The organism is Rahnella contaminans, from assembly GCF_011065485.1.
Taxonomy (GTDB): domain Bacteria; phylum Pseudomonadota; class Gammaproteobacteria; order Enterobacterales; family Enterobacteriaceae; genus Rahnella; species Rahnella contaminans.
Genome location: NZ_JAADJS010000001.1, coordinates 1,268,252 through 1,498,937, shown reverse-complemented (window position 1 = coordinate 1,498,937; position 230,686 = coordinate 1,268,252). Strand labels below are relative to the sequence as shown.

General features: G+C 53.2%; 195 protein-coding genes and 2 tRNA genes. 105 read left to right on the top strand and 92 right to left on the bottom strand.

Annotation, left to right across the window (positions count from 1 at the left end; all coding sequences use genetic code 11):
• Positions 1-301: 301 nt before the first annotated feature.
• Genes GW579_RS06660 through GW579_RS06650 form a run of 3 tightly spaced genes read right to left on the bottom strand, consistent with a single transcriptional unit; the run spans position 302 to position 2,350 of the window.
• Positions 302-1,066, bottom strand: a complete 765-nt coding sequence (locus tag GW579_RS06660; protein ID WP_165058163.1) for a molybdopterin-dependent oxidoreductase — start codon at positions 1,064-1,066, stop codon at positions 302-304.
• Entirely contained in the window at positions 1,059-1,700 is a 642-nt protein-coding gene (locus GW579_RS06655; protein ID WP_165058161.1) for a cytochrome b/b6 domain-containing protein, read from the bottom strand. The genes GW579_RS06660 and GW579_RS06655 overlap by 8 nt, the downstream gene beginning before the upstream one ends.
• Before the next feature lie 26 nt (positions 1,701-1,726).
• Positions 1,727-2,350: a hypothetical protein gene (locus tag GW579_RS06650; protein WP_152324262.1), complete on the bottom strand. Its 624-nt coding sequence runs from the start codon at positions 2,348-2,350 to the stop codon at positions 1,727-1,729.
• Positions 2,351-2,562: 212 nt separating this feature from the next.
• Here GW579_RS06650 and GW579_RS06645 point away from each other — a divergent pair, with 212 nt between their 5' ends.
• From GW579_RS06645 to GW579_RS06625, 5 genes are all read left to right on the top strand, one after another.
• Positions 2,563-3,237 carry a heavy metal response regulator transcription factor gene (locus GW579_RS06645; protein WP_152324261.1) on the top strand — a complete coding sequence of 225 codons (675 nt, stop codon included), beginning with the start codon at positions 2,563-2,565 and terminating at the stop codon, positions 3,235-3,237.
• Positions 3,230-4,687, top strand: coding sequence for a heavy metal sensor histidine kinase (locus GW579_RS06640; protein ID WP_235937317.1), 1,458 nt, complete (start codon positions 3,230-3,232; stop codon positions 4,685-4,687). Before GW579_RS06645 ends, GW579_RS06640 begins: the two co-directional genes overlap by 8 nt.
• A 235-nt stretch (positions 4,688-4,922) precedes the next feature.
• On the top strand, positions 4,923-6,599 hold the full coding sequence (gene eptB / locus GW579_RS06635; protein WP_165058159.1) for a kdo(2)-lipid A phosphoethanolamine 7''-transferase: 1,677 nt from the start codon (positions 4,923-4,925) through the stop codon (positions 6,597-6,599).
• A gap of 256 nt (positions 6,600-6,855) precedes the next feature.
• Positions 6,856-7,977: an endonuclease/exonuclease/phosphatase family protein gene (locus tag GW579_RS06630; RefSeq protein ID WP_152324259.1), complete on the top strand. Its 1,122-nt coding sequence runs from the start codon at positions 6,856-6,858 to the stop codon at positions 7,975-7,977.
• A 22-nt stretch (positions 7,978-7,999) separates the two neighbouring features.
• A complete protein-coding gene (locus GW579_RS06625) occupies positions 8,000-8,914 on the top strand; it encodes a LysR substrate-binding domain-containing protein (RefSeq protein WP_165058158.1) in 915 nt (304 codons plus the stop codon).
• Between the two features lie 5 nt (positions 8,915-8,919).
• Here GW579_RS06625 and leuD read toward each other — a convergent pair whose 3' ends face one another.
• Positions 8,920-9,528, bottom strand: coding sequence for a 3-isopropylmalate dehydratase small subunit (gene leuD, locus GW579_RS06620; protein WP_152324257.1), 609 nt, complete (start codon positions 9,526-9,528; stop codon positions 8,920-8,922).
• 11 nt (positions 9,529-9,539) lie between these two features.
• Complete coding sequence (gene leuC, locus GW579_RS06615) at positions 9,540-10,946, bottom strand: 3-isopropylmalate dehydratase large subunit (RefSeq protein ID WP_165058156.1); 1,407 nt, start codon at positions 10,944-10,946, stop codon at positions 9,540-9,542.
• A 171-nt stretch (positions 10,947-11,117) separates the two neighbouring features.
• Here leuC and GW579_RS06610 point away from each other — a divergent pair, with 171 nt between their 5' ends.
• The gene (locus tag GW579_RS06610) at positions 11,118-11,993 is read left to right on the top strand and encodes an alpha/beta fold hydrolase (RefSeq protein ID WP_165058155.1); all 876 of its coding nucleotides are present in this window, start codon (positions 11,118-11,120) and stop codon (positions 11,991-11,993) included.
• Positions 11,994-12,049: 56 nt separating this feature from the next.
• Here the strand turns inward: GW579_RS06610 and GW579_RS06605 are convergent, their stop codons facing one another.
• Positions 12,050-14,104 carry a choline transporter gene (locus GW579_RS06605; RefSeq protein ID WP_152324254.1) on the bottom strand — a complete coding sequence of 685 codons (2,055 nt, stop codon included), beginning with the start codon at positions 14,102-14,104 and terminating at the stop codon, positions 12,050-12,052.
• Between the two features lie 236 nt (positions 14,105-14,340).
• On the opposite strand from GW579_RS06605, the gene betI reads away from it, so the two are divergent.
• From betI to GW579_RS06585, 4 genes are all read left to right on the top strand, one after another.
• Positions 14,341-14,922, top strand: coding sequence for a transcriptional regulator BetI (betI, locus tag GW579_RS06600; protein ID WP_152324253.1), 582 nt, complete (start codon positions 14,341-14,343; stop codon positions 14,920-14,922).
• 44 nt (positions 14,923-14,966) lie between these two features.
• A complete protein-coding gene (gene betB / locus GW579_RS06595; protein ID WP_165058153.1) occupies positions 14,967-16,436 on the top strand; it encodes a betaine-aldehyde dehydrogenase in 1,470 nt (489 codons plus the stop codon).
• 24 nt (positions 16,437-16,460) lie between these two features.
• Positions 16,461-18,146 (top strand): choline dehydrogenase, encoded by a 1,686-nt coding sequence (gene betA / locus GW579_RS06590; protein WP_165058151.1) that lies wholly within the window; start codon positions 16,461-16,463, stop codon positions 18,144-18,146.
• An 89-nt stretch (positions 18,147-18,235) separates the two neighbouring features.
• Positions 18,236-18,691, top strand: coding sequence for a GNAT family N-acetyltransferase (locus tag GW579_RS06585; protein ID WP_165058149.1), 456 nt, complete (start codon positions 18,236-18,238; stop codon positions 18,689-18,691).
• Between the two features lie 110 nt (positions 18,692-18,801).
• On the opposite strand, the gene GW579_RS06580 is transcribed toward GW579_RS06585, so the two are convergent.
• The gene (locus GW579_RS06580; RefSeq protein ID WP_165058147.1) at positions 18,802-19,731 is read right to left on the bottom strand and encodes a LysR family transcriptional regulator; all 930 of its coding nucleotides are present in this window, start codon (positions 19,729-19,731) and stop codon (positions 18,802-18,804) included.
• Between the two features lie 116 nt (positions 19,732-19,847).
• Between GW579_RS06580 and GW579_RS06575 the strand changes: the two genes are divergently transcribed.
• Together GW579_RS06575 and GW579_RS06570 are read left to right on the top strand one after the other, a co-directional pair.
• Positions 19,848-20,282: a DMT family transporter gene (locus GW579_RS06575; RefSeq protein ID WP_165058746.1), complete on the top strand. Its 435-nt coding sequence runs from the start codon at positions 19,848-19,850 to the stop codon at positions 20,280-20,282.
• A 3-nt stretch (positions 20,283-20,285) separates the two neighbouring features.
• Positions 20,286-20,738 carry a DMT family transporter gene (locus GW579_RS06570; protein WP_101075994.1) on the top strand — a complete coding sequence of 151 codons (453 nt, stop codon included), beginning with the start codon at positions 20,286-20,288 and terminating at the stop codon, positions 20,736-20,738.
• Between the two features lie 37 nt (positions 20,739-20,775).
• Here GW579_RS06570 and GW579_RS06565 read toward each other — a convergent pair whose 3' ends face one another.
• A complete protein-coding gene (locus GW579_RS06565; protein ID WP_152324248.1) occupies positions 20,776-21,234 on the bottom strand; it encodes an RES family NAD+ phosphorylase in 459 nt (152 codons plus the stop codon).
• On the bottom strand, positions 21,231-21,692 hold the full coding sequence (parS, locus tag GW579_RS06560; protein ID WP_152324247.1) for a type II RES/Xre toxin-antitoxin system antitoxin: 462 nt from the start codon (positions 21,690-21,692) through the stop codon (positions 21,231-21,233). The genes GW579_RS06565 and parS overlap by 4 nt, the downstream gene beginning before the upstream one ends.
• A 351-nt stretch (positions 21,693-22,043) precedes the next feature.
• On the opposite strand from parS, the gene GW579_RS06555 reads away from it, so the two are divergent.
• Positions 22,044-22,931 (top strand): nucleoside-specific channel-forming protein Tsx, encoded by an 888-nt coding sequence (locus GW579_RS06555; RefSeq protein WP_152324246.1) that lies wholly within the window; start codon positions 22,044-22,046, stop codon positions 22,929-22,931.
• A gap of 188 nt (positions 22,932-23,119) precedes the next feature.
• Positions 23,120-24,715: an ABC-F family ATPase gene (locus tag GW579_RS06550; protein WP_152324245.1), complete on the top strand. Its 1,596-nt coding sequence runs from the start codon at positions 23,120-23,122 to the stop codon at positions 24,713-24,715.
• Between the two features lie 75 nt (positions 24,716-24,790).
• Here GW579_RS06550 and moeB read toward each other — a convergent pair whose 3' ends face one another.
• Positions 24,791-25,552: a molybdopterin-synthase adenylyltransferase MoeB gene (gene moeB, locus GW579_RS06545; protein ID WP_152324244.1), complete on the bottom strand. Its 762-nt coding sequence runs from the start codon at positions 25,550-25,552 to the stop codon at positions 24,791-24,793.
• Between the two features lie 2 nt (positions 25,553-25,554).
• On the bottom strand, positions 25,555-26,796 hold the full coding sequence (moeA, locus tag GW579_RS06540) for a molybdopterin molybdotransferase MoeA (protein ID WP_165058145.1): 1,242 nt from the start codon (positions 26,794-26,796) through the stop codon (positions 25,555-25,557).
• A 245-nt stretch (positions 26,797-27,041) separates the two neighbouring features.
• Between moeA and GW579_RS06535 the strand changes: the two genes are divergently transcribed.
• Positions 27,042-27,275 (top strand): DeoR family transcriptional regulator, encoded by a 234-nt coding sequence (locus GW579_RS06535; RefSeq protein WP_101075987.1) that lies wholly within the window; start codon positions 27,042-27,044, stop codon positions 27,273-27,275.
• Between the two features lie 72 nt (positions 27,276-27,347).
• Here GW579_RS06535 and tsgA (GW579_RS06530) read toward each other — a convergent pair whose 3' ends face one another.
• A complete protein-coding gene (gene tsgA, locus GW579_RS06530; protein WP_165058143.1) occupies positions 27,348-28,544 on the bottom strand; it encodes an MFS transporter TsgA in 1,197 nt (398 codons plus the stop codon).
• Positions 28,545-28,553: 9 nt separating this feature from the next.
• On the bottom strand, positions 28,554-29,387 hold the full coding sequence (xapA, locus tag GW579_RS06525) for a xanthosine phosphorylase (RefSeq protein WP_152324241.1): 834 nt from the start codon (positions 29,385-29,387) through the stop codon (positions 28,554-28,556).
• A gap of 159 nt (positions 29,388-29,546) precedes the next feature.
• Between xapA and GW579_RS06520 the strand changes: the two genes are divergently transcribed.
• Positions 29,547-30,455, top strand: coding sequence for a LysR family transcriptional regulator (locus GW579_RS06520; protein ID WP_152324240.1), 909 nt, complete (start codon positions 29,547-29,549; stop codon positions 30,453-30,455).
• Between the two features lie 90 nt (positions 30,456-30,545).
• On the opposite strand, the gene tsgA (GW579_RS06515) is transcribed toward GW579_RS06520, so the two are convergent.
• Positions 30,546-31,745 (bottom strand): MFS transporter TsgA, encoded by a 1,200-nt coding sequence (gene tsgA / locus GW579_RS06515; protein ID WP_152324239.1) that lies wholly within the window; start codon positions 31,743-31,745, stop codon positions 30,546-30,548.
• 282 nt (positions 31,746-32,027) lie between these two features.
• Here tsgA (GW579_RS06515) and GW579_RS06510 point away from each other — a divergent pair, with 282 nt between their 5' ends.
• The 5 genes from GW579_RS06510 to gsiD all read left to right on the top strand — a co-directional run bounded on the left by GW579_RS06510 (position 32,028) and on the right by gsiD (position 38,476).
• Positions 32,028-33,041, top strand: a complete 1,014-nt coding sequence (locus GW579_RS06510; protein ID WP_152324238.1) for an isoaspartyl peptidase/L-asparaginase family protein — start codon at positions 32,028-32,030, stop codon at positions 33,039-33,041.
• A complete protein-coding gene (gene gsiA / locus GW579_RS06505) occupies positions 33,038-34,894 on the top strand; it encodes a glutathione ABC transporter ATP-binding protein GsiA (RefSeq protein ID WP_165058141.1) in 1,857 nt (618 codons plus the stop codon). The genes GW579_RS06510 and gsiA overlap by 4 nt, the downstream gene beginning before the upstream one ends.
• A gap of 73 nt (positions 34,895-34,967) precedes the next feature.
• Positions 34,968-36,524 (top strand): glutathione ABC transporter substrate-binding protein GsiB, encoded by a 1,557-nt coding sequence (gene gsiB / locus GW579_RS06500; RefSeq protein WP_152324236.1) that lies wholly within the window; start codon positions 34,968-34,970, stop codon positions 36,522-36,524.
• A gap of 108 nt (positions 36,525-36,632) precedes the next feature.
• Positions 36,633-37,553, top strand: a complete 921-nt coding sequence (gene gsiC, locus GW579_RS06495; protein WP_152324235.1) for a glutathione ABC transporter permease GsiC — start codon at positions 36,633-36,635, stop codon at positions 37,551-37,553.
• 8 nt (positions 37,554-37,561) lie between these two features.
• Entirely contained in the window at positions 37,562-38,476 is a 915-nt protein-coding gene (gene gsiD / locus GW579_RS06490; RefSeq protein WP_152324234.1) for a glutathione ABC transporter permease GsiD, read from the top strand.
• Positions 38,477-38,687: 211 nt separating this feature from the next.
• Here the strand turns inward: gsiD and fghA are convergent, their stop codons facing one another.
• From fghA to ptrR, 3 genes are read right to left on the bottom strand one after another with little or no spacing between them, the layout of a single operon-like run.
• Positions 38,688-39,545, bottom strand: a complete 858-nt coding sequence (gene fghA, locus GW579_RS06485) for an S-formylglutathione hydrolase (RefSeq protein ID WP_165058139.1) — start codon at positions 39,543-39,545, stop codon at positions 38,688-38,690.
• Between the two features lie 12 nt (positions 39,546-39,557).
• Positions 39,558-40,682 carry an S-(hydroxymethyl)glutathione dehydrogenase/class III alcohol dehydrogenase gene (locus GW579_RS06480; protein WP_165058137.1) on the bottom strand — a complete coding sequence of 375 codons (1,125 nt, stop codon included), beginning with the start codon at positions 40,680-40,682 and terminating at the stop codon, positions 39,558-39,560.
• A 44-nt stretch (positions 40,683-40,726) separates the two neighbouring features.
• A complete protein-coding gene (gene ptrR, locus GW579_RS06475) occupies positions 40,727-41,656 on the bottom strand; it encodes a putrescine utilization regulator PtrR (RefSeq protein ID WP_152324231.1) in 930 nt (309 codons plus the stop codon).
• A gap of 199 nt (positions 41,657-41,855) precedes the next feature.
• Here ptrR and GW579_RS06470 point away from each other — a divergent pair, with 199 nt between their 5' ends.
• The 7 genes from GW579_RS06470 to mglC all read left to right on the top strand — a co-directional run bounded on the left by GW579_RS06470 (position 41,856) and on the right by mglC (position 50,595).
• The gene (locus tag GW579_RS06470; protein ID WP_165058135.1) at positions 41,856-42,983 is read left to right on the top strand and encodes a YbfB/YjiJ family MFS transporter; all 1,128 of its coding nucleotides are present in this window, start codon (positions 41,856-41,858) and stop codon (positions 42,981-42,983) included.
• Between the two features lie 125 nt (positions 42,984-43,108).
• Complete coding sequence (gene folE, locus GW579_RS06465) at positions 43,109-43,774, top strand: GTP cyclohydrolase I FolE (RefSeq protein WP_152324229.1); 666 nt, start codon at positions 43,109-43,111, stop codon at positions 43,772-43,774.
• A gap of 304 nt (positions 43,775-44,078) precedes the next feature.
• Complete coding sequence (gene yeiB, locus GW579_RS06460) at positions 44,079-45,233, top strand: DUF418 domain-containing protein YeiB (protein ID WP_165058133.1); 1,155 nt, start codon at positions 44,079-44,081, stop codon at positions 45,231-45,233.
• 270 nt (positions 45,234-45,503) lie between these two features.
• Positions 45,504-46,535: an HTH-type transcriptional regulator GalS gene (gene galS / locus GW579_RS06455; protein WP_152324227.1), complete on the top strand. Its 1,032-nt coding sequence runs from the start codon at positions 45,504-45,506 to the stop codon at positions 46,533-46,535.
• A 251-nt stretch (positions 46,536-46,786) separates the two neighbouring features.
• Positions 46,787-47,785 carry a galactose/glucose ABC transporter substrate-binding protein MglB gene (gene mglB, locus GW579_RS06450; RefSeq protein ID WP_120506976.1) on the top strand — a complete coding sequence of 333 codons (999 nt, stop codon included), beginning with the start codon at positions 46,787-46,789 and terminating at the stop codon, positions 47,783-47,785.
• Between the two features lie 245 nt (positions 47,786-48,030).
• Positions 48,031-49,566, top strand: a complete 1,536-nt coding sequence (gene mglA, locus GW579_RS06445) for a galactose/methyl galactoside ABC transporter ATP-binding protein MglA (protein ID WP_152324226.1) — start codon at positions 48,031-48,033, stop codon at positions 49,564-49,566.
• A gap of 18 nt (positions 49,567-49,584) precedes the next feature.
• The gene (mglC, locus tag GW579_RS06440; RefSeq protein ID WP_120163900.1) at positions 49,585-50,595 is read left to right on the top strand and encodes a galactose/methyl galactoside ABC transporter permease MglC; all 1,011 of its coding nucleotides are present in this window, start codon (positions 49,585-49,587) and stop codon (positions 50,593-50,595) included.
• A 62-nt stretch (positions 50,596-50,657) separates the two neighbouring features.
• Here the strand turns inward: mglC and sanA are convergent, their stop codons facing one another.
• The 9 genes from sanA to GW579_RS06395 form a co-directional block, all read right to left on the bottom strand.
• Positions 50,658-51,581: an outer membrane permeability protein SanA gene (sanA, locus tag GW579_RS06435; protein ID WP_165058131.1), complete on the bottom strand. Its 924-nt coding sequence runs from the start codon at positions 51,579-51,581 to the stop codon at positions 50,658-50,660.
• A gap of 228 nt (positions 51,582-51,809) precedes the next feature.
• On the bottom strand, positions 51,810-53,507 hold the full coding sequence (locus GW579_RS06430) for an NAD-dependent malic enzyme (RefSeq protein ID WP_152324224.1): 1,698 nt from the start codon (positions 53,505-53,507) through the stop codon (positions 51,810-51,812).
• A 158-nt stretch (positions 53,508-53,665) separates the two neighbouring features.
• Positions 53,666-54,550, bottom strand: coding sequence for a cytidine deaminase (gene cdd, locus GW579_RS06425; RefSeq protein WP_152324223.1), 885 nt, complete (start codon positions 54,548-54,550; stop codon positions 53,666-53,668).
• Positions 54,551-54,900: 350 nt separating this feature from the next.
• Positions 54,901-55,635, bottom strand: a complete 735-nt coding sequence (locus tag GW579_RS06420) for an arginine ABC transporter substrate-binding protein (protein WP_165058129.1) — start codon at positions 55,633-55,635, stop codon at positions 54,901-54,903.
• Between the two features lie 225 nt (positions 55,636-55,860).
• The gene (artM, locus tag GW579_RS06415; RefSeq protein WP_013574752.1) at positions 55,861-56,529 is read right to left on the bottom strand and encodes an arginine ABC transporter permease ArtM; all 669 of its coding nucleotides are present in this window, start codon (positions 56,527-56,529) and stop codon (positions 55,861-55,863) included.
• The gene (gene artQ / locus GW579_RS06410; protein WP_152324221.1) at positions 56,529-57,245 is read right to left on the bottom strand and encodes an arginine ABC transporter permease ArtQ; all 717 of its coding nucleotides are present in this window, start codon (positions 57,243-57,245) and stop codon (positions 56,529-56,531) included. Before artQ ends, artM begins: the two co-directional genes overlap by 1 nt.
• 12 nt (positions 57,246-57,257) lie before the next feature.
• Positions 57,258-57,989 carry an arginine ABC transporter substrate-binding protein gene (gene artJ / locus GW579_RS06405; RefSeq protein WP_101075960.1) on the bottom strand — a complete coding sequence of 244 codons (732 nt, stop codon included), beginning with the start codon at positions 57,987-57,989 and terminating at the stop codon, positions 57,258-57,260.
• Positions 57,990-58,037: 48 nt separating this feature from the next.
• Positions 58,038-58,766 (bottom strand): arginine ABC transporter ATP-binding protein ArtP, encoded by a 729-nt coding sequence (gene artP, locus GW579_RS06400; protein ID WP_152324717.1) that lies wholly within the window; start codon positions 58,764-58,766, stop codon positions 58,038-58,040.
• Positions 58,767-58,977: 211 nt separating this feature from the next.
• Positions 58,978-59,559 (bottom strand): lipoprotein, encoded by a 582-nt coding sequence (locus GW579_RS06395; protein WP_152324220.1) that lies wholly within the window; start codon positions 59,557-59,559, stop codon positions 58,978-58,980.
• A gap of 176 nt (positions 59,560-59,735) precedes the next feature.
• On the opposite strand from GW579_RS06395, the gene GW579_RS06390 reads away from it, so the two are divergent.
• Together GW579_RS06390 and GW579_RS06385 are read left to right on the top strand one after the other, a co-directional pair.
• Entirely contained in the window at positions 59,736-60,062 is a 327-nt protein-coding gene (locus GW579_RS06390) for a heavy metal-binding domain-containing protein (RefSeq protein WP_013574757.1), read from the top strand.
• Positions 60,059-60,904 (top strand): N-acetylmuramoyl-L-alanine amidase, encoded by an 846-nt coding sequence (locus GW579_RS06385; RefSeq protein ID WP_152324219.1) that lies wholly within the window; start codon positions 60,059-60,061, stop codon positions 60,902-60,904. Before GW579_RS06390 ends, GW579_RS06385 begins: the two co-directional genes overlap by 4 nt.
• A 20-nt stretch (positions 60,905-60,924) precedes the next feature.
• On the opposite strand, the gene GW579_RS06380 is transcribed toward GW579_RS06385, so the two are convergent.
• The 7 genes from GW579_RS06380 to GW579_RS06350 all read right to left on the bottom strand — a co-directional run bounded on the left by GW579_RS06380 (position 60,925) and on the right by GW579_RS06350 (position 70,526).
• Entirely contained in the window at positions 60,925-61,959 is a 1,035-nt protein-coding gene (locus GW579_RS06380; RefSeq protein WP_152324218.1) for an NAD-dependent epimerase/dehydratase family protein, read from the bottom strand.
• 267 nt (positions 61,960-62,226) lie between these two features.
• Complete coding sequence (locus GW579_RS06375) at positions 62,227-63,663, bottom strand: DUF2867 domain-containing protein (RefSeq protein ID WP_165058127.1); 1,437 nt, start codon at positions 63,661-63,663, stop codon at positions 62,227-62,229.
• 81 nt (positions 63,664-63,744) lie between these two features.
• Positions 63,745-64,758 (bottom strand): low-specificity L-threonine aldolase, encoded by a 1,014-nt coding sequence (gene ltaE, locus GW579_RS06370; protein ID WP_165058125.1) that lies wholly within the window; start codon positions 64,756-64,758, stop codon positions 63,745-63,747.
• A 90-nt stretch (positions 64,759-64,848) separates the two neighbouring features.
• The gene (gene poxB, locus GW579_RS06365) at positions 64,849-66,570 is read right to left on the bottom strand and encodes a ubiquinone-dependent pyruvate dehydrogenase (protein ID WP_165058123.1); all 1,722 of its coding nucleotides are present in this window, start codon (positions 66,568-66,570) and stop codon (positions 64,849-64,851) included.
• 213 nt (positions 66,571-66,783) lie between these two features.
• Positions 66,784-67,797, bottom strand: coding sequence for an NADH oxidoreductase (gene hcr, locus GW579_RS06360; protein ID WP_165058121.1), 1,014 nt, complete (start codon positions 67,795-67,797; stop codon positions 66,784-66,786).
• Between the two features lie 7 nt (positions 67,798-67,804).
• Positions 67,805-69,457 carry a hydroxylamine reductase gene (gene hcp / locus GW579_RS06355; protein WP_165058745.1) on the bottom strand — a complete coding sequence of 551 codons (1,653 nt, stop codon included), beginning with the start codon at positions 69,455-69,457 and terminating at the stop codon, positions 67,805-67,807.
• A 169-nt stretch (positions 69,458-69,626) separates the two neighbouring features.
• On the bottom strand, positions 69,627-70,526 hold the full coding sequence (locus GW579_RS06350) for a LysO family transporter (protein WP_152324213.1): 900 nt from the start codon (positions 70,524-70,526) through the stop codon (positions 69,627-69,629).
• 189 nt (positions 70,527-70,715) lie between these two features.
• Here GW579_RS06350 and GW579_RS06345 point away from each other — a divergent pair, with 189 nt between their 5' ends.
• Entirely contained in the window at positions 70,716-72,449 is a 1,734-nt protein-coding gene (locus GW579_RS06345; RefSeq protein WP_165058119.1) for an ATP-dependent nuclease, read from the top strand.
• Here GW579_RS06345 and GW579_RS06340 read toward each other — a convergent pair.
• Positions 72,446-73,435, bottom strand: coding sequence for a VirK/YbjX family protein (locus GW579_RS06340; protein ID WP_152324211.1), 990 nt, complete (start codon positions 73,433-73,435; stop codon positions 72,446-72,448). The two genes, GW579_RS06345 and GW579_RS06340, sit on opposite strands and share 4 nt — an antisense overlap.
• Before the next feature lie 307 nt (positions 73,436-73,742).
• Positions 73,743-73,964, bottom strand: a complete 222-nt coding sequence (gene cspD / locus GW579_RS06335; RefSeq protein ID WP_152324210.1) for a cold shock-like protein CspD — start codon at positions 73,962-73,964, stop codon at positions 73,743-73,745.
• 394 nt (positions 73,965-74,358) lie between these two features.
• On the opposite strand from cspD, the gene clpS reads away from it, so the two are divergent.
• Both clpS and clpA read left to right on the top strand, forming a co-directional pair.
• Positions 74,359-74,679, top strand: a complete 321-nt coding sequence (clpS, locus tag GW579_RS06330) for an ATP-dependent Clp protease adapter ClpS (protein WP_104924673.1) — start codon at positions 74,359-74,361, stop codon at positions 74,677-74,679.
• A 27-nt stretch (positions 74,680-74,706) separates the two neighbouring features.
• On the top strand, positions 74,707-76,989 hold the full coding sequence (gene clpA, locus GW579_RS06325) for an ATP-dependent Clp protease ATP-binding subunit ClpA (RefSeq protein ID WP_152324209.1): 2,283 nt from the start codon (positions 74,707-74,709) through the stop codon (positions 76,987-76,989).
• A gap of 220 nt (positions 76,990-77,209) precedes the next feature.
• Here clpA and infA read toward each other — a convergent pair whose 3' ends face one another.
• The 5 genes from infA to trxB form a co-directional block, all read right to left on the bottom strand.
• Entirely contained in the window at positions 77,210-77,428 is a 219-nt protein-coding gene (gene infA, locus GW579_RS06320) for a translation initiation factor IF-1 (protein WP_002211347.1), read from the bottom strand.
• A gap of 93 nt (positions 77,429-77,521) precedes the next feature.
• Positions 77,522-78,256 carry a leucyl/phenylalanyl-tRNA--protein transferase gene (gene aat / locus GW579_RS06315; RefSeq protein WP_165058117.1) on the bottom strand — a complete coding sequence of 245 codons (735 nt, stop codon included), beginning with the start codon at positions 78,254-78,256 and terminating at the stop codon, positions 77,522-77,524.
• 52 nt (positions 78,257-78,308) lie between these two features.
• Positions 78,309-80,030 (bottom strand): heme ABC transporter ATP-binding protein/permease CydC, encoded by a 1,722-nt coding sequence (gene cydC / locus GW579_RS06310; RefSeq protein ID WP_165058115.1) that lies wholly within the window; start codon positions 80,028-80,030, stop codon positions 78,309-78,311.
• A 2-nt stretch (positions 80,031-80,032) separates the two neighbouring features.
• Entirely contained in the window at positions 80,033-81,799 is a 1,767-nt protein-coding gene (gene cydD / locus GW579_RS06305; protein ID WP_152324206.1) for a heme ABC transporter permease/ATP-binding protein CydD, read from the bottom strand.
• 149 nt (positions 81,800-81,948) lie between these two features.
• The gene (gene trxB, locus GW579_RS06300; RefSeq protein WP_120161190.1) at positions 81,949-82,917 is read right to left on the bottom strand and encodes a thioredoxin-disulfide reductase; all 969 of its coding nucleotides are present in this window, start codon (positions 82,915-82,917) and stop codon (positions 81,949-81,951) included.
• Positions 82,918-83,187: 270 nt separating this feature from the next.
• On the opposite strand from trxB, the gene GW579_RS06295 reads away from it, so the two are divergent.
• The 13 genes from GW579_RS06295 to GW579_RS06235 all read left to right on the top strand — a co-directional run bounded on the left by GW579_RS06295 (position 83,188) and on the right by GW579_RS06235 (position 100,503).
• On the top strand, positions 83,188-83,352 hold the full coding sequence (locus GW579_RS06295) for a hypothetical protein (RefSeq protein WP_165058113.1): 165 nt from the start codon (positions 83,188-83,190) through the stop codon (positions 83,350-83,352).
• Positions 83,353-83,637: 285 nt separating this feature from the next.
• A complete protein-coding gene (gene lrp / locus GW579_RS06290; protein ID WP_013574775.1) occupies positions 83,638-84,132 on the top strand; it encodes a leucine-responsive transcriptional regulator Lrp in 495 nt (164 codons plus the stop codon).
• Between the two features lie 122 nt (positions 84,133-84,254).
• A complete protein-coding gene (locus tag GW579_RS06285) occupies positions 84,255-87,749 on the top strand; it encodes a DNA translocase FtsK 4TM domain-containing protein (RefSeq protein WP_165058111.1) in 3,495 nt (1,164 codons plus the stop codon).
• Positions 87,750-87,943: 194 nt separating this feature from the next.
• Positions 87,944-88,555 (top strand): outer membrane lipoprotein periplasmic chaperone LolA, encoded by a 612-nt coding sequence (gene lolA, locus GW579_RS06280; RefSeq protein ID WP_152324204.1) that lies wholly within the window; start codon positions 87,944-87,946, stop codon positions 88,553-88,555.
• 7 nt (positions 88,556-88,562) lie between these two features.
• A complete protein-coding gene (locus tag GW579_RS06275; RefSeq protein WP_129638968.1) occupies positions 88,563-89,906 on the top strand; it encodes a replication-associated recombination protein A in 1,344 nt (447 codons plus the stop codon).
• A 107-nt stretch (positions 89,907-90,013) separates the two neighbouring features.
• Entirely contained in the window at positions 90,014-91,306 is a 1,293-nt protein-coding gene (gene serS, locus GW579_RS06270) for a serine--tRNA ligase (RefSeq protein WP_152324203.1), read from the top strand.
• Between the two features lie 201 nt (positions 91,307-91,507).
• Positions 91,508-93,964, top strand: a complete 2,457-nt coding sequence (ynfE, locus tag GW579_RS06265) for a selenate/tellurate reductase subunit YnfE (RefSeq protein ID WP_165058109.1) — start codon at positions 91,508-91,510, stop codon at positions 93,962-93,964.
• A gap of 83 nt (positions 93,965-94,047) precedes the next feature.
• Complete coding sequence (gene dmsA / locus GW579_RS06260) at positions 94,048-96,495, top strand: dimethylsulfoxide reductase subunit A (protein WP_165058107.1); 2,448 nt, start codon at positions 94,048-94,050, stop codon at positions 96,493-96,495.
• A gap of 11 nt (positions 96,496-96,506) precedes the next feature.
• A complete protein-coding gene (locus GW579_RS06255) occupies positions 96,507-97,124 on the top strand; it encodes a DMSO/selenate family reductase complex B subunit (RefSeq protein WP_104921445.1) in 618 nt (205 codons plus the stop codon).
• A gap of 1 nt (position 97,125) precedes the next feature.
• Positions 97,126-97,983, top strand: a complete 858-nt coding sequence (locus GW579_RS06250; protein ID WP_165058105.1) for a dimethyl sulfoxide reductase anchor subunit family protein — start codon at positions 97,126-97,128, stop codon at positions 97,981-97,983.
• A gap of 61 nt (positions 97,984-98,044) precedes the next feature.
• Positions 98,045-98,656, top strand: a complete 612-nt coding sequence (dmsD, locus tag GW579_RS06245) for a Tat proofreading chaperone DmsD (RefSeq protein ID WP_165058103.1) — start codon at positions 98,045-98,047, stop codon at positions 98,654-98,656.
• The gene (gene napF / locus GW579_RS06240; protein WP_165058101.1) at positions 98,656-99,225 is read left to right on the top strand and encodes a ferredoxin-type protein NapF; all 570 of its coding nucleotides are present in this window, start codon (positions 98,656-98,658) and stop codon (positions 99,223-99,225) included. Before dmsD ends, napF begins: the two co-directional genes overlap by 1 nt.
• Positions 99,226-99,357: 132 nt before the next feature.
• Positions 99,358-100,503 (top strand): MFS transporter, encoded by a 1,146-nt coding sequence (locus tag GW579_RS06235; RefSeq protein ID WP_152324715.1) that lies wholly within the window; start codon positions 99,358-99,360, stop codon positions 100,501-100,503.
• 93 nt (positions 100,504-100,596) lie between these two features.
• On the opposite strand, the gene pflA is transcribed toward GW579_RS06235, so the two are convergent.
• From pflA to ycaO, 4 genes are all read right to left on the bottom strand, one after another.
• Positions 100,597-101,337, bottom strand: a complete 741-nt coding sequence (gene pflA, locus GW579_RS06230; protein ID WP_015689580.1) for a pyruvate formate lyase 1-activating protein — start codon at positions 101,335-101,337, stop codon at positions 100,597-100,599.
• Positions 101,338-101,606: 269 nt separating this feature from the next.
• Positions 101,607-103,889: a formate C-acetyltransferase gene (gene pflB / locus GW579_RS06225; protein ID WP_152324167.1), complete on the bottom strand. Its 2,283-nt coding sequence runs from the start codon at positions 103,887-103,889 to the stop codon at positions 101,607-101,609.
• 74 nt (positions 103,890-103,963) lie between these two features.
• Complete coding sequence (focA, locus tag GW579_RS06220) at positions 103,964-104,821, bottom strand: formate transporter FocA (RefSeq protein WP_095922616.1); 858 nt, start codon at positions 104,819-104,821, stop codon at positions 103,964-103,966.
• A gap of 477 nt (positions 104,822-105,298) precedes the next feature.
• The gene (gene ycaO, locus GW579_RS06215; protein ID WP_165058099.1) at positions 105,299-107,062 is read right to left on the bottom strand and encodes a 30S ribosomal protein S12 methylthiotransferase accessory factor YcaO; all 1,764 of its coding nucleotides are present in this window, start codon (positions 107,060-107,062) and stop codon (positions 105,299-105,301) included.
• Positions 107,063-107,387: 325 nt separating this feature from the next.
• Between ycaO and serC the strand changes: the two genes are divergently transcribed.
• From serC to GW579_RS06145, 14 genes are all read left to right on the top strand, one after another.
• The gene (serC, locus tag GW579_RS06210) at positions 107,388-108,473 is read left to right on the top strand and encodes a 3-phosphoserine/phosphohydroxythreonine transaminase (RefSeq protein WP_152324164.1); all 1,086 of its coding nucleotides are present in this window, start codon (positions 107,388-107,390) and stop codon (positions 108,471-108,473) included.
• Between the two features lie 104 nt (positions 108,474-108,577).
• Positions 108,578-109,861, top strand: a complete 1,284-nt coding sequence (gene aroA / locus GW579_RS06205) for a 3-phosphoshikimate 1-carboxyvinyltransferase (RefSeq protein ID WP_152324710.1) — start codon at positions 108,578-108,580, stop codon at positions 109,859-109,861.
• A 195-nt stretch (positions 109,862-110,056) separates the two neighbouring features.
• Positions 110,057-110,755 carry a (d)CMP kinase gene (cmk, locus tag GW579_RS06200; RefSeq protein WP_152324163.1) on the top strand — a complete coding sequence of 233 codons (699 nt, stop codon included), beginning with the start codon at positions 110,057-110,059 and terminating at the stop codon, positions 110,753-110,755.
• A 156-nt stretch (positions 110,756-110,911) separates the two neighbouring features.
• A complete protein-coding gene (gene rpsA, locus GW579_RS06195; RefSeq protein WP_101076455.1) occupies positions 110,912-112,588 on the top strand; it encodes a 30S ribosomal protein S1 in 1,677 nt (558 codons plus the stop codon).
• 60 nt (positions 112,589-112,648) lie between these two features.
• A complete protein-coding gene (ihfB, locus tag GW579_RS06190; RefSeq protein WP_013574835.1) occupies positions 112,649-112,933 on the top strand; it encodes an integration host factor subunit beta in 285 nt (94 codons plus the stop codon).
• A 250-nt stretch (positions 112,934-113,183) separates the two neighbouring features.
• Positions 113,184-115,457, top strand: coding sequence for a DNA internalization-related competence protein ComEC/Rec2 (locus tag GW579_RS06185; RefSeq protein ID WP_165058096.1), 2,274 nt, complete (start codon positions 113,184-113,186; stop codon positions 115,455-115,457).
• A 38-nt stretch (positions 115,458-115,495) separates the two neighbouring features.
• Positions 115,496-117,244 carry a lipid A ABC transporter ATP-binding protein/permease MsbA gene (gene msbA, locus GW579_RS06180; RefSeq protein ID WP_152324162.1) on the top strand — a complete coding sequence of 583 codons (1,749 nt, stop codon included), beginning with the start codon at positions 115,496-115,498 and terminating at the stop codon, positions 117,242-117,244.
• Positions 117,241-118,230 carry a tetraacyldisaccharide 4'-kinase gene (lpxK, locus tag GW579_RS06175; RefSeq protein WP_165058094.1) on the top strand — a complete coding sequence of 330 codons (990 nt, stop codon included), beginning with the start codon at positions 117,241-117,243 and terminating at the stop codon, positions 118,228-118,230. The genes msbA and lpxK overlap by 4 nt, the downstream gene beginning before the upstream one ends.
• 354 nt (positions 118,231-118,584) lie before the next feature.
• Positions 118,585-118,794, top strand: coding sequence for a transcription antiterminator/RNA stability regulator CspE (cspE, locus tag GW579_RS06170; RefSeq protein WP_104921457.1), 210 nt, complete (start codon positions 118,585-118,587; stop codon positions 118,792-118,794).
• A gap of 249 nt (positions 118,795-119,043) precedes the next feature.
• Entirely contained in the window at positions 119,044-119,256 is a 213-nt protein-coding gene (locus tag GW579_RS06165) for a cold-shock protein (protein WP_104921458.1), read from the top strand.
• A gap of 95 nt (positions 119,257-119,351) precedes the next feature.
• Entirely contained in the window at positions 119,352-120,575 is a 1,224-nt protein-coding gene (locus GW579_RS06160) for a winged helix-turn-helix domain-containing protein (RefSeq protein ID WP_165058092.1), read from the top strand.
• A gap of 378 nt (positions 120,576-120,953) precedes the next feature.
• Entirely contained in the window at positions 120,954-121,136 is a 183-nt protein-coding gene (locus GW579_RS06155) for a Trm112 family protein (RefSeq protein WP_104921460.1), read from the top strand.
• Entirely contained in the window at positions 121,133-121,891 is a 759-nt protein-coding gene (gene kdsB / locus GW579_RS06150) for a 3-deoxy-manno-octulosonate cytidylyltransferase (protein WP_152324159.1), read from the top strand. The genes GW579_RS06155 and kdsB overlap by 4 nt, the downstream gene beginning before the upstream one ends.
• A gap of 182 nt (positions 121,892-122,073) precedes the next feature.
• Positions 122,074-122,967 (top strand): YcbJ family phosphotransferase, encoded by an 894-nt coding sequence (locus GW579_RS06145; protein ID WP_165058090.1) that lies wholly within the window; start codon positions 122,074-122,076, stop codon positions 122,965-122,967.
• Here the strand turns inward: GW579_RS06145 and elyC are convergent.
• Complete coding sequence (gene elyC, locus GW579_RS06140; protein ID WP_152324157.1) at positions 122,960-123,748, bottom strand: envelope biogenesis factor ElyC; 789 nt, start codon at positions 123,746-123,748, stop codon at positions 122,960-122,962. The genes GW579_RS06145 and elyC overlap by 8 nt on opposite strands.
• Positions 123,749-123,904: 156 nt before the next feature.
• Between elyC and cmoM the strand changes: the two genes are divergently transcribed.
• The 7 genes from cmoM to GW579_RS06105 all read left to right on the top strand — a co-directional run bounded on the left by cmoM (position 123,905) and on the right by GW579_RS06105 (position 134,852).
• Positions 123,905-124,690, top strand: coding sequence for a tRNA uridine 5-oxyacetic acid(34) methyltransferase CmoM (gene cmoM, locus GW579_RS06135; RefSeq protein ID WP_152324156.1), 786 nt, complete (start codon positions 123,905-123,907; stop codon positions 124,688-124,690).
• Positions 124,687-126,009, top strand: coding sequence for a chromosome partition protein MukF (gene mukF, locus GW579_RS06130; RefSeq protein WP_152324155.1), 1,323 nt, complete (start codon positions 124,687-124,689; stop codon positions 126,007-126,009). Before cmoM ends, mukF begins: the two co-directional genes overlap by 4 nt.
• Positions 125,990-126,721: a chromosome partition protein MukE gene (mukE, locus tag GW579_RS06125; RefSeq protein WP_152324154.1), complete on the top strand. Its 732-nt coding sequence runs from the start codon at positions 125,990-125,992 to the stop codon at positions 126,719-126,721. The genes mukF and mukE overlap by 20 nt, the downstream gene beginning before the upstream one ends.
• Positions 126,718-131,166, top strand: coding sequence for a chromosome partition protein MukB (gene mukB, locus GW579_RS06120; protein WP_165058088.1), 4,449 nt, complete (start codon positions 126,718-126,720; stop codon positions 131,164-131,166). The genes mukE and mukB overlap by 4 nt, the downstream gene beginning before the upstream one ends.
• A gap of 406 nt (positions 131,167-131,572) precedes the next feature.
• Complete coding sequence (gene ldtD, locus GW579_RS06115; RefSeq protein WP_165058086.1) at positions 131,573-133,423, top strand: L,D-transpeptidase; 1,851 nt, start codon at positions 131,573-131,575, stop codon at positions 133,421-133,423.
• A 178-nt stretch (positions 133,424-133,601) separates the two neighbouring features.
• On the top strand, positions 133,602-134,153 hold the full coding sequence (gene mepK, locus GW579_RS06110; protein ID WP_152324151.1) for a peptidoglycan L,D-endopeptidase MepK: 552 nt from the start codon (positions 133,602-133,604) through the stop codon (positions 134,151-134,153).
• Positions 134,154-134,204: 51 nt separating this feature from the next.
• Positions 134,205-134,852 carry an MBL fold metallo-hydrolase gene (locus GW579_RS06105; RefSeq protein ID WP_165058084.1) on the top strand — a complete coding sequence of 216 codons (648 nt, stop codon included), beginning with the start codon at positions 134,205-134,207 and terminating at the stop codon, positions 134,850-134,852.
• Between the two features lie 83 nt (positions 134,853-134,935).
• On the opposite strand, the gene GW579_RS06100 is transcribed toward GW579_RS06105, so the two are convergent.
• The 5 genes from GW579_RS06100 to GW579_RS06080 form a co-directional block, all read right to left on the bottom strand.
• Positions 134,936-136,126 carry an amino acid aminotransferase gene (locus tag GW579_RS06100; protein WP_152324149.1) on the bottom strand — a complete coding sequence of 397 codons (1,191 nt, stop codon included), beginning with the start codon at positions 136,124-136,126 and terminating at the stop codon, positions 134,936-134,938.
• A gap of 243 nt (positions 136,127-136,369) precedes the next feature.
• Positions 136,370-137,482, bottom strand: a complete 1,113-nt coding sequence (gene ompC, locus GW579_RS06095) for a porin OmpC (protein WP_275858770.1) — start codon at positions 137,480-137,482, stop codon at positions 136,370-136,372.
• A 300-nt stretch (positions 137,483-137,782) separates the two neighbouring features.
• Entirely contained in the window at positions 137,783-139,183 is a 1,401-nt protein-coding gene (gene asnS, locus GW579_RS06090; protein WP_165058082.1) for an asparagine--tRNA ligase, read from the bottom strand.
• Positions 139,184-139,467: 284 nt separating this feature from the next.
• Positions 139,468-140,673 (bottom strand): nicotinate phosphoribosyltransferase, encoded by a 1,206-nt coding sequence (gene pncB / locus GW579_RS06085; protein ID WP_165058080.1) that lies wholly within the window; start codon positions 140,671-140,673, stop codon positions 139,468-139,470.
• Between the two features lie 336 nt (positions 140,674-141,009).
• Positions 141,010-142,422, bottom strand: a complete 1,413-nt coding sequence (locus tag GW579_RS06080) for an MFS transporter (RefSeq protein WP_152324146.1) — start codon at positions 142,420-142,422, stop codon at positions 141,010-141,012.
• Between the two features lie 411 nt (positions 142,423-142,833).
• On the opposite strand from GW579_RS06080, the gene pepN reads away from it, so the two are divergent.
• Entirely contained in the window at positions 142,834-145,449 is a 2,616-nt protein-coding gene (gene pepN / locus GW579_RS06075) for an aminopeptidase N (protein WP_152324145.1), read from the top strand.
• Positions 145,450-145,528: 79 nt separating this feature from the next.
• Here the strand turns inward: pepN and ssuB are convergent, their stop codons facing one another.
• The 5 genes from ssuB to ssuE are packed head-to-tail and all read right to left on the bottom strand — an operon-like array spanning position 145,529 to position 149,897.
• Positions 145,529-146,311: an aliphatic sulfonates ABC transporter ATP-binding protein gene (ssuB, locus tag GW579_RS06070; protein ID WP_152324144.1), complete on the bottom strand. Its 783-nt coding sequence runs from the start codon at positions 146,309-146,311 to the stop codon at positions 145,529-145,531.
• Entirely contained in the window at positions 146,308-147,099 is a 792-nt protein-coding gene (ssuC, locus tag GW579_RS06065; protein WP_152324143.1) for an aliphatic sulfonate ABC transporter permease SsuC, read from the bottom strand. The genes ssuB and ssuC overlap by 4 nt, the downstream gene beginning before the upstream one ends.
• Before the next feature lie 11 nt (positions 147,100-147,110).
• Positions 147,111-148,265 carry an FMNH2-dependent alkanesulfonate monooxygenase gene (ssuD, locus tag GW579_RS06060; RefSeq protein ID WP_165058078.1) on the bottom strand — a complete coding sequence of 385 codons (1,155 nt, stop codon included), beginning with the start codon at positions 148,263-148,265 and terminating at the stop codon, positions 147,111-147,113.
• Positions 148,266-148,322: 57 nt separating this feature from the next.
• Complete coding sequence (locus GW579_RS06055) at positions 148,323-149,297, bottom strand: sulfonate ABC transporter substrate-binding protein (protein ID WP_165058076.1); 975 nt, start codon at positions 149,295-149,297, stop codon at positions 148,323-148,325.
• A gap of 18 nt (positions 149,298-149,315) precedes the next feature.
• A complete protein-coding gene (gene ssuE, locus GW579_RS06050) occupies positions 149,316-149,897 on the bottom strand; it encodes an NADPH-dependent FMN reductase (protein ID WP_152324140.1) in 582 nt (193 codons plus the stop codon).
• Positions 149,898-150,195: 298 nt separating this feature from the next.
• Between ssuE and pyrD the strand changes: the two genes are divergently transcribed.
• On the top strand, positions 150,196-151,206 hold the full coding sequence (gene pyrD / locus GW579_RS06045) for a quinone-dependent dihydroorotate dehydrogenase (protein ID WP_152324139.1): 1,011 nt from the start codon (positions 150,196-150,198) through the stop codon (positions 151,204-151,206).
• Between the two features lie 196 nt (positions 151,207-151,402).
• Positions 151,403-151,948, top strand: coding sequence for a cell division protein ZapC (locus tag GW579_RS06040; protein WP_152324138.1), 546 nt, complete (start codon positions 151,403-151,405; stop codon positions 151,946-151,948).
• Between the two features lie 49 nt (positions 151,949-151,997).
• Here GW579_RS06040 and GW579_RS06035 read toward each other — a convergent pair whose 3' ends face one another.
• Complete coding sequence (locus tag GW579_RS06035; RefSeq protein WP_165058074.1) at positions 151,998-153,101, bottom strand: MOSC N-terminal beta barrel domain-containing protein; 1,104 nt, start codon at positions 153,099-153,101, stop codon at positions 151,998-152,000.
• 110 nt (positions 153,102-153,211) lie between these two features.
• Between GW579_RS06035 and rlmKL the strand changes: the two genes are divergently transcribed.
• The 6 genes from rlmKL to rmf all read left to right on the top strand — a co-directional run bounded on the left by rlmKL (position 153,212) and on the right by rmf (position 161,246).
• On the top strand, positions 153,212-155,332 hold the full coding sequence (rlmKL, locus tag GW579_RS06030) for a bifunctional 23S rRNA (guanine(2069)-N(7))-methyltransferase RlmK/23S rRNA (guanine(2445)-N(2))-methyltransferase RlmL (protein ID WP_152324136.1): 2,121 nt from the start codon (positions 153,212-153,214) through the stop codon (positions 155,330-155,332).
• A gap of 5 nt (positions 155,333-155,337) precedes the next feature.
• The gene (locus tag GW579_RS06025; protein WP_152324135.1) at positions 155,338-157,242 is read left to right on the top strand and encodes an ABC transporter ATP-binding protein; all 1,905 of its coding nucleotides are present in this window, start codon (positions 155,338-155,340) and stop codon (positions 157,240-157,242) included.
• 78 nt (positions 157,243-157,320) lie between these two features.
• Complete coding sequence (gene pqiA / locus GW579_RS06020) at positions 157,321-158,595, top strand: membrane integrity-associated transporter subunit PqiA (RefSeq protein WP_370530235.1); 1,275 nt, start codon at positions 157,321-157,323, stop codon at positions 158,593-158,595.
• On the top strand, positions 158,582-160,234 hold the full coding sequence (gene pqiB / locus GW579_RS06015; RefSeq protein ID WP_371819761.1) for an intermembrane transport protein PqiB: 1,653 nt from the start codon (positions 158,582-158,584) through the stop codon (positions 160,232-160,234). The genes pqiA and pqiB overlap by 14 nt, the downstream gene beginning before the upstream one ends.
• Complete coding sequence (gene pqiC, locus GW579_RS06010; RefSeq protein ID WP_152324132.1) at positions 160,234-160,803, top strand: membrane integrity-associated transporter subunit PqiC; 570 nt, start codon at positions 160,234-160,236, stop codon at positions 160,801-160,803. The genes pqiB and pqiC overlap by 1 nt, the downstream gene beginning before the upstream one ends.
• Positions 160,804-161,078: 275 nt before the next feature.
• Entirely contained in the window at positions 161,079-161,246 is a 168-nt protein-coding gene (rmf, locus tag GW579_RS06005; protein WP_013574871.1) for a ribosome modulation factor, read from the top strand.
• 143 nt (positions 161,247-161,389) lie between these two features.
• Here the strand turns inward: rmf and fabA are convergent, their stop codons facing one another.
• On the bottom strand, positions 161,390-161,908 hold the full coding sequence (gene fabA, locus GW579_RS06000) for a bifunctional 3-hydroxydecanoyl-ACP dehydratase/trans-2-decenoyl-ACP isomerase (protein ID WP_165058072.1): 519 nt from the start codon (positions 161,906-161,908) through the stop codon (positions 161,390-161,392).
• Between the two features lie 68 nt (positions 161,909-161,976).
• Positions 161,977-163,743 carry an AAA family ATPase gene (locus GW579_RS05995; RefSeq protein WP_165058070.1) on the bottom strand — a complete coding sequence of 589 codons (1,767 nt, stop codon included), beginning with the start codon at positions 163,741-163,743 and terminating at the stop codon, positions 161,977-161,979.
• A 210-nt stretch (positions 163,744-163,953) separates the two neighbouring features.
• On the opposite strand from GW579_RS05995, the gene matP reads away from it, so the two are divergent.
• Entirely contained in the window at positions 163,954-164,412 is a 459-nt protein-coding gene (gene matP / locus GW579_RS05990) for a macrodomain Ter protein MatP (protein WP_165058068.1), read from the top strand.
• Between the two features lie 122 nt (positions 164,413-164,534).
• Here matP and ompA read toward each other — a convergent pair whose 3' ends face one another.
• Positions 164,535-165,608: a porin OmpA gene (ompA, locus tag GW579_RS05985; RefSeq protein ID WP_152324706.1), complete on the bottom strand. Its 1,074-nt coding sequence runs from the start codon at positions 165,606-165,608 to the stop codon at positions 164,535-164,537.
• 355 nt (positions 165,609-165,963) lie between these two features.
• Positions 165,964-166,470: an SOS-induced cell division inhibitor SulA gene (gene sulA / locus GW579_RS05980; RefSeq protein WP_165058066.1), complete on the bottom strand. Its 507-nt coding sequence runs from the start codon at positions 166,468-166,470 to the stop codon at positions 165,964-165,966.
• 216 nt (positions 166,471-166,686) lie between these two features.
• Between sulA and GW579_RS05975 the strand changes: the two genes are divergently transcribed.
• Positions 166,687-167,319, top strand: coding sequence for a TfoX/Sxy family protein (locus tag GW579_RS05975; RefSeq protein WP_165058064.1), 633 nt, complete (start codon positions 166,687-166,689; stop codon positions 167,317-167,319).
• Between the two features lie 24 nt (positions 167,320-167,343).
• On the opposite strand, the gene yccS is transcribed toward GW579_RS05975, so the two are convergent.
• Entirely contained in the window at positions 167,344-169,485 is a 2,142-nt protein-coding gene (yccS, locus tag GW579_RS05970; protein ID WP_165058062.1) for a YccS family putative transporter, read from the bottom strand.
• A 35-nt stretch (positions 169,486-169,520) separates the two neighbouring features.
• Positions 169,521-169,982, bottom strand: coding sequence for a YccF domain-containing protein (locus GW579_RS05965; protein ID WP_165058060.1), 462 nt, complete (start codon positions 169,980-169,982; stop codon positions 169,521-169,523).
• 194 nt (positions 169,983-170,176) lie between these two features.
• Here GW579_RS05965 and helD point away from each other — a divergent pair, with 194 nt between their 5' ends.
• Positions 170,177-172,231, top strand: a complete 2,055-nt coding sequence (helD, locus tag GW579_RS05960; protein WP_165058058.1) for a DNA helicase IV — start codon at positions 170,177-170,179, stop codon at positions 172,229-172,231.
• A 68-nt stretch (positions 172,232-172,299) separates the two neighbouring features.
• On the opposite strand, the gene GW579_RS05955 is transcribed toward helD, so the two are convergent.
• A complete protein-coding gene (locus GW579_RS05955; protein WP_152324124.1) occupies positions 172,300-172,761 on the bottom strand; it encodes a methylglyoxal synthase in 462 nt (153 codons plus the stop codon).
• A 118-nt stretch (positions 172,762-172,879) separates the two neighbouring features.
• Positions 172,880-173,539 (bottom strand): YccT family protein, encoded by a 660-nt coding sequence (locus tag GW579_RS05950; RefSeq protein ID WP_152324123.1) that lies wholly within the window; start codon positions 173,537-173,539, stop codon positions 172,880-172,882.
• 190 nt (positions 173,540-173,729) lie between these two features.
• On the opposite strand from GW579_RS05950, the gene GW579_RS05945 reads away from it, so the two are divergent.
• A complete protein-coding gene (locus GW579_RS05945; RefSeq protein WP_152324122.1) occupies positions 173,730-174,143 on the top strand; it encodes a CoA-binding protein in 414 nt (137 codons plus the stop codon).
• A 75-nt stretch (positions 174,144-174,218) separates the two neighbouring features.
• Here GW579_RS05945 and hspQ read toward each other — a convergent pair whose 3' ends face one another.
• A complete protein-coding gene (gene hspQ, locus GW579_RS05940; RefSeq protein ID WP_104921500.1) occupies positions 174,219-174,536 on the bottom strand; it encodes a heat shock protein HspQ in 318 nt (105 codons plus the stop codon).
• Positions 174,537-174,661: 125 nt separating this feature from the next.
• The gene (rlmI, locus tag GW579_RS05935; protein ID WP_165058056.1) at positions 174,662-175,855 is read right to left on the bottom strand and encodes a 23S rRNA (cytosine(1962)-C(5))-methyltransferase RlmI; all 1,194 of its coding nucleotides are present in this window, start codon (positions 175,853-175,855) and stop codon (positions 174,662-174,664) included.
• Between the two features lie 99 nt (positions 175,856-175,954).
• Here rlmI and yccX point away from each other — a divergent pair, with 99 nt between their 5' ends.
• Positions 175,955-176,233, top strand: a complete 279-nt coding sequence (gene yccX / locus GW579_RS05930; protein WP_165058054.1) for an acylphosphatase — start codon at positions 175,955-175,957, stop codon at positions 176,231-176,233.
• Between the two features lie 4 nt (positions 176,234-176,237).
• Here yccX and tusE read toward each other — a convergent pair whose 3' ends face one another.
• Both tusE and yccA read right to left on the bottom strand, forming a co-directional pair.
• On the bottom strand, positions 176,238-176,567 hold the full coding sequence (gene tusE, locus GW579_RS05925) for a sulfurtransferase TusE (protein WP_152324119.1): 330 nt from the start codon (positions 176,565-176,567) through the stop codon (positions 176,238-176,240).
• Positions 176,568-176,674: 107 nt separating this feature from the next.
• Entirely contained in the window at positions 176,675-177,337 is a 663-nt protein-coding gene (gene yccA / locus GW579_RS05920) for an FtsH protease modulator YccA (RefSeq protein WP_152324118.1), read from the bottom strand.
• 260 nt (positions 177,338-177,597) lie between these two features.
• On the opposite strand from yccA, the gene GW579_RS05915 reads away from it, so the two are divergent.
• Both GW579_RS05915 and GW579_RS05910 read left to right on the top strand, forming a co-directional pair.
• Positions 177,598-177,685, top strand: a tRNA-Ser gene (locus GW579_RS05915).
• A gap of 183 nt (positions 177,686-177,868) precedes the next feature.
• Positions 177,869-177,956 (top strand) — tRNA-Ser (locus GW579_RS05910).
• 59 nt (positions 177,957-178,015) lie between these two features.
• Here GW579_RS05910 and GW579_RS05905 read toward each other — a convergent pair.
• Positions 178,016-178,957 carry an AraC family transcriptional regulator gene (locus tag GW579_RS05905; RefSeq protein WP_165058052.1) on the bottom strand — a complete coding sequence of 314 codons (942 nt, stop codon included), beginning with the start codon at positions 178,955-178,957 and terminating at the stop codon, positions 178,016-178,018.
• Between the two features lie 120 nt (positions 178,958-179,077).
• Here GW579_RS05905 and GW579_RS05900 point away from each other — a divergent pair, with 120 nt between their 5' ends.
• From GW579_RS05900 to GW579_RS05875, 6 genes are all read left to right on the top strand, one after another.
• The gene (locus GW579_RS05900; protein ID WP_165058050.1) at positions 179,078-179,968 is read left to right on the top strand and encodes an SDR family oxidoreductase; all 891 of its coding nucleotides are present in this window, start codon (positions 179,078-179,080) and stop codon (positions 179,966-179,968) included.
• A gap of 189 nt (positions 179,969-180,157) precedes the next feature.
• Positions 180,158-181,246 carry an ABC transporter substrate-binding protein gene (locus GW579_RS05895; protein ID WP_152324115.1) on the top strand — a complete coding sequence of 363 codons (1,089 nt, stop codon included), beginning with the start codon at positions 180,158-180,160 and terminating at the stop codon, positions 181,244-181,246.
• 77 nt (positions 181,247-181,323) lie between these two features.
• The gene (locus GW579_RS05890) at positions 181,324-183,093 is read left to right on the top strand and encodes an ABC transporter permease (protein WP_101075872.1); all 1,770 of its coding nucleotides are present in this window, start codon (positions 181,324-181,326) and stop codon (positions 183,091-183,093) included.
• Positions 183,086-184,177 carry an ABC transporter ATP-binding protein gene (locus tag GW579_RS05885; protein ID WP_152324114.1) on the top strand — a complete coding sequence of 364 codons (1,092 nt, stop codon included), beginning with the start codon at positions 183,086-183,088 and terminating at the stop codon, positions 184,175-184,177. Before GW579_RS05890 ends, GW579_RS05885 begins: the two co-directional genes overlap by 8 nt.
• 57 nt (positions 184,178-184,234) lie before the next feature.
• Positions 184,235-184,735, top strand: coding sequence for a GNAT family N-acetyltransferase (locus tag GW579_RS05880; RefSeq protein WP_152324113.1), 501 nt, complete (start codon positions 184,235-184,237; stop codon positions 184,733-184,735).
• A 112-nt stretch (positions 184,736-184,847) separates the two neighbouring features.
• A complete protein-coding gene (locus GW579_RS05875) occupies positions 184,848-186,473 on the top strand; it encodes a methyl-accepting chemotaxis protein (protein ID WP_165058048.1) in 1,626 nt (541 codons plus the stop codon).
• 7 nt (positions 186,474-186,480) lie between these two features.
• Here GW579_RS05875 and GW579_RS05870 read toward each other — a convergent pair whose 3' ends face one another.
• Positions 186,481-187,080, bottom strand: a complete 600-nt coding sequence (locus tag GW579_RS05870) for a cupin (protein ID WP_152324111.1) — start codon at positions 187,078-187,080, stop codon at positions 186,481-186,483.
• Positions 187,081-187,324: 244 nt separating this feature from the next.
• Between GW579_RS05870 and osmE the strand changes: the two genes are divergently transcribed.
• Positions 187,325-187,657, top strand: a complete 333-nt coding sequence (osmE, locus tag GW579_RS05865) for an osmotically-inducible lipoprotein OsmE (RefSeq protein ID WP_152324110.1) — start codon at positions 187,325-187,327, stop codon at positions 187,655-187,657.
• 44 nt (positions 187,658-187,701) lie between these two features.
• Here osmE and GW579_RS05860 read toward each other — a convergent pair whose 3' ends face one another.
• On the bottom strand, positions 187,702-189,429 hold the full coding sequence (locus GW579_RS05860; RefSeq protein ID WP_165058046.1) for a potassium/proton antiporter: 1,728 nt from the start codon (positions 189,427-189,429) through the stop codon (positions 187,702-187,704).
• 195 nt (positions 189,430-189,624) lie between these two features.
• On the opposite strand from GW579_RS05860, the gene GW579_RS05855 reads away from it, so the two are divergent.
• Positions 189,625-189,819: a hypothetical protein gene (locus GW579_RS05855; RefSeq protein WP_101075866.1), complete on the top strand. Its 195-nt coding sequence runs from the start codon at positions 189,625-189,627 to the stop codon at positions 189,817-189,819.
• A gap of 39 nt (positions 189,820-189,858) precedes the next feature.
• On the opposite strand, the gene GW579_RS05850 is transcribed toward GW579_RS05855, so the two are convergent.
• Genes GW579_RS05850 through puuD form a run of 3 tightly spaced genes read right to left on the bottom strand, consistent with a single transcriptional unit; the run spans position 189,859 to position 192,587 of the window.
• Positions 189,859-191,172 carry an NAD(P)/FAD-dependent oxidoreductase gene (locus GW579_RS05850; RefSeq protein ID WP_165058044.1) on the bottom strand — a complete coding sequence of 438 codons (1,314 nt, stop codon included), beginning with the start codon at positions 191,170-191,172 and terminating at the stop codon, positions 189,859-189,861.
• A gap of 49 nt (positions 191,173-191,221) precedes the next feature.
• Complete coding sequence (puuR, locus tag GW579_RS05845; RefSeq protein WP_152324107.1) at positions 191,222-191,779, bottom strand: HTH-type transcriptional regulator PuuR; 558 nt, start codon at positions 191,777-191,779, stop codon at positions 191,222-191,224.
• A gap of 4 nt (positions 191,780-191,783) precedes the next feature.
• Positions 191,784-192,587, bottom strand: a complete 804-nt coding sequence (gene puuD, locus GW579_RS05840; protein ID WP_165058042.1) for a gamma-glutamyl-gamma-aminobutyrate hydrolase — start codon at positions 192,585-192,587, stop codon at positions 191,784-191,786.
• A 348-nt stretch (positions 192,588-192,935) separates the two neighbouring features.
• Between puuD and GW579_RS05835 the strand changes: the two genes are divergently transcribed.
• On the top strand, positions 192,936-194,360 hold the full coding sequence (locus GW579_RS05835; RefSeq protein ID WP_165058741.1) for a glutamine synthetase family protein: 1,425 nt from the start codon (positions 192,936-192,938) through the stop codon (positions 194,358-194,360).
• Positions 194,361-194,840: 480 nt separating this feature from the next.
• A complete protein-coding gene (locus tag GW579_RS05830) occupies positions 194,841-196,217 on the top strand; it encodes an APC family permease (RefSeq protein ID WP_152324105.1) in 1,377 nt (458 codons plus the stop codon).
• Between the two features lie 684 nt (positions 196,218-196,901).
• On the opposite strand, the gene sbcB is transcribed toward GW579_RS05830, so the two are convergent.
• Positions 196,902-198,329 (bottom strand): exodeoxyribonuclease I, encoded by a 1,428-nt coding sequence (sbcB, locus tag GW579_RS05825; protein ID WP_165058040.1) that lies wholly within the window; start codon positions 198,327-198,329, stop codon positions 196,902-196,904.
• A 227-nt stretch (positions 198,330-198,556) separates the two neighbouring features.
• On the opposite strand from sbcB, the gene GW579_RS05820 reads away from it, so the two are divergent.
• Both GW579_RS05820 and tmaR read left to right on the top strand, forming a co-directional pair.
• Positions 198,557-199,654, top strand: coding sequence for an FUSC family protein (locus tag GW579_RS05820; RefSeq protein ID WP_152326829.1), 1,098 nt, complete (start codon positions 198,557-198,559; stop codon positions 199,652-199,654).
• A gap of 160 nt (positions 199,655-199,814) precedes the next feature.
• Positions 199,815-200,147, top strand: coding sequence for a PTS system regulator TmaR (tmaR, locus tag GW579_RS05815; RefSeq protein WP_152326830.1), 333 nt, complete (start codon positions 199,815-199,817; stop codon positions 200,145-200,147).
• Positions 200,148-200,210: 63 nt separating this feature from the next.
• Here tmaR and GW579_RS05810 read toward each other — a convergent pair whose 3' ends face one another.
• Together GW579_RS05810 and GW579_RS05805 are read right to left on the bottom strand one after the other, a co-directional pair.
• Positions 200,211-201,170 carry a D-2-hydroxyacid dehydrogenase family protein gene (locus GW579_RS05810; RefSeq protein ID WP_165058038.1) on the bottom strand — a complete coding sequence of 320 codons (960 nt, stop codon included), beginning with the start codon at positions 201,168-201,170 and terminating at the stop codon, positions 200,211-200,213.
• Positions 201,171-201,309: 139 nt separating this feature from the next.
• The gene (locus GW579_RS05805) at positions 201,310-202,413 is read right to left on the bottom strand and encodes an ABC transporter ATP-binding protein (protein WP_165058036.1); all 1,104 of its coding nucleotides are present in this window, start codon (positions 202,411-202,413) and stop codon (positions 201,310-201,312) included.
• Positions 202,414-202,689: 276 nt separating this feature from the next.
• Between GW579_RS05805 and GW579_RS05800 the strand changes: the two genes are divergently transcribed.
• The 6 genes from GW579_RS05800 (at position 202,690) to GW579_RS05775 (ending at position 209,920) form a co-directional block, all read left to right on the top strand.
• Complete coding sequence (locus GW579_RS05800; protein ID WP_152326833.1) at positions 202,690-203,916, top strand: extracellular solute-binding protein; 1,227 nt, start codon at positions 202,690-202,692, stop codon at positions 203,914-203,916.
• Positions 203,917-204,017: 101 nt separating this feature from the next.
• Entirely contained in the window at positions 204,018-205,319 is a 1,302-nt protein-coding gene (locus GW579_RS05795; RefSeq protein ID WP_165058739.1) for a carbohydrate ABC transporter permease, read from the top strand.
• 14 nt (positions 205,320-205,333) lie between these two features.
• Complete coding sequence (locus GW579_RS05790) at positions 205,334-206,185, top strand: sugar ABC transporter permease (protein ID WP_152326835.1); 852 nt, start codon at positions 205,334-205,336, stop codon at positions 206,183-206,185.
• Between the two features lie 64 nt (positions 206,186-206,249).
• A complete protein-coding gene (locus tag GW579_RS05785; RefSeq protein WP_420821538.1) occupies positions 206,250-207,401 on the top strand; it encodes a glycoside hydrolase family 53 protein in 1,152 nt (383 codons plus the stop codon).
• A gap of 63 nt (positions 207,402-207,464) precedes the next feature.
• Complete coding sequence (locus tag GW579_RS05780) at positions 207,465-209,528, top strand: beta-galactosidase (RefSeq protein WP_165058032.1); 2,064 nt, start codon at positions 207,465-207,467, stop codon at positions 209,526-209,528.
• A gap of 74 nt (positions 209,529-209,602) precedes the next feature.
• The gene (locus GW579_RS05775) at positions 209,603-209,920 is read left to right on the top strand and encodes a PTS sugar transporter subunit IIB (protein ID WP_101075845.1); all 318 of its coding nucleotides are present in this window, start codon (positions 209,603-209,605) and stop codon (positions 209,918-209,920) included.
• Positions 209,921-210,264: 344 nt separating this feature from the next.
• On the opposite strand, the gene GW579_RS05770 is transcribed toward GW579_RS05775, so the two are convergent.
• On the bottom strand, positions 210,265-211,521 hold the full coding sequence (locus tag GW579_RS05770) for a maltoporin (protein WP_152326838.1): 1,257 nt from the start codon (positions 211,519-211,521) through the stop codon (positions 210,265-210,267).
• 277 nt (positions 211,522-211,798) lie between these two features.
• Here GW579_RS05770 and GW579_RS05765 point away from each other — a divergent pair, with 277 nt between their 5' ends.
• Both GW579_RS05765 and GW579_RS05760 read left to right on the top strand, forming a co-directional pair.
• On the top strand, positions 211,799-212,866 hold the full coding sequence (locus GW579_RS05765) for a LacI family DNA-binding transcriptional regulator (RefSeq protein WP_165058031.1): 1,068 nt from the start codon (positions 211,799-211,801) through the stop codon (positions 212,864-212,866).
• Positions 212,867-212,958: 92 nt separating this feature from the next.
• Complete coding sequence (locus GW579_RS05760; protein WP_165058029.1) at positions 212,959-213,435, top strand: DUF805 domain-containing protein; 477 nt, start codon at positions 212,959-212,961, stop codon at positions 213,433-213,435.
• Positions 213,436-213,443: 8 nt separating this feature from the next.
• Here GW579_RS05760 and GW579_RS05755 read toward each other — a convergent pair whose 3' ends face one another.
• From GW579_RS05755 to GW579_RS05715, 9 genes are all read right to left on the bottom strand, one after another.
• A complete protein-coding gene (locus GW579_RS05755) occupies positions 213,444-213,989 on the bottom strand; it encodes an RBBP9/YdeN family alpha/beta hydrolase (protein WP_165058027.1) in 546 nt (181 codons plus the stop codon).
• Positions 213,986-214,825: a triphosphoribosyl-dephospho-CoA synthase CitG gene (gene citG, locus GW579_RS05750; protein ID WP_165058025.1), complete on the bottom strand. Its 840-nt coding sequence runs from the start codon at positions 214,823-214,825 to the stop codon at positions 213,986-213,988. The genes GW579_RS05755 and citG overlap by 4 nt, the downstream gene beginning before the upstream one ends.
• Positions 214,803-215,342, bottom strand: a complete 540-nt coding sequence (gene citX / locus GW579_RS05745; RefSeq protein ID WP_165058023.1) for a citrate lyase holo-[acyl-carrier protein] synthase — start codon at positions 215,340-215,342, stop codon at positions 214,803-214,805. Before citX ends, citG begins: the two co-directional genes overlap by 23 nt.
• Entirely contained in the window at positions 215,342-216,868 is a 1,527-nt protein-coding gene (gene citF / locus GW579_RS05740; RefSeq protein ID WP_165058022.1) for a citrate lyase subunit alpha, read from the bottom strand. The genes citX and citF overlap by 1 nt, the downstream gene beginning before the upstream one ends.
• Before the next feature lie 30 nt (positions 216,869-216,898).
• Complete coding sequence (gene citE, locus GW579_RS05735) at positions 216,899-217,774, bottom strand: citrate (pro-3S)-lyase subunit beta (RefSeq protein WP_101075837.1); 876 nt, start codon at positions 217,772-217,774, stop codon at positions 216,899-216,901.
• Positions 217,771-218,061, bottom strand: a complete 291-nt coding sequence (gene citD, locus GW579_RS05730) for a citrate lyase acyl carrier protein (RefSeq protein ID WP_104921538.1) — start codon at positions 218,059-218,061, stop codon at positions 217,771-217,773. The genes citE and citD overlap by 4 nt, the downstream gene beginning before the upstream one ends.
• Positions 218,062-218,076: 15 nt before the next feature.
• Positions 218,077-219,171, bottom strand: coding sequence for a [citrate (pro-3S)-lyase] ligase (gene citC, locus GW579_RS05725; RefSeq protein WP_165058020.1), 1,095 nt, complete (start codon positions 219,169-219,171; stop codon positions 218,077-218,079).
• A gap of 73 nt (positions 219,172-219,244) precedes the next feature.
• On the bottom strand, positions 219,245-220,114 hold the full coding sequence (locus GW579_RS05720; RefSeq protein WP_152326847.1) for a fumarylacetoacetate hydrolase family protein: 870 nt from the start codon (positions 220,112-220,114) through the stop codon (positions 219,245-219,247).
• 58 nt (positions 220,115-220,172) lie between these two features.
• Positions 220,173-221,537 carry a 2-hydroxycarboxylate transporter family protein gene (locus GW579_RS05715; RefSeq protein ID WP_165058018.1) on the bottom strand — a complete coding sequence of 455 codons (1,365 nt, stop codon included), beginning with the start codon at positions 221,535-221,537 and terminating at the stop codon, positions 220,173-220,175.
• 375 nt (positions 221,538-221,912) lie between these two features.
• On the opposite strand from GW579_RS05715, the gene GW579_RS05710 reads away from it, so the two are divergent.
• Both GW579_RS05710 and GW579_RS05705 read left to right on the top strand, forming a co-directional pair.
• A complete protein-coding gene (locus GW579_RS05710; RefSeq protein WP_152326849.1) occupies positions 221,913-223,541 on the top strand; it encodes an ATP-binding protein in 1,629 nt (542 codons plus the stop codon).
• Positions 223,542-223,544: 3 nt separating this feature from the next.
• Positions 223,545-224,231 (top strand): response regulator, encoded by a 687-nt coding sequence (locus tag GW579_RS05705; protein WP_259230396.1) that lies wholly within the window; start codon positions 223,545-223,547, stop codon positions 224,229-224,231.
• Between the two features lie 9 nt (positions 224,232-224,240).
• Here GW579_RS05705 and GW579_RS05700 read toward each other — a convergent pair whose 3' ends face one another.
• From GW579_RS05700 to dhaK, 5 genes are all read right to left on the bottom strand, one after another.
• Positions 224,241-225,671 carry an EmmdR/YeeO family multidrug/toxin efflux MATE transporter gene (locus GW579_RS05700; RefSeq protein ID WP_165058014.1) on the bottom strand — a complete coding sequence of 477 codons (1,431 nt, stop codon included), beginning with the start codon at positions 225,669-225,671 and terminating at the stop codon, positions 224,241-224,243.
• Between the two features lie 114 nt (positions 225,672-225,785).
• The gene (locus tag GW579_RS05695) at positions 225,786-227,360 is read right to left on the bottom strand and encodes an AMP nucleosidase (RefSeq protein ID WP_268959541.1); all 1,575 of its coding nucleotides are present in this window, start codon (positions 227,358-227,360) and stop codon (positions 225,786-225,788) included.
• A 77-nt stretch (positions 227,361-227,437) separates the two neighbouring features.
• A complete protein-coding gene (dhaM, locus tag GW579_RS05690) occupies positions 227,438-228,877 on the bottom strand; it encodes a dihydroxyacetone kinase phosphoryl donor subunit DhaM (protein ID WP_165058012.1) in 1,440 nt (479 codons plus the stop codon).
• Positions 228,878-228,887: 10 nt separating this feature from the next.
• Positions 228,888-229,520, bottom strand: coding sequence for a dihydroxyacetone kinase subunit DhaL (gene dhaL / locus GW579_RS05685; RefSeq protein ID WP_152326854.1), 633 nt, complete (start codon positions 229,518-229,520; stop codon positions 228,888-228,890).
• Between the two features lie 10 nt (positions 229,521-229,530).
• A complete protein-coding gene (gene dhaK / locus GW579_RS05680; protein WP_165058010.1) occupies positions 229,531-230,601 on the bottom strand; it encodes a dihydroxyacetone kinase subunit DhaK in 1,071 nt (356 codons plus the stop codon).
• Positions 230,602-230,686 lie beyond the last annotated feature (85 nt).

Sequence of the window (230,686 nt, the reverse complement as noted above, 5' to 3'; positions counted from 1 at the left end):
AAATTCAGCAATATAGAGGAAGTGGACTCTGTCGTTAAAAAGCCTGTTTGTTGATCTGGGTTGTATATTATTTATTATTTTGCAGGGTTTTAAAAATATAATGGATGAGCCGTTAACTATTTCACTAATCAGTCTGGCTTAAATGAAGGGAGGGCTTTTTAAGACGAGTAATTTAAATAATGAAGTTGAAATTATGCCTTTCCGGCAGGGATGACTGGAAATGCCCTTTATTATTGATCCGGATAATGAATTCTACTTATTGAATTTCAGCCGGGATATAGAATAAAGGGCTAAGGTATTATCAAATCCCGCTAAACCAGTTATAACCCTGGTCTTCCCAGTAACCGCCCGGATTAGTATTGGTGACGAAAATCGCGCCGATATGTTTGGCGTTTTTGAAACCTAGCTTCGTAGGCATTCTCAGCCGCAGCGGGTACCCGAAATCCGGAGGCAGTGGTTTGCCGCCAAAATCCAGTGCCAGAATAGTTTGCGGATGCAGCGCGGTGGCCATATCAATGCTTGAGTAATAGCGATCATCGCATTTAAACCCGACATATTTAGCCGTCAGATCGGCTCCGACGTATTGAAGAAATGTTTTGAGCGGCACGCCTTTCCACTGCCCGATAGCGCTCCAGCCTTCAATGCAAATCAGCCGGGTGATCTGGCTTTCCTGCGGCAATCGTTGTAACTGTTCCAGCGTCCACGAGACTTTCTTTTGCACAAGTCCGGACACTTCCAGCCGGTAGTTCGGGATGTCGATTTCCGGCACATTGTATTCGGGGTAATACGCGTTGAAGCGAAACGGTGTCGTAATCTGGTCGGCGCGGTAAGTTTGCGCCAGCTTCTGCCCGCCAAATAACCAGCCCTGAACGCGGTCATTCCAGCGCGACATCGCCCACAGCACTTTGTCGACTTCGTCGCCGTCCTGCAAATTACAGCCGGTCAGCATGGAAACGGCACCGAGCGTTAATCCTGATCGCAGCAGTAAACGGCGCTGGATATTCACCAGTTGCTTGCGCTGATCGGGCTCCAGAATGATTTTTGGCCGTTGCGATTTTTCACTCATCGGCACTTTCCTCTTTATTCATTACTTTGCCGCCGGTAATCATCGCCACAAATGTTTTCGGCACCAGCAGCACCATCAGGACATGAATGACCACAAACAGCATCACGCCACTCATCGCAAAAAAGTGTACATATCGGGCAATATCAAACCCGCCGAACAGCCATACCAGCCCGCTGAACTGCACCGGTTTCCAGATGGATAAGCCGGAAAGCACCAGCAATACGCCGAGCAGCAAAACGCCGCTGTACATCAGTTTTTGCACGGCGTTGTACTGGCCGAGTTTATGGGGCAGATGGAAGGTCAGGGCACGAACGGTATCGCGCCAGACGCTGCGGGCTGAAAACGGGAAAAAGTCCCGTTTAAAATGGCCGCTGAAAACGCCCCACAGCAGATAAAAAAGAGCGTTAGCCGCCAGCAGCCACATCACGGCGAGATGCCAGGCGATGTTGCCGCCCAGCCAGCCGCCGAGTGTGGTGTTTTGCGGAAACGTAAAGGTAAACAGGGGATCCGCGTTATAAATCCCCCAGCCGCTCATCACCATACCAATCATTGCCAGAAGATTAATCCAGTGGCTGATACGCACCGGCCAGGAATGGATCCTGCGTTTTCGAACTGAAGAGGGCTGAGGTTTCACGGTAAATCTCCTGTTAAACAGCCTGATTACATCGGTGGCGCGATGCCGTCTTTACCGGCGGCGATGCCACGGGCAACCAGCGCACCTTTGTCATCTTTCATGGCGAACAGCACGATTTTAGTGCCCGGTTTCAGCAGGCTGCGGTCGCCCGGTGCCAGCAGAACCACAGGAACGTCGTCAGGAACAACAACTGTTTTCTCAGCATCGTGATACTTCACGGTCAGCGTGCGGCCATTGCTGTTGACCAGTTTGCCAACGGTACCGTTGGTCATGGTATTGATTTTCCCGTCAGCAGATTCAAACGGGTTGAAGCCTTCACCGCTGCCGCGCAGGCTTGGCGCAAAGACGTGGACTTCCAGCGCTTTCAGCGTGCCGTTAGCCTGCGGAACTGCGGCGGTACCGATGAAACTGTCGGGTTTGATATCACTGATCTGGCCTTTGGTAACGGCGTTGATCTTGGTCTGGTCAGTCAGCTTCACATCGAGCTTTTCACCCTGACGTGTGGTGATTTGCACCGATGAGTCATTAACTGAATCAATGGTTCCGCGCGTCGGTTTAATCACGTTATCGGCCGCAAAGGCGGATGTCATTCCGCTGCACATCAGCAGGGAACCCAGTAATAAACCGGCAAGGCGTGTAGGTGTGTTCATGATCAACTCTCCATTTTCTAGCGTTATTTCATTCTGTTAGATGAATCACTGAACCGGCCAGTGATGAATAACTTCATTAAGAGTGGACGATAAACCGGGATTGGTTGATGACAAGTTGATGACAAAATTGTCATCAAAGGTGTCTGATGAAACTGATAAACTTCCTCTGAATCATTCTTTGGGAGAATGGTCTTGCGGCGCCGAGGGCCTGAATGCGGATACTGGTGATAGAAGATGATGTCAGCACAGGCGACTACCTGAAAAAAGGGCTGACGGAGGCGGGTTACAGCGTGGATCTGGCGCGCAACGGCGCAGACGGTCTGTTTCTGGCCCTGGAAGAGGGTTATGACACCGTGATCCTCGACGTCATGCTGCCTGGCCTTGATGGCTGGCAGGTGATGGAAGTGCTGCGTAAAAAAAGTGACGTGCCGGTGCTGTTTCTGACGGCGCGTGACGAAGTGCAGGATCGCATTCACGGGCTGGAACTCGGCGCGGATGATTATCTGATTAAACCGTTTTCATTTACCGAGCTGGTGCTGCGGATCCGCACCTTACTGCGCCGCCCGACGGCACGCGAGCCGGACACGTTTTCAGTCGCCGATCTGAATCTCGATGTGCTGCGCCGCCGCGTCACCCGTCAGGATCAGACCATCGCGCTGACCAATAAAGAGTTTATGTTGCTGGAGCTGCTGATGCGCCGGGAAGGCGAAGTGCTGTCGCGCACCATGATCGCCTCGCAGGTCTGGGACATGAATTTTGACAGTGATACCAACGTTGTGGATGTGGCGATTAAGCGCCTGCGCGCCAAGGTGGATCGCGCCTTTGAGGTGAAACTGATCCATACCGTGCGTGGCATTGGCTACGTTTGTGAAGTGCGCAATGACTAACGTGATGAAAGAAACTGCCCGTCCGTCTGCCTCAAAACGAGCGATGTCGCTGACCTTGCGGGCGACATTGCTGTTTGCGCTGATTGCCTCGCTGGTGGTCAGCGCTGTCGGTTTTTATCTCTATTATTCGATGGATAAAGAGCTGGTGCGCCGTGCGGATTATCAGGTCAGCGGGCGCGTGCAGTATTTCCGCCATCTGCTGGCGAATGAATTTCCGTTATCACAGCTGAGCCGTAATCCCGGTTTGTTTGAAAATATGCTCGGCAACGAGCGCGATATTCTGACTTTTCGTCTCGAAGGCGAGCCGCCACTGATTAACGTTAATCCCTCGCAGCTGATCTTACCGCCGGTTGCGCCCGTGCCCGACGGCCAGCCGCTCACCCTGCAAACCGTGCATCACCTGATGGCACCGGACGGAACGCCGGTGCGCTTTGCCCGTGCAAGTGTGCAGATTGAGGATGGCAGAACGGTAGAAATTACCGGCGCGCATTTCATGACGGAAGAATCGCGTCTGCTGGAGACATTTCGCTGGGAAATCATTGGCGCCGTGCTGTTCGCCTATTTGCTGATTGCCGCACTCGGTTATGTTGTGATCCGCAGAGGCTTAAAACCTTTACGCAACATGGCACAGGAGGCGACGCAAATTCATCCGTCCAGCCTCTCGACCCGGCTAAGCACGGAGAATGCGCCGCAGGAATTGCAGCAACTTATCTATTCTTTCAACGACATGCTGGAAAGGCTTTCGGAGGGCTATCAGCGCCTGACCCAGTTTTCAGCCGATCTGGCGCATGAGATCCGCACGCCGGTGGGCGCCCTGATGGGGCATTGCCAGGTGGCGTTGTACCAGCCGCGCACGGTGGAAGAGTATGAAACGCTGCTGGCAAACAATATGGAAGAGCTGGAACGTATTTCCCGCATGGTGGAAAACATCCTTTTTCTTGCCCGCGCCACCGACGCGCGGTCTGTTTTAACCATCACCGGTATTGATGTTTCCTCTGAAATTACCCGTATTCAGGAATATTTTGAAGGGCTGGCGGAAGAGCGTGAAATGGAGTTGTACGGCGAAGGGCAGGGGATTTTGTACGCGGACGCTATCTTGTTTCAGCGCGCGATCAGCAATCTTGTCGCCAACGCCGTGCGTTACGGCGATGAGGGCAGCACCATCACGATCAGCGCCCGGCCGCAGGGTAAAGGCATGGAGATTGATGTGACCAGCCAGGGCAATCCGATCCCGCCGGAAAAACTGGGCAAACTCTTTGACCGTTTCTACCGGGCCGATGCATCACGCAGCGAAGGCGGCAGCTCCAGCGGTCTCGGTTTATCGATAGTTCAGGCGATTATGGCGCTGCATCAGGGAAGCGTTCGGGTAACGAGTTCGCCGCAGGGCGAGACCCGGTTCACGCTGTCATTTCCGGGGCCATTATCCGATCCGGATCACAGGCTTTCTTAATAATTCTTCAACAGCTCGGAAAAATTTCAGAAAATCTTAAAGAAAATTCATTTTTTACTTATTGAAAAGTAAGGGTTTCGTTAATTTGGTTACATTATCACAATGGCAGAAACCTTTGCATTTGAACAAAAATGCTTGTCCCGGGGTCTGAATAGTCCTAAGGAGTGGGTTCCATCCTCCGGTTCGAACGGTCAGTACGACGTAAACAGACTCACAAAAGAGCCATTTATTACTAATGCATAAAATACGTTCACTTTCGCTGCAGAGCATTTCTGTTTTCATTGCGCTTTATCTTGGGATCCTGTTAAACCTTCCGATTTTCATCCGCCGTTACAGCCAGCTGCATTATGACAATATGCTGTCGATCGTGGTCGAGATGGTGGCGTGTGTTGCCCTGGTTTACTTCCTTTGTATGCTGCTCTCCTATACCGGCAAAACGGTTTTCCGTGTGCTGATGACTGCCATTGTGATTTCCTCGGCGGCGGCCAGCTATTACATGATCCTGTTCAACGTCGATATCGGCTACGGGATTTTGGCGGCAGCGCTGGCCTCAGACTCCATTGATTTATCGAAAGAATCTGTCGGCACGCATTTTGTGGCCTGGACGGCGCTCGTCAGCCTGATCCCGGTACTTTTGATGTGGCTCAGCACCCTGCCGGGCGCGGCACTCAAACAAACCACCTTCAAAAATGTGGCGGTGAAAACCGGCCTGCTGGTGATCTCCGGTCTGCTTTGTTACATGCCGCTCCGCCTGATGGGCAAAGTACAGGATCGTCATGACAAAGAAAGTAACCGCATGATGGCAAGCTACGGCGGCGTCGTGGCAGGAACTTATTCTCCGTCCAACTGGTTGTCCGCGCTGGGCTTGTACTCCTACAGCAGCTACAGCCAGGCCGAAGACACCAAAAATCTTTACGACCCGGCGAAACATTTCACCTACACCGCACCGGCGGATGCCAAAGATATGTACGTGGTATTCGTTATCGGTGAGAGTGCACGTCGTGACCACATGGGCCTTTACGGCTATGACCGCGATAACACGCCGAACCTCGACAAAGAGAAAAATCTGGTCGCGTTGCAGGGCTATTCCTGCGATACCGCCACCAAACTTTCCCTGCGCTGCATGTTTGTGCGTGAGGGCGGCGCTTCGGAAGCGCCACAGCGTACCCTGAAAGAGATGAACGTTTTTTCCGTGCTGAAAAGCAACGGCTGGAGCTCTGAGCTGTATTCCATGCAAAGTGAAGCCTGGTTCTACAACAAAACCCGCGCCGATGATTATTCATTGCGTGAAAACATCGCCTCTGAAAAACGTAACGCAGGCAAGCCGGTCGATGACATGCTGCTGGTCGATGAAATGAAAGATTCGATGGCTAATCATCCGCAGGGAAAACACCTGATTATTCTGCATACCAAGGGCTCGCATTACCTGTATTCAGACCGTTATCCACGTTCATTTGCCAAATATCAGCCGGAATGTATGGGCATCGATGACTCCTGTTCAACGCAGGAAATGATCAACGCTTACGACAACACGCTGCTCTATACCGACTACTTCCTGTCGCAGGTGTTTGATCAGCTGCGCGATAAAAACGCTATTGTTTTCTACGCATCCGATCACGGCGAATCGATTTCCAAAAGCATGCATTTCCACGGTACGCCACGTGATCATGCGCCAGTTGAGCAACGCACTGTGCCGATCATGGTCTGGGCGTCGGACAAGTTCCTGTCTAACGATCAGAACAAGGCAAGCTTTGCACAGTTGCAAAAAATGGCCGCTGAGAAGAAACCGGCATTTCATGAAAAACTGTACGACACCCTTCTCGGCTGTATCGGATACACCTCGCCAAACGGCGGGATTGTAGAGCAGCACAACTGGTGTCATACGCCTGATCCGGCAGCACCGGCGAAGTAACACCGCTAAAATCGCCGTCTTTTTCTGATGAATGAAAAAGGCGGCGACATCCTTCTGGTCGCTCCACCCTTTTTGAGTCACAATCGGCTAACAAAATTCCCGTCATACTTCACGTTGCATGTGCGCTGGCTACGCTTACTCACCCGAATCACTGACTTATGTCAGCTCATCGGGCTCCCTCAGCTTGCCGCCTTCCTGCAATGCGAATTATCCAGGGTATTACTAATAGATTTCTCTTTATCAGGGCTGATAACCGATGCAAGCACTCCGAATTATCGTCTGCGTTCTGACGGTCATTATGACCTTACTGACGCTGCTTCCTCTTTCCAAAAATCAGCGCTGGTGGGTGCGTGTGTGGGATTTCCCTCGCCTGCAAATGGTTTCCCTGTGCCTGCTTTTTCTTCTGACTGAACTGCTGATTTTACCATTTGACGGTGTGCTGACCGGCATTGTGATTATCCTGACGGTCGCCTGCATGGCGTATCAGGGCTGGTGGATCCTGCCTTACACCCGTTTGTACCGCGTGCAGGTGAAGAAGACGGTGCCCAACGGCCATTCGCGTATCAAAATCATGAACAGCAATGTGCTCACTACCAACCGGGAGAGCGCGCAGTTACTCAGTCAGATTCAGGAACACAAACCGGACATTATCGTGCTGCTGGAAACCGACCAGTGGTGGGAAGACCAGATGGCTCCGCTGGAGGCCGATTACCCGCACAGCCTTCGCTGCCCGCTGGATAACCTCTACGGCATGCACGTCTATTCGCGTCTGCCAATGCACGGCGAGCAAATTCAGTTTCTGGTGGCGAAAGATATTCCTTCCATGCATTTTCGCGCAGAACTGCCGTCGGGCGAACAGGTGGTGCTTCACTGTCTGCACCCGAGGCCGCCAAGCCCGACCGAAGCGGATGAATCAACCGCCCGTGACGGTGAGCTGATCGCCGTCGGGCATACCGCCGCGAAAGCGCATTTCCCGACCATTGTGACCGGTGATCTGAATGACGTCGCGTGGTCGCGTACCACCCGTTTATTTATGAAAATCAGCGGATTGCTTGACCCGCGCCGCGGTCGGGGAATGTACAATACTTTTCATGCGAGCTATCCGTTTCTGCGCTGGCCGCTGGATCACGTTTTCCACAGCAAAGATTTCACGCTGATTGATCTGAAACGACTGGATTTCATGGGCTCCGATCACTTCCCGATCCTGGTCGAACTGGCGCTGACGCCTTGTCAGGGGAAAGATCAGGAACCGCTGGAAATCGAAAATGACGATCTTGAAGAAGCCAGAGAAAAACTTGAGCTGGCGGGTGTAAAACTCACGGATATCTATCCTGCTAATAAAAAACAGGCCAATAATGAACCGGCCAATAACAAATAACGTGAGGGCCAGGGCGTAATCCATGACAACTGAACGTGACCGCTTGCCGCTGGCTGAAGACTTACGGGTTTTTCTGGCGGTGGTGAACAAGCAAAGCTTTGCCGCGGCGGCGACCGAACTCGGGCAGTCTCCGGCCTATGTCAGTAAGCGTATTCAGATCCTCGAAGAGTCCCTGAACACCCGTTTGCTGCATCGTTCAACCCGCGGCGTTCGCCTGACTGAAGATGGCGAACGGGCGCAACGCTGGGCGCTGCAAATTCTCGACACGTTCGACCAGTTTATTGGTGATGTTTCAGACTCCCGCAGTGAGGTTCGCGGCAACGTGCATATTTGCAGTTCGTTCGGTTTCGGACGTTGCCACGTTGCGCCCGCTGTTGCAGAACTTGCCGAACGTTATTCGCAGCTGAACCTGCGCCTCGACCTGTTCGACAGGGTTGTTGATCTCGTCGCTGAAGGCATTGATCTCGAAATTCTGGTCGGCGATGACATTCCCGAACAGCACATCGGTAAAAAGCTGGCGCAGCATCAGCGTATTCTCTGTGCTTCTGCGCAGTATCTGGCCACGCACGGCGAACCCGTTTCGCCGGACGACCTGACGCGACATCAGTGTCTGGTGCTCAAAGAGCGCGACAACCCGTTTGGCATCTGGTCGCTGACCGGAGAAGGGCAGGAACAGCGCGTACGGGTCAAAGGCGTGTTGTCATCCAACAGCGGCGAAGTGGTATTGCAGTGGGCGCTGAAACACCACGGAATTATTTTGCGCTCTGAGTGGGATGTCCGGCCTTATATCGACTGCGGTGAACTGGTGCAGGTTTTACCGCAGTTTTCCCAGCCAGCCAGCGTCTGGGCGGTCTACCCCACACGGCTGGCAGATTCTGCAAAACTGCGGGTTTGCGTTGAATTCCTGCATCAGCGCTTTAGCCAGTTACTGCAATAAGGCTTTCACGCCAGCCACGGGTTACGCTGCAAATACGCCTGCTGAAATTCAAGGATTTCATCGCTATATCGCAGCGTATTCCCCACCGCATCCAGCCCGTTGAGCAATGACAGTTTGCTCAGTTCGTCGATGTTGAAAACGATCTCTTTGCCATTGTGCAAACTTATTGTCTGCGCCGGTAAATCGACGGTAATTTCGTTGCTTTCCGCCTGCGTAACCTGTTCAGCCAGCTGTGCCCATTGGTTCGGGGCGAGCTGTACGGTGAGCACGCCGTTGCGCTGGCAGTTGTCGAAAAAGATCCCCGCAAACGTGGTGCCGATTAGCGCCCGTATCCCCAGCAGTTTCAGCCCCCACACCGCATGTTCGCGACTGGAGCCGCAGCCAAAGTTCGGCCCGACCAGCAGGAATTTGGCGTTTTTCCATTCAGGCTGATTGAGGATAAAAGCCGGATCGGGTGAACCGTCTGCCAGAAAGCGCAAATCGAAAAATACCCCGCGGTCTAGCCCGTTGCGGTCGATGCCTTTTAAAAATTGCTTCGGCATGATCACATCGGTATCGACGTTGGCCGCCGGGAAGGGCGCGGCTGCGCCGCTTAACACAGTAAATGCTTGCATGTTTTTTCTCCTCACACTTCGCGAACATCGGTCAGATGACCGCAAATTGCGGCGGCGGCCACCATCGCCGGACTCATCAGATGGGTGCGCGCTCCGGCGCCCTGACGGCCTTCAAAATTACGGTTGGTGCTCGACGCACACCGGTCGCCTGGCGACAGCACGTCGTCGTTCATCGCCAGACACATTGAACAGCCGGACTGCCGCCATTCAAAACCGGCTTCGATGAAAATCTCCGCCAGCCATTCGGCTTCGGCCTGGGAGCGCACCTGACTCGAGCCGGGAACGATCATTGCGCGTACGGTCGGTGCAACGGTTTTTCCGCGAACCACGTCGGCGGCGGCGCGCAAATCTTCGATGCGCGCATTGGTGCAGGAGCCAATAAAGGCGTGGCTGATGGCGATACTGTTAAGCGGTTGCCCGGCGCGTAATCCCATATAGCTGAGTGCGCGTTGCAGGTCTTTTTGCCGTGCGGGATCCGCTTCGGATTCCGGATCGGGTACGTGTCCGCCAATGGCCACCGCCTGATCCGGGCTGGTTCCCCAGCTCACCATTGGCGCGATTTCTGTGGCGCTCAGTTCGACTTCGCGGTCGAAAACGGCGTGCGCATCGCTGTGTAATTCACGCCAGACATTCACGGCATCCGCCCATTGCTGGCCTTGCGGCGCGCGCGGTTTGTCTTTCAGATAATCAAAAACTTTGTCGTCAGGTGCCATAAATGCACCGCGCGCACCGGCTTCCACCGCCATATTACAAATCGTCATACGGCCTTCCACACTCAGCGCGCCGATGCCTTCACCGCAAAACTCAATGGCGTAGCCGGTGGCACCTGCTGCACCGATTTTTGCCACCAGCGCCATCACCACGTCTTTGGCAGTGACCCCGTTTGCCAGCGCGCCGTTTACGGTGACGCGCATTGTTTTCAGACGTTTATAAATCAGCGTCTGGGTCGCCAGAAGATGCTCGATTTCTGAGGTGCCGATACCAAATCCGAATGCGCCGAGCGCGCCATAAGTGGTGGTGTGGCTGTCACCGGCGGCAATCACCATGCCCGGCAAGATAAAGCCCTGCTCCGGCGCGACAACGTGCTCAATCCCCTGACGACTGTCGAGAATATCAAACAGCTCGATGCCAAATTCTGCGCAGTTCTCGGCCAGATACGAAACCTGGCGCGCGCCACCGGCGTCCGGCATCTGGCGTGTGCGCAAAGGCGCAGTCGGATTGACGTGATCGACCACCGCCAGCGAGGTTTCCGGTCGCCATACCCGGCGGTTTGCTTCACGCAATCCGCTGAAAGCCTGCGGGCTGGTGTACTCGTTAATTACCTGCCGGTCGATGTACAGCAACACGTGCCCTTTGTCGTCCAGCGTGCGGACTGTGTGGCTATCAATGTGCTTTTCATACAGCGTTTTTGGCTTCATTTCATTGCCCTGATGAACGTAATGGATAATGCCAGCGTCGCAAACTTACCCGTTTTCGGGCAACGGCCTGAGTGTGGTGTCTCAAAACACAGATCGTGAAGCGGCAATCTTCATTTGTGACCTTGTTGCTCAAAAGCCAGCGACTAAGATGGGTAAAAAAGGAGAAAACCCATGTTTGAACATTTTACCCAAGGCCGGATGGACGTGAACGGCACAGAGATTGCCTACCGGATTGCCGGTCAGGGCGAACCACTGTTATTGCTGCACGGACACCCGCAGACTCAGGCGATCTGGCATAAAGTCGCGCCGTTTCTGACGTCTCAGTTCACCGTCGTTCTGGCTGATTTGCGTGGCTATGGCGACAGCGGCAAACCCGAACCCGACACGGAACATCTGCGCTACAGCAAGCGCGAAATGGCGCAAGACCAGCGGGAGTTAATGGCGGCGCTCGGCTTCAGCCGGTTCAGCGTTGTTGCCCATGACCGGGGCGCTCGCGTGGCGCACCGGTTGGCACTGGATCATCCGCAGGCCGTTAAACGCCTGGTGCTGATGGATATCGCGCCGACGCTTTCGATGTATCAGCAAACCAATGAAGCTTTTGCCCGCGCTTACTGGCACTGGTTTTTCCTGATCCGTCCGGCACCGCTGCCGGAAACGCTCATCACCGCCGATCCGGATCAGTATCTGCACAGTGTGATGGGCAGCCGCAGCGCCGGTATGCAGCCTTTCACCGCCGAAGCTTACGCAGATTATTTGCGCTGTCTGCAACAAAATGGAACGGCGCGCGGGATTTGCGAGGACTATCGGGCGTCGGCAAGTATCGACCTGCAACACGACAAAGAAGATCTGGATGCAGCCCGCAAACTGACTTGTCCGTTGCTGGTGCTTTGGGGCGAGAAAGGCACGGTCGGACAATGTTTTGCGCCGCTTGAGGAGTGGAGAAAAGTCGCTGAAGACGTACAGGGTGAAGCGCTGCCTTGCGGGCATTACATCGCCGAAGAGCAACCGGAATTGCTGCTGGAAAAAGTCCTGCCGTTTTTAGGTTAGGCGCACGTTTCCGGACATTAAAAAACCCGCATTACGCGGGTTTTTGTTAATCAGTGTTAAACCGGTTGTTCCGGGAAGGTCAGGGTATTCCCCGGCGCTTCGCGGTTGATGTGCAGGAAGTTAAGATGACGTTCGTACTGGTCCAGAATGTCATTGATCACCTGATGTTTGGTGAAGTCCATCAGGTCATTGCCTTGCGTGCCTTCGAGCAGGAAGGTTTCCAGCCGGTAATAATGCGATTTCCCGGCGCGGGCGCGGTAGGTAAAAGCAGGAACGGCATAACGCACCGGCCAGATCTGATACACAAAGTTCTGCTCTTCGCCCAGTGCCACCTGTAATTCCAGTGGCCCGATTTTTTCATCTTCCTGCGGCTCATGTTCGTTGAACGTGACTTTTGCACCGCGCAATTCCAGTTCCTGCGCCACTTCCTGCATCGCCGGACGGCACACGGTATCCATCATTTTTTGCGTATGGCGCGTGCCAGGATAATTCATGACCCGTGAAAGCCGCTGCTTCCAGTTTAGCGCAGCATCGCTCGTCGCCGGCAGCGGTGCCAGCGTTTGCTGGGTGCTGGCGCGGCGGTAATCTTCCAGACGCAGGGATTTATACAGCCCGGCCATGATGAAGAAAATCACAAAACTGAACGGCAGCCCCATGATTACCGTGGTGTTTTGCAGCGCAGAAACGCCGTCGGTCATCAGCATGCCGAGCGTCAGCACGCCGATGGTAACTGACCAGAAAATCCGCAGCCAGTTCGGCGCATCGTTGTTAATGTCCGCGAGCTTCGAGGTGAAATTCCCCAGCACCAGCGAACCGGAATCTGCCGAGGTGACGTAAAACAGTAAACCGGTGATGGTCGCGACAGACGCACTGAGCGTAAAGCCCGGATACTGCGCCAGCAGGCTGTAAACGCCGCGTTCAGGGTGCGCGATCACTTCGTTCGCGAAATCCAGATTGCCGTGCAGGATTTGATACAGCGCGCTGTTACCGAAAATCGACAGCCACAGCAGGGTGAAGACGAACGGGATGATCAGCGTACCCAGCACAAACTGGCGGATCGTGCGGCCACGGGAAATACGGGCCAGGAACAGGCCGACAAATGGCGACCACGCTACCCACCAGGCCCAGAAGAACAGGGTCCAGCTGTTCATCCATTCAGTCGGGCGATCAAAGGCAAAGGTATTGAGCGTCATGCCCATAAAGCGGTTGATGTAGTCGCCGATATTGAGCACCAGCGCGTTGAGCAGGAATTCGGTGTTACCAAAGAACAGCAGGAACAGAATCAGCCCCAGCGCCAGCAGCACATTGAGTTCCGACAGAATACGGATGCCTTTATTCACACCGGACGTCACCGAGACGGTTGCCATGATCACCGACAGCAGGATCAGCGCCGCCTGAACAGTCAGGTTTTCCGGAATATGGAACAGCACTTTCAGCCCGTAATTGAGCTGCACCACACCGATACCCAGCGTGGTCGCGATACCAAAGATAGTACCGACCACTGCTGCGATATCTACGCTGTGGCCGATCGGGCCATTAATGCGCTTACCGAAAATCGGGTACAGCGCCGAACGGATGGTCAGCGGCAGGTTATAACGGTAACTGAAATAGCCCAGTGCGATGCCCATCAGCGCATACATCGCCCAGCCGGTCAGCCCGTAGTGGAACAGCGTCCAGGTCATCGCCTGCCGTGCGGCTTCGAGCGTCTGGCCGTTGCCTTCCGGAGGCAGCATGTATTGCGTGACCGGCTCTGCGACCGAGAAGAACATCAGGTCGATACCAATGCCCGCGGCAAACAGCATTGCAGCCCAGCTCATCATGCTGAATTCGGGTTTGGATTGTTCAGGGCCGAGTTTGATCGAGCCGAAGCGCGAACAGGCTATGAACACTACAAACACGATGTACAGCGTTGCCGCCAGCATGTAATACCAGCCGAAAGTGGCGGACACCCAGTTGAGGGTCAGGCTGATCCATTTTCCCGATAAATCAGTGAAGAAAATGGTCATTAATGTGAAGGCTAAAATCAAACCTGCTGAGGTGAAAAACACGACCTTGTTGAGCTGGTCGCGAGGTTTTTCGCTCTGTTTTTCTGTCGTATCGGCAATCGCCATCTGTTCCCCTGTCTTGTTAATTATTCACTGTTTTTCAATAAATTGGCGCTAAATTCATCTCAATAATCATACAAAATACTAACGTATTGGTAATAAAATATATGCATTTTTAATTGAACGTTCAATCAAAAAAAAGTTAAATAGGTGACGTCAGAGCGTTAACAAGGTTGGACGAAAGCGTAAAAAAACGGTTTTTTAAGCGCGTCTCAACCCGCTCATTTTCAGGAGCCGGATCCATGCCCAAAGTAGGAATGCAGCCCATCAGACGGCAGCAATTGATTGAGGCAACGCTGGCCGCAGTGAACGAAGTCGGGATGCACGATGCCTCGATTTCGCAAATTGCGCGCCGCGCAGGCGTCTCCAACGGCATCATCAGTCATTATTTTCGTGACAAGAATGGGCTGCTGGAAGCGACTATGCGCTATCTGCTCAGTCATCTGGGGGAAGGGGTGCAGTTGCGGTTAGCGCAGCTGACGGATACCGCACCGACAGCGCGACTGCATGCAATTGCAGAAGCCAATTTTGACGACAGCCAGACCAACAGCGCGGCGATGAAAACCTGGCTGGCCTTCTGGGCGAGCAGCATGCATCACCCGCAGTTGTACCGGCTGCAACAGGTCAACAGCCGCCGGCTCTATTCAAATTTATGTTCTGAATTCAGGCGTTTTCTGCCCAAAGGTGAAGCGCGGCTCGCGGCGCAAAGTACCGCTGCACTGATTGACGGCCTGTGGCTGCGCGGTGCGCTGAGCGGTAAGGAATTTAACCGCGCCGAGGCGATGCAAATTACCCGCCGCCACATTGAGTCGCAGCTCACCTGAGCGCAGCAGAAAACCTTCAGACCGCACAGACCGAGGAGAGATTTATGTCCCGCTACGGCACGCAAAAACTTTATATCAACGGGCGTTTTCAGGACAGCACCGGTGATGAAACCTTCGACGCAGTCAATCCGGCCAATGGCGAGGTGATTGCCACGCTGCAATCCGCCACGCACGCTGATGTGGATCTGGCGGTAAAATCCGCGCAGAAAGGCCAGAAAGTCTGGGCGGCGATGACGGCGATGAGCCGTGCACGCATTTTGCGCCGCGCCGTAGATATTCTGCGTGAGCGCAACGACGAACTGGCGGCAATTGAAACCGCGGATACCGGCAAACCGCTGTCGGAAACGCTGGCAGTCGATATTGTCACCGGCGTAGACGTGCTGGAATATTACGCCGGTCTTATCCCAGCCATTGAAGGCCAGCAAATACCGCTGCGCGATTCTTCTTTCGTTTACACCCGCCGCGAACCGCTGGGCGTAGTGGCCGGTATCGGCGCATGGAACTACCCGATTCAGATTGCCCTGTGGAAATCCGCACCTGCGCTGGCAGCCGGTAATGCGATGATCTTTAAACCAAGCGAAAACACCTCGCTCACCGCCCTGAAACTGGCTGAAATCTACACCGAAGCGGGCGTGCCGGACGGCGTGTTCAGTGTGGTGACCGGCGCGGCCAGTGTCGGGCAGGCGTTAACCGATCATCCGGATATCGCTAAAGTCTCGTTCACCGGCGGCATCAAAACCGGTAAGAAAGTGATGGCCAGCGCGTCAGCATCCACCTTGAAAGAAGTCACCATGGAACTCGGCGGCAAATCACCGCTGATCGTCTTTGAAGACGCGGATCTCGATAAAGCCGCGGACATCGCCATGATGGCGAACTTCTACAGTTCCGGTCAGGTATGCACCAACGGCACTCGCGTGTTTATTCCCAAAGCACTCCATAAAGCGTTTGAAGCCAAAGTGCTGGAACGTGTGAAGCGTATCCGTCTGGGCGATCCGACTGACGAAAACGTCAACTTCGGTCCGCTGGTCAGCTTCGCGCACATGGAATCTGTGCTGCGTTACATTGAAAGCGGCAAGCGTGAAGGCGCAACATTGCTGACCGGCGGCGAGCGCGTCACCACCGGCGAATACGCAAAAGGCGCTTATGTGGCACCGACCGTGTTTACCGACTGCCGCGATGACATGCTGATCGTTCGCGAAGAAATCTTCGGACCGGTGATGAGCATTCTGACCTATGAAAGTGAAGAGGAAGTGATCCGCCGCGCCAACGATACCGAATACGGTCTGGCGGCCGGGCTGGTCACGCAGGATCTCAACCGGGCACATCGCGTTATTCACAAACTCGAAGCCGGGATTTGCTGGGTCAACACCTGGGGCGAATCAGCGGCTGAAATGCCGGTCGGCGGCTATAAACATTCCGGTGTTGGCCGCGAAAACGGCGTCAGCACACTCGAGCATTACACCCAAATCAAATCCGTGCAGGTCGAACTGGGCGAATTCAGCTCAGTCTTTTAATCCGCCGCATCAGAGGAGATTTTAATGGATTACGATTACATCATTATTGGTGCCGGTTCTGCCGGCAACGTACTCGCCACCCGACTGACTGAAGACAGTGCCATCAATGTGCTGCTGCTCGAAGCCGGTGGCCCGGATTATCGTCTGGATTTCCGCACGCAGATGCCTGCCGCGCTGGCTTTCCCGTTGCAGGGACGCCGTTACAACTGGGCGTATGAGACGGATCCGGAACCGCATATGAATAACCGCCGTATGGAATGCGGACGAGGTAAAGGTCTGGGCGGTTCGTCGCTGATCAATGGCATGTGTTACATCCGCGGTAACGCGATGGATTTCGATAACTGGGCGAAAGCGCCGGGTCTGGAAGACTGGACTTATCTGGACTGCCTGCCGTATTTCCGCAAGGCAGAAACCCGCGATATCGGCCCGAATGATTTCCACGGTGGCGATGGCCCGGTGAGCGTCACGACGCCTAAAAAAGGCAATAATCCGCTGTTCCACGCGATGATTGAAGCGGGCGTTCAGGCCGGTTATCCGCGCACTGACGATCTGAACGGGTATCAGCAGGAAGGTTTTGGCCCGATGGACCGGACCGTTACGCCGAAAGGTCGCCGCGCCAGTACCGCTCGCGGTTATCTGGATCAGGCAAAACCGCGCGCGAATCTGACCATCGTTACGCACGCCATGACCGACAAAATCCTCTTTGAGGGCAAGCGCGCCGTGGGCGTCAGCTATTTCAAAGGTGACGGCGATAAAGCGGTAAAGGCCAAGGCGAAGCGGGAAGTGTTGTTGTGCAGCGGCGCGATTGCCTCTCCGCAAATTCTGCAACGTTCGGGCGTTGGCCCGGCCGAATTGCTCAATAAGCTGGATATTCCTGTGGTTCATAATTTGCCGGGCGTTGGCGAGAATTTGCAGGATCATCTGGAAATGTACCTGCAATACAGCTGTACCCAGCCGGTTTCGTTGTATCCGGCGTTGCAGATGCACAATCAGCCCGCGATCGGCGCGGAATGGCTGTTCAAAGGCACCGGCGTCGGCGCGAGCAATCAGTTCGAAGCGGGCGGTTTTATCCGCAGCCGTGAAGAATTTGCGTGGCCAAATATTCAGTATCACTTCCTGCCGGTGGCGATTAATTACAACGGCAGTAACGCGGTGAAAGAGCACGGTTTCCAGGCGCACGTAGGCTCGATGCGTTCGCCAAGCCGCGGACGCGTGCAGGTGAAATCGAAAGATCCGCATCAGCATCCGAGCATACTGTTCAACTACATGGCGAGCGAGCAGGACTGGCAGGAATTCCGCGATGCCATTCGTATCACGCGTGAAATTATGAATCAGCCGGCGCTGGATCCTTATCGTGGCCGCGAAATCAGTCCGGGTGAAAACGTGCAAACGGATGAAGAGCTGGATGCCTTTATCCGCGAACACGCGGAAACGGCTTTCCACCCGTCCTGTTCGTGCAAAATGGGCACCGACGAAATGGCGGTAGTGGACGGAGAAGGGCGCGTTCACGGCTTGCAAAGCCTGCGCGTGGTGGATGCCTCCATCATGCCGCAGATCATAACCGGTAACCTGAACGCGACAACAATTATGATCGCCGAAAAGATTGCCGATAAAATCCGTGGTCGCCAGCCGTTACCGCGCAGCACGGCGGATTACTACACCGCAGGCGATGCGCCGGTTCGCACATCACCGCTGAAAAAATCTGCCTGACAAATTGGCTGTAAAACGTATGTTAAAAAGAGATATTCTCAGGAATATCTCTTTTTTTTGGCTTACAGACGCAGGCAGGGCACTTATTCATGACTGAAAAATCATCACTTCACTGGCAGGATTATCATCACAGCGAACTGAACACGGCGCAGATTTACGCCATTCTGGCACTGCGCAACGAAGTCTTTGTGGTCGAGCAAAACTGCGTGTATCAGGATATCGACGGGCAGGATCTGAGCGGAGAAAATCGTCATATTGTCGCCTGGCTGGACGGGAAACCGGCGGCGTACGCGCGTATTTTGCGTCATGAAGATGAGGTCGCCATCGGACGTGTGATCGTCGCGCCTTCCGCCCGCGGCCTGAAACTGGGGTATCAGCTGATGGAACAGGCGCTGGCCGCCTGCCAGAAACATTGGCCGGGCGAGCGGATTGCGATTTCCGCGCAGGCGCACTTACAACAGTTTTACGGCAGGCTGGGATTTGTGGCGTATACGGAGATTTATGATGAAGACGGGATTGCGCATGTCGGGATGGAGTTGAGGTAAAGGGTTAGCCTTTAGCGTCAACGTCAAAACCTTGGGCTGCCACCCAAGGTTTTGAACCGGGAATCCGAAATTTTCCCGGACTAATCGAAAGAGCCCTCAGTGCAACTGACTCACTCCCAGTATGCCGGGCTCCCGAATTTCTCCACCAGATAATCAATCACCACCCGCACCTTAACTGAAGCCTTGCGGGCATTTGGATACAACGCCGAGATAGTCTGTGGTTCCGGCGACGTGGAAACCTGGTACTCAGGCAACACGCTCACCAGCGTTCCGGCGCGCAATGCATCGCCAATCAGCCAGGTTGGAAAAACCACTAACCCCATTCCGCCGATGGCTGCCTGCGTCAGGGTTTCTGCATTATTGCTGGTCAGAACGCCGCGCAGATTCCAGGAGCGCCATTCCTTTTCCGGCTGGCGGAAGTACCAGCGCTGGGAACCTGCAAACCCTTTAAAAACCAGGCAACTGTGATTAGAAAGATCGTCCGGCGTGGCCGGTTTGCCTGCGCGGGCAAGATACGCCGGGCTGGCGGCGAGACGGAAGTTCTGGTGGCCGAGCGTTCGTGCCTGAAGGGTGGAATCGGCCATGACGCCAATCCGGATCAGCAGATCGACGCTGTCCTGCAACGGATCGATAAAATCATCCGTCTGCATCAGTTCAATATTCAGCCGGGGAAAACGCGTACTCAGTTCCGGTAGCCAGGGCGCAACATGACGCTGACCAAAAACCACCGGTGCATTAATTCGTACCAGTCCGCCCGGTTCACTGCTTTGTTCCTGCAAATCCTGTTCGGCGAGATCCAGCTGTGTCAGCACCTGACGCGCATGCTCCGCCAGTAACTTTCCGGATTCAGTCGGGCTGACCGCCCGCGTGTTGCGGTACAGCAATTGCGTTTGTAATGCCTGCTCCAGTTGAGCAATAACGCGCGAAACCGTTGAAGGGGACATCGCTTCGCGCCGCGCCACTTCGGAGAAATTCCCCTGATCGAGTACCGCCACAAACAGGCGCAAAGACTGAATGTTGATCTGATTGAAGCTTTTCATCTGTGCGATTCCTGCAAAGGTATTTTCCTGATTGTGCTGTTTTTCGCATAGCGTTGTCACGCTATAGTCGCCGCTTCTTAAGTACCGGCAGTAAAAATAATGAGAGCAGGGCAATGATGAATCTGATGTTAATTCCGCTGGTCGTTCTGGCGGGGATGGGGCTTTCACTGGAGGCGGGGCTTATCGGTCCGCTGGGAACAGAAGTCGGGCACTTGTGGGCGACGCTCAGCATTTTTGGCGTCGGCGCGGTGCTGACCGGTTTACTGGTACTGTTTTTCAGCCCGCGGAATGCGCCTTCTTATACTGATCAACCCGGCTGGCAACTGCTCGGCGGTGTGCTGGGGCCGGTGTATGTCGTGGTGCTGACTATTGCGACGCCAGTGATTGGTATCGGGATGACGATGATTGCAATTTTGTCCGGGCAGGTAGCGAAAAGTGTTCTGATTGACCATTTCGGCTGGTTTGGTACGCCGCATAAAAAAGTGGGCAGTGAACGCCTGCTGGCGCTGGTGTTTATTGTTGCTGCACTTGTTCTGATTGCCTGGGGTTAACCAATGACTGAAATGATTATGATTGTCCTGGCTATCGTGGCCGGTGCGGCGCTGAGTATGCAGGCGGCGGTAAACGGGCAACTGGGCGAAAAGGTTGGCGTACTGAAAAGCGCATTTCTGACGTTCAGCGTCGGCGCGGCCATCACGGCAGTGCTGATTCTGTTTTTGCAAACACCGCAGCAGGCAACGCTGCTCACCGTACCCAAATGGCAGCTGATGGGCGCGTTATTTGGTGTGCCTTACATCATTGTGATGGTGACAGCCGTGCCGCGGGTAGGGACGGCGGTCGCTACAGTCGCCGTGATTTTAGGGCAACTGGCGATGGGAATGCTCATCGACAATTTCGGCTGGCTGGATAATCCGCAAATCGCGCTGTCATGGCACCGTCTTGCGGCGATCCCTTGTCTGATTATCGCGCTGGCGCTGATTTACCGGAGCAACCGGAAAGCAGCATAAGTGAGGGCTGTTTGCTTCATGCCATAGGGCGGGAAAATTATTGCAGACGCGGGTCAAACATCATGGGCTCGCGTTCTACGGAATCCAGCAACTGCGCGAAATCCGGATGCTGCGGGTTGAGCAGCACATTATATTCCGTCGGGACAATCACCGACGGAACCCTCAGCCCGACATGTTCACCTTCTGCCAGCCACGCTTCGCCCTGACGCTGCGTGCTGTCCGGCGGGGAAGGGCTGCGCCAGTCCGCTGCCAGCTCATCGACCTCGAGCGTATCGAGCAGCGCATCGGACACCTCAATACTGAGCAGTGTGTATGAGCGCATCAGCATGCTGTTTTGCAAATGCACCAGCATCTCGAGGATCGCCAGCGAGATGCTGGTAGTCACATACACGACCGGCCTGCCGGGCGGGTTCCAGCGGCCACCGTAAATCTGGGCTCCGGCACCCGTCCATGCGGTGGCTAAATGTTGGGTCTGAATAATGCGAAACAGCTTCAACTGAATACCCCGTGCTGAAGACGGCCAATCAGCCGGTTCACTTCCACCGCACCCGCTTCTGAAGACAACAACTCCAGCGGCCTTGAACCTGCCAGCGCCGGAGCAGGGCGGGTTATCCAGTCCAGCGCCGCGATGCGGTCGCCTTCAAACAGATCCGTCGCCGCATCGATGGTGCGCACCAGCCGCGCCACGCGCTCGCTTTCATCGCTTTTCAGTAATCCGTTTCCGGCTTTACGCCGCGCATAATTGCGCTCGTTAATTCCCATTATTTCCAGCAAAACCATTTTCGGCCACCCCAGCTCTGTGTTCAGGCGGTTGATGCTATCAACCGGAAAACCTTTCTGTATGGCATTTAACAAACTGATTCCGCTGCCTGCGGGAAGCCCCGCAGATTCCCACAGCGGCGTTACAGGCTCTTTCATTTGTCTGGAAGACAGCCCGGTAATTTTTGAAGTCATGATGTCGGTCTCCGCACCGTTAATTGTCATAACTATAGCATGACAATTAACGGTGCGGTGAATTTGTGTACACCCTTTGTTTTGCCCGGATGACATGCGGATGAAATCGTCATGAAACATAAGTGTGATCAATGTCACGTTGAGCATGTATCAGGATGAAACAGAAATTGACAAACCTTGACCAAATCTATTTATTAGCTAAGAAAAGTTAACTCTTGTAGGAAGTGACTGGAAATTGCATGTTTATTGCACTATGTGCAGCAATCGGTTGCGGATCACAGTTTTAGGGTTCTATTTATGCAACGTCTGAAAGTGGCAAGGCGTTGTCCCACCCCCGCTTCTGGTAAAAATATGAAAAATAAAATTATTGCAGCAGGCGCTTTGATGGCTTTGTCCTACAGCGCGACCGTGCTCGCTGATGATAGCAAGGGCGAATTTGTTTCTGACTGGTGGCACCAGAGTGTTAACGTTGTTGGCAGCGCCGACACCCGCTTCGGGCCTACTCTGCGTAACGATGTTTATCTTGAATATGAAGCGTTTGCGCACAAAGACTGGTTTGATTTCTACGGCTATATCGATATTCCTAAAACCTTCGGTGCGGGTAACGGCAACGATACCGGTATCTGGGATAAGAACGGTTCTCCGCTGTTTATGGAAATCGAACCACGTTTCTCTATCGATAAGCTGACCGGCACTGACCTGAGCTTTGGTCCGTTCAAAGAATGGTACTTCGCGAACAACTATATCTACGATATGGGCCCGGACAGCGATAACCGTCAGAACACCTGGTATATGGGTCTGGGTACCGACATTGATACCCATCTGCCGATGAGCCTGTCTCTGAACGTGTATGCAAAATACCAGTGGGAAAACTACGGTGCAGCGAACGAAAACAGCTGGGACGGCTACCGTTTCAAAGTGAAATACTTCGTTCCTCTGACGCAGCTGTGGGGCGGTAACCTGAGCTACATCGGGTTCACCAACTTTGACTGGGGCTCAACACTGGGCGATGACGATTTCCGTGACCTGAACGGCAACAAAGCGCGTTCTAATAACTCTATTGCGTCCAGCCACATCCTCTCGCTGAACTACACACACTGGCATTACTCGTTCGTGGCGCGTTATTTCCACAACGGCGGCCAGTGGGCCGACGGCGCTGAGCTGAACTTCGGTAACGGTAATTTCGACGTGAAATCTACCGGCTGGGGTTACTACGGCGTGATCGGTTACAACTTCTGATTTCAGTGGTTAACCCAAAAAAACCCGGCTGATGCCGGGTTTTTTGCATTTCTGACCCTCTGATAATCCTGCGCATAACACACTTTTTTAGCTATTGAGTGAAAAATGAACACAACTACAGGCGATCCCATCGCGCCGTTGTGGCATAATGCGCGCCAAATCACATTTCCCAATGAAGAGCGAGCGTTGTGCTAAGTACTTACAACATCACCATGCAATTCGGCAGCAAGCCGTTATTTGAAAACATTAACGTCAAATTTGGCGGCGGTAACCGCTATGGCCTGATTGGCGCGAACGGTTGTGGTAAATCCACTTTCATGAAAATCCTCGGTGGCGATTTAGTGCCATCAGGCGGCAACGTGGTCCTCGACCCGAACGAGCGTCTGGGTAAACTGCGCCAGGATCAGTTTGCATTCGAACAGTTCAGCGTGCTGGACACCGTGATCATGGGCCACACCGAATTGTGGGAAGTGAAGGAAGAGCGCGACCGCATTTATGCAATGGCAGAAATGAGCGAAGAAGACGGCTACAAAGTGGCTGATCTGGAAGTCGCTTACGGCGAAATGGACGGCTACAGCGCCGAATCCCGCGCCGGTGAACTGCTGCTGGGCGTTGGTATTCCCGTTGAGCAACATTACGGCCCGATGAGCGAAATCGCACCGGGCTTTAAACTGCGCGTATTGCTGGCTCAGGCGCTGTTCTCTGACCCGGAAATTCTGCTGCTCGATGAACCGACGAACAACCTGGACATCGATACAATTCGCTGGCTGGAACAGGTGCTGAACGAGCGTAACAGCACCATGATCATCATTTCGCATGACCGTCACTTCCTGAACATGGTCTGTACGCACATGGCGGATCTGGACTACGGCGAGCTGCGCGTTTATCCGGGCAACTACGACGAATACATGACGGCGGCAACGCAGGCTCGTGAACTTCTGAGTGCCAATAACGCCAAGAAAAAAGCGCAAATAGCCGAGCTGCAATCGTTCGTCAGCCGCTTCAGCGCCAACGCCTCCAAATCTAAACAGGCTACTTCCCGTGCCCGTCAGATTGATAAAATTCAGCTCGACGAAATCAAAGCGTCCAGCCGCCAGAACCCATACATGCGTTTTGAGCAGGACAAGAAATTGTTCCGTAATGCGCTGGAAGTGGAAAAAATCACTAAAGGTTTCGACAACGGTCCGCTGTTTAAAAACCTGGGACTGATGCTGGAAGTCGGCGAGAAAGTCGCGATTCTGGGCGCCAACGGTATCGGTAAATCCACCCTGCTGAAAACGCTGGTGGGTGAGCATGAGCCGGAAAGCGGTTCAGTTAAATGGTCTGAAAACTCAAAAATCGGTTACTACGCGCAGGATCACGAATACGAATTTGACGATACCCTGAACGTTTTCGACTGGATGAGTCAGTGGAAATCCGAGAAAGACGACGAGCAGGCTGTGCGCGGTGTTCTCGGGCGTCTGCTGTTTGGTCAGGACGACATCAAGAAGAAAGTGAAAGTGCTTTCCGGTGGTGAGAAAGGTCGTATGTTATTCGGGAAACTGATGATGCAGCGTCCGAACATCCTGATCATGGATGAACCAACCAACCACCTGGATATGGAATCTATCGAGTCATTGAACATGGCGCTGGAAATGTACGAAGGCACGCTGATCTTCGTTTCTCATGACCGTGAATTCGTCAGCTCGCTGGCGACGCGTATTCTGGAAATGACACCGACCCGTGTGATTGATTTCTCCGGTAATTACGAAGACTACTTACGTAGTCAGGGTATTAATACGTAATCGTTGATTCTGATAAAAAAGTCCGCAAATTTGCGGACTTTTTTTTACCTGAATTTCAGCGACAGACTCTGAGAATCAGCAATCCCCGCATACCTCGCAACCCGGATCTTTCATCAGGTTCATCTGGCGAAATTGCAGCGTCATGGCGTCGTACATCAGCAGTTTTCCGCGTGGCGTTTCGCCGAAGTGCGTCAGCAGCTTGATGGTTTCCATGGCCTGCAAACTGCCGATGGTGCCGACCAGCGGTGACATGACGCCGGCTTCGACGCACGTCAGCGCGTTTTCACCAAACAGACGGCTGAGGCAGCGATAGCACGGCTCGCCGGGCTGCCATGTAAACACGCTGAGCTGGCCTTCCATGCGGATGGCAGCACCCGAGACCAGCGGTTTTTTCTGCGTAAAACATTGCTGATTGAGCTGATTTCGCGTCGTGACGTTGTCAGTGCAATCGACCACCACGTCGCAGGCGGCAATCAGTTCGTGCAGCATTTCGTCATCCGCCTGAGCATCAACCTGATTCAGCTGAATGTGCGGGTTAATTGCCGCCAGCGCCAGCGCGGCGGATCCCACTTTCGACATGCCGATTCTGGCATCGGTGTGCAGCGTCTGACGTTGCAGGTTTGAGAGCGAAACCGTATCGAAATCCAGCAAGGTCAGCGTGCCTGTTCCGGCGGCTGCCAGATATTGCGCCGCCGCACAGCCCAGACCACCCAGACCAACAATCAGCGCGTGGCTGGCTTTCAGCTTTTCCTGGGCATCAAAATCAAACCCTTTCAGCACGATCTGGCGGTTATAACGCAGGGTTTCAGCATCCGTCAGTTCCGGCAGCGTCGCCATGATCAGCTCCTAAGCAGGGCGTTGAAAGGTTCGATTTCTACGATTTCGCCTGCGGCGACGTTTTCGCGCTCACGTTCAAGCACCACAAAACAGTTTGCGAGGCTGAACGAACTAAAGACGTGCGAGCCCTGATGGCCGGTGGTGCGTACTTCGAGCTGGCCTTCGGCATTTGTGCTGAAAATACCGCGCTGGAAATCCAGGCGTCCGGCGGATTTCTTTAGCGGTGTCACGGCTTTAGCTTTCAGGCGCGGCGGGAACTTCCAGGCGGTGTGGCCGGAAAGCTGAGCGATAAACGGTTGCACCAGTTGATAAAACGTCAGTGCAGCAGAAACCGGATTACCCGGCAGACCGCAGAACCAGCTGTTTTTCAGTTTTCCGAATGCAAAGGGTTTACCCGGTTTCATCGCCAGTTTCCAGAAACCAATTTCGCCCAGTTCATCGAGCATTTGCTTGGTGTAATCCGCTTCGCCCACGGACACGCCACCGCTGGAAATCACCAGATCGGCAAAGGCATTGGCTTCTTCAAAGGCTGTGCGCAGCGCCTGCGGATTATCGCGGATTATCCCTAAATCCAGTACGGTGCAGCCGAGCTGTTCGAGCATCAGACGCACGGCGAAACGGTTGGTGTCGTAAATCTGGCCTTCCTCTAACGGCGTCCCGACGGGTTGCAGTTCGTCCCCGGTCGAAAACACCGCGACTTTCAGCGCCTTCCAGACGTTAACTTCCGTCACGCCTAAAGAAGCCAGCAGTGGCAATTCAGCTGCGCCGAGACGCACACCGGCAGGCAGCACGCTGTCGCCTTGTTTGATGTCGTCGCCGGTCAGACGGATATTCTGGCCTTTATGCACTTCTGCGGTAAACCGCACGCCCGCTTCTGACACGTCGGCCTGTTCCTGCATGATCACCGCGCCGGCACCTTGCGGAACCGGCGCGCCGGTCATGATGCGGATACAGGTTCCGGCAGGCCATTCACCGTGGAAAGGCGCACCGGCAAAGGCTTTACCTGCCACAGGCAGAACGGCGTCTGTGTGCAAATCGGCGCAGCGCACGGCGTAACCGTCCATCGCGGAATTATCAAAAGGCGGGACGAAAACCGGGGATTTCACCGGCGTGGCGGTAATGCGGCCTGCGGCGGCAGCGAGCGGGAGAGATTCGGTATCTTTCGCTGTTTTGGACGGGACATAAGCGCGCATTTTTTCCAGCGCTTCTTCCAGCGAGATCAGACCGGCAGTATTGAATTCCATGAAAATTCCTTTGAGGTTCATCCCGGCGGGACGGGTGTTTTCACCGGAACCGGGCGGGGATTTGGAGCATGCGCATAGTATGACAGAGAAACGCGGCGAACCAAAAATTGCGGAAGGCGTAAAAACTTCGTGGGGATTCCTGAAAAATTGAGATCGATCCCAAAATTAACAATGTAACGCAGGTATGATGGTTTCCGTTATTTGTGACATGGGTCACACAACTGTCAAATATACAGGAATAACCGGTGCTTAAAAAAAATCGCCATCAGGCCATCCTTCAGTTGGTAGAACAGCATGAAGTGTTACAGGTAAGCGAACTGGCACAATCGCTGGATGTAAGTCTTGAAACCATTCGTCGTGACCTGAGTGAAATGCAGGATAAAGGATTGATTCTGCGTCGTCACGGTCGAGCCCGTCGTCTGGTTGCTCAGCCTGAAACATCCTGGCTCAACAGTTTGCAGCGCTGCCCCCAGCTTTAATCGTGGCAGTGAAATAAGAAAAGGGAAGGCTCCGCAGAGTCTTCCCTTTTTTATACACAATATTTAAGAAAATCAGTGCGACGGTTGTTGCTCCAGCGCTTCGGCTTTGCTGTTGACCGAGGCAAAAATCAGCGCCGCCAGCAGGAAGACGTAAGCGATGGTCGCAGTATTCAGTGCCCAGAATAACCCGTACTGGCTGTACACCAGCGACGACAACGTGGAGAAGATCAGCGTCCCGATGGTGCCGATAGTCAGCAAGGCTGACGTCAGCGTTGGCGGCGAATTTCTGACCTGCAAACTGCCGTAGCTCATGATGCCTGAGAACAGGCCGGAATTGCAGAAGCCAAACAGACCAGCGCAAATCAGGATAAGCATCGGGTTCCCGCTGTTGGCCGCCACGGCCAGGCTCACCAGCCCGACACCCGCTGAAATCAGCAGATACGTGCGCAGTTTCACGAAGCGAACGGTGAACTGATTCACAAACAGGCCGATGGATTTCACGGTCCAGTAGGTCGTGATGTAGAACGCCGCGCGGTCAGCCGCCATCCCGAAATGCTCTTTCAGCCAGCTTGGCAGCCACATGGTGAACACCGGTTCCGCCAGCAGGAAAGCAAACAGCGCGAAGCACAACACCCACACCGAAACGCCCCAGCGGTCGTGCTGCTGGCCGGTTGATGATTCTTTCTCAGCAGCCTGCGGAATCGACGGGAATTTCTGCCCGGCGCACAGCACGATCATCATCAGGCTCAGCACCGCCATGACGCCGTACATCGCCAGCCAGCTTGCGCCATGCTGGAACAAATATCCCAGCAGCAGCGACAGAATCACACCCGCCAGTGCAAAGAAGAAATCGGTGAGAATCAGGTTCGCCGAGCGTTTCTTCGGATCTTCATTGATGCGTACGACCAGATAGCTGCCGATGGACATCATGATGCCGGACGCCGCGCCAATCAGGAAAACGCCGATACCGAACATGGTGATGGTCGGCATCAGGAACAGCGCGATGCAGGTCAGTACAGAGACGGTTGAGCCGGTAATCAGCTGTTTGCCCAGATTGAATTTGCGCATCAGCACGCCGCTTATCATGATCGGCAGGAACAGGCCGATGTTCATCAGCGTAAACATCTGTCCGATAAATCCGGGGTCTTTGCCAAACGCCTGCGACACCGGGCCGATTACGATCCCGAGCGTTGAAACCAGCGCACCGGTGAAGAAATAACTCAGCCAGGAAATCATATTGATCCGCTGGCGGTTGAATGCCTGTTCCATAGAAGTCCCTTATTTCCCAGCCGCTGACAGGTCGGCGAAGAACGCGCGGATCAGTCGGGTGAAATCACCCACCGCCAGTTTTGCGCAGCTCAGGGTTTGTTCGTGGGAAAGCGGGGTGTCGGATAGACCTTCGGCAAAGTTAGTCATGGCAGAAACCGCCAGCACTTTGAGGCCGCAGTGTCGCGCGGAAATTACTTCCGGCACGATAGACATGCCGACGACGTCGCAGCCGAGGGTTTGCATCATGCGGATTTCCGCAGGCGTTTCGAAGTTCGGGCCGGTGTAGGCGGCGAATACGCCTTCTGCCACGTCGATATCCAGTTTGCCGGCGACAGCGTGAAGCTGCGCGCGCAGATCTTTGTCATAGGCGTTCGCGAGGCTGAAGAAGCGCGGGCCGAAACGGTCGTCATTCGGGCCAGCCAGCGGGGATTCCGGCATAAAGCTGACGTGGTCGGTGAGCGCAACCAAACGACCCGGCGCGACTTCTTTGCGCATGGATCCGGCGGCGTTAGTCGCCAGCAGGAATTCACAGCCCAACAGTTTGAAAGTGCGGACGGCGCTGGTCATTACCGACATACCGTGGCCTTCATACATATGGCCGCGGCCTTTCATGCACATTACCGGTACACCTTCGAGATGGCCCAGAACCAGTTCACCGGCGTGGCCGACGACGCTGCTTTGAGGGAACCCCGGCAGGTCGTGATAAGGAATGGTAATCGCACCGGACATATCGTCACACAGCGTGCCGAGGCCGGAACCTAAAATAAGCGCGGCGCGTGGGATAAAGCCCGGGGCACGCTGGCGGATAATTGCTGCACAGTCAAACGCGTTGTTATTGAGCATGATCACTTCTCTCATTATTGACAGTAGGGTTGAGTTGAAGGCAATGCTAGGGTGAGCGGCCTGTGGCGTCTAATACCGTTCGCCGCCGGGATTTATAGTCAAAATCTATAAATCCAATACGCTAATATTTAAGGGAAAATAAATGTTGCTGGAGAAAATGTGACGCGACCATTCACCGATTCAGTTTTCGATCTCGGCCAGATTAATCTCCGCCTGCTGCACTACTTTCGCGTCGTGGCCGAGGAACTGAGTTTCAGCAAAGCGGCGGTGCGGCTCAATATGTCGCAGCCGCCGCTGAGCCTGCATATCAAAGAGCTGGAACATCTTCTCGGTACGCCGCTATTTCTGCGTACCACCCGTTCCGTGTCGCTGACACCGGCGGGCGCGGCGCTGATGCGTGAAGCAGGGCTGATGCTCGACAGCATCAACCGTTCCTTGCATCAGGTACGTAAGATTGGCCGGGGGGAAATCGGGCATATTCAGTTTGGTACGGTGGGCACTGCCGCCTGGGGGCCGCTGATGCCCGTGCTGAACAATTTCGGCAGGCATGCGCCGGAAATCAGCTGGTCGATTACCGAACTTACGCCGGTTCAGCAAATCGACGCGTTGCAGCTGCAAAGGATTGATATCGGTATCTGGCGAGAGGCCAAGCTGGCGCTGCCGCAGGGGTTATCGAGCAAGCTGATGGGGCGTGAGAACGTGGCCGTGGCGCTGTCAGAGAATCATCCGCTGGCGATCAGAAACAGTGTGGCGTTCAGCCAGCTGGCGAATGAGGATTTTATTCTGATGCCGATGAACACGTCGAGTCTGGGCAGTTATTTATATTCGATGTGCCGTCAGCACGGTTTTCTGCCGCAGGTGAAACAGCAGGTGAATGAGCCGCAGACTGCGCTGGCACTGGTGGCGAACGGTTACGGAATTACGTTATTGCCGGAAAGTTATGCACGGATCCACTGGCCGGGTGTGCGATTTTGCGCGCTGACGGAAATGCTGCCTGCCGATCTCTACGCAATTTATCAGGCGGATTCGGTGACACCGGCGACGGCGCGGTTTCTTGATCTGCTCTGATTCATTTTGCTTCTGACAATTCTCAGCCAAAAAATAAAGCCGCTGGAACTTTGAACTTTCCTGCGGCTTTTTCACAACTCAGTCTGTCATTCAGCCGACAGACATTTCGCGATGAATCTTTTCTGCTTTACTGCGGATACCGGCAATGATCACCGCCAGCACCAGAAGCACGTAAGAAACGGTGGCGATATTCAGCGCCCAGAACAGGCCGTATTCGCGGTAAATGAACGAAGAGAATGACGCGAAAATCAGCGTGCCGACTGACGCGGTGGTCAGCAGGGCAGAGGTCAGCGTTGGCGGTGAGTTTTTCACCTGCAGGCTGCCGTAGCTCATCAGGCCGGAGAACATCCCTGAGTTACAGAACCCGAACACGCCCACCGCAGCCATTACCAGCGCCGTGTTTTCGCTGTGCGTCACTACGCACAGGCTGATTAAGCCGACAATCGCGGAGGCAAAAAGGAACGTACGCAGTTTGACGAAACGCACGGTGAACTGGTTAAGGAACAGGCCAATCGCTTTCACCATCCAGTAGGTGGTGATGTAAATCGCTGCGCGGTCAGTGTCCAGACCAAAGTGTTCATGCAACCAGCTTGGCATCCACAGGGTGAACACCAGTTCGCTGAAGACGAAGGCAAACAGTGCAAAACACAGCACATACGCGGCAAAGCCCCACGGCTCTTTCGCTTCACGATCTTGTTTTGCCACGGCGTCCGGTTTAGCGACAACCGGAAATTTCTGGCCCACGCACAGCAAAATCATCAGCACGCTCAGGGTGCCCATAATGCCGTACATCGCCAGCCAGCTTGCGCCGTGTTTGAACAGGAAACCGAGCACCAGCGACAGCGTCATGCCAGAAAGCGCAAAGAAGAAGTCGGTGAAAATCAGGTTAGCAGAACGCTTTTTCGGGTCATCGTTGATGCGCACAACCAGATAGCTGCCGATAGACATCATCAGGCCCGCTGTCGCACCAATCAGGAATACCCCGACGCCGAACAATGTGATGGACGGCATCACGAACAGCGCGATACAGGTCAGAATAGTGATAATTGAACCAGTAATCAGCTGCTTACCGAGATCGAACTTACGCATCAGAATGCCGCTTATCATGATCGGCAGGAACAAACCGATGTTCATCAGCGAGAACATCAGGCCGATAAATGCAGGCTCTTTATTGAAAGCGGTCGCCACCGGGCCGATGACAATCCCTAAAGTGGAAACCAGCCCACCGGTAAAGAAGTAACTTAGCCAAGAGATCACGTTGATCCGACGGCGGTTATAAACAGTTTCCATAACTGATTTCCTAAAAATAAAAAATATAAGAAGGCCACAGTAAGCTTTGCCAGAGGTGCTTATATCTGCGGTTAGGACGATTATTATTCCTGTTCTTTTACGGTTTGTCTTGGACGTTTATTCAATCTTCGTATTTGATTTTCTTAAACAATCTAAGCAATTAGCGCGTTTTTGTAGTTTTACATTTCTGCTTTACATACTGTAGCGGGCTAAATATAGTCAAAAAACAGGGCAACATCACTTTCTGTATACATAAATACAACAACTCAGGGTGCAGTTCTAATGAGTTCTTCTACTGATAATTCAGCGAGTTCCGTTTCGGACAAGAAGCGTCCGGTCATTGCCATTCACGGCGGTGCCGGGGCGATTACCCGCGCAGCAATGAGTCGTGAAAAAGAACAACATTATTTAGCCGAGCTGGAACGTATTGTTGCCAGCGGGCAGGCCATTCTGGCGGCGGGCGGCAGCGCACTGGATGCGGTGACTGAAGCGGTGCGTTTACTGGAAGAATGCCCGTTATTTAATGCCGGAAAAGGGGCCGTTTTCACGCATCAGGGCACGCATGAGCTGGATGCCTGCATCATGGATGGCCGTACGCTGGAGGCCGGTGCCATCAGCTGCGTTAATCATATCCGCAACCCGATTCTCACCGCGCGCAAGGTGCTGGAAAACAGCCCGCATGTCATGTTTACCGGCGCGGGTGCGGAAGCGTTTGCCCGCGAGCACGGGCAGGAAATGGTAGAGCCGGAATTCTTCTACACCCAGGAACGTTTCGAACAGTTGCAGCGCGCGATTGCGGCAGACGGCGGCGTGATGCTCGATCACGACGGGGCGTCCCTGAATGCTCAGCCGTCTGGCGACCCGATCGATCCGGAACATAAATTTGGCACCGTCGGCGCGGTGGCGATGGACGGGCAGGGCAACCTGGCGGCGGCGACGTCCACCGGCGGCATGACCAACAAACAGGCCGGACGCGTCGGCGACAGCCCGATTATTGGTGCAGGCTGCTACGCCAGCAATAACACTGTGGCGATTTCCAGCACCGGCACCGGCGAAGTCTTTATGCGCACGGTCGCGGCGTATGACGTTGCGGCATTGATTGAATACGCCGGTTTAACGCTCGAAGAAGCCACGCACAAAGTGGTGCAGGAAAAACTGCTGCCGATGGGCGGGAGCGGAGGAATGATTGCTGTGGATAAATTTGGCAACGTCGAACTGCCTTTCAACAGTGAAGGCATGTACCGCGGATTTGCCCGCGTGGGCGACGCGCCGGTCGTCAGTATTTACCGCTCATGAACCGTTCCCTGACCCTGCCTCCCGACCACGTTCTGGCCGTCAGCCAGCTCAGCGTGCAGTTTTCGCATGAAGGGCAAATTATTCCGGCTGTGAATAATCTCAGTTTTCAGGTCAGGCGTGGCGAAACGCTGGCGATAGTCGGCGAATCCGGCTCAGGTAAATCCGTGACGTCGCTGGCGCTGATGCGTCTGGTGGAACAAGGCGGCGGGCAGATAACGCAGGGCCAAATGCAGTTTCGCCGTCGAAATGGCGAAGTGGTCGATCTCATCGCGGCGACGCAACCCGCCATGCGCAGTTTACGCGGTGCGGATATGGCGATGATATTTCAGGAACCGATGACCTCGCTCAATCCGGTGTTTCCGGTGGGCGAGCAGATCGCCGAGTCAATCCGTCTGCATCAGGATAAAGACCACCGCGCCGCCCGTGCCGAAGCGTTGCGCATGCTGGATCTGGTGCGTATTCCTGAAGCCCGCAATATTCTCGACAGCTATCCGCATCAGCTTTCCGGCGGTATGCGCCAGCGGGTGATGATCGCGATGGCGCTCTCCTGCAAGCCTGCGTTACTGATAGCCGATGAACCGACGACGGCGCTGGATGTGACGATTCAGGCGCAGATTTTACAACTGATCCGTGTGCTGCAAAAAGAGATGCACATGGGCGTGATTTTTATCACCCACGATATGGGTGTGGTGGCTGAAATTGCCGACCGCGTGCTGGTGATGCATCAGGGCAACAGCGTGGAAACCGGCGACGTGGGCGCGATTTTCCGTGCGCCGCAACAGCCCTATACCCGCTCGCTGCTGGCGGCGGTACCCAAATTAGGCTCGATGGCCGGTAAACCGTTGCCCGCGCGTTTCCCTGTGCAGGAGCAAAAAGAAAGTGACCCGGAACTGGTGCAGGACACCCTGACGCCGGGTGCGGCGCCGGTTTTGGAGGTTCGTGATCTCGTCACGCGTTTTGATTTGCGCAGTGGAATTTTCAACCGTGTGACGCGCCGCGTACATGCCGTGGAAAAAGTCAGCTTTGACTTACATCCGGGTGAAACGCTGGCGCTGGTGGGCGAATCCGGTTGCGGAAAATCCACCACTGGGCGTTCGCTGCTGAAACTGGTGAAAAGCCAGGGCGGAACAATTACGTTTAACGGCCAGGTGCTGACCGATGTCACCGGCAGTGCGCTGCAACACCTGCGCCGCGATATTCAGTTTATTTTTCAGGATCCGTACGCCTCGCTCGATCCGCGGCTGACAGTCGGGTATTCGATTATGGAGCCTTTGCTGGTGCACAATCTGGCGAAAGGCGCAGAGGCCGAGGCGCGCGTCGCCTGGCTGCTGGAAAAAGTCGGGCTGCTGCCGGAACACGCGCAGCGCTATCCTCACGAATTTTCCGGCGGCCAGCGGCAGCGAATTTGTATCGCGCGGGCACTGGCGCTCAATCCCAAAGTGGTGATTGCGGATGAATCCGTTTCTGCCCTCGATGTGTCGATCCGTGCGCAAATCATTAATTTGCTGATGGATTTACAGAAAGAGTTCGGGCTGGCGTTTTTGTTTATTTCGCACGACATGGCGGTCGTCGAGCGTATCAGCCATCGCGTGGCGGTGATGTATCTGGGGCAAATCGTTGAAATCGGCACGCGGCGTGCGGTGTTTGAAAATCCGCAGCACGCGTATACCCGCAAACTGATGGCGGCGGTGCCGGTGGCCGATCCGGCGCATAAAAGAAAAGAACAGGCCTTGCTGGTGGATGAAATCCCCAGCCCGATCCGTGCGCTCAACGACGAGCCGCTGGTCGCCCCGCTGGTTCAGGTGGGCGAAGGGCACTTTGTCGCCCGGCATGCTATCGCGGGGCTTTACTGATTTTTGTGGTGGCTTGTTTTTTAAGCGCCAATTCTTTGTAAGACAAACGGGTAAGACAGGAAAAGGAACTGACATGAATCAGCAGAAACGTAAAGGTAAGAACGTGATCCGCCAGGCGGTGCTCGCTGCCGCTATTTTCGGTTCTCTGGCTTCAGCTTCAGCATGGGCTGCCAAAGACGTTGTGATCGCCGTAGGCTCTAACTTCACCTCGCTTGATCCTTATGATGCGAATGACACCTTGTCGCAGGCGGTGGCAAAATCCTTCTATCAGGGGCTGTTTGGCTTCGATAAAAACATGAAGTTGGAAAACGTGCTGGCGGACAGCTACACGGTCAGCAAGGACGGGCTGGTTTACACCATCAAGCTGCATCCGGGCGTGAAATTCCAGGACGGCACCGACTTCAACGCGGCGGCGGTAAAAGTTAACTTTGATCGCGCCAGCAATCCTGACAATCATCTCAAGCGTTACAACCTGTTTAAAAATATCGCCAGCACGGAAGCGGTGGATGACACGACCGTGAAAATTACGCTCAAAGAACCGTTCTCGGCGTTCATCAATATTCTGGCACACCCATCGGCTGTGATTATTTCCCCGGCGGCGCTGACCAAATACGGCAAAGAGATCGGTTTCCATCCGGTGGGCACCGGCCCGTATACGCTGGATCAGTGGAACCAAACCGACTTCGTGAAAGTGAAGAAATTCGACGGTTACTGGAAAAAAGGCGAGCCTAAACTCGATACCATCACCTGGCGTCCGGTTGTAGATAACAACACCCGCGCCGCGATGCTGCAAACCGGTGAAGCTGATCTGGCGTTCCCGGTGCCTTACGAGCAGGCCGCGCTGCTGGAGAAAAACCCGAAACTGGATCTGGTGGCCGCGCCGTCAATTTTGCATCGTTACATCAGCTTTAACGTGACGCAAAAACCGTTCGATAACGTGAAAGTGCGTGAGGCGATCAACTACGCTATCAACAAACAGGCGCTGATTAAAGTCGCGTTTGCCGGTTACGCTGTGCCTTCCGAAGGGCCATTGCCGCAGGGAATTGAGTACGCCGCGAAATTCAAACCGTGGCCATACGATCCGGCAAAAGCCAAACAACTTCTGAAAGAAGCGGGTTATCCGGACGGCTTTACCACCACGCTGTGGTCTTCACATAACAACAGCACCGCGCAAAAAGTGTTGCAGTTCACGCAACAGCAGCTGGCGCAGGTCGGTATCAAAGTGACGGTCACTGCGATGGATGCCGCACAGCGTGCCGCTCAGGTGGAGAACGTCGGGCAGAAAGAAGCAGGTATCCGCATGTTCTATACCGGCTGGTCGGCATCAACGGGCGAAGCTGACTGGGCGCTGTCGCCGCTGTTCTCAACCCAGGCTGCGCCACCGAAACAATTCAATACGGCGTTCTACAGCAATGCGCAGGTGGATAAAGATTTGTCCGACGCGCTGAAAACCACTGACAAAGCGGAGAAAGCCAAACTGTACGCCGATGCCCAGAAACAAATCTGGACCGACGCGCCGTGGGCATTCCTGGTGACTGAACGTCTGGTTTCTGCCAACAACAAACGTCTGACAGGTTTCTATGTGATGCCGGATACGGCATTCAGCTTTGATGATGCCGATGTGAAATAATATGCGGTGAAGCTTTCAGGGTGCGGGTTCAAAGTTTCCGCGCCCTGAACTTACGTGTTCCGCAGACGGAATAGGGATGTCATACCGTGAAATCACAGACAGCGAATCATGCTTAATTATTTTCTGAAACGATTACTGGGACTGATTCCGACATTGCTGATTGTGGCAGTGCTGGTCTTTTTATTTGTACATCTTTTGCCGGGCGATCCGGCGCGTCTGATGGCCGGACAGGACGCAGACGCCAGCGTCGTGGCGCTGGTCCGTCAGGATTTAGGGCTGGATAAGCCGCTCTATCAGCAATTCCTCACCTTCTTCGGCAACGCGCTGACCGGTGATTTCGGGCACTCGATGGTGTCCAAACGCCCGGTCATTGATGAAATCAGCTCCCGCTTTATGCCGACCTTCTGGCTGACGCTGACCAGCATGCTGTGGTCGGTGATTATCGGGCTGCTCATTGGCGTAGTCTCCGCCGTCTGGCGCAACCGCTGGCCGGATCGTCTGGGCATGGCGCTCGCTGTTTCCGGTATCTCTTTCCCGGCCTTTGCGCTGGGTATGCTGCTGATGCAGGTTTTCTCCGTTGAACTGGGCTGGTTGCCGACCGTCGGGGCTGACGGCTGGCAGCATTATATTCTGCCGTCCATCACGCTGGGCGCGGCGGTGGCGGCCATTATGGCGCGCTTTACCCGGGCGTCTTTTGTCGAAGTTATGCAGGAAGATTACATGCGCACGGCGCGGGCGAAGGGCGTTCATGAAGCCGTTGTGGTGGTAAAACACGGGCTACGCAACGCCATGATCCCGGTTGTGACCATGATGGGATTACAGTTTGGGTTCCTGCTGGGGGGCTCGATTGTGGTCGAGAAAGTCTTCAACTGGCCGGGGTTAGGGCGGTTGCTGGTAGATTCCGTGGAGATGCGTGATTATCCGGTGATCCAGGCCGAGGTACTGCTCTTCTCTCTCGAATTCATCCTCATCAATCTGCTGGTGGACATGCTGTACGCCGTGATTAACCCTTCTATCCGATACAAGTGAGCAGTCGCATGAAAAACTGGCGGAGAAATGCCGTACTGGCGAGCTTGCCGATAATCACATCCGAAACTTCGCAGGCGGTAAGAACGCCGTGGAAAGCGTTCTGGCGGCGCTTTCGCCGGCAACATATCGCGATGATTGCGGGCGTTTTCATTCTTTTACTGATTGCCGCTGCGATCTTTGCGCCGTGGCTGGTGCCCTTTGATCCGGAAAATTACTTCGATTACGACCGTCTGAACGAAGGTCCGTCGGTGATGCACTGGCTCGGTGTGGATTCACTCGGGCGGGATATTTTCAGCCGTATCCTGATGGGCGCGCGGATATCACTCACCGCCGGCGTAATGTCTGTGGTACTCGGCGCAGTTATCGGCACTGTGTTCGGATTACTGGCCGGATATTACGAGGGCTGGTGGGATCGCATCACCATGCGCGTTTGCGACGTGCTGTTTGCTTTCCCCGGTATCCTGCTGGCGATTGCCGTGGTTGCCGTGATGGGTAACGGCATGTCGAATGTGATTATCGCGGTTGCTATCTTCAGCATCCCGGCGTTCGCACGTCTGGTGCGTGGTAATACGCTGGTGCTGAAACAGCAAACTTATATTGAATCGGCACGCAGCATCGGGGCATCCGACGCCACGATTTTGTTCCGTCATATCCTGCCGGGCACGTTGTCGTCGATAGTGGTGTATTTCACCATGCGCATTGGTACATCTATTATCACCGCTGCCAGCCTGTCGTTCCTGGGAATGGGCGCGCAACCCCCGACGCCGGAGTGGGGCGCCATGCTCAACGAGGCCCGTGCCGACATGGTCATGGCACCGCACGTGGCCATATTCCCAAGTCTGGCGATATTCCTCACCGTTCTGGCATTTAATTTACTGGGCGATGGATTACGGGACGCGCTGGATCCGAAATTGAAGAGCTGAGATTTTGGGGTTCCCCAAAGCCCCTTTTTTATCTGAATCTCGAAGATTTCGGTTTCTCATAAACAGCCTTCACAGAACCTACGGTATTCGAAACCGCCCAAGAGCGGGAAGTGCTTTCCCTCTCTTGGGCGGTTTCGGCACAGCGCGTTGAGTGACCACTGCAAGTGAGAAACCGAAATTCTCTCATTCAGCATTGAAAGGCATTACGCCCTCATGCCCTGGAGTGCAAAAACTCTGCATGGAATTGCAGGTGATCTTCCACAAACGAGGCAATCGTAAAGTAGCTGTGATCGTACCCTGGCTGGACGCGAAGCTGTAACGGCCAGCCGCGCTGACGGGCGATTTCGGCCAGTTTTGCCGGTTGCAGCTGATCTGCGAGAAACTGATCGCCATCACCCTGATCGACTAAAATCGGGAATGGCTTCTGATCTGCCGGCAATGCACTCAGCAGATGGCAACTGTCGTATTGCAGCCACTGACTTTCGTCGTCACCCAGATACGCACAGAAGGCTTTGCGTCCCCACGGAACCTGCGCCGGATTCACAATGGGTGCAAACGCGGAAACTGAACAGAAGCGGTGCGGATTACGTAACGCCAGCATCAGCGCACCGTGGCCGCCCATGGAGTGACCGAAAATCGACTGACGATCGCTGACGTTGAAATGCCCGCTGATAAGCGCAGGCAATTCGTCGAGCAGGTAATCGTACATCTGGTAATGCGCGGCCCACGGCGACCGGGTGGCGTTCAGATAAAATCCTGCGCCCTGACCGAGATCGTAGCCTTCGTCGTTGGCGACACCTTCGCCGCGCGGGCTGGTATCCGGCATCACCAGAATCAGCCCAAGCTCAGCCGCGACGCGCTGCGCCCCGGCTTTCAGCGTGAAGTTTTCATCATTGCAGGTCAGGCCCGACAGCCAGTACAGCACCGGCGGGGGCGTGTCATCTTTTGCCGGTGGCAGATAGATGCTGAACGTCATGCCACAATTCAGGCTGGCCGAAGTATGGCGGTAGCGCTGCTGCCAGCCGCCAAACATCCGGTGTTCTTCGAGTAGTTCAATCGAGCTGCTCATCGAAAACTTTCCTTACTTGTTAAAATGAATAACCGTACGGATAGACTTACCTTCGTGCATCAAATCGAACGCTTCGTTGATTTCTTCCAGCGGCATGGTGTGAGTGATGAAATCGTTCAGGGCGAATTCGCCGTCCAGATAACGCTCTACAATGCCCGGTAGCTGGCTGCGGCCTTTGACGCCACCGAATGCGGAACCCCGCCATACGCGGCCGGTTACCAGCTGGAACGGACGGGTGGAGATTTCTTCACCGGCACCGGCAACGCCGATAATCACGGATTCGCCCCAGCCTTTATGACAGCATTCCAGCGCGGAACGCATCACGTTCACGTTGCCGATACATTCGAAGGAGAAGTCCACGCCGCCGTCGGTCATTTCGACGATCACGTCCTGAATCGGCTTATCAAAATCTTTCGGGTTAATCAGATCGGTTGCGCCGAGTTTACGGGCCAGATCGAACTTGCTGGTGTTCAGATCGATACCGATGATGCGGCCTGCGCCCGCCATCACGGCGCCGATAATCGCCGAAAGGCCGATGCCGCCGAGGCCGAAGATCGCCACGGTGTCGCCTTTTTGCACTTTAGCGGTATTCATCACCGCGCCCATGCCGGTGGTCACGCCACAACCGAGCAGACACACTTCTTCCAGCGGCGCTTCTTTGTTGATTTTCGCCAGAGAAATCTCAGGGACGACGGTGTATTCGGAGAAAGTCGAGGTGCCCATGTAATGGAAAATCGGCTTGCCGTCTTTGAAGAAACGGGTAGTGCCGTCCGGCATCAGGCCTTTACCCTGCGTGGTACGGATAGCCTGACACAGGTTAGTTTTGCCGGACTTACAGAACTTACACTCGCCACATTCCGGCGTGTACAGCGGGATCACGTGGTCGCCAACGGCCACGCTGGTGACGCCTTCGCCGACAGCTTCTACTACACCACCGCCTTCATGGCCGAGGATTGCGGGGAAAACGCCTTCCGGATCTTTGCCGGACAGGGTGTAGGCGTCGGTGTGGCATACGCCGCTGGCAACGATACGCACCAGCACTTCGCCTTTTTGTGGTGGCATCAAATCGACTTCTTCGATGGACAGAGGTTGATTCGGGCCCCAGGCGACGGCCGCACGTGTTTTAATCATTTCCATTATGTTGCTCCAGTCAGGTGTTTTTAGCTTAATCAGATTTCAGGTTAATAAGTCGGATGCAGTGCCGGGTCATGTTCGCCGGCCAGAGGGTGTTTCAGTAACGGGATCACACCGTCATTCTGTTCGATAATCAGTTCTTTCAGCGCCCGGACATTCGGGCTGAAAGCGTCCCTGCGCCAGATAAGCCAGGTAGCGGTATCGGCGAATTCATCCGGAATTTCGTGAATTTCTACGCGTTCGTGGCCGGGCAATTGTTCCAGCACCGAACGCGGGATCATCGCGATACCCGCACCGCTGGCAACGCAGGCCATCATTGAATGATAGGACTGAATCTCCATCGTATTGGCAACCGGCACATTCATTTCCTTAATCCAGCCCTGCAAACGCTGGCGATAGGAACAGCTCGGGCGGAAGGCAAATACGGTATGACCGCTGCGACCAGCAGGTACGACGAGTGGCGATTCACCCAGCGGGCTGATCACCACCATGCGTTCGCGAAATGAGATACAGCCGTTGATGTCGTCAAAATCTATCGGACCATCAACCAGCGCCGCAGCGAGACGTCCGGCACGCACGCTGTCGATAGTTTCGCCGGAAGTGGCGGTCACCAGCGACAATGCCACCTGGGGAAATTTCTGATGATAAGCCGCCAGCAACGAAGGCAGACGCGTTGCTGCGGTGCTTTCCATCGAGCCCAGCGCGAAATTCCCGGCAGGTTCTCCGGCATGGGTGATGCTCATCGCTTCATCGCTCAGCGCAAGAATGCGCTCGGCGTAGTTAAGGAAGTTGTGGCCCATCGCGGAAAGGCGGATACGCTGTTTTTCGCGGATGAACAAATCGGTGCCCAGTTCAAGTTCGAGCTGGCGCAGGCGGGTGGTCAGGTTTGAAGGCACGCGGTGGAGTTGCTCTGCCGCACGCGCCAGCGAACCGGTTTCCGCTACGCAGCAAAACATCCGTAACTGAGTCAGATCCATGATGGGTTCCTGTGTTCTCGAATCGTAAACAACTTGGTTTGTATTATTCAGTTTTCGTGATTGTACTCATAAGGCATCATAGCCACAACTTCCAATTAACTTTCTTTTAAGAAATCTGCTGTTTTCAGCAACAGGCTTTGAGTATGTTTATTCATTGTTTCTGACATGTTGCATTGCGGTTTCTTACAGCGGAGCAGTTATGGCTTTTCGTATTGCGCTTAGTGGTTTTCTGGCTTTTGTGGTCGCGATGGGTATCGGGCGCTTCGCCTTCACGCCGCAGGTTCCTTTAATGATAGCTGAACATCAGTTCACGCTGACCGGCGCGGGGCTGGTCGCGGCATTCAATTATCTGGGTTATCTGTGTGGCGCGTTTGACGGAATGCGTGCGACCAAACACCTCGAACGCCGGTTATGGCTGGGTGTGTGGGGCGGCGTAGTACTGACATTACTGTCGGCGGTGATTTCCGGCGAAGTGCTGCACAGCATCGTGCGCTTCCTGATCGGCTGGACCAGCGGCTGGGCGATGGTGATGGTCTCCGCATGGTGTAACGAACGGCTGGCGCATTTTGGCCGTCCGGCGATGAGCGCGGCGGTATTCGCCGGTCCGGGTGCCGGGATTTTCCTGAGCGGCATGTTAGCCGTAGGTATCCACAGTTTACAGCTGTCCTCGGCACAGGCCTGGTGCGTTTACGGTGTGCTGGCGCTGATTTTTGTGGCAATTATCACGCCGAATCTGCCCCGTAAAGGTGATTTACATCGTTCCCACGTGGCGACAGAACCGCTGGTCATGACACCGGCGCTGAAACGTCTGGTGTGGAGTTACAGTCTGGCGGGCTTTGGGTACATCCTTCCCGCGACATTTTTATCGCAGATGGCGACGGCACGTTTTCCTGACAGCCTGTTTGCACAGTTTGTCTGGCCGGTGTTCGGCGGCGCGGCGGTTGTCGGCATCGTGATAGGTATTCTGACCCGCCATTGCCTGACGACGCATAAACGTCTGGCGCTGACATTATGGGCGCAGGGACTGGGGATTTTGTGTGCGGAAGTCGTGCCGGGCGTGACCGGGCTGGTGCTCGGGGCATTGCTGACCGGCGGCGGTTTCCTCAGCGTGGTACAGCTGGCGTTGCAATGCAGCCGCGAACTGGCGCCGAATCACAGCCGTTATATGGCCGGATTGCTCACCACCGGTTATGCCGTCGGGCAGCTGTTCGGGCCAATTTTATCTGCGATTTCGACTGCGCTGACGCATCATCTGGAACCGGCCCTGTATGTCGCGCTGGCCGGTTTCGTGATTGCCGGCGCGCTGGTCTTCCGGCAGAACCGATAAGTTGCAGCTATTTCATCCATCATGAAACACTATCACTGGATTCTGAACCGGCTCTCCACTACAGTAAGCCACCTCACTTTGGCGTGATCTGCGTCAAAGTGATTACACCTGCCGGAGAAGAATGAATGCCAACCCTGAGTAAAGAAGCCATTTTAGTCCATGAGGCATTGTTAGCCCGTGGTCTGGAAACCCCTCTGCGTGAAGCCCTGCCGATCGACAACGAAACGCGCAAACAGCGGATCCAGGAACATATGACTGGCATCATGCAATTGCTCAATCTGGATCTCTCCGATGACAGTCTGGTGGAAACGCCGCGTCGTATCGCGAAGATGTACGTTGATGAAATTTTCTCCGGGCTGGATTACGCGAACTTCCCGAAAATCACTGTTATCGAAAACAAGATGAAAGTGGATGAGATGGTGACGGTGCGTGATATCACCCTGACCAGCACCTGCGAACATCATTTCGTGACCATCGACGGGAAAGCGACCGTGGCATATCTGCCAAAAGATACCGTGATCGGTTTGTCGAAAATCAATCGCATTGTGCAGTTCTTCTCGCAGCGTCCGCAGGTTCAGGAGCGTCTGACCCAGCAGATTCTGGTGGCGTTACAGACGTTGCTCGGCACGCCAAATGTGGCAGTGTCGATTGATGCCGTGCATTACTGCGTGAAAGCCCGCGGCGTGCGTGACGCAACCAGCGCAACAACCACCACGTCTCTGGGCGGTCTGTTCAAGTCCAGCCAGAATACACGTCAGGAATTCCTGCGTACCGTCCGCCATTCTTCGTAAATAAAGCTGCAGCTGCGTTCGCCGCGTTCGGAGACCCGAATCACTGACTTGTGTCAGCTCATCGGGCTCTCCTTACTTGCTGTCTTGCTGCAACTTCATTTACTTGAATGGAGACCACAGCTTTTCGTAAATAAAGCTGGAGCTGCATTCGCCGCGTCCGGAGACCCGAATCACTGACCTGTGTCAGCGCATCGGGCTCTCCTTACTTGCTGTCTTGCTGTAACTTCATTTACCTGAAGAGTAGCTCCGATGATTCTCTTCACTTATTCTTAAAATCTAAATAATCCTCAAAAGGAATCTCCGGGTGCGCTCACGTATCGCCACACTCGATTTTGCCCGTGGCCTGGCCATTTTTGGCATTCTTCTGCTCAACATCAGCGCGTTCGGCTTACCGAAGGCCGCCTATCTGAATCCGGCCTATGCCGGTCTTCCTTCAGCTTCTGACGCCTGGACCTGGGCGGTGCTCGACGCCGTCGCGCAGGGTAAATTCCTGATGATGTTTGCCATGCTGTTTGGCGGCGGTTTGTATTTGCTGCTGCCGCGTGGCAAACACTGGATCCAGTCGCGTCTTTCGATTTTATTATTGTGCGGCCTTATACACGCCACATTGTTGTGGGATGGCGACATTCTGCTGTCCTACGGACTGATTGGTCTGGTGTGCTGGCGTATGGTAAGGGAAGGGCGCAGCAGCCAGTCGCTGGTTTCGACCGGGATTATTTTGTATCTCATCGGCGTCGCGGTACTGGCGATTTTGGGCGTGATTTCTTCGCCCAAAGCGGGAAGTTTTTGGCTGCCGGGACCGGCTGAAATTCAGTATGAGCAATACTGGCGGCTGAAAGGCGGCTGGGAAGCTATTCACAACCGGCTGGATCTCTTATCTTCAAGTTTGCTGGCGATTGGTGCGCAATACGGCTGGGAACTGGCGGGCGCAATGTTGATCGGCTCCGGGCTGATGCGCAGTGGATGGCTGAAAGGCGAATTCAGCGAGCGGCATTACCGCAAAGTGGCGGCGGCGCTGTTACCGCTTTCATTGATGATACAAATTCCGGCGATTTACCTGCAATGGAAGAGCGGCTGGGATTACCGCTGGAGCGGTTTTTTGTTGCAGGTTCCACGTGAAATTGGCTCGCTGATGCAGGCCGTCAGCTATCTGGCGCTGTGTTATGGCTTCTGGTCGGTGATTTCGCGCTGGCGGCTGGTTCACTGGATTTCTCAGGTTGGCCGCATGGCGCTGACCAATTACCTGTTACAGACGCTGATATGCACCACATTCTTCAATTTCTTCGGCTTCTTCCTGCACTTCGACCGGCTGCAACTGCTGGCGATGGTGCCGCTGGTCTGGGCATGCAACCTGATGGTAACGCTGCTGTGGCTGCGTTATTTCCGTCAGGGGCCTCTGGAATGGCTATGGCGAAAACTGACCATTAAAGCCTCTGGCGTTGAGATGAAAACGGCTTGAGGTGTGTGCTGATATATCACCCTAAATTATAGATTTGAGATGGACGTTGCAGAATTGTATGTAAACGTTTTCTTTCCTGTGACGTGATTCACGCAGGCGTTATCGCAAAATGTTTAGGATAGCGGTCGTGCCAGTCTGACGACCACTACACTAAAAAAGGAAACGCCATGAGCACTTCACCTCGCTTCTCTTTGTCTGCATTTTTTACCTCCTGGGTTAACCATTTCCGTATTCCTCCGTACCACTCTCTGGCCGATGACGGAGCGACAAATGGTCACCATTCGTGATGTCGCCCGTCTGGCGGGCGTGTCTGTCGCCACTGTTTCCCGTGTTCTGAACAATCCGTCTATCGCCAGTAAAGAAGCCCGCGAACAGGTTTTGCAGGCCGTCGCCACGCTGGGATACCGGCCTAACGCCAACGCACAGGCGCTGGCAACGCAAACCAGCGACACCATCGGCGTGGTCGTGATGGACGTATCAGATCCCTTTTTTGGCGCGCTGGTGAAAGCGGTTGATACCGTCGCGCAGCAGCATCAGAAATACGTTCTGATAGGTAACAGCTATCACATTGCCGAAAAAGAAAGGCATGCCATTGAAGTCTTGATTCGCCAGCGCTGTAACGCGCTCATCGTGCATTCCAAGGCGCTTGGTGATGACGAGCTTTCTCGCTTTATGGATCAGGTTTCCGGCATGGTGCTGATTAACCGCGTTATTCCGGGCTACGAGCATCGCTGCGTGTGGCTCAATAACGTCAGCGGGGCAGAAATGGCCACGCGTCTGTTGCTGTCTCAGGGACATCAGCGCATCGGCTATATCGGCTCAAGCCACGGCATTGAAGATGATTTGCAGCGCTATCAGGGTTATTTACAGGCCATGACGCAGGCACATCATTCAGCCGTTGCTCCTCCCGCGGCCTGGCGCGCGCAAAGTTCGCCGGATTTGCAGGGCGGAGAGGCAGCGATGGTCGAACTCCTCGGGCGCAATCTGCATCTGAGCGCGGTCTTCACGTATAACGATTCGATGGCGGCGGGGGCGATGGCAGTGTTGAAAGAAAACGGAATTAACATTCCTGACGATTTCTCACTGGTAGGTTTTGACGATATTCCGATTGCCCGGTACACCAGCCCGAAAATGACGACGGTGCGTTACCCGATTGTCTCAATGGCGACGCTCGCCACCGAACTGGCATTAAAAGGTGCGGCAGAACAGTTAGCTACGGGCGTTTCGCATTGTTTTATGCCGACGCTGGTCAGACGCCATTCAGTGGCGCCGTGGCAAAATGTGGCACCCGTCACTTATTGATCAAATAACGCGATGTAACCGTTTTCAATCTGTGAGAACTTTCACAGTTTATTAACATCGCGGCCTTTATGATGCATTCGTTTTCAACATGATTCACTTTGTGTCCGGCATTACCGGACTGGTTTCACAGCGAGTCAGGACGTTATAAGTCAAGGATGGCAGGCACCCACAATCATGACGTGGAGCTGTACTGCTCCCGCAGGGATTTCCGGTGCCAAATTCTGTAACACCCTACATAACCGGAGATACAAATGAATAAAAAGGTTTTCACACTGGCTACTCTGGCTGCGAGCATGATGTTTGGTTTTGCCGCACACGCTGCTGATACTAAAATCGGTGTCACCATCTATAAATACGATGACAACTTCATGTCTGAAGTGCGCAAAGCCATCGAGAAAGATGCAAAAGCTTCTCCAGATGTGCAACTGCTGATGAATGACTCGCAAAACAGCCAGTCCACCCAGAACGACCAGGTTGACGTTATGCTGGCGAAAGGGGTTAAAGCCCTGGCCATTAACCTGGTTGACCCGGCTGCTGCCCCGGTCATTATTGAGAAAGCCCGCGGTGCTGGCATTCCTGTCGTTTTCTATAACAAAGAACCTTCCCGTAAAGATTTAGACAGCTACGACAAAGCGTATTACGTCGGGACTGACTCTAAAGAGTCTGGCGTTATTCAGGGTGAGCTGATCGCTAAACACTGGAAAGCGAACCCGGCCTGGGATTTGAACAAAGACGGCACCATCCAGTATGTGCTTATCAAAGGCGAACCTGGCCATCCGGATGCTGAAGCGCGTACCAAATACGTCATCAGCACTTTGAATGGTAAAGAAGGCCTGAAAACTGATCAGCTGCAACTTGATACAGCAATGTGGGATACCGCTCAGGCGAAAGACAAAATGGACGCCTGGCTGTCCGGTCCTAACGCTAACAAAATCGAAGTGGTTATCGCCAACAACGATGCAATGGCAATGGGCGCTGTAGAAGCACTGAAATCGCATAACAAATCCAGCATTCCGGTCTTCGGTGTGGATGCGTTACCAGAAGCGCTGGCACTGGTTAAATCTGGCGCGATGGCCGGTACTGTGCTCAACGATGCAAGCAACCAGGCTAAAGCAACATTTGAGCTGGCTAAAAATCTGGCTGAAGGTAAATCAGCAGCCGATGGCACCAACTGGAAAGTTGAAAATAAAGTCGTTCGTATTCCTTACGTGGCTGTAGATAAAGATAACCTGTCTACTTTCACCAAATAAGACAGACTTTTTAGCTTTACGCAGTAAGTATTAAGACTGACAGACAGCAATAAAGAAAAACAAAGCTAAGCAGTGGCAATTAATATTGCGGTTAAGCCGTAAAAAACAGTAAGTGTTATAAGACGTTAATGCTTGTCTGACAGGACGTCATGTCATAATGCAGCCGGCAGGTTCGCTTACCGGCTGCATTACTGACATCAGGTATTAATACATCCGTTTATTTTTATCTTTAGCCAGGTACAACTATGGCCGATATTTCGTTATCTGACACAAAAACAGAAAAGCCAGGTGAATTTCTGCTGGAAATGAGCGGCATTAATAAATCATTCCCAGGCGTTAAGGCGTTAGATAATGTGAATTTAAAAGTGCGTCCGCATTCCATCCATGCCTTAATGGGGGAAAATGGCGCGGGTAAATCCACATTATTAAAATGCCTTTTCGGAATTTACAGTAAAGACTCCGGTACGATTCTATTTCAGGGACAGGAAGTCAATTTTAAAAGCTCCAAAGAAGCGCTTGAACAAGGTGTGTCGATGGTACATCAGGAATTAAACCTGGTGTTACAGCGTACGGTCATGGACAACATGTGGCTGGGACGTTATCCGACTAAAGGCATTTTTGTCGATCAGGACAAAATGTACAAAGACACTAAAGCGATTTTTGATGAGCTGGATATTGATATCGACCCGCGTGACAAGGTCGGTAAATTGTCTGTTTCCCAGATGCAGATGATCGAAATCGCCAAGGCGTTTTCCTACAATGCCAAAATCGTCATTATGGATGAACCGACATCTTCCCTGACGGAAAAAGAAGTTAACCACCTGTTCACGATTATCCGTAAGCTGAAAGATCGCGGCTGCGGTATTGTGTATATCTCTCATAAGATGGAAGAAATTTTCCAGCTGTGTGATGAAATCACCATCCTGCGTGACGGCCAGTGGATTGCTACTCAGCCGCTGGAAGGCCTCGACATGGACAGAATCATTTCCATGATGGTAGGCCGTTCACTGAGTCAGCGCTTCCCGGATCGCCAGAACGTGCCGGGTGAAGTGATCCTTGAAGTGCGTAATCTGACCTCACTGCGTCAGCCTTCGATCCGTGATATTTCCTTTGATTTACACAAAGGAGAAATTCTCGGGATTGCCGGTCTGGTTGGTGCGAAACGTACAGATATCGTCGAGACATTATTTGGCATCCGTGAGAAAGTTTCCGGAACCATTAAACTGCACGGCAAAAAAATTAATAATCACAGCGCCAATGAAGCCATTAATCACGGGTTTGCGCTGGTGACTGAAGAGCGTCGTTCCACCGGTATTTATGCCTATCTGGATATCGGTTTTAACTCGCTGATTTCGAACATCCGTCAATATAAAAATAAAGCCGGATTGCTCGATACCACTCGCATGAAAAGTGATACCCAGTGGGTTATCGATTCCATGCGGGTGAAAACGCCAGGGCATAAAACCAGTATTGGCTCTTTGTCTGGCGGGAACCAGCAAAAAGTCATTATCGGGCGCTGGCTATTAACCAATCCTGAAATATTAATGCTGGATGAACCAACTCGCGGGATTGACGTTGGCGCTAAATTTGAAATTTACCAGTTAATCACCGAGTTGGCTAAAAAAGAGAAGGGGATCATTATTATCTCCTCTGAAATGCCTGAGTTGCTGGGTATTACTGACAGAATATTGGTTATGAGTAATGGACAGGTTGCGGGTATTGTTGAAACAAAAACGACTTCGCAGAACGAAATATTACGCCTGGCCTCCTTGCATCTCTAATTTTTAAGGGTTCTTATTATGAAAGCATTAAATAAGAAAAGCGTGCTCACTTATTTAAAAGAGGGCGGGATTTATGTGGTATTGCTGGTCTTACTGGCCATTATTATCATTCAGGATCCAAGCTTCCTCAGTCTGGTTAACCTGAGTAACATTCTTACGCAATCTTCTGTGCGCGTGATTATTGCGCTCGGCGTGGCGGGGCTGATTGTCACGCAGGGTACTGACTTGTCAGCCGGTCGTCAGGTCGGTTTAGCTGCGGTTGTCGCGGCAACCATGTTGCAGGCGATGGATAACGTCAACAAAGTCTTCCCGCATCTGGAAGTGGTGCCGATCCCGCTGGTTATCCTGACCGTGTGTATTGTTGGTGCGCTGATCGGTTTGCTTAACGGCATTATCATTGCTTATCTGAACGTAACGCCGTTTATCACCACGTTGGGTACCATGATTATCGTTTACGGGATTAACTCCCTGTATTACGACTATGTAGGCTCCTCACCGATTGCCGGTTTTGATCCGGGCTTTTCGAAGTTCGCACAGGGCTTTATCCACCTGGGCGGCCTGAAGCTTTCCTACATCACCTTCTACGCAGTCATTGCTATCGCCTTCGTCTGGGTGCTGTGGAACAAAACACGTTTTGGTAAGAACATCTTCGCCATCGGCGGCAACCCGGAAGCGGCGAAAGTTTCAGGCGTTAACGTACCGTTAAACCTGATCATGATTTATGCGCTGTCAGGTGTGTTCTATGCCTTCGGGGGGTTGCTGGAAGCAGGGCGTATCGGCAGTGCAACCAACAACCTCGGCTTTATGTATGAACTTGATGCTATCGCCGCCTGCGTGGTCGGCGGCGTGTCATTTGCCGGTGGTGTGGGTTCTGTGGCCGGGGTCGTAACTGGTGTGCTGATATTCACCGTCATCAACTACGGTCTGACCTATATCGGCGTTAACCCTTACTGGCAGTACATTATCAAAGGCAGCATCATCATCTTCGCGGTGGCGCTGGACTCTTTGAAATACGCCAAGAAGAAATAAATGATCGGGTTATAAAAGAGAAGGCCGCTTATGCGGCCTTTTTGCTGTCGTAAATTCGGTTCTTACTGCCTGAACGGATTTCTGCCCACCGGTTTCGGCGGTTCAGGCCGGGGTGCCGGTGCGGCATCCTCAGTTTCGGCCTGAGCGGCTTCATTGGCTTCCTGCTCAGCTTTCAGTTTTGCGGCTTCCTCTGCGGCGGCTTTGTCCGCAGCCGCTTTATCTGCTGCTGCCTTGTCGGCTGCGGCTTTGGCGATGGCGGCTTTCTTCTCGGCTTCCAGCTGCTGTTGCAGGGCCAGCACTTGTTCAGGTGTCACTGCCGGATAACCCTGTGCATCGTCGGGAATATTGTGCACCGCGGGAATGGGGATCAGCGGCCCGAGGAAGCGGGGTTCGCGTTTAAGCAGATACAAATCCGTCAGCGCGCCGAGGCGGGCGAAGATCTCGCGGCTGCGCACGCTGAGCATATTTTTCGGTGAAGGCACGGCAAAACACTGCGCCTGAATACCCATGTGCAGTGCGATAAACAACGCACGTTCACAATGGAAACGCTGGGTAATGATGATGAAATCGTTGGTGTCGAAAACTTTACGGGTGCGCACGATGGAGTCGAGCGTCCGGAACCCGGCATAGTCGAGCACGATGTCACTGGCTGGAATGCCGGCGGCGATCAGATCCCGGCGCATGGTGCTCGGTTCGTTGTAGCTTTGCTGTGCATTGTCGCCGCTCAGCAGCAGGTATTTCACTTTGCCGCTGTTGTAGGCGTTGATCGCGCCCTGAATGCGGTAAAGGTAATACTGATTGATGACGCCGGTACGGTAATACTTGGAAGTGCCCAGAACGACGCCAACCTGGCGGTGAGGCAGGGTCTGCACTTCGTCATAAATGTAAGGCTGGGTGCGCAGGCTTATCCACTGATCAAGCCCGATAGCGACCGCCAGCATCAGAATAACGATGCCGGTAACGCCAGCTATAAGTCGCTTAATCATAGGTATCCCTGTTTATGATCGGATTGAAATCGGATCCAAGGCTACTTTACCTGTTTAGGGGACGCAATACGTCGCACTCTGTATCCACCGGCATCGCGGGTTTTTTCAGCACTTTTCAGGCAATTACTTTCGAATCTGCGTAACGGGCTGCAATTTAGACGAAAAATAAGACCAATGCACAAGGCATTGGTCTGGATCATGGTCAGTCAGCTTATGACCTAAACGCTATCAGAATGAAGTGCGTTTATAACTGCGATATTGCGGTGCCCAGAAGTTGTGTTCAATCGCTTTCGACAGCGTATCTTCCGATGTCACCATCGCCACACCCTGTAACTGCGCGGCTTTACCCACTTCCAGCGCGATGCATTTGGACACGCCCTGAATATCATCGACGTCCGGCAGCAGCGAGCCTTTACCTTCGGTTGCCAGCGGTGAACATTCGGCCAGCGTCCGGCTAGCGGCCATCAGCATACCGTCAGTCACGCGCGTTGCGCCTGAGGCAATGACACCCAGACCGATGCCCGGGAAGATAAAGGAGTTGTTGCACTGGGCGATAGGGTAAAGCGTGCCTTTATGGCTTACCGGCGCAAACGGACTGCCGGTGGCGACCAGCGCCGCACCGTCCGTCCAGTTGAGGATATCGGCGGGTGTCGCTTCTACGCGTGATGTCGGGTTACTCAGCGGCATCACCACCGGACGCGCACAGTGTTTGTGCATTTCACGGATGATTTCTTCGGTGAACAGACCCGGCTGGCCGGAAACCCCGATAAGCACCGTCGGCTTGGCATGACGCACCACGTCCAGCAATGAAATGCTGTCGTTCGCCATGCCCCAGTTTGCCAGTGCGCTGCTTTTCTGCACCAGTTTGCTCTGGAAATCCAGCAGGTTAGGCAGTTTGTCGGTTAGCAGGCCGAAGCGGTCAACCATGAAGACTTTCGCACGGGCTTCTTCTTCACTCAGGCCTTCGGATTTCATCTGTGCAACAATTTGCTCTGCGATACCACACCCGGCAGAACCTGCACCGAGGAAGGCGACGGTCTGGTCACTCAGCTTACCGCCGGCGGCTTTGCTGGCAGCAATCAGGCTGCCCAGTGCCACGGACGCGGTGCCCTGAATATCATCGTTAAAGCAGCAAAGTTCGTCGCGGTAACGTTCGAGGATCGGCATGGCGTTCTTCTGCGCGAAATCTTCGAACTGCAACAGCACGTTCGGCCAGCGGATTTTTACCGCCTGAATGAACTGGTCGACAAAGGCTTCGTACTCTTCGCCGGTGATGCGCGGGTGACGCCAGCCCATGTACAGCGGATCGTTGAGCAGTTGCGGGTTGTTGGTGCCTGCATCCAGCACAACCGGCAGGGTATATGCCGGGCTGATGCCGCCGCACGCGGTATACAAAGACAATTTACCGATAGGAATGCCCATGCCGCCGATACCCTGATCGCCCAGGCCCAGAATACGTTCGCCGTCAGTCACCACGACCACTTTGACGTGTTGTTTGGTGGCGTTTTGCAGCATGTCGTCGATGTGCGCGCGGTTCGGATAAGAGATAAACAGGCCACGGGCGCGGCGGTAGATATCAGAGAAATGCTCGCAGGCTTCGCCGACGGTCGGAGTATAAATCACCGGCATCATTTCGCTGAGATGGCTGTCGAGAAGGCGGTAAAACAGTGTTTCGTTGGTGTCCTGAATATTACGCAGATAGATGTGTTTATCGATGTCAGTTTTGAAATTCTGGAACTGGCGGTAGGCGCGATCGGCCTGTTCTTCAATCGTTTCAACGGCTTCAGGCAACAGGCCGTGAAGGTTGAAATTGCTGCGCTCTTCTTCGGTAAAAGCGCTGCCTTTATTCAGTAACGGGAATTCTAACAGGATTGGGCCAGCGTGAGGGATGTACAGGGGACGTTTGCTTTCGTATTCAAGTTCCATCGTTTTACTCTTCCGGTGCTCAGAATGTTAATTTTTATAGTTTAGAGACGAAAGGGTAACAGAGAGGAAACGGGGAATTCAAATCAGACAATGTTATGTAACTAATGACTACAGGAACGTAGTCATTAGTGTTAGGTAGATCACGAAACCCGGTAGTTTCAGCAGTTCAGTGTGGTGACGTCTTCGCAGCCGATGGCTTTCAGCGTGGCGCGGGTGGCGTCATTTTGGGTGATCAATGCGCCTTCCTGTTCGACCAGCACGGCGCGACGGACTTTCAGGCAGTCTTCGCCGGACAGGTTCAGCAGGATTAATGCCGCCTGTAGCGGAGGCAGGCTTGGGTTGAAAGCGGCGTTTTCAGCGTAACGCCCGGCAAACTGTTTGCCGTTAAGCGTTTCCAGTGCCACGCCGCTGTGGGATTTGCTGTACGGTGCATGGCTCTGGTTGCAGGCATCCAGCGCATGCGCAGCCAGCGCATCGTGGGTTTTCAGCGTGTAACCGTGATCGACTTTATCCATCAGCAGCGTGGTGATATCCAGATCCTTCGGCCCGAACGAATGCGGCAGATAGTCGCCAAGCGTGGCGACATCGCGATCCGGCAGATGGATATCCAGCGCCGTGCCGCTGGTCAGTTCATTCATAAACTGACGGCAATGGCCGCAAGGCGTGTAATTGACGGTGATTGAGGCCAGACGCGTTTCGCCACGCAGCCAGGCGTGTGTGACCGCAGATTGTTCGGCATGAACGGTTTGCTGCATCGGCGCACCGGCAAATTCCATGTTGGCACCGAAATACAGATTACCGGAGATTCCGCGGGCAATTGCGCCCACGTTGAAATGCGAAATCGGCGTGACGGAACAGGCTGCTGCCAGCGGTAACAGGGCGAATGCCAGCGCGTCGTCATTCAATCCTGTCTCTTGTTTTATCTGTGCAACATCCGCCGCAGAGAACATTGCCGGAAAGTCGTCATGTCGCAGAAATGGCTCAAGCGCGGAGGATAAATTTTCAGTGAGTGCCGCAAAGGCGGTATGAAAACGTGCGTGCATAAACATTCGATCTCGACAGTGATTACGGTTGAACAGTGTAAAAGTCATTCCATGAATGTAGTGTGATGAATGTCACTTTTTCGATGTAATAAGTTCTGAGTCATTACATTTTTGAGAGATGTTACGCAGAACAGTCGCCTTTTTATTCCTTTCCCCAACATCATCCGGGTTGAATCCAGGTGGCAACTGAGTGAACCCCGGGAGCATACATCAGTATGTGACCGGGGTGAGTGACCCATCTGCCGGGAGCAGACTGGAACGCTGCTTTGAGCGGCTCCTTCAGGAGCGAGGCCCATGGATGGGCCGGGTAACGCGGCCAAGGCAGAGTCAGCTCGAAGGATGACGGGGAATCAGTGGGAAGGGAACCACTTGTCATTGATCTTCTGGAATTCGCCGTTGGCTTTAATACCTTCCAGCGCCGTATTCAGTTTCGCCAGCAGTTCCTTATTATCAGGACGCACTGCCATACCCACGCCGGTACCAAAGTATTGCGGATCTTTAATCAGTTCGCCGACTTCACCGAGATTCGGGTTGGATTTCAGCCAGCCATTCAGCACGGCGGTATCGCCCAACAGTCCGTCCAGACGACCACTTTTCAGATCCAGAATCGCATTCTGATAGCTGTCATACCCGACGGTGGTGATCTCAGGATGTTTTTCCATCAGGTATTTCTGGTGGGTAGTGCCGTTTTCAAGACCGACACGTTTGCCTTTCAGATCGGCGATGGAAGAGTATTTTCCTTTTGGCCCGATGATCATCGCGGTATTGGCGTAGTAAGGTCGGGTAAACGTGACCTGCTTGCTGCGCTCTTCGGTGATGTCCATGCCGGAAATAATCACATCGAAACGACGGAATTTAAGCGCCGGGATCAGACCGTCGAACGGCTGATTGGTAAAGGTGCAGGTTTCCTGCATCTGCTTACACAGCGCATTAGCCAGATCGATATCAAAACCGATAATCTGGTTATCAGCACCGATCGATTCAAACGGCGGATACGTAGCGGAAGTCCCGAAACGAAGGGTATCCGCAGCGGTGGCAGCAAAAGCAGTGGCAGACAAAAGGGCAGCGAGGATCAGCTTTTTCATGCAATACATTCCTGTTTAAAAAATGACATTCCCTTCACGGTACAGTTTACTGATTTTATTAATGTAATCGGGTAACTGGCAGGAAGTGAGACCGGTAATTAAATTGCCATCAAATGAATTTATATGCAATTAATTTGATTAAAAAATTATAAATCGGCGCGGGAACGGTTTTACAGGCACAAAAAAAGGGACGATTTCTCGTCCCTTCAGATATTTTCTGCTTAATCAGTTGCGGCGTTCAAATGCCAGCGCGCGGCGTTCAATCAGACGCATCATCAGGGTCAGCAATCCGTTGACGCACAGATAAACCACACCGGCTGCGCCGAAGACCATCACGTCATAAGTCCGGCCATACATCAGCTGGCTGTGGCCCATCACATCCATCAGCGTAATGGTGTAGGCCAGCGAGGTACTTTTAAAGACCAGCACCACTTCGTTGGAATACGACGACAGTGCGCGCTTAAACGCGTACGGCAGCAGAATGCGCAGGGTCTGCGGTTTGGACATGCCCAGTGCTTCGCAGGACTGCCACTGGCCGGAAGGAATAGCGCGAACCGCACCGGTAAAAAGCTGCGTGGTATACGCGGCACTGTTGAGCGCCAGCGCAAACATCGCACAAAGCCACGGCTGCGACAGCACTTCCCACAACCACGGGATTTCACGAATAGACGGAAACTGACCCGGCCCGTAATAAATCAGGAAGATTTGCACCAGCAGCGGCGTACCGGTAAACAGCGTGATATAGCCTTTCACAATCTGGCTGGCGACCGGCACTTTCAGCGTCAGAATCACGGTGAAAATCATCGCCAGCAGCAGCGCAACAATCAGCGCCGCCACGGTCAGTGTCAGGCTGGTGTGCAATCCTTTCAGGACTTCAGGTAGATATTCCCACATCAGGAAGCACTCCGTTCAAAGCGGGTGGTACGCAGTTCGATGCGCTTAATTACGAACTGGCTGAACAGGGTGACAATCAGATAAATGCAGGCCGCAATCACGTACCAGGTAAAAGGTTCTTGTGTCCGCGTGGCGATGCTTTTGGTTTGCAGCATCAAGTCATTCACGCTGATCAGCGACACCAGCGCGGTGTCTTTGAGCAGAACCAGCCACTGATTGCTCAGGCCCGGCAGCGCGTGACGCCACATTTGCGGCATGATCAGGCGGAAGAAAATCGCCGATTTTTTCATGCCCAGCACCTGACCGGATTCCCACTGGCCTTGAGGGACGGCTTTCAGCGCTCCTCGCAGTGTCTGCGAAGCATAAGCGGAATACAGCAGCGAAAGGGCGATGACACCACAGACAAACGGGCTGACTTCAAAGTTTTCGATGGGCAGCTTTATCGGCACTGAGAACAGGCCGAGGTTAAGGCTAAAGCCATCCGCGAGCACCATCAGCAATTGTGACGACCCGAAGTAGATGAACAGCACCACCAGAATTTCCGGCAGACCGCGCAGCACAGTGACCCACGCCGTACCGAGCCAGCTAAGTGGCTTCCACGGCGCAGATTCCCAAACTGCGAAGATCATCGCCAGAATCAGGCCGAGGACCAGCGCACAAACGGCAAGGCCGACGGTCATCCCGGCGGCGCTTGCTAAAGGTTGGAATTCAGTCATTGATAGGCAAACTTATTGCTGGAACCATTTTGAATACAGCGTCTTGTAAGTGCCGTCTGCTTTCACTTTTGCCAGAGCATCATTGAGTTTAGTCAGCAGTTCGGTGTTGTTCTGACGAACGGCAACACCCAGACCGGTACCGAAGTAAGTTGGATCAGTGATTTTGTCACCTACAGCGGCCAGATTTTTGTTCTGCTTCAGCCATTCGTTGACTACGGCGGTATCACCGAACACAGCGTCCAGACGACCATTTTTCAGATCCAGCACGGCATTTTGATAGCTGTCGTAAGGCACGGCAGTAATTTCCGGATGTTTATCCATCAGGAATTTCTGGTGAGTGGTGCCGTTTTGCATCCCGACGCGTTTGCCCTTCAGCGCCGCAACGTCAGCGAACTGGCCAGCGTGAGCGATGAAAATAGCGGAGTTATCATAGTAAGCGTTGGTGAAAGACACTTGTTTTTCACGTTCTGGCGTGATGTCCATACCGGAAATAACCGCATCAAAACGACGGAATTTCAGGCTTGGGATCAGACTGTCGAAGGCCTGGTTTGTGAATGTGCAGGTAGCCTGCATCTCTTTACACATGGCGTTGGCCAGATCGACATCGAAGCCCTGAATCTGATTGCTGGAGTCTACAAACTCAAACGGAGGATAAGACGCTTCCATCGCGAAACGGATGGTATCAGCAGCGCTGGCAGACAAACTGACGGTCGCCAGAACCGCGGCAATTACTAATTTTTTCATCGCTTACTCCGTAGAAAACATCAATCAATATGTTGATAGGAAACAGTTTTAGTGGGAAAGATAGCTCGCAAACTCTTTGGTTTTCGGCTGAGCGAAAATCGACGCGTCACCTTGTTCCACGATGCGGCCATTTTCCATGTACACCACGCGGCTGGCGGTTTTACGTGCCACTTCCACTTCGTGGGTCACAATCACCTGAGTAATCCCGGTGCCTGCCAGTTCGCGAATAATACTGACGATCTGGGCGGTAATTTCCGGGTCAAGCGCGGCGGTCGGTTCGTCAAACAACAAAACCTGAGGCTCCATCATCAGCGCACGGGCAATCGCCACACGCTGCTGCTGGCCACCGGAAAGGTGCAGCGGAAAACGATCGGCGTAATCGGTCAGGCGCAGACGGGTCAGCAATTTCTGGGCACGTTGCATCGCGACATCTTTTGTCAGACCCAGAACACGCATCGGGGCTTCCAGTAAGTTGTCGAGCACGGTGCGGTGCGGCCACAGATTGTATTGCTGGAAAACCATGCCGACGTTCTGACGCAGTTCGCGGATCGCTTTTTCATCCGGTTTGCGGGTGAAATCGAAGGTGTTACCGGCGATTTGCAGAGTGCCTGAACGGGGCATTTCCAGCAGGTTCAGAACACGTAACAGAGAGCTTTTACCTGCACCACTTGGACCCAGTAAAACGAGGGTTTCACCGGCAGGGCAGTCGAGCTGAATGTCAAAAAGCGCCTGATGCACGCCATAGAAGCAGTTGATGCTATTAAGTTGAATACTCATGCGCAAATAGTGAATAGCCATTGATGCCGCAGATGGTAACTTCCACAGCATAGTTATGCAACGATCACGGCTTAAAAATTATGTGTTGCCGCAGGAAGGCTAAAGTCTAGCACAACATATTGTTAACTATCTGTGACAGGGGTGTTGGTCAATGACGTTATTCATCACTGACCAACCGTTTTTGCGTGGTTTTTTTAGAAAGCCGGGCGCGTTACTGGTGTTCCAAAACCTGGCGTAATGTGCCGCTGGAAGCAAAATCAAGATTCGCCATGTAGCGGACATCATCGACTGTCCAGCATTTGCCTTCGCGCACCATTAACACTTCATCTTTCCAGCTCGTGGATGCGCCTTTGTCTTTCTCATGCGTGAAGGTTACGCGCAGAGGAATATTGCGGGCGTCGGTGTTTGGAATGGTCGATGCGCTGTCCACGGAGGCTGACGTCGGGCCATCAAACAGACTGGAGAAAATGTCGCCATCGCCTGAACCTGCACCGGCTTTCTCATTTGGCGAGGCCGCGATATCGACTTTTGGCTGCGACTGCGCTTTAAGCAGCGCCGCGTAAAGTGCGGTGCTCAGATAAGGCCGGTAAGCGGCGAGCTGGCCGGAGTTCGGGATCCCGCTGCCGCCCTGTTTGATACGAAAATCATAGAATTGTTGGGCGACGCTGTCGGGGCCACCGTCGATACATGGCGCGCTGCGGCTACCAATATCCTTATAGGCAGGGTCGACCGTGGTACAGGCATTTAACATCAATACCAGAGGGATGGCGGCGACAAGAATTTTCTTTTTCATCGTATTCCTTACTGAAAGATTGAACGTTTTCACCATGACTTTCTTAATCCTACAGTATAAAACCGATTTGGCTTAATGCATGGCACAGAGAAATGATACGTTCAGGCGGGATACATCGTTTATGCTATCCGGGTGCTTTTCTCCGACATGTGGACGACAACTGATAAGGAATACTCATGCAAATTTCAACGACTCCGACCCTGGAAGGTTTTACCATCGCGGAATATTGCGGTGTGGTCACAGGCGAAGCGATTTTAGGTGCGAACATTTTTCGTGATTTCTTCGCAGGCGTACGCGATATCGTCGGTGGCCGTTCCGGCGCGTATGAAAAAGAACTGCGTAAAGCGCGTGAGATTGCCTTTCGCGAGCTGGAAGAACAGGCGAAAGAACGCGGTGCTAACGCCGTGGTCGGCATTGATATCGATTATGAAACCGTGGGCAAAGACAGCAGCATGCTGATGGTGAGCGTCTCCGGTACGGCTGTTATTGTGCATCGCAAATGACGCGTTCGGGCATCAGAAGCGGCGTCATTGCTGCGCTTTTTCTGGCCCTGACGGGCTGTCAGAGCAGTGATCAGGCGAAAAATTTACCTTACCGGCTGGAAACCACGCGGCAGGCGCAGGGCATGGATCAGCGGGTGCGCTTTCTGGTCATCCACTACACGGCTGAAGATTTCCACAACGCATTAAATACGCTTACCGATGAACACGTCAGTGCGCATTACCTGATCCCGGCGCAACCGCCGCTTGAAAACGGCAAACCGGTCGCGTGGCAACTGGTGCCGGAAAACATGCGTGCCTGGCATGCGGGAGCCAGCGGCTGGCGCGGACGCACCAATCTGAACGATACGTCCATCGGTATTGAGCTGGAAAACAAAGGCTACAGCACGACGCTGCTGGGAAAAAAATTCTACCCGTTCCCGCCCGCGCAAATCGATTTGCTGGCTGAACTGAGCAAAGGCATTGTCGCGCGCTATCAGATTGAGCCGCGTAATGTGGTCGCTCACAGCGATATCGCACCGCAGCGTAAAGACGATCCGGGGCCTTTATTCCCGTGGCAACAGATGGCGGAGCGGGGGATTGGTGCCTGGCCGGATGCGGCGCGGGTCAGCCATTTTCTGGCGGGCAGAAATCCGCAGCAGCCGGTAGATCAGGCGCATCTTCTGAATTTGCTGAAACAGTACGGTTATACCGTGACGGAAAACATGACGCCTGAGCAGGCGCGCCGTGTGATTTCGGCGTTCCAGATGCATTTCAGGCAGAGTGATTATCGCGGGAATGCGGATGCGCAGTCAGAAGCCATTGTTCTGGCGCTGTTGCAGCAATTCCCGGATTCGAATAACTGAGTAAGCGGCTGACCCGGCGGTCAGTCGCGTTTCGGGCCGATGCCGTGCAGGCCCTGAAGTTTACCGTGGTCGCGCAGCCAGGTGGCGGTGCGGATAATTCCCTGATCCAGCGAAATCACCGGCACATATCCCAGCTCTTTCTGTGCGCGCTGTGTGTCGAGGGTGAGATCGAAATTCAGTTTCGCGACGCTGTAATGTGTCAGCACCGGTTCTTTGTGTGAGCTTTTGCTGATGCGTTCCATGCCGCGCGCCATCATATCCAGCAGCGGATAAGGCACGGAGCGGATGCGGTATTTGATGTCCAGACTTTCCATCAGCTGTTTCACCATGGTGCGCAGCGGGCGTGGTTGCTGATTGGTGATGTTAAACGCGCGCCCGGATTCTGTAGATTCGGACTGCGTCGCCAGCCACATCGCGTGAACCGCGTTTTCCACGTAGGTCATATCAACCAGCGCTTCGCCACCGCGCGGCAACATCAGCGTGCCGCCGTATTTCAGCATTTGCAGCAGACGGGGCAGCAACACGTTATCGTGCGGCCCGAACAAACCCTGCGGGCGTAAAATGGTGAAATGCGTTTGCGGGTTGGACATCGCCAGCGTGTGGATCACCTGTTCACCGGCGGCTTTGCTTCGGGCGAAGGAGTTGGCGAAACGGTGAGGGCGGAAGTCTTCCGGAATGTCGCGGTGATGATGGAAATCGAAATAAATCGCCGGTGACGAAATATGCACGAAATTTTCCACGCCGTACGCTGTAGACCATTCACCCAAACGACGCGTCGCGCGGACGTTTGCCAGTTCAAATTCCTGTTCGCTGCCCCACGGCGACATCAGCCCGGAACAGTGCCATACGGTATCGACATCGGCGAGCAAGGCTTTGGCCTGTGCCGATACCAGCGTGGTGAGATCGGCATGAATGAATTCCGCGCCCATTTTTTGCAAAAGTGAACCCATGGCGGCATTGCGACCCGTCGCCCGGACTTTAATCCCTTTATTTCGCAAAAACTCAACCGCATTGCGCCCTAAACCGCTGCTAGCGCCGGTAACCAAAACTCTCATAACTACTCTTCATCCTTCACGTTGCAGCGGTGTTCGCTGCTCTCATTCACCCGAATCACTGACTCCAGTCAGCTCATCGGGATTCATTCGTTTGCTGCCTTGCTGCAACCCGAATGATTTTGAGTACATCCCAATGAGTGAAATTACTGAGGCTGGGGCGCCTCTCAGCAATAAGCGCGCCATTCTTTCGTGAAATTGTGCGGGTTGCAATGGGAAAGGGGGGCAGCAATGTCTGAAACTGTGCGATTGCGCTTTAAATAAACCCTTTCAGCTTCCGCAGCGGTCTTTCTGACGGGCCAGACTGGCGATGCGTTTCGCCATGCCTCGAAAAATAAACTGATGAGCGGGCATCATACTGAACCAGTAGAGCAAACCGCTGAACCCGGCCGGATGCCACCACGCGCGAACGTCCAGACTGCGGCTTTCGCCGTGGTCGGTGATAGTGAACGTCAGCCGCCCGAGCCCCGGCGCTTTCATCCCGAATAACAGCGCCAGTTCGCGCTGGGGTTTCAGGCTGATCACTTTCCATCCGTCAATTTTATCGCCGATTTTCAGCGCATCCCGGTCAGGGCGGCCATACTGCACGCCACCGCCGAGCAGATCGTCGATGCGTGCCCGCGTCCTCCATAATCCGTTAGCGTAAAAATAGCCTTCCGCGCCACCGAGTTTCTGCACCACTTTCCACAGAGATGCTTTTGATGCCGACGTTTCCAGCGTAAAGCCTGCCTGTTTCGGGTAGTAACCGTAGCCTGGCCGCCAGCGCGCACGGGCGTCCGGGTCATAGCCCCAGTCGGGCGAATCCATGACCTGCTGTTGTTCCTTTTTCAGCGTGCGGCGAATCGCCTCATCAATCGAAATCAGCTCCTGCGGGATCAGCGCCTGAAGCGCATCACTGTCGGCGGGCAGATCGTGGTTCAGCCCCTGAATCAGCGCTTTAGCGAGCGATGTGGGCACTGAGGTAATGAGGCTGAGGAAATACACCGAAACAAAAGAGGTCGGCAGCGGAACGGGGATCAGCCAGCGACGTTTCCCGCTCAGGGCAATAAAGCGCTCGAACAGCGTCTGATAGCTAATGTACTCCGGCCCGGCGGCGTCAAAAATACGGTTTCCGCTGGCAGGTAAAGTCACCAGACCCTGCAAATAATTCAGCAGATTTTCCAGCGCCACCGGCGAGGATTTCGAGCGAACCCACTTCGGCGGCGTGAGAACGGGCAGGTTGTACACCATGTCGCGCATGACTTCGAACGCCGCTGAACCTGCGCCGATCACAATGCCGGTACGCAGTTCGGTGACCGGAATATTGCTCATCCGCAGCAAATCACCGGTCAGTTTACGCGCCTGCAAATGGGGGGAATGGTTGCCTTCCGGCTGCATGGAACCGAGATAAACAATGTGTCTGATGGAGGAGTCGCGCAGCGCCAGCAAGGTGTGCTGCGCGGCCTGGCGCTCTTTTTCCAGCAGGTCGTCATCTTCTGACATCGCGTGAACCAGATACACCAGCACGTCGGCATCTTCGAAGGCGCGGGCCAGCGTTTTACTCTGGTAGACATCCGCAAAACAGCAACGGACGTGAGGCCATTTTTGTTGTTGCAGCCATTCGATGCGCCGCGCAGCCGCAGTGACCTGAAAACCGTGCTGGCTCAGGTGGGCAGTCAGATGTTGTCCGATATATCCGCTGGCGCCGAGGACGACAATTCTTGGCATAATCCGTTTGCTCTGAGTGTAGGGGAAATCATGAAAATACGGCGGCAGCCGGAGGGCTTGCCGCCGCAGACAGGTTGACTGTCAGGCGTGCTGGTGCAGGAATTCCTGCCACAGGGCGATGACTTTTTGCAGGTCATCACGGCTGATGTTGATGTGAGTCAGCACGCGGGTCAGCGGTCCGGCGCTGATGATGACACCGCGCTCACGCATCCACGGGCCCATTTTTTCGGCCAGTTCTGCGCTCTGTTTGATGTACAGAACGTTGGTCTGCGGGCCGGGCTCAGCGATTTCTACGCCGATATTGCTCAGCTGTTCAGCCAGCCATTGCGCGTTGTCATGGTCATCTTTCAGACGCGCTACGTTGTTTTCCAGCGCATAAATGGCCGCTGCGGCCAGAATACCGGACTGGCGCATCCCGCCGCCGGTCATCTTGCGCCAGCGGTTCGCACGATGGATGTACTCTTTGCTGCCGACCAGCAGGGAACCAATGGGTGCGCCCAGACCTTTTGACAGGCAAATGGTCAGGGTGTCGCAATATTGGGTGATTTCGCTCAGCTCAACGTTCAGCGCTACTGCGGCATTCATGATGCGCGCGCCATCAATGTGCAGCGCCAGCCCTTTTTCGCGGGTAAACGCGTAAGCTTTTTGCAGATAATCGAGCGGAAGTACTTTGCCGCTGTGCGTATTTTCCAGGCTCAGAAGACGGGTGCGGGCAAAGTGAATGTCATCGGGTTTGATGGCAGCGGCGACTTTATCCAGCGGAATGGAACCGTCGGCGGCCATATCTAGCGGCTGCGGCTGAATGCTGCCGAGAACGGCGGCACCGCCGGCTTCATACATATAGTTGTGGGCTTTCTGGCCGACAATATATTCTTCTCCGCGCTGACAGTGCGTCAGCAGGGCAACCAGATTGGCCTGTGTGCCGGTCGGTAAAAACAGCGCGGCTTCTTTGCCACACAGTTTCGCGGCCAGGTCCTGCAAAGCATTTACCGTTGGGTCATCGCCGTAGACATCATCGCCGACTTCAGCGCTGGCCATCGCCTGACGCATAGCTTCGCTGGGGCGGGTTACAGTATCACTGCGTAAATCGATCAACGTAATAATCCTTCTACCAGGTGAATGTTAAGTGGAGGAAAAAGCGGGCAACCTGTGCCCGCCTGACTCTCCACTATATCCCTGTCGGGGTTACCGCAGCCAGTTGGTTTTTGCCAGTTCGATGACTTCGTCACCCCGGCCGCTGATCACCGCCCGCAGCATGTAGAGGCTGAAGCCTTTTGCCTGCTCAAATTTAATCTGCGGCGGCATCGCCAGTTCTTCGGTGGCGGTGATGACATCCACCAGCACCGGCCCCTGATAAGCAAACGCGTCCTGCAATGCCGCGTCCACGTCGGAAGCTTTTTCCACGCGGATCCCTTTGATCCCTGCCGCTTCGGCAATGGCCGCAAAATCCGGGTTCTTCAGCTCGGTGCCGTCGGTCAGATAACCGCCGGCTTTCATCTCCATCGCCACAAACCCCAGCACGCTGTTGTTGAATATGACAATTTTCACCGGCAGTTTTTGCTGCGCCAGCGTCAGGAAATCGCCCATCAGCATGGCAAAACCGCCGTCTCCGCACAGCGCCACCACCTGACGCGTGCGGTCAATCGCCTGCGCCCCGATGGCCTGCGGCATGGCGTTGGCCATCGAGCCGTGGTTAAACGAACCGAGCAGACGGCGCTGGCCGTTCATTTGCAGGTAACGGCATGCCCAGACGGTAGGCGTGCCGACGTCGCAGGTAAAGATGGCGTTGGCATCGGCGAAACGGCTGATTTGCTGTGCCAGATATTGCGGATGGATCGCCTGTTTGTCGTTCGGCGTTGCCAGCGCATCGAGATCTTTGCGCGCTTCTTCATAATGCTTCAGGGCTTTGTCGAGGAACTTACGCCCGGTTTTCATCTGCAATTGCGGCAGAACGGCGGTCAGGGTGGATTTGATATCGCCGACCAGCGCCATATCAACGTGGCAGTGCGCGCCGATACTGCCCGGATTGATATCTATCTGAATGATTTTTGCGTCCGTCGGATAAAACGCGCGGTACGGGAATTGCGTGCCGAGCAGGATCAGCGTGTCGGCATTCATCATGGCGTGGAAACCGGAGGAAAAACCGATCAGCCCGGTCATCCCGACGCTGTACGGATTATCCCATTCAATATGTTCTTTGCCGCGCAGGGCATGGACTACTGGCGCTTTCAGGGTTTCCGCCAGCTTGATCACTTCGTCGTGTGCACCGGCACAACCGCTGCCGCACATCAGGGTGATGTTGGTCGCGGCATTGAGCAGTTCGGCCAGCTTATCCAGTTCGGTCTGCTGAGGCTGTACTTTCGGCAACTGCGGCGGATACCAGCTGACTTTGGCGTCTTCCGGTGCCGGTTTCAGCGCAACGTCGCCGGGCAAAACAATCACGGAAACGCCGCGGTTCAGGATCGCCTTGCGCATGGCGATCGCCAGCACCTGCGGGAGCTGTTCCGGGTTGGTGACTAATTCACAATAGTGGCTGCATTCGCGGAATAATTCGGTCGGATGGGTTTCCTGAAAATAGCCGCTGCCGATTTCGCTGGAGGGAATATGCGCCGCGATGGCGAGCACCGGGACGTGGTTGCGATGGCAGTCGAACAGGCCGTTGATCAGATGTAAGTTGCCGGGGCCGCAGGAACCGGCGCAAACCGCCAGTTCACCGGTGATTTGTGCTTCGGCACCGGCGGCAAAGGCGGCGACTTCTTCATGACGCGTGCCGAGCCATTCGATGGTGCCCATGCGGTTCAGGCTGTCGCTCAGCCCGTTAAGCGAATCGCCGGTTACGCCCCAGATTCGTTTTACGCCTGCTGCTTCAAGAGTTTTCGCCAGATATGACGCTACGCTTTGTTTCATCAACTGATTCCCTCCGGTGTGCCCGTGCTCTTCGTTATGCACGAAGTCTTCGGGCGGGTTTTAAATAAGTGGATTAAGCATAGTCCACTGATTACATCCATGAATGCACAGCCTTAAACCATACAAAATTACGCGGGGAGGGAAGGTGAAGTTTTGTAAATCTGCCCGCGCAGACTGTAAAAAGTCATGAGCGGGCAGTGGGAGGCGCGGGGATCAGGCGAGCGTGACGTCGCCCTGAAGCTGACAGCTGCACGCCAGAACGTAGCCCTGCGCGACTTCCTCGTCGGTGAGCGTCATGCGGCTGGTGGTCGTGTAGTCACCGGACAGCACGCGGGTTTTGCAACTGCCGCAAACGCCCGCGCGGCAGGCCGCCATGACCGGCAGTTTATACTGTTCCATGGCGGCCAGCAGCGTTGAACCGACCGGCACGCGGAAATTTGCAAGCGGCGTCAGGCGGGTCAGCGTCAGTTGCTGGTCTGCGGAAACAACCACTTCTGTGGCCTGGAACTGTTCCTTAACGATGTTTTGTGGCGGAACACCCAGCTCGGCTGCCCATTTCCCGGCCAGTTCCATATAAGGCGCGGGCCCGCAAATCATCACCCGGCGCGCAGTGATATCCGCCACCTGGCTTTGCAGTAAGTCCTGACTGAGACGCCCTGCAATCTGGCCCGGTGCCGCGTCATTTTCAGCCAGAATGGTCAGACGAAGTTGCGGATATTGCGCCGCCATACGCTGCCATTCTTGCGCAAAAATGACGTCCTGCGGGCTGCGGACGCTGTAAAACACCTGCACGCTTTGTGCCGGAGAATGCGCCAGAACACGGCGTGCGATGGACATCACCGGCGTTACGCCGCAACCGGCGGCCAGCAGTAATAAAGGCTGCGGTGTTTCACAGGTGAATTCGCCCTGAGCGTCCGAAAGCCACAGGTAATCGCCCGGTTTAACCTGTTGCGTCAGCCAGCCGGAGCCTTCACCGCCGTCAATCCGGCGCACCGTCAGCTGGATAAACCGGCTCAGGCCCGGCGTGGAAGAGAGCGTATACGCGCGCTGTATGTCACCGCTCTGGCCGATATTCACCAGAGCAAACTGACCCGGCTGATACGGATAAACGTCGTGACTAATCAGCGACAACGTCCAGACATCGGGCGTTTCCTGCGTAACGGAATACACCTGCATGCGGTTCTGGCACAGCGCCGTCGGCTGGTCAGGATATAAAGGAAAGTTCATCTCAGATTTACTCCGCCAGCATGGTTTTCAGATCCTGCTCAACCGACGTAATCGAACGCAGGCCGAACTGTTCGTTGAGCACCGCCAGCAGATTGTCGGTCAGGAAGGCCGGAGCCGTCGGTCCGGTGGCGATGTTTTTCACGCCCAGTGACAACAACGTCAGCAGGATCACAATCGCTTTCTGCTCGAACCATGAAAGCACCAGACTCAGCGGCAAATCATTCACGCCACAACCGAGTTTTTCGGCCAGATTGACCGCCAGAATAATCGCGGAGTAAGCGTCGTTACACTGACCGACGTCCAGCAGACGCGGCAGGCCTTCAATTGTGCCGAAGTCCAGTTTGTTGAAGCGGTATTTCCCGCAGGCCAGCGTCATGATCGCGCAGTCTTGCGGCACGCTGCGCGCCAGATCGGTGAAGTAACTGCGTTCGCCGCGGCTGCCGTCACAACCGCCGATCAGGAAGATATGGCGCAATTTTTTGGCGGCAACTAAATCAATCACGGTATCGGCTGCACTGAGCAGCGTCTGGCGACCAAAGCCGACGGTAATTTCCTGTTCGATTTCGCTGTAAGGGAAACCGGTCAGTTGCAACGCCTGGCTGATCACCGGCGCGAAATCTTCGCCTTCCAGATGCTGTACGCCCGGCCAGCCGACGATGCTGCGGGTCCAGATACGGTCGCCGTAGTTGCCGACGTTAGGGTCAATAATACAGTTGGAGGTCATCACCACCGGGCCGGGGAATTTGGCAAACTCAACCTGCTGATTCTGCCAGCCGCTGCCGTAGTTACCGGCCAGATGCGGGAATTTTTTCAGTTCCGGATAACCGTGCGCAGGCAACATTTCGCCGTGGGTATAAATATTGATGCCGGTGCCGGCGGTCTGTTCGAGCAGCATCTGCAAATCTTTCAGGTCATGGCCTGAAATCAGAATCGCTTTCCCTGCCAGCGGGCGCACATTGACGGACGTCGGGCGCGGATGGCCGTAAGCGTCCGTTTCGCCTTTATCAAGTATCGCCATCACGCAGAAGTTCATTTTGCCGATCGCCATCGCGTTTTCGAGCAGCACGCCCATGTCGGAAGGTTGCGTACCGAGCCACGCCATCAGACGGTGATATTCGGCATAAATCGCGGTATCCGACTGGCCGAGAACGTGCGCGTGTTCCATGTAAGCCGCCGCACCTTTCAGGCCGTACAGGCACAGCATGCGCAGCCCGTGAATGTCATCGCCGATCTGCGCTTTGTCGCCGTTAAGCGCAAATTGCTGAGCCTGTTGTTGCAGATCATTCAGGTTATCGCTGACCAGTTCCAGTACCGCCAGCGGGTGATCCACGGTGATTTCCGGATCCATCAGACGGCAGCGAACCGCCAGCGCTTCACGGTGAATAATCGCTTCACGCGCGTAGCCGACGATACGGTCAGAATCGAAGTTGACGTTGGTCAGCGTGGAGAAAAAGGCCCGTGGCGCGAAGCTGTCAATGTCTTCATCGACAATGCCGTAACCGCGCGCCGCCAGCGCCCAGGCCGATAAGCCCTGTAAAACGGCGACCAGCAAGTCCTGCAAATCGGAAGTTTCAGCGGTTTTACCACACATACCCTGCGCATAAGCGCAGCCATTGCCCGCCGGGGTACGGACTGTTTGTTCACATTGCACACAAAACATCATGAGGTCCTTTTATAAAGTTGCATTTTAAATGCTTGTTTTAATGCAAGCCTAAGACCGGCGGTAAAAGAAATGAAGGAGTTTTTAAGACAAAGTGGGGGGAAGTTGATTTAAAGCAATTTTTGCAGGGGTATTTCCCGCTGTCAGAAAACAGCGGGAAGGGCAGACATCAGGCGGAGAAAAAGGCCATCAGCACCGGTGCGATCAGGCTTAACACAAAACCGTGAACCACAGCGGGCGGCACCATATCCAGCCCGCCGCTGCGTTGTAAAACCGGCAGGGTGAAATCCATCGACGTTGCGCCGCACAGGCCCAGCGCGGTCGAACGGCTGCTGCGGACCAGCGTCGGGATCAGCATGATGGCGCAAAGCTCACGCGCCAGATCGTTGAAGAACGCGGCGCTGCCAATCACCGGCCCGAACGAATCCGTCAGAACGATACCGGAAAGGGAATACCAGCCGTAACCTGAGGCCAGCGCCAGACCGGTTTTCAGCGGCAAACCGAGCAGCAGGGCGGCAATTGCACCGCCGATTAACGCACTGACTGCCACCACGAGCGCGACCATCATGCCGCGGCGATTGAGGATAATCTGGCGCAGCGTCATGCTGCTGTTGCGCAGTTGCAACCCCACCAGCGCCAGCAGGAATAACAGGGCGATTTCACTGGCCTGCGAAGCGAAGGTCAGCCAGTGCCATTGCGTCAGGCCGAGTGCAAAACCGACGATGACGACGCCGCAAAGTTTCAGGGATTCCAGCGCCATGTGGACGCGTGAAGGCAGCTTTTCCTGCTTGTGCTGGGTTTTCCACGGACGGCGGCGTTCGAGCAACCATAACGCGGCGTAGTTCATCACGAAAATGCACAGGAAGCAGACGGCGGCATATTTGAAAATCAGTAATAAATTCGCGCTGAGATTGTCGAGGAAAGCCAGACTGATGCCCATAATAAAAAGAATGACGTACACCATCCAGCTCAGCAATTGGTTAACCAGATGCAGCAGGGACCGGTTTTTGAGCGGAATGAGATAACCGACAATCAGCGGCAAAAGAATAATTAACAGCCCGGAATACATAATGCAAAAATCCCTGAAAAGTGAGGTTCCATGAACGGAGCGCGACACAGAAAATGCCGCCCGACACGCTAACGAAAAGTAACCAGACTGTAAAGCGGCTTCCGCACGCAGTGCGCGTTCTGCGGGCTTGACCTGAACCCTTTTTTAACGCCATGCTCAGGGAAGCACTGAGCGCACAGGAGGCGTCTGATGTATCTGGAACATATTGATATTGTCGGTTTTCGGGGTATTAACCGGCTGTCTTTGACACTGACTCAGCCCGTGCAACGCGGCGCTTCAATTACCGGTTCTGCCAGTCAGGGACAGGCAGAATCCTTCCTGACCAATACGGTTCTGATTGGTGAAAACGCCTGGGGTAAATCCAGCCTGCTCGACGCCCTCACACTGCTGCTTTCACCTGAACCCAAACTTTACTGCTTCAAAGAGGAAGATTTCTACTTTCCCGCCGGGGAACAGGAATCCAAATCACAGTATCTGCACGTCGTGTTTACGTTTTGTGAAAACCAGGCAGGGCACCATACGTCACCGCGATTTAATCCGTTATCCCCTTTATGGGTGAAATGTGCCGACAAGCTGAACCGGATTTATTACCGGCTGGAAGGCGAGCTGGACGATGACGGCAGCGTGATGACCTTGCGCAGTTTTCTGTCGTCAAACGGTCAGCCGTTAAATCTGACAACGATCGACCCGCTGGCGCAGGCGCTGATCCGTCTCAATCCGGTACTGCGTTTACGCGATGCACGCTTTATCCGCCGTCTGCGCAGCGAAACGCTGGCACCTCGATTGGCGGTGAATAATGAAGAACTGGCGAAACAGCTTGATGAACTGACGCGCGGACTGGTGCATAACCCGCAAACGCTGACCAACAGCGAACTGCGCAGCGGGCTGTCGGCGATGCAGCAGTTACTGGAGCACTATTTTGCCGAGCAGGGCACATCAAACAGCATGCCGTGGCAGCAAAAACGGCATGGCCGCGCCGAGAGCCGCCGGGCGTGGCGCTCGCTGGATAACATCAACCGCATGATTGCAGAGCCGAACAGCCGCAGCATGCGCGTGATGCTGCTGGGGATGTTTTCCACTTTATTGCAGGCGAAGGGTTCAGTGGTGTTGCATCCGGACGCACGACCTTTATTGCTGATTGAAGACCCCGAAACCCGTCTGCATCCGATCATGTTGTCGGTGGCGTGGGGATTGCTGGATCAACTGCCGTTGCAACGGATCACGACAACCAATTCGGGCGATTTGCTTTCCCTGGTGCCGGTTGAGCAGATTTGCAGGCTGGTGCGTGAATCCGGGCGCGTCGCGGCTTACGGTATCGGGCCGGAAGGGCTGAGCATGGAAGACAGCCGCCGGATTGCTTTCCATATCCGCTTCAACCGGCCTTCGTCTTTGTTTGCGCGCTGCTGGCTGCTGGTGGAAGGCGAAACGGAAGTATGGCTGCTCAATCAGCTGGCGCGTCAGTGCGGTTACCATTTCGAATCTGAAGGCATCAAGGTGATTGAGTTTGCGCAGTGCGGCCTGAAGCCTTTGCTGCGTTTCGCCCGGCAGATGGGCATCGAGTGGCATGCGCTGGTCGACGGCGACGAAGCCGGACGCAAATACGCGGCGACGGTCATTTCTAACGTGGAAAATCACGACGATACGCTGCGTTACCGCCTGACGGCGTTGCCGGCGCAGGACATCGAGTATTTTCTGTATCGCGAGGGGTTTGAAGATGTGTATCGCAAGAATTCGGCGATAGCGGCGAATGTGCCGATGGCGCCGCGACGAATTATCGATAAAGCGATTCACCGCAGCTCGAAGCCGGATCTGGCCATTGATGTGGCGATGGCGGCGTCTTTGCGGGGAACCGCGTCGATACCTCCGCTGCTGCGGCAAATGTTTTCCCGCGTGGCCTGGCTGGCGCGCGGCAGGGCGGATTAAGCCGCCCGTGCTTCCTGTTTCCCGACCGGATTACCGTGTCCGCGGGTGAAGGTCTGGCGGATCTGGCTTTCAAGATCATCGAGCAACTGATAGCGACGGCGGTATTCGGAGCGACGTTTACTGGCGATTTCTTCCAGCGGCCGGTGGGCAATCTGGCGCGGCAGATGGAAATATCCGTCTTCGCCCGGTTTTGCCTCCATCGTTTCCCAGAAGCTGTCGTAATCGGCAAATACCATGCCTTTGCGTTTTTTATAGCGCGGATTTTCATAAATGTGCGTGCGGTTGCCGACCGCCACAATCTGCGTCATGCCGGTGACATCCGCGAGCGTCGTCAGTGCTTCAATCACCAGACGCTTTGGAAATAACCCGTGGCAGGCTTTGGTCGCGCGCTGAATTTCCTGATGATCCACATTCGCCTTCGGTCCCTGCAATGCGCCAATAAACAGCGTCGGTTTCCCCTGATATTCAATAAATGAGAACGTCACGATGGCAATGGAAACGCCTTCGGCATTATGGAATGTCAGCGTGGCTTCGCCTTCTTTATCCAGGCGCGCGATAGCGTTGAAGGTGATGGCATAACGCTGCTCTTCTTTGCCGGTCAGCGTGGCGATCGCCATCTCTTTTTTGCTGAGATAACCGTGATTAATCGCATCCGGCAGGCAGTGGCCGATCATGTCGTAGTGATCGGTAATGCGCTTCATCGCCTGTTCCGGCGTGATATTGGCGGTCTGATAAATACGGTGCAATTTGCACGGCAGGCTAGGCATCGCCGCCAGAATTTCATCGCGCTGCGGATGATGCGCGAGATAATCGAGCATTGCGAATGTCCGGCGCGGATGCAGCAGCGCACGGTACAGGAATTTGAACCGGTAACGCGGCAATTTCCATGACGGACCCGGCACCGTGCGGCAGAAGAGTAACGCCGTCATCAACTGAAGGCCGGAAAGCGGAGCCTTTTCTGCGGAAGGGTAGCTGAAAGTGGTCATGGGATTACCTGTCAAAGTGAACCGGATATCGGTAACGGTTATTTCAACAGGGAGCGAATAAACAGGTGCGCAACGGGGCAAATTATGGAGAAATTGAACGTGATTTGTTGAGATTGTGTTTAGACTTAATTTGTTTTATGTCCTGTCTTAGCAATCGGTGTTTAAAAAATGACCTTTTTTTTGCGTGCAGGGCTTGAAGCCAGAAGCATTCTCCCCCATAAATAAAAATGCCAGTCAGAGAGTGACCGGCATTTGATTTGTTAATGAACACACGCTGAGCGTGATTCGAGTCTGTGTGCTGAACTGGTCAGGCGACCGCTTCGCTTTCCACCGGAACAATGAGGCTGGCATGATTCCCCTTTGGGCCTTCATGAACGTCAAAATTGACCTGCTGTCCGGCCTTGAGTGTCCGGTAACCCTCCATCTGGATTGTGGAGTAGTGAGCGAAGATGTCTTCACCGCCATTTTGCGGGCAAATGAAGCCAAAGCCTTTAGCATTATTGAACCATTTAACAGTACCCGTCTGCATGCTGCTACATCCCTCTCATGACTAGTCTGGTAGTAAATAGATAAAGCCAGTTGAGTGAGCACGAAGGCCAGAACGCAGCAGATAAACACCTGTTCAGGCCTGTTTACTATCCGTTCAGCTCACGAATTTACACTCTAGTGGAATAGAGTTGGACGTCAAGGAAACGGCATTTGTCCCAAGGGAGCAGATAACCAAACTTTGAAGCAGGTAACGCTATTGACATATTTTGTTAAAATTTCGGTAGCGGAGTCGGGTGCAGGGAAGACATTTTGTGCAGCGGCAAGGTGAAGCCAGAAATGGTAAAATACCGTAATTACAACATGAGACTCCGCAGAAAGTCTTTATGTCGGTGTATTTGGCTTCCAATACGATCTTCACAGGTGATGAACAGGCAATGGGCAATAATCAAGACTGGCTAAACTTTGAACATTTGACGGCGAATAAACAAAAGGATGAGGTAAAACCGCCATCTATGTATAAAGTTATATTAAACAACGACGATTACACTCCAATGGAATTTGTGATTGACGTTCTGCAAAAGTTCTTTTCTTATGATATTGAACGTGCAACGCAACTGATGCTCCAGGTGCACTATAGAGGTAAAGCGGTCTGCGGTGTATATACCGCAGAAGTCGCGGAAACCAAAGTCGCACATGTGAATGAGTACGCCAAGGAGAATGAGCATCCGTTGCTGTGTACGCTGGAAAAAGCCTGATTAAGGCAATCTATTTGGGAGGTGCCTATGCTCAATCAAGAACTTGAACTCAGTCTCAACATGGCTTTCGCAAGAGCCCGTGAGCACCGGCATGAGTTTATGACCGTGGAGCACCTGTTGCTGGCGTTGCTCAGCAACCCTGCTGCCCGTGAAGCGCTTGAAGCTTGTACAGTAGATCTTGTGGCCTTGCGCCAGGAACTGGAAGCCTTCATCGAGCAAACCACACCCACCTTACCTGCCAGTGAAGAGGAACGTGATACCCAGCCAACGCTGAGTTTCCAGCGCGTTCTGCAACGTGCGGTTTTCCACGTCCAATCTTCCGGTCGCAGCGAAGTGTCTGGCGCCAATGTTCTGGTTGCGATTTTCAGCGAGCAGGAATCACAGGCCGCCTACCTTCTGCGCAAACATGATGTCAGCCGCCTTGATGTGGTGAACTTTATTTCGCACGGTACCCGTAAAGATGAAACGGGCGGCCAGGCGCAAAACAATGCGGAAAACCCAGTTAACGAAGAGCAGTCGGCGGGGGAAGATCGTATGGAGAACTTCACCACTAATCTTAACCAGTTGGCGCGCGTAGGTGGCATCGATCCGCTGATTGGACGTGATAAAGAACTTGAGCGCGCGATTCAGGTGCTCTGCCGTCGCCGTAAAAACAACCCGCTGCTGGTGGGCGAGTCCGGTGTTGGTAAAACTGCCATTGCCGAAGGTCTGGCATGGAGAATCGAGCAGGGCGATGTGCCGGAAGTGATGGCCGACTGCACGCTCTATTCGCTGGATATCGGTTCCTTGCTGGCGGGCACTAAATACCGCGGTGATTTCGAAAAACGTTTCAAATCTCTGCTGAAACAGCTTGAGCAGGATAAGAACAGCATTCTGTTTATTGATGAAATCCACACCATCATCGGTGCCGGTGCGGCGTCGGGTGGTCAGGTGGATGCGGCTAACCTGATTAAACCGTTGCTGTCGAGCGGTAAAATCAGAGTGATCGGCTCAACGACGTATCAGGAATTCAGCAATATCTTTGAGAAAGACCGTGCTCTGGCACGTCGCTTCCAGAAAATTGATATTACTGAGCCAAGCGTTGAAGAGACCGTTCAGATTATCAATGGCCTGAAAACTAAATACGAAGCGCATCACGACGTGCGTTATACCGCGAAAGCGGTGCGTGCGGCGGTTGAGTTGTCGGTTAAGTACATCAATGACCGTCACCTGCCGGACAAAGCTATCGACGTCATTGACGAAGCGGGCGCCCGCAGCCGGTTGATGCCGGTCAGTAAACGCAAGAAAACCGTTAACGTCAGCGACATTGAAAGCGTGGTTGCGCGTATTGCCCGTATACCAGAAAAAACCGTTTCGGCCACTGACCGCGATGTGCTGAAAAACCTGGGCGATCGTCTGAAAATGCTGGTCTTCGGGCAGGATCCTGCGATCGAAGCACTGACTGAAGCGATCAAAATGAGCCGCGCCGGTTTGGGTCAGGATCATAAACCTGTCGGTTCATTCCTGTTCGCCGGGCCTACGGGTGTTGGTAAAACAGAGGTCACGGTTCAGCTGGCCAAAGCGCTGGATATCGAATTGCTGCGCTTTGATATGTCGGAATATATGGAGCGTCACACGGTCAGCCGGTTGATTGGTGCGCCTCCGGGATATGTCGGGTTTGATCAGGGCGGTTTGCTGACGGATGCGGTTATTAAACATCCTCACGCCGTGGTGCTGCTCGATGAAATCGAGAAAGCCCATCCTGACGTCTTCAACCTGCTGTTGCAGGTTATGGATAACGGGACGCTGACCGACAACAACGGCCGTAAAGCGGACTTCCGTAATGTCATTCTGGTGATGACCACCAACGCCGGTGTGCGTGAAACGGAACGTAAGTCGATTGGTCTGGTTCATCAGGATAACAGCCCGGATGCAATGGAAGAGATCAAACGTACCTTTACGCCGGAATTCCGTAACCGTCTGGACAACGTAATCTGGTTCAACCATCTGTCTACGGATGTTATCCAGCAGGTTGTTGATAAGTTTATCGTTGAGTTGCAGGCGCAGCTGGATGCCAAAGGCGTTTCACTGGAAGTCAGTGATGAAGCCCGCGACTGGCTGACGGTGAAAGGCTATGACCGTGCTATGGGCGCGCGTCCGATGACCCGTACCGTTCAGGAAAACCTGAAAAAACCACTCGCCAACGAGCTGTTGTTTGGTTCTCTGGTGGATGGCGGTTCTGTCTCTGTGGCACTGGATAAAGAGGCCGACAAGCTGACTTATCACTTCATGAGTGCGCAGAAGAAAAAACCGGAAGGCGCGGTGCACTGATTTTTTATCCGTGACGAAAAAACAAAAGGCGATGTGAAAACATCGCCTTTTTTCTTTCTGAGATTCTTTATTTAATTACAGGAATTAGTGAGGGATTTCAGAAAGGATAATGAAACAAATGCCGAATTGCGGATACCACAAAACGCCCTTGCAAAAGCAGGAAGGGCGAAGAGGGTATCCTCAGGGATCGCCGGAAAATCAGCGATGAGTGAGCCGCTTATTAACGGCTACGGAAGACAATGCGGCCTTTGCTCAGGTCGTACGGGGTCAGCTCTACAGTGACTTTGTCGCCCGTCAGGATGCGGATGTAGTTCTTACGCATTTTACCGGAGATGTGAGCGGTAACTACGTGTCCGTTTTCTAATTCTACGCGGAACATAGTGTTTGGCAGCGTATCAAGTACGGTGCCTTGCATTTCAATGTTGTCTTCTTTGGCCATCGAATCCTCTAGGTCTAACTACCATAGTTTTTAACCGGCAAGATAATGCCGAAAAACCCACATTATGTAAAGAAGTATGGTCCATGACCGCACCTATTCCCTATCCTTCGGGAACACCGGCAGGTCTTCGTCATGTGGGGATAAGTCTTGTGGCAACCAGCAATCCGGTGCTAGCGCGCGTTGCGAAAGTTCGGATAACTGCTGCAAAAATTGGCGGCGGGGGATCTCTCTCGCACCCAGCGACGCAGTGTGAGGGTTGAGCACCTGACAGTCAATCAGTTCTCCTCCATTGCGGGAAAAATGTTGGCAAAATACCATCAGTGCACACTTGGAGGCATTTTCCCGGCGGCTGAACATCGACTCACCGCAAAATAATCCGCCGACGGATACGCCGTATAAACCACCGACCAGCTCATCATTTTCCCAAACCTCAACGGAATGCGCGCGGCCAGCTTCATGCAATTCCTGATAGCCGCGCTGCACCAGAGGGCCAATCCACGTACCGTCTTCACGCTGCATAGCACACGCGCGGATGACCTGCTCAAAACGCTGGTTGATTGTGTAACGGTAAGGTTTTTTACGCATGAAACGTTGCAGGCTGCGGCTGGCGTGACGTTCTTCGGGAACCAGAATGGCGCGCGGATCGGGCGTCCACCAGAGGATCATCTCGCCGGGTTCAAACCAGGGAAAAATCCCGTTCTGATAAGCTGAAAGCAGGCGCGGCGCGGTAAGATCCCCGCCGATAGCCAGCAGGCCATTCGGCTCCAGTAATGCAGTGTCCGGATCCGGAAAATGAACTGAATTGGCCTCAAGCTTAACTAACCGCATAGATCTCCTTATCCGGCGACCTGAAGGCCGCCGCTAAAAAACTGGAACAACATCAACCTCGTGACAGAAAGCGTGCGTAACGCCCCTGTGCGGCGGCCAGTGTCTGGTGATCACCTTGTTCCACAATCTGACCCTCTTCCATGACACAAATTCTGTCGAAAGTTTCCAGACCGTGGAGGCGGTGCGTCACTAAGAGTAGCGTCTTATTCTGACAATGCTTGTGCAGCAGTGCCAAAATATGTTGTTCCGTTTCGGCGTCCAGCCCTTCAGTTGGTTCATCGAGCAACCACAGCGGGGCATCGTGCAAAAGGGCGCGGGCAAGGCCTAAACGACGCTGTTCGCCGCCGGAAAGCTGACGGCCACCTTCGCCCAGCCACGCGTTCAGCCCTTCGTTTTCCAGAAGGACGTGCAAATCAACTTGTTTCAGAACGTCGGTAATCTGTTCATCGGAACATTTTGGCGACGCCATCCGCAGGTTTTCACGCAACGTGGTGTTGAAAACGTGTACGCGCTGGCTGACGACGGTGATCGTTTGGCGCAGCGTCGCTTCATCGTATTCCGTGATGTCATGTCCGTTAAGCATCAGCGAACCACTGCTGATGTTCCAGCCGCGCGTCAGCAACTGCAACAGCGTAGATTTACCACAACCGGTCTGGCCGAGCAGCGCGATATGTTCACCCGCGCAGACATCCAGCGTGATATTTTTCAGCACCGGCAACGGCTGGCCCGGATAGGTGAAATTAACGTCTTTTAGCGAAAGGCTAACCTGCTCAGCCGCAAGCGGACCTTGTGCAGGGAAATTCACGTCGGCAGGCTGATCGATAATCTGGCTGACGCGCTGAGCCGAAGCGATAACCTGCCCGAGATGCTGGAAGGCCGCAGCAACCGGCCCGAGCGCTTCAAACGCCGCTAACGGCGTGAAGACAAACAACGCAATCAGCGCGCCGGGTTGCGGGAAGGCACTCAGACCACCCGCTGCCAGCCACAGCATCAGCGTCACGGTCAGACCGGCTGCGGCAATGACCATCGCCTGTGACAAACCAGTCAGCTTTGCCTGCTGTTGCTGGCGCAACATCCAGCGGCGTTCAATATCATCCAGTTGCTGACGAAATTGCGGCTGAGCGCCAAAAACCACCAGCTCGCCTTGCCCCTGCAACCATGCAGTTAGCTGCGTACGGTAATCGCTGCGCAGCGCCGTGAGTTCGCGGCCCGCAGGTTTTCCTGCGCGGTAGAACATCACCGGCAGAACCACCATCATCGCCAGCATGATGGCACCCAGCGTCAGGGCCAGCGTGACATCGATAAAACTCAGGCCGAAGGTCACCAGAATAATCACCACCATCGCACTGATAAGCGGTGATATTACGCGCAGATAAAGGTGATCCAGCGTATCGACATCGGCGACGAGGCGGTTGAGCAAATCAGCCTGACGAAAACGCGCAATACCGCCCGGTGTCAGTGGCATGATTTTGGTGAATGTGAACACGCGAAGGTGAGCCAGTACGCGGAAAGTCGCATCATGGCTGACCAGCCGCTCGGCGTAACGTCCTGCGGTTCGGGTAATAGCCCCACCGCGCACGCCTGCCGCAGGCAACATGTAGTTAAACGTATAGAGCCCCGCCAGCCCGGCAACGGCAGAGGCCGCCAGGAACCAGCCGGAAAGCGTGAGCAGCCCGATGCTGGCCATCAGCGTGACGATGGCCAGAATGACGCCCAGCGACAGGCGGAACCAGTGACGGCGATATAACGCGAGATAAGGCAGAAGAATTCTCATGATTACAGCTCCTTACTGCGCTGAGATAACAGACTGGCGAACAATCCACCCTGAGCAACCAGTTGCGTGAATGTGCCGCGCTCTGCGATTTGCCCTTTATCCATGACCCAGATTTCGTCGTAGTCGCGTGTATCTTCCAGCTGATGGGTAACCAGCAGCGTAGTCTGCGATCGGGACGCCTCGTTTAAGGCACTCATCACGCGTTTTTCGCTGTGTGCGTCAAGGCTGGCCGTCGGTTCATCTAGCAGCAATAACCGGCAGGGAGAAAGCAGGGCGCGCGCAACAGCGACACGCTGCGCCTGACCCACCGACAGTCGCGCCGCGCTGTCGCCCAGTTCAGTTTCCAGTCCCTCAGGCAGCAGCGGCAGGAATTCATTCACATACGCACGGTTAATTGCACTTTGGAGTTGTGCTTCGCTGATATCTGGCTGATTCAAAAGAATATTCGAACGCAGCGTCTGCTCCGGCAGATGTGGGTTCTGGCCGACCCAGCTAAGTTGTTTACGCCATTCATCATTGCGCAACGATTTCACCTCAATGCCGCTGGCACTCAGGGAACCCTGATATGGCAGAAAACCGAGGAGCGCACTGAGCAGGGAGCTTTTGCCCGCACCGCTCAGCCCGACAATCGCAATGCGCTGTCCTGCCGGAACAGTAAAGGTCAGCGGCCCTGCCAGCGTTTTCCCCTGCGGCGACTTAACCAGCAGGTCTCGCGCCTCAAGTGAAACGTCATAACCCTGCGGCCAGCTTTTATCACCGTCACCCATTTCGGCTTCTTCGGCGCTCAGGAAGGTCAGCAGGCTTTCAGCCGCGCCGACCGCCTGCGCTTTAGCGTGATAAAACGCGCCTAAATCACGCAGGGGCTGGAAGAATTCTGGTGCGAGGATGAGCACCAGGAAGCCCGCAAAGAGCGTGACCGGCGTACCGTAGCTGCCAAAATTGAGCTCGCCAAGGTAGGAAAAACCGAAGTAAACGGCGACGACGGCGATGGAAATTGAAGCGAAAAACTCCAGAACCGCAGAGGACAAAAATGCCAGACGTAAAACGTCCATGGTGCGCGCACGGAAGTTCTCAGTGGAGCGTTTGATTTTCTCCACTTCGGCAGAGCCGCGGTTGAAGAGGCGTAAGGTGTCCAGACCCCGCAGGCTGTCGAGGAAATTACCGCTCAGACGCGCGAGGGCGACAAAGTTACGACGATTTGCATCCGCCGCGCCCATGCCAACCAGCGCCATAAACAGCGGGATTAGCGGGGCAGTGACGAGCAGAATTAATCCGGCAGCCCAGTTAATTGGGAACACGCTGACCAGAATCAGCAGGGGAATAATCCCGGCTAATGCAATTTGCGGAAGGTAGCGGGCATAGTAATCCTGCATATCTTCGATTTGTTCAAGAATGATGCTGGCCCAGCTACCGGCCGGTTTACCCTGAATCCACGCGGGTCCCAGTTTTTCGAGGCGGTCCAGAACCAGTTTACGCATTTCCTGACGAATAACCCGCCCGCAGATAAAGCCAACCTGTTCACGTAACCAGGTCACGACGGCGCGCAGAATAAACGTCAGGGCCATCAGCAGGAAGCTTTGTAAGAGCGTTTCACGCGGCGCATGTTCAATGATCAGACTGTGCAGTAATCCGGCCATCAGCCAGGCCTGCGCGAGGATCAGCAAACCAGAAAGCAGGCCCAGCATCATAGACAGTCGGATCCAGCCTTTAGCGCGGGAGCTTTGTTGTTTTAACCAGCGGATAAGTTCTTGTTGTCGTGTTTTATTCATCAGGCATCAGTCTGCGCAGCAATCCGGATGGGAGGGCGCTCATGTTACATGCTCAGACCACAAACTGAAAATAATAAGGCGGCAATTACGCCGCCTTATTCGTTACTCTTTGTATGGACTCTATGCCCAATAACTACCCGAAGGAGTAATTATAAATCCGGGGCTTGCGATAAACCGTCCAGATAGCGTTCGGCATCCAGCGCGGCCATACATCCGGTTCCCGCAGAGGTAATTGCCTGACGATAGATATGATCCATGACATCGCCGGCAGCGAAAACGCCCGGAATGCTGGTCTGTGTTGCGTTGCCATGCGAGCCGGACTGCACTTTGATGTAGCCATCTTTCAGTTCCAGCTGACCTTCGAAAATGCCGGTGTTCGGGCTGTGACCGATAGCGATGAATACGCCAGCCACATCAACCTGCGATTTTTCGTCAGTACGGACATCAAGCAGGCTCGCGCCGGTGACGCCCATCTGATCGCCGACCACTTCGTTCAGCGTTTTGTGCGTGTGCAGAACGATGTTGCCGCTGGCGACTTTATCGTTCAGACGGTCAACCAGAATTTTTTCCGCACGGAAACTGTCCCGACGGTGAATGAGGTGAACCTCGGAGGCGATGTTCGCCAGATAAAGCGCTTCTTCTACAGCCGTGTTGCCGCCGCCGACTACCGCAACTTTCTGATTGCGGTAGAAGAAGCCGTCACAGGTTGCACAGGCAGACACACCGCGGCCTTTAAATGCTTCTTCAGAAGGCAGACCGATATAACGTGCCGAAGCACCGGTGGCGATAATCAGCGCGTCACAGGTATATTCGCCGCTGTCACCGGTCAGGCGGAAAGGACGGTTCTGCAAATCAACTTTGTTGATATGGTCGAAAATGATTTCGGTATTAAATTTGGTCGCGTGCTCGTGCATGCGTTCCATTAAGCCCGGACCGGTCAGACCTTCCGGATCGCCCGGCCAGTTTTCCACTTCCGTGGTGGTGGTCAGCTGACCGCCTTTTTCGACACCGGTGATTAAAACCGGGTTGAGGTTAGCGCGTGCAGCATAAACTGCCGCGGTATAACCCGCCGGGCCAGAGCCCAGAATCAATAATTTACTGTGTTTAACCGTACTCATGCGTAATTCATCTCCGCGATGGCGACTAGCGATAGACCGATTGTAGGGAAAATAGCGCGTTAAAAAAAGCAAACTCAGATGTTGTTAACGATTTGTCTGATAGTTTTTACTGCCGAACCCGCGTAGAAAGGATTTCGCTGCAGGTAACTGTTTGATGGTTAGAGTAAAAAAACAGCGTAAAGACATGAATGCGCTGGCAGGTTGTTTGCCCGTACGCGGACTTTTGATGACAAATCACGGCAGTTTGTGTGGATTTGACTGAAATAAGGCGTGAACGGAATTGTTATTGTTCAAAGATTAAAGATAGCTAAAAAGGCGCGCTGGCTTTTCAATCTGGCACGTTCTTCTGATTTTGCTTCTTTTACTTTGACAATCCGCTGTGCATTTGCGAAAACATCAGGGGAAGAAGAAATTAACTGCCTGTCTGTGACTTGAATTTATGCAATTGGCTGCTACCAGACCCGTTCTGGTCTTGCTTTTTGACTTTTTAGTTACAGCAGGGTTTAGTGAATCAGGTTGGCTGTTTACAACCTATTAATTTCGCAAGGTTATTTCTTTTGAGTATCCGCTTATACGGCCGTGTTCCTTTTGACAGGGGATCAACACGACTTTTGGATGCGTGAACCTTAATAATCGGGTCTTCGCTTGGGACAACCCTTAGACATTGAAGTTGGCTGGGGTATGGCAGGTGCAGGGAAGGACAGCAGAGAGACAATAATAATGGTAGACAACAAAAAACGTCCGGGAAAAGATCTCGACCGTATTGACCGTAACATCCTCAACGAATTGCAAAAGGATGGCCGGATTTCAAACGTCGAGCTTTCCAAACGTGTGGGATTATCTCCGACTCCATGTCTGGAGCGCGTTCGTCGTCTGGAACGTCAGGGCTTCATCAATGGCTATACCGCATTGCTCAACCCGCATTATCTGGATGCTTCGTTGCTGGTATTTGTTGAGATCACTCTCAACCGCGGCGCGCCAGATGTGTTTGAGCAGTTCAATGCGGCAGTACAAAAACTCGAAGATATTCAGGAGTGTCATTTGGTTTCTGGGGATTTCGACTATCTGTTGAAAACCCGCGTACCTGATATGTCGGCTTACCGTAAGTTGTTAGGTGAGACTTTGCTTCGTCTGCCGGGCGTTAACGACACCCGTACCTATGTGGTAATGGAAGAAGTGAAACAGACGAATCGCCTGGTCATTAAGACACGGTAATTGTCAGGTGCAAAACCTTGCATTTTTAGCTACACTCCTGTGTATCTATACAGCTATGGCGCCGGGGTCTACTCTCGGCGCTGTTGCTTTTTCTCAGTTCACAGGAACCTGGAGAGCCTTTCTTGAGCCAGGAATATACAGAAGATAAAGAAGTTACCCTTAAAAAACTGAGCAATGGTCGCCGACTCCTGGAGGCTTTGCTGGTGGTGGTAGCGATTTTTGCTGCTTATTTAATGGCGGCATTGGTGAGTTTTAACCCCTCTGATCCAAGTTGGTCTCAGACCGCATGGCATGGGCCTATTCACAACTGGGGCGGTGGTGTGGGTGCCTGGATGGCCGACACGCTGTTCTTCATTTTTGGCGTATTTGGTTACGCTATTCCCCCTATTATCCTGTGTCTGTGCTGGGCGGCTTTCCGTCAGCGGGATAATCAGGATTTTGTCGATTATTTTGCTTTGTCGCTTCGCCTTATCGGGACGCTGGCGCTTATTGTCACGTCCTGCGGTCTGGCATCCGTCAACGTCGATGACCTTTACTACTTCGCGTCGGGCGGTGTGATAGGCAGTTTGCTGAGCACAGCGATGACGCCGTACTTCAACAACGTCGGGGCAACGCTGGTTCTGCTGTGCGTCTGGGCGGCCGGGCTGACGCTGTTCACCGGCTGGTCATGGCTGACGATCGCTGAAAAAATCGGCGGTGCAGTGCTTGGTGTCACTAATATCGTGACCAACCGTTCACGCCGGGATGAAGATTACGAATACGACGAGCAGGACGATCCGTTACTGGAAGACGATGACGAAAAACCGGTAGCGAAAGTGGCTCCTGCCGCGGTTGCTGCTACTGCGGCGGCGGCTGTGCCAGAGGCTGTCGCGGCTTCAGAAGCTGACGAAGACGACGTTCTTTTCTCTGCGCCTTCCGTGACTAATCCGGCAGTACAAACGCCTCCGGTTACGCCGGTTATTGCGGCCGAACCAGCTCCGGCTATGGCGGCAGAAACAGTGAATCCGTATGCGGCTGAACCGCCGGTGGCAGAAATAGCTCCCTCTCCGCAAGCACCGCAGCCTGCGGCTCCGCCGTTATATAACTTCGAAATTCCGGAAGAGACACCTGTGCCACGTCATCCGCAGCCGGTACAGCAATCACCTTCTCCGGCACCGGTTCAGCGCAGCGATGACGATGGTCCGAGTATGGGTAACTGGCAGACGGCGGTTGAGCATTCACGTTCTCCGTTTGATTTCAGCTCTGCGGCACCTGATGCGGCGCAAATTGCGAGCGTCGCGGCCACCGCAGCACTGGCAACCGGTCTTGCGCAGGCAGGGCAGTCGGCGGCAACGTCTGCCGGCAATACTTTTATGCCAGCGTTCAGCGCCGTGAGTGATGAAAATCCTCAGGTGAAGAAAGGCTTCGGGCCGGAATTGCCGCGTCCAAATCCGGTGCGTATCCCAACGCGTCGTGAACTGGCTTCCTACGGGATTAAATTGCCGTCGCAGCGCATCGCCGAACAGCAGGAAAATGCACAAGCTGCCGCGCAAAAAGAGGCAGAACACGCTGACTGGCATAACGATCCTCTGGCGCAGGCTGATGAGGAAGCCCGACAGGAAGCGGCGTTGCAGGAAGCTTTTGCGGCTCAGCAACAGGAACGCTACGGTGAATCTGTCACCGAAGATGAGCCTGATGAAGAAGCAGCGTTGCAGGAAGCGGAATTACGTAACGCGTTTGCAGCGCGGGAAAACGCCCGTTATCAGCAGGACGTCGAACCGCAAAGTGGTCTTGTTCAGCATCATCACTCGCAGAGTCTGCCGCCAGAGGCGACAAATACCGTTGCGGATGATTTCGCTGCCGCTGCGATGAAACTGAGCCAGCACGATGCGTTTAGCTTCTCGCCAATGGCCGATCTGGTTGATGATACGCCGTCAGAACCGTTATTCACGTTGCCAGCTCAGGCAGAAGAAGAGCCGCAACTTGCTGCGTTTGCACAACAGCCGCCTTATCAGCGTCAGGCCGCTTCAGAGCCTGTGCAGCATGCGCAGGAATATGAAGCGCCACGTCAGTCATCGCCGTCTGCACAGCCTGATATGGACAGCCTGATCCACCCGTTCCTGATGCGTAATGAGCAGCCGCTGGTCAAGCCGACAACGCCGCTGCCGTCCCTGGATTTGCTGACCTCGCCACCGGCGGAAGCAGAACCTGTTGACGAGTTCGCCCTCGAGCAGATGGGCAATCTGATTGAAGCGCGCCTGAACGATTACCGCATTAAAGCGGATGTCGTCGGAAAATTGCCAGGTCCGGTCATCACACGTTTTGAGCTGGATCTTGCGCCGGGCGTGAAAGCCGCACGAATTTCTAACCTGTCGCGTGACCTTGCCCGTTCATTATCCGCCGTCGCCGTGCGCGTCGTGGAAGTGATCCCCGGCAAGCCGTACGTTGGTCTGGAGTTGCCGAATAAAAAGCGCCAGACAGTGTATCTGCGTGAAGTGCTGGACTGCGCGAAATTCAAAGAAAGTACCTCTCCGCTGACGATCGTGTTGGGTAAAGACATTTCAGGCGAGCCCGTTATTGCCGATCTGGCGAAAATGCCGCACTTGCTGGTGGCCGGTACAACCGGTTCCGGTAAGTCTGTGGGTGTGAACGCCATGATCCTCAGCATGTTGTATAAATCCAAACCAGAAGATGTGCGCTTCATCATGATTGACCCGAAAATGCTCGAGTTGTCCGTGTATGAAGGGATCCCGCATCTGCTGACCGAAGTGGTTACCGACATGAAAGATGCAGCGAATGCGCTGCGCTGGTGTGTCGGTGAAATGGAGCGTCGCTATAAACTGATGTCCGCGCTGGGTGTGCGAAATCTGGCGGGTTACAACGAACGCATTCTTGAGGCGGAAGCGATGGGCAGACCGATTCCCGATCCATTCTGGAAGCCTGGCGACGGTATGGCTGCAGAACCGCCATATCTGCAAAAAGAACCGTTTATTGTGGTGATGGTCGACGAATTTGCTGACCTGATGATGACCGTCGGTAAAAAAGTGGAAGAGCTGATTGCACGTCTGGCACAGAAAGCCCGTGCGGCCGGTATCCACCTGGTTTTGGCAACACAGCGTCCTTCCGTCGACGTCATTACCGGTCTGATCAAGGCGAACATCCCGACCCGTATTGCCTTCACGGTATCGAGCAAAATTGACTCCCGCACCATCCTCGATCAGGGCGGCGCAGAATCGCTACTGGGTATGGGTGACATGCTATATATGGCGCCAAACTCGTCGATTCCGGTTCGTGTTCACGGCGCATTTGTTCGTGATCAGGAAGTGCACGCGGTGGTTCAGGACTGGAAAGCCCGCGGTCGTCCTAAGTACATCGAAAGCATCGTTTCCGGTGGCGACGATGGCGAAGGCGGCGGTCTGGGTCTGGACGGTGATGAAGAACTCGATGCCCTGTTTGATCAGGCCGTTGCGTTTGTCGTCGACAAGCGTCGTGCGTCCATCTCAGGGGTTCAGCGTCAGTTCCGTATCGGGTATAACCGTGCGGCGCGAATTGTGGAACAGATGGAAGCGCAGGGCATTGTCAGTGCACCGGGCCATAACGGTAACCGCGAAGTGCTGGCTCCGCCATCACACGAATAAATCATTGGGTTTTGCCGGGTTTTGTTAAGAGGGGTCGCGAATGCGGCCCTTGTGCAAAGATGCGTAAAATGACTGCTTTTCAGATGATTGAGCTACCACCAGGGCGTTGCCTCGGATAGAGTTCGCACCCTACGTCTTTTGTCTTCGTGAAAGGCATCGTCTGAAGTTTAAGAATTTTTGAGGTAATTATAAGAATGAAAAAATTGTTATTGGTAGGGTGTTTACTGACTGCATTTACCTCCGCTTCCGTTTTGGCTGATGCCAGCAGTGATCTCAAATCCCGCCTGGGTAAACTGAATACTTTCCACGCCAGCTTTACTCAGACTGTGACCAGCGATGACGGTTCTGCCGTTCAGCAGGGTGAAGGCGAACTGTGGGTCAAACGTCCAAACCTGTTTAACTGGCATATGACGACGCCGGACGAAAGCATTCTGGTTTCTGATGGCAAAACACTCTGGTTCTACAACCCGTTTGTTGAGCAGGTCACTGCAACCTGGCTGAAAAATGCTACAGGAAACACGCCGTTCATGCTGATTACCCGCAACGACAGCAGCGACTGGTCAAAATATAACGTGAAACAGCAGGGTGATGATTTCCAGTTGACGCCGAAAGCGTCCACAGGAAATTTGAAGCAATTTGCAATCACGGTTACACCATCAGGCACCATCAAAAGCTTTACTGCGGTTGAGCAGGATGGCCAAAAGAGCGCTTACACCCTGAAGGGTGAGCAAAACGCGTCTGTTGATGATGCGAAGTTTAAATTTACTCCGCCGAAAGGTGTGACGGTGGACGACCAGCGTCAGTGAGGTAAGCTTGAGTAATCTGTCACTCGATTTTTCCCAGAATGAATTCCAGCCACTGGCCGCGAGAATGCGGCCGGTAACACTTGCAGAATACATTGGTCAGCAGCATCTTCTCGCTCCGGGCAAACCTTTGCCGCGTGCCATCGAGGCGGGTCAGTTGCACTCGATGATTTTGTGGGGGCCGCCAGGAACCGGGAAAACCACGTTGGCAGAACTCATTGGCCGTTATGCAAATGCCGATGTTGAGCGTATTTCAGCGGTGACCTCAGGGGTGAAAGATATCCGTGAGGCTATCGAGCGCGCCCGGCAAAATCGTGATGCCGGGCGTCGTACCATTTTGTTTGTTGACGAAGTCCACCGTTTCAACAAAAGTCAGCAGGATGCTTTTCTGCCGCATATCGAAGACGGTACGATTACGTTTATTGGTGCCACGACAGAAAACCCGTCATTCGAACTCAATTCCGCCTTGTTATCCCGTGCCCGTGTTTATCTCCTTAAATCGCTGACGGCTGAAGATATCGAAAAAGTCATCGATCAGGCGCTGACGAACGCTGAGCGTGGCTATGCCAACGAAAAAATTCGTGTCCCGCCTGAAACGCGTCGCATGCTCTCTGAGCTGGTTAACGGTGATGCCCGTCGTGCGCTGAATAGCATCGAAATGATGGCTGATATGGCTGAGATTGATGCCAAAGGCTACCGCACGCTGACCCCGGAACTGCTTACCGAGATTGCCGGAGAACGCAGCGCGCGTTTCGATAACAAGGGTGACCGTTTTTACGATCTGATTTCTGCGTTACATAAATCCGTGCGCGGTTCCTCGCCGGATGCGGCGCTGTACTGGTACGCACGCATTATTACCGCCGGTGGCGATCCGTTGTATGTCGCACGGCGTTTACTGGCGATTGCGTCTGAAGACGTCGGTAATGCCGATCCGCGTGGTATGCAGGTGGCTATTTCGGCCTGGGACTGCTTTACGCGCGTCGGCCCGGCAGAGGGCGAACGTGCCATTGCGCAGGCTATTGTTTATCTGGCGTGTGCGCCGAAAAGTAACGCGGTCTATACCGCTTTCAAATCGGCAATGCGCGATGCGCGTGAAATGGCTGATTACGATGTACCGGAACACCTGCGTAATGCACCAACCAAACTGATGAAGGAAATGGGCTTGGGCGCGGAGTATCGTTATGCACATGATGAGCCTAATGCCTACGCGGCCGGTGAAGATTATTTCCCGCCAGAAATGGCCCGAACGCAGTATTATTACCCGACTTCACGGGGGCTCGAAGGCAAGATCGGTGAAAAGCTGGCATGGCTCGCTGAACAAGATCAAAATAGCCCGACAAAACGCTACCGCTAATTTTATCGTTGCGGTAAGGTTACCGGTGATAACTCTTTGACACGCTGCTATTTCAGGCAGCGTGCACCGTCAAATTAACATTCAATAACGACACGTACAGGATTAGCATGCTGGATCCCAATCTGCTGCGTAATGAGCTAGACGCAGTTGCAGAAAAACTCGCTCGCAGAGGTTTTAAACTCGATGTGGAAAAGCTGCGTTCTCAGGAAGAACGCCGCAAAGTCTTGCAGGTAGAAACGGAAACTCTCCAGGCTGAACGTAACGCACGATCGAAATCTATCGGTCAGGCAAAAGCCCGTGGCGAAGACATCGAACCCCTGCGTCTGGAAGTGAATACGCTGGGTGAGAAGCTGGACGCTGCGAAAGCTGAGCTGGATGCATTGCAGAACGATATCCGTGATATCGCTTCCGCTATTCCAAACCTGCCAGATGATTCGGTACCTGCCGGTAAAGACGAGAACGATAACCAGGAAGTCAGCCGCTGGGGCACACCGCGTCAGTATGATTTCGCCGTCCGCGATCACGTATCGCTGGGTGAAATGGCAGGCGGTCTTGATTTCGCTGCCGCAGTGAAACTGACCGGCGCTCGTTTTGTGGTTATGAAAGGGCAAATCGCCCGCATGCACCGCGCGCTGTCCCAGTTCATGCTGGACCTGCACACCGAGCAACACGGTTATCTGGAAGCCTACGTGCCGTATCTCGTTAACCACGAGACGCTGTACGGTACAGGTCAGTTGCCGAAATTTGGCGAAGACCTGTTCCACACCAAGCCTTTGGATGAAGAAGCCGGCAGCAGCAACTATGCGCTGATCCCAACCGCAGAAGTGCCGCTGACAAACCTGGTTCGTGACGAAATTCTGGAAGAAGAATCTCTCCCACTGAAAATGACCGCCCATACACCTTGCTTCCGTTCAGAAGCCGGTTCGTATGGTCGTGATACCCGTGGCCTGATTCGTATGCACCAGTTTGATAAAGTCGAAATGGTTCAGATTGTTCGTCCGGAAGATTCAATGGACGCGCTGGAAGAACTGACCGGTCATGCGGAAAAAGTGCTTCAGTTACTTAATCTGCCATACCGTAAAATGTTGCTGTGTACCGGCGACATGGGCTTCGGTTCAAGCAAAACTTACGATCTGGAAGTGTGGCTGCCTGCGCAAGACACTTACCGCGAAATCTCCTCATGTTCAAACATGTGGGATTTTCAGGCGCGTCGTATGCAGGCTCGCTTCCGCAATAAAACCGACAAAAAACCACGTCTCGTTCATACCCTGAACGGCTCGGGTCTGGCAGTCGGTCGTACGCTGGTGGCTGTGCTGGAAAACTATCAGCAAGCCGATGGCCGCATTGAAGTACCGGAAGTATTACGTCCTTACATGGGCGGTTTAGAATATATCGGTTAACCCCGTTATGTATGCACTAATATAGCGAAAAAGCGCCTAATGGCGCTTTTTTTATGCATAAAATCGTGCGCTGCGTTAAGAATTCGCCGTTTCCCTCGCTTCAACCCCGCCTTTATTGATAGCAGACAAAGTTTCCTACCTCTTAATTAGTAGTATCCCTGCATTCTGAGTGGGTAACTACTCCAGCACCGGAGCGGGAAAATGTCGGAAACTAAACCAGAAGTCCCCACAGCAAAAAGTGGCATCAGCCGAAGGATGCTGATGAAAACATCAACGTTGGCAGGGCTTGCCCTTGCCGCAGGCGGTTTATCTCTTCCTTTTAGCCGTAAAGCACTGGCGCAAGCCGTGGATGAGGCGAAAATTTCAGCACCCGAAGATAAGGTGGTCTGGGGAGCTTGCTCGGTTAACTGCGGCAGCCGCTGCGCACTGCGTTTGCATGTACGTGATGACGAAGTTTACTGGGTTGAAACAGATAACACCGGCAGCGATATCTACGGAGATCACCAGGTTCGCGCTTGTCTGCGCGGTCGCTCAATCCGCCGGCGGATGAACCATCCTGAGCGTTTGAATTACCCGATGAAACGCGTCGGCAAACGCGGCGAAGGTAAATTCAAACGGATCAGTTGGGAAGAAGCTTTTGATGAAATAGCCAACAACCTGAAGCGTATCGTCGGTAAATACGGCAATGAGGCCGTTTATATCAATTACACTTCCGGCGTTATAGGCGGAAATATAACGCGCTCCTCTCCTTACGCTTCGCTGGTGACCCGCCTGATGAACTGTTACGGCGGTTTCCTTAGCCACTACGGTAGCTACAGTACCGCGCAAATCTCCTGCGCGATGCCATACACCTATGGCAGCAACGACGGTAACAGCACATCTGATATTGAAAATAGCAAGCTGGTTGTATTTTTCGGTAACAATCCGGCCGAAACGCGGATGAGCGGAGGGGGGATCACCTACTATCTGGAAGAGGCGCGCCAGCGTTCCAATGCCCGCATGATCGTGATCGACCCCCGTTACACAGACACAGCCGCCGGACGTGAAGATGAATGGGTTCCGATCCGTCCGGGAACGGATGCCGCGCTGGTTGCAGGCCTGGCGCATGTGCTGATCACCGAAAATATGGTCGATCAGGCTTTCCTTGATTCTTATTGCGTAGGTTACGACGAAAAAACCTTACCGGCAGATGCGCCAGCTAACAGCCATTACAAAGCTTATATTCTCGGCCAGGGGGCGGATGGCACGGCTAAAACGCCTGAATGGGCTTCACGCATCACTGGTATTCCGGCAGAAAAAATCGTGAAACTGGCGCGGGAAATTGGTCAGGCTAAACCGGCCTATATTTCTCAGGGCTGGGGGCCACAACGCCAGGCCAACGGTGAACTGACGTCACGCGCGATCGCCATGCTGCCGATTTTGACCGGTAACGTCGGGATTAACGGCGGTAACAGCGGGGCGCGGGAATCTACGTATACCATCACCATTGAACGTATGCCGGTGCTGGACAATCCGGTTCAGACGCAGATTTCCTGTTTCAGTTGGACAGATGCGATTGCGCGTGGCCCTGAAATGACGGCTAAGGCAGATGGTGTTCGTGGCAAAGACAAGCTGGATGTACCGATTAAGTTCATCTGGAATTATGCCGGTAATACCATCACCAACCAGCATTCCGATATCAATAAAACTCACGATATTCTGCAGGACGACTCGCAGTGCGAGTTGATCGTGGTGCTGGAAAACTTCATGACCTCTTCGGCTAAATACGCCGATATCCTGTTGCCGGATCTTATGACTGTCGAACAGGAAGACATTATTCCTAACGAATACGCCGGCAACATGGGATATCTGATTTTCATCCAACCCGCGACTTCTGCCAAATTCGAGCGCAAAGGCATTTACGAGATGATGAGTGAAGTAGCGCGTCGTCTTGGCCCGGATGTTTACGACAAATTCACCGAAGGCCGTACTCAGCGGGAATGGCTGCAGTATTTGTACGCCAAAATGCTGGCGAAAGACCCGGCGTTACCTGCGTATGAAGAACTGCGCGAGATGGGTATTTATAAGCGTAAAGACCCAGCCGGTCATTTCGTGGCCTACAAAAAATTCCGGCAGGATCCTGTTGCTAACCCGTTGAAAACGCCTTCCGGAAAAATCGAAATTTACTCTTCCGCGCTGGCAGAAATCGCCAGCGAATGGGAACTGCAAAAAGACGAAACCATCAGCCCGTTACCTATTTATGCCGCCACTTTCGAGGGCTGGGATGACCCGAAACGCAGCCAGTTTCCGCTACAAATGTTCGGTTTCCATTACAAGGCGCGTACTCATTCAACGTACGGCAACATCGACGTTTTGCAGGCCGCGTGCCGTCAGGAAGTCTGGATTAACCCGATTGATGCGCAAACCCGTGGCATTCAAAACGGCGACAAAGTGAAAGTCTTCAACGACCGTGGCGAAATCCGTGTGGCCGCAAAAGTCACGCCCCGGATCATGCCCGGCGTTGTTGCTATGGGGCAGGGCGCATGGCATCAGGCCAATATGAGTGGTGATCGTATTGACCATGGTGCGTGCATGAACACGCTGACGACTCAGCGGCCTTCGCCTCTCGCGAAGGGGAATCCTCAACATACCAATCTGATTCAAATAGAAAAAGTCTAAAGAAGCGACGGACAAAGAGCCAGGCTCAGTGACACGGTTGTTAAATTTTCGCTCCTTAAACCGGGGCGTATGTGGAGTATGTAATGTCGGATCAAAACAGAACTAAATCCGGTTCAGGGATCGGGATCAGCCGCCGTGACCTGGTTAAAGGAACTACGCTGGCCGGGATGGCCGCCGCAGTTGGAGGCATTTCGCTGCCGTTCAAATCTGTGCGAGCAGATTCAGACCCGGCGACGGCAAAAATGGGCGATGAGAAAATCGTCTGGAGTGCGTGCACTGTCAACTGTGGCAGCCGTTGTCCGCTCAGAATGCACGTTGTGGACGACGAAATTCGTTACGTCGAAACCGACAATACCGGCGACGATGATTATGAGGCGCTGCATCAGGTGCGGGCCTGTTTGCGCGGGCGTTCAATGCGCCGCCGTGTTTACAATCCCGACCGTCTGAAATATCCGATGAAGCGTGTCGGCAAACGCGGTGAAGGAAAATTTAAGCCAATCAGCTGGGATGAAGCGTTCGACACGCTGGCCGGCAGCCTGAAAGATATTATTCAGCGTTTTGGCAATGAAGCAATTTATCTCAACTACGGCACCGGTACGCTGGGCGGTACCATGACGCGTTCGTGGCCGCCGGGTAAAACCCTGATTGCACGCCTGATGAACTGCTGCGGCGGCTATCTCAATCATTACGGCGATTACAGCTCCGCACAGATTGCCGCCGGTCTGAATTATACCTACGGAGGCTGGGCGGACGGCAACAGCCCTTCAGATATTGAAAATAGTAAGCTGGTGGTTCTGTTCGGGAATAATCCGGGCGAAACCCGCATGAGCGGCGGTGGCGTGACGTATTACCTCGAGCAGGCCCGCCAGAAGTCCAACGCCCGCATGATCATTGTCGATCCACGTTACACCGATACCGGTGCGGGTCGTGAAGATGAATGGGTGCCGATCCGCCCGGGGACCGACGGGGCACTGGCGGCTGCGCTGGCTCACGTGATGATTACCGAAAATCTGGTCGATCAGCCGTTCCTCGACAAATATTGCGTCGGTTACGATGCGAAAACTTTACCGACCGGTGTCCCGCAGAATGCGCATTATAAAGCCTATATTCTCGGCGATGGTCCGGATGGTATTGCGAAAACGCCAGCGTGGGCGGCAAAAATTACCGGCATTTCTGTCGATAAAATCGTGAAGCTGGGGCGTGAAATTGGTCAGGCAAAACCGGCCTTTATTACTCAGGGCTGGGGGCCGCAGCGCCATGCAAACGGTGAAATTGCAACCCGTGCCATTGCGATGCTGGCGATTCTGAGCGGCAACGTTGGCGTTCACGGCGGGAATTCCGGTGCGCGAGAAGGTTCGTACGAAATCCCGTTTGTACGTATGCCGACGTTTGAAAATCCAATTCAGACCAGCATTTCCATGTTCCTCTGGACCGACGCTATCGTCAGGGGGCCGGAAATGACGGCCACCAAAGACGGTGTTCGCGGAAAGACTAAACTGGATGTGCCCATCAAGTTTATCTGGAACTATGCCGGTAACTGTCTGGTCAATCAGCACTCTGATATCAACCGTACGCATGAAATTCTGCAGGACGATACGCAATGCGAAATGATCGTGGTGATTGATAACCACATGACGTCGTCAGCGAAATATGCAGACATTATTTTGCCGGACTGTACGGCCTCAGAGCAGATGGATTTTTGCCTGGATGCTTCCTGCGGCAACATGGACTACATCATTTTTGCTGACCAGGCAATCAAGCCACGTTTTCAGTGCAAAAATATTTATGAAATGACCTCTGAACTGGCGCGTCGTATGGGCGTTGAACAGACGTTTACGGAAGGGCGCACGCAGGAAGAGTGGATGCGTCATCTGTATCAGCAATCCCGAGAAGCACTGCCGGAACTGCCGGATTTCGACACATTTCGTAAACAGGGCATGTTCAAGAAACGCGATCCTGAACAGCATCACGTGGCGTATAAAGCGTTTCGTGAAGATCCTGCCGCCAATCCGCTGGATACCCCTTCCGGCAAAATCGAAATCTACTCGGCTGAGCTGGCAAATATTGCCGCTGAATGGGAACTCGCCAAAGACGATGTGATTGATCCGCTGCCGGTTTATGCCGCCGGTTTCGAGAACTATGACGACCCGCTGGCCAGCAAATATCCCCTGCAACTGACCGGCTTCCATTACAAAGCGCGCACCCATTCAACCTACGGCAACGTCGACGTACTCAAAGCTGCCTGTCGTCAGGAAATGTGGATCAACCCGATGGATGCTTCACAGCGGGGTATCGCGAACGGCGACATGATCCGCATTTACAACGATCGCGGCGAAGTGCGCATTGCCGCCAAAGTGACTCCTCGCATGATGCCGGGTGTTGTCGCGCTCAGTGAAGGTGCCTGGTATTCCCCCGACAGCAAAAAAATCGACCGCGCGGGCAGCATCAACGTACTGACGTCTCAAAGGCCTTCACCGCTGGCGAAAGGTAACCCCTCTCACACCAACCTTGTGCAAGTGGCTAAGGTTTAATGGAGCAAAACATGACAACTCAATATGGATTTTATATTGATTCAAGCCGCTGCACAGGCTGCAAAACCTGCGAACTGGCCTGTAAGGATTTCAAAAATCTGACGCCTGACGTCAGTTTCCGACGGGTATACGAATATGCCGGTGGCGACTGGCAGCAGGACGGCGATGGCTGGCATCAGAACGTCTTCGCCTATTACCTGTCGATTTCCTGTAACCATTGCGCAGATCCGGCCTGTACCAAAGTTTGCCCGAGCGGCGCCATGCATAAACGGGAAGATGGTTTCGTAGTGGTCAACGAAGACGTATGCATCGGTTGCCGTTACTGCCATATGGCGTGTCCGTACGGTGCGCCGCAGTACAACGAAGCCAAAGGTCATATGACGAAATGCGACGGCTGTTATGAGCGGATCGCAGAAGGCAAGAAGCCCATTTGTGTTGAATCCTGCCCGCTACGTGCGCTGGATATGGCACCGATCGAAGAACTGCGTGCGAAATACGGCGAACTGGCTGAAGTCGCGCCTTTACCCGCAGCACATTTTACTCACCCAAATATCGTCATCAAACCCAATGCGAATTGCCGTCCGGTAGGCGATACCACGGGTTATCTGGCTAACCCGAAGGAGGTTTGAGATGGGAAACGGATGGCATGAATGGCCTTTAATGGTCTTTACGGTTCTCGGGCAATGCGTGGTTGGCGCATTTATCGTGCTGGCGATTGCATTGCTGACCCGGCGTAGCGAAGAAGAATATCGCCGGATCCACCTGTCGATGTTTTTTCTCTGGGTGCTGATGGCGGTAGCTTTTATCGCCTCGGTTCTGCACCTGGGCTCACCGCTGCGCGCTTTCAATTCTCTCAATCGTCTGGGCGCTTCACCACTGAGTAATGAAATCGGCAGTGGATCACTTTTCTTTGCCTTAGGCGGGATTTACTGGTTGCTGGCTGTCCTCAACAAAATGCCTAGCGCATTGGGAAAAGTCTGGCTGATCGTGACCATGGTGGCTGGTGTGGGTTTCGTTTATGCCATGTGCCGTGTTTACGAAATCAATACGGTGCCGACCTGGGATAATGCTTACACCGCGTTCCACTTCGGGCTGACGGTGCTGATTGGTGGCCCGGTTCTGGGGTATCTGCTGCTGCGCAGCGCTGATATTAATGGCTGCGCGCTGCGCCTGCTGCCGGTTATCAGTGTCACGGCGCTGGTCGTCAGTATGAGTGTGGTGGTAATGCAAAGTGCCAGCCTTGCCTCGATCAACAGCGCCGTTCAGGCGGCTTCTGCGCTGATCCCGCAATACGGCATGTTGTCAGTTTCACGGCTGGTGCTGATTGCTTTGGGGCTGGGTTGCTGGATTTGCCCGCTGATACTGCGCAAGCGTCCTGCGATCGCTTCAATGGTTTTAGCTTTCGCGCTGGTCTTTGCCGGGGAGCTGATTGGACGTGCAATTTTCTATGGTTTGCATATGACCGTGGGTATGGCCGTCAGCGGCTGATTTCAGTTTATCAGGGACCGCGCCGTCGGTAGTGATGTGCACCCAAAAGAAAGAGTTAACTATGTCAGCAGAATCAATAAGTTTATCCGCGAAGGTACTGGGCGCGATGCTGTTTTATCCCCCGGATTCAGAACAAGTTCAGCCTCTGATTGCCTTGCTCAAAAGCAATGACTGGGTGCCGATGTGGCCCTGCGCAACGCCGGAGGCGAAAGCCTGTGCCGCAGAGTTGTTCGCTGAGGCCAATGTTTCAGCGGAAGAGTTAAATGACGCATGGCAGCGCCTGTTTGTCGGGCCTTATGCCTTACCGGCCCCGCCGTGGGGCTCAGTCTATCTCGATAAAGAATCCGTCATTTTTGGCGATTCCACACTGGCATTACGCCAGTGGATGCGTTTAAACCATATCGAACCGCATCTTAAGCAGGCTGAACCGGAAGATCACATCGGGCTGATGCTGATGTTGTCCGCCTGGCTTGCCGAAAATTCGCCGCAACTGCTGGGTGAATTTCTGACTGTACATTTGATGCCATGGGCAGGGCGTTATTTCGAATTGCTGGGAATGAAAGCTGAACATCCGTGGTATGAGGGCGTGGCCGTTCTGGCGGAATCAACGCTTAGCGGATGGCGAGAGGCACTGGTGCTGGAAGCTATTCCGGCGAAGGAACTGTATTTCTGATGAGTGATCCACGGGATAGCCGTTATTATCACGCCTGGATGAGCAGCCGGGTTGTCAGCCGCCGGGGGTTATTCCGTGGATTATTGTCATCCGCAAAGCCGTCTGCAGAAGAAAATACGGTCGCCGGAGATTTGCGCCAGCAGGCCGTGCCGCGTCCACCGCAGGCGCTGGCAGAACCGCTTTTCCTTAAGCAATGCAACGGGTGCGGGCATTGCGCGGATGCTTGTCCGGTAGGTTTACTCAGTGTTGAGTCCGGTAAGGCCATACTCATTATCGATTACGCGGAATGTGATTTTTGTGGTGCCTGTACTCAGGCCTGTGAACGCGGTGCGCTCGACCTGAGCATTTCGCCGGATACGGGCCTGCGTCCGGTAATTCTGCCGCCCTGTTTAGGTCGTATGGATGATTTATGCAGGATGTGCGAAATTGCGTGTCCGCGCTCGGCAATATTTTTTAATCAACAGAATCAACCTTCCGTAGATAACCAGAAGTGTGACGGCTGCGGTAAATGCAAACTTGTTTGTTATCATGGTGATATTCAATTGTCATTGAAGCGTCATGATTCCTGATCTCTTTGCTTGATTAGCGATTTCAATCATCACCCCGCAGTTTGTGCGCAGGCCTCTTTTTGCCAGATTGACATTTTTTTGGCCGGTGGCATGATGCGCGCAATTTCTCCGATTTTTGGTCGTCAACAACCTATGTCCGCCTATTCCCGTCCCGTCGCTCTACTGTTGAGCGGACTTCTCCTGCTGACGATTTCTATCGCCGCTTTAAACACGCTGGTGCCGTTGTGGCTCAGTCACGAACAACTGCCAACCTGGCAGGTCGGGCTTGTCAGTTCATCGTATTTCACCGGCAATTTGCTGGGTACGCTGATTGCCGGCAGCCTGATCAAACGTATTGGCTTTAACCGCAGCTATTATCTTTCCTGCATCATGTTTGCTGTCGCAACCGCGGGTCTGGCGCTTTCCATGGACTTCTGGAGCTGGATCACCGCACGCTTTGTCGCCGGTGTAGGCTGTGCGCTGATCTGGGTTGTGGTGGAAAGTGCCTTGCTGCGCAGTGGTACAGTGAAGAACCGTGGTCAGCTGCTGGCGGCCTATATGATTATGTATTACATCGGTACAGTGGTCGGGCAACTGCTGGTCGGCACCGTACCAACAGCAATCTTCAGCGTGTTGCCTTGGGTGACCGCGTTGATTGTGATAGCGATGCTGCCACTGCTGTTAACGCATATCGAAAATCAGGACAGCGAACAACCCCGTCACGCGGTGCTGCCGATGTTCCGACGTCGTAACGCACGTCTGGGGATAAATGGCTGTATTATTTCCGGAATTGTCCTTGGGTCACTCTATGGTCTGATGCCGCTTTTCCTGACCCATCAGGGAATGAGTGATGCGAATGTGGGTTACTGGATGGCATTGCTGGTCAGCGCAGGAATTATCGGACAGTGGCCGGTAGGGCGACTGGCCGATCGTTACGGACGTCTGATGGTGCTGCGTATTCAGATTTTCGCCGTGATCCTCGGCAGTATCGCCATGCTGAGCGGTTATGCGATGGCGCCGACGTTGTTCATTCTCGGTTGCGCGGGCTTCACGTTGTATCCGGTTGCCATGTCATGGGCTTGCGAAAAAGTGAATTCTGAAGAGCTGGTCGCGATGAATCAGGCATTACTGATGAGTTACACCATCGGCAGCCTGGCAGGCCCGACAATGACCGCGATACTGATGCAGAGCTATTCTGACCGGTTGTTGTTTGTGATGATTGCTGTGGTTTCACTGGTTTATCTGGTGATGCTGATGCGCAAAGCCGACCATCATCATAATCCCGTGGCAACGGCCTGATTTGAGCTATTCAGTACGAAAGCCTTAAATGCAAAAAGACGCCATGAGGCGTCTTTTTTATGGGCAACAATTTGACAAGAAACAGTCAGTTCATTAATAAATGACTTTGTGTCCGTAGCTGGCAAGAATGTTTTTTACGCGTTCCATAATTTCTTTGGTCGGTGGGTTCACGCCATCCAGACCATATTTCTCACCCATCGCAGTCCATTTGTGTTTGCCCAACTCGTGATATGGCAACAGTTCAATCTTCTCGATGTTCGTCATATCTTTGGTGAACTCACCGAGTTTGTGCGCGGAATCATCATCATCTGACCAGCCCGGCACAACCACATAACGGATCCAGGTACGCTGATTTCGTTTAGCCAGATAGCGGGCAAAATCCAGGGTACGGTGGTTAGAGACGCCGACCAAATTCTGGTGAATATCATCGTTCATCTGTTTCAGATCGAGCATTACCAGATCTGAGACGTCCAGTAATTCGTCGATCACCGGATCATAACGTCGGACAAAGCCGTTTGTGTCCAGGCAGGTGTTAATGCCTTCTTTCTGACATGCGCGGAACCAGTCACGCACGAATTCAGCCTGAAGGATTGCTTCGCCGCCAGAAGCCGTTACGCCGCCGCCAGAAGCATTCATAAAGTGGCGATAAGTCACCACTTCTTTCATTAAGTCATCGACATTGATCTCTTTCCCGCCATGTGTATCCCAGGTATCGCGATTGTGGCAATACATGCAACGCATCAGGCAACCCTGGAAAAATACAATGAAACGGATACCTGGGCCGTCAACGGTGCCACAGGATTCATATGAGTGGATGCGACCTTGAACTGACATTGCGGGTTATTCTCCATATTGACCAATGAATAGCAGTCTACATGTGCGGGTGCTGGTCTGGCAGAGATAAACTGGAAACTACAGGTTTATGATACCAGACAATCAATAAGGTTGATTGTCAGCAATGGCGGTACTGCTTTGCCAGAGGTCCACGGCGTATAGCGCTCTGGCAAAACAGACTGTCGCGAAGACAGTGCGGGTAGTGAGGATGAAACAAAGGCTCCACGTTGTGGAGCCTTTATATATCACGCTAAATCATCAGCAGATTATTACAGGGACTTGGTGAAAGTACGGGTAATAACGTCTTGTTGCTGTTCTTTAGTCAGTGAGTTGAAGCGTACTGCATAACCAGATACACGGATGGTCAGCTGAGGATAGTTTTCAGGATGTTCCATCGCATCTAACAGCATTTCGCGGTTCATGACGTTCACGTTCAGGTGTTGACCACCTTCGATGGACGCTTCGTGGTGGAAGTAACCATCCATCAGGCCCGCGAGGTTCGCTTTACGAACATCATCATCTTTACCCAGCGCATTTGGAACGATAGAGAAGGTATAAGAAATACCATCTTTTGCGTAAGCAAACGGCAGTTTAGCAACAGAAGTCAGAGAGGCAACAGCACCTTTCTGGTCACGACCGTGCATTGGGTTAGCGCCTGGGCCAAATGGAGCACCCGCACGACGACCGTCTGGGGTGTTACCAGTTTTCTTACCATAAACCACGTTAGAGGTGATGGTCAGAACAGACTGAGTTGCTACAGCGCCACGGTAGGTACGCAGTTTCTGAATTTTCTTCATGAAACGTTCTACCAGGTCACAAGCGATGTCATCTACGCGAGAATCGTTGTTACCGAACTGTGGATATTCGCCTTCAATTTTGAAGTCTACAGCCAGGCCGTCTTCGTCACGGATGGTGCTAACTTTTGCATATTTGATAGCAGACAGGGAGTCAGCAGCAACTGACAGACCTGCGATACCACATGCCATTGTGCGATAAACATCACGGTCATGCAGCGCCATCAACGCAGCTTCGTAGCTGTATTTGTCGTGCATGTAGTGAATGATGTTCAGTGCTGTGACGTACTGTTTAGCCAGCCAGTCCATGAAGTGATCCATGCGGTCCATAACTTTGTCATAGTCCAGCACTTCATCCATCATTGGCGCTTCTTTAGGGCCAACCTGGATTTTCATTTTTTCATCAACGCCGCCGTTGATTGCATACAGCATGGTTTTCGCCAGGTTTGCACGAGCACCGAAGAACTGCATTTGTTTACCCACAACCATTGGGCTCACACAACAAGCGATAGCGTAGTCATCGTTGTTGAAATCAGGACGCATCAGGTCATCGTTCTCATACTGTACAGATGAGGTATCGATAGACACTTTCGCTGCGTACTTTTTAAAGTTCATTGGCAGCTTTTCAGACCACAGGATGGTCATGTTCGGCTCTGGTGAAGGCCCCATGGTGTACAGAGTATTCAGGAAGCGGAAGCTGTTTTTGGTTACCAAAGTACGACCATCAACACCCATACCTGCCAGGGATTCAGTCGCCCAGATTGGGTCACCAGAGAACAGTTCATCATACTCAGGCGTACGCAGGAAACGAACCATACGCAGTTTCATAACCAGGTGGTCAATCAGTTCCTGAGCTTGTTCTTCGTTCAGTTTGCCTGCTTTGATATCACGTTCGATGAACACGTCAAGGAAGGTAGATACGCGACCGAAGGACATTGCAGCACCGTTCTGAGATTTCACCGCAGCCAGGTAGCCGAAGTAAGTCCATTGAACCGCTTCTTGTGCGTTGGTAGCAGGACCAGAAATGTCGCAACCGTATTTGGCAGCCATTTCTTTAATCTGACCCAGAGCACGGTGTTGTTCAGAGATTTCTTCACGCAGCTGGATGGTCATTTCCAGATTCACGCCGTTTTCCAGATCATTTTGCAGAGACTGGAATTGTGCGTATTTATCAGCCATCAGGAAATCAATACCATACAGCGCAACGCGACGGTAGTCACCGATGATACGGCCACGGCCATAAGCATCTGGCAGACCGGTCAGAACGCCAGATTTACGGCAGTTCAGGATGTCTTTGGTGTAAACGTCGAAAACACCCTGGTTATGGGTTTTACGGTAGTCGGTGAAAACTTTTTTCAGCGCTGGATCCAGTTCACGGCCATAAACTTTACATGAACCTTCAACCATTTTAATGCCGCCGAATGGGATCAGAGCACGTTTTAATGGCGCGTCAGTTTGCAGACCAACGATAGTTTCCAGAGATTTATTGATGTAGCCAGCGTCATGAGAAGTGATGGTAGCCGCAACGTCAGTATCAAAATCAACAGGAGCCTTAGTGCGGTTCTCCAGTTTGATACCTTCCATTACTTTATCCCACAGGGTGGTTGTCGCTTGAGTCGCGCCAGCCAGGAAGGATTCATCACCTTCATACGGTGTGTAGTTTTTCTGAATGAAGTCGCGGACGTTTACGCCATTCTGCCATTCACCAGCACTAAAACCTTCCCATGCGTTGGTCAATTTTTCATTGAGCTTGGACATTTTGCACCTACCTTCTAATTTGGATTTCTTAAAAATCGCGTGTAAAACTGTCGTAACAAGAGTGCCACGTTGTATCAGTGGTGCTTCTCATCGCGAAGATATATGACCCAATACGTTAACCCTACCAGCAAACCGCCCCCAATGATGTTACCGATGGTCACAGGAATGAGATTGTCGATGATAAAGTTAGTGATGTTCAGTTCTGCGAATTGTGCCGGAGTTGCGCCGACAGCCTGCCAGAATTCTGGTGTCGCAAAGTTCTTCACCACGATGCCTAAAGGGATCATGAACATGTTGGCAATGCTGTGCTCGAAACCGCTGGCGACGAACATGCCGACGGGGAGGATCATTGCGAACATTTTGTCCATCAGACTGCGGCCGGAGTAACTCATCCATACCGCCAGGCAAACCATCAGGTTAGCCAGAATCCCCAGACAAACGGCTTCAATAAACGTGTGATGCATTTTATGGTCAGCAGTTTGCAGAACGTTCAGTCCCCACAAACCATTATCGACCATATACTCACCTGAGAACCAAATCAGTGCGACAAAGAACAGGCATCCGATAAGGTTACCAATATAGACATTGACCCAGTTACGTGCCAATTGCCCCCAGGTGATACGCCCGCTGGCTTTCGCAATCACGATAAGCACAGTGGAAGTAAACAGGTCAGCGCCGCAGACAACGACCAGCATTAAACCCAGTGAGAAGCAGATGCCCCCAACGAGTTTTGCGAGGCCGTAAGGGACGGTGCCGGTGCCTGTGGTGGCAGTGATATAAAAAGCAAAGGCGATAGAAATAAAGACGCCAGCAGTAATGGCTAAAAAGAATGTTTTTAACGGCTGTTTGGTGGCTTTATAAACGCCGGCATCTTCAGCAACTTTCGCTGTAGCGGCGGGTAATATTAGATCGAAGGGGTTGTCAGCTTTCACATTAACTCTCTTATTCAGGGCTATGCACTGCGCAACGAGATACTAGCAAAGCAGTATAACGTAAAAATTGACGTGGATCATACGAGGCGGTTTTTGGTGCTTTTTGATGTACTACTGAAGGGGTGGTTTTTTGCTTAACTCAATGAAAATAAAAGAATAAAAACATTTTAATTTTTACAAATAAAGTTGATGGACGTTCAAATTATTTTTATTTATACGTAAATTATAATAAGCCATTGTTAATGGCTCTCGTCAATTTTACTTTGTGTTTTTTACAGATGAGCAACTTATTAAAAAGTCCGTGGGGCTTAAGTCAGAAAAATGACAACCGGCCTTTATTTCGCGGCGAATTACACGTCATTTTTTCGGCTGAGTCAAACATTTGGCGGTAAATAACCCCCCCAAAGCCATTACGAAGGGAAATAAAAAACCGGCAGAAAATTCCGCCGGTTCGTAGATTTTTCAAACGTCGGAAGGTCAGGCTTTTGACCAGTAACGGCGTTTTGCTACCTGGAGTTTTTCGTAAGCGCCCAGCAGAGCCTGATGAGCAGGCAATGCTTTGAGGTCGGCATCTACTGCAAACAGACCGTGGAAACGCTCTTCGCCGCTGATGGCTGCTGAAGCATCATCAACCGCTTTCTGACCGTACATTTTCACGAATGCCGTGTAGTACTGAGCCGGATCACGATCTTCTTCCAGGGATAGCTGAAGAAGTGTTTGCAGACAACGGTAATAGTTATTGCGCTCATCGCTGTAAACCGATGCATTGAATTCATGCGCCCATTCAGCCCACGTCAGCGCCTGATCCAAATCGCCGCCTGCCAGTGCCAGCATAGATTTCAGCTCGCCTACGCGCAGGGTGTACCAGCCGTTGTCTTTGCCGCTGGCGATGCCCAGAAGCTCGCGAACGCGGGTAAAGTCATCAAGACCTTCATCATCAAGCTGTGTGATCATTTCCAAATAAGCTTCTTTTGGCAGGTCACTGTCCGGCAATGCCAGCAGTTGATCACGCAGATGCGCGCCCATGCTGTTATTCGCCAGCAGCAAATCTTCAGCCGGATAAATGTCAGACATGCCCGGAACGATAATGCGGCAAGCGTACACGTCAAGATGCTCGTAATCCGCGATATAAACTTCAGCGTCCTCTTTATCAAAGATTGCCATCAGCGTGGCGAACTCTTCTTCTGTCTTGCCGCTGAAGTTCCAGTCTGCAAACGGATAGTCGGCATCCTGTTTAAACATATCCCAGGAAATCAGACCGCTGGAATCGATGAAGTGAGTTTCCAGATTGGCATGTTCAGCCACTTCTTCGTCATCGAAGGTCGGGGCGGTGAAGACGTCCAGATCTTTCAGGCTGCGGCCCTGCAGTAATTCAGTGACCGTACGCTCCAGTGCAACACCGAAGTCCGGGTGTGCGCCGAAGGAAGCGAAACAAGTCCCGTTGGACGGGTTGAACAGCACTACGCAAATGACCGGATAGTCGCCGCCCAAAGAGGCATCGTAAGACAGGATTGGGAAACCTTCTTCTTCGAGTTTGGCGATGGCTTCAACCACACCCGGATAGCGCGCTAGCACGTCAGCAGGGATCTCTGGCAGGCTGATAGATTCCGCGATGATACGGTTTTTGACATAACGCTCGAAGACTTCAGACAGACCCTGAACGCGGGCTTCGTTCGCGGTATTCCCGGCAGACATGCCGTTTGACACATACAGGTTACCGATGATGTTCATCGGAATATATACGGTTTCCAGGTCAGACTGACGGGTGAACGGCAATGCGCAAATCCCGCGATCCGGGTTGCCGGATTGCAGATCAATCAGATCGCTGGCGACCAGTTCTTTATCTGCATCGTAAAATGCGTGCAGACGCTCATCCAGAATACCTTCAGGCAGAAGGTTATCTTCCGGTAGCGGGAACCATTTCTCGTTTGGATAATGCACGAAGTCGCTGTTGGCAATTTCTTTGCCGAGATAGAAATCGGCGAAGAAATAGTTGGTCGACAGACGCTCAAAATACTCACCCAAAGCAGAAGCCAGAGCGGCTTTTTTGCTGGCGCCTTTACCGTTGGTGAAGCACAGCGGGCAGTCGCGGTCGCGAATGTGCACTGACCAGACGTGGGGAACCGGATTCAGCCAGGAAGCTTCTTCGATATTAAAGCCGAGATCGGTGAGTTTTTGTTGGAAGCGGGAAATGGAGTCTTCCAGCGCCGCGTCTTTACCAGGAATAAAAGTTTGCGTCATTGAGTTCACTTTTGAGCGTGCTAAAAACGCGCAATGATACGGGGTTTTGCGTATTAGCTCCATGTATTCGTGTTAAGAATGTAATCGCTGTGTGAAGTCAAAGGGTTGAGTTTGAACGCGCTGTAATAACACCTCCGATTTGCCTGTTCATACACACATTATTCCGCAAAATCAGCGTTAAAAGGAGGAATGAACCTTGTGACGCAGATCTCAACGCGCTTTATCAGGTCATGAGGAATAACCGTTACAGATGGCTTGTTTCGAATGATAAAACCGGTAAATTAATGGTAACTATGTGGCTGTCTCAGAGAAGTGGTGAGGGGAAATGACTCAGGTTTATAATTTTAGTGCAGGTCCGGCAATGATCCCGGCTGAAGTGTTGCGTCGTGCGGAACAGGAACTTTGTAACTGGCACGGACTGGGTACCTCGGTGATGGAAATCAGTCACCGCAGTAAGGAATTTATCCAGGTTGCTGAAGAATCCGAAAAGGATATCCGTGATCTGCTCAATATTCCCCGGAACTATAAAGTACTGTTCTGCCACGGTGGCGCACGTGCGCAATTCGCCGCAGTTCCAATGAACCTGCTGGGCGATAAAGCGTCTGCTGATTATATCGATGGCGGTTACTGGGCTCACAGCGCCGTTAAAGAAGCACAAAAATATTGCTCACCGAATGTCATTGATGTCACCACCACGATTGACGGCAAACGTGGCATCCTTCCAATGAACGAGTGGAAGCTGAGTGCGGATTCTGCTTACGTTCATTACTGCCCGAACGAAACCATTGACGGTATTGCTATCGATGAAATGCCTGATTTCGGGAATAAAATCGTTGTGGCCGACTACTCATCCTGTATCCTTTCGCGCCCGATTGATGTCAGCCGCTTTGGCGTAATTTATGCCGGCGCGCAGAAAAATATCGGTCCGGCTGGCCTGACGCTGGTTATTGTACGCGAAGATTTATTAGGTAAAGCACGCACTGAGCTGCCATCTATCCTTGATTACACCGTACTGGCCGAGAACGATTCCATGTTCAATACCCCGCCAACGTTCGCCTGGTACCTGTCAGGTATGGTCTTCAAATGGCTGAAAGAACAGGGCGGTCTGCGTGAAATGGAAAAACGCAATCAGGCCAAAGCTGAACTACTGTACGGTTCCATCGATCGCACAGGTTTCTATCGTAACCCGGTTGCCGCAGCGAACCGTTCGTGGATGAACGTTCCGTTCCAGATGGCCGACGCTTCACTGGATAAACTGTTCCTGGATCAGGCGCAGGACGCCGGTCTGCATGCGCTGAAAGGCCACCGTGTAGCCGGTGGGATGCGCGCATCCATTTATAATGCAATGCCGATTGAAGGTGTCAAAGCGTTGACCGACTTTATGGCGGAATTTGAAAAACGCCATGGTTAAGCGCGCTGGCTTTCGGGCCAGTACAATGCTTTTGTTAGAAGCCTTAAAAATGACCCCGGCTCGCTGTCCGGGGTCATTTTATGAAATGAAGAATTGGAGAAAGAGTGGAATCCCTGACATTACAACCTGTTGCGCTGGTTAACGGCAGCATCAATTTACCCGGCTCAAAAAGCGTTTCTAACCGTGCGCTTTTACTGGCTGCTTTTGCACAGGGCACTACCCGCCTGACTAACCTGCTCGATAGCGATGACGTGCGTCATATGTTGAATGCACTGACACAACTGGGCGTTACGCACCGTTTATCAGCAGATCGTACCGAATGTGAGATTGATGGTCTGGGCAACGCTTTTTCTGATGCTAAAGGTCTGGAACTGTTTCTGGGGAATGCGGGCACGGCGATGCGTCCGCTGGCGGCTGCATTATGCCTGGGTGAGCAGGATGTCGTGCTGACTGGCGAACCGCGTATGAAAGAGCGTCCGATCGGCCACCTGGTGGATGCACTTCGCCAGGGCGGCGCACAGATTGATTATCTGGAGCAGGAAAATTATCCTCCGCTGCGTCTTCGCGGTGGTTTTAGTGGCGGTGACGTCAGCGTGGATGGCAGCGTTTCCAGCCAGTTTCTGACGGCGCTGTTAATGACAGCTCCGCTGGCAGACAACGACACGACGATTCAGATTAAAGGCGATCTGGTTTCCAAACCTTATATCGACATCACCCTGAACCTGATGAAAACTTTTGGTATTGAAGTTGAAAATAACCAATATCAACAGTTCCATATCAAAGGGAAACAGCAATACGTTTCACCGGGCGCTTATCTGGTGGAAGGTGATGCGTCATCTGCTTCCTATTTCCTCGCGGCAGCAGCCATCAAAGGCGGCACTGTGCGTGTGACCGGCATCGGTAAAAACAGCATGCAGGGCGATATTCGTTTTGCTGATGTGCTGGAAAAAATGGGTGCAACTATTCACTGGGCTGATGACTATATTGAATGCACACGTGGCGAGCTGAAAGGCATAGACATGGACATGAACCATATCCCTGATGCGGCGATGACAATCGCTACCACTGCATTATTTGCCGAAGGTCCGACGACGCTGCGTAATATTTATAACTGGCGTGTCAAAGAAACCGATCGTCTGGCGGCGATGGCGACAGAATTGCGTAAAGTGGGCGCAACGGTGGAAGAGGGTGAAGATTATATTCGCGTTGAACCGCCGAAGGCCCTGAAATTTGCTGAGATCGGAACCTATAATGATCACCGCATGGCGATGTGTTTCTCCCTGGTGGCGTTATCGGACACCCCGGTCACTATCCTTGACCCGAAATGCACGGCGAAAACCTTCCCGGACTATTTTGATCAACTGGCTGCGATCAGCACTCTGGCTTAAACTCTTCCGGTATGTGTGAAGACGGCGGACATCTTTGATGTCCGCTTTTTGCTTTAAAGGTGTCAGAAACGTCCGCTTTTTAGGCAACTGAAAAATGCGGGGTAACAGTTGCCACAAAGGCAGCGTATAATGCCGCTCCTGAATTAGTCGTCTTAGGCTAATGAAGCGGGTATTCCCCACCGAAAGGAGACAAAAATGACGGCTTTAGCCCCGGTAATCACCGTTGATGGGCCAAGTGGTGCAGGTAAAGGTACTTTGTGTAAAGCTTTGGCCGAAGCCTTTAACTGGCACTTACTGGATTCCGGTGCCATTTACCGCGTTTTAGCGCTGGCGGCTTTACATCACCAGGTTGATATTGTCTCAGAAGAGGCGTTAGTTCCGCTGGCCGCACATCTCGACGTTCGTTTTGTCGCTCAGGATGGGCAGTTACAAGTGATTTTAGAAGGTGAGGATGTCACCAACGAAATCCGCACCGAGACGGTCGGGAATACGGCCTCACAGGCTGCGGCTTTCCCCCGTGTTCGTGAAGCATTGTTGCGTCGTCAGCGTGCGTTCCGTGAAACGCCGGGCCTGATTGCTGACGGTCGTGATATGGGCACCGTGGTTTTCCCTGACGCGCCTGTGAAGATCTTCCTGGACGCGAGTTCAGAGGAACGTGCAAACAGAAGAATGCTACAGTTGCAGGAAAAAGGCTTTAGTGTTAACTTTGAACGGCTTTTAGCCGAGATCAAAGAACGCGATGATCGTGATCGTAACAGATCTATTGCGCCTTTAGTGGCTGCTCCTGATGCGTTATTGCTGGATTCAACCAGTATGTCCATCGACGAAGTCATCGAAAAAGCGCTGGCTTATGCCACAGAAATTCTAGGATTGCCGCAAAAACAAACCCGGTAATCGAGCCATAATCTGGTGCTGAAGAACATTCAGTGCCAGTTTTGGCTATAGTTTTTTTTAACCTCGCCGCAAGGATCTGTAGCGGGGCATTTGAAACAACCCCATCCAGCAGGAAGCCAGATGGACGTTAAACTTAAGAACCTAAAGATTATCAACATGACTGAATCTTTTGCTCAACTCTTTGAAGAATCCTTAAAAACAATCGAAACCCGTCCTGGTTCCATCGTTCGTGGTGTTGTTGTGTCTATCGACAAAGATATCGTACTGGTTGACGCCGGTCTGAAATCCGAGTCTGCAATCCCGGCAGAACAATTCAAAAACGCACAGGGCGAACTGGAAATCCAGGTTGGCGACGAAGTTGATGTTGCGCTGGACGCTGTTGAAGACGGCTTCGGTGAAACTCTGCTGTCCCGTGAAAAAGCTAAGCGTCATGAAGCTTGGATCACGCTGGAAAAAGCTTACGAAGAATCTGCAACTGTTACCGGTGTTATCAACGGTAAAGTTAAAGGCGGTTTCACTGTTGAGCTGAACGGTATCCGTGCGTTCCTGCCAGGTTCACTGGTAGACGTTCGTCCTGTTCGCGACACGCTGCATCTCGAAGGCAAAGATCTTGAGTTCAAAGTCATCAAACTGGACCAGAAACGCAACAACGTTGTTGTTTCCCGTCGTGCAGTAATTGAGTCTGAGAACAGCGCAGAGCGCGATCAACTGCTGGAAAACCTGCAGGAAGGCATGGAAGTTAAAGGTATCGTTAAGAACCTCACTGACTACGGTGCATTCGTTGATCTGGGCGGCGTTGACGGCCTGCTGCACATCACTGACATGGCTTGGAAACGCGTTAAGCACCCAAGCGAAATCGTTAATGTCGGCGATGAAATCACTGTTAAAGTCCTTAAATTCGACCGCGAGCGTACCCGTGTGTCACTGGGTCTGAAACAACTGGGCGAAGATCCTTGGGTCGCTATCGCTAAACGTTACCCAGAAGGTACTAAACTGACGGGTCGCGTTACTAACCTGACTGATTACGGCTGCTTCGTAGAAATCGAAGAAGGCGTTGAAGGTCTGGTTCACGTTTCTGAAATGGACTGGACTAACAAAAACATCCACCCATCTAAAGTTGTTAACGTGGGCGATGTTGTTGAAGTTATGGTTCTGGATATCGACGAAGAACGTCGTCGTATCTCCCTGGGCCTGAAACAATGCAAAAACAACCCATGGCAGCAATTCGCAGAAACCCACAACAAGAACGACCGTGTTGAAGGTAAAATCAAGTCAATCACTGACTTCGGTATCTTCATTGGTCTGGACGGCGGCATCGACGGCCTGGTTCACCTGTCTGACATCTCCTGGAACGTTGCAGGCGAAGAAGCAGTACGTGAATACAAGAAAGGCGACGAAATCGCAGCTGTGGTCCTGCAAGTTGACGCAGAACGTGAGCGTATCTCCCTGGGCGTGAAACAACTGGCTGAAGATCCATTCAATAACTACCTGTCTGTTAACAAGAAAGGTACTATTGTTACTGGTAAAGTCACAGCAGTTGACGCTAAAGGTGCTACAGTTGAATTAGCTGGTGGCGTAGAAGGTTACCTGCGCGCTTCAGAAGCTTCTCGCGACCGTATTGAAGATGCAACTCTGGTTCTGAGCGTTGGTGATGAAGTTGAAGCTAAATTCACCGGTGTTGACCGTAAGAACCGTGTAGTAAGCCTGTCCGTCCGTGCTAAGGACGAAGCAGACGAGAAAGATGCAATCGCTGTTGTTAACAACAAACCAGCAGAAGAAAGCAACTTCTCTAACGCTATGGCTGAAGCATTCAAAGCGGCAAAAGGCGAGTAATGACGGGGGGCGACTCTGTCGCCCCGAAACGGTAGTTTAGCTGCAAAGCTTGGAGGTACTATGACCAAGTCTGAACTTATTGAAAGACTTGCTGGCCAGCACTCTCATATCCCGGCGAAAGCTGTTGAGGATGCAGTGAAAGAGATGCTTGAGCATATGGCTGCAACCTTGGCTGATGGTGAACGCATCGAAATCCGTGGGTTTGGCAGTTTTTCTCTTCACTACCGTGCTCCGCGTGTGGGACGTAACCCTAAAACGGGCGATAAAGTTGAGCTGGACGGTAAGTACGTTCCTCACTTTAAGCCAGGTAAAGAGTTGCGTGATCGCGCGAACATTTATGGCTAAGGTTTATTCCTGAAACATAAATGACTGCCTATAGCGAATGCAAAACGGTGCCTTTAAGGTGCCGTTTTTTTTGTCATTTTCGACCTGAAGACTGTTTCCGTTTTCTCTATTCTGCTTATTATTTGCGTAATGCCTCGCATCGATTCCTTCTGATACTTGTCCCTTTTTCGCTCAAAAACCATACTCCAGTCCTGACGTTGACCTGAATTACAGGCCGTTTAACGCTGAGGGTAAAAACATCAAAATCTCAATGGATGAGGTCGCAATTGCCATTATCACCGGCATGGTGCCGCTGATTTTTCTCGCCACAATTCCCACGACAGTTCAGCTTGTTGCCTTATTTCTGATGACTTGTCTGCTGTTCGTTCCTGAACGAAAACTATTCAGACTGATTGCCATCACATTACTGAGCTTCTGTTGGGCTGCTTATCAGGGGCAAATCCAGCTGCAACAGATTTCATCCCTTCAGGGCGTTAAACGTGAAGTGATTGCCGAGGTGAAAACGGTGAGTTTGGGAACGGAAGGGTCTTCCCGCTTCTTCAGGATAGAAAGAGAGGAGGGTAAACGCGTTTTTCCTCCCGTGTTATTCCGGGCTAAATGGGAAGGGGATACTACGCCTCTGTTGGCAGGGCAACGATGGAAAATACTTGTCAGCCTGCGTCCGGCACATAGCCTGCTCAATGAAGGTGGCTTTGATGCACAGCGCTGGGCGTTGTCGCAGCATGCGCCACTGACCGGCACAATCTACAGCGGGGAGCCTCTGGACACTGAGGCGGACTGGCGTCAGCAATTTATCCAACGCGTCATGCAGAAGATGCCAGAACTTATGAATGCGCCAGTGCTTATTGCATTGGCATTTGGGGAGAAAGGGTTGATTCAAAAACCAGAAATGTTGGTTTTACAGCGTACCGGGATTGCGCATCTGGTCGCCATTTCCGGTCTGCACATTGGGATTGCCGCATTGTTTGGTGGGTGTTTGGCGCGGATGTGTCAGTGGTTTATGCCTGTCAGATTAATCGATTATCGCTTTCCGCTGGTAGTCAGTGAGATTTTCCTGCTGGTTTACACGTGGCTTGCCGGTTGTAATGCGCCTGCTATGCGGACAGCGATGGCATTCTCATTATGGATCCTGCTGCGTTACTTTCGGGTTCGTTGTCATCCCTGGCAGGTCTGGTTATGGGGCGTAGCGCTTTTGCTAATAACTGATCCGATGAATTTATTGTCAGATAGTTTTTGGTTGTCGTGTTTTGCCGTCGCTTCTCTGGTTTTCTGGTTTCAATGGGTGCCTTTACCGGCGAAGTTTCAGCGGCACTGGTACTGGTGTGTCATTCGTTGGGGACATTTGCAGGCCGGAGTGACCCTGCTTTTATTGCCCCTGCAAACTGGCATTTTCCATGGGATCAATGTTGCCTCATTTCTGGCAAATATGTGGGCTGTACCAGTTGTATCACTACTCACAGTTCCCTGTGTTCTGGTCGTCCTTTTTCTGAACATCTTCCCGGCCGGGTTGCTGACGGGGATCCAAACCTTACTCTGGCAGGGTGCTGATTACACACTGAATCTGGCAATGTGGGGCGTAAGACCATTCATCGGTAGTTGGTTTGCGCTGGGAGAAAACTTTCTGTTTGTCAGTTTGTTGGGATGGGTTGCTATAATTTTTTGCCGTATTGGGCACGTGAAACAATGGGTTTCAATACTGGTGTCGTTTTGCGCGGTATCCGTAGTCTGGTACGGACGGATCCCTGCTGAACGCTGGCGTGTTGATATGCTGGACGTCGGGCATGGTTTGTCGGTACTCATCAGCCGGAATGGGAAAGGTATTCTCTATGATACGGGGAATAAGTGGGAAGGTGGGTCAGCGGCTGAACAGAATATTTTACCGTTTTTGAATTGGCATAATATCGAGTTAGAACAGATAATTATCAGTCACAACGATATGGATCATCGTGGTGGCCTGCCATTTTTGCAATCGCGATATCCTCAGGCAAGTTTGCGGGAGAGTTCCATGTCAGAGGGGCATCTGGCGTGTGTGGCCGGAGAACACTGGCAATGGCAGGGGCTGAATTTTAACGTTTTATGGCCGGAGGCAAAAGTTGCTGATGCGCGAAATGATGACAGTTGCGTCATCCGCATTGATGATGGTTCATTCAGCCTTTTGCTGACAGGGGATATTGAAGCCGGTTCAGAAAGGGCCTTGATCAGGAAATCGAAGCAGAAATTGCACTCTACAGTGCTTCAGGTTCCTCATCACGGGAGTAATACGTCGTCTTCACCGCCTTTTTTGCGGGCTGTTTCGCCGGAATCGGCGCTGACATCGGCAGCACGTTTCAACAAATGGCATCTTCCCGCGCATAAAGTTGTTAGCAGATACAACAAAGCCCGCTATGACTGGCACTCCACTTCGGATTCCGGTCAACTAAGCCTGTTCATTTATGGTGATTATTGGGCAATTAAAGGCTTACGGGAGCAATTAAACCCACGTTGGTACCACCGCCGGTTTGGAGTATCAGTAGATAATGAGTAGAATAGGCCGCTATTTCTTTCGATGCTGGTTGATATTGCATGATGAACGATAAAGATCTCTCCACGTGGCAGACATTCCGTCGCCTATGGCCGATGATCACACCTTTTAAAGCCGGGCTGGTTGCTGCGGCTATTGCGCTGGTCGCCAACGCCGCCAGTGATACCTTCATGCTGTCTTTGCTGAAACCGCTTTTAGATGACGGATTCGGAAAAGCAGACCGCTCAATTTTACTCTGGATGCCACTTGTCGTAATTGGTCTGATGATTGTTCGTGGCGTGAGCGGGTACATTTCGAGCTACTGCATCTCCTGGGTATCGGGCAAAGTGGTTATGCATATGCGCCGCCGCCTGTTTGGTCACATGATGAGAATGCCGGTCGCATTCTTTGACCAGCAATCCACCGGTACCTTGCTTTCCCGTATTACCTATGACTCTGAGCAGGTGGCTTCATCGTCTTCCAGCGCTCTTGTCACCGTCGTGCGTGAAGGGGCTTCAATCATTGGCCTGTTTATCATGATGTTTTACTACAGCTGGCAGCTTTCAGTGATCTTGCTGGTCATAGCACCGATCGTTTCGGTTGTTATCCGCGTGGTGTCTAAACGTTTCCGTAACATCAGTAAATCGATGCAAAACACGATGGGACAAGTGACGACCAGCGCAGAGCAGATGCTGAAAGGGCACAAAGAAGTTCTGATCTTTGGTGGCCAGAAAGTTGAAACTGAGCGTTTTGATAAAGTCAGTAACCGTATGCGTCAGCAAGGTATGCGTATGGTTTCTGCTTCATCGATTTCTGACCCGATTATTCAGCTGATCGCCTCTCTGGCACTGGCTTTCGTGCTGTATGCGGCAAGCTTCCCGTCTGTGATGGAAACACTCAGTGCCGGTACGATCACCGTGGTCTTCTCCTCGATGATTGCGCTGATGCGCCCGCTGAAGTCCCTGACGAACGTCAACTCCCAATTCCAGCGCGGTATGGCAGCTTGCCAGACGCTGTTCTCTATTCTGGACATGGAGCAGGAAAAAGACGAAGGCAAGCTGGAAGTTAAACGCGTTAAAGGGGAAGTTGAATTCAAGAATGTCACCTTCACCTATCCTGGTCGCGATGCTCCTGCGCTGCGCGATATTTCTTTCGCTCTTCCGGAAGGGAAAACTGTTGCGCTGGTGGGGCGTTCCGGGTCCGGTAAATCGACTATTGCCAACCTGCTGACACGTTTCTATGACATCCAGGAAGGTAAAATCCTGATGGACGGTCATGACCTGCGTGAATATACCTTGTCATCACTGCGCGATCAGGTTGCACTTGTATCGCAGAACGTTCATTTATTCAACGATACGATTGCCAACAACATTGCGTATGCCCGTACTGATCTTTATTCCCGTGAAGAAATCGAAAAAGCCGCAACAATGGCTTATGCGATGGATTTCATCGGTAAGATGGATAAAGGTCTGGACACGGTTATTGGCGAGAATGGTGTCCTGCTTTCTGGTGGCCAACGCCAGCGCATCGCGATTGCGCGTGCGTTGCTGCGCGACTCGCCGATTCTGATCCTTGATGAAGCGACTTCTGCGCTGGATACCGAGTCAGAACGTGCAATTCAGGCCGCACTGGATGAACTGCAAAAAAACCGTACCTCTTTGGTGATTGCGCACCGCCTATCGACCATCGAAAAAGCCGATGAGATTCTGGTGATTGAAGATGGTTGTATTGTGGAACGTGGCTCACACACCGCATTGCTGGAAGAACGCGGTGTTTATTCGCAGCTCTACCGGATGCAGTTTGGCCAATGATTGAGCGTATCTGGTCAGGTAAATCACCGCTCTATCTGTTGCTGTTGCCTTTGTCCTGGCTGTACGGGTTAATCTCGAATTTAATCCGTTACAGCTATAAATCAGGGCTTAAAAAAAGCTGGCGGGCGCCTGTGCCCGTCGTGGTAGTGGGGAACCTCACTGCCGGGGGCAATGGTAAAACGCCGGTGGTTATCTGGCTGGTTGAAACGCTACAGCAGCATGGATTCCGCGTGGGCGTAGTTTCACGCGGTTACGGCGGTAAGGCTGAAAGCTATCCGCTGGTATTAGCAGCAGATACAAAGGCTGCTCAGGCGGGTGATGAGCCCGTATTGATCTTCCAGAGAACCGGAGCGCCTGTTGCGGTGTCCCCGGTTCGTTCTGATGCCGTTAAAGCACTGCTGGCCGCGCATGAGCTGGACGTCATTATCACGGATGATGGCCTTCAACATTACGCGCTTCAGCGTGATGTTGAAGTTGTGGTGGTTGACGGCGTCCGGCGCTTTGGCAACGGCCACTGGTTGCCTGCCGGACCGATGCGCGAACGTCAGGCGCGTCTGCGTTCTGTTGATGCGGTGATTACCAACGGTGGCACCGCGCTTGCCGGTGAGCTGTCTATGGTTTTACAGCCGGGCAAAGCCGTGAATCTGGTGACGGGTGAACTGCGCGATGCATCGATGCTGAAGAATGTGGTGGCGATGGCCGGTATTGGTCATCCACCACGCTTTTTTGCGACACTCAAACAGCTGGGGGTAGATTTGCAAAAGGAAATCGCTTTCGCCGATCATCAGGCGTACTCCCCTGAACAGATTTCCGCTACGGTACAACCCGGTCAGCAGCTTCTGATGACGGAAAAAGATGCCGTAAAATGCCGCTCTTTTGCTCAGCCGGACTGGTGGTATTTGCCCGTCGAAGCAAAAATTCAGGGTTTACAGGCAGAGAAATTATTGCAAAAAATAGCTGATCTTATTTTGAAAACCCATCTTTAAGCGGGTTGTATCTTCGAAATCCACTTCAGATATTCGAAATTTACGTAAATTTATAATTTCAATGCGACTGATTTTAATGACTTATTTGCGTAAATATTAATGACCCTTAAAATTATTGCGTATCGTGACTTGCTATTGTTTGCAGGTTATGAGTAAATGCGTACAGCCTGTGTTACAGCGCTATTTATGTATGAGTGTAGAGTAAAGCAGTTCCTCCCAGACGTTATCTCTTTCCCGATGATTCCGCTTCCAAGACGAACCTTCTAAGTCCCTCCCATAAGTAATTGTCTGAACTATTGGCCAACATTGCCGAATGGCAGGATCTTATTGAGTAAAAGTTAAAGGGTTTTAAATATGTCTAAGAAAATGGGTCAGGTTAAGTGGTTCAATGAAAGCAAAGGTTTTGGTTTTATTGAGCAAGCTGATGGCGGTAAAGATGTCTTTGTACATTTCTCCGCAATCGCAACGGATGGTTTCAAAACTCTGGCTGAAGGCCAGCGTGTAGAATACACCATTCAGGACAGCCCGCGTGGTCCGGCTGCTGCTAACGTTATCGCTCTGTAATCAGAGAATAATGTGATGATATGAAACAACTCGAATTGTCTTTCATATCAGCAGAGTAAAACCCGCCCAACGGCGGGTTTTTAGTGCCCGAAAAGAAATGAGCTTTAAAGAAGTTCGCAGTAAAAATAATCGTTAAACAAATTCGCTCATTAGAGGTTTTTTATAAAAAAATAACTTAGATATGGGCAAACGCATCCGAACAATAATAAAAAAGTGTGTTCATGGATGCCCAAAGAAAGGATAGAAATTATGATGTTAAAAATGGGTTTAGTTAAATGGTACAACCAGGCTAAAGGCTACGGTTTTATTTGCCCTCTGGATGGTTCTTCTGAGATTTATGTTCAGCGTACCTCCATTGCCAATACCGGTAATAAATCACTGAGTGCCGGTCAGCGTGTAGAGTTCACCACTTACCGCAGCGTAGCACATGGCCCTTCAGCGGCTGATGTTATTGCGTTCTAAGTCTGGTTTTTGTAATGCGCCGTTGAGCTGAATTTTACGCTCCGGCAAAAATATGTTATCGGTATCCACAGTTTATCGCTGCCACGGATACCGATATGTCTCACCCGGTTATATCTCTCAGTTCGGCCCGCACCCTGCATTTATCTGCACAAAATCTTCTTAAACCTCTGACCCGAAAACCGTCTGCCGGTGATGTTGTCGATTCCATTCAGAATATGGGATTGCTGCAAATCGATACGATCAGCGTGGTTGCCAGAAGCCCTTACCTCGTATTGTTTAGCCGCCTCGGAAATTATTCCCCACAATGGCTGGAAGATGCGTTATCTGAGGGGAAAATTTTTGAATACTGGGCGCACGAAGCCTGTTTTATCCCTCGCGAGGATTACGGGTTATTGCGGCACAAGATGCTGAACCCGCAGGGCATGGGATGGAAATTTTCTCAAGACTGGTTTGATGAACATCAGGCTGATATTCAAGCTCTTCTGAGCCATATTGCAGAAAAAGGTCCGGTGCGTTCTGCGGATTTCAGTGCGGAGAAAAAATCAAACAGCGGCTGGTGGGACTGGAAACCGCATAAAAAACATCTGGAAACGCTGTTTACTTCCGGAAAGCTGATGGTGTCCGAGCGACGTAATTTTCACCGCGTGTACGATCTTGCAGAGCGCGTCATGCCCGGCTGGGATGATGCGGCGCAGGCACTTAGCCAGGAAGCGGCGGAATATCAAATGATGTGTCGTTCGGCGCAGTATCTGGGGATATTCAAAGCGGAATGGCTGGCAGATTATTATCGCCTTAAACGTGTTGATACCCGGAAAGTGATTGAAACACTCCTGGAAAATGGAGAAGTCACGCCTGTTGAAGTCAGCGGGCTGGAGGGAAAATATTATGTCCACCAGCAACAATTTCCTCTGTTGCAAAAAGCGCGTGAGTCACGAATCAGCTCAACGGTGACGACACTGCTTTCACCGTTCGATCCGGTTGTGTGGGATCGCAAGCGCGCCTCGACTCTTTTTAATTTTGATTACCGGATTGAATGCTATACGCCGGAGGCAAAGCGTCAGTACGGGTATTTCACGTTACCGATCCTTCAGCGCGGCGAGTTAGTCGGGCGCATAGATGCCAAAATGCACCGCAAGGAAAAGGTTCTGGAGGTGAAAAGTCTTCACCTCGAGCCTGAAGTCACGATGACATCCCGGCGTGCGCAGGACATTCACGGCGCGATTACGCGCTTTGCTGCATGGCAGGGAGCAGAAGACGTATTGTTTTCGAAAGGGCCGGAAGCGTTAACAGTGTTATGGAATACGGGTTGGCGGGTCTGATCCAGAAAGTAAAACGGCTGCATCAGGCAGCCGTTTATTCACGATGATTGCAGGTGTTACTCAGCATTAGTTGCTGAAGTTAGCGAACATTGCGATGATTTTGTTAATGGTTTTCATTTTGTGCTCATATCTGAAGTTTATAGTGTGATGTGCATCACAAAAAAATTGTACTCCCACGTAATCTGCAACGCAATCCTTCATGAGTGATATTTTTTAATCACATTAATTTAACTTTCTGGAGGCGTAACAGAAGGTGACGTGAGGATTAACGGAGAGGGGGCGTTATGCTATTCTCTGGAGCCGTTGTATTGTGTTTTCCAATGCATTTTTGCGTGACACCCTGCTGAAAAGCGGTGTATTCGCCTCCGGGAGGAATTAATGGACCATCGTTTACTTGAAATCGTTGCGTGCCCTGTGTGTAACGGGAAACTGTACTTCAATAAGGAAGCACAGGAATTAGTGTGTAAAGCCGACAGTCTGGCTTATCCGGTTCGGGACGGCATCCCAGTATTATTAGAAAACGAAGCCCGCCCGCTTTCTGTTGATGAGACACATCCATGAGTTTTATTGCAATTATCCCGGCCCGTTTTGGGTCCAGCCGCCTGCCCGGTAAGCCTTTGGCCGATATTAACGGTAAACCGATGGTTGTGCACGTCATGGAACGTGCGCTGGAATCCGGTGCGAAACGCGTGATTGTAGCGACCGACCATCCGGAAGTTGTGGCCGCAGTGAAAGCTGCAGGTGGTGAAGTCTGCCTGACCAGCCCTGATCATCAGTCTGGTACCGAACGTCTGGCAGAAGTTATCCAAATTTGTCAGTTTGCAGATGATGAAATCATCGTTAATGTGCAGGGTGATGAGCCGCTGATCCCGCCGGTGATTGTCCGTCAGGTCGCTGAAAATCTGGCTAACAGCGTTGCGGGTATGGCAACGCTGGCAGTACCGATTGAATCTGCCGAAGAAGCCTTCAACCCGAATGCAGTAAAAGTGGTTCGCGATGCTAACGGTTACGCCATGTATTTCTCCCGCGCGGCCATCCCGTGGGAACGTGAGCGTTTCGCTGTTTCTAAAGACACGATTGGCGACGTCTTCCTGCGCCATATCGGTATTTACGCCTATCGCGCCGGTTTTATCCGTCAGTACGTTCAGTGGGAACCGAGCAAACTGGAGCACATTGAGTTGCTCGAACAACTCCGGGTGCTGTGGTATGGTGAAAAAATCCACGTTGATGTCGCGAAAGCCATTCCTTCAGTAGGGGTTGATACTCCGGAAGATCTGGAACGCGTACGTAAGATCCTGGGCCACTCGCATTCCTGAGCCACGGTTAGCGGACGGAATGCGTCACATTCCGTCCATTTTTATCTGACGTTCCTTCCAGTTTCCGAGTTATCCTCTCTCTCCTGAAGCAATTATCCGGTTTTTGTTTGATCTGAAACGGGGTATTCATCTGTCGAAGCTTTCATCATAAACGTTAATCTTTTCGTCACTGCGAATACGTTATGGAACAGCTAAAAGCCGAGTTAAGTATTGTTTTGGGCGAGTGTTTATCCCGCCTTGAATGCGTCAGTGAACAACCTTATGCCCATCTTTTTTCTCTTTATGATGAGCAGGGCTATGCAATGCCGCTGATGGCGAAAAGTTTTGTCTGCGAAGGCATCGCGGGGCAGGAAGCCTACAAACTCTCGATGCTGGCCAGAGAAGGCGTAGTGCGCGTGCCGACGGTTTACGGCATGGTCACGACGCATCAAAAACCCTATCGGGAAATTTTGCTGATTGAACGTCTGCGCGGCGTCTCAGCAGAAGCACCCACCCGCACGCCGGAACGCTGGAAAATATTGCAGGAGCAAATCGTTGAGGCGATGCTGGCCTGGCACCGTATTGACAGCCACGGTTGCGTCGGTTCAGTCGACAGCACCCAGGAAAACCGCTGGGAAAACTGGTATCCGCAACGTGTTGAAGTGCTGTGGTCAACCTTATCAAATTTACAGGCGCCGGAACTCACGCCGGAAGATCGCACGGTGCTTTTCCGTTCCCGATCCAGCATTGCGACCTTGTTCAGGGAATTCGATGACACGCCGGTTCTGGTTCACGGCAATCTTTCCCTGCGCAGTATGCTGAAAGACCCGCGCAGCGATCAGCTTCTGGCGATGATTAATCCGGGTACCGTTTTATGGGCGCCGCGTGAATTTGATTTGTTCCGTCTTTGGGAAAAGGGCATGAGCGAGCAACTGCTGTTCAGCTATTTGCAAAAAGCGCCCGTCTCAGACACCTTCCTTGAGCGCCGTTGGTTCTATTTACTGTGGGAATCTGTCGCGCACCTTATCCATACCGGTAAGCTCGATCGCCGCCAGTTTGACTATGCGCGACAGCAACTGTTGCCGTGGCTTAACTGACGGGCTTCGTTTCGGATGACGGCAGCGTCATCCATTGCCAGATACTCCCCAGCGTTTCGTACCACGCCCGTTCACTGTGAGATAAGAAAAGTGCCTGCGGAAGGGCTCTTTCCCACGGGTTAAGCGGGGAATCAATTGCCAGCTGATTCGCCGGAGCCGGGATTGGGCTCAGTCCTGCCTGCCTGAAGAAAACCAGTGCGCGGGGCAGATGATTGGCGGAGGTTACCAGCACGAAAGGCTGATCACCGGCCAGAATTTTTACCTGCTGCGCTTCCTGATGCGTATCCCGTGGCTTATCGAGCAAAATGATATCACTCTCCGGCACACCTAAACTCTCCGCCACTTTCCCTGCAACGGCCGCACTGCTCACCGGATTTGTCATGGCCTGCGCGCCGGTAAACACGATTTTCGATCCCGGATTTGCACGATAAATTCGGATCCCCTCTGCGACGCGGGGCAGGCTGTTGCTGATCAGGTTGGAGCTGGGTGCCCAGTCCGGGTTATAGGTATAGCCGCCACCGAGAACGACAACGTATTTTACCGGCGGATGCGCCTGAGGCTGATACGTCGGATAGCCAGATTCCACCGGGCGAAGTAAATTGTCAGCCACTGGCTGGAGGCTCAGCAGGAGCAACAGCAGCCAACTCAGTGAAAAAAACACTTTTCCGGTTTTTTGCCAGCGGGTCATCCATAACAACACCAGCGCGATCGCCATCATCAGCAGGATAAAAGGCAGTGGCATTAACAGGCCGCCGACAGTTTTTTTTAGGATAAATAGCATCAGAAACCGGTCCTTTTGGGTGAAAAAACGACATCCGGGCGTGAATCAGCGTCAGGATGATTTATTCTATGCCAGCCTGTGCCAAAATAGCACCTCACGCGGCGATGCCGCACAGAGATAACCCGGCAAAACGTTTTCAGGAACAAGGTTCAATTCATGCAGGATCGTAATTTTGACGATATGGCCGAAAAGTTTTCGCGCAATATCTACGGCACAACGAAAGGACGTATCCGTCAGGCCGTGCTGGGTCAGGATCTGCAGGAGTTGATGAAGACTTTGCCGCAGCGGCCGTTGCGTATTCTTGATGCAGGCGGTGGCGAAGGGCAAATGGCCTGCGAACTGGCCGCTTTAGGACATCAGGTCTTGTTGTGCGATCTCTCCGGTGAGATGATCCGTCGCGCGCAGGCTGCGGCGATTGAAAAAGGTGTGAGCGACAACATGCAATTTGTACATTGTCCCGCTCAGCACATCGCAGAACATTTGGAAGCGCCGGTTGATCTGATATTGTTTCACGCGGTCATTGAATGGCTTGCGGAACCCCAACAGGCGCTGGCTGCACTGACCGATTGCCTGGTGCCGGGTGGCGCAATCTCGCTGATGTTTTACAATATCCACGGTCTGGTCATGCGGCACATGATCCTGGGAAATTTCGGTCATGTTGAAGCCGGCGTGCCAAAAATCAAAAAGAGCTCCCTGTTGCCCGATCATCCGCTGGAACCTGCGCAGGTCTATCAGTGGCTGGAAGAGCTTGGGATGCAGATAAGCGGCAAAACCGGTGTTAGAGTATTCCACGATTATTTGCGAAACAGACAACAACATAAGCAGGATTTTGACGAGCTTCTGGCGCTGGAACAGCGTTATTGCCGTCAGGAACCTTTTGTTAGTTTGGGACGTTACATCCATGTGATGGCGCATAAACCCATTCTGAAGGACGAATTATGAGTGAATTTTCCCAGACTGTACCCGAACTGGTCGCCTGGGCACGGAAAAATGATTTCTCAATTTCGCTGCCAACGGAGCGGCTGGCTTTTCTTCTGGCAATTGCCACGTTAAACAGCGAGCGCCTTGATGGGGAAATGAGTGAAGGTGAGCTGGTCGACGCGTTTCGCCACGTCAGTAAAGGTTTCGAGCAGACAAACGAAACGGTCACCGTTCGTGCCAATAACGCCATCAATGATATGGTGCGTCAGCGCCTGCTCAACCGGTTTGTCAGCGAACTGGCGGATGGCAATGCCATTTATCGCCTGACGCCGCTGGCAATCGGTATTTCAGATTATTATATCCGTCAGCGTGAATTTTCTACCCTGCGGTTGTCTATGCAATTGTCGATTGTTGCACAGGAACTTAAGCGTGCGGCCGATGCCGCCGAAGAGGGTGGCGATGATTTCCACTGGCACCGCAACGTTTATGCGCCGCTGAAATATTCCGTCGCTGAAATTTTTGACAGTATCGACATGACCCAGCGGATCATGGATGAGCAGCAACAGGGCGTGAAAGATGATATCGCCGGGCTGCTCAACAAAGACTGGCGTGCGGCCATTTCCAGCTGTGAAATCCTTTTGTCAGAAACCTCCGGCACGCTGCGTGAATTGCAGGATACGCTGGAAGCTGCGGGCGACCTGTTGCAGGCGCACCTGTTGCGTATTCAGGATGCCACGATGGTGGAAATGGACCTGAGCTTCGTCGACAAACTGGTTTTCGATTTACAGAATAAACTCGACCGCATCACCAGCTGGGGCCAGCAGGCGATTGACCTGTGGATTGGCTACGACCGCCACGTGCATAAATTTATCCGTACGGCTATCGACATGGATAAAAACCGCGTATTTGCGCAGCGTCTGCGACAGTCGGTTCAAAACTATTTTGACCAGCCCTGGACGCTGACATTCGCCAATGCGGATCGCTTGCTGGATATGCGTGATGAAGAACTGGCATTGCGCAGTGAGGAAGTCACCGGTGAGTTACCGCCGGATCTGGAATTTGAAGAATTTAACGAAATCCGCGAACAGCTTGCGGCATTGATTGAACAGGCATTACAGGTCTATCAACAACAGAAAACGCCGCTCAATCTGGGCATGGTAATGCGCGAATATCTCAAACAGTATCCGCGGGCCCGACACTTTGATGTCGCGCGAATTGTGGTCGACCAGGCAGTTCGCCTTGGTGTGGCTGAAGCAGATTTTTCAGGGTTGCATGCCGAATGGCAGGCAATCAATGATTACGGAGCCAAGGTGCAGGCCCATGTCATCGACAAATATTGAACACATAATGCCAGCTAAGCTGGCGCAGGCGCTGGCAAATTCAGTGTTTCCTGCTCTCGATAGCCAGCTCCGTTCTGGCCGCCATATTGGCATTGATGAACTCGATAACCACGCTTTCCTGATGGATTATCAGGAAGAAATGGAGTTGTTTTATAGCCGCTACAGCGTAGAGCTGATCCGGGCACCGGAAGGTTTCTTCTATTTGCGCCCGCGCTCGACGACGCTGATCCCCCGTTCGGTGCTTTCCGAGCTGGATATGATGGTGGGGAAAATTCTCTGCTATCTGTATCTCAGCCCGGAACGCCTTGCGCACGAAGGGATTTTTACCCAGCAGGAACTGTATGACGAGCTGCTAAGTCTGGCCGATGAAAACAAGCTGCTGAAATATGTCAATCAGCGCTCGACCGGTTCGGATTTAGATCGCCAGAAATTACAGGATAAAGTCCGTACGTCTTTGAACCGTCTGCGCCGTCTGGGCATGGTGTATTTCATGGGTGTCGACAGCAGCAAATTCCGTATCACCGAAGCGGTATTCCGTTTTGGTGCGGATGTTCGCAGCGGCGATGATGCCCGTGAAGCACAGTTACGGATGATCCGCGACGGCGAAGCGATGCCCGTCGACAGTGCGTTGTCACTGAACGATGAAAGTGAAGACGGCGAGTTGCAGGCAGGGCATCAGGGACCTGATAGTGCAGAGGATGAACAGGAATGATTGAACGCGGTAAATTTCGCTCACTGACGCTGGTTAACTGGAACGGGTTCTTTGCCCGGACTTTTGACCTCGATTCACTGGTCACCACACTTTCCGGCGGTAACGGTGCGGGTAAATCCACCACCATGGCTGCGTTTGTTACGGCGCTGATCCCTGACCTGACACTGCTGCACTTCCGTAATACCACCGAAGCTGGTGCAACCTCCGGTTCCCGCGATAAAGGCCTGCACGGTAAATTGCGTGCGGGCGTGTGTTACTCGGTGCTGGATGTGGTGAACTCACGCCACCAGCGCATTGTGGTTGGCGTACGTTTGCAACAGGTTGCAGGCCGTGACCGCAAAGTTGACATCAAACCGTTCACCATCCAGGGCTTGCCGGTTGCGGTTAATCCGACGGAAATGCTGACGGAAACGGTGGGTGAGCGTCAGGCTCGCGTGCTGTCTTTGCAGGAGCTGAAAGATCGCGTCGAAGCCATGGAAGGTGTCCAGTTTAAGCAGTTCAACTCGATCACTGATTACCATGCACTGATGTTCGATCTGGGGGTCATACCGCGTCGTTTACGTTCGGCGTCTGACCGCAGCAAGTTCTATCGTCTGATAGAAGCCTCGCTGTACGGCGGGATTTCCAGCGCCATCACACGTTCCCTGCGTGACTACCTGTTGCCGGAAAACAGCGGTGTGCGTAAGGCATTCCAGGATATGGAAGCCGCGCTGCGTGAAAACCGCATGACGCTGGAAGCTATTCGCGTAACGCAATCCGACCGTGACCTGTTCAAACATCTGATTTCTGAAGCGACATCTTACGTGGCGGCCGACTATATGCGCCACGCCAATGAACGTCGTATTCACCTCGATGGCGCGCTGGTATTGCGTAACGATTTGTTTACCAGCCGGAAACAGCTGTCCGGCGAGCAATACCGTCATGTCGAAATGGCGCGTGAACTGGCCGAGCAGAGCGGTTCACAAAGTGATCTGGAAACCGATTATCAGGCAGCCAGCGATCATCTCAGTCTGGTGCAGACTGCGATGCGTCAGCAGGAAAAAATCGAGCGTTATGAAGGTGATCTTGAAGAGCTGACGTATCGTCTGGAAGAACAGAATGAAGTCGTGGCGGAAGCCAGCGAACTGCATGCTGAACATGAAGCGCGAGCTGAGGCCGCCGAGCTTGAAGTCGATGAGCTGAAAAGCCAGCTTGCCGATTACCAGCAGGCGCTGGACGTTCAGCAAACCCGTGCGATTCAATACCAGCAAGCGTTGCAGGCCATTGAACGTGCGCGCGACCTGTGCCAGATCCCGGATCTGAGCACACAGAACAGCGAAGAATGGCTGGAAACATTCCAGAGCAAAGAACAGGAAGCCACAGAAATCCTGCTCCAGCTGGAACAAAAAATGAGCGTGGCATCAGCGGCGCACAATCAGTTTGAAACTGCGTATCAGCTTGTGGTGAAAATCGCCGGTGAAGTCAGCCGCAGTCAGGCCTGGCAAACCGCGCGTGAATTATTACGCGACTGGTCTTCTCAGCAGCATCAGGCAGAGCGCGTCGAACCGCTGCGCATGCGTTTGTCCGAGCTTGAAGGCCGTCTTCGTGAGCAGCAGGACGCTGAGCGTCAGTTGCAGGAATTCTGCAAACGCACCGGGCAGGATGTGCAGCCGGAAGATCTGGACGAAATGCAGCGCGAGCTGGAAGTCCAGATTGAAGAGTTGCAGGGCGTGGTTTCACAGGCCGGTGAACGCCGCATGGAAATGCGTCAGGAACTCGAACAGGTTCAGTCGCGCATCCGTGAACTGACTGCCCGTGCGCCGGTCTGGCTGGCCGCTCAGGAAGCACTGAGCCAGCTGAGTGAGCAAAGTAAGGAACCGCTGGAAAACAGCCAGCAGGTGACTGAATACATGCAGCAGTTGCTGGAAACCGAACGGGAAACGACGGTTGAACGCGATGAAGTCGCTGCACGTAAGCGCCGCATCGAAGGCCAGATTACCCGTCTGAGCCAGCCAAGCGGTGCGGAAGATTCCCGCATGATTGCGCTGGCCGAACGTTTCGGTGGCGTACTGCTCTCCGAGATTTATGACGACGTGACCATCGACGACGCCCCGTATTTCTCCGCGTTGTATGGCCCGTCACGTCACGCGATCGTCGTGCCTGATCTGTCGTTGATCCGCGATCAGCTCGACGGGCTGGATGATTGTCCGGAAGACCTCTATCTGATCGAAGGGGATCCGCAGTCATTTGACGATAACGTCTTTGAAGTGGAAGAAATGCAGGGTGCGGTGCTGGTCAAAACCGGCGACCGTCAGTGGCGTTATTCCCACTTCCCGCAGGTGCCGCTGTTTGGCCGTGCCGCGCGTGAAAATCGTCTGGAAACCCTGCATAAAGAACGCGAAAATTTATCCGAGCGTTACGCGACACTGTCGTTTGACGTTCAGAAAATCCAGCGCGCGCATCAGGCGTTCAGCCGCTTCATCGGCAGCCATTTGGCCGTTGCTTTTGATGCCGATCCTGAAGCAGAAATCCGCACGCTAAGCGGACGTCGTGGTGAGCTCGAGCGCGCTCTGAATGCGCACGAAAGCCAGAATCAGCAGCAACGTCAGCAATACGAACAGGCTAAAGAAGTTGTCGCGATGCTGAACAAATTGCAGCCGCGTGTTGGTTTATTATGCGACGAAACGCTGATCGACCGTGTGGAAGAAATCCGTGAAGAAATGGATGAAGCGCAGGACTCTGCCCGTTTCATCCAGCAGCATGGCATTTCTCTTGGCAAACTCGAACCGCTGGTCTCGGTGTTACAAAGTGACCCGGAACAGCACGAGCAGCTGAAAGAAGATTATGCGCAGGCTCAGCATTCACAGCGTCTGGCGAAACAGCAGGCGTTTGCCCTGACCGAAGTCGTTCAGCGTCGCGCTCACTTCGGCTATACCGATTCTGCCGGTATGCTCAATGAAAACAGTGACCTGAATGACAAACTGCGCCAACGCCTGGAGCATGCGGAAGCGGAACGTACCCGCGCTCGTGAGCAGATGCGTCAGCATCAGACCCAGCTGACGCAATACAGCCAGGTTCTGGCATCCCTGAAAAGTTCGTTTGATGCCAAACGCGACATGCTCAAAGAACTGAGCCAGGAATTGCAGGATATTGGCGTTCAGGCCGATCCGAACGCCGAAGCGCGCGCCAAAACGCGCCGCGATGAATTGCACTCCGCCCTCAGTACGAACCGTGCGCGCTGTAACCAGCTCGAAAAACAGATTACTTTCTGTGAAGCCGAGATGGACAATTTGCAGAAGAAATTGCGCAAGCTGGAGCGCGATTACCATCAGAGCCGTGAGCAGGTGGTGACGTCGAAAGCCGGCTGGTGCGCCGTGATGCGTCTGGTGAAAGATAATGGCGTTGAGCGCCGTCTTCACCGCCGCGAGCTGGCCTATATGGACGGCGACGAACTACGTTCTATGTCGGATAAATCCCTCGGGGCGCTGCGGCTGGCAGTGTCTGACAACGAACATCTGCGCGATGTGCTGCGTCTTTCCGAGGATCCAAAACGTCCGGAGCGCAAAATTCAGTTCTACATTGCGGTCTATCAGCATCTGCGCGAGCGTATCCGTCAGGATATTATCCGCACCGACGATCCGGTGGAAGCCATCGAACAGATGGAAATCGAGCTGGGACGCCTGACGGAAGAACTGACGGCGCGTGAACAACAGCTGGCCATCAGCTCGAAGAGTGTGGCGAATATTATTCGCAAAACGATTCAGCGTGAACAAAACCGTATCCGCCAGCTCAACCAGGGTCTGCAGGCCGTGGCCTTTGGTCAGGTCAAAAGTGTGCGTCTGAACGTCAATGTACGTGAAGCCCACGCCGGTTTGCTGGATGTGCTTTCTGAACAACAGGAACAGCATCAGGACTTGTTCAGCAGCAACCGTCTGACTTTCTCCGAAGCGCTGGCAAAACTGTATCAACGCCTGAATCCACAGATCGATATGGGGCAACGCATGCCGCAAACGATCGGTGAAGAACTGCTGGATTACCGTAACTACCTCGAAATGGAGGTGGAAGTTAACCGTGGTTCTGATGGCTGGCTGCGTGCAGAGAGTGGCGCGTTGTCTACCGGTGAAGCGATCGGTACGGGTATGTCGATTCTGGTGATGGTGGTTCAGAGCTGGGAAGATGAATCGAGCCGCATGCGTGGTAAAGATATTTCGCCTTGTCGCCTTCTGTTCCTCGACGAAGCGGCCCGTCTGGATGCCAAATCTATCGCGACTCTGTTTGAGCTTTGCGACAGGTTGGAAATGCAGCTTATTATCGCGGCACCGGAAAATATCAGCCCGGAAAAAGGTACGACTTACAAACTGGTGCGTAAAGTGTTCGGCAATAACGAACACGTGCATGTAGTTGGTTTACGTGGATTTGCTCCGGAGCTTCCTGCACTGGCAACGACAGAGGCCGACGTTTCCTGATCCGTTTCTGAAGTCCTGACGCCCTGGTATTTTACCGGGGCGTTTTTTATTGTTTGCGGCTCCTTATTTTCTTCATACTGTTTTCCTTAAATATTGATTTACCCTCAGAATATTACTTATTCATTTCTCTGATACTTTCTTAAGAATATGTCTTGTCCATAAATAACTATTAAGACATTTTCAAATACCTGGATGAATAGTGAGCTAATGCTTTGCCGCAGAATGGAAAGTGCACAATGAAGTCTTTATTTCGGCTGACGGCTGGCTTAGAGTCTTTACGTGAGATACGGACTCTATTGCATTGAGTTCCTACGCAAAAAAAGAATTCTCTTTATATACTTAATCTAAGAGCTGCTGGCTTAATTTTGGGGATCAAATTGGGCAATTTATCGGGAGGCAAGGGAAAATGTTAATGAATCAAAGGTCTCTCAGGTTTTTAGTCGCCAGCTGTCTGCTGGCAAGCGGTCTGTCGCCATGGTTTTCTACCTGGGCCGCAGTACCCACTATGCCGGTAGGAAAAACTACGCTATCCAGCGTTCAGAGCATGAGTCAGTTGCAGGCAGAACTGGCGCCGCGTGGCATTCGTCCGTTGTATTTATCGTCTTTGTCCTCACTTTACGCTGCCAATCATATGCAGCCGATGTGGAATGACAGAGGATCCATCCAGATTTTCCAGCAGCAATTAGCTGAGCTGGCGATTTCAGGCATTCAGCCGCAGTTTACCCAATGGGTTAAATGGCTGACGGATCCTGAGGTTAAGGGAATGGCACGCGATGTTGTGTTGTCCGATGCAATGCTGGGGTATTTGCAATTTACCAGCAGCGTCGAAGCCAATGGCGACAAATGGCTTTACAGCAACGTGCCATATAAAATGACTACGCCGCCGCTCACGGTGATTAACCAGTGGCAACTGGCTGTACGTCAAAGTGACACGGCGCGGTATCTGTCAACGCTGACGCCACAGCATCCTTATTACGCTAAAATGCACGATGCCCTGAAGCTGATGCTAACAGACAATCGTCCGTGGCCGGTGATGACTGGCGCTGCGAGTTTACGTCCCGACCAAATCAGCGATGACGTGCCTGCTCTGCGTGAAATACTGACCCGGACGGGGATGATGGTGGCGTTACCGGAAGAGGCTAAATCGCCGAAACCGACCGATGAAACTATTGCGCCTAATGTACCGGGAAGTGCGTCGAATGACGATTTGTCTGTCGATGAGACCGCCGATAAATCTCAGCCAGCGACACCGGCGGTCAGTCCTTCTGCGACTTCGGTTCAGGATGTATTGCCGACGGTTCAGGCCGGTGATACACCGGCTCCGGCCGCGCCGGTTGCTGTGTCGAATAATCAGTACACACCGGATCTGGTCGAAGCCGTTAAGCGCTTCCAGAAATGGCAGGGGTTAGAAGCTGACGGTATTATTGGCGGACGCACGCGCCAATGGCTGAATGCATCTCCGCAATTGCGCGCCACATTGCTGGCTCTAAACATTCAACGTTTACGTATTCTTCCGGGCAATGTGAATACGGGCATTATGGTGAATATTCCCAACTACCAGCTCACATATTATCTCAACGGCAGCGAAGTTTTATCCTCGCGGGTCATTGTCGGGCGTCCGAGCCGCAAAACGCCTTTAATGAGCAGCGCGCTGAATAATGTCGTGGTCAACCCGCCATGGAACGTGCCGACGACCTTAGTGCGTGAAGACATTGTGCCTAAGGCCATGAACAACCCATCGTACTTCCAGCAGCACGGTTATCAGGTGTTGTCCGGCTGGAGCAATGATGCGGAAGTGATTGATCCGTCGATGATTGACTGGGCGATGGTTTCGCCAAGTCATTTCCCGTATCGCATCCGTCAGGCACCAGGCGCGAGCAATTCCCTTGGCCGGTATAAATTCAATATGCCGAGTTCAGATGCTATTTATCTGCATGATACGCCTAACCACAACCTGTTCAGCAAAGACATTCGTGCGCTGAGTTCAGGGTGCGTGCGTGTAAACAAAGCGTCGGAACTGGCCAATATGTTGTTGCAAGATGCGGGCTGGAACGATACCCGAATTTCTTCAGCGCTTCAGGGCGGTAATACGACGTATGTAGCGATCCGTCATCACATACCGGTAAAACTGTTCTATCTGACGGCCTGGGTGGCTGACGACGGTAAGCCGCAATTCCGTACAGATATTTACAATTACGATGCGACTGTGAGATCAGGTGCACAAATTTTGCCTCAGGCGGAAATATTGCTCCAATAAATGCAGTAAAACTAATCTGATAAGGGTCTGAATACTTGGCCTGACAACGAGCGTGAGCCACTGGCGCGCTCGTTTTGCTTTGCAGGGTCCCTTGACTCGCAGAAATTTGGCGGTTAAGGTTCAAAACGGTTCCGAATGGGGCTTATTTTTGACTCTCTTACCGGATAGTAAACTGTTCATGAATGAAATCGACAAACATCGCCGTAAATGGCTGGCATTAGGCAGTGCCGCTATGGGGATTGCATTGCTTCCGGGTCGTGCATTCGCCACTCTTTCCACACCTCGTCCGCGTATTTTAGTGGTTAACAATCTGAATACCGGCGAAACCCTCAAAACTGAGTTTTTCGATGGAAAGCGTTATAACAAGGATGAGTTGGCCCGGTTGAATCATCTGTTCAGGGACTATCGTGCGGAAAAAATAAAAAGCATCGATCCCGCGCTTTTCGATCACCTCTATCGTTTGCAGGTTATGCTCGGCGGAACGAATAAACCGGTTCAGTTAATTTCCGGCTACCGTTCTCTGGCGACCAATAACAGTATGCGTGAACCGGGGAGCGGCGTAGCAAAACACAGTTACCACACGCTCGGGCAGGCCATGGATTTCCATATTCAGGGCATCGAACTGAGCAATATCCGCAAAGCAGCATTAAAAATGCGGATGGGTGGTGTAGGATATTATCCACGAAGTAACTTTGTGCACATTGATACCGGACCAGCACGAACCTGGTAGTGTGCGTAATTAATGGCCTGCCCAAACGGACAGGCCATTTTGTGGAGCCCTATGAAATTCCATCTTATTACTGTCACGGCGTTCAGCCAGAATTGCTCACTGATTTGGTGTACAAAAACGAATCAGGCCGCGCTTGTCGATCCGGGCGGAGAAGCAGCAAAAATTATCCGCGAAGTATCCGATAAAGGTGTGCTGGTTACGCAAATTTTGCTGACACACGGCCATCTTGACCACGTCGGTGCCGCAGCTGAACTGGCTGCCCATTATCAGGTGCCGATCATCGGGCCACAAAAGGAAGATCAGTTCCTGCTCGATGCGTTGCCAACGCAAAGCCAGATGTTCGGCCTTGATCATTGTGACCCGCTGACGCCAGATACCTGGCTGGAAGAAGGGGATACCGTGAGCGTGGGCGAGGAAATACTCTCTGTGCTCCATTGCCCGGGACATACGCCGGGACACATTGTTTTTATCAATGATAAAACGCGCCTGGCAGTTTCAGGTGATGTGATTTTTAAAGGCGGAGTAGGGCGCAGTGACTTCCCGCGTGGAGATCATCAGGCGCTGATTCACTCAATTAAAACAAAATTATTGCCGTTGGGTGATGATATTGTCTTTATTCCGGGTCATGGACCAATGTCCGATTTTGGCTATGAACGTAAAACCAACCCCTTCCTGCAGGATGAAATGCCGGTCTGGTAAACGTTTTTGGCCAACAGAATACCAATACAAAAGCCCGTCAGTTTCCAGACGGGCTTTTTAATGGAATTCAGAACGCCGAATCCTTACAGCACGGCGACAATGGCTTCACACAACGGTGCCATGTTTTCGAGCGTAATACCGGCTACGTTGATACGGCCAGAGTTCACTGCGTAAACGCCGAATTCATCACGCAGACGCAGCACCTGATCTTTGGTCAGGCCGCTGAATGAGAACATCCCGTTCTGATTGATAATGAAGCTGAAATCCTGCTGCGCGCCTTTTTCCTGTAACGTGCTGACAAACAGCTGACGCATGCGGTGAATACGCTGACGCATATCGCTCAGTTCCTGCTCCCACAGCGTGCGGAGTGCCTCGTTACCCAGAATAGTGGCAACAACGGCAGCGCCGTGAGCGGGTGGGTTAGAGTAGTTTGCACGGATCACGGATTTCACCTGGCTGAATGCGCGGTCTGCGGTTTCAGCATCAGCCGCCACCAGCGTACAGGCACCCACGCGCTCATTGTATAGCCCGAAGTTTTTCGAGTAAGAGCTCGCAACCAGCAATTCTTTATGATTAGCCACAAACAGGCGCAAGCCGGCAGCGTCTTCTTCCAGACCTTTGGCAAAGCCCTGATAAGCGAAATCAAACAGCGGCAACCAGCCATTGGCGACAGACAATTCTGCCAGTTGGGCCCACTGTTCAGCCGTCGGATCAATGCCTGTCGGGTTGTGGCAGCAACCATGGAATAACACCACGTCGCCAGCTTGTGCGTTGCTCAGGCTTTTCAGCATGCCGTCAAAATCGAGGCTGTGATTCGCGGCGTCGTAATAATTGTATTCTGCTACTTCCAGACCGGAAGCAGAGAAAACGCCTTTATGGTTTGGCCAGCTTGGATTGCTGACCCAAACGCGTCTTGCGCTGGTCTGGGTGGCGATAAAATCGGCTGCAATACGTAATGCGCCGGTTCCGCCCGGAGTTTGTGCGGTGCGGGCACGTTTGTCGGCAATCACAGCGTTGTTTTTGCCAAACAGCAATTCCTGCGTACAGCGTGCAAAATCAGGTAACCCGTCAATGCTCAGATAGGTTTTTGTCGTTTCATTTTCCAACAGGAATTGTTCAGCTTTCTTCACACTGGCCAGAACCGGTGTTTTACCGGTTTCATCTTTATAAACACCAATCCCCAGATTGATTTTATTTGAGCGGTCGTCCGCGCGGAAAAGATCGGAAAGACCCAGAATCGGGTCGGCAGGTGCTGCAGTGATTTTTTCAAACATGTTGGAAACTTCCATAGCCTGATATTGCGAAAGAGGGCATCAGGGTAACGCCGGAGACCTTATTTGCCAACCGTTTGCGGTAAAAAGAAAGCAGAGTTGTGAGAACACGTACGAGATTAAAATAATTTATGAGATAGGGTGGCAAAGCTCTTTTCAGGCAAATGCTAAAAAAGCAAAAGGCAGAGCCGAAGCCCTGCCTTGATATCCACTTTGATGCGCCCGAAAGCGCATCGTTAAGCGATATTAGAACTGGTATTGCAGACCAACACCAACGATGTCGTCTGTGCTGCGACCGGCTGCTTTGGTGTAGCTGTTGTCATCCAGCAGGTTGATTTTGTAGTCAACGTAGGTAGACATGTTTTTGTTGAAGTAGTAGTAAGTACCAACTTCTACGTATTTAACCAGGTCAGCATCGCCGCCAGCGTAGGTAGAACCGTTGTTGGTGAAACCATTCAGGTTCTTACCTTTAGACTGCAGGTATGCGATAGATGGGCGCAGACCGAAATCGAACTGGTATTGAGCTACAACTTCGAAGTTCTGAGTTTTGTTAGCAATCGCGTCTGGGTTACCGTAATCGGTGGTGTTGCGTGATTCACCGTAGAAGGTTGCCAGGTACAGGTTGTTAGCATCGTATTTAGCGCCGAATGCATATGCGTCAGCTTTGTCACCAGTACCATCTTCTTTCTGCAGAGTAGTACGGTTAGAAGAGAAGTAAGCACCAGTGATGCTAACACCAGAGTTGCCGATTGCGTAAGCTGCAGAAGTACCCCAGCCGTCGCCATTGGAATCAACTGCACCACGGCTGTCACGACCTTCGTCGTTTTTACCCTGGTACTGTACAGCGAAGCTCAGGCCATCAACCAGACCGAAGAAGTTGCTGTTACGGTAAGTAGCCAGACCATTTGCACGACCAACCATGAAGTTGTCGTTGTTCTGGTACATGGTGTCATCGCCATAGATTGGCAATTGGTCGGTGTAGGACATTACGTCGTAGATCACGCCGTAGTTACGACCGTAGTCGAATGAACCAGCATCACCGAATTTCAGACCTGCGAAGCCCAGACGAGTTTTGTTGCCTTCGTCGCCAGCGCTTTCTGCGTGGTTAGCCTGAACGTTGTATTCCCACTGGCCGTAACCGGTCAGTTGGTCAGTAATTTGAGTTTCGCCTTTAAAGCCGAAACGAACATAAGTCTGGTCGCCGTCATCGCCAGCGTTGTCAGAGAAGGTGTGACGTGCATCAACTTTACCGTACAGGTCCAGTTTGTTGCCGTCTTTGTTATAGATCTCTGCTGCATTAGCTGCACCAGCAACTAACAGAGCTGGGATTACCACTGCAAGAATGTTGCGCTTCATCATTATTATTACCCTCATTGGTTTTATTCGGACACCTGCCACTGCCGTGAATAATTCTTTACGGAACTATTCATGAAAGTTTGGTGTCTCCTGTGTCTGAACGCACTATTCCATCCGAGGTTCGCTTAATCCATAGCGAAAATGCTACTAAATTACTAAATATGTTTCAGTTAGAAAAAATGTATTTCAAAATGTGTATTTTACGGAACTTTGTGACAGGGATCTATCTTTAAAAATGACAAAGGCCAGCTAAGCTGACCTCTGAATTGTGGCAATTTTGTAAAATTAAAATACGTTACTTAATTAGAAGGTTGCATTACGTGGTGTGCGAGGGAACGGGATCACATCACGCACGTTTTGGACGCCGGTCACATAAGCAACTAAACGCTCAAAACCTAACCCGAAGCCAGAGTGTGGCACGGTGCCGTAACGACGAAGATCGCGATACCACCAATAATCTTCCTGTTTCAGACCCATCTCAGCCATACGGGCGTCCAGAACATCCAGACGTTCCTCACGCTGTGAACCCCCGATAATCTCACCAATGCCCGGTGCCAGAACATCCATCGCGGCAACTGTCTTGCCGTCGTCGTTCAGGCGCATATAGAAAGATTTGATATCTTTAGGATAATTTTTCACAACGACCGGCGCTTTAAAATGCTGCTCAGCAAGATAGCGTTCGTGTTCGGATGAAAGATCCACACCCCAGGAAACCGGGTTTTCGAATTTCTGACCGCAATTCATTAGGATTTCTACTGCATCGGTGTAATCCACCTGCGCGAAATCGGAGGTTACAAAACGCTCCAGGCGTGCAACAGCATCTTTGTCTACGCGTTCTGCGAAAAAGGCCATATCGTCTGAACGTTCGTTCAGAACGGCCTGGAAAACATACTTCAGCATGTTTTCAGCCAGTGACGCGATATCGTTCAGCGTTGCAAAAGCAATTTCAGGTTCCACCATCCAGAACTCAGCCAGGTGGCGGCTGGTGTTGGAGTTTTCTGCACGGAATGTCGGGCCGAAGGTGTAAACCTTGGACAGCGCGCAGGCATAGGCTTCACCGTTCAGCTGGCCGGACACGGTCAGGAAAGATTCTTTACCGAAGAAGTCTTCGCTGAAATCTATTTCGCCTTTGTCGGTACGCGGCAGGTTTTGCAGATCCAGCGTGGAAACGCGGAACATCTCGCCTGCGCCTTCAGTATCAGAAGCAGTGATCAGCGGGGTTGATACCCAGAAGTAGCCGTTTTCGTGATAGAAACGGTGAATCGCCTGAGACAGGGTGTTACGCACGCGTGCAACCGCACCAATCAGGTTTGTGCGCGGACGCAGATGAGCTACTTCGCGTAAATATTCGATGCTGTGGCGTTTTGCCGCCATCGGATAAGTATCAGGATCATCCACCCAACCCACGACCTTAACGGCAGTTGCCTGCAGCTCGAAACTCTGGCCTTCGCCAGGTGAAGCCACAACGGTACCCGTCACTTCTACTGAGCAACCGGTCGTCAGGCGCAGAACGTCTTCCTGATAATTGGGCAGAGAATTATTGACGACGGCCTGTAATGGATTAAAGCAGGAGCCGTCATAAACGGCGACGAATGAGATACCAGCTTTAGAATCTCTCCGGGTACGTACCCAACCGCGTACGGTGACTTCACTGTCAACCGCAGCACGGCCTTGCAGTACGTCGACTACAGGCACAACGCTCATAGATTTCTCTCTTTCTTTATATATGTTGACTAAGAAATATTGGACACCCTGTAAAAAGGGATTTTGCTATGTTACTTAGCCTTTCTCAGGACACAAGCAGAAATCGTCATCGTCAGCCAAGAATTCACAGGCAGAAGGATGGATTGGCTGAAATTATTAACCGAACGAATGAAAGCCGAACGAATTAAATCGTAGCTATATAAAGGAAGAGAATGCGAGGCATTATTACGGGGAAAAATACATCACTGTGCCGGCGTTCATTTTTCCGGCACAGTATTTATGTCTTAGGATGCTTTCTTAACCAGCGGCAGATCGAATGCCTTACGCAACGCTTTTACAAACGCTTTATCCTGGCAGATGGTTTTTCCCGGGCTGTCAGAAAGTTTTGCTACCGGTTTGCCATTGCACTGAACCAGTTTGATCACGATGTTCAGCGGTTTGACGTGCGGGATATTACAGGTCAGGCGTGTGCCGATACCAAAGACCAGATTCACCCGCTGATGGAAATGCCGGTACAAATGCAGCGCTTTATCCAGGTCCAGATTGTCGGAAAACACCAGCGTTTTGGTCATCGGGTCGATTCCGAGCGCCTGGTAATGTGCAATCGCTTTTTCACCCCATTCAACCGGAGCCCCGGAGTCATGACGCAGTCCCTGATAAGCGTTGGCGAATTTTGTTCCGAAATCACGCAGGAAAGCATCCATGGTGATGCAGTCCGTGAGGGCAATGCCCAGCTGATCGGGATATTCGTCAAGCCAGGCTTGTAAGGCCGCGCGCTGGCTGTTCGCCAGAACCGGGCTGATTTGCTGATGTGCCTGGAACCACTCGTGCGCCTGTGTTCCAACCGGCGTCAGCTGCAATTTATGGGCTAAATCGTAGTTGCTGGTGCCGACCAGATAAGGGAATTCGTTTTTCAGCGTGGTGACAATCGCTTCCTGAACTTCACCGGAGAAACGGCGACGCGTGCCGAAATCCATCAGCCGAAAAGCGGAAAGATCAATGTCAGCAGCCTGTTCTTTGAAACTGGCGAGATTTTTACGCAGCTGATCGACCGCCATTTGCGCGGTAATATCCGGCGAGCGCTGACGGTGCACAACTTCACTGATGACAGCCAGCAGCGGCACTTCCCACATAATCACTTCACGCCACGGCCCTTCAATGCGCACGTGCAAATGCCCGTTGTGATCGGAAACGGTGACATGTTCAGGATTGTAGCGGAACGTTTTCAGCCAGTTGAGATAATCCCGGGTGAAGAAGGGCAACCCGGAAAGATAGGTGAATTCGTCGTCGGTCAGCGCCAGTTGGCTCATTTTCTGGATCTGCTGACGAATTTCGCCGGCGTATTCGCCCAGAAGTTCATCACCGCGGCAACGGAACTCAGCCACGACGTTAATATTGCGATAGCGATGGTAAACCGCTTGCTGCATATGAAGCTTGTAGGCATCGGTATCTAACAGCGAAGTCAAAATCGGGGAGGCGTATGGAGTCATAGCGCGCTTACAGCATCCTCGTCAGAAACTGAGTGTTTGAACACAAACAACCGTTCCGTAAAAAAAACGTTCTGGATAAAACAGCAAAGTCTGTGAAGTATACCGTATTATCCTGTTAAAGAACCCTCATCACATCATAATTGTCTGCAAATGGTCGAGGCTTAATTGTGCTCAAACATAGGGAATATGGGCAAACAGGCGATCTTCCGGATTAAAAAAAGCACAAATTGATTACATAAATTTAATCAACCTGACATTCAGAAAAGAAAAATCGGGGCGATTTTACCCCGATTTTTGTGTGTTCATTCCGCTTCGTTTGTTCACGATAGTAAACGATCAGATGTTTTCCAGATTAATCCCCCGCGTCTTAGGGCCAAAAATCCCGATCACCAGCATCACGATAATCATACTGAGGACGATGAACGCAATCACGCCCTGCGTTCCGGCATATTGCAGGATCAGGCCGATCAAAATACTGCTAAAGACGGTCGACAAACGGCTGAAGGAATAACAGAAACCCACCGCACGGGCGCGGATGTGTGTCGGAAATACCTCGGTCTGATACGCGTGATAACTGAATGTCAGCCATGCGTTGGAATAGGTGATCAGGAAACCACAAATGACCAGCATGACCGGATGAGTCTGAAACGCGAAGAGGGTGCCGAAAATTACCGTCATCAGGGAAGAAAGGACGATTTGCCATTTGTTTTCGATCTTGTCGGCATAACGGCTGCAAATCAGAGAACCCAGCGGATACGCCAGTGTAATAAAGAAGGCGTAAAGCAAACTGTGGGTCACTGTAGTGCCTTTGCCGGAAAGCAGGGCGGGCAGCCAGTTGCCAAAACCAAAGAAACCGATGGCCTGGAAGAAGTTCATTACCGTCAGCATCAGCGTGCGTTTGCGGTATTGAAATGACCAAATTTCCCTGAACGTGCCTTTTCGCGGTAATCCGCTGGCCTGTTCAGGCGCGACATATGCCGGGCTTTCGGCCACGCCGCAGCGTTTTTCCATCGCCGATACGACATTGTGCGCCTCTTCGTTTCTTCCCTGCTGTGCCAGCCACCGGGCGGATTCAGGCAGGTTTTTACGCACAAACCAGATAATCAGTGAACACAGCGCCCCGGCGATTACTACGTAACGCCAGCCCGTGAGGCCGAAGAAAGTCTGCGGAACCAGCCACCAGGACATCAGGGCGACGGCCGGAACCGAGAGGAACTGTATAAAGAAAGCAAACGCAAAGGCGCGGCTTCGCAGATGACTGGGAACCCATTCGGTCAGATAGGTATCAATCGTTACCAGCTCCAGTCCCAGGCCAATCCCGACCAGAAAGCGGCAAAGAATGATCCCCTCCGCGCTGTTCTGGAACGCCATCAGTAATGAAAAACAGCCATACCACGCCAGCGCAAACATAAATGTCATGCGGCGGCCAAACCGGTCAGCGTTAGGGGCCAGCATGCTCGCGCCGAGAAAAAGGCCCAAAAATGTGGAAGATGCGAAGGCGGCCTGATCGGAAATACCGAGTACACCGGCGCTGCCAATATGAAATATGTTTTCTGCGATCAAACCCGAACTAATGTATCCCGTCTGGAAAAGGTCGTAGAGTTCGAAGAATCCACCCAGCGAGAGCAAAATAATAAAACGCCATAGCCCGGCGGAAGCGGGAAGCGAGTCAATTCTGGCTGATAATGTCTTGTTATTTAATGTTTTTTGATTTGTTATCCCCTGGTCGGGGGCGCAGGTGTCACTCATTTTATTATTAGCCTCAGTGATTCATCGTATTCATGATCATGCTAATGACTCCTGATCGGATTTAAATATTGAATTTATGTAACGAATAAGAAAATAGAGCATAAAAAACTGCGCAAAAGTGCGTTTTGAAAAGTACAGTTTTATCAGTGAAGAATGTGACGGGGATCGGACTTCCATTTTTAAGCCCGAGAAAGGCCTTTTAAGACAAATTTCTGTGTTTTGGTTGAAAGGTGCGCATACGCACTCACAAACTGGCAACAATCTGGGATTTTCTGGTGCCTGTGTTAGAGTTTAGAGAGAAAAGTATGAAGGCCGGCAGGGCTCTGCGCAGCGATTTGCTGACAAAAAGCGCCCGCTTCAATGCCATGAATCGTCATCACCCTAAACAATGAAAACGCCAAAAGGTTTTTTATGACTCAACTGCCACAAGCCAAGTTTCGCCACGACTATCGTGCGCCGGACTACACCATCACGGATATCGACCTGAATTTCGAGCTTGATGCACAGAAGACCCTTGTGACCGCCGTCAGCCAGATTAAACGACAGGGTGCAGAAGGCGCTCCGCTGGTGCTCAACGGGGAAGATCTGACGCTTATCAGCCTGAAAATTAACGGTCAGGACTGGCCTCAATATCAGTTAAAAGAAGGCGCGCTGGAAATCACTGGCCTGCCTGAAGCGTTCGAACTGGCGATTGTTAACGAAATTCACCCGGCGAAAAACACCGCGCTGGAAGGGCTGTATCTTTCCGGGGAAGCGCTGTGTACTCAGTGTGAAGCCGAAGGTTTCCGCCACATTACCTATTATCTGGATCGCCCGGATGTTCTGGCGCGCTTCACCACCCGAATTGTAGCTGACAAAGCCCGCTATCCTTATCTGCTGTCCAATGGTAACCGGATTGATCAGGGGGAGCTGGAAGGTGGCAAACACTGGATAAAATGGGAAGATCCGTTCCCGAAACCTTGCTACCTGTTTGCGCTGGTTGCTGGTGATTTCGACGTTCTGCGTGATTCTTTCAAAACCCGTTCAGGCCGCGATGTGGCGCTGGAGCTGTTCGTTGACCGCGGCAATCTGGATCGCGCGGGTTGGGCAATGGAATCCCTGAAACAGTCGATGAAATGGGACGAGACCCGCTTCAATCTCGAATACGATCTCGACATCTTCATGATTGTTGCCGTTGATTTCTTCAACATGGGCGCAATGGAAAACAAAGGCCTGAACGTCTTTAACTCCAAATACGTGCTGGCAAAAGCCGAAACCGCGACCGACAAAGATTACCTCGGTATCGAAGCGGTGATCGGCCACGAATACTTCCACAACTGGACCGGTAACCGCGTGACCTGCCGCGACTGGTTCCAGCTGAGCCTGAAAGAAGGCCTGACTGTTTTCCGCGATCAGGAATTTAGCTCTGATCTGGGCTCCCGTTCCGTCAACCGCATCGATAACGTCCGTGTGATGCGTGGCGCGCAGTTCTCTGAAGATGCCAGCCCGATGGCGCATCCTATTCGTCCAGAAAAAGTTATCGAAATGAATAACTTCTATACGCTGACTGTGTATGAGAAGGGTTCTGAAGTTATCCGCATGCTGCACACCCTGCTGGGCGAAGAGAAATTCCAGGCCGGTATGCAGCTTTATTTCGAGCGCCACGACGGCAGCGCTGCGACTTGCGACGATTTCGTGCAGGCGATGGAAGATGCCTCGAATGTTGACCTGTCGCTATTCCGCCGCTGGTACAGTCAGTCCGGCACGCCGGTGCTGACCGTGCGCGACGACTACGACGTGGAAAAACAGCAATACACCCTGACCGTCAGCCAGAAAACCCCGCCAACGCCTGATCAGACTGAAAAGCTGCCACTGCATATTCCGCTGGATATCGAACTCTACGATCCGCAGGGCAACGTGATTGCGCTGAAACAAAACGGTCAGACGGTCAGCAACGTGCTGAATGTGACCGAAGCCGCGCAGACCTTTATCTTTGACGATGTGGAATACCCGCCGGTGCCTTCTTTATTACGTGAATTCTCCGCGCCGGTGAAACTCGATTACAAGTGGGGCGATCATCAGCTGACTTTCCTGATGAAGTACGCGCGTAACGATTTCGCCCGCTGGGATGCGGCGCAAAGCCTGCTGGCGATTTACATCAAACTGAACGTGGCACGTCATCAGCAGAAACAGCCTCTGTCTCTGCCGCTGCATGTGGCGGATGCGTTCCGTGCGGTACTGCTGGATGAAAATATCGATCCGGCACTGGCGGCGCAGATCCTGACCCTTCCGTCTGAAAACGAAATTGCAGAACTGTTTGAGATCATCGATCCGGAAGCCATCAGCGCCGTTCACGATGCCATTACCCGCTGCCTGGCAACGGAAATGGCCGATGAATTCCTGGCGGTTTATAACGCCAATCGTCTGCCTGCGTATCGTGTTGTGCATGAAGATATCGGTAAACGTTCACTGCGTAATACCTGCCTGCATTATCTGGCTTTTGCGGATGTTACTCTGGCTGATCAGCAGGTTAAAACCCAGTTTGAGCAGGCCGATAACATGACCGACTCACTGGCCGCAATGGCCGCCGCCGTGTCCGCGCAATTGCCTTGTCGCGAAACGCTGCTGGCCGCTTACGACGAGCGCTGGCATCACGATGGCCTGGTTATGGATAAATGGTTTATCCAGCAGGCGACCAGCCCGGCGGCAGATGTGTTGCAGAAAGTACGTTCACTGCTCAACCACCGTTCATTCAGCATGGGCAACCCGAACCGCGTCCGTTCACTGATTGGTGCGTTCGCGTCGGCTAACCCTTCTGCATTCCACGCCGCAGATGGCAGCGGTTATCAGTTCCTGACCGAAATGCTGACCGATCTGAACACGCGTAACCCGCAGGTTGCCGCGCGTATGATTGAGCCGCTGATCCGTCTGAAACGTTATGATGCTGGCCGTCAGTCGCAGATGCGTAAGGCACTGGAACAGCTGAAAGGGCTGGAAAATCTGTCCGGTGATTTGTTCGAGAAAATCACCAAAGCGTTAGATGCGTAACTAACCGCAGAAACGCAGTAAGGCAAAAGGGCGATGGAAACATCGCCCTTTTTACATGTTGAGATGACGGGACTTTCCGTCAACTCTGCGCGCGTTTCGCTTCCTGCGGAACGTTCTGCGCAGGCTGTGGCGTCAGCACGCGTTCCAGCACTTCCGCTTCCAGCTCAGCCAGACGGGCAGATCCTTTGCGGCGCGGGCGTGGCAAATCAATGGTTAAATCCATGCCAATTTGCCCCTGGTCGATAAGGATCACGCGATCCGCGACCGTGACTGCTTCGCTGACATCATGTGTCACCAGTAAAACGGTGAAATCATGCTGCTGCCATAAACGTTCTATCAGGCTTTGCATTTCAATACGCGTCAGCGCATCGAGCGCACCCAGCGGTTCGTCCAGCAAAAGCAAACGGGGGCGGTGGATCAGCGCCCGTGCCAGCGCCACGCGTTGCTTTTGTCCGCCGGATAACGCCGAAGGCCATTCGTCGGCGCGGTCGGCCAGCCCGACTTCTTCCAGCGCTGCCCGCGCGGCTTCACGCCATTGACCTTTCAAACCCAGCCCGACGTTATCAATCACCTTTTTCCACGGCAGCAGGCGGTCATCCTGAAACATCAACCGTGTATCTTCCCGAACTTCACTCAACGGCGCACTGGCGCTGAGCAGCTCGCCTTGCGTGGTTTTTTCCAGCCCTGCGAGCAGGCGCAGCAGGGTACTTTTCCCGCAACCGCTGCGGCCAACAACCGCCACAAACTGGCCGGGTGGAATACGCAGATTGATATCATTCAGTACGGCGCGGTTGCCGTATTTTTTCGTGATGCCGGATAAGGTGACCGGCGTGCCTTGCCCGATACGTGCAGGTGCGCTCATGCGGCGTCTCCTTGTTTTTTCTGATAGGCCGGGTGCCAGCGTAGCCAGACACTTTCCAGCTGGCGGGCCAGCACATCGGCCAGTTTGCCGAGGATGGCGTACAACACAATGGCCACAACCACGACGTCAGTTTGTAAAAACTCGCGGGCGTTCATCGCCAGATACCCGATGCCTGAATTAGCCGAAATGGTTTCCGCGACGATCAGCGTCAGCCACATAAAGCCCAGCGCAAAACGAACGCCGACCATAATCGACGGCAGCGCGCCCGGTAAAACCACCTGAATAAACAGCGGGAAACCGGATAAACCGTAGCTGCGCGACATCTCCAGCAGGCCACGGTCAATGTTGCGGATGCCGTGATAAGTATTGAGATAAATCGGAAACAGCGTGCCCAGCGCCACCAGGAAAATCTTGGCGGATTCATCGATGCCGAACCACAAAATCACCAGCGGGATCAGGGCCAGATGCGGAATGTTACGCAGCATCTGGAGCGAGCTGTCGAGGAGACGTTCGCCCCAGCGTGAAAGCCCGGTGATAAAGCCGAGCAGTAAACCCAGACTGCCGCCGATGGCAAAACCGGTCAGCGCGCGGAAGGTGCTGATCTTCAGGTTCTGCCAGAGATCGCCGCTTTTGGCCAGTGTCCAGAAGGCTTCCACCACCGCGCTCGGTGCCGGAAGTATGCGGTTAGACAACCAGCCAGCTTCAACCGCCAGCTGCCAGCCGCCGATCAGGACAACCGGAACGACCCAGGGCGCGGCGCGGTTCAGCCAGCGTTGTGATCTCGTCATCTTTATTCTCCTTAATGCTGGCTGGCGGCACGTTTATTCGCAAAATCGTGCGCCACAAGTTCACCGCGCGGCAAAATGGCTTTTTTCACGGTTTGATCGTCTTCGTGTTTTGCCAGATCCAGATGCGGGAATAGCAGCTCGCTGACGCGGTACGCTTCTTCCAGATGCGGATAACCGGAGAAAATAAAGGTATCGATGCCCAGATCGGCATATTCCTGCATGCGGGCCGCAACGGTCGGGCCGTCTCCGACCAGCGCCGTGCCGGCTCCGGTACGCACCAGACCAATGCCTGCCCACAGGTTCGGGTAGATTTCCAGTTTGTTGCGATCGCCGCCGTGCAGGGCGGCCATGCGGTGCTGACCGACGGAATCAGTTTTCGCAAATGCGGCCTGCGCACGCTGAATAGTTTCGTCATCCACGTTGGCAATCAGCTTGTCGGCTGCGCGCCAGGCCTCTTCGTTTGTTTCGCGGACAATCACGTGCAGACGAATACCGAAACGCACCGTACGGCCTTTCGCTGCGGCTTTCGCACGGACCTGCTCGATTTTTTCTTTCACCAGTGCCGGCGGTTCACCCCAGGTGAGATAAAGTTCAACCTGCTCAGCGGCCAGATCCTGCGCTTCGTCAGAAGAACCGCCAAAATACAGCGGCGGACGGGGGTACTGAACCGGCGGGTGCATCAGGCTCGCCCCTTTCACCTGAATATGTTTGCCTTCGTAATCCACGGTTTCCCCTTCCAGCACACGACGCCAGATACGGGTAAATTCGGCGGACGCTTCGTAGCGTTCCTTGTGATTGAGGTGCAAACCTTCGGCAGCCAGTTCGGTGGGATCACCGCCTGTCACCAGATTAAACAGCGCACGACCGCCGGAAAGCCGGTCCAGCGTGGCGGCCTGACGGGCAGCCAGCGTCGGAGAAATAATCCCCGGACGCAGCGCGACCAGAAATTTCAGACGCTGAGTCACCGAAATCAGTGAGGCGGCCACCAGCCATGAGTCTTCACATGAACGGCCCGTTGGCAGCAATACACCGCCAAAACCCAGGCGGTCGGCGGCCTGTGCGATCTGCTGAAGATAGCCGTGATCGACCACTCGCGCGCCTTCTTCAGTACCTAAATAACGGCCATCGCCGTGGGTAGGTAAGAACCAAAATACGTTCAGACTCATGTTGTTTTTCCTCTCAATTCGTCACGGGTGCCGCTCAGCGGGCGGCTCAATGAGTGATCAGTTAGCCTGTACAGCGGGCTTCCAGATGCGATCTTTAATCTCAACAGGTTTTGGCAAAATATGGTTTTCATAGAACAAATCGGCGGTTTGCTGTTGGCGTTTTTCCGTTTCAGCACTGACCGGTGTGATTGGCATATCCGGCAGATGATCGAGATAAGACGCCACGACTTTGTCCGGCAGCCCCATCGACTGGGAAAGCAGCGTGATGCTTTGCGCACGGTCGGTTTTCGTCAGCGCATTCGCCTGCGTTAACACGTCCAGAACGGCGCTGATAAATTGCGGATTCGCTTCGGTATATTTTTTCGGTGCCAGATAGAAAGAACCGGTCTGGTGCAGCCTGGAACCGTCGGTCAGGACGCGGACATCGCCCTGAACTTCAGCGGCGGAGTAGTACGGATCCCAGATAGCCCAGGCATCGACGTCATGCTGCTGGAAAGCCGCGCGGGCGTCAGCAGGCGTCAGATAAACCGGCTGGATATCGGTGAATTTCAGCCCGGCCTGTTGCAGCGCACGAAGCAGTAAATTGTGCGAACTGGAGCCTTTTTGGAAAGCCACTTTATGTCCTTTCAGGTCCGCGACAGTTTTAATCGGGCTGTTGCTGTCGACCAGAATAACTTCAGCTTTCGGCTTCGGCGGTTCAGAACCGATATACAGCAAATCCGCGCCCGCGGCCTGCGCGAACAGCGGTGGCAAATCACCGGTTCCGCCCAAATCAATGCTGCCAACGTTCAGTGCTTCCAGGATCTGCGGCCCTGCAGGAAATTCCACCCAGCTGATTTTTGTGTCCGGGAAACGCTTTTCCAGTAACTGATGAGATTTCGCCAGCACCAGGCCGACGGATCCTTTCTGGTAGGCGATGCGTAACTGTGCGGGATCTTTTTCCTGCGCAAGCGCCGCACCGCTTAGCGTCAGGCTGGTCAGCAGCCCGGCAATAACCGGCAGGCGGCGTAATAAAGAGAAGGATGCTGGCATGGTTAATTCCTTTTAAAGTTAAACGCGTAATGCCTGAGCAGAAAGGGACGCGACTGACGGCGCCAGCGGGCGGCGGCGGCTGAGTGCCAGATAGAAGTTCTCCAGCGATTCGGTCAGACGCTCTTCAAGTGCGGGATCAAGCTTCGCCGGGTAACTCTGGTAATCGGTGATCAGGCTGTCATCGGCGAAAACGCCCTGCAAAACTTCCTGGGCCTTGAGCGACGCCAGTACCGGTTTGAGCGCGTAATCCACGGCGAGCATGTGGCCGATCGAACCGGCGGTGGCCAGCGGCAGTACAACTTTATGGTCGAGCGCGCGTTCCGGCAGCAAATCCAGCAATGTTTTCAGTGCACCGGAAAACGAGGCCTTATAGACCGGCGTTGCCACGATCAATCCATCGGCGCTTGCCAGTTCAGCAGTCAGCTGTTTGAGCTGCGGGCTGGCGAAATTTGCGAAAAGCAGGTCGTCAGCGGAAAAATCCTGAATCGTATAGGTGAAAACCTCGACGCCGCGGCTTGCCAGCCACTGATGGCTGAGCGCCAGCAGGGAGGAAGAACGTGAAGGTTGTCGCGGGCTGCCTGCGATTGTTATAACGCGCATCTCTCTTCCTTATAACAAAAAGTAATAGAACCATTATTTTCTTTAACAAAGTGGAGTAAACGTAACAGGGGGACGCTGCGCACCGGAAATCTCAATTTTGGCTATGAATAGTTTGAAAACGGATAAAGCAGGGATGAAGCGGGCGCGGGGGGAATAAAAGTAAAATTAAGGTAAATAAAAAGTAATCGTTTGCGTACGGAAACAATTATTGTGCCAATCCGCTGGTTATCGTTTCCAATTGCCTGACGCTTAGTCGATAATACCGCCCCGTCTAGCCACCGGGAATCCAGGAGTCTCCATGTATTATCCTTTTGTCAGGAAAGCACTGTTTCAGCTCGATCCAGAACGCGCCCACGAGTTAACCTTCCGCCAGTTAAGCCGCATCTCCGGCACCCCACTTGAGTTTTTAATTCGTCAGTCCGTTCCGGCCAAACCGGTGACCTGCATGGGATTAACCTTTAAGAACCCGCTGGGGCTGGCTGCTGGCCTGGATAAAGACGGCGAATGTATTGATGCACTCGGCGCAATGGGATTTGGTTTTGTGGAAGTGGGAACCGTGACGCCGCGCGCGCAGGCGGGTAATGATAAGCCACGTTTATTCCGCATCGTTGAGGCAGAAGGCCTGATTAACCGCATGGGTTTCAATAACCACGGCGTGGATAATCTGGTGAATAACGTCAAAAAATCCCATTTTGACGGCATCCTGGGGATTAATATCGGCAAGAATAAAGATACGCCGGTCGAGCAGGGTAAAGATGATTATCTGACCTGTATGGAAAAGGTATATCCGTACGCGGGTTATATTGCGGTGAATATTTCTTCACCAAACACGCCGGGATTACGTTCACTGCAATACGGCGAAGCGCTGGATGATTTACTGGCGGCGATTAAAAATAAGCAGCTTGAACTTCAGCAACGTCATCAGAAATATGTGCCGGTTGCTGTGAAGATCGCGCCGGATCTTTCTGAGGAAGAATTGATCCAAATAGCCGACAGTCTGGTGCGTCATAATATGGATGGTGTGATTGCGACTAACACGACGCTCGATCGTAAACTGATCCAGGGCCTTAATAATTGTGATCAGGTAGGCGGACTAAGCGGTCGCCCGCTGCAACTGCGCAGCACAGAAATTATCCGTATGCTGTCAAATGAATTACAAGGTCGTCTGCCTGTTATTGGCGTCGGTGGCATTGATTCCCTGACGGCAGCGCGTGAAAAAATGGCAGCCGGTGCATCATTAATTCAAATCTATTCCGGATTTATCTTCCGCGGACCAGGTTTGATCAAAGATATTGTTACCCACCTCTGATATTTTTCATCCTTAAGGCGAGTCAGGGGTTTATTTATTAACCCGGCTCGTCTATATTTTGTCCACTGACCATTATTCAGGCTCAGGATTTGTCTGATACCCGTTCGTAATAAAAAATTCTATTCTTATCGGATCAGGTAACAATAGAACATCACGAACAAACAGGCAGAGGGCATCGCGCAAACAGGATGACGAAATGAAAATCAAACCAGATGATAATTGGCGTTGGTATTTTGATACTGAACATGACCGGCTTATGTTGGATCTCGCTAATGGCATGATTTTCCGTTCCCGATTCCCCGCTAAAATGTTAACGCCGGATGCGTTCGGCGATATGTCATTTTGTGTCGATGATGCGGCGCTGTATTTTGATTTCGAAGAACAGTGCAAACATATTCGCCTGGCCGCCGAGCAGCGCGCCGAATTAGTATTAAATGCATTAGTCGCCTTTCGCTTTTTAAAACCGCTGATGCCTAAGAGCTGGCATTTCAGTCAGCAACATCGTCCTTTCCAGCCAGCAAACGGTCAGCTTGCGCAGGTGCAGGTAATGGAAAGTGGTGAGCAGGCGACATTACTGGTGGTTGAGTCCGGCGATAACGCCAGTCTGTGCCTGCTGGCGCAGGAACGTCTGACAGTGGCAGGGCGCGGGATGGTGTTAGGTGATGCGATCAAAGTGATGCATGACCGGTTGATGCCAGCGGCATTCCGGGTAGACAGCGATGTCTACGATCAGGCAGTTTAAGTTCTTTAATTCCGGTTTAAACTGCCTGACTCTGCATTAACTGCGTTTTCTAGCCGATGATAATATCTGAGGCCGGAATACAGCTGCACGACAATATCATTCCGTCTTTGCCCACTGCGCTTTCTTTCAGCGGCGAAACTTTTCCCTCTTGTAATGTCATTTTGCAGGCACCACATATTCCCGCACGACACGAATATGGGATCCGTAATCCCTGCAATTCCAGTTGTTCGAGCAAAATCTGCTGATTATTCCCGGTAAACTGCGTGCCCTGATAATTGATGGTCACGTCCTGCGCAGTGCTTTTCGGTGCGTCGACGTTTTCAACCACTTCACCTGCGCCGTAAGGCCGCTGTGGTTTGGTGGCCAGCACCTCAACGCTGTCGCCCGCGCGGATCACGCCGGTATTTCGCGCAATCATATTCTGGCCGAAATCCACGTCGCCATCGCTGGCAGTACGGTAGCCCTGCAAGGTCTTCAGCGGTTCGCCCCGCGGATGTTTACGTCCGCGCTCAATGCTGACCGTGGTGAAAATACAGCGGCTGCACGGTTTGACCAGATCGAAAATGACTTCGCCGATGCGGATCGTCTGCCAGGTATCTTCGGCATAAGCTTCGGTGCCACTGACCACAATGTTGGGCCGGAATTGCTCAACGCGTACTCCCCCCGGACAGCGGCGCTGTAAATCCTGCATCGACGCTTCATTGATCAGCAGATACGGGAAGCCGTCGGCAAACGACAACGGGACTTCCGGATGTTTTTTCACACGGCGCGTCGGCTCTTCGCCAACCCAGCGAAGCTGGACGTCACGCTTTAAATAAGCACTTAACCAGCGATTTACCGGTTCCGGCGCGATGAGTGAGGTAAACTGATTGCCCCAAACTTCTGTCGGAGAGTTTTCACCGGCGAATTCACGGAATTTTACGCTGATGCTGTCACCTTCTGGCGCAGAGATCATCAGGCCATCGGGCAGGATCACCGGGGTGAACAGGACAAGGTTGGGATACTGGCGGGCCGTAATAAAAGTGCCTTGCGTATCGGTAATCATGAACTGGCGGTCGAACGTCAGTCCTGTTGCTGTAACCAGTGCGTGGGAGACTTGCAGACCACGCATGGATTTGACCGGGTGTACGAATAAACGTGAAAGAATGGGCACTGAACGTCGCCTCTCTGTATATAAAGTCTTAAAGAGAACCAGAGACTTTATGACAAGCGGTGGGGATTAGCTATAATGCGCAACAATTTTATTTTTGGTGATATGTCGATATGAACTCTTTGTTTGCCAGCACGGCGCGTGGACTGGAAGAACTGTTAAAAAGCGAACTGGAAACGCTGGGTGCGCAAGCCTGCAAAGTTGTGCAGGGAGGGGTACATTTTGAAGGTGACGATCGCCTGATGTATCGGAGCTTACTGTGGAGCCGTCTGGCTTCGCGCATCCTGTTACCGCTGAACGAATTCAAAGTTCACAGCGATCTGGATCTTTACCTCGGTGTGATGGCGATTGACTGGCCGTCCGTGTTTGGCGTGGAAAAAACGTTTGCCGTGCATTTCAGCGGCCTGAACGACGAAATCCGTAACAGCCAGTACGGCGCGTTGAAAGTGAAAGACGCCATCGTTGACAGTTTTACCCGCAAAATGGACGAACGTCCGAATGTGGCAAAACAGCAACCGGACATCCGCGTTAACGTGTTTCTGCAACGTGATACTGCCAGCGTCGCGCTGGATCTCAGCGGCGAAGGCCTGCATCAGCGCGGCTACCGTGACCTGACCGGTCAGGCTCCGCTGAAAGAAAACCTGGCCGCGGCTATCGTGATGCGTTCAGGCTGGCAGGCGGGTACGCCAATGGTCGACCCGATGTGTGGTTCCGGTACGTTGCTGATTGAAGCAGCCATGATTGCCGCCGATCGCGCGCCGGGCCTGCATCGCCAGCACTGGGGCTTTACCGGCTGGAGCAAATTTGACGCTGAACTGTGGCGTGAACTGACTGCCGAAGCGCAGGTTCGTACCCGCCGTGGCGTTCAGGAAACATCATCACGCTTCTTCGGCTCTGATATCGACCGTCGTGTTATCGAGATGGCACGTGCCAACGCCCGTCGCGCGGGTGTGGCAGAATTGATCAGCTTTGACGCTGCCGAAGTCGGCAAACTGGTGAATCCGCTGCCGGAAGGCCCGACCGGGACGGTGATCAGCAATCCGCCATACGGCGAGCGTCTGGAAAGCGAACCGGCTCTGATTGCGTTGCACAACATGCTTGGCCGCATTATGAAGACACAGTTTGGCGGCTGGCAGCTCTCCTTATTCAGTGCGTCACCTGAGTTGTTAAGTTGTCTCCAGCTGCGCGCTGAGCGCCAGTTCAAAGCGAAAAACGGCCCGCTGGAATGTGTGCAGAAAAACTACCAGCTGGCGGAAAACCCGACCGGCGCGGCAGGTGCGCAAATGGCAGAAGATTACGCCAACCGCCTCCGGAAAAATGTTAAGAAACTGGAGAAATGGGCCAAACAGCAGGGCATCGAATGCTATCGTCTGTATGACGCCGATTTGCCGGACTACAACGTGGCGGTTGACCGCTACGGCAGCAAAGTTGTGGTTCAGGAATATGCGCCGCCGAAAACGGTTGATGCGCAGAAAGCCCGTCAGCGTTTGTTCGACGTGATTAACGCCACGATGTCCGTGTTGGATATTTCTTCCAGCCAGCTGATCCTGAAAACCCGTGAACGTCAGAAAGGCACCAGCCAGTACGAGAAACTGGCACAGAAGGGCGAGTTCCTGTTGGTTGAGGAATTCGACGCTAAACTGTGGGTTAACCTGACGGATTATCTCGACACCGGTTTGTTCCTGGATCACCGTATTGCCCGCAAAATGCTCGGCGAAATGAGTAAAGGAAAAGACTTCCTGAACCTGTTCGCGTACACCGGCACGGCCAGCGTTCACGCCGGTCTGGGCGGTGCGCGGAGCACAACCACGGTAGATATGTCCCGTACCTATCTGGAATGGGCAGAGAAAAACCTGCGTGCCAATGGCCTGACCGGCCGTCAGCACCGCCTGATTCAGGCAGATTGCCTGTCTTATCTGGGCATGTGTGATGAACAATTCGATGTGATCTTTATCGATCCACCGACGTTCTCCAACTCGAAACGTATGGCCGACAGTTTTGACGTTCAGCGCGATCATCTGGCATTAATGAAAGATCTGAAACGCATTTTACGTCGCAACGGCACCATTATGTTCTCGAACAACAAGCGCGGCTTCCAGATGGATCTCGACGGACTGAGCAAACTGGGGCTGACCGCCAAAGAAATCACCAGCCAAACCCTGTCACAGGATTTCGCCCGTAACCGTCAAATTCATAACTGCTGGCTGCTGTCCCACGCCGGCGAGGAAAAATAAAGTTTATGTCGTTAATTAGTATGTCAGGTGCCTGGCTGTCATTCAGTGACTCGCCGCTGTTGGATAACACCGAATTACACATCGAGCCGAACGAACGCGTCTGTCTGGTTGGCCGTAACGGCGCCGGTAAATCGACGCTGATGAAAATCCTTAACCGAGAAGTGCCGCTGGATGACGGCCGTATCGTGTATGAGCAAGACCTGATTGTTGCGCGTCTGCAGCAGGATCCGCCGCGTAACGTTGAAGGCACGGTCTTTGATTTCGTTTCTGAAGGCGTGTTCGAGCAGGCTGAACATCTGAAGGCGTATCACGCCATTTCGCATCTGGTTGAAACCGATCCGAGCGAAAAGAACATGAACAAACTGGCGCAGGTGATGGAGATCCTCGATCACCAGGGCCTGTGGCAGCTCGACAGCCGCATTAATGAAGTGCTGCTGAAACTGGGTCTGGACGCGGATACAGAGCTTAAATCTCTGTCCGGCGGCTGGTTGCGTAAAGCTGCGCTGGGTCGTGCGCTGGTCAGCGCGCCGCACATTTTACTGCTCGACGAACCGACCAACCATCTTGATATCGAAAGTATCGCCTGGCTGGAAGATTTCCTGAAAGAGTTCCAGGGCAGCATTATCTTCATTTCCCATGACCGTTCTTTCATCCGTAACATGGCGACCCGTATTGTCGATCTCGATCGCGGCAAACTGGTGTCTTATCCGGGTAACTACGAAGAATATCTGCTGGCGAAAGAAGAAGCCCTGCGCGTTGAAGAATTGCAGAACGCAGAGTTCGACAAAAAACTGGCACAGGAAGAAGTGTGGATCCGCCAGGGTATCAAGGCACGTCGTACCCGTAACGAAGGCCGCGTTCGCGCATTGAAAGCCTTACGTCAGGAGCGTTCTGAACGTCGCGAAGTCATGGGCACCGCTAAGATGCAGGTCGTTGAAGCTTCGACTTCGGGCAAGATTGTCTTCGAAATGGAAGATGTCAGCTACGCGATTGCCGGTAAGCAACTGGTGAGCCACTTCTCCGCGCAGGTGATGCGTGGCGATAAAATTGCGCTGGTTGGCCCGAACGGCTGTGGTAAAACCACCTTGCTTAAACTGATGTTAAGTCAGATTAAGGCCGACAGCGGTCGCGTTCACTGCGGCACCAAGCTGGAAGTGGCGTACTTCGACCAGCACCGCGCCGAGCTTGATCCGGAACGTACAGTGATGGACAACCTCGCCGAAGGTAAGCAGGAAGTGATGGTGAATGGCCGTGCACGCCACGTGCTGGGCTATCTGCAAGACTTCCTGTTCCATCCGAAACGTGCAATGACGCCGGTAAAAGCGCTGTCCGGCGGCGAACGTAACCGTCTGCTGCTGGCAAAACTGTTCCTGCGTCCAAGCAACCTGTTGATCCTCGATGAACCGACCAACGACCTGGATGTGGAAACGCTGGAACTGCTGGAAGAGATGATCGACAGCTATCAGGGTACCGTGATGCTGGTGAGCCATGACCGTGAATTTGTTGATAACTCGGCCACCGAATGCTGGATTTATGAAGGCAACGGCGTGATTAACAGCTATGTGGGCGGTTATTTTGACGCACAGCATCAGCGTCGTAACCAGAAGCCAATTCGTCAGGCTGTTGTCACGGAAAATAAACCGGCGGCGCAACCAAAAGCAGAACCGGCCAAACGCACGGCAAATAAGCTCAGCTATAATCAACAGCGTGAACTGGAACAATTGCCTCTGCAAATCAGCGCACTGGAAGAAAAAATTGAAGCCCTGCAACAGAAGATGAGTGATGCTGATTTCTTCACACTTCCTCATGAAGAAACACAGAAAGTGCTCACTGCTTTTGCTGCCGCAGAGCTGGAATTAGAGCAGGCGTTTGAACGTTGGGAAGCGCTGGAAGCGCAGAAAAACGGCTAACACTGCATTACGATTGGCAACCGGCGTAATGGAAATCCGGTTGCCACTATCCTTTGCCTTTGCGCTGTTGAGGAGTCGATAGTGTGTTCTGACGCCCATGACAATGACCCGCACATCCTGTGTCCCCAATGCGACATTCTGGTGGCCATACCTGGTCTGAAAATAGGGCAAAAGGCCGTTTGTCCCCGTTGCCATACGACGCTGACAACCCGCTGGAATGAGCCACGCAGGCGTCCTGTCGGTTATGCAATCAGCGCATTATTCATGCTGTTGCTGGCCAACCTTTTTCCTTTCGTCAATATGAACGTTGCCGGGCTGAGCAGTGAAGTGACACTGGTGCAGATCCCGCAGGTTTTGGTTTCTGAAGATTACGCCAGTATGGCGTCTCTGTTTATGATCGTGGTGCAACTGCTTCCGGCGGTTTGCATGCTCTCGATTATCCTCCTTTGCTACGGCAACAAAATTCCGGTTCACTGGAAAGTGAGCATCGCGCGCACGCTGTTTCGGCTGAAAAGCTGGTGCATGGTGGAGATTTTTCTCGCCGGTGTGTTGGTGAGTTTCGTCAAACTGATGGCGTACGGTGATGTGGGGATTGGCACCAGCTTTATCCCCTACGTTTTGTTTTGCCTGCTGCAACTGCGCGCTTTTCAGTGCACCGATCGCTTCTGGATGTGGGAACACATCGAACCCGCACCTGAACTTGTTCAGCCGTTACGGGTAGGCGAGAGCGGTTTGCGCCAGGGGCTGCGCTCCTGCCATTGCTGCATGGCGATTCTGCCTGCGGAGCAGGAAGTGTGCGGGCGCTGTAAAAGCAAAGGCCACGCGCGACGTAAAAATAGTTTGCAATGGACGATGGCCCTGCTGGTGACGTCTATTTTGTTATATCTCCCGGCCAATATGCTGCCGATTATGATCACGCAGGTTCTCGGGAATCCGATGCCTTCAACGATCATGGCCGGTGTTGTGCTGCTGTGGAGTGACGGCTCTTACCCTGTGGCAATGGTGATTTTCATCGCCAGTATTATGGTGCCGACATTAAAAATGATCGCCATTGCCTGGCTGTGCTGGGATGCCAACAGTAATAAGCAAATCGACAGGGAAAGGTTGCATGTCATTTATGAAGTTGTTGAGTTTGTTGGCCGCTGGTCAATGATTGACGTGTTTGTTATTGCGGTGCTGTCAGCCCTGGTAAGAATGGGGCAACTGATGAGTATATATCCGGATATCGGCGCGCTGCTGTTTGCAGGCGTTGTCATTCTTACGATGTTCGCCGCCATGACGTTTGACCCAAGGCTCATTTGGGATCGCGCTGGAATGAAGTCTGCAAAGGAGCCACAAGATGGCAGGAAATAACATGGCAGAACACGACGGAACTGCCAAAGTCGAAAAAATTAAACGCTGGTCTCCGGTGTGGATTGTGCCGATTGTCACGGCACTGATCGGGGCCTGGATCCTGTTTTATCACTACAGCCATCAGGGCCCGGTAGTCACGCTCATCACTACTACCGCGGAAGGCATTGAAGGCGGCAAAACCACCATCAAAAGTCGCAACGTGGACGTGGGCAAAGTGGAGACGGTCACGCTCAGCGACGACCTCCAGCAGGTCATCATCAAAGCCCGTCTGAATACCGGTATGGAAAAAATGCTGCGTGGCGATTCCGTGTTTTGGGTGGTCAAACCGCAAATCGGGCGCGAGGGTGTTTCCGGCCTCGGTACGTTGTTGTCCGGCGCATATATTCAGCTACAGCCCGGTAGTAAAGGTGGCGAGAAAGAAGAATATAAGCTGGATGATTCACCACCGCTGGCGTCACCGGATGCGAAAGGCGTCCGTGTTATTCTGGAAAGCGAACGCTCAGGGCAACTGAATCCGGGCGATCCGGTGCTGTTTCGTGGTTATCAGGTCGGTACGGTTGAAACCAGCCACTTTGATCCTAAAGCCCGTAACATCAAATATCAGCTCTTTGTCCGTGCGCCATACGACACGCTGGTGACCGACAATGTGCGTTTCTGGAAAGACAGCGGAGTGAATTTCGACATGTCCGCCGCCGGTATGCGTGTGGAGATGGGGTCACTGACGACGCTGTTTAGCGGAGGCGTAAGCTTCGATATTCCGAACGGCTGGACGCAGGGCGCTGAAGCGAAAAATGGCGATAACTATCAGCTGTTTGACGATCAGAAAAGTATTCAGGAATCACTGTATACGCGTCATATGGACTACGTGATGTTCTTCTCGGATTCCATCCGTGGGCTGCAAAAAGGCGCGCCAGTAGAATTCCGCGGTATTCGTCTCGGTACTGTGGCCGAAGTGCCGTTCCCGATGAATGTGCTTAATCAGCAAATGTCAGATGATTACCGCATTCCGATCCTGATCCGTATCGAACCAGACCGCTTCGCTCAGTTGTTGGGCAGTAATTTCAATATTGACGATCATATCCGTGACGGCATCGCACATGGTCTGCGCGCCTCCATGAAATCAGCCAACCTGCTGACCGGGGCGATGTATATCGATCTGGATTTCTATCCGAACGAGAAACCGTGGAAAGGGCCGCTGGAAATTGCCGGACATAAACTGCTGCCGACCGTGAGCGGCGGGTTTGCGCAAATCCAGCAGAAACTGATGACGACACTGGATAAAATCAACAATCTGCCAATTGAGCCGATGATGCGTGAAGCGACCAGCACGCTGGCTGAAAGCCAGAGAACGATGAAATCTACGCAGAAAACCATTGAGTCCCTGAACGCGATTGTCTCGAGCAAAGAGATGAAAAATCTGCCTGCGGATATGCAGCAGACGCTCATTCAGCTTAACCGTAGCCTGAAAGGCTTCCAGCCTGGCTCACCGGCCTACGGCAATCTGGTTGGCGATATGCAGAGTCTGGATAAAACGCTGCGTGAGCTTCAGCCGGTATTGAAAACGCTGAATCAGAAAAGTAATGCACTGATTTTCGCCGCCCCAGGGCAAGATGATCCTCAGCCGAAGAAGGCCAAATAATGATGAAATGGATACCTGTCGTCTTAGTATTATTCCTGTCTGCATGCAGCAGCAGTAACGAGAAAACGTATTACCAGTTGCCGGTACTTAGCAGCACGCCAGTGGCGGGCAGCACGATGACATCCGGCTCAACCGCGCAGCGTCACTTGTGGGTAGAACGGGTGAGTGTGGCTGATTATCTGGCGGGAACCGGGTTGGTTTATCAGACCAATGATGTGCAATATACACTGACTCAGAATAACCTCTGGGCCAGCCCGCTGGATCAGCAGCTTCAGCAATCTCTGGTGACCTATCTGCGCCGAGATTTGCCGGGCTTCCTGGTTTCTTCGCAGGCGGGCGGTTCTGACGATCAGGATGTGCTGAACGTGAATGTCACCGGCTTCCATGGCCGCTACGATGGTATCGTGGTGGTCAGCGGCAGCTGGACGCTGACGCACGCTGGGCAGACAGTTCAGCGTGATTTCGCGCTGAACCTGAAACAAAACGAAGACGGTTATGATGCACTGGTCAGAACGCTGGCGACAGGCTGGCAGCAAGAAGCAGGCCAGATTGCATCACAGATAAGATGACAATTTTTTAAGCTTAATATTTTTTAAGTTAAAGACAAAAAATCCCGGTTTCTGACTTTTCAGACACCGGGATTTTTTTATGACGATCAGCCAGATGAGCATTACGCTGGCGCGATTAGTTTGCGCGCAATCGAATAATATAGCTCACGAATGTGACATTGGCGTGAATTTTGCGCATTGACCTCTCCTGCGATTGCGGCTATTTGTTAGGTGTGGACGCAGAAGCGCTCCACTGTTTTCTTTCCACCTGACCTGAATAATGAGGGATACAAGGCATGAAGAGACAAAAACGCGATCGCCTGGAACGGGCACAATCACGTGGATATCAAGCAGGTATTGGCGGACGCTCTAAGGAGATTTGTCCGTACCAATCATTAGATGCCCGATCACACTGGCTCGGGGGTTGGCGACAAGCCATGGAGGACAGGGCCGTCACCGCTTAAGCGGCTCCCCTGTCAGAATAAGGAACGACCTCCGCTGCGCGCGGAGGTTTTTGTTTGTGGCTCTCTCAGCTGAACTTTAAAAGATCATAAAAAAACGGCGAGCACAGGGCTCACCGTTTGTCTGGCATGAACTGAAAGGGCTCTTAGAACGCCGCCGCGTCTTTGAACAGGCCGACTTTCAGATCCGTTGCAGTATAGATAACTACGCCATCAACCAGAACTTCGCCATCTGCAACGCCCATGATCAGTTTACGGTTGATCACGCGTTTGAAGTTCAGGCGGTAAGTGACAAGTTTAGCCGTCGGTAATACCTGACCGGTGAATTTCACTTCACCCACACCCAGTGCGCGGCCTTTGCCTTCGCCACCGAGCCAGCCCAGATAGAAACCTACCAGCTGCCACATTGCATCCAGACCCAGACAACCCGGCATGACCGGATCGCCGATGAAGTGGCAACTAAAGAACCACAGGTCAGGATTGATATCTAATTCAGCTTCAACATAGCCTTTGCCATGGGTGCCGCCATCTTCCTGCATCTTCACGATGCGGTCCATCATCAGCATGTTGCCTGATGGTAATGGAGGGCCGCCTGCACCGAACAGTTCACTGCGGCCAGAAGCTACGAGGTCTTCTTTCGTATAGGAATCGCGTTTATCTACCATGTTCTATGTAAGCCTTATTTTAATGAAGGGCGGAGCTTAGCTTACAGCTGTAAGCTGAACAACTCCGATCAGCTGTGGTTGAACCAGTTCAACCAGCGAAGAGGCCACGGATAGCGCGGGCCGCCCTGAGACGTGACAAGTGCAATACGCTGCTGAATTAATCCCAGCAAACTTGCACGCTCTTCTTCAGCTTCTCCTTCGTTGGAGTAAATCAGTCCGGTCAGGATAGGCAGCGCTTCGTCTGCGCTATCGACTGCCCATAAGTGAAACTGGCCGTCGCGAACGGCGTCAATCACCTGCGGATGCAGGCACAAATTACGCACGTTGCTGGTTGGCAGAATGACCCCTTGTTTACCGGTCAAACCGCGACGCTGACAAACCTCGAAGAAACCTTCGATTTTTTCGTTCACGCCACCAATAGGTTGCACATTCCCAAACTGATCGACAGAACCGGTCACCGCAATTTGCTGGTTAATCGGCTGCATCGACAGCGCACTAATCAGCGCGCAGAGTTCAGCAAGGGAAGCGCTGTCGCCGTCCACTTCACCGTAAGACTGCTCAAACACAATCGAAGCGGAGAAGGGCAGAGGCTGGTCGAGTTCTAACTCGGAGATCAGGAATGCCTGCATAATCATCATGCCTTTCGCATGAAGATTGCCGCCTAATTCTGCCTTGCGCTCAACGTCGGTAAATTCGCCGTCGCCGGTGTGTACGACACAACTAATGCGCGAAGGTTCACCTAAAGCACGCGGATGACCCGGATATTCCAGAACAGAAAGGCCGTTGATCTGCCCGACCACTTCTCCTTCAGTTTCTATGCGGATTTGCCCAAGCTCAATTTCATCCTGCATACGTTCCTGCAGGTAACTTTCGCGCCATGCACGTGCGCTGGACGCGGCTTCCAGCGCCTTGGCGCTCAGCAGCTCATCTTCATTATAAAGGGCTGCTTCACTGAGTTGCGCGTTCAGCCAGACCGGATCGAGCGTCAGACTGCCCTGATCGGTGCTCTGGCGGATTGCCAGCTTAAAGAATTCAGGCCATGCATCGGCAGCAAGGCGGGGAATTTCCAGCTCATCGGCCAGCGTGTTGACATATCCACACCAGGTTTCCATGTCGCTTTCTTCTGTCAGCGGCAGGTCAGCTTCAAATTCGCCATAAATGGCAGAATCCATCAGCTCCGGTTCCATGTCACTCAGATCGCCCAAAGAGAGACGGTCGCCAACCAGAATCAGACGGAGATCCAGTGGCATAGGGGGAATGGTAACCGGTAAAGGTTTAGTTTCATCCGGGGAAACCCAGTGATACATGCCTTCCGTGATCATCTGTTTCAGGCGAAGCCACATCAGCGGTTGAGCGATGAGTGTGCGGATAGACAGCACCAGAACACCGCCATTAACCTGATGAACCAGACCAGGTTCGAGCTGGATGAGATCTTTATGCACACGAACACAGCCAAACAGCTGCTCCGGCTCAAGCCACTCGCGATACTGGCAGGTGAACTTCGCAGCAAAAGCATCTTCCGCTGATTTTGCCGCGAGCAGGGTGACCTTACTGCCTTCAATATGATAGCGGTTGCCAGTCACTTCAGTGGGTTCAGGCAACAGATCGTTTACCGCCTGAGCAATGCGTGACAGATACTCACGGTTTTCCTGCGCCTTAAGCGTCATAAAGCGAGGGCGCGAGCGGGGATGACAAAACAGCGTTAAACCATTTTCCAGCCGGGGCTGTGTTCCAGCGAAATCGACAGGGGCTAACTGGGCTGCCGTTGCAAATATTGCCTCATAAGGCGCGGAGTCAGGCAGTAAAAGCTGCCAGTCAAGTCGGTTATTGGTCAATGTGTTAGCTGTTTTCTATAAAAAGGGAAAGAGCGATTATACAAGAATAAATCCGGCTGCATACAATGAGAGTCGCGACTGAACATGGCTTAGTGCACATTGCTGACCAGGTGCGCAAAAAACGGACAATATATGCAGGTTTATTTGGGGTGAAAATTGAAATAAAGCTGTTATGCTTAGTAAAGTTACGGGGTCACCGAAGAGTTCACGATGAAATATCAGCAACTGGAAAATCTTGAAAGCGGTTGGAAATGGAAGTACCTGGTGAAGAAACACCGGGAAGGTGAGCGGATCACCCGTCATCTGGAAAACAGTGCCGCACAGGAATCCGTGAACCAACTTCTCAGTCTGGAAAATGAGCCAGTGAAGGTCACGGACTGGATTGTGAATGACATGAATCCGGCGCTGGAAAACCGGCTTAAACAAACTATTCGTGCACGCAGAAAACGTCATTTTAATGCTGAACATCAGCATACCCGTAAGAAATCCATCGATTTAGAATTCCTCGTCTGGCAGCGGCTGGCAGGCCTTGCACAGCGTCGTGGTGCAACGTTATCGGACACCATCATTCAACTGCTTGAAGACGCAGAACGAAAAGAGAAATACGCCAACCAGATGTCTTCACTCAAAGAAGACTTACAGCAAATCCTCGGTAAACAAGATCTCTGAGCCTTTTTGTATTTCTGGCTGAAAGCTTTCTCCTGTTGTATTCGAATCGCTGAATTCAAAGTATAAAAAAACCCCGCCGAGGCGGGGTTTTTAGTATCTATCGTTAAAGCTAAAGAGTGTTATTAAGCCTGTGGCTGAGTAACAGTATCTTTGTAGCCTTTAACTTCGATTTCTACGCGACGGTCTGGTGCCAGGCAGTCGATCAGAGCAGCACGGCCTTTAACGGAGTCACAGGTAGAACCAGTAACTGGGTTAGATTTACCTTGGCCTTGTGCAGAGATTTTGTTCGCAGGGATACCTTTAGATACCAGGTAATCCACTACGCTCTGTGCACGTTGCTCAGACAGTTTCTGGTTGTATTGTTCTGAACCGATACGGTCGGTGTAACCCAGAACGATAACTGAACCGTCTTTAGGATCGATTGAACTCAACTGGCTGTACAGCTGATCCAGAGCCTGTTGGCCTTCTGGTTTCAGAGTCGCTTTGTTGAAGTTGAACAGAACGTCAGACTTCAGAGTGAATTTCTTAGTTTCCACAACTGGAGCTGGTGCTGGAGCTGGTGCAACAACTGGTGCTGCAACATCATCCTGACCGAAACGGTAAGAAACACCTACAGACAGCATGCCGTTGTCTGGACGTGCGCCAACAGTCTGCGCGTCGCCGATGTTGTTAACCCACTGGTAATCCAGACGGGTAGCCCAGTTTTTGGTCACTGCGTATTCAACACCAACAGCTGCCAGTGGAGAAACACCGGTGTCGTGATCGCTTACGCGCTCACCAGTACCACCGAAGTTACCTTTGGAGTCTGCACGCCAAACCATACCACCCAGACGGGTATACAGGTCCAGATCGTCAGTCAGCGGGTAGCTCAGTTTAGCAGCCAGCTGAACGCCTTGTGCTTTGAACGCGCCGTTGTTTACGCTGCCTTTGTAAGGCATGCGGCCAAGCCAGTCATATCCCATTTCAAAGCCCAGGTATTGGTTCGCTTGGTAACCCAAGAACGCACCTGCACCCAGTTGGCTATCGTGGGTAGGGCCGTTGCCGATACCTTCGTAAGCATTTGCGAAACCAGTGTCATGGTATTGGGACCAGCCCAATTTACCACCGGTATACCAGGTGTTATCTTTAGGGGCGGCTTGCGCTACGGTAGCGAAACCTGCCAGTGCCACTGCTAATGCGATAGCTGTCTTTTTCATTTTGCGCCTCGTTATCATCCAAATAGGCAATTGAGCTTTAAGCTTTAAGCCCTTGGTTAAAATCCTTACGCCAAGATTCTTGCTTCAATTAAGAACTTGCCACTTTACGTTGGCATTATAGAGCAACCTTGGCGTTGTAAAGTCTACAACGTGGCGCGAAACTTACAAGCTTGAAGTGTTAACACCGTGGAAAAAAAGGGAAAAACGTACACATTTCTTAACGGCTTTGACTAATTGTTGACAAAAACTGGAGATAATCTGAGGTCGGAATACCCATTTTTACTGGGTTTGAAGCCGGTTTCAGCACAAATCACTAAGTTCCGTACTATTTTCGTAGGAACATTCCTATTTTGAACTAATGGTATACAGAAGAGTGAATTTTTACTGTGGAGTGATGTCCACTAGCTGAATTCTGTTCATTTGTTGGCTTCATAATGAACCCATATGACCCTCCCTGACGTGCTGCAATTTGCAGTCTTTCTCTTTCTGAATCATTCAAATCGGGTAACCACCCAAGCACAACACTGTAATTCCCTGTGAGCAACGCTTTTTCCATTGCATCAACTGTAGACATCGCTGTGATTTGATTTACCTGCACCATTTTATCGACCGGCAAACCAGATTGAGATAACCAGTGACGGCTCAGTTTCTGCTGAGGCGTGAGCCACAACAACCAGCGGGATTGCATACCCAAATGCTGAAGCAGTGGCAGAAGTAACTGCGCAAATGCTGGCTGGCTCGCACTATAAACGAACTCCGTGATCAGACCATTATTCAAGGACGCAGACGAATTTACCTGTGTGTGGGCGACGGGCAAAGCAGACTGACTAAAATGATGATTTGTAAGATGTTGAGTGCGCATAGTGATATACCCCAGTAGGTTACTGTATGAATGTACAGTACTCTGGCGATGGGCAAAGATCAACCCAATTTTTCCAAGACATCTCGCAAATTTTGAAGGGAATATCCTCTGGCTGCATTTTATGTTTGTTGCCCATCTCTACATTGCGTATTTTGCTTTTAGCAGTACAGGTAACTTACATGGGATATATGGAATGAACATGAAAAGGATAACGCGATGATAAATCAATCAAAAAAAAGAGTGCTGGAGTGTCTGGAAATTTTTGCTTCTCTGGGGGACGTACGTGCCCGTACCCAGTTTGGCGGCTTCAGTTTATCTGCTGATGGAGCCATGTTTGCATTGGTCTCAGACGGAGAATTATATCTGCGCGCCAGTGCTGAAACTGAGGCACATTTTTGCCGGAAGAAGATGGAGAGATTGATTTATCGCAAGCGGGGAATGGATGTGAAGTTACGTTATTTCAAAGTTAATCCGGCGCAGTGGGACGATACCGAGGCTGTGCGGAAACTGGGTAAATACTCACTTAAAGGAATGCTGCGTGAAATCGAATTGCGCAAAAATAACGAAGCCGGGCGGCTTAAAGATTTACCGAATCTTTCTCTGGCTCTGGAGCGGTTGCTCTGGCAGGTGGGGATAGCAAATTCGGGCGATCTGCGCACACAAGGCGCGTGCAAGACCTACCTGAAACTCTGCGCAATGAAAAAGAAGAACCTGGGTATTAACTTGTTAATGGCGCTGGAGGGCGCCATTTTGGGATATCACGAGGCCGCTTTGCCGATGGCTTCCAGAGAAATACTGACTCAATGGTTTAACCACCAGCAAGAGCAGCCATTCGACACGATGCACTAAGTTTCACCGGATCCTGACGGGCTGTCAGTCATGGCTCTGAACGGGCAGAATTTTACTGTTAAGACTGGTGAGCTCTGGAAGATGGGCCACCAGCAATCCGATTTGTTGCAAGACAAGCTGTTCCTTGCTGTCTGAATCGGTCGTCCGCATCTGGATCCTTGCCGTCAGTTGCTCCAGAGCTTTTTCTATCCGCCCGGCTTCAGAAGGCAAATGGTGCAGTGCGCCATCAACACAGCAGACCGCGTCATCAAGCAATCTCAGGGTTTCGGTATCACCGAGTTTTTCACGATGCGCCCCCAGCGCTGAAATGAAACTCAGCATGGTGTGATTAAGACACAGCAAGCGAAACGCCGCTTCAAGCGTAGCTGGGTCGTTGTTTTTCTCCGAACTCATATTCGAAACCACCGATGCCAGTTCAGCATCGCAGTTATGCGCGTCACGCCGAGCCAGACGGTAATCCAGACTGTTATCTTTGCCCTGATGGTATTGCACTAATATCGCATCCAGATACCGGCAGTTTGCGTCGAACGTTTTGCTGACGACTTTATCAATCTGCCTGAATTTCCAGTCCGGCCAGATGAACGTCACGGCGGCCCATGCAATCGCACAGCCAATCAGCGTATCGATGATTCGGGGTATCGCAATCTCAAAACCTTCGCCCAGCAAGTTGAAGCACAGCAACACCAGCAGGGTGATGAACATCGTCGCCTGCGCGTATTGCACGGTGCGGAAGGCAAAGAACAATAATCCGCTGATCACAATCAGGATCATTTGCCCTTCAACCGACGGCACGAAGTATAAAATCGGAATGCCCAGAGCAATCCCGGCCAGTGTCCCGATGATCCTCAACGCCAGCCTGCGGCGGGTCGCGCTGTAGTTCGGCTGACAGACAAACAGGCTGGTCAGCAAAATCCAGTAACCGTGGCTCAGGCCGCTGACCTGAATGAACACGTAGCCGATAAACAGCACTACCGACATGCGCACTGCATGACGAAACAGAACAGACTGCGGTGTGAAATGCCGGGAAATGCGCAGCCAGATATCATCCAGCCCGGTGAGCTTATCGTCGACGAACGGACTTTTGCCTGTCTGGTTTTCCGGTAATGATTGCTCTGATTCGATATTCGCCAGCTGCGCGTCAATCGCGTGCAAATTCCTCAGAAGATGGCGAAGAGCCTGGAGCATTTCCCGGTGTTCGCCCTGATATTCCAGTCGTTTCAGCGCTTCTTCAAGACGGGAAAACGCCCGCTCGAACTGGCTGTTGTGCGTATATTTCTGGCGATACAGGATGCACTGGGAAAGCTGCAAACAGGCGCGGGCCTGCATACTCATCAGACGCTGAAAACGGAAAAGAATATCGCTGTGGTGAAACTGCTCGCTGAGTTTGAGGTATTTCACATGCGATGAGCTTGCGCGCTCATGAATATCCTGTACCACAAAATAATAGTGCAGGGTCCGGCGAGTACCTTTCTGTCCGCGGTCACCTTTCAGGCGGGTTTGCAGCGTATTTTTGGTCTGATTCAGCGTAGAAACCAGCTGGCCGTTAGCCATGGCCAGTTCCACCAGTTGCTGATTATTATCTTCCTGATCGGGGTCAAAAAGCGTCGCTTTAGCTTCCAGATAAGCCGCCAGCTGCGTGAAACAGCGGGAAATCTGATCCTGGAGCGGCCGGATAGGGAAAATAATATGCCCGGCCAGCGTCAGCAGGTTATACCAGATGGCGCCGGCGAGCAGGATCAGAGGCTGCTGATACCAGATGTGATACATACTGGTGCCGAGCATTGTATAAATCGCGATGAGCAACGCACCGAACGCAATCGTGGCATACCGTTGTCCAAGTGCGCCCAGCAGGATAAAACCGCAGGTTGAAATCATCAGCCCGGGTGCGAATAACCAGGGATAGGGAAACAGCAGTTCGATAGACGCTGAAGCGATAAAAAAGCAGACCAGAGTGATCAGCAAATTGCGTAAGCGACCTGCCAGACGATCGTCCAGATCGGCCAGCGCAGCCGCTACCACGCCGAGCGTCAGAGGGATGGTCAGCGTTATCTGACCCAGCCACCAGGGCATTGCGGCGGCACCCGCCAGCGCAATGAAAATCCTGATGTGGTAAAGCACATTGCTGTTATAGGCATAGCGCCTCAAACCCGGTGCAATAGAAAGCACGGAAAAACCCCACGGTTAACATCAAAAATGAAAAATCAGCGAATGCGTCCGTTTTTTAGCTGACGGCTGGCATTGGCTTCACGAACTTGTTTTGCCAGTTCGACGGAGACCACTCTTCGCCCTACCGGCCAGAGCGCGATGGCTGCGATTTTAAAGTTCGCGATGCCCACCGGAATACCGATAATGCTGATACATTGAGCGATGCCGGCCAAAATGTGTGACAAGCATAACCACCAGCCGAAAAAAATAAACCAGAAGATATTCAACAGGGTTCCGCCACCGGACATCAGCGCGCTGCGTTTTTCCGGGTATAATTCGTCAACATGCACCGCTTCATTGCCAAAAGGCATCAGTGAAAGACGGGTGATCTCCCAGCAAGAGCGGGTCAGCGGCAGGGTGAATATCAGCACAATGCTCACCAGCGTGGCGAATAGCCAGGCGAGGGTGGTAAAAAAACCGCCTAAAACGAAGTTAAGAATATTGAGTACAGTGCGCATATCGACTCTTCCCGAAGATATTAATAAGTTGAAAAATTTCAGGTTAACTAAAAAGAAACACCGTCTTATTCTACCCTGTTTTGGAATGTGGATCGCCTCTGCAAATCAAAGGTAAACTCTTAAAACGACTTGCATGTAAAATAAGAAATATTACTTTTCCGTCAGGAATTAAAGAGAAAAAACGGTGTGATGATATGGAATTGAAATCGACCTCTTTCGGGAAACATCTGGCGCAGCATCCCTATAACCGGGTGCGTCTGCTTAACGCGGGCGTAGAAGTCAGCGGCGACAAACATCACTACCTGATCCCTTTTAATCAGCTTATCCAGATCCGCTGTAAACGCGGCATTGTCTGGGGCGAGCTTGAATTTGAATTGCCCGAGGCAAAAGTTGTCCGCCTGCACGGCACTGAGTGGCAGGAAACGCAGCGTTTTTATCAGCACCTTCTCAAAATCTGGCAGGCCTGGAGTGATGAGATGAGTGGCGTCAGCGCGGGCGTTCTGCACGGGCAAATTGAAAAAATCACGCACATTGAAGAACAGGATAAGTGGTTTAAAAGCGCCGATCTGGCTGACGTCCAGAAAGACATCACCGGGGCATTTTCCGCCATTCCTGTCCCCGTCGGGCGTCTCAATGATTTCGATAATTGCCGCGAAGATTATCACACCTGCTTACGCTGGCTTGAGCAGGGAAAACGCAGCGTCGATAAACGCAATCTGGCCTGGACTGACCGGGTGATTGCGGAAAATCAGGACTTCTTTGATACCGTCGAAGTTTCTCCGCTAAATGAAAGTCAGTGTCGCGCGGTAGTGAATGGCGAAGACGCGGTTCTGGTGCTGGCAGGTGCTGGCAGCGGCAAAACCTCGGTACTGGTGGCGCGCGCAGGCTGGTTGCTGCACCGTCAGGAAGCGGTACCGGAGCAAATTCTGTTGCTGGCGTTTGGACGTCAGGCCGCGGATGAAATGAACACGCGTATAAAAGAACGTCTGCATACCGACGGGATCAAAGCCAAAACGTTCCACGCGCTGGCTTTGCAGATTATTCAGGAAGGCAGCAAGAAAGCGCCAAAAATCAGCAAACTGGAAACTGATGCGAAAGCGCGCCGCAGCCTGCTTATCAAAACCTGGCAGGAACAATGCGCTGGCAAGAAAGTGCAGGCCAGCGGCTGGCGGCAGTGGATGACCGATGAGCTTGAATGGGATGTGCCGGAAGGGGATTACTGGAAGAATAAACCGCTGGCCGAACGTCTGGGCAGCCGTCTTGAGCGCTGGCTGAGTCTGATGCGTACGCACGGCGGGAGCCAGGCCGAAATGATTGAGAGCGCACACGAAGACGTGAAAGACCTGTTTTCTAAGCGCATCCGCCTGATGGCTCCGTTACTGAAAGCCTGGAAAACGGCGCTGAAAGAAGAGGGCGCGGTGGATTTCTCCGGGCTTATTCATCAGGCTGTGAACATTCTGGAGAAAGGCCGCTTTGTCAGCCCGTGGAAACACATTCTCGTCGATGAATTTCAGGACATTTCCCCGCAGCGCGCGCTGTTGTTGTCGGCATTGCGCAAGCTGAATAAGCGCACCAGTCTGTTTGCGGTGGGCGATGACTGGCAGGCGATTTACCGTTTCAGCGGTGCAGAGCTTTCCCTGACCACCGCTTTCGCAACACACTTTGGCGAAGGGGCTCAGTGCGCGCTGGATACCACTTACCGTTTCAACGACCGCATCGGTGAAATCGCCAATAAATTTGTTCAGCAGAACCCTTATCAGCTGAAAAAACCGCTGAACAGCCTGACGAAGGGCAACAAGAAAAACGTGGTGATCTTGCCGGACGAACAGCTGGAAAAGCTGCTGGATAAGCTCAGTGGCTATGTCACTGCCGATGAAAAAATTCTGGTGCTGGCGCGTTATCACCATTTACGGCCGCAGATTCTTGAAAAGGCCGCTACCCGCTGGCCTAAGCTGAATCTTGAATTTATGACGATCCACGCCAGTAAAGGTCAGCAGGCGGAATACGTCATTATTGTCGGCCTGCACGAAGGCAACGACGGCTTCCCGGCACCGGCGCGTGAATCGGTGCTGGAACAGGTCTTATTGCCGGAACCGGAAAACTTCATGGATGCCGAGGAACGGCGGTTACTGTATGTGGCGATGACCCGTGCGAAGCATCAGGTCTGGTTAATGCAGGATAAAGCACGCCCTTCTGTTTTTGTGGAGCAGCTGGAAGATATCGGCGTTCCGGTGCAACGAAAACCCTGACAACACAACGCCCGGCAAATGCCGGGCGTTGTGTTGATGAAGGTGTGACGAATACGCAGTTGTGCGCATCATTCTTTCAAACGTGCCCACAAGTAACGCTGATAATCAGGGATAGTAATATCCACTTCTGACTGGAAAAGCGGCGACGCAATCAGGAAATCCGCCGTCGCCACATTGGTGGCGACCGGAATATTCCATACAGTTGCCAGACGCAGCAGGGCCTTAACATCCGGGTCGTGAGGAACGGCATTGAGCGGATCCCAGAGGAAAATCAGCAGATCAATTTTCCCTTCCGCAATCAGTGCGCCAACCTGCTGGTCACCCCCCATCGGGCCACTCAGCATGCTTTTTACCGTAATCCCGGTGCTACGCTGAACCATATTTCCGGTGGTGCCGGTGGCATAGAGAACGTGTTGCGACAGTTCAGCGACGTTTTTATCCACCCATTTCATCAGGGTATTTTTGCAGTGGTCATGCGCGACCAGGGCAATGTGTTTTTGTTTGGCGATCGTACGGGTCGTGTATTCCATCTAATTCCCTTCAACGCGTAAGTAAGAGTGGCTCACAGAATACTGAAACTCCGTTTTACTGCATAGCGTGGGGGCAACAAATCGACGTTAAGAAAGAGAATGCGTGATGCAGATTAAGTTACGACGCGCGTTCTTGTTTTTCCGGCAGTTTAAACCAGAGTAAAAATTGTTCGATACCGGCATTGGCGGCCAGACGCGTCCAGAGCGGATGAAGATAAGCGATGGAAATTTGCGAAGGAACATCACTTGCCAGCGCTGATTTTCTGTCGGTATTACCTCGGGCAAAAGAAGGTACGGCAGCGCGTGCACCGGATAAGTTATACGTCATCATGAGCTTTTCAGCGGCAGCCGTATTACCCGGGGTAAACAGGCTCAGGACATCGCGTTGGGTTACCAGAGTTTTTCCCTGATCATCCACCAGCTGATAATTCATTTGCTGACTGAACTGGGCGGTGTCTTTTTCATTGCTCAGCGAAGGCAGGATGAAAGAAACCGAGCGACTTCCTTTGGCATTGAATGTGACGATCAATGCCGGAGAGTGATAAATCTGCGCGTTTTGCGCAGCAGCAGGGTGCAGATTCTTGCTGACCTGAAACAAAATCTGATGCTGCCCGCCATCCAGCTCAAGGCTGTCCGCGCCTTTCAGAATAGCGCCAGACATCTGTTTGCCGTCGATAACCAGCACATCCACATCCGCAGACAGTTTGAGTGAGGTCGCAGAAGCTGACGCCATCAGGCTGAAGCTCGCTAATGCGACCAGCGCACGACAGACTTTCATTCTTCTCTCCTCAGACACACCATTGCTCATCCTCCATTATTCAGTAATGGTGATTGTGTGTCAAAGTTTTACAAAATGTTTTAATTTCACATAAGGCAATTCTGCACACCGATCCTTTTTGCGCCGGGCCCTGTCGAAACTGTCAGGCTGCGTTACACTTAGCGGATACAGGTCAAAAGGAGATAACCCCGTGCAAGACAATGATATTCGCAAAATTCTTGAGGACGTAAAAACGATCGCTCTGGTGGGTGCCAGCGACAATCCTGGCCGCCCGAGTTATGGCGTTATGGCTTATCTGCTTTCTCAGGGATATAAGGTTATTCCGGTCAGTCCGAAACTGGCAGGGCAGGAACTGCTGGGGCAAAAAGCGGTGGGATCGCTGGCTGAAATCGCAGAACCGGTGGATATGGTCGATGTTTTCCGTAACGCGGAAGCCGCTTACGGTGTAGCGCAGGAAGCCATCGCAATTAAAGCAAAAGTGCTGTGGCTGCAACTGGGCGTGATCAACGAACAGGCCGCTGTGCTGGCAAAAGATGGCGGGCTGAAAGTGGTGATGGATCGCTGTCCGAAAATTGAAATCCCGCGGCTGGGTATGGAAAAGTAACCGCCGCAGGCAGTGATTAGACGAAAAAAAACCGGCCAAAAATAGCCGGTTTTTCATTATGCGGGCGCGGGATAATCAGTTGCGCAGACGCGGTGCCTGTAACTGACTGCGGATAGAAGCGGCCAGGTCATCCAGAGACGTTTGTTCCGGGTGCGAGCGGGCAGCTTCATGATCAATCTGAATTTCTGCCAGATACGTGTGTACCGGCTGGCCTTCTTCATCTTCCATTACCACGTGATACCAGGGCGCGGCACGCATTGAATCGTCAGCGGCGACGTCATCGACGCCGGGTTTTTCGAGTGAATATTCAGCGTCGACATCAATTACCACGCCTAAATAGCCTAACAGTCTGTGGCGAACCTGCTGGCCGATACCGTATTTGCTGGCAATCATAGTCATCTCCCAAAATCATCATTAATCTCTATATGGAGATAAAATGTGCTATTTCAAGTTTTGACCGCTTAATCTGCTAAAAATTCTGCGACGCGCTGCCGGAACAGCACGTCGTGATCATCGGATTAATTCATCACCAGACAGGCGAAGCCCTTCAGGTACAAACCTTCAGGATACGCGCCGGTCACCGGGTGATCGGCAGCCTGACGGAACTGCTCCACGAACTGAATTTCCCGGCCGGCATCCAGTGCGGCGTCAGCGAGGATTTTCTGGAACAAATCGGTTGGCAGCAGGCCGGAACAGGAGAAGCTCAGCAGAATTCCGCCCGGACGCAGCAACTGAATCGCCAGCATATTAATATCTTTATAACCACGACAGGCGCTTGCCAGCTGGTTTTTGTTCTCAACAAATTTCGGCGGATCCATCACAATCATGTCGAACTGCTGGCCTTCCGTGCGGTATTTACGCAGCAGCTGGAAAACGTCTTCGCGGACGAATTCGGCTTTCGATAGATCCAGTTTGTTCAGCTCAACGTTCTGACGCGCAACGTCAAGCGCGGCCTGAGAGGTATCTACGTTAGTGACTTTGGTGCAGCCGCCCATCAGCGCAGACACGGCGAACGCGCCGGTGTAGGAGAAACAGTTCAGCACATTGCGGCCAGCTGCGTAGCTGCGTGCAGCAAAGCGGCTGTCGCGCTGATCAAGATAGAAGCCGGTTTTATGGCCTTCTTTGATATCAACCAGCAGGCTCATACCGTGTTCCTGAATCGGCAGCAGGGCAGGGGGTTCTTCACCGACGACGTGACCCTGAACCAGCTCCAGGCCTTCTTTTTTACGCACCGCAACGTCGGAACGATCCCAGATGGCGCATTCCGGATAGCAGTGTTGCAGCGCGGCAATCAGAGGTGCGCGCTGGTATTCTGCACCAGCAGATAGCAATTGCAGCACCAGGAAATTCTGGAAACGGTCAATGGTGATGCCCGGCAGACAGTCGGATTCACCGGCAATCAGACGGTAGCCGTCCAGCCCGTCACGTTTGGCGATATAATCACGCCAGCTTTGCGCCTGCTGTAAACGGCGGATGAAGAAATCAATATCGATGTCTTCATCTTGCTTGAAAGTCCAGACACGGGCACGGATCTGGGATGACGGCGAATAAGCACCGCGCGCCAGCCATTTCCCCTGACTGTCTACAATATCAATAGTGTCGCCGGAATTGGCTTTACCCTCGACGCGCTGAACAGCGCCGGAAAACACCCATGGGTGGCGGCGTAAAAGTGATTTTTCGCGGCCTTTGGCCAGAATTAAACGTGCAGTCATAAAATTAGGTTCTGTCGGTTCGGAGACAAAAAAGAGCGACATTGTCCGGTCATGCAGGTGAAATTGCAACGAACCATACCGCTAACGGAGAGAAATATTATGGCAAAAGTCAGTATAGCCGCCTATGTCTACGGCAGGGTGCAGGGGGTCGGTTTTCGTTTTGCGACACAACATCAGGCTACCGGGTTAGGGCTGACCGGTTATGCAAAAAATCTTGAGGACGGCAGCGTCGAGGTGGTGGCGTGCGGCGAACAGGAGAAAGTGGATCAGCTGCTAGCCTGGCTGAAACAGGGCGGCCCGAAACATGCGCGGGTTGATCGCGTGCTGAGTGAGCCCGCCGCTCCCGGTCATTACACCGATTTCAAAATCAAATACTGAAGCATTACAGGCATTTTACCGGTTTTGGCAGGCCTGCGATTTTTGTCGCCTGTTTGGCCGGGCCTTTCGGGAACAGCCTGAACAGATAGCGGCTGTTGCCTTTCTCTTCACCGTATTTCTGTGCCATCGCTTTCACCAGCATGCGCACGGCCGGTGATGTATTGAATTCGAGATAAAACCCGCGCACAAAACGCACCACTTCCCAGTGCGCATCGGTAAGCTGAATGCCTTCTTCTTCTGCCAGCAGCGGTGCCATGCCTTCCTGCCAGTCATTACTGTTTTTCAGGTAACCCTGAGCGTCGGTTTCTATTACCTGACCGTCGAATTCCAGCATACAACCTCTGACCTGTAAAAATGCAGCCGACAGTTTAGCAAAAAGCCCCGTCTGACAAAATAAAAAGCCCCGCACGGTGGCGGGGCTGGAACGAATTACGTGTGTAATCAGTTACGTGATGACATCCCGAGAATGCTCAGCAGGCTGACAAACACGTTGTAGAGCGACACATACAGGCTGACCGTGGCGCGAATATAGTTGGTTTCGCCGCCGTGAATAATATTACTGGTCTCCCACAGGATTGCGCCCGCTGAGAACAGAATAAACAGGCAACTGATCGCCAGTGACAGCGCCGGAATTTGCAGGAACAGGTTCGCGATCACCGCCACCAGCAGCACAACAAAGCCCGCCATCATCATGCCCGACAGGAACGACATGTCTTTTCGCGTTGTCAGCACGTAAGCCGAACAACAGAAGAAGACCAGAGCCGTACCGCCAAGCGCCAGCATAATAATGTCACCGGCACCCACGGAAAGCAGGGAACTCAGCAACGGTCCGAGCGTATAGCCCATGAAACCGGTCAGCGCGAAGGCTGATAAAATACCCGCCGGGCTGTTCGCCGTGCGGTAAGTCAGGAACATCAGGCCATAGAAACCGACGATAGTCAGCAGGAAGCCTGGTGCAGGTAAGCGGAGAACTGTACTCGCCGTCGCAGTGATCGCCGAAACGCCGAGCGTCAGTGCTAACAGGAAATAAGTATTACGCAACACCCGGTGTGTGCTTAACAACGAGCCTGCGCGTGATGACGTAGAGGCAGCGTAACGATCCATAATAAAATTCTCACTTTTAACAAAACGTTGGAGTCGGTGAAAATACAGTCAGACTGGAGTGTAAGTAGTTGCGTGACGTCATTAAAGACGTTTTACCCTTCTTTACCTCTCTAAGCGCCGCCAGGCGGGGTTTCCTGATGCCAAAATCGCCGTAATGATGCTTAAATCGCCGCTTAAGAACCGAATGCCTGTTTTTCAGGCAATTGAATGTAATCAGGCTTTACAACCCGATCGGCTATGTTTATAGTTCGCTTCGTTGCGGAGGGGTGGCCGAGCGGCTGAAGGCACCGGTCTTGAAAACCGGCGATGGGAAACCATTCAAGAGTTCGAATCTCTTCTCCTCCGCCATATACAACACAAGAAAGCTGCTAAGAAATTAGCGGCTTTTTTTGTCTCTGAAATTTGTGAAGCTGATTTAAATGCTCATTAAATCAACAAAGTAGACTGAAAATAATGTTTGCATCTTTTTTCCGGTCTTGTATACTACGCCCCGTACTGAACGACTGACGTCGCGAAGTGCTTGTTGTTTACGGAGGGGTGGCCGAGCGGCTGAAGGCACCGGTCTTGAAAACCGGCGATGGGAAACCATTCGAGAGTTCGAATCTCTCCTCCTCCGCCATAAACAACACATTGAAGCTGCTAAGCAATTAGCGGCTTTTTTTGTGTCTGAAATTCGTCTCACTCCGCAATGGCTGTATTTTCTTCGCCCGCTTCTATCTGCCCGTATTGCCGTGGCGAACAGCCGAGCGTCCGTTTAAACGCCGTGCTGAATGCACTTTCTGATTCATAACCCAATGACAATGCCACGGTGGAAACCGGCTCGTTACCGTTTGCCAGCCGGTCTCCGGCCAGCAACATGCGCCAGCGCGTCAGATATTCCAGCGGCGCGCTGCCGACGGCTTGTTTAAATTTCAGTGAGAAGACTGAGCGCGACATGCCTGCGCGTTCTGCCAGCGTCTGAACCGTCCACCGGTGCGCGGGATTTTCATGCATCGCGTTCAGTGCTTTCGCTAATTGCTTATCCGCCAGTGCGGCAAACCATCCGCTGGCCCCGCGTTCTGGCGCGTTATCGACGTGCATCCGCAGCGCCTGCACCAGCATCATGTGCGCCATATGCTGCGCGATAAGCAAACCGCCGGGGCGTTCGTCGCGCAGTTCCTGCATCATCTGTTCCACCGCCCAGCGCAAACTGTCTTTGTCGGATTCTTTTGAGATATGCACAACCGGCGGCAGCATCGCCAGCAGGGTCGGGGCGTTGGCTCCGCTGACGGCAAAACGGCTGCCGGTCAGGAAGAAATCTATGCCGCCATTACACGACACCGTGCCGCCGCCGCGCGCCTGTTCAAAAATCGGCCCTGCATCGACCGGTGAAATACTCAGATCGCTGGCAAGCCGGAAAGGGCGGCCGCTGGGCAACACGAAACAGTCTCCGGCTTTAAGATGGACCGGTTCAGGCACCGATTCGACGGCCAGCCAGCATTCGCCGGTAATAATCGCATTGCATTTAATTGACTGATAATGAGAAGGAAATTGCACGGACCAGTCTCCACCGGCTTCAAAACCTTTGGACATATAGCTGCGTGGTTTGAGCAGCGACAACACATCAGAAAGTGGATCCATCAACGACTCCGGACGATTACAAAGATATTACGGACATTAGCGCATAGATCGTCTTTTCTCCAGCCCCTATATTTCATGGCGTAGTCTTTCATTTTTTCAGAGAACACAGAGGAAATTGCCATGCGTGTATTTGTAACAGGAGCAACAGGTTTTGTCGGTTCTGTGGTCGTGGAGGAATTGCTGCGCGCGGGCCATCAGGTGCTCGGGCTGGCCCGTTCGGACGCGTCAGCGCAGGCGCTGAAAGGGGCCGGAGCCGGTGTGATTCGCGGCAGTATTGAAGATCTGCAAAGCCTGAAAGCAGGCGCGGCGCAGTCCGACGGCGTGATCCACACTGCGTTCATTCATGATTTTTCTAAATTTATTGAGAACTGCGAAAAAGACCGGCTGGCAATAGGCGCGCTGGGAGAGGCGCTGGCGGGAACGGAAAAACCGCTGATCGTGACGTCCGGCACGGCGCTGGTGAATAACGGCCAGCGGGTGACGGAAAAGGATTTGCCGGATCCGCAGGGCGGAAATCCGCGCGTGGCGTCCGATCTGGCCGTCGCCGCGCTGGCAGAACAGGGCGTGCGGGTTTCGCTGGTGCGCCTGCCGCCGTCCGTGCATGGCGCGGGTGACCACGGTTTCGTGCCGATGATCATTGCAATGGCGCGGGAAAAAGGCGTGTCGGTGTACATTGGCGAAGGCAAAAATGTCTGGCCTGCGGTTCACCGGCTGGACGCGGCGAAAGTGTTCCGGCTGGCGCTGGAAAAGGGCGCGCATAATGCGGTTTATCATGCGAATGCCGAGGAAGGCGTGCCGTTCCGCGAGATTGCAGAAATGATCGGCAGACACCTGAATATTCCGGTGGAAAGCAAAACGGCAGAAGCCGCCGCGGCGCATTTTGGCTGGTTTACCCACTTTGCGGGGCTGAGTAATCCGACGTCCAGCGAACTGACCCGCAGGGTTTTAGGCTGGAAACCCGAGCATCAGGGCTTGCTGAAGGATATCGATACCGCCGGATACTTTGATTAATTCCTCACGCAAATCAGGCTGCGTTTGCAGCCTGATTTTAACGTCTCGCCGTGGTTTTTATGGTGTTAATTGCCTAAAAAACGCCCCGACTCACAAATCGGGAAGATAAAAACAATCCCTCATTGCCTGTCTGACGTTATGCGTTATGTTGATTTTTAGTTTCTCAAATGTAACTAGAGGTTAACAATAATGTCTAAAAAATTACGTCTGTCTCTGATTGCTGCTTCTGTACTGATGTCTTCCTCCGCAATGTCTGCCCTGCCGCAGGGCTATCCTGCGGATTACCAAAAAGTCGTCGATGCCGCGACCAAAGAAGGCAAAGTGGTGGTGTATTCCACCACCGACACCAAAGCTGCCGGCCCGCTGATCCAGGGTTTTGAGGCCACTTATCCGGGCATTAAAGTGGAATATAACGACATGAACAGCACCGAGCTGTACAACCGTTATATCAGCGAACAGGCGGCGGGCGGCACCAGCGGCGACGTGGTCTGGAGCTCTTCCATGGACACCGCGCTGAAGCTGGCGACTGATTACGCGCAGGAATACAAATCGCCTGAACAAGGCCAGTTGCCGAAATGGGCGGTGTGGAAAGACAAAGCCTACGGCACGACCTATGAACCGGTGGTGTTTATTTATAACAAACGCCTGATCCCGGCCGGTGATGTGCCGGATTCCCATGCCGCACTGGCAAAACTCATCGCCAGCCAGACCGAGAAATTCAACAAAAAGGTCACCACTTACGATATTGAGAAATCCGGCCTTGGCTTCATGCTTTCCGTGCAGGATTTCAAAGCCGATCCGAACTATTTCAAAACGCTGGCTGACGTCGCCAAAGGCGGTTTAGCAGTGCAGTCTTCCACCGGCACCATGATGGAAAGGGTGTCTTCGGGTGAAAACCTGATTGGTTTTAACATTCTCGGTTCCTACGCCGAAGCCCGCGCCAAAACCGATCCGTCGCTCGGCATTTCCTATCCGAAGGATTACACCCTGGTGCTTTCGCGCGTTTCCTTCATCAGCCAGCAGGCCAAAAATGACAACGCCGCCAAACTGTGGCTGGACTACGTGTTGTCTGAAAAAGGGCAAACCATTCTGGCAAATCAGGCTGACATTCCGTCAATCCGCAACGATATCGAAGGTAAAAACGACATCGACGGCCTGACCAAACTGCTAGGCAATGCGCTCAAGCCAATCCCGGTCGATGAAACCCTGCTCGAATACCTGCAACAGAAAAAGCGTCTGGACTACATCAAAGAGTGGCGCGCCGCAGCACAAAAATAAGACTCACGGAGGCGTCCGCGCCTCCTGTTCTCTTACCTGATTTCGCTGTTCAGGGTTCCTAACCGAAGGGAAGTAACATGAATGCATTGCGCAGAAAGTGGCAAAGCTTGCCGCGTGGCATTGTGGTGCTGATAACCGCGCTGGTTATCTACATTCCGTTGTCGTTCATCGTGATACAAAGTTTTCTCTCCGCTCCGTTCTTTTCCCCGTCAAAAGAGTGGAGCCTCGAGTCTTTCGGATTCATTTTCACCGATCCGGATTTTTATAAGGCGCTGAGAAGCGGCTTTATTCTGGCCTTCGGGCTGGTGGTGATCGCCATTCCGCTGGGCGGTATTCTGGCGTTCCTGATGGTGCGCACCGATTTGCCGGGCCGCCGCGTGATTGAACCGCTGATCCTGGTGCCGATTTTCGTCTCGCCGATGGTATTAGGTTTCGGTTACGTCGTCGCCGCCGGGCCGGTCGGGTTCTTCTCGCTGTGGGCGCAGTCGCTGATCGGGTTTGTGCCGTGGAACATCTACGACATGTCGAGCATCGTGGTGATTGCCGGGCTGACGCACGTTCCGCACGCTTATCTGTACATCTCCTCGGCGCTGCGCAGCGTGGGTTCGGATGTGGAAGAAGCCGCGCGAACCGCCGGTGCCTCGCCGCTTCAGGTCATGACCGCCGTCAGTCTGCCGATGGTGCGTCCTTCCATTTTATACGCCACCGTATTGCTGTTTTTCCTCGGGCTGGAAGTCTTCGGGCTGATGCTGGTTCTCGGCGACCCGGAAGGCAACATGGTGCTGGCAACTTACCTGTATCAGCTGACCAACAAACTCGGGACGCCGTCTTATCATCTGATGGCCGCCGTCGCGGTGGTGCTGATTTGTATCACCATTCCGCTGGTGATGTTGCAGCGCCGCCTGATGCGAACGGCGAACCGCTTCGTGACCGTCAAAGGCAAAGCCTCTCAGGCGCGGGCGTTGCCGCTCGGGAAATGGCGCTGGGTGGCCGGTGCGGTGGTGGCGTTCTGGCTGACCGTCACGATTGGTGTACCGCTGCTCGGCGTGATGCTTCGCGCGTTTATTTCTAACTGGGGCGTGGGTGTTTCCCTGTGGGATGAGCTGTCGTTCAACACCTTCCGCACGATCTGGGAACAGCCGAACCTGCTGCGCGCGATCGTCAACTCGATGGCAATTGGTGTCATCGGTGGTGCGCTGGCGGTGGCCTGTTATCTGTTTATCGGCATTGCGATGCACCGCAAACCGGACGGCGTCACGCGTTTCCTCGATTACAGCGTACTGGTACCGCGTGCGGTGCCAGGCTTGCTGGCCGGTCTGGCATTTTTGTGGGTATTTCTGTTCCTGCCGATGTGGCTGGATAACGCGCTCAAATCCGGCTGGCTTTCCGGGATGCCGTGGTCGCAATGGCTGCGCGACAACCTGGTGGTCTGGCTGCGTTCCCTGCGCAGTACCATTTTCAGCGTCTGGCTGGCCTACACCGTGGTGTGGATGGCGTACGGTCTGCGGCTGATCTCCTCCACGCTGTTGCAGGTCGGCCCTGAACTGGAAGAAGCGGCGCGCAGCACCGGCGCAACGCGCGGGCAGATTACCCGCCACGTCACTATCCCGTTGTCGCGCTACGGCCTGATTGGCTCGTGGTTGCTGATGTTCCTGATTTTCGAGCGCGAATATTCCACCGGTGTGTACCTCTTATCGCCGGGTACAGAAACCATCGGCTCAATGCTGGTTTCCCTGTGGGCGGCGGGTGCGATAGACATCGTTGCCGCGCTCTCCTTTATTAACATCCTGCTGGTGGTGTTAGGTCTGGGTATTGCCCTTCGTTTTGGAGTCAAATTACATGATTGAATTATCGGTCGAGAATCTGCACTTAACCTACGGCGACAACCCGGTGCTCAAAGGCGTGTCGATGGATCTCAAACGCGGGGAAGTGGTGTCGTTGCTCGGGCCTTCCGGCAGTGGCAAAACCACGTTATTGCGCGCCGTTGCCGGGCTGGAAAAGCCGACGCAGGGCACCATTATCATCGGCAAAAACAAAGTCTACGACGGCACGCCGCGCAGCGAAATTCCTGCGGAAGAGCGCAACCTCGGGCTGGTCTTCCAGTCTTATGCGCTGTGGCCGCATAAAACCGTGTTCGAGAACGTGGCGTATCCGCTGAAACTGCGCAAAATCGCAGCGGGTGAAATCACTCAGCGCGTGCAGGATGTGCTGAATCAGCTCGGGCTGGGGCATCTGGGCAAACGCCATCCGCATCAGCTTTCCGGCGGACAGCAGCAACGCGTGGCGATTGGCCGGGCGCTGGTCTACAACCCGCCGGTGATTTTGCTCGATGAGCCGCTCTCCAACCTGGATGCCAAACTTCGCGAAGAAGCCCGCGTGTTCCTGCGTGAGCTGATCATCAAGCTGGGGCTGTCGGCGCTGATGGTCACGCACGATCAGAACGAAGCGATGGCGATTTCCGACCGCATTCTGCTGCTCAATAACGGCAAAATTGAGCAACAGGGCACGCCGCAGGAAATGTACGGTTCGCCAAAAACCTTGTTTACCGCGGAATTTATGGGCAGCAATAACCGCCTGCACGGGAAAATCACTGAAGTCCGCGACGGCAAAGCGCGGATCGAAGGCAGCGGCTGGACGCTGTGGGGGCAGGCGGGCGACGGCGTGCAAGCCGGTCAGGAAGGCACGGCGGTGATCCGCGTTGAGCGCGTGGTGCTGGCGGAGGGTCCGGGCGATAATCAGCTGGAATTACCGCTGCTCACCAGCATGTACCTCGGCGACCGCTGGGAGTATCTGTTCCGCACGTCCGGCGATGATTTTGTGATCCGTGCGTACGGCGCTGATGTGCGCGATCCGCAGCATTGTCATCTGTCTTTGCCGGAGCAACATGTGTGGATCTTCCCTAAACAACAGGGAAGCACTCAGGGCGCTTGACACAAACAAGGGGAATCGACAGATTGGTTCCCCTTGTTTGTTTAAAACGGTTTTTCCATGACTCAGATTTCATCTTCCACCGCTAACAGCACCTTAAAAATTGTCAGCCTGGCCGACGTTCCTCAGTATCTGGACGTCGTGACCGAATACCTTCACGGCGAATGGTCTGACTTTCCTCACTGGGCCCAGAAAGAGTATATCCGCCAGCGGCTTATACAGCGGATGAACAGTCGCGGACGCCAGTGTGTGCTGATTGCGCTTGATGAAAATGAGCAGGTTGTGGGCACGGCGGGCGTGATGCGTTACGAACTCAGCGATGTCGCGGAACGCAAATACTGGCTGGGCGAAGTGTTTACGCCGCGTCATCTGCGCGGAAAAGGGATTGGTACGGCGCTGGTTAAAGCCTGTATCAGCCGCTCGCGCGATGCCGGGCTGGAAACGCTCTGGCTGTACACGCCGGATCAGCAGGGGCTGTACGGGCGTCTTGGCTGGCAGGAAGTGGAAAACCGCGAAGTCGATAATGAACAGGTCACCGTGATGCAGCGTTCGCTCCGCTGAAGCTATTCATGCTCTTCCATTCAGGGGAACCGCGTCCTGCGGTTTCCTGAAATATTTCTGTCATTTCTTGCGCGTAAAATTCTGCTTCTTATCCAAATAATGCAGAATAATCATGATATTAACGTCTCATTCACGTATTGGTAAAATACCTTTCAACAGATTATTTCGATCTGTTTTCACAAAGCGTCCGCGGGGAATACTTTTCGGGGTAATTTGCGTTATCGCCCTGTTTTCTGCTTTACAGATTTTCTCCACCGTTGTGCTCACCAACATTCTTCAGGACGCGCGCAATAACGTTATTGCGACGGAAAACCTGCGTCAGCAACAGGCGGTGATGGATAAAGCCCGCATGGAGCTGCTGATGGCCAGTGACAAACTCAACCGCGCAGGCATTTATTACATGCAGGATAAAGAAACCGGTTCTGACGGCAGCTGGCACAGCCTGATGCAGGAGTCGCTGGATTCCCTGACCGCCTCGCAAAAAGCGTTTGCCCGTTTCGACGGCATGACGAAGAACGCCGACAAAGCCACCGCCGAGCTTAAAGCCAGCTACCAGATGTTCTTTGACGGGCTGCGCGAACAGTCGGACGGTCTGCAAAAAAACAACACCATTGATTCCTTCTTTGAAGTGCCGGTTCAGGCATTTCAGGATGATTTCAGCCAGAAGTATTACGCCTATCTGGAGGTCAATGAACACACGGCGGTGTCGCTCAGCGACCGTTTGCTCAGCTCGCTGACGCAGGCAAAAACCTTATTTATGGGCGCGCTGGTCATTCTGGCGGTGATCGCCGTTCTGGTCTGGCGCGGCGTCACGGCCTGGGTAATCCGCCCGCTGCAACGGATGATCGGGCATATCAGCGTGCTGGCCGCCGGGGATTTATCCCGCGACGTCGAAGACGATCATTCGCGTGTGATTGAAATGCGCGAACTGGGCGTAAGCCTGCGCAACATGCAGCGCGGCCTGCAAAAACTGGTCAGCGAAGTGCGCGATGCGTCCTCGCACATCATGCTTAACATCAACCAGATGGCGAAAGGTAATGAAGAACTTTCCGCGCAGGCGGCCATTCAGAGCGAAGAACTGAAAGCGGCGACCGAACACATCACCCATCTGAATGATCGGGTCAAAGAAAATGCCCTGCACGCGCAGCAGGCCAGTAAACGCGCCGAACAGGCAAAAGGCGTGGCGACGCGCGGCGGCGAAGTCATGGGGCAGGTGGACACGGCGATGAAAGAGATTGTCAGCCAGTCGACGGAAATGAGTAGCATCGTGTCGATGATCGACAGCGTGGCGTTCCAGACCAACATTCTTGCGCTGAATGCGGCCATCGAAGCGGCGCATGCCGGGCAGCACGGGCGCGGCTTTGCGGTGGTGGCAAAAGAAATCGGCCTGCTGGCGCAAAAAAGCAGCCATTCCACACGCGGCATTCATCAGCTGATTGACGATTCCGTAGAGCAAATCGGACGCGGATCGGCGTCTGTCAGCGTTCTGAGCCAGAGCCTGGAGGAGATTATTAACATCTTCAACGGTCTGAGCGCGCTGGTGAATGAAATTTCAGAAGCGACGTTGTATCAGGGGCAAAGTGTTCACGATGTCTCCGAACGGATCACCGCGCTCAACCATGTGACGCTGCAAAACGGCAAACTGGCCGATCACGCGGCGGCATCTTCCCAGCAATTACTCGACCAGTCACAGCGGCTGGAAAGGGCGGTGGCGCGCTTCGGGCTGGCAGCGGCGTAAGTAAAGATTAGCTTTTATGCCAGACCAGCATGCTGCCTTCGCTGTGCCCGGTGACCGGATCGGTCGCCGGCAGCGGCACGGCTTTGACCGCCTTAGTGCGCGCTGCCAGCAGCGGCAGTTCGTCATGACATAAATCGGCTTTAATGTCCGGTGGATAAGCGCCGACCAGCATAAAATCCTCGTCGGCGGAAATCTGTTTATGGCCGATACCGGCGGGAAGTAACAGGACATCGCCGACTTTCACGTCAATAATCTTGCCGTGTTCGCCGCCGAGTTGCAGCTTGGCCGTGCCGGAAAAAACGCCCAGCGCTTCATGCGTATTTGAGTGGAAATGCGTGAATGTATAAACCGGATAACGCCACTGCGGCGGCCAGCCGTTGGAGCGGAAAAGGTGTTCAAGATAATCGGCGTTATCGACGGCATCGGGTGGGATCACGCGATGATAAATCAGCACCGGTAAGGAATTATTGGGTACGCCGCCATCGGGTTTATCAATCAGCAATGTGTCCATCGCGACCTCTCTGGGATCCGCAAAGCCTAAACGGGGGATCGGCAACAGGGCCATCAAACCCAGCAAAGTCACAAACCGGCGTCGGTCCAAATGCATCAGGAATAGCTCCTTGTCGCGCAATCAAAGACTTACATCATTCATGTATAGATCATAAATGGCGGGCTGGCCTCTTTTTACGCGCCATTTTTTTGCCCGCCGGAAAACGGTTAAATTCGCCACTACAGTTATCAGAAAAAACTTAAAAACTGTAGCAATCAACAAATATAAGTCATATTGGCTGGCTATATCGGCCATCTCTTCTAGTCTTAACAATACAAAAAAGACCTCAGGAGGAGATGTTATGAATAAGAAAATGTTAATTATGGTTGCTACAGCAGTTTCTGTACTGGCAGGGTGTCAGACTTACGATCGTGCAGCGAGTTACGTGAAAGAACCTGTCGTCAGCGACGTTAAAGTCGGCATGACCAAATCTCAGGTTCGTGCTATTGCAGGGCCACCGTCAACGGAAGCGACGCTGGTGCACGCGAAAGGGACTTGTCAGACTTACGCTGTCGCCCCGCGTGATGGTAAAGCGCAGACTTACTTCGTCAGCTTCAACGATACCGGTCATGTCATGAATAAAGGCTATCAGTCTTGTTCAGACTATGACAAAGATCCGCAGGCGGGTCAGTAATACGGTCTGGCTTCTCCTCCGGCTAAGGGGGAGAAGCCTCATTCTCAGGCTTTCTCTGTCACAATCCTCACACCGACTTTACTCACCTGATTCCCGTCCATTTCTGCAATCGTCCACGTCAGCCCGTCCCATTCGATATGGTCACCGATGACCGGTTCGCCACCCAGCAGGCGGATAACAAAGTGTCCCAGCGTTTGTGACTGGTCAACGGAATCTTCCAGGTTCAGGCCATACAGTTGGGAAATCGCATCCAGCGGCGCATCGGCCTGCAAAATGAAATCCCCGAAGAAACGATCGTCGAGCACGACTTTATTGCTGTCGCTGAACAATTTACCCAGTTCCGGCAAATCCTTTTCCTGACCGATGACGCACAGAATATCGCCTTCCTTGAGCCGCGTGCTGCCGGTCGGATGCAACATTTCCTTACCGCGGAACAGCGCCGCAATCCGCGTCGCCTGCGGCATTTGCAGGTCACGCAGAGCCGCGCCGACGCACCATTTGTCGGAGCCGAGCTGATACACAAACTGTTCCCAGTCGTTATAAACGTCGATATCCAGCCCGACGCGGGAAATCGGCGTCGGCTGCGGTGGCACCAGCACTTTGGCTTTTTTGGCCGCATAACCCAGAGATGTGCCCTGAAGCAACAGCGATACCAGCACGATAAAGAACGCGACATTGAAATACAGCGTGGCGTTCGGCAGGCCAGCCATCATCGGGAAAACCGCCAGAATGATCGGCACCGCGCCGCGCAGGCCGACCCATGAGATAAAGAAACGCTCGCGCAGGGTGAAGTTTTTGAACGGGATCAGGCTGACAAACACCGACAGCGGGCGGGCCAGCAGGATCATCCACAGGGAAAGCGCCAGCGCTGCGAGGGCGATAGGCAGCAAGTCGCTCGGCGTCAGCAACAGGCCAAGTACCAGGAACATCCCGATCTGGCTCAGCCACGCCAGCCCGTCGAAGGTCTGCAAAATGCCGTGACGGTTGCGGACCGGCATATTGCCCAGCATCAGGCCGCACAGATAGACCGCCAGAATGCCGCTGCCTTCAAGCGCCATGGTGGCCGCATAAACCAGCAAGCCGCCGCTGAACGCCAGCAACGGATAGAGCCCGGCCGCCAGCGTAATCTTGTTGATGAGTTTATGCAGCAGCCAGCCGCCGCCAACGCCAAACACAATGCCGAGGCCAAACTGGCGCACGACGTCCACGACAAACATCAGGCTCAGCCCGTGTTCACCTTTGGAAATCATGTCGATAAGCGTGATGGTCAGGAAGACAGCCATCGGGTCATTGCTGCCGGATTCAATTTCTAAGGTGGCGCTGACGCGTTCGTTCAGGCCTTTTCCGCCGATCAGCGAAAACACCGCCGCCGCATCGGTGGAGCCGATAATCGCGCCAATCAGTAAACCCTGCATCAGATTGATGTGGAACAGCCAGGCGGCCGCCAGCCCGGTCAGCCCGGCGGTAATCAGCACACCGACTGTTGCCAGCGATAGCGCGGGCCAGAGGGCGACGCGAAAGGAGGAGGCGCGGGTGCGCATTCCGCCATCGAGCAAAATCACCGCCAGCGCCAGGTTACTGACCAGATACGCGGCCGGATAATTATCAAAGGCAATGCCACCGATCCCGTCGACGCCGGCCAGCATGCCGATCGCCAGGAAAATGACCAAAATAGGGATACCGAGCTTCGAAGAGAACGAACTGAGCAAAATGCTCGCTGCAACTAACAGGGCGCCAATAAAGAAAAGGGTATTAATCGTGCTGGCGTCCAAGAGAGATCTCCTTGTAAAGCTTTAAGGGCGCGGGGGAAGTGCGGTTGAGTCATCAATGACAACAGGTCTAATTTATCAGGAAAATGAGCGTCTTGCTGAGGTCATTTAGGATTTTTATTAGTTGCACTTAAGAATAAAAAACTATGCTTAAAGATGAGCAATGTCCATGAGTAGTGAACACGAAAGGAACTAAACATGAGTGAATATACCGGTGTACGCCGTGAGGTGCTGAAAGACGGCGCGATAAAACATGTGGTTATCCGCGATGCTGGCGGTACTGAACAGGCGATCGCAGCAAAAGATTACATTTCGCAAGGGATCCTGCCCGATCTGAATGAGTTGCCCGAAGTCAGTACGGACAACGAATTTCCGGTCGCCGGAAAAGGGTAATCCCCCGCAGGGCACCTGCGGGGAAGGGGCTGTAGCCGGTTAAACCCCAAGCCGGTCGCGCAGTGAATAATAAGCAGCGCCGAGCATGGTAAACGGCACCTGGAGGTTGCGGCCACCGAAGAACGGCATGTGCGGCAGGCGGGCAAATGCGTCGAAACGTTCCGCATCGCCGCGCAGCACTTCGGTAATCAGCTTTCCGGCCAGATGCGTGAGCGTCACGCCGTGGCCGCTGTCGCCCTGCATATAGTAGATATTCTTTTCCAGCCGCCCGAACTGGGGCAGGCGGGAGAGTGTGAGCAGGAAATTGCCGCCCCAGCGGTAATCAATCTTCACACCTTTAAGCTGCGGGAACGTGCGGTTGAGCTTTGGCAGGATCACCGAATCAATGTTCGGCGGATTCTTCCCGCCGTAGGTCACGCCACCGCCGTACAGCATGCGGTTATCGGCAGTAAGACGGAAATAGTCGAGCAGATAGTTACAGTCTTCCACGCAATAATTATTCGGCAGCAGCGACAGCGCCATATCATCGGACAACGGCTCAGTGGCAACAATCTGCGAACCGCACGGCATGCTCAGGCGCGTCAGGCGCGGTGCAAGTTGCTGGCTCAGATACGCATTGCCCGCCAGAATCACATATTTCGCTTTGACCGTGCCTTTCGCCGTATGCGCGATGGCCGGTTCGCCGTGCTCGATGCGCGTGACCGCCGAGCCTTCAAAAATGCGTCCGCCGTGACGGCGTATCGCTTCGGCCTCGCCCAGCACCAGATTGAGCGGATGAATATGCCCGCCATTTTTGTCCAGCAGGCCGCCGACATAACGGTCGGTGGCGATTTCGCGGCGAACCGCGCTCTCATCGAGCAGCGTCAGCTCGGTATGGCCGTAGCGGTTCCAGAGTTTTTGCTGGTCACGCAATTTATTGAGCTGTCTTGTGCTCAGCGCCGCAAAAATACAGCCGGGGCGGTAATCGCAGTCAATCGCGTACTGATCAATGCGCTGGCGGATGATATTTGCGCCTTCAAACATCATGCTGCCGAGCATGTCGGCGGTCTGGCGGCCATAGCGGTCTTCAATCACATCGATATCGCGGCTGTAAGAATTGACCACCTGACCGCCGTTGCGCCCGCTGGCGCCCCAGCCGACGCGCGCGGCTTCCAGCACCACCACGTCGTAACCGGCTTCGCACAGATATAACGCTGAAGAGATGCCGGTATAACCGGCACCGACAATACAAACGTCGCACTCAATATTGTCATTAAGCTCAGGCCACGGCGCGTGAGCGTTGACAGAACTGGCGTAATAGCTGTCGGTGTGAGGCGCACCGGCAGCGCGGGGACTTCCTGTTTGAGCACTCATGATGACATCCTTCTTTGGGTTCCCGTCGTCAGGCCCAGAACGCTGACAACTAGAAGGTATTAGGGGTATGTGCGCTGACTATCCTGCAAATCCGCGTCGAATTATTACTGAAACTGTGTGGGTTCGCGGTGTTAATGGCATAGCTTTGGCCCGCGCGCAGCGGGTAGCTCTGACCGTTGATGGTTAAGATGATTTCTCCTTCGAGCAGGGTGCCGACTTCCTCTCCCTGATGTTTAATTTTGTCGCCCGTTGTGCTGCCGGGTTGATAGGTTTCAAGCAGCATGGCGACCGCGTGGTTTGGCGTGCCGTTATGCACCATTCGCATGGAAACACCCCGGCTGCCGATCTCAATCAAATCTGCCGCATTAATGACGATTCTCGGTTCGTCACTTTTACGTTCTTCGGCGAAAAACTCCGATAACGACAGCCCGTAAACCCGCAATAACTTTTGCAACGTACTGACGGCGGGGCTGACTTTGTCCTGTTCGATGGTACTGATGGCGCTGTGCGTCAGGCCAGACAACTCGGCGGCTTTACGTTGTGACATGCCCAGTTGCTGACGAATTTCAGAAAGCCGGCGACCAGGCGCCAGACTGACTTCGCTCATCCCTTTATTCCTCTTGTGCGCTCCGGGCCTGATGGCCTTTGCGACACGCCGCGATAAAAGCGTTAAACAGCTGACGGGAAACGGGATCCGTCAGGCTGTGCCATTCCGGATGCCACTGCACACCCAACGCAAACGGGTGACCGCGGACACTCACGGCTTCCACCAGATTGTCCGGCGCACGGGCTTCGACAGCCAGTTCTGCGCCCAGACGTTTCGCTCCCTGACCGTGCAGGGAATTCACCTGAAATTGCTGATAGTCGGGTAATAATTCTGAAAGTAAGCCGCCCGGTTCGATAAATACCGGATGCGCGGGATCGTACTGCGCGTCATGCGGCAATGACGTGTCTTCGCGGTGATCCATAAAGCCGGGTTCTTCCTGCACCTTGCGGTACAAACTGCCGCCGGTCGCGACCACCAGTTCCTGCAGGCCGCGACAGGCGGCAAACAGCGGAATTTTTTTATCCAGCGTGGCGCGAATTAGCTGAAAACTCAGACGGTCGCGGCCCGGATCGGCCAGCGCTTCAACACCTTCTTCACCGTACTGATGCGGCTCAATATTGCTCGGGCTGCCGGTGAGGAAAATGCCGTCCAGACCGCGCAGTATCTGGTCTATCGCCCCGTCGCGTGCCGCCAGTTCGTGTGGCAGGCAAACGGGCAGGGCGTCGGCGTTAAAAATAGCGTCCAAATACTTCTCGTGGACAGTGAGCGCCGGGTTTTCATCCACCGTGTTTTCGCACATCACAACCCCAATGACCGGTCTGTAGCTTGTCTGTTTTCCTGCGGATGCCGTGGAAAATATATTGCCCATAATACCGCCTCTTTGAGTTGATGAATGTGTCGCCAGCGCGTGCCTCCCCGCACGCAAAGGGTCGTTATCTGTCAATAATAATGAACTCCTGTTGAACAATTTAGCAGCGCACTGATGGCTTTTCAAACTGATATGTTGCGTGATTGTAGGTGTTGCAAATAATTAATGTTACAGCTAGGGTTAATCATATGGCCTATATTTTGAGCACCCCGTGAGGATCCTGACTAATGAGAAGACTGCGTTGAACAGCACAATGAAACGGTAACGCATAACCGGCAGGCATCATGGTGGTGCCATTGACGCCGGAAACCAGCAAATGGCGGAAAACCTATGCAAACGACTGAACTGATGAACGATATTAAGAAAGAGATTAGCGAGAATGAGCCCCTTGCTAAGCCGGTGGAAGAGCGAAGTAGCGCGTTCCAGGATGAAGTATCTCAATACCTGGAGCGTCACCCTCTTACCCTGCACGTCGACGTCCTGCTCACCGATCTCAATGGTTCCTTCCGCGGCAAACGCATTCCTGTCTCCGCCCTGCGCAAACTCGAAAAAGGCTGCTATTTCCCGGCATCGGTCTTCGCCATGGACATTCTCGGTAATGTTGTGGAAGACGCCGGTTTAGGCCAGGAACTGGGCGAACCCGACCGCACCTGTATTCCCGTTCCCGGCACGTTAACGCCTTCGGCTTCTGACCCCGAACACATCGGCCAGCTGCTTCTCACCATGCTTGACGAAGATGGCACTCCCTTTAACGTTGAACCACGCAATGTGCTGAACCATATCTGGCAAACATTGCGCCAGCGGGGCTTATTCCCGGTGGTAGCGGTAGAGCTGGAGTTCTATCTGCTCGACAGGCAGCGGGACGCGGAAGGCTATATTCAGCCGCCGTGTACGCCCGGCACGCAGGAACGTAGCCTGCATACGCAGGTTTATTCCGTCGATAATCTTGATCACTTTGCCGGTGTGCTCAGTGATATTGACCGTCTGGCGCACATCCAGGGTTTACCGGCGGATGGCGCGGTGGCGGAGTCCTCTCCGGGACAATTCGAAATCAATCTGCACCACAGCGAAAATATTCTGCGCGCCTGTGACCATGCCCTGATGCTTAAACGTCTGGTGCGGCTGGTGGCGGAAAATCATGAAATGGACGCCACTTTTATGGCGAAACCGTATGACGAATATGCGGGCAGCGGGATGCACATCCATCTCAGCGTGCTCGATGACAACGGCAAAAATCTGTTCGCCGACGCGAACGGTAAAGATTCCGCGCTGATGCAACGTTCGCTCGCCGGGATGATTGCCCTGATGCCCGCGTCGATGGCCGTTTTAGCGCCCAACGTGAATGCCTTCCGCCGCTTCCAGCCGGGCATGTATGTTCCGACGCAGGCGTCGTGGGGGCACAATAACCGCACCGTCGCACTGCGCGTGCCGTGCAGCGGAACCGCCGATCACCGTGTGGAATACCGCGTGGCCGGTGCCGATGCTAACCCGTATTTGGTGGTCGCCACCGTGCTGGCCGGGATGCTTTACGGGCTGGATAACGATTTGCCGCTGCCCGAACCGGTAACGGGAAACGGTCTGGAGCAGGAAGGGATCCCGCTGCCAATCCGCCAGAGCGACGCGTTGTATGATTTTGATGATCAGCCAGCGCTGAAGAAAATCCTCGGCGAACGTTTCTCGCAGGTCTATCACGCCTGTAAATCTGACGAACTGTTGCAGTTCGAACGGCGCGTGACAGAAACAGAGATCGACTGGATGCTTAAAAACGCCTGATCCTCATCATCTCTGGCGTTGCACCGGCGCTGGCCGGGCAAGATGTTTAAAATCGGAAAAGATTTTGTAACTCACCGCCTCTGAATGTTGTCATTTATGCGTGATTTGTGCAAAATACGCAGCACTGCAGATAACCGACGCTTAAAGGCGCCGGTTATTTTTTTTGTATGTGCAGTACCCAAACTAATTCAACAGAGGCCGGACCCAGATCCGGATAGATAACAAGGTTCGTGTGCGACCCCAAATTAACAACGGTCGCCACTATGAGGAAATGTAACATGGGGCAATACTTCAAACCTGTACCGGTGCCCGCCGGTGCTTCTTTCAGCTGCGGCCACATTCGCACAGCCTTCACCTCCGTCATCAGCGATGTGAAGATCTACCCCCCGTTTACTGGTAATAACTCACGAAGTTTTCCCTGTACGTTGCTTTCAGAGGCGTTTAAACGCCCGGTGTCTGCAATTCAGGGAGGACTGAGCCATGTCTGCTAATACTTCTGCCGCTCCGGCGACTCAGCGCGTACAACTGCGTAAAACCCTGACGCTGGTTCAGGTTGTGATGATGGGTCTGGCCTATCTGCAACCGATGACCATTTTCGATACGTTCGGCATTGTGTCCGGCCTGACCGATGGTCACGTCGCGACGGCGTACATCTTTGCGCTGATCGCCGTGCTATTTACCGCCGTGAGCTACGGCAAACTGGTGCAGCGTTTCCCGTCTGCCGGTTCTGCTTACACTTACGCGCAAAAAGCCATCAGCCCGCACGTCGGCTTTATGGTCGGCTGGTCATCATTGCTGGACTACCTGTTCATGCCGATGATCAACATCCTGCTGGCGAAAATTTACCTGGAAGCCATCTTCCCGGGCGTGCCGTCGTGGATTTTCGTGACTGCACTGGTCGCGATGATGACCGCGTTCAACCTGCGTGGAATCAAAGTGGTGGCTAACCTCAACAGCATCATTGTTGTCGTGCAGGTGGCGATTATGGTGGTGTTCCTGGGGCTGCTGGTCCGTGGCGTTTACATGGGCGAGGGCATGGGCACGCTGGCGACTACCAAGCCATTCTTCAGTGAGAATGCGCACGTGGTGCCGATGATCACCGGTGCGACAATTCTGTGCTTCTCGTTCCTGGGCTTCGACGGCATCAGCTCGTTGTCTGAAGAAACACCGAACGCGGGTAAAGTCATCCCGAAAGCGATTTTCCTGACTGCGCTGATTGGCGGCATCATCTTCGTTGTGGTGTCTTACTTCCTGCAGCTGTACTTCCCGGACATCTCGCGCTTTAAAGATCCCGACGCGTCACAACCTGAAATCATGCTGTACGTGGCGGGTAAATTCTTCCAGTCCGTCATCCTGTGCTTTAGCTGCGTCACCGTTCTGGCATCCGGCATGGCCGCGCACGCGGGCGTTTCCCGTCTGCTGTACGTGATGGGCCGTGACGGCGTATTCCCGGAGAAAGTGTTCGGTTACGTGCATCCGAAATGGCGTACCCCGACGTTCAACGTTCTGCTGGTCGGTGTTGTGGCGATGTCTGCCGTGACCTTTGATCTGGTGACCGCCACGGCGCTGATTAACTTCGGTGCGCTGGTGGCCTTCACCTTCGTGAACCTGTCGGTGATTTCCCAGTTCTATATCCGTGAGAAGCGTAACCGCACGCTGAAAGACCACGTCAACTACCTGATCCTGCCGGTAATTGGGGCGCTGACTGTGGGTGCGTTGTGGCTGAATCTGGAAGCAAGTTCAATGACGCTGGGCTTAGTCTGGGGCGCGATTGGCCTGGGATATCTGGCGTTCATCACCAATGCGTTCAGGAAACAGCCACCGCAGATGAGCGGGGAGATAGCGCCGGAGGCGTGATTTATAGCCCTTTGAAAAGGGCAGGAAACTTTCTTTGCAGAAAGGCCGCTGCAATGGCGGCCCAACTGTGCAGAGGTCGCTGCAATTGCGACTTTTCAAATCTGATCGAGAATATTTCGGTTTCTCACGAACGGTGATTATTTAACGTTTCGCGCCGAAACCGAACAAAGGGGGAAGTGCTTTCCCCCTTTGCATTCCCCCCGCTTTTTTCAACACGCGCTACCGCAGGCACGACGGACATTTTTTCCGGCAATAGTGAGTGGCGTAAAATGTCATCGCTTGGCGATTCCCTCATTTCAGGTTTCGAGCCTTAGGTCTCGAACCATTCATTCGGTGCCATTTTTGAGCACGCCAATTCACTTTTCTAAAAGATGAAAAACAATCCGCCTTTGAATTTGAGATCGTGCGGGTGTTTCAGAAATCTTGCTGAACGGAGCGGCTTCGAGACCTGTGGCTCGAAGACCGAGAGAAGGAACCGCGCAGCGGCAAGATTTCCAGCCTGTCGCTGTGCTACCTGAAACATTGTGACCAGCGAAGCGCGCAGTGAAAAAAGCGAGGAGAGTCGAGAGAGGAAAAGCACTTTCCTCTCTCGTCGGTTTCGGCACAAAAAGCCGTATGACAACTGTTGTTGAAAAACCGAAACTTTCACTATTCCAGAAGGGGCCTTTGGGGAATCCCCAAAAATTAACCCACCAGCTTCTTACCGTACTCAAACAGCGCTCCGAGCAATGCGATCTTCTCCGCATCCCCTTCATACAAGTTATAAAGCGATTCAAGTTCTAAAATGTAAGCCTGAACCCGCTCATCGGTGAGCTTCGTCTGACGATGCAAGAGCCAGCGCTTTTGCTCGGCATCGGTCAGCGTTGCGGGGTAATTGCGTGCGCGGAAACGGAACAACAGCGGTTCGATGCGCGAATCATTAAACGTCAGATCCAGCGCCGGAAGGTTTTCCGGGCGTGTCTCCAGGATAATTCGCATTGCGGCGCGATCCGCATCGCTGAAGAAGCCATCGTACAAACGGGCATCCACATCTTCTGAGGGCGTAAAGGGCTCGGCTTCGGCAAACATCGTCACCACTTTTTCACGCACCTGCGGGTTCCGGCGGAGTAGCTGTAAATTCTCAAGACAACGCTGACGATCAATGCCCAGACGTTCGGCGTTTTCCGGTAACAGCGTTTTGGCCGGAGCCAGCACCGGACATTTATTGATGTGAACCAGTTTGATCGGCAGCGGAGATTGCCCGGCCTGCAAACTGTCGCGGCGGCTGTACAAGCGCTCGCGCATCTGGTCGGGGTCGAGATCCAACAGCGTGGACATATCGCCTGCCAGATCGCACATGATCACGGCGTTTTTGTTTTCTGGATGCCAGGCCAGCGGCGCGACCCACGCGGTATTACCGCGCGCAGCACCAAACATGCCGGAGACATGCACCAGCGGCGCCATCGCCGGAATATCAATCAGCGTATTGAGTTTGTGCTTGCTGCGGTGCTCAAGCAGGAAGCTGAACAGACGCGGTTGCGCCTGTTTAACCAGTTTTGCCATCGCAATCGTGGCGTAAACATCGGCCATCGCGTCGTGGGCATTTTCATGTTCAATGCCGTTGGCTTTGGTCAGATGTTCAAGACGAAAACTCGGGAAACCGTCGTCGTTTTCCGGCCAGTTGATGCCTTCAGGGCGCAGCGCGTAACAGGCGCGCATCACATCCAGCAAATCCCAGCGGGAATTACCGTTCTGCCAGCTGTAGGCGTACGGGTCATAAAAGTTGCGATAAAGGATATTACGGCTGACTTCGTCGTCGAAACGGATGTTGTTGTAACCCACAATGCAGGTGCCCGGCACGCTAAACGCTTTGTGGATTTGCGCGGTAAACTCGGCTTCGATCACGCCACGTTCCAGCGCAATTTGCGGAGTAATTCCGGTGATCATCACCGCTTCCGGTTCTGGCAGATAATCATCAGAAGGGCGGCAATAAATCACTAACGGTTCTTCAATGATATTGAAATCTTCGTCAGTTCTCACCCCGGCAAACTGCGCCGGGCGGTCCAGCGCCGGATTTTTACCGAATGTCTCGTAATCGTGAAAGTAGAAGGTTTTTTGCGGCTTGTCTGACATTACGAAGATAACCTTATCAGTGCGGAAATAGGGGCGAAACGTTGACTAGGATACCATCCGGCGCAGTGAAGTCATGTCAAAATCCGTGGTGCTGCGGGATAACGTCCAAAACGTCGTAAAATTCAGCATCAATCCGCCAAAACCCTGACTAAAGCAGGGTGATCACCTCAGGTAACTCAGCTAGACTTAACGCCTTCTTTGAATTTTCGCCTTACGGCAGGCTAAACGTGCGTCTCGACAAGAAAATTTCTCCGCTGGATAACGTCATTTACCGTAACTACCGTATTACTCATGCGCTGCGCATCGCGGTGGCGTTTATTCTGACATTCCTGATCGTCCGTTTGACTGAAATCCCCGAAGGCACCTGGCCGCTGATCACGCTGGTGGTGGTCATGGGGCCGATTTCGTTCTGGGGAAATGTAGTTCAGCGCGTGCTGGAACGCATTACCGGTACAGTACTTGGCTCCGTTTCCGGCCTTATCGCGCTGTGGCTTGAGCTGTATTCGCTGCCGGTGATGCTGGTCTGGTGCGGCGTTGTCATGTTTGTCAGCGGATATCTGACGCTCGGCAAACGGCCCTACATGGCGCTGCTGATCGGCATCACGCTGGCGGTGGTGTGCGGCGCAGGGCCGGGCGACATGGAGATGGCGCTGTGGCGTTCCGGAGACGTGATTTTCGGTTCCCTGCTGGCTCTGCTGTTTGCCAGCATTTATCCGCAGCGTGCGTTTATTCACTGGCGCATGCAGATGGCCGATTATCTGATGTCGCTCAATAAACTCTACAGCGCGTGGCTGTCGCCGAACATGCTGGAACGTCCGCATCTGCACGGCAAAATGAAAAGTACCATGAGCCAGATGGTGAAAATGCGTTCGCTGTTTGCGCCCGCCAGCAAAGAATCTCATGTGCCGCGCGAGGCGTTTGACGCCATCCAGACGCTCAGCCGTAACCTGTTGTGTACGCTGGAACTGCTGGCCGATGCTTACTGGAGTTCGCGCGAAAGCCATTATCTGATGCTCAATGCCCGCACGCTGCGCAGCGCGCAATTGCTGATGCTCAGCACGCTGGAGAAACTCAGCCTGATGTTGCTCAACGGCACGCGGGGCGATGAAGTGGCAATCAGCCATGAGCTGAATGAATCTGCTGAAGAGCTGAAAGCGCTGCTTACCGAGATGAATGCCGCGAATCACCTGGAAGCACAGGTCTACGGTTACGTCTGGCTGAGCACGCAGGTGGCGGAGCAGTTGCGCTCAATGGGCGACCTGATCACCATGGTGATGCAAAAAGAAGAAGCTCAAAATATCAGCGGTAAAACAACGAAAGCATGAAGGGATTTTTGTCTGTGGCCTAAAACGGGTAAGATGGGGCCATTGGACGATTATCTGAGCGTACTGCCCGATTTTTGCTACGCTAGCTATTCCTGTAGCGTCAAATCGGGTTGCGGCAAATCAGTCACTGAATCTGTGTAACTTAATCGAAGGTGTTAAAATGGACAATATCAATAAGCCGAGTTTCCAGGACGTTCTGGAGTTTGTGCGTGTTTTCCGTCGTAAAAACAAATTACAACGCGAAATCGCTGATAACGAAAAGAAAATCCGTGACAACCAGAAACGCGTTCTGCTGCTCGACAACCTGAGTGATTACATCAAACCAGGCATGAGCATCGAAGAAATTCAGGCGATCATTGCTAACATGCGCGGCGACTATGAAGATCGCGTTGATGACTATATCATCCGAAATGCTGACCTGTCGAAAGAACGTCGTGAAATGTCCAAAAAGCTGAAAGCACTGGGCGAAATCAAAGCCAACGAAACCAAATAATTTCGTTGCCGCTTAAAGAGAAAAACCGGGTTTATGCCCGGTTTTTTTTGCCTGAAATCCGGATTAGCTCAGCGTCCGCACCGGGTTTCCGGCGAGAAATGCCTGAATGTCTTCGACGGCTTCACGGAAATATGCCTGATAGTTGCCGTCGGAAACGTAGCCCAGATGTGGCGTCGCCAGCACGTTGGGCAGCACTCTGAAAGGATCGCCAGGCGGCAGCGGTTCTGTTTCGAAAACGTCCAGCCCGGCACCGGCTATCTGCCCGGTTTGCAGGGCGTGCAGCAGGGCAGGCCGATCGACAATCGCGGCGCGCGAGGTATTGATCAGCAATGCGTCGGGTTTCATCAGCGCCAGTTCCGGCGCGCCGAGCAGCCCGCGCGTGCGCTCACTCAGGACCAGATGCACTGACACCACATCGCTGGTTTTCAGCAAGGCTTCTTTCGATGCCGCCAGTTCCACGCCATGCTCAGCGGCGCGTTCGGCGGTCAGGTTCTGGCTCCAGGCGCTGACTTCCATCCCGAATGACTGCGCAATCAGCGCTACTTTCTGCCCGATTTTACCCAATCCCAGCAGGCCGAGACGTTTGCCGCTCAGCCCGGTGCCGACCGTGCTTTGCCACGGCCCGTTGTGGCGCAGTGCGTTATTTTCCGTCACCAGATGCCGCGCCAGCCCGAGGATCAGCGCCCAGGTCAGCTCAACCGGCGCCGTCGAACCGCTGCCCGTGCCGCAAACCGTCACGCCATTTTCACGGGCGGCGGCCAGATCGACCGACGCGTTGCGCATTCCCGAGGTGATCAGCAGTCGTAGCTTTGGCAGACGGGCAAATAGCGCTGCGCTGAATGGCGTGCGTTCGCGCATGATCACCACAATCTCTGCGTCCTGTAACTGCGCGACCAGCTGGTCTTCATCACTGATATGCTCCGTCAGCGCGCGGCATTCTACCTGCGGCGCGAGTGCCTGCCAGCCGGCCAGAGACAGTGCGACGTTTTGATAATCATCCAGGATCAGGCATTGCATGGGCATGGAACTTCCTCATCTGTAAAAAAGAGATAAAGAGGTATAGCACTAAATTTACGCGGAGGTGAAGCAGGGCGCCGGTTCTTTTGCAACAGAGTCTTAGCAGGAATACCCGCCCGGCTAAGGGCGGTTATTGATAATGGCATTAATGCAGATGTGAAAGGCTGGCGGCACTGATGCGCAGGCCGTCTTCACCAAATACCATGCAGCGTTGGGCGTCGAACCAGGTTGTCAGGCTCTGATACGGATTAAAGGCCATATCGCCCGGCAGCAGCATTTTAAACCCGTCGATGCCGTAACACTGGCCGAACAGATAGGTGCTGTTGCCCAGACGCTCAACCACCTCGCAGTTAAATTCCAGCTGATTTTCGGTTTCATGGGAAAGCAGATGTTCCGGGCGAATGCCCAGCGTCACTTTGTCACCCGCCGCCAGCTCGCGGGTACTCAGCGCCAGCGTCAGGGTTTTCTCCGGCGCCAGGCGCACTTCAAGCCGGTCGGGCTGCCAGCTCAGCACTTCGGCAGGCAGGAAATTCATTTTCGGCGACCCGATAAAACCGGCCACAAACTGATTCACCGGGTTGTAATACAAATCCATCGGTGCGCCCGTTTGCTCGACTTTGCCGTAGTTCATCACCACGATTTTATCGGCCAGCGTCATGGCTTCGGTCTGATCGTGCGTCACATAAACCATGGTGGTTTTCAGTTCCTGATGCAGTTTGGAAATGTGCAGACGCATATCCACGCGCAGTTCGGCATCCAGATTGGAAAGCGGCTCATCGAACATAAAAACCTGCGGATTACGTACAATCGCGCGGCCGATGGCGGTGCGCTGGCGCTGGCCACCGGAAAGCTGCTTCGGCTTTCTGTCCAGCAGATGGGAAAGCTGTAACGTTTTGGCGACCATCTCCACCTGATGGCGGATTTCGTCTTTAGGCACCCCGTTCACTTTCAGGCCGTAACCCATGTTCTCGGCAATCGTCATATGCGGATAGAGCGCGTAAGACTGAAACACCATCGCCACGCCGCGGCGCGACGGGTCAACGTCATTCACCCGTTGCTCGCCGATATACACATCACCTTCCGTTATATCTTCCAGCCCGGCAATCATGCGCAGCAATGTGGATTTTCCGCAGCCGGATGGTCCGACGAACACCGTAAATTCGCCGTCTTCTATATCAATATTGATGCCATGTAACGTCACCGTTTTATCGAAACGCTTAACCACATTTTTAAGCCTGATGCTGGACATGTTTGACCTCGTAATAAATTCATACCGCTGATATTTCGGACTATAACCACCTTGTGTAAACGTTTGCACGAGCGGGTTCGAATTTTGCAGTTGCGATCACACAATACACATCTTTTGGTAGTGATTTTGGGGTTATAAGTCTAACGTGTAACACGATATTTATGACGACATAAATCACTTTGTATTCAGCATTTATAGGGTTTTCATCGCTGGGTGTTGATTGAATGTCGTTGTTATACACACAAAAATGTTATACCTTCACATCCAGGAGCAACAATGAAAATTACACACCTTACTGCCTTGGTACTGATGTCATTAAGTCTGAGCAGCCAGGCCGTGCGGGCAGCCGAAGGACAGCTACTTGTCTGGGAAGATATTAAGAAATCCTCCGGTATTTCCGATGCTGTAAAAGACTTTGAAAAAGAGAACAACGTCAAAGTTGTGGTGCAGGAAACGCCGTATGCACAACAGACTGAAAAACTGCGTCTCGACGGCCCGGCTGGCATCGGCCCCGACGTGGTTGTGATCCCGAACGACCAGCTCGGCACCGCCGTGGTACAGGGGTTGCTGGCACCGCTGACGCTCGAGAAAGGGTTCACCGACAGCTTTACGCCGTCGGCTATTCACGCTTTCCAGCTCAAGGGCCACACCTACGGCGTGCCGAAAGCCGTTGAAACGCTGGTGCTGATATACAACAAAGATTTGCTGCCCGAAGCCCCGGCGACGCTCGACGAGTATTACACCTTCTCGAAAGCGGAAAGGGCGAAGGGCAAATACGGCCTGCTCGCCAAATTTGACGAAGTCTATTACGCCTACGGCGCGATGGCCTCCATGGGCGGCTACATCTTCGGTAAAGATGCCAAAGGGGAGATCAACGTCGACGATATCGGCCTGAACAAACCGGGCAGCATTGAAGCCGTCACGTACCTGAAGAAATTCTATGCCGACGGTTTATTCCCGGCGGGGATCACCGGCGACAACGGCCTGAACGCCATCGACTCACTGTTTACTGAGAAGAAAGCCGCCGCCGTGATCACCGGCCCGTGGGCGTTCCAGCCTTATGAGGCCGCTGGCATCAACTACGGCGTGAAAGCGCTGCCGCTGTTGCCGAACGGCAAACCGATGAGCTCATTCCTGGGCGTTAAAGGTTATGCGGTATCGACCTACAGCAAACAAAAACCGCTGGCCGAAAAATTCATCACCTTCATCAACCAGCCGAAATACGCCAAGGTGCGCTACGAAGTGACCAAGGAAATTCCGGCACTGACGGCGCTGGTGAATGACCCGATGATCAAAAATGACGAGAAAGCCAATGCGGTAGCCGAGCAGTCAACCCGCGCCACAGCGATGCCCGGCGTACCTGAAATGCAGGAAGTCTGGGGTCCGGCGAACAACGGGATCCAGCTGGGCGTAACCGGCAAACAGCCGGTGGACGCAGCGCTCAATGACGCCGTGAAAAATATCCAGATGCAGATTGAAGCCGCGAAAGCCAGCAACGAGTGATCTGCGGGTAACAGCATCGGCAACCGCATCTGAAACGGCTGTACGTCTGAAAAGAGGGAGTGATTTCACTCCCTCACAGTGAAAGGAATATCTTTGTGTCTATGCGTCTTCATGAGGAAAACCAGGAGCCACTGTCTGCCCGCCATCACGCGCCGGTGGCACTGGCTTTGGCATTCATTCCCGGTTTTGGTCAGTTCTATAACCGGCAATGGGCCAAGGGAATTCTGTTTTTTATCATTCTGTTTTGTTTCGTTGGTGTTTTTTATGATTTCCTGCAACAGGGAATGTGGGGGCTTTATACGCTGGGGGAAGAAGTCCCGCGCGATAACTCGATATTCCTGCTGGCGAAAGGAATTATCAGCGTATTAATTGGTGCGTTTGGCGCAGGCTTTTATTACTGGAGCCTGCGTGATGCGTGGATTAACGGAAAACGCCGCGATGCGGGCAGGGAATTACCCAGCGTCAGAAAGCAATATCATTTGCTCCTGCGCGAGGGTTTCCCGTATTTAATGATTACGCCCGGTTTTATTCTGCTGGTCTTCGTGGTGGTGTTCCCGATTATCTTCGGCTTCTCCATTGCCTTTACCAATTACAATTTATATCACACGCCGCCGGCTAAATTAGTTGACTGGGTGGGATTCAAAAACTTTATTAATATCTTCACGCTCAATATCTGGCGTTCGACATTACTCGACGTTTTACAGTGGACCGTCGTCTGGACCGTACTGGCAACCACGCTGCAATGCACCGTCGGCGTGATGCTGGCGATTCTGGTGAATCAGAAAGATTTACGCTTCAAGGCGCTGATCCGCACCATCCTGATTTTGCCGTGGGCGGTGCCGGGCTTCGTTACCATTCTGGTCTTCGCCGGGATGTTCAACGACTCGTTTGGCGTGATTAACAACGGGATACTGGCGGCGTTAGGCATTGAACCTAAAGCGTGGATGACCGATCCGTTCTGGACCAAAACGGCTCTGATCATGATGCAGACCTGGCTCGGTTTCCCGTTTGTCTTTGCGATGACCACCGGCGTATTACAGGCGATCCCTAACGACCTGTACGAAGCCGCCACGATGGACGGAGCCAGCACCTGGAAGAAATTAAAAACCATTACGCTGCCGCTGGTATTGTATTCCATTGCGCCAATTATTATCACGCAATACACCTTCAACTTTAATAACTTCAATATTATCTATCTGTTTAATAACGGCGGCCCGGCCGTAGCGGGATCGAATGCAGGCGGAACGGATATTCTGGTGTCGTGGATTTATAAACTCACCATGTCTTCCTCGCAATATGCGATTGCCGCGACCATTACGATTTTGCTGTCGATATTTGTTGTCGGTATTGCGCTGTGGCAATTCCGTTCAACCAATTCATTTAAACAAGATGATATGGCGTAAGCGGGAGTAAACTGATGAATAAGAACAGCAGTATTAAAAGAAACCGGTTTATCCGCCTGTCGTTGAGTTATTTCCTGTTACTGATTGTGGCGGTCATTATTATTTATCCCCTGATCTGGACCGTCGGCGCGTCGCTGAATGCCGGGAACAGTCTGCTCAGCACGTCGATTATTCCGCAGAACCTCTCCTTCCAGCATTACAAAGATCTGTTCAACGGACAGGTGAATTACATGGCGTGGTACTGGAACTCGATGAAAATCAGTTTCCTGACCATGGTGCTGACGCTGATTTGCGTCAGCTTCACCGCCTATTCCTTCTCACGCTTTCGCTTTAAAGGGCGCAAAGACGGGCTGATGCTGTTTCTGTTATTGCAGATGATCCCGCAGTTCTCGGCGCTGATCGCCATTTTCGTACTGGCGCAACTGCTCGGCCTGATCAACAGCCATCTGGCGCTTGTGCTGATTTACGTCGGCGGCATGATCCCGATGAACACCTATCTGATGAAAGGGTATCTGGACGCAATCCCGAAAGATTTGGATGAATCGGCACGCATGGACGGTGCGGGGAATTTCCGCATTTTTATCGAAATCATCATGCCGCTGTCGAAGCCGATTCTGGCGGTGATTGCGCTGTTTTCCTTCACCGGGCCGCTGGGCGATTTCATCCTCTCCAGTACCATTTTGCGCACGCCGGATAAATACACGCTGCCGATTGGTCTCTACAACCTGGTCGCACAGAAAATGGGCGCGAGCTACACCACGTATGCAGCGGGCGCGGTGCTGATTGCCGTGCCGGTGGCGATTTTCTATCTCGCCTTACAAAAATACTTCGTCTCCGGCCTGACCGCTGGCAGCACCAAAGGATAATCACATGACTCTCTTTACTCAGAAGATTTTCACGAAAAGCGCCGTGGCCTGTGTGCTGCTGGCGATGTCTTTTTCCTGTGTGGCACAGGACGTGGTCATCAAAAAAGTCGCCAATGTCCCGGCGGATTTCATTAAGGGCGCGGATATTTCCACGCTGATTGACGTGGAAAAACACGGCGGCAAGTTCTACGACCAGAACCACAAACAGACCGACGCGATGGTGATCCTCAGACAGAACGGTTTCAACTACGTGCGTCTGCGGCTGTGGGTGGATCCGAAGGATGCACAGGGGCATCCGTACGGCGGCGGCAACAACGACCTGGCGACCACGCTGGAACTGGCGAAACGCGCCAAAGCGCAGGGTTTTAAAATCCTGCTTGATTTCCACTACAGCGACTTCTGGACCGATCCCGGTAAACAGTTCAAGCCGAAAGCCTGGGAAAAAATGGATTATCCGCAGCTGAAAACTGCCATTCATGATTACAGCCGTGACGTGATTGCGCAGTTTCGTCAGCAGGGCGTTTTGCCGGATATGGTGCAGGTCGGCAATGAAATGAACGGCGGAATTTTGTGGCCGGAAGGAAAAAGCTGGGGCGCGGGCGGCGGCGAATTTGACCGTCTGGCCGGGCTGCTGAATGCGGCGATCTCCGGTGTCAGGGCCGACGAGAAAAACCCTTCAGACATCAAAATCATGCTGCATCTGGCCGAAGGCACCAAGAACGACACCTTCCGCTGGTGGTTCGATGAAATCAACCAGCGCAAGGTGCCTTACGACGTTATCGGCCTGTCGTTTTATACCTACTGGAATGGCCCGATTTCTGCGTTACAGGCCAACATGGACGACATCAGCAAACGCTACAACAAAGACGTGATCGTGGTCGAAGTGGCTTACGGCTACACCCTTGAAAACTGCGATGCCGCGGAGAACAGTTTCACCGCCAAAGAAGCTAAAGACGGCGGCTATCCGGGAACTGTGCAGGGGCAGGCCGATTTCCTCAGCGACATGATCAAAAGCCTGGTGAGCGTGCCCGGGCATCGCGGCAAAGGCCTGTTCTACTGGGAACCGACGTGGATCCCGGTTAACGGCGCAGGCTGGGCAACACCGGCGGGCATGACCTACATCAACGACCACTGGAAAGAGGGCAATGCCCGTGAAAATCAGGCGCTGTTTGGCTGCGGCGGTCAGGTTCTTCCTTCCATTAAAGTCTTCAACTGATCCCCTTTTCCCCGGCTAATTTGGCCGGGGAGTTTTATTTCTTAAAGTTCGTAAGGACCTAACATGACGAAATTCCCTCTTCTGAGCAGTAAGATTTCCGGCCTGTTACACGGCGCGGATTACAACCCGGAACAGTGGCTGCAAAGCCCGGAAGTACTGATTCGCGATGTCGAAATGATGAAAGAGGCGCGCTGTAATGTCATGTCTGTCGGGATTTTCAGCTGGTCTGCGCTGGAACCTGAAGAAGGACGTTATACCTTTGACTGGATGGATCAGGTGCTGGACAGATTGCATGAAAACGGCATTTCGGTGTTTCTGGCCACGCCAAGCGGCGCGCGTCCGGCGTGGATGTCGCAAAAATACCCGGAAGTGTTACGCGTCGGGCGTGACCGCGTAAAAGCGCTGCACGGCGGGCGTCATAACCACTGCATGACCTCGCCGGTGTACCGCGACAAAGTGCAGCAGATGAACACGGCGCTGGCAAAACGGTATTCGCATCATCCGGCGGTGATCGGCTGGCATATTTCCAACGAATACGGCGGCGAATGCCATTGTAATTTGTGTCAGGAACGGTTCCGTGGCTGGGTAAAAGCCCGATATGAAACCCTCGGCGCGCTGAATACCGCCTGGTGGAGCACCTTCTGGAGCCACACGTACACCGACTGGTCGCAGATCGAATCACCGTCACCGCAGGGCGAAAGCGGGGTGCATGGTCTGAATCTCGACTGGCGTCGCTTTAATACCGATCAGGTCACGCGTTTTTACAGCGAAGAGATCCGCCCGCTGAAAGCCGAAAACCCGGCATTACCGGCGACCACTAATTTCATGGAATATTTCTACGACTACGATTACTGGAAACTCGCCAGCGTGCTGGATTTCATTTCGTGGGACAGCTACCCGATGTGGCACACGCGCAAAGACGATATCGGGCTGGCGGCGTACACCGCGATGTATCACGACCTGATGCGCACGCTCAAAAAAGGCCAGCCGTTCGTGCTGATGGAATCGACGCCGAGCTTCACCAACTGGCAGCCGACCAGCAAACTGAAAAAACCGGGGATGCACATTTTGTCCTCGCTACAGGCGGTCGCGCACGGTGCGGATTCGGTGCAGTATTTCCAGTGGCGCAAAAGCCGCGGTTCTTCCGAGAAATTCCACGGCGCTGTGGTGGATCACGTCGGACACATTAATACCCGTGTCGGTCGCGAAGTGGCGGAACTCGGCACTATTCTCTCGGCCTTAGCGCCGGTCGCGGGCAGCCGCGTGGAAGCTAAAGTTGCGATCATATTTGACTGGGAAAGCCGCTGGGCGATGGACGATGCGATGGGGCCGCGCAACGCCGGATTGCATTATGAAAACACCGTGGCCGCGCATTATCAGGCACTGTGGGCGCAGGGCATTGCGGTTGACGTGATCAACGCCGACTGCGCACTGGACGGTTACGACTTAGTCATCGCCCCGATGTTGTACATGGTGCGCGAAGGCGTCGGTGAGCGGATCAGCGCCTTTGTGCAGGCGGGCGGGCGCTTCGTCGCCACTTACTGGAGCGGCATCGTCAACGAAACGGATTTGTGTTTCCTCAACGGATTCCCGGGTCCATTGCGTCCGGTGCTGGGCATCTGGGCGGAAGAAATCGACAGCCTGACAGACGAACAGCACAACAGCGTTTGCGGTATTGAAGGCAACGCGCTGGGGCTGAAAGGGCCGTATCAGGTTTCCGAATTGTGCGAAGTGATCCACCTCGAAGGGGCGGCAGCGCTGGCAACTTACGGCGATGATTTCTACGCCGGAACGCCTGCGGTGACCGTGAATCTGTACGGCAAAGGGCAGGCGTATTATGTGGCATCGCGCAACGATCAACAGTTCCAGGCGGATTTTTTCACCGCGCTGGCGAAAGAGATGAACCTGCCGCGCGCCATCAGCACGACGCTGCCGGAAGGTGTCACCGCCGCACGCCGTACCGACGGCAAAAGTGAATTCATCTTCCTGCAAAACTATTGCAGCGACAGCCAGACCGTCAGTTTGCCGGGCGATTATCAGGATATGGTTCACGGCGGAATATTGCCGCACAAATTAACGTTACCGGCATTCGGTTGCCAGATACTGACGCGTAAAGTCTCCCGATAATTTTTAATCACCAACGTGCAGCGGGGAATATTCCCTTCTGCACGTTTTTTCATTTCTGAAAGAGGGTATTCATTATGGTTAATATTAAAGATTTCATGCATGTCTTTTCCGCAAAGAATAAAAACCCTAAAGATGACGTTCCGCCGTCAACGGACGTGGCGTTATTAATTGATGCGTTAGGCGGACGCGAGAATATTATTAACGTCGATGCGTGTATCACACGACTGCGCGTTACGGTGAAAGAACTCCGGCGGGTTAATTCCGGTGCTATCCAGCAGACCGGCGCGATTGGCGTGGTGATCATCGGGCAGGAAGTCCATGCGATATTCGGTAAGCAGTCCGACAGCCTGAAGAAACTCATGACCGAGAAATTTGGCTTAAAAAGTCAGTAATCGGGTCTGGTTTTAATTTGGCGTATTAAATAAAAGAAGAACATTGAAATAAATTAAGGCAGCCCGACACAAGGCTGCCTTAATTGTTTACTGCTTTATTTTAAATAATGATGCTGCTGTGCGGGTACAAAAACGTCACGATCCCCTACAAGAGAAAATGCGTTAAACCCTGAGCGTTTATTACAATGAGGATTACTGTTTTAATTAACGACTATAACTATTTCCAAAGTTATTGGAGTTGCAGCAAGGCGGCAAGTGAGCGAATCCCGATGAGCTGACTGATGTCAGTGATTCGGGTGAGCAAACGCAGCTAACGCAGTTGCAGCTTCAGGAACGAAGGAAATTTACCACCAGGCTTCTACCTGCACACCAAAGTTCCACGTATCGGATTTGGTGTGGTCTTCAAACGTATTGCCGTGCTCTGAATCATTCAGGTAAGAGGCGAACACGCGCAGTTCCGGGCGTGACATAAACTCAGGACCGGCCGCCAGACCCATCGCCAGCGTATATTTCTGCCCGCCTTGCTTATAGTTGGTGCCATTCTTGTAATCGTCTTTCTGGTAGAACGTACCGACTTCACCGATGGTGCGCACGTAATCCGTCCACTGATATTGCGCACGGCCAACCAGAGAAACCAGCTCGGTAGTGTCGGTGTAATCCGTGATATTTTCCGCATGGCCGTAAGTCAGCACATGGTTGAGGCTGAACTTGCTGGTGATCGGGATAAGACCGGTGATGATGCCGCGATAACCGCTGGCGTCGTTGGTGTAGTTCCACATGTCATACCAGCCGCCGCCCTGGGAAATCATGTTCTGCGCCAGACCTTTGTTGGCGTACTGTAAAACCAGCTTGTTGTAGCCGCCCCACATGTCCTGGCTGATTTCGCCGGTCAGCATCACGCCATTTTCCGCGTCATACAGGCCGCCGTAGTCTTTCTGATCGTGCGTCAGGTTCGGCATGGCGTAGTCGGCACCGACTTCCATCCACGCGCCGCTCCAGGGTTTGATACCGGCATAACGCACGTCGATGTAGTTAATATTGACATCGTTATCGCCGTCTACGCGGTAATCCACATCATTGGCATCGCCGCGGATCCAGGCCACTGACAGCGCGCCTTCGCCCATTTTCAGGTTTTCCACACCGGCGCCTGCACCGGAAATGTTCCAGTATTTGGTATCGATGATATGTAAATCATGGCGCTGGTAATAACGTTTACCGCCCCAGATCACCGCATCTTTGTCCCACGGCACCAGCCCTTTGATTTGCAGATTCAGCTGACGCAGGCCAAATTGCGCATCATCATTGAGCGTGTTTTCGTCATCGTTGGACCCGTCTGACACCATGCTGACCATGGAATCGACGTAAAAACTCACATCGTCCTTTTTGTAAACTTCACTGCCCAGTTCGATTTCGCCGTAAGTGTCATTTTCGTTGCCCAGACGACCGACTTTGTTTTTCTGAAACTGCTCCAGACTGCCGCTGCCGGAAACGCCCAATCCGGAACGCAGATATCCATGAAAATCAATGTCGTTAGCCACTGCGGGGCCTGTCACCAGCCCAAGAGAGACCGCCACAGCCAGAGTACGTAAGTTGTGTTTCATTATTTTTCCTTATTGATGTATGACGTTCACATTTACGGAATCTATAAGATACCCAGAAACAATAATGATCAATTTAACACAGTGTGAATTGTGAGTTAGATCCACAAGTTGTGTATTTAAAATAAACGTCTGGTGATTTAAATCACGAATTTAACGAATGTTAACGTATGACTTTTAAGTCAAACGGTTCTCAGATTGAACTTTTAAATGAGATCCCGTACTTTGGCTCGATTATCATGAGATTGCGTAAAATCACGGGCTGCAAAACGGGAAAAGCATGAAATCGAAAAGTTCGACATTAGAAGACGTTGCCCGCTATGCCGGTGTTTCCTATCAGACGGTTTCGCGTGTTTTAAACAAATCGGCCAACGTATCCGACGCTACGCGCCAGAAAGTTGAGCAGGCGATTGAAGTGCTGCGTTATGTACCCAACCGGCTGGCGCAGCAGTTAGTGGGAAAACAGAGTTTTACGATAGGGCTGGTGACGACCTCGCTGGCGTTGCACGCTCCGTCGCAAATTGCTGCTTCGGTGAAGAAATATGCCCACCAGGCCGGGTATCAGGTACTGATTTCAATGATTGACGAAGACGTGAATCAGAGCATTCAGGACTCCATTAACGAGCTGAAATCACAGCGGGTTGAGCGCGTGATCATCAACATTCCGCTGGAAAGTGCCGAAGCCGAACGCATTTACGAGAACAACCGCGACATTCTTTGCCTGTTTCTGGATGTGGATCCGACCAGCCCGGTGTTTAACGTTTGCTTTAATCCGGCCGACGGTTCGCGCGCCAGCGTGGAATATCTGCTTGATTTGGGGCATCGTGAATTTGCCTTGCTGGCCGGGCCGGAAGAGTCGGTGTCTTCGCGCCTGCGTCTGGAAAGCTGGCAGAAAACGCTGACCGAAAAAGGATTACAGCCAGTGACGGTGGTTCACGGCGACTGGAGTGCCAAAAGCGGTTACTACGGCGCGTTGCAGATTTTGCGGGAGACGCCGCAGTTTACGGCCCTGCTGGTAGGGAATGACCAGATGGCGCTGGGCGTGATCAGCGCGCTGCATCAGCACAACGTGGCGATCCCGCAACAAGTTTCTATTATCGGCTACGACGACACCTACGACAGCGCATTCTTCCATCCGGCGCTGACCACGGTTTCTCTGGATCTCGATTTGCAAAGCAAAGAAGCCGTCGGGCTTTTGCTGGCAACGGAGCCTGACACGACGTCGCGTATTTTGCCTGCGCAACTGGTCGTGCGAAATTCCACGCGCGCGCCGGGACAGCCGGACAAAGACCTTAACCAGATCGCCGATCAGCTCGATAAACTCGCCCGACAGCTGCGCGGCCAGTGACGTCCGGCAGATGTAAATAAAGATTTCAGAATGCTTTTGATAGCGTTTAAGATATGAAAAATTTCAAACGATAAACAAAAGGATATGACGGAATGACCGTATGGCAGTGTTTTGTTCGGGGCTGGAAAGGGTACGTGAAGTTTGAAGGGCGTGCGACCCGCAAAGAGTTTTGGGTGTTCACGCTGGTCAATATCTTGCTGATGATTTTGCTGACGGGGACTGTGGCGACCGTGATGGCGCTGGTGGGAAACCCTTACGGCGTGTTCTATGCCGGTATGGCCTACACTATTTACGCCCTGGCGCTGGCATTACCGATCCTGGCGGTCGGCATCCGCCGTATGCACGACATCAACCGCTCCGGCTGGTGGTTCGGCGGTGTTTATCTGGCAGGTATTGTGTCGCGTTTGCTCAACATGATCCTGATGGAATACGCGTCACCGGAAACCTATGTCTGGATGAAAATTACGCTGGGTATCGTGCTCGGCTGGATCCCGCTGCTGGTGATGATTTACCTGTGCTGCGTGAAATCCAAACCGTCACCGGAAGCAGATAACCGCATCGTCCGTTAAGCCTGTTTTCAACGGGAGTTTGCCGCCAGTCGCGCGGCAAACTCTTCCAGTTTTGCCTGCCCCCACGGCCATTCTCCGAAACCCGATTCCACATTGATATGCCCGGCCTCGCCGATATCCACCAGCTCGCAGCCCCACGCCTGCGCCCAGAACTGTGCGCGGGTAAAAGGCAATAACGGATCCGTATGGCTGGCGACCAGCAGACCGGGAACCGCCAGCGGCTCAGGTAAAATGTCATCGTCCAGACCAAAACGCATCGGTTCTGCGGGGGCGACCAGCATCACACCTGCGCAAAGCGGCGGATTGCGGTTCGCCCACACCAGACTGGCGAGCGCGCCAAAGCTGTGGCCAATCAGCAGCAACGGGTTTTTCGCCAGCTTCTGCTCGCGGTCGATAGCGGTGATCCAACCTTCGAGATCTACCTGCGCCCAGTTGCGCTGTTTCACCCGCAGCCACTGCGGATTTTGTTCATGCCAGCGGCTTTGCCAGTGTCCGGCTTCGCTGTCGCGTAAACCGGGAACCAGCATCCGCGTGATGTTTGGATTCTCATTCATTGCGGGAAAGCCATCAGTACGGTCGCGATTGCCAGCAAATCGGCACTGCCGCCGGGGCTGAGATGCCGGGAAATCAGCGCCTGATCCATCTCCTGTAAATCCTCTTTTTGCCAGCCGCTTTTCAGCAACTTGCGGGCATAATCCTGAACAAAATGCAGCCCGCTCAGCCCGCCGCGGGACACCAGATTCGTATCCGGGTTAAACGCCATCAGACGCAGCAGGGCGTTCAGACCACGGCGTTCAGGCTGGGTTTCTGTCTGCCAGTAAGGCAAAACATGGCGACGCAACGTCACGAATCCGCTCTGCACTTCGCCGCGCGCGCCGGTCATGCCGTGCGCCTGAAACAACCGTTCTCCTGCGGTCACCGGCTGGCGGCAATGTTGTAATTCCCGTTCCACCAGCCCTTGCGTGAGCGCGGCCACTTCGGCGCATAACGCCGTGCGGGTCAGCAGTTGGTGACGGGCGCTGATCCGGCCTGCAGCCGTACACAAAATTCCCAAAGAAAAAATGCCGCCTTTGTGCGTATTAATGCCGTTTGTTGCGCCGAACATCGCCTGCTCACAGGCCAGGCCGGCAGGGCGGATCCGCATCAGCATTGCCGTGGCCGGTTGCGCGGTATCCTGCTGGCCGAGCCGGTAAAACTGATGCAACCACGGCGTAATCGCACCGATGCTGCGCAAAAACATCGGCAAATCCATGTCACTGTGTGAACCGTTATTGGCGCTGTCCACCAGACCGGGTTTAGGCGTCAGCCAGACTTCCTGGCGGAGCGCGTCGGCCGCCAGGGTGGCGATGTCGGTACAAACCTGCGGCTCAATGAGTGCGATGCCAGCCATCAATCAGCGCCTCCACTTTGGCGATCACGTCGGGCAACGGATGCCGACGCGAACGCGCGCAGGCGTGGGCGGGGCCGTCACAGATAAGACACCGGCGGCTGGCATTATCCAGCGACCGGCGGCCTACAACGCCAGCCTCGGGGCAGATCACATCGAAATCCCATAAACGCCCAAGCGCATGTGATTGCTCAAGCGCGACGGTAGCCGCTTTCACTTCCGGCGCCGGGTGCTCAATGCTCCAGAACGCTTCCGCGCCGGTCGGCAACCAGAATACTGCGTGTTTGAGCACCGCCCAGCCACGTTGTAACAGCAGTGTTTCCGCCGCGCCCAACGCTTCGCGCATAACCTGGCGATAACTCACGCTATCTTTCACCGCGCCGGGCGTAACCAGCGTGAGAGAAATCAGGGTGTGTGGGAATTGTGTCAGCCAGTCGGTTTGCCGCTGCGCACGCTGTTCCTTTGCCGCCAGCAAATCCTCCAGACTGACGCCTGCATTTGCAGGCGTCAAAATCGTCATTATGCGTCCTCTTTGACCTGATGAACGACGTCAATCACGCTGCCGTCGCGGTAACGGATCACGCCCACGACGCGCTGCGTAAACTCAATCGGCTTCGGTTCGCCGGTCAGGGATATGGCACGCTGATACAACGTTTCGATATCCATGATTTTCATGCCGGCTTCTTCGAGCCGCTGGCGGATTTCAGGACGTGCCGGATTGACGGCGATCCCGTGGTCAGTGACCAGCACATCGATGCTTTCGCCCGGTGTGACGCGGGTTGTGACACGGCGCACGACGGTCGGAATGCGGCTGCGCAGAAGTGGCGCGACCACAATCGTCAGGTTGGCGGCGCTGGCGACGTCGCAATGGCCGCCCGATGCGCCGCGCATCACGCCGTCGGAACCGGTAATCACGTTCACATTAAAATCGGTGTCGATCTCCAGTGCGCTCAGAATGACGATATCCAGCTGATCGCAGCTTGCGGCTTTGGCCCCCGGATTGGCGTAAACATTGGTGGAAATTTCAATGTGCTGCGGATTGCGGCCCAGCGATGACGCGGCCTGACCGTCGAAGCATTGCGTATCCAGCAGCGTTTCGATCAATCCTTTTTCGTGCAAATCCACCAGACTGCCGGTGATGCCGCCGAGGGCAAAACGCGCGGTGATCTGGTTACGTTCCATCTTTTCTTCCATGAAACGGGTACAGGCCGTTGCCGCCGCGCCGGAACCGGTTTGCATTGAAAAGCCGGATTTGAAATAGCCAGAATATTCAATGACTTCGGCTGCCGTGCGGGCAATCATCAGCTCGCGCGGGTTACTGGTGACGCGAGCTGCGCCCACGCTGATTTTCGCCGGGTCGCCGACCTGATCGACTTTCACGATGTAATCCACCTGATCCTGCACCAGGCTGGCGGGCATGTTAGGGAAGGGCACCAGTTCTTCGGTCAGCAGCACGACGGTTTTGGCGAACTGCGCATCCACCATCGCATAGCCCAGCGAACCGCAGCAGGATTTGCCGTGCGTACCGTTGGCATTACCGAATTCATCACTGCAAGGAACGCCTAAAAAGGCGACGTCAATATTCAGCTCGCCGTCCTGCAAAAGTTTGACCCGGCCACCGTGAGAGTGGATCTGGACCGGTTCCTCCATCAGGCCGTGCGAAATGGCATCGGCCAGTTTGCCGCGCATCCCCGAGGTATAAATGCGCGTGATCACGCCGTTGCGAATGTGTTCGATCAGCGCGTCGTTGCAGGTCATCAGGGAACTGGACGCCAGCGTCAGATTTTTGAAACCCAGACGCGCCAGCGTGCCGACGACATTATTAATCACCTGATCGCCTTCGCGAAAAGCGTGGTGGAAGGAGATAGTCATGCCGTCTTTCAGCCCGCTGCGGGCGATCGCCTGTTCCAGCGAATCACATAATTTACGATGCAGGCGGGCATCGGGATCAGAAAGATACGGCGTGGTGCGGTGTGCTCCGTCGAAAGCAACCAGATGCTTCATGCCGGGATATTGGCTGTGCAACATTTCTGTTAAATGGCTCATTCTCTTCATATTCCTGTGCAAAATTGAGGGCTAGCGACGCACGCCGGAGGCGCTGGCGCGTTCAAGCACCACTTGTGCGTGGTTGATGATCGGGCCATCGATCATCTTGCCGTTGAGCGAAATTACGCCGAGGCCTTTGCGCTCGCCTTCTTCTGCGGCGGCGATAACGCGACGCGCGTAATCCACGTCTTCCTGCGTCGGCGCGTAAGCGTTGTGCAGCAACTCGATCTGGCGCGGGTTGATCAGGGATTTGCCGTTGAAACCCATTTTGCGGATAAGCTCGACTTCACGCAGGAAACCGGCTTCATCGTTGATATCGGAATACACCACATCAAAGGCGTCGATACCGGCGGCGCGCGCGGCGTGCAGCACGGCGCAACGGGCGTAGAACAGCTCAGTGCCGTCACCGCGCTCAGTTTGCATGTCCATCACATAGTCGAAAGCGGCCAGCGCGATGCCAATCAGACGCGGCGAACAGCGGGCAATGGCGACGGCGTTGATGACGCCAATAGCCGATTCGATGGCGGCCATGACTTTGGTGGAACCGACTTCACGCCCGCAGTCTTTTTCGATGCGTTCGATGTGCGCTTCCAGCTCGAAAATATCTTCCGGCGTATCGGTTTTCGGCAGACGAACCACGTCCACACCGGCGCGTACCACGGCTTCCAGGTCCTTCAAACCAAACGGCGTGCTGAGCTGATTAATGCGCACGACGGTTTCGATATCCTTGTACATCGGGTGTTGCAGGGCGTGGAACACCAGAATGCGGGCGGTATCTTTTTCGCGCAGGGAAACCGCGTCTTCCAGATCAAACATGATGGAATCAGGACGATAGATAAATGCCGTGGATAACATGGCGGCACTGGCCCCCGGCAGGAACAGCATGCTGCGGCGGAGTTTTTTCATCGTAACGTCTCCCAGTGAATATTTTCTTCCTGTGCTGCACGCAGTACCGCGCTTTGCACGCGGGCGCGGATAACGCAATCGAGCGCGCCTTTATCTTCAATAATCAGTAAGCCTTCTTTCACGCCAAGGGCTTCCAGCGTTTCGTTCACAACGCGGCGGATCTGGTCGCCAAACTGCTTGATTACTTCGCTGTTGATCACCACGCTCAGCTCGCTGGCCGGGGCGATTTTTACCAGCAAATCGCTGGATTCAACCGTACCTGCCAGCGCCTCCTTCACAATTTTCATTCGTTTTTTCCTGCTTTAACAAAGAGTGGTAGAAATAACAAGTTCATCGCTGCGCGCTGTTTCGGCGGGCGCCTCAGCGCAATAATGGTGTTCAAGATGCGTATACGTGCTGGGCGGAACAATGTCGCGGATGCGCGGTAACTGACAGGTTTTCAGCAATGCGCGGACTTCAGAGGCTGAAATCGCGATGCCACCGGCATGGCGTTTACGCGGCAGTTCAATAACGGTCAGCGGTTTTGAGGCCGAACGTGAGGGCGTTTCCAGCCAGTCGTGCATGTCGCAGTTGTACTGATGCGTGACCGGGCAGAAGGGCTCGCTGCCGACAAAACGATGCGTTATGCCCAGCGCCGGGGCGATGTACTGGCGGAAAATCAGCAGATCCATCACGCTCCAGGTCTGGTTCACCAGCCCGGCATCTTTAAGGAAATAACCGGGAAACGTGGCGCGTGAAATCATGTATTCAGAACCGGCGTGAACCGTAACATTCGGTAAATCGGCGACGCCCTGACGCACCATTTCCAGCCGTTCCTGAAACGGGAAATACGACACGTCTTCGCTGACCACAAACACGTGCAGCCAGTCGCACGTCGCCGCCGCCTGTTCCGCCAGATAACGATGGCCGAGCGTAAACGGATTGGCATTCATCACTACCGCGCCAACGCGCTGGCCTTCGTGATAATGGCGCTTCAGGGCGCGGCAATATTGGCTGATGCCGACCGGCGTGTTTTCCATCAGCACCGCGACGTTGTCCCACTGCACCAGCGGATAAAATCCGCAACCGCGAAAGCGTTCCAGATTGCCTGGACGGGTGTAGAGAAACAGATGGAGTTTGCCGCGCTGAACCGCAAAGTTTTCGACTTCACTGAGCAATCTGGCGCTGAGATTTTCGCCGCGCCAGTCTGCCGCCACTGCCACGCACTTGATGGTGTTACTGACCAGACCTGCACATCCGATCAGCCGTCTGCCGGAAAGGGCCACCACGAAATACTCGATATCATCATCCATGCCCAGCTGGCTTTGATGCAGCAGGGCGCGGATATCGGCCAGCAAGCCCTGAGGTGCCTGGCTGGTGGTGATGACGTGAAAGTCGGGTTCGTCACGGCTGAACATAATGCATTCCTGATATCGGGTATTGTTCAAATAAAACGGAGCATGCCGGGCACGAAGCCCGGCGTTTAACACGTTAATGGGCGGCAGGTGCATGGCTCACCTGACGGTCCGCGGCAACAATGACGTTGCTGAGATGACCGATTTTTTCGATTTCCACTTCAATGCGGTCGCCGGGTTTCATAAACAGCGGCGGTACGCGTTTCTTGCCCACGCCGCCCGGAGAACCGGTGATGATCACGTCGCCTGCGCTCAGTGAGGTAAAGGTACTGATGTACTCAATCAGCTCGGCAACCTTGTGGATCATGCTGCGGGTGTTGTCGTCCTGAACCATATTGCCGTTCAGCCAGGTGCGGATTGCCAGCGCATGCGGATCAGGAATTTCATCCGCCGTGGTCATCCACGGGCCAAAGGCACCGGTCTGCCGCCAGTTTTTACCGGCGGTAAACCAGGTGTGCTGCCAGTCGCGGGCGGAACCGTCCATGTAACAGCTGTAACCGGCAACGTGGGAAAGGGCGTCTTCGCGGGAAATATTTTCGCCCGCTGACCCGATGATGACGGCCAGTTCGCCTTCGTAATCAAACTCAACCGAACGGCTGGGTTTGATGATCGGGGAGGCGTGGCCGGTTTGTGAGTCAGCAAAGCGGACAAACAGCGTCGGTGCCGGATTGTGCTGATCGAACTCTTTGCGTTTTTCAGCGTAATTCATGCCGACGCAGAGAATTTTTTCCGGATTCTGAATGACCGGCAAAAACGTCAGGTCGTCAAAGCTCAGATCTGCCGGTCGGCTGGCCAGTTCCTGCGCCTGTGACAGTGCGTCGCCCGCCAGCAGAGCCTTGAGGTCGGGATAACGCTGGCCGAGAAGGCGGCCAAGGTCGATCATGCCGCTCTGCGTTGCGATGCCGTAGGACTTGCGCCCCTGATAGAGATAACTTGCCAGTTTCATAAATATGTCCTGAATTGAATCAATCAAAAATCACAATCGTGCTTGCCGGATAACGCTGTCAGACCAGGAAATTCCCCAGAATCAGCAGTGCTACCGAAACGTTGATCGCGCCGCCGATGCGGGTCGCGATTTGTGCGAAAGGCATCAGTTGCATACGGTTGCCCGCCGTCAGAATGGCGACGTCACCGGTGCCGCCCTGACCGCTCTGGCAGCAGGACACGATGGCGACATCAATCGGGTGCATACCGATTTTCTTGCCCACGAAGAAGCCGGTGGCAACCAGCGCGGCGACGGTGCTGACGATGACCAGCAGATTTGAAATAGTGAACGCGGCGACCAGTTCGTTCCACGGTGTGATAGCGACGCCCACGGCAAACAGAATCGGGTAGGTCACGGAGGTCTGGAAGAATTTGTACACCACCTGCGAACCTTCAAGCAGGCGAGGTGAGACGCCGTGCGCCAGCTTGAGCGCGACCGCGGCAAACAACATGCCGACCGGGGCAGGCAGGCCAATCAGTTTGTGTAACAGCATGCCGACCATGTACAGCAGAACCGCCAGCAGGGCGCCTGCGGCAATGGTGGTGACATCGGTTTTACCGCTGGTTGCCGACAGCGCGCTTTTATCTGCGGTGGCATTTTTGGCGGAAGGCATCAGCTGGCCTTCGCCGGTAAGATGCGGATAACGTTTACCGAGCTGATTGAGTGAGCCCGAGATAACAATGGCGGTCAGGCCACCGAGCATCACGATAGGCAGAATGCGGCCCAGCGCCACGCCCTGATCCATATGCAGCAACGTGGCGTAGCCGATAGACAGCGGGATCGCGCCTTCACCTACACCCCCGGCCATAATCGGCAGGATCAGGAAGAAGAAGATCTGGAAAGGTTCCATGCCCAGTGCCAGACCCACGCCCATCCCGACCAGCATGCCGACCACTTCACCGCACAACATCGGGAAGAAAATACGCATGAAGCCCTGAATGAGCACTTTGCGATCCATGCTCATGATGCTGCCGACAATAATGCAGCAGATGTAGAGATAAAGGATGTTGGTGCTTTTGTAGAATTTCGTGGTGGATTCGACCACGACGTCCGGCAGCAGGCCGTAATACACCAGTGCGGAGGGAATGAAGGTCGCGCAAATCGCCGCGGCGCCCATTTTGCCGATGAACGGCAGACGTTTACCGAACTCGCCGCAGGCAAACCCGAAGAACGCTAACGTCGCCACCATCACCACGATATCGCTCGGCAGTTTGCCGTCCAGACAGTCGATGGCAATCAGCACACCGGCCATCACAAACAGTGGTAAAGGAATAATGCCAATTTTCCAGGTGTCGAGAATGTGCCACCATTTATCTTTTAATGAGAGCTGTTTTGCAGGCACTGAACCTGCGGGAACAGAATAAGTGTCGTCGGTTGTACTCATGATGAATCCCCTGTGTCAATTTGTGCAGGGAGTGTAAGAGAGATAATAACCGGTATTATGTGAAGTCCCGCAAGTTAACACCGATATTTTAAAGGAGTGAAAGGTTTTTATGGTTTTAATTAATTCTTATGGTTTTGCTTAATATGTTTTTCTGTGGTTTTTATGGTGTTATTTGTAATTATAATATTACTGTTAATTTATGGTGAAATAACTGTTGTGAACTTTGCTATCAGCCGCAGGGGGCTTGCTGCGCCTGCGGTTGTTCTGCGGTGTGCCTCGCAACTTTGATTTTCCCATCTGACAGAAATAGCCCCGGATGATAAAGTGCCGTCACTGTTAATAATTATCTCAGCGCTCTTTATAACGGATGTCACGATGCAGTTTCGACCCTCTTTCCAGATAAAGCTTTTTATTTATCTTGTGGTTTTATTCGTCACGCTGTTTTCAATAGTGGGTGTTTATTACTATCACGATATTGAACGTCAGTTATATGAAGATATGGGTGTGCGTGCAAAAGTACAGGCAGAAGAAATTGCACTTATACCGTCGTTAATTACCGCAGTGGAAAATAAGGATGTTTCTGCAATTAACAGACTGATGAGGAATATATCCGCGCACAGTGACGCGAGTTATATGGTGATTGGTGACGGAAAAGCGATGCATCTTTTCCATTCCATTTATGCCGACCGCGTGGGTAAGGCGCTGGTCGGCGACGACAACGTCGATGTGCTGGCGGGTAAAAGCAGCACCACTGTGCGCCTCGGCGGTATCGGCCTGTCGCTGCGCAGCAAAGCGCCGATTTTAAATGCGCAGGGCCACGTCATCGGCATCGTCTCTGTGGGATATCTGACCAGCCACATTAATACGCTGACCGTCGAGAAAGCCATCCGTATTCTGGTGGCCGCCGCGACGCTCCTGCTGGCGCTGTTTACCTTCTCGTGGTTTTTCTCGCGCTCGATTAAAAAGCAGATGTTTTCGCTGGAGCCACGAGAAATCGGTCTGCTGGTTCGTCAGCAAAAAGCGCTGATGGAATCCATTTATGAAGGCGTGATCGCCATTGACGGGCAGTCGCGTATTGCCGTGATTAATCAGGCGGCGAAAAAACTGCTGAATCTGGACACACCCTCGCGGGAACTGCGCGGAAAACCGCTGGAAGAGGTGATTGTGCCGGTCAGCTTTTTTGATCGTCAGGTCATGCTGGAGAAAGATATTCACGATGAAATCTGCCTGTTCAACAACCTGACAGTGGTCGCCAGCCGTGTGCGGATCATGCTGGAAGACCAGCTTCAGGGCTGGGTGATTACCTTCCGGGATTGCAGCGACATCGATCGCCTGAGCATTCAGCTCAGTCAGGTGCAGCGCTACGCCGATAACCTGCGGGTGATGCGCCATGAGCAGCTGAACTGGACGGCAACGCTGGCCGGGCTGTTACACATGGGTCGTTACGATGAGGCGATCCGGTATATCGAAGCGCAATCGGAAAGTGCGCAGGAACTGCTGGATTTTGTCTCGGCGCGGTTTTGTTCGCCCAGACTGTGCGGATTGCTGCTGGGGAAATATGCGCGTGCGCGTGAAAAGGGCGTAGAACTGGCCTTCGATCCGGCGTGTGAATTAACGCATTTGCCTCCGATGCTGAGTGAAACAGAGCTGATGTCGGTTATCGGTAACCTGCTGGATAACGCCATCGAAGCCACCCTGCTGCGCGGCGAAAATGCCGGGCCGGTTGAGGTATATATCGTTTCCACCCGCGCGGATCTGGTGATCGAAGTCGCCGATCAGGGCGTCGGTATTGCACCGGAGCGGCGCGAGCAAATTTTCTCGCTCGGTGTGACGTCCAAACGGGAAGGGGATCACGGGCTGGGGCTGCATCTGGTTGCCAGCTATGTCAGCCACGCGGGTGGCACCATTGAAGTTTCTGATAACTCCCCGACAGGTTCTGTTTTCTCTGTCTTCATACCTGACGGGCTGCCGGTCCATTCAACCGGAACAACGGGAAAAGCATAAATGATTCAAGCTGAAATGATTGACGTAATGATTGTGGAAGATGAAAACCAGCTGGCGCAGCTTTACGCCGAGCTTATCGATAATCACCGCTGGCTGCGGCTGGTGGGGATGGCCTCCACGCTGCGGGAAGCGAAGAGGCTGATTGAGGAAAAGCGGCCGCAGCTGTTGCTGCTGGATAACTATTTGCCGGACGGACAGGGGATTTCCCTGCTTGAAAATGATGTGCTGAAGAAAACGAATTGCTCGGTGATTTTTATTACGGCGGCCAGCGACATGAACACGTGCAGTCAGGCGATTCGTTCTGGCGCGTTTGATTACATCCTCAAACCGGTGTCCTGGAACCGTCTGCAACAATCGCTGGAACGGTTCATTCAGTTCAGCCAGACGCAGCGGGCGTGGAAAGTGGTCGATCAGCAAAACGTCGACAGTCTCTATCAGCTACAGGCCAAAGACTTCACGCCCAAGGCCGGAAACAAAGGCATCGAAGAGAACACGCTGAATCTGGTGGAAGCGATTTTTATACAGGATGCCGGGCGCTGTTATTCGGTCGATGAAGTGGTCAGTGAAACGAAGTTAAGCAAAACCACCGCCCGCCGGTATCTTGAGCATTGCGTTCAGAAAGGGGATTTGCGGGTGGAGATGCTGTACGGAAAAATCGGGCATCCCCGCCGGATGTACCGGCGGGCGTAACGCAGGGCTTTATTGCGTTTTTTTCTCTCTCGGGTATTTCCACAACCAGCGGCCGCTCGCCATACGCCAGTAGAAAAAGATACCGCGTACGATCCAGTCGAGGAACATCCCGAGCCAGATACCCACGACGCCGAAATTAAGCACGATACCGAGGAAGTAGCCCACTACGATGCGACAGCCCCACATGCCTACCATGGAAACGTACATGGTGAAACGGGCATCGCGCGCGCCTTTCAGCCCGGCAGGCAACACCCAGGAGGCGGCCCAGAATGGCATAAAGGCGGCGTTCAGCCAGATCAGGATTTTTACGACGTCGATAACGTCCTGTTCATTGGTGTAGAACCGCGCCAGAAGCCCGGCGAACGGCACAGACATAAAGGCCAGCACGCAAAGCCCGAAAGTCGATAGCCAGAAAATATGCCGCAGCTGGCGTTCGGACTGGGCGATTTGCCCTTTGCCCAGACGGGTGCCGACAATAATCGTTGAGGCCGACCCTAAGGCGTTCCCCGGCAGGTTAATCAGGGCGGCAATCGAGAAGGCGATGAAGTTACCGGCAATCACGTTGGTGCCCATGCCCGCCACAAACACCTGCGTCAGTAATTTGCCGCCGTTGAACAGTACGGATTCAATACTGGCCGGAATACCGATGCCCAGCACTTCGCGCAGAATGTTGGTATTGAGTGGCAGAAAGTAACTTTTGAGGGAGATTTTCAGCGACGGGTTAAAGCCGATCATCAGGACAAAAATGACCGCCACGGCACCGATATAACGGGAAATCGTCAGCCCCAGACCGGCACCGATAAAGCCGAAACCCTGCCAGCCGAAGCAGCCGTAAATGAGCACGCTGCTGATGACCAGATTGAGGATGTTCATGCCGCCGTTGAGCAGCATCGGGATCTTGGTATTACCGGCACCGCGCAGGGCACCGGAACCGATCAGCGCAATGGCAGCGGCCGGATAACTCCAGCTGCTCATCTGAAGATAAGAAAGTGCCATTTCTTTCACTTCAGGTTCAGCGTTACCGGCAATCATGTCGATAATGACATGCCCGGAAAACTGAAGCAGCACCGCCAGAAGCACGGCGAAAACGGTCATGATCGCCAGTGACTGGCGGGCGGCCGCGCGGGCGCGTTCGTGGTCAAGTTTGCCCAGGCTGAATGCAACGACAACGGTGGTTCCCAGATCGACCGCGGCGAAGAAAGAGATGACCACCATGTTAAAACTGTCGGCCAGCCCGACACCGGCCATCGCTTCTTTGCCCAGCCAGCTGACGAGGAACGTGCTCAACACGCCCATTAACAGAACGCAGGCATTCTCAAAGAAAATTGGTACTGCGAGGGGCGTTATTTCACGCCAGAACAACGTACGGTATGAACGCCGTTTCGGATACCAGGGCGTGCGCTCGATGGCTTTGCGCAAAGAGACGATGACGTTTTGCAAGAGAATTCCAGGGTGGCAGAAAGTAGAACAGCGTTTTAATTTATGATGGTAAAAGACTTCGCATTATGCAAAGTCTTTTTCATCCAAAGCTCTAATTAAATTGTTAAAAAAGAATTAACGGAAAGGCGGTTCGTTAAAGGTACGTAATTTGCGTGAATGCAGATGATCGCCCTCGGCGCGCAGCAGGTCGATGGCGCAGATGCCGATTTGCAGATGTTCCGAGATAGCGCCTTCGTAAAATTTATTAGCCTGTCCCGGCAGCTTGATTTCGCCGTGCAAAGGCTTATCAGAAACGCACAACAACGTACCGTATGGCACACGGAAGCGGTAGCCTTGCGCGGCAATGGTGGCGCTTTCCATATCAACGGCCACGGCGCGGCTGAGGTTAAACCGCAGCGCAGACGCCGCATAACGCAGTTCCCAGTTCCGGTCGTCGGTCGTCACCACGGTGCCGGTACGCAGACGTTGTTTGACTTCTTCGCCCGGCATGCCGCTCATCATTTTTGTGGCGTCATACAGCGCGCGCTGCACTTCGGCGATGCTTGGGATCGGAATGTCCGGCGGTAACACGGCGTCGAGAACATGGTCGTCACGCAAATAAGCGTGTGCCAGCACGTAGTCGCCGATAGACTGCGTTTCGCGCAGCCCGCCGCAGTGACCAATCATCAGCCAGACGTGCGGACGCAGCACGGCAAGGTGGTCGCAGATGGTTTTTGCATTCGCCGGGCCAACGCCAATATTGACCAGCGTAATGCCTGCACCGTCGCGGGCAATCAGGTGATAGGCGGGCATCTGGTGTTTTTTCCACGCCAGATCAGAAACGGCTTGCTCCGGATTTTGCGTCTCAGCGGTGATAAATACGCTGCCTGCGCAAGCCAGCGCTTCATACGGGCTTTCAGGGTCGGCGATTTGCGCGCACGCCCAGCTCACGAACTCATCGACATAACGGGTGTAGTTGGTGAACAACACATAAGGCTGGAAATGCTCGATCAGCGTGCCCGTGTAATGGCGCAGACGAGCCAGCGAGAAGTCGGCGCGCAGCGCATTAAAATGCGAAAGCGGGAAAGTATCGCCGGGATATTGCAGGCCGTCCGCGGTTTCATCGCCAATCTGCGAAAGTTCGGTGGTCGGGAAATGTTTTGCCAGCCCCGCACTCATTGAGCGATCCAGCATCAAATCTGAACCGTCGATCACGTAGGAATAGGGGATTTCCTGTTGTGACGGCACGACTTCAATCAGCGCGTCATATTCTTCTTCGAGCAGGGAAAGCTGTTCCAGCAGGTAATCGCGAAACAGTTCGGGATGGGTGATGGTATTGGCATAGCGCCCGGGATGTGAAAAACGTCCATAGGCGCGGGTCGGGTTTTTCGCGGGCGTGACGCCATCCCAGCTGACGCGTAATTCCGGGTAAACAAACAGCCCGGCAGCTCTGGCCGCAACATCCGGCAGCTTACCCTGAACGATGAAATCTTTAATCGCATCCCGCAGGGCGGCAACGGAGTTGTTGTACATCTCCTCGAGCTTATCAATCGCCTGTGCGGAGGTGAGGGATTTGTTATCCATACGTTTTTCCTTTGTGCTTCGTTCATCATCATTCTTTCTAAATATGGCTTGTCTGGCCGGAGCCGCCAATGTTTTATTGGAGCGCGGTGGCCGGATGATGATTTTATGAGCGTATGAAGTGAGCATGAAAGGAAACGTCAGAATCTGAACCGGAGAAGCCCGCCAGTTTCCCGGCGGGCAAGATGCAAAGTTTTCGGCGGTGTTTACCCGGCCTGCGGGCGGATCACGCGTTTTTGCGCCATGTCGAGCGTCAGCCCGTCGCCGGGAATAATATTTTTCAGTGCGTCATATTGCTGGCAGAGAAACGCGATACCGGCCTCGCGGGCAATAATTGCGCTGTGGGAAACATCGCTTCCCGCGCGCAGGCAAATGCCTTTTATCTGCTGCGCATCGAGCTGCAAAACCGTTGAAGGGAAAATGTCGTCGGCGATAAGAATCGCAGGCCAGCTGATGGCCGGTTGCGCGACGGATTTGCCTGCCAGATGCGCCAGCGTGCGGTTTCGCAAATCTTCGATATCGATATAACGCGCCTGTAAATAGCTGTCGTTGAGCTGTCGGTATTGTTTACTCAGGCCGGTCATGACCGAATCCCACGCCCACGAGGCGCTGCAATATTTCTCGCTGATGATCCGGCACGCTTCTTCATACAAATCTGCATCATCGAGCAGCATGTGATGGCCGGAAAATATGGCGGCAATATCGGCGGAGTATTTTTCTTCGGCCATGACGGTGAGCACGTTCAGGTCATCCAGCGTCAGTTCGATGGCGCGCATTAAATTGCGCTGTTCCTGCAAGACGTCCGTGCAGGGTTGCAGGCCGGGAAGCTGATGCGGTAAATCCCACAACACGGCGCTGCCCTCCACGCGGGTAAGAAGAGGTGCAGGCGCAGGGTTTTCTGCTTTCGCGATCTCCGCGCTTTCGCCAAAATCTTCGGCTGCCAGCGCGGTAAATGCGGCCAGCGCAGCGTCTGCCTGGGGTCCGCGTGCCAGCAAAGTCAGCGGGTCATTGCAACGCACCTGCAACAGGGCAATCTGGTTGATGTTGTCCGGTGTTGCCCGTTTTCCGTCTTTCTCCAGAACCAGTTCGGCATCAAAGCCGGAAAGCGCGGCTACCAGACGCGAGGCAGGGCGCACATGCAAACCGTTAGGATTTCTGATCATCACCGACGCCGACCGCACGTCACGATCATCGGCAAAAGAGGCCACCACCGGCGATGACGGTGTGTGCGGCGGTAAACCCAGTTGTACGCGTTTTGCCTCCAGGGCGTTCATCGCGTCGTTAATCACTTTGTCGATACCGGCACCGGCCGCCGCGCTGACCGTGGCGGCCAGGGTTCCTTCGACCAGCGGTGCTGCGCACAGCCGGACTTTGGCGGCAATTGCCGGATCGAGTAAATCCAGTGCAGTTTCTGCACTGAGCAGCGCGCTGCCAATGTCCATCATCACCAGCACATGATCGGTATCGGCGACGGACTCAATGGCTTCCATCACCTTGATCGGGTCCGTGCCAATCGGATTATCCACATCGTCAATGCCCGCAGCGATGGCCAGTTTGCAGCCATCGCCCGATAACATCTGCCGCGCCAGTTCTCCAACGCCATTGCCCAGTTGGGCACTATGAGAAACGATCACCAGGTTTACCATCGCGTTTTCCTTACTCTTTGGCTGCCGCTGCCAGCATCTGAATCATGAACATCACCGAGGTGGCACCCGGATCCTGATGGCCGATGCTGCGCTCGCCCAGATAGCTGGCGCGACCTTTGCGCGCCTGCATGGTGATGGTGGCATGCGCGGCGGCTTCGGCCCGTTCACTGGCCGCATCCAGCGCGGCGCTGACAGACAAATGCTGCCCGCTTGACTGACGCAGTGAATCGACCACCGGCAGCCAGACGTCGCACATGGTTTTATCGCCGGGCTCGGCCTTGCCGCGGCTGATGACGCCTTCTGCACCTTCGCGGATCATCTCGCACAGTTCTTCCAGCGTCAGGCTTTGGTGCGCCTGCGTTACCGTCGCGGCGCGGATAAAGAACGTCCCGAGCAGCGGGCCGCTGGCACCGCCGACGTTGGACAGCAGCGTCATGCCGGTGTTTTTGAGAATAAAACCAATGTCTTTGTCGGCAATAGACGGCAGTTTTTCTACCACTTTGCTGAACCCCCGGTGCATGTTCAGGCCGTGATCGGCGTCGCCTATTTCCTTATCCAGCCCGGTCAGAAAGTCACTTTCCTTGGTGAAAATATCCCCGCAGCGGTAGAGCCAGTTGACGATTTGCGTTCTGTTCAGTGACATGTGTTGCTCCTTATTTTCCCCAGTTCAGGCCGGGGGTATGCACCGGCGCATCCCATAATGCGAGCGTGTCGTTATCGACTTTCAGCAGCGTGATGGAAAATCCTGCCATATCCAGAGACGTGCAGTACGCACCAACCAGGTTGCGTTCGATGGTGATACCGGTTTGCTGGCAGCGTTGTTCGAGGCGGTTATAAACACCATAAAGTTCAGACAGTGGGGTCGCACCCAGATTATTGACCAGCGCAATCACGCGGTCTCCGTTGCCCAGCGCCTGTTTACCTTGCTGGACATCCTGCCAGCTGCCTTGCGCGGTATCCCACTGGCGCAGCGTGCGGCTGTAAGTGCCGTTTTCCAGCAGCGTGTCGAACATTTCATCCACGGTCTGATCGAGCGAACTGAAGCGGCGGCGGTCGATGCCCGGTTCGCCGTGAATACCGACGCCGAATTCCATTTCGTCATCTTTGAGCGTGAAAGAGGGTTGTCCGGCGGCAGGCACGGTGCAGGCACCGAGTGCGATGCCAATGGAATGACCGAGGTTATTGAGTTTTCGACCCAGTACGGCGCAGGCCTCCAGCGAATCACCGCGTTCAGCAGCGGCACCCACCAGTTTCTCGATAAGCACGGTATTGGCTACGCCGCGGCGTCCGGCGGTGTACAGGCTGTCTTTTACCGCGACATCATCATCCACCACCACAGTGGAGACTTTTACGCCGCTTTCGTGCAGCAGTTCAGTGGCAGTTTCGAAATTAAGAATGTCGCCGGTGTAGTTTTTGATGATCAGCAGAACGCCTTCGCCGCCGTCGATATGCATGGCGCATTCGAACATTTTGTCCGGCGTCGGCGAGGTGAAGATTTCACCGGGGCAGGCGCCAGACAACATTCCGTGGCCGATAAAACCGCAGTGCATCGGTTCGTGACCGCTGCCGCCACCGGAGAGCAACGCCACTTTTCCGGCCACGGGCGCATCGGCGCGGGTGACATAAACAGGATCCTGGTGAAGTGTCAGTTCCGGGTGGGCCTTTGCCAGCCCGTTCAATTGTTCACTCAGCACATCTTCTACACGGTTAATGAGCTTTTTCATTATTCGTACTCCGTCGGAGGTTATCTGAAGCTGCCCCTTATAGGCGGTGGCAGTCATCGTGCGTAGGGTTACCGGTCATTGTCAC

What these genes read in the sequence shown, in the direction of transcription:
- helD (WP_165058058.1), top strand. Translation starts at nt 170,177, where the DNA reads ATGGAATTGAAATCGACCTCTTTCGGGAAACATCTGGCGCAGCATCCC.
- GW579_RS05785 (WP_420821538.1), top strand. Translation starts at nt 206,250, where the DNA reads ATGTCTTTTTCCTGTGTGGCACAGGACGTGGTCATCAAAAAAGTCGCC.
- cspD (WP_152324210.1), bottom strand. Translation starts at nt 73,964, where the DNA reads ATGCAGACGGGTACTGTTAAATGGTTCAATAATGCTAAAGGCTTTGGC.
- lolA (WP_152324204.1), top strand. Translation starts at nt 87,944, where the DNA reads ATGAAAAAATTGTTATTGGTAGGGTGTTTACTGACTGCATTTACCTCC.
- GW579_RS06160 (WP_165058092.1), top strand. Translation starts at nt 119,352, where the DNA reads ATGTCTCACCCGGTTATATCTCTCAGTTCGGCCCGCACCCTGCATTTA.
- GW579_RS05715 (WP_165058018.1), bottom strand. Translation starts at nt 221,537, where the DNA reads ATGAGTACAACCGACGACACTTATTCTGTTCCCGCAGGTTCAGTGCCT.
- artJ (WP_101075960.1), bottom strand. Translation starts at nt 57,989, where the DNA reads ATGAAAAAATTAGTAATTGCCGCGGTTCTGGCGACCGTCAGTTTGTCT.
- GW579_RS05890 (WP_101075872.1), top strand. Translation starts at nt 181,324, where the DNA reads ATGAATGCATTGCGCAGAAAGTGGCAAAGCTTGCCGCGTGGCATTGTG.
- tmaR (WP_152326830.1), top strand. Translation starts at nt 199,815, where the DNA reads ATGGACAATATCAATAAGCCGAGTTTCCAGGACGTTCTGGAGTTTGTG.
- rmf (WP_013574871.1), top strand. Translation starts at nt 161,079, where the DNA reads ATGAAGAGACAAAAACGCGATCGCCTGGAACGGGCACAATCACGTGGA.
- moeB (WP_152324244.1), bottom strand. Translation starts at nt 25,552, where the DNA reads ATGGCGACGCTGCCGGAACTGACGGATGCTGAAACCCTGCGTTATAAC.
- ycaO (WP_165058099.1), bottom strand. Translation starts at nt 107,062, where the DNA reads ATGACGCAAACTTTTATTCCTGGTAAAGACGCGGCGCTGGAAGACTCC.
- citX (WP_165058023.1), bottom strand. Translation starts at nt 215,342, where the DNA reads ATGACGATTTTGACGCCTGCAAATGCAGGCGTCAGTCTGGAGGATTTG.
- yccA (WP_152324118.1), bottom strand. Translation starts at nt 177,337, where the DNA reads ATGGATCGTTACGCTGCCTCTACGTCATCACGCGCAGGCTCGTTGTTA.
- fghA (WP_165058139.1), bottom strand. Translation starts at nt 39,545, where the DNA reads ATGAGCAGCTCGATTGAACTACTCGAAGAACACCGGATGTTTGGCGGC.
- GW579_RS06380 (WP_152324218.1), bottom strand. Translation starts at nt 61,959, where the DNA reads ATGAGAGTTTTGGTTACCGGCGCTAGCAGCGGTTTAGGGCGCAATGCG.
- ompC (WP_275858770.1), bottom strand. Translation starts at nt 137,482, where the DNA reads ATGATGAAGCGCAACATTCTTGCAGTGGTAATCCCAGCTCTGTTAGTT.
- kdsB (WP_152324159.1), top strand. Translation starts at nt 121,133, where the DNA reads ATGAGTTTTATTGCAATTATCCCGGCCCGTTTTGGGTCCAGCCGCCTG.
- artP (WP_152324717.1), bottom strand. Translation starts at nt 58,766, where the DNA reads ATGAGTATTCAACTTAATAGCATCAACTGCTTCTATGGCGTGCATCAG.
- GW579_RS06610 (WP_165058155.1), top strand. Translation starts at nt 11,118, where the DNA reads ATGTTTGAACATTTTACCCAAGGCCGGATGGACGTGAACGGCACAGAG.
- folE (WP_152324229.1), top strand. Translation starts at nt 43,109, where the DNA reads ATGCCAACCCTGAGTAAAGAAGCCATTTTAGTCCATGAGGCATTGTTA.
- osmE (WP_152324110.1), top strand. Translation starts at nt 187,325, where the DNA reads ATGAATAAGAAAATGTTAATTATGGTTGCTACAGCAGTTTCTGTACTG.
- GW579_RS06185 (WP_165058096.1), top strand. Translation starts at nt 113,184, where the DNA reads ATGGATGAGGTCGCAATTGCCATTATCACCGGCATGGTGCCGCTGATT.
- pepN (WP_152324145.1), top strand. Translation starts at nt 142,834, where the DNA reads ATGACTCAACTGCCACAAGCCAAGTTTCGCCACGACTATCGTGCGCCG.
- dmsD (WP_165058103.1), top strand. Translation starts at nt 98,045, where the DNA reads ATGTCAGCAGAATCAATAAGTTTATCCGCGAAGGTACTGGGCGCGATG.
- GW579_RS05710 (WP_152326849.1), top strand. Translation starts at nt 221,913, where the DNA reads ATGCAGTTTCGACCCTCTTTCCAGATAAAGCTTTTTATTTATCTTGTG.
- GW579_RS05790 (WP_152326835.1), top strand. Translation starts at nt 205,334, where the DNA reads ATGAATAAGAACAGCAGTATTAAAAGAAACCGGTTTATCCGCCTGTCG.
- leuD (WP_152324257.1), bottom strand. Translation starts at nt 9,528, where the DNA reads ATGCAAGCATTTACTGTGTTAAGCGGCGCAGCCGCGCCCTTCCCGGCG.
- betB (WP_165058153.1), top strand. Translation starts at nt 14,967, where the DNA reads ATGTCCCGCTACGGCACGCAAAAACTTTATATCAACGGGCGTTTTCAG.
- GW579_RS06660 (WP_165058163.1), bottom strand. Translation starts at nt 1,066, where the DNA reads ATGAGTGAAAAATCGCAACGGCCAAAAATCATTCTGGAGCCCGATCAG.
- cdd (WP_152324223.1), bottom strand. Translation starts at nt 54,550, where the DNA reads ATGCACGCACGTTTTCATACCGCCTTTGCGGCACTCACTGAAAATTTA.
- GW579_RS06165 (WP_104921458.1), top strand. Translation starts at nt 119,044, where the DNA reads ATGATGTTAAAAATGGGTTTAGTTAAATGGTACAACCAGGCTAAAGGC.
- cmoM (WP_152324156.1), top strand. Translation starts at nt 123,905, where the DNA reads ATGCAGGATCGTAATTTTGACGATATGGCCGAAAAGTTTTCGCGCAAT.
- poxB (WP_165058123.1), bottom strand. Translation starts at nt 66,570, where the DNA reads ATGAAACAAAGCGTAGCGTCATATCTGGCGAAAACTCTTGAAGCAGCA.
- GW579_RS06420 (WP_165058129.1), bottom strand. Translation starts at nt 55,635, where the DNA reads ATGAAAAAGCTGATCCTCGCTGCCCTTTTGTCTGCCACTGCTTTTGCT.
- serS (WP_152324203.1), top strand. Translation starts at nt 90,014, where the DNA reads ATGCTGGATCCCAATCTGCTGCGTAATGAGCTAGACGCAGTTGCAGAA.
- GW579_RS06040 (WP_152324138.1), top strand. Translation starts at nt 151,403, where the DNA reads ATGAAAATCAAACCAGATGATAATTGGCGTTGGTATTTTGATACTGAA.
- GW579_RS05900 (WP_165058050.1), top strand. Translation starts at nt 179,078, where the DNA reads ATGCGTGTATTTGTAACAGGAGCAACAGGTTTTGTCGGTTCTGTGGTC.
- rlmKL (WP_152324136.1), top strand. Translation starts at nt 153,212, where the DNA reads ATGAACTCTTTGTTTGCCAGCACGGCGCGTGGACTGGAAGAACTGTTA.
- pncB (WP_165058080.1), bottom strand. Translation starts at nt 140,673, where the DNA reads ATGACTCCATACGCCTCCCCGATTTTGACTTCGCTGTTAGATACCGAT.
- mukB (WP_165058088.1), top strand. Translation starts at nt 126,718, where the DNA reads ATGATTGAACGCGGTAAATTTCGCTCACTGACGCTGGTTAACTGGAAC.
- GW579_RS05850 (WP_165058044.1), bottom strand. Translation starts at nt 191,172, where the DNA reads ATGAGTGCTCAAACAGGAAGTCCCCGCGCTGCCGGTGCGCCTCACACC.
- GW579_RS05755 (WP_165058027.1), bottom strand. Translation starts at nt 213,989, where the DNA reads ATGAATGAGAATCCAAACATCACGCGGATGCTGGTTCCCGGTTTACGC.
- mepK (WP_152324151.1), top strand. Translation starts at nt 133,602, where the DNA reads ATGAATGAAATCGACAAACATCGCCGTAAATGGCTGGCATTAGGCAGT.
- GW579_RS05880 (WP_152324113.1), top strand. Translation starts at nt 184,235, where the DNA reads ATGACTCAGATTTCATCTTCCACCGCTAACAGCACCTTAAAAATTGTC.
- GW579_RS05955 (WP_152324124.1), bottom strand. Translation starts at nt 172,761, where the DNA reads ATGGAATACACGACCCGTACGATCGCCAAACAAAAACACATTGCCCTG.
- GW579_RS06155 (WP_104921460.1), top strand. Translation starts at nt 120,954, where the DNA reads ATGGACCATCGTTTACTTGAAATCGTTGCGTGCCCTGTGTGTAACGGG.
- clpA (WP_152324209.1), top strand. Translation starts at nt 74,707, where the DNA reads ATGCTCAATCAAGAACTTGAACTCAGTCTCAACATGGCTTTCGCAAGA.
- clpS (WP_104924673.1), top strand. Translation starts at nt 74,359, where the DNA reads ATGGGCAATAATCAAGACTGGCTAAACTTTGAACATTTGACGGCGAAT.
- ssuB (WP_152324144.1), bottom strand. Translation starts at nt 146,311, where the DNA reads ATGAGCGCACCTGCACGTATCGGGCAAGGCACGCCGGTCACCTTATCC.
- xapA (WP_152324241.1), bottom strand. Translation starts at nt 29,387, where the DNA reads ATGCTCAATAACAACGCGTTTGACTGTGCAGCAATTATCCGCCAGCGT.
- dhaM (WP_165058012.1), bottom strand. Translation starts at nt 228,877, where the DNA reads ATGGTAAACCTGGTGATCGTTTCTCATAGTGCCCAACTGGGCAATGGC.
- mukF (WP_152324155.1), top strand. Translation starts at nt 124,687, where the DNA reads ATGAGTGAATTTTCCCAGACTGTACCCGAACTGGTCGCCTGGGCACGG.
- GW579_RS06480 (WP_165058137.1), bottom strand. Translation starts at nt 40,682, where the DNA reads ATGGAAATGATTAAAACACGTGCGGCCGTCGCCTGGGGCCCGAATCAA.
- GW579_RS06340 (WP_152324211.1), bottom strand. Translation starts at nt 73,435, where the DNA reads ATGACCACTTTCAGCTACCCTTCCGCAGAAAAGGCTCCGCTTTCCGGC.
- ldtD (WP_165058086.1), top strand. Translation starts at nt 131,573, where the DNA reads ATGTTAATGAATCAAAGGTCTCTCAGGTTTTTAGTCGCCAGCTGTCTG.
- sbcB (WP_165058040.1), bottom strand. Translation starts at nt 198,329, where the DNA reads ATGTCAGACAAGCCGCAAAAAACCTTCTACTTTCACGATTACGAGACA.
- GW579_RS05885 (WP_152324114.1), top strand. Translation starts at nt 183,086, where the DNA reads ATGATTGAATTATCGGTCGAGAATCTGCACTTAACCTACGGCGACAAC.
- gsiA (WP_165058141.1), top strand. Translation starts at nt 33,038, where the DNA reads ATGAACCGTTCCCTGACCCTGCCTCCCGACCACGTTCTGGCCGTCAGC.
- elyC (WP_152324157.1), bottom strand. Translation starts at nt 123,748, where the DNA reads ATGCTATTTATCCTAAAAAAAACTGTCGGCGGCCTGTTAATGCCACTG.
- moeA (WP_165058145.1), bottom strand. Translation starts at nt 26,796, where the DNA reads ATGGAATTCAATACTGCCGGTCTGATCTCGCTGGAAGAAGCGCTGGAA.
- GW579_RS05720 (WP_152326847.1), bottom strand. Translation starts at nt 220,114, where the DNA reads ATGAAACTGGCAAGTTATCTCTATCAGGGGCGCAAGTCCTACGGCATC.
- infA (WP_002211347.1), bottom strand. Translation starts at nt 77,428, where the DNA reads ATGGCCAAAGAAGACAACATTGAAATGCAAGGCACCGTACTTGATACG.
- dhaK (WP_165058010.1), bottom strand. Translation starts at nt 230,601, where the DNA reads ATGAAAAAGCTCATTAACCGTGTAGAAGATGTGCTGAGTGAACAATTG.
- citF (WP_165058022.1), bottom strand. Translation starts at nt 216,868, where the DNA reads ATGAGCCATTTAACAGAAATGTTGCACAGCCAATATCCCGGCATGAAG.
- ompA (WP_152324706.1), bottom strand. Translation starts at nt 165,608, where the DNA reads ATGAAAAAGACAGCTATCGCATTAGCAGTGGCACTGGCAGGTTTCGCT.
- pflA (WP_015689580.1), bottom strand. Translation starts at nt 101,337, where the DNA reads ATGTCAGTTCAAGGTCGCATCCACTCATATGAATCCTGTGGCACCGTT.
- GW579_RS06390 (WP_013574757.1), top strand. Translation starts at nt 59,736, where the DNA reads ATGCAAATTTCAACGACTCCGACCCTGGAAGGTTTTACCATCGCGGAA.
- GW579_RS05775 (WP_101075845.1), top strand. Translation starts at nt 209,603, where the DNA reads ATGGTTAATATTAAAGATTTCATGCATGTCTTTTCCGCAAAGAATAAA.
- GW579_RS05975 (WP_165058064.1), top strand. Translation starts at nt 166,687, where the DNA reads ATGATAAATCAATCAAAAAAAAGAGTGCTGGAGTGTCTGGAAATTTTT.
- puuD (WP_165058042.1), bottom strand. Translation starts at nt 192,587, where the DNA reads ATGGGCAATATATTTTCCACGGCATCCGCAGGAAAACAGACAAGCTAC.
- ptrR (WP_152324231.1), bottom strand. Translation starts at nt 41,656, where the DNA reads ATGGATCTGACTCAGTTACGGATGTTTTGCTGCGTAGCGGAAACCGGT.
- GW579_RS06430 (WP_152324224.1), bottom strand. Translation starts at nt 53,507, where the DNA reads ATGGAACTTGAATACGAAAGCAAACGTCCCCTGTACATCCCTCACGCT.
- ihfB (WP_013574835.1), top strand. Translation starts at nt 112,649, where the DNA reads ATGACCAAGTCTGAACTTATTGAAAGACTTGCTGGCCAGCACTCTCAT.
- napF (WP_165058101.1), top strand. Translation starts at nt 98,656, where the DNA reads ATGAGTGATCCACGGGATAGCCGTTATTATCACGCCTGGATGAGCAGC.
- betA (WP_165058151.1), top strand. Translation starts at nt 16,461, where the DNA reads ATGGATTACGATTACATCATTATTGGTGCCGGTTCTGCCGGCAACGTA.
- artQ (WP_152324221.1), bottom strand. Translation starts at nt 57,245, where the DNA reads ATGACTGAATTCCAACCTTTAGCAAGCGCCGCCGGGATGACCGTCGGC.
- galS (WP_152324227.1), top strand. Translation starts at nt 45,504, where the DNA reads ATGGTCACCATTCGTGATGTCGCCCGTCTGGCGGGCGTGTCTGTCGCC.
- GW579_RS06640 (WP_235937317.1), top strand. Translation starts at nt 3,230, where the DNA reads ATGACTAACGTGATGAAAGAAACTGCCCGTCCGTCTGCCTCAAAACGA.
- ssuE (WP_152324140.1), bottom strand. Translation starts at nt 149,897, where the DNA reads ATGCGCGTTATAACAATCGCAGGCAGCCCGCGACAACCTTCACGTTCT.
- GW579_RS06510 (WP_152324238.1), top strand. Translation starts at nt 32,028, where the DNA reads ATGAGTTCTTCTACTGATAATTCAGCGAGTTCCGTTTCGGACAAGAAG.
- citC (WP_165058020.1), bottom strand. Translation starts at nt 219,171, where the DNA reads ATGTTCAGCCGTGACGAACCCGACTTTCACGTCATCACCACCAGCCAG.
- GW579_RS05760 (WP_165058029.1), top strand. Translation starts at nt 212,959, where the DNA reads ATGACCGTATGGCAGTGTTTTGTTCGGGGCTGGAAAGGGTACGTGAAG.
- GW579_RS05870 (WP_152324111.1), bottom strand. Translation starts at nt 187,080, where the DNA reads ATGCATTTGGACCGACGCCGGTTTGTGACTTTGCTGGGTTTGATGGCC.
- artM (WP_013574752.1), bottom strand. Translation starts at nt 56,529, where the DNA reads ATGTGGGAATATCTACCTGAAGTCCTGAAAGGATTGCACACCAGCCTG.
- GW579_RS06025 (WP_152324135.1), top strand. Translation starts at nt 155,338, where the DNA reads ATGTCGTTAATTAGTATGTCAGGTGCCTGGCTGTCATTCAGTGACTCG.
- sulA (WP_165058066.1), bottom strand. Translation starts at nt 166,470, where the DNA reads ATGCGCACTCAACATCTTACAAATCATCATTTTAGTCAGTCTGCTTTG.
- GW579_RS05855 (WP_101075866.1), top strand. Translation starts at nt 189,625, where the DNA reads ATGAGTGAATATACCGGTGTACGCCGTGAGGTGCTGAAAGACGGCGCG.
- yccX (WP_165058054.1), top strand. Translation starts at nt 175,955, where the DNA reads ATGGCAAAAGTCAGTATAGCCGCCTATGTCTACGGCAGGGTGCAGGGG.
- trxB (WP_120161190.1), bottom strand. Translation starts at nt 82,917, where the DNA reads ATGAGTACGGTTAAACACAGTAAATTATTGATTCTGGGCTCTGGCCCG.
- GW579_RS06605 (WP_152324254.1), bottom strand. Translation starts at nt 14,104, where the DNA reads ATGGCGATTGCCGATACGACAGAAAAACAGAGCGAAAAACCTCGCGAC.
- GW579_RS06055 (WP_165058076.1), bottom strand. Translation starts at nt 149,297, where the DNA reads ATGCCAGCATCCTTCTCTTTATTACGCCGCCTGCCGGTTATTGCCGGG.
- GW579_RS05805 (WP_165058036.1), bottom strand. Translation starts at nt 202,413, where the DNA reads ATGTCCAGCATCAGGCTTAAAAATGTGGTTAAGCGTTTCGATAAAACG.
- GW579_RS05695 (WP_268959541.1), bottom strand. Translation starts at nt 227,360, where the DNA reads ATGCTCACTTCATACGCTCATAAAATCATCATCCGGCCACCGCGCTCC.
- GW579_RS05905 (WP_165058052.1), bottom strand. Translation starts at nt 178,957, where the DNA reads ATGGATCCACTTTCTGATGTGTTGTCGCTGCTCAAACCACGCAGCTAT.
- GW579_RS05770 (WP_152326838.1), bottom strand. Translation starts at nt 211,521, where the DNA reads ATGAAACACAACTTACGTACTCTGGCTGTGGCGGTCTCTCTTGGGCTG.
- GW579_RS06145 (WP_165058090.1), top strand. Translation starts at nt 122,074, where the DNA reads ATGGAACAGCTAAAAGCCGAGTTAAGTATTGTTTTGGGCGAGTGTTTA.
- GW579_RS06350 (WP_152324213.1), bottom strand. Translation starts at nt 70,526, where the DNA reads ATGTATTCCGGGCTGTTAATTATTCTTTTGCCGCTGATTGTCGGTTAT.
- msbA (WP_152324162.1), top strand. Translation starts at nt 115,496, where the DNA reads ATGATGAACGATAAAGATCTCTCCACGTGGCAGACATTCCGTCGCCTA.
- pqiB (WP_371819761.1), top strand. Translation starts at nt 158,582, where the DNA reads ATGGCAGGAAATAACATGGCAGAACACGACGGAACTGCCAAAGTCGAA.
- GW579_RS05800 (WP_152326833.1), top strand. Translation starts at nt 202,690, where the DNA reads ATGAAAATTACACACCTTACTGCCTTGGTACTGATGTCATTAAGTCTG.
- tsgA (WP_152324239.1), bottom strand. Translation starts at nt 31,745, where the DNA reads ATGGAAACTGTTTATAACCGCCGTCGGATCAACGTGATCTCTTGGCTA.
- fabA (WP_165058072.1), bottom strand. Translation starts at nt 161,908, where the DNA reads ATGGTAGATAAACGCGATTCCTATACGAAAGAAGACCTCGTAGCTTCT.
- rpsA (WP_101076455.1), top strand. Translation starts at nt 110,912, where the DNA reads ATGACTGAATCTTTTGCTCAACTCTTTGAAGAATCCTTAAAAACAATC.
- GW579_RS05795 (WP_165058739.1), top strand. Translation starts at nt 204,018, where the DNA reads ATGCGTCTTCATGAGGAAAACCAGGAGCCACTGTCTGCCCGCCATCAC.
- ynfE (WP_165058109.1), top strand. Translation starts at nt 91,508, where the DNA reads ATGTCGGAAACTAAACCAGAAGTCCCCACAGCAAAAAGTGGCATCAGC.
- GW579_RS06570 (WP_101075994.1), top strand. Translation starts at nt 20,286, where the DNA reads ATGACTGAAATGATTATGATTGTCCTGGCTATCGTGGCCGGTGCGGCG.
- GW579_RS05810 (WP_165058038.1), bottom strand. Translation starts at nt 201,170, where the DNA reads ATGCCCATGCAATGCCTGATCCTGGATGATTATCAAAACGTCGCACTG.
- GW579_RS06470 (WP_165058135.1), top strand. Translation starts at nt 41,856, where the DNA reads ATGGCTTTTCGTATTGCGCTTAGTGGTTTTCTGGCTTTTGTGGTCGCG.
- GW579_RS06235 (WP_152324715.1), top strand. Translation starts at nt 99,358, where the DNA reads ATGTCCGCCTATTCCCGTCCCGTCGCTCTACTGTTGAGCGGACTTCTC.
- GW579_RS06080 (WP_152324146.1), bottom strand. Translation starts at nt 142,422, where the DNA reads ATGAGTGACACCTGCGCCCCCGACCAGGGGATAACAAATCAAAAAACA.
- matP (WP_165058068.1), top strand. Translation starts at nt 163,954, where the DNA reads ATGAAATATCAGCAACTGGAAAATCTTGAAAGCGGTTGGAAATGGAAG.
- tusE (WP_152324119.1), bottom strand. Translation starts at nt 176,567, where the DNA reads ATGCTGGAATTCGACGGTCAGGTAATAGAAACCGACGCTCAGGGTTAC.
- gsiD (WP_152324234.1), top strand. Translation starts at nt 37,562, where the DNA reads ATGAAAAACTGGCGGAGAAATGCCGTACTGGCGAGCTTGCCGATAATC.
- cspE (WP_104921457.1), top strand. Translation starts at nt 118,585, where the DNA reads ATGTCTAAGAAAATGGGTCAGGTTAAGTGGTTCAATGAAAGCAAAGGT.
- sanA (WP_165058131.1), bottom strand. Translation starts at nt 51,581, where the DNA reads ATGATTAAGCGACTTATAGCTGGCGTTACCGGCATCGTTATTCTGATG.
- ssuC (WP_152324143.1), bottom strand. Translation starts at nt 147,099, where the DNA reads ATGACGAGATCACAACGCTGGCTGAACCGCGCCGCGCCCTGGGTCGTT.
- cmk (WP_152324163.1), top strand. Translation starts at nt 110,057, where the DNA reads ATGACGGCTTTAGCCCCGGTAATCACCGTTGATGGGCCAAGTGGTGCA.
- GW579_RS06105 (WP_165058084.1), top strand. Translation starts at nt 134,205, where the DNA reads ATGAAATTCCATCTTATTACTGTCACGGCGTTCAGCCAGAATTGCTCA.
- dhaL (WP_152326854.1), bottom strand. Translation starts at nt 229,520, where the DNA reads ATGTCACTGAACAGAACGCAAATCGTCAACTGGCTCTACCGCTGCGGG.
- GW579_RS06580 (WP_165058147.1), bottom strand. Translation starts at nt 19,731, where the DNA reads ATGAAAAGCTTCAATCAGATCAACATTCAGTCTTTGCGCCTGTTTGTG.
- mglC (WP_120163900.1), top strand. Translation starts at nt 49,585, where the DNA reads ATGAAAGCATTAAATAAGAAAAGCGTGCTCACTTATTTAAAAGAGGGC.
- citE (WP_101075837.1), bottom strand. Translation starts at nt 217,774, where the DNA reads ATGAAAAAACTCCGCCGCAGCATGCTGTTCCTGCCGGGGGCCAGTGCC.
- dmsA (WP_165058107.1), top strand. Translation starts at nt 94,048, where the DNA reads ATGTCGGATCAAAACAGAACTAAATCCGGTTCAGGGATCGGGATCAGC.
- tsgA (WP_165058143.1), bottom strand. Translation starts at nt 28,544, where the DNA reads ATGGAACAGGCATTCAACCGCCAGCGGATCAATATGATTTCCTGGCTG.
- GW579_RS05780 (WP_165058032.1), top strand. Translation starts at nt 207,465, where the DNA reads ATGACGAAATTCCCTCTTCTGAGCAGTAAGATTTCCGGCCTGTTACAC.
- puuR (WP_152324107.1), bottom strand. Translation starts at nt 191,779, where the DNA reads ATGAGCGAAGTCAGTCTGGCGCCTGGTCGCCGGCTTTCTGAAATTCGT.
- asnS (WP_165058082.1), bottom strand. Translation starts at nt 139,183, where the DNA reads ATGAGCGTTGTGCCTGTAGTCGACGTACTGCAAGGCCGTGCTGCGGTT.
- GW579_RS05875 (WP_165058048.1), top strand. Translation starts at nt 184,848, where the DNA reads ATGATATTAACGTCTCATTCACGTATTGGTAAAATACCTTTCAACAGA.
- cydD (WP_152324206.1), bottom strand. Translation starts at nt 81,799, where the DNA reads ATGAATAAAACACGACAACAAGAACTTATCCGCTGGTTAAAACAACAA.
- GW579_RS06645 (WP_152324261.1), top strand. Translation starts at nt 2,563, where the DNA reads ATGCGGATACTGGTGATAGAAGATGATGTCAGCACAGGCGACTACCTG.
- GW579_RS06650 (WP_152324262.1), bottom strand. Translation starts at nt 2,350, where the DNA reads ATGAACACACCTACACGCCTTGCCGGTTTATTACTGGGTTCCCTGCTG.
- gsiB (WP_152324236.1), top strand. Translation starts at nt 34,968, where the DNA reads ATGAATCAGCAGAAACGTAAAGGTAAGAACGTGATCCGCCAGGCGGTG.
- GW579_RS05765 (WP_165058031.1), top strand. Translation starts at nt 211,799, where the DNA reads ATGAAATCGAAAAGTTCGACATTAGAAGACGTTGCCCGCTATGCCGGT.
- lrp (WP_013574775.1), top strand. Translation starts at nt 83,638, where the DNA reads ATGGTAGACAACAAAAAACGTCCGGGAAAAGATCTCGACCGTATTGAC.
- GW579_RS06575 (WP_165058746.1), top strand. Translation starts at nt 19,848, where the DNA reads ATGAATCTGATGTTAATTCCGCTGGTCGTTCTGGCGGGGATGGGGCTT.
- GW579_RS06625 (WP_165058158.1), top strand. Translation starts at nt 8,000, where the DNA reads ATGACAACTGAACGTGACCGCTTGCCGCTGGCTGAAGACTTACGGGTT.
- mglB (WP_120506976.1), top strand. Translation starts at nt 46,787, where the DNA reads ATGAATAAAAAGGTTTTCACACTGGCTACTCTGGCTGCGAGCATGATG.
- GW579_RS06375 (WP_165058127.1), bottom strand. Translation starts at nt 63,663, where the DNA reads ATGCCAAGAATTGTCGTCCTCGGCGCCAGCGGATATATCGGACAACAT.
- cydC (WP_165058115.1), bottom strand. Translation starts at nt 80,030, where the DNA reads ATGAGAATTCTTCTGCCTTATCTCGCGTTATATCGCCGTCACTGGTTC.
- eptB (WP_165058159.1), top strand. Translation starts at nt 4,923, where the DNA reads ATGCATAAAATACGTTCACTTTCGCTGCAGAGCATTTCTGTTTTCATT.
- citD (WP_104921538.1), bottom strand. Translation starts at nt 218,061, where the DNA reads ATGAAAATTGTGAAGGAGGCGCTGGCAGGTACGGTTGAATCCAGCGAT.
- GW579_RS05965 (WP_165058060.1), bottom strand. Translation starts at nt 169,982, where the DNA reads ATGCGCACTGTACTCAATATTCTTAACTTCGTTTTAGGCGGTTTTTTT.
- parS (WP_152324247.1), bottom strand. Translation starts at nt 21,692, where the DNA reads ATGACTTCAAAAATTACCGGGCTGTCTTCCAGACAAATGAAAGAGCCT.
- ssuD (WP_165058078.1), bottom strand. Translation starts at nt 148,265, where the DNA reads ATGAGTCTGAACGTATTTTGGTTCTTACCTACCCACGGCGATGGCCGT.
- GW579_RS06630 (WP_152324259.1), top strand. Translation starts at nt 6,856, where the DNA reads ATGCAAGCACTCCGAATTATCGTCTGCGTTCTGACGGTCATTATGACC.
- GW579_RS06345 (WP_165058119.1), top strand. Translation starts at nt 70,716, where the DNA reads ATGTATCTGGAACATATTGATATTGTCGGTTTTCGGGGTATTAACCGG.
- serC (WP_152324164.1), top strand. Translation starts at nt 107,388, where the DNA reads ATGACTCAGGTTTATAATTTTAGTGCAGGTCCGGCAATGATCCCGGCT.
- GW579_RS05950 (WP_152324123.1), bottom strand. Translation starts at nt 173,539, where the DNA reads ATGAAAGTCTGTCGTGCGCTGGTCGCATTAGCGAGCTTCAGCCTGATG.
- lpxK (WP_165058094.1), top strand. Translation starts at nt 117,241, where the DNA reads ATGATTGAGCGTATCTGGTCAGGTAAATCACCGCTCTATCTGTTGCTG.
- GW579_RS06555 (WP_152324246.1), top strand. Translation starts at nt 22,044, where the DNA reads ATGAAAAATAAAATTATTGCAGCAGGCGCTTTGATGGCTTTGTCCTAC.
- citG (WP_165058025.1), bottom strand. Translation starts at nt 214,825, where the DNA reads ATGGCTGGCATCGCACTCATTGAGCCGCAGGTTTGTACCGACATCGCC.
- hcr (WP_165058121.1), bottom strand. Translation starts at nt 67,797, where the DNA reads ATGAACTTTCCTTTATATCCTGACCAGCCGACGGCGCTGTGCCAGAAC.
- pyrD (WP_152324139.1), top strand. Translation starts at nt 150,196, where the DNA reads ATGTATTATCCTTTTGTCAGGAAAGCACTGTTTCAGCTCGATCCAGAA.
- rlmI (WP_165058056.1), bottom strand. Translation starts at nt 175,855, where the DNA reads ATGACTGCACGTTTAATTCTGGCCAAAGGCCGCGAAAAATCACTTTTA.
- pqiC (WP_152324132.1), top strand. Translation starts at nt 160,234, where the DNA reads ATGATGAAATGGATACCTGTCGTCTTAGTATTATTCCTGTCTGCATGC.
- mglA (WP_152324226.1), top strand. Translation starts at nt 48,031, where the DNA reads ATGGCCGATATTTCGTTATCTGACACAAAAACAGAAAAGCCAGGTGAA.
- pflB (WP_152324167.1), bottom strand. Translation starts at nt 103,889, where the DNA reads ATGTCCAAGCTCAATGAAAAATTGACCAACGCATGGGAAGGTTTTAGT.
- gsiC (WP_152324235.1), top strand. Translation starts at nt 36,633, where the DNA reads ATGCTTAATTATTTTCTGAAACGATTACTGGGACTGATTCCGACATTG.
- hcp (WP_165058745.1), bottom strand. Translation starts at nt 69,457, where the DNA reads ATGTTTTGTGTGCAATGTGAACAAACAGTCCGTACCCCGGCGGGCAAT.
- GW579_RS06395 (WP_152324220.1), bottom strand. Translation starts at nt 59,559, where the DNA reads ATGAAAAAGAAAATTCTTGTCGCCGCCATCCCTCTGGTATTGATGTTA.
- hspQ (WP_104921500.1), bottom strand. Translation starts at nt 174,536, where the DNA reads ATGATTGCCAGCAAATACGGTATCGGCCAGCAGGTTCGCCACAGACTG.
- GW579_RS06100 (WP_152324149.1), bottom strand. Translation starts at nt 136,126, where the DNA reads ATGTTTGAAAAAATCACTGCAGCACCTGCCGACCCGATTCTGGGTCTT.
- GW579_RS05835 (WP_165058741.1), top strand. Translation starts at nt 192,936, where the DNA reads ATGAACGATATTAAGAAAGAGATTAGCGAGAATGAGCCCCTTGCTAAG.
- GW579_RS05895 (WP_152324115.1), top strand. Translation starts at nt 180,158, where the DNA reads ATGTCTAAAAAATTACGTCTGTCTCTGATTGCTGCTTCTGTACTGATG.
- aat (WP_165058117.1), bottom strand. Translation starts at nt 78,256, where the DNA reads ATGCGGTTAGTTAAGCTTGAGGCCAATTCAGTTCATTTTCCGGATCCG.
- GW579_RS06385 (WP_152324219.1), top strand. Translation starts at nt 60,059, where the DNA reads ATGACGCGTTCGGGCATCAGAAGCGGCGTCATTGCTGCGCTTTTTCTG.
- mukE (WP_152324154.1), top strand. Translation starts at nt 125,990, where the DNA reads ATGTCATCGACAAATATTGAACACATAATGCCAGCTAAGCTGGCGCAG.
- leuC (WP_165058156.1), bottom strand. Translation starts at nt 10,946, where the DNA reads ATGAAGCCAAAAACGCTGTATGAAAAGCACATTGATAGCCACACAGTC.
- GW579_RS06250 (WP_165058105.1), top strand. Translation starts at nt 97,126, where the DNA reads ATGGGAAACGGATGGCATGAATGGCCTTTAATGGTCTTTACGGTTCTC.
- GW579_RS06255 (WP_104921445.1), top strand. Translation starts at nt 96,507, where the DNA reads ATGACAACTCAATATGGATTTTATATTGATTCAAGCCGCTGCACAGGC.
- GW579_RS05830 (WP_152324105.1), top strand. Translation starts at nt 194,841, where the DNA reads ATGTCTGCTAATACTTCTGCCGCTCCGGCGACTCAGCGCGTACAACTG.
- betI (WP_152324253.1), top strand. Translation starts at nt 14,341, where the DNA reads ATGCCCAAAGTAGGAATGCAGCCCATCAGACGGCAGCAATTGATTGAG.
- GW579_RS06585 (WP_165058149.1), top strand. Translation starts at nt 18,236, where the DNA reads ATGACTGAAAAATCATCACTTCACTGGCAGGATTATCATCACAGCGAA.